This is a genomic window from Sphingobacteriales bacterium, from assembly GCA_016700115.1.
Lineage (GTDB): Bacteria > Bacteroidota > Bacteroidia > Chitinophagales > UBA2359 > UBA2359.
In genome coordinates this window covers 461,371-692,056 of record CP064999.1, presented here as the reverse complement: position 1 = coordinate 692,056, position 230,686 = coordinate 461,371, and the positions used below count along the sequence as shown (strand labels likewise).

Sequence of the window (230,686 nt, the reverse complement as noted above, 5' to 3'; positions counted from 1 at the left end):
GCAAATCGTACATGTAACAGTCGGCGATTGCACACCGCCTCCCTGCGAATCGTTTGTGTTAGACATCTGTACTGCACCGATGACTCCTGTGGTGGTTTGTCCTGAGTTCTGTTTGAGCGGTAGTTATCAGATTACGCAAACCTCAACCATGTTCAATTGCAGTATTCAGTTCCTTTCCAACGGTTGTCTTCAATATACGGCATTGCCCGGCTTTATCGGCAGCGATATGATACAGGTAATTGCATGTAACGAAGCGCTTGAATGTGATACTGCTATTATCAACATCACCGTAACATCTAACGGAATTTGTGGAGAACCTAATCAGCCTCCCGTTGCTGTTGATGATGAGGCCGATGTGGAAAATGGCTCCAGTGTTACTATTCCTGTATTGGTCAACGACTACGACCCGGATGGAGATGCCTTCAGCATTACCACTCATACACCACCTGCAAACGGTACGGTGAGTTTGGTAGGCAATCAGTTTATCTATACACCCAATGAAGGATTTGAAGGAACAGATGTGTTCACTTACCAAATCTGTGACACGGAAGGTGCCTGCGATATGGCAACAGTAACTATTGATGTCATCATCCCCTGCACGGAAGTAACGATGATTTGTACACAACCGCTGACACCGGTAGTGATATGTCCCGAATTCTGCAATATTCCCAACGGAACTATTACGATTATTCAGGCGAATACCACTTATAATTGCAGCCTGTATAGCCTTGGCGGCGGGTGCCTGCAATATACCGCACTGCCTTTGTTTGCAGGTCAGGAAACCATCACTATCACGGGATGCAATCAGTTTGGAGTATGTGAAACCATCACCATTACTGTAAATGTAACCGAAGATTGCGATGAAGTAGGAATGGCACCCTACAGCGACAACACCAACCCGGACAATGCCGATCAGAAAGTGCTTATCGGCACCGACAACGGCGCGCTGTTGGTCAACCTCGCTCTGTTGGAAATGAAGCCCGTTCCGGCAACAGACTATCTTGATATTATGTTTAATACCGTAAAAGGCACTGTCCTCATGGAAGTAACCGACCTGAGCGGAAGGGTAATCTTTAGTCAGCAATTAAATGCAACGGAAGGCATAAACAATTACCGTTTGCCGGTATTTGACTATGCAACGGGCATTTATTTAGTCAGCCTGAAATCGGGCGAAGCTAAAGTGAGCGGCAAGTTTGTGAAGCATTAATTCCCGACGAGGGCTTTAATAAACCCAAACCTTAAAACAATAAGTCCCCGTACCCCCAAAGTGCGGGGCTTATTGTTTCCTGGCTTCATACATTTTTGCACACAAAGCGTTGAATACCATACACTTACGTTATGCAACAGGCACTACATCATTTGAGTTGATAAAAACTTAATTGCCCTGAATTTCGATCTGGCTGACAGGATAACAATACCCGTTCTGTCTGTAGATGCACTTCCAAGTATAGAGAAGATATTAGTCAATACACAACACAGGGTGATTTTTACAATCTTGCAACTAATAATCACCAGGTTCATCTATCAATCCATCAAAACATGGCAAACAGACTATTCAGCACAAGAACTTTCAGGAATCAACAGACATAGGATGTCTGGCAGATGTCCTTGTGTGCAGCAAATTCATGCTTTTGCATTTAGCTTCAATTTCACTTACATAAAAACTAACTGACAATAAATCGTATCACCGCAGGTTAGTCAAACGCAGGAGTGCTAAGGTGGAACCCGTATTGGGTACCTCGATCAACTATCATTACATGAAACGGGTCAACACCCGGGGAATGGAACAAGCAAACAAACATGTTCAAATGGCGGCCCTGACCTAAAACCTCAAAAAATATCTGAATTTTGGGCGTAAAACTCCCAATATCTTAACACAAGCCCTTCAAGCACCGATCAATTTGCCGACTAATACGGATAAACCTTGTTTTTTGTCTGTATATGCCAATTCTACTGCAACCAACCCTTCTAAAGCTATTTCTGCTCCAAGTTGCTTTATCAAAACCGGATAGAACACAAACCAGCAAAAGCCTTTAATTTGAGGGTAACGTTTTTTTAAAATCGGGTATTTAGTGGTTTTTAAGTAGTTGTTGAACAGTTACCCGTGTTGGCGGTAGTTCTTCTTTCGTCCGTCATAGTGAGTGATAAAATTCTTTGATTTTAGTCGCCATAAGTTTTCGTCTTGCGGTCAAGAAGTCGTTATAGTCGTCAATGCTCATTTGCATAATGTTTGTCGGCACAGCGTTCATTTGCAAGTTGTCCAAAAGCTCTTGCTGTGTTGAAAGTCCGCTAACTTGTTTGTTGTTGTCAAGCATTTGATTTATGATAACTTCAAAGTAGTCCTTGGGTGGTTTGTTCCCGACCTTGATGTTAATCTCTGACTGCATATAAACGTAGTTAGCAATTTGATTGTATTTGCTCCTGTCCAGCCCGTTCTTTTTCAGGTAGTCCTTTGGAAACAGATGATGAATGTCGCCACGAAGTGAAATAAGGTCGCCAACTAAAACGTCCTTTGATAAGAAGCCTCTGTCGTTGGCTTTAACTTGTGCTGCTAAAAAAACGTGGAAGTATGGACTAATTGCAACGGAAGTATCTAAACTCTGCGGAAGTGAAGCGTTCCAAAATGCGTCTGAAAGTTCGCCCTCTTCTTTTTCTTTCAGGTATTCGTCAAAAGGTTTCTGTGAAATTTGTTTGATGTCAAAGTCAAATGCACTCTCTGGTGAACCTGAATAACGACCTGTCAAGATGCTGTAAACTAACCAACGCCTAACATAACTTTCGATGGCTACTGAATTAACGCCTAACTCTTTTAATTTGAGGTAAACGATGTAAGCGAAATTGATTGCGTTTTGTGAACGGATAAGTTTGGGGGAAATAAACCCTGCCGATTTTATTATCATCAGAAACCGTTTGAAATTGGTTTCGTTGATGAAGTTTTTAACTCCTGTTTTTAGTGTCGCAAAAGATTGTTCAGCTATTGTGTCTTCGTATGATCGTGTTTCAAAGTTCCTTCCTGATAATAAACTTACCAAGTCGGAAAGTCGTCCTCTGTTGAATTGCGTTGTAAACGCAACACGAATTAAGTCGTTGTAGTCAGGGTCGTATAAATCTTCGTTTTCTGTTTTGAGCCATTGCATTTTTTGAAAGAACTCTGTCTTTGCAAATTCTTTGTCGTTGTCAACGATATGCTTGTAAAATTCAGGTGAAATGCAAAGATGACAGAAGTAATCAATGGCTTTGCGTAATTCATTCCCGTTGTACTCAGTGTTAGAAGCAATTTTGCTCATTGCAAAGTCAGCCTGACTAAGCACAACACCTTTTGAATTTATACGAATAAAAATCTCAGTAACTGTTTCAATATCCAAGTCTGCCGCTAACTCAATAATCCCGATTTGTTTTTTCGGAATGTTCATGAGGTTTGAAAAGGCATTACGAACTTGCTTTTTGTCAACGTCCGGGTTGAGTTCAAAATATTGGTCGGCAATTTCAAAAAGGTCTCCATTGATGGCTTGAGAAATGTCGGGAAGCCAAGTTTTGTCTTTTAAGATTGCTGGGTTTTGAACTTCAAATCTTTCGTCAATTGGGTTAAAGGCAATTTTGATTTTTACTCTTTCGTAGGTTTTGTTGATTACATACTGTCCAAGTATAGCTGCTGTCAATGCCGTTACACGTTGCTGTCCGTCTATGAGTATTTTTTTGCCCTCACTTAAACTTCCGTCTTTAAGTCGCACATTAGGATTTCTCCAAGCAATAACGTAACCAATTGGATAGCCTTGATACAAGCTGTCCATTAGGTCTCGAACTTTTGAACTGTCCCAAACGAAAGGTCTTTGGATTTCTGGAATTGCAATTTCTCCTGAGTTTACCCAAGCTAAAAGTGTCTCTATTAATTGTTGGTTTACTGCGTATTTCTGCATCTGTTGTCGTTAGTTTTTGTCATGTCGTTTAAGGTTTGCACTGTCGCCATAGCCTTTCCGGTAACGTCAGCCTGTGAAAAAAACTGCCAACAAAAATACAATAATATTTTAAATAGTGTCAAAAAATGAATAGTTTTACGTATGCCATACTTACAAGGAACTCCCCGTTGGTAGATGCAAATTATCTGTTTGGAGAGCAGCATTGGAACTGATAACCCTGTGAGGTTTATTGATTCTTTTGTTGAACATCTTTATTTGTCAAAATTGGGTTTTGATTTACAAACTTTAAAAAACATCCTATTCAAATACCTGAAAATTGAATGCAAAACTCCCAATATCCTAACACAAACTCTTCATGCACCGATGAATAATCCTACTTATACCGGTAAAACTTGTTTTTATCTGTATATGCTAATCCTACCGCAACCAACCCTTCTAAAGCTATTTCTGCTCCAAGTTGCTTTATCAAAACCGGATGGAACACAAACCAGCAAAAGCCTTTTATTTGAAGGCAAGGTTTTTTTAAATCGGGTATTTAGTGGTTTTTGAGTAGTTGTGCAGCAGATACCGCTGTTATGTGCCGTTCTTCTATTCTTCGTCATCGTCCGTTTCCTCATAGTTAAACTCAACTTTGCTTTGAATTACTACTTCGTCAAGGATTTTGTTTAGATAGCCTTGTTTCACAGCATCGTTAAATCCGTCGTTAAGGGTCGGAATATTTATCACGTCTTCAATGCAGTCCATAAATTTGGCGACTATGGCTTTGATTGAATAAGTTTTGCCTGCGTTGTCCCGGATTTTCTTTAAAAGGTCTTCAGTCGGTTCGGTTGATTTGATTACAAAAGTGATTGGATATTTCTGAATTTTGTCAATGTCGAGAAAGTATTTTTTGAAGTCCAAAGTTTCTGTTACTTGAAAAAATCGTCCAAGAGGTTTCATTACGAAGTCAATACCTCCGTCATTGGCGTTTGTTCTTCCTGTTTTGTAAAGTTTTAAATTCTCTTTGTTTAGTTTTTCAAGTTCATAGCCCCAAAATATATGCTGGTCGTGATAGAAATATTTGAGAATTGAATAACTAACAATTTCAAAAAGCCTTGCATCAACATTTGGTGCAAGCAAACCAATTACAAATTCCTCAATTTTCTTTGGTGTTGTTTTGCCAATCTCTTGCAATTCTTCACAGGACTTTACAAAACGTTGAAAAGCATCTTGTTTCGTCCTTGCGTATTCATCAATTATTTCAATGATAGCCTTTGCGATATTGAAGTTGGCTTTGCCAACTTTTATTTTCAAAAGGTTTTCATTTATCCAATAACGATTTGTTTCGTGGTTACGAAGTATTGGGATAAACTCTGAGCTTGGAAAATATTTTTGAAATTCCGAGTTCATTCTGTTGTTCAAAGCGTGATTTTGAAGTTTGCTACCAAAAGGCAATTCCCTTTGTCTTGCAAAAAGTTTGTTGAACAATGCACCTTCATACTTTGAGTAATCCCCTTTTTGGTCGTAACCATTGGCAATATAGTCCTCTATGATAACATAGATAGCGTAAAGGTTTGCGAAACTTGAACGAGATTTTGAACCCTTATTTGCAGAACGGGTTTTCTCGTTTATGTATTGAATTAGTTGGCTCTTATCGAAAATATCATCAACATTTTTGCCAAAGTGTTTTTCTAAAACCGATTTAATGTTTGCTGTGAATATATTTTCCATTTGGCTCTTCAAATAATTTTAAGGTGTTGGCGGTAGCCAACTTTTCTGTTTCAAATGTGCGGATTTCCTTTTCTAATTTTTCGCCTTTAAACTCTTTGGCTAACTGCAATCTCCGCAAGCCAATTTTTACATATTCTACTTGAAGTTCTATGCCAATGGAATTTCTGCCAAGTTCTTTTGCAACAAAGCAAGTAGTAAACGTTCCCGAAAATGGGTCCATAACTAAATCACCTTCGTTTGAACTTGCTTTGATAATTCTTTCAAGTAAAGCGATTGGTTTCTGTGTCGGATGATTTTCGTATTCGTCCATACGATAACGAACCCTTGCAAACTCCCAAACATTGCCAGGGACTTTCTCTGAACTGTAAACTGTCGGAACGGCTTTACGATAGTCAATAAGTTTGCGTTTTGCTCCTGTTTTTGCTTCTACTAAAATGTCGTTTGTGTTAAAAGTATAGTTGTTTTTGTCTTTTACACAAAACAAAATCGGCTCATACATTGAACCGTAGTATTTTTTTGCTTGAACGCCTGAACTGTCGTAATACCAAACAAGTCGGGAAAGTATGTCTAACTTTTTGCGAAGATAAATGTCAAAAAACGGCATAAACTGTGTCGCTGTCATTACATAAAAACTACCATTTGGTTTAAGTTTGTGAATACATAAGTCTAGCCACTCGTAGCACCATTCAAGGTATGCTTCTTCCGTTTTCCATTTTTCAATGTGTCCGTTGAAGTTTTTGCCAATGTTGTAGGGTGGGTCGGCAAAAATTAAGTCCACAGAGTTGTCGGGTAGCGTTTTCAATGCTTCCAAAGCGTCTCCATGAATAATTTTATGTTGTTCGTTACCTAATATTTCCATTTTCAAATTCAATTAAAAGTTATTTCAAATTTAGTCAAAAAACAGATTGTCAGTTTGTAATATTGTCTGTTTTTGTTCTCAGTTATTTCGTTGTTGCACCGTCTTTTAGAATGGCACATAACGTCAGCTTGTGAAAAACTCACTCCACAAAAATACACTAATATTTTAAACTGCGGCATACTTACAAGGAACACCCCGAAGGCAGATATAAATAATCTGTCTGGAGAGCAGCATCGGTGCAGATAACCCTGTTCGGTTTATTGATGTTTTTAGGAAATACTGCAAACATCCTACAACAATTATTTCTATCCAAGTTGCTTTATCAAGACCAATTAGCCCACCAATCAGCAAAAGCCTTTAATTTGAGGACAACTTTTTTTTAAAATCGGGTATTTAGTGGTTTTTGAGTAGATGTGCAACAGTTACCCGTGTTAGCGGCTGCCTTAGATTACATTTTGTAAATAAATTTCCAATTAGAAAGTTTCACCAAGTCGCCTAAACATCTCTATTGTGTTACAATATTGAACACCAAACGCATTACACGCCTCAGGTATTTTTATCTTGTTTCTTTTGTTTGGTTGACTTATTTCTTGAGTTGTTACAATGCGAGTTGCAGAGTTTGCTAAAGCATAAGCTACTAAATAAGCATCTGCTTCGTTCGCATCTAAGAATTCTGATAGTGCACTTGGTAAGTAGTGTGAGCTCATAGATGCAGCCCAAGTGGCTACTTGACTATATTGTTGTATTACAGTTGTGGTATCTTTGAAAAAGTCTTGTGGTAAATTGCTAACGCACCAGTGTTTTAGAGCGTCTTCGTGGTCAAACAATTCTATTTTTACCTTGTCAATACTTACAATTTTTTCATCTTCAGCCAATTGCTTCACCTTATTCCAAAAACTTTGAGCTACATCAAGTGGGTATGTTGCTCGATGTGCTTCTATGAAAAAATTGCTATCAACTATGAATATCGACATGCTGATTTAGAAATGTTGAGTGAAAAATTTTTGATAAGTATCACCCTTCAAACTTGTTAAACGATAAGCATCTCGATACAATAGTTTGCCTGATTTAACAGCATTGTTTACATGAGCTGCAAAAGTCAAGCTCAATCTCTTTTTTGTAGTAGCATAGAAATCTCCTCCGCCTATTTGATTGTCCTTTTTCTTTATTTCACGATTAATATATTCATCGTAAAAACTGTAAAACTCATGAAGAGTAATTTTCCCAGTATCCAATGCTCTTCTTGCAATTACAATTTCACTTACTTTAAAGTATCTAGAACAAGTCTTTATTTTTGGATATTTCTGCCAAACATCGTGGAATGTAGCTTGGGGAACTAAAAATTCTGCAGCAACTTTATCACAAAGCACTTCTATTGGATTGTCAGCAGGTTTTAACTTCTTAAAGTCAAATCCTGCACTATTGCCAGTCCAAATGTGAGCTAATTCATGAACAATTGTAAACATTTGAGCGGCTTTGCTGTCGCTATTGTTAATGAACATGAATGGGGCATATTCATCAACTAAAACAAATCCTCTACATTCATCAACTTCAATAGGGCGGTGCGTATTATTCTCAACAATCCCATTAAACATTGCTATTATACCAGCTTCTTGAATTTTATGTGTTAAGACATTTAGGGATTCTTCCCATGTGTCAAACTGGCTTGCCCAATTTTCTCTTAACCCAAGTGTTTGTCTAATATCGTAAACAATCGTTGCAATGTTTTCTGTTCCTTTGAATTTTCCAACAAAGGGAATGGGTTTAAAGTCATTATCTTTTAGATATTCCTTTAACCAATCTTGTCTTTGCAGCAAAAGCAAGATAGTATCATATACATTAACACTTACATTGGTTGCCTGTGGGTCGTTTGTTCTAAAAAAGGGTATAGGTAGTTTCTCCTCTGGGGGATTTGGTAAAAACAAATACCCAAAAGGAAGATAAACTTTTTTAGAAAAATCCTCAAGTTGTTTTACTGTCGGTTTTTTTTCACCCTTAATCCACAATTGAACATTGGGAACTTTTCCTATAAACTCGTGCAAGTCATAACCAGCACGGGCAATCGCCCATGTAAGCATGTTTGCACTTATGTCAAGTTCTGTCCTCATGTTGCTTAAAGGTAATTATTCCCTCTTTTGTTCACTAAATCAGGGCTAAAATTGTCAAAAATTGTGCCCGCCAACATCTACTTACACGCAAAAACCTGCGCATTTTTCAATTTTTTACTTTACCAAACTATCAAAGCGGCTTAGCATCCTTTGGATAATTCGATTGCTTACATGGGTATATCGTTTGGTGGTAGTAGAGCTATTATGCCCTAAAAGCTCCTGAAAAATTCGAAAATCGGGGACAGCCACTTCACTTACCCGCAAAACCGCAGCATATTCCATTTGTCAATTAAGCTTTAAATCTTAAAAATTACACTTACTGCTTGACAAATTTACCTGTTTTTTGATTACCATCCTTCATGATTATGAACATATAATAAAGTCCACTTGACAAATTTGAAACATCCAAAATTTGGCCGGGAGTATTCACTTTCCAACTGCTGATTTCTCTGCCATTCATGTCAATGATGGTAACGGACTGCCAATCGGGTTCCGTAAAAACGGACCTGCTTGCAGGGTTTGGGTAAATGCGGATTTGTAAATTTTCTGATGCAAGTTCTTCCGTCAAGGTGGCATTCGTGCTTATCGTAATGACTACTTTCCGGGTATTTTCTTTGAAAACCGCCACCTGCGGAATGACCACCAGACCGTCGTTCTGCACGGTTGCTGTGCCGCTCTGCAGGGTGTTGCCTGTGTCGAGGTCTGTTACTGTCCAAAAAACTGTTTGTCCGGTTAGGGGTTTGAACATCTGAGGCTTTCGAATGGCTAAGTCGGCGGTCAGAAAGTCTTCCGGCGAGTGGTCGTTGGAGAAAATAGAGTTGCTCTCAAGCCATGCCGTTACTTGCCAGGAGCTGAGCGATTCCAGCACATTTTCCCATCGGTGGTAGCCGCCCCAGGTACCCCAGTTGTCTCCGTCTCCATTGTTGATTCCGATGAGACCTGTACCGGGGTCGTTGTTTTTAGCATCAAGGCGGTGGTTGAAAAAAGCAGGGAAAGACTCATCGTTGTGAAACCGGGACTCTGCAAAATCCACATTGTCGAGCATAGTTTGCTGGGTGGCGGGGATTCCCATAATCCAGTGGTCATTAAAATCCGGTGCCAGGTCAATTCCGTGTGGGCGCTCGCTCCAGTGGTTTTGGGCTCCTGTACCGAGAGAGTCGCAGGTGATGTAATTTTCGACCACTGTGGGGCTCCATCGCATCGTGCCGTTGTTGTCATTTTTACCGTGCCAATGCCTGATGATCGGGATGTCGCGCAAGGGAGAGCAGTTGGTGTGCAAGTCCCAGAGGTCGTAAAAGCGGACAGCTTCGTTATTCCTGTTGGTCAGGTTAGTAGGAAAATTGTCCGCATTGGTTCCGAAAATGTAATTCGTGTTAGAATCATCCTCAGGGCCGGCGCAGCCCGTGTTGAAAATGGTTGCTGAGCCGTAATGCTCCGGGAAGCATTTCACCAAAGCCAGTGCACCGGCCGAGCCCATACTGTGGCCATGTATGTTGATGAGGTGTGTGTTCACATTAAAACGGCTTGACAGCCATTCATCCACCCAAACGTAGCGCCGCTGTGTGTAGTTGATGATGGTATCTGCCGAAAGCGTCAGGTTTGGCGTGAAAGGGTCATAGCTTTTACCCCAGCCGAAATGCCACGAGGGCTGGTCGGGGTGGGGCGGTGTGTCGCCCCTTCGGCCGTATATCTTGTCGTCATGCGCCACCAAAATGCCGTCTTGCGGGTTGATGTTGACCTCCTTTCTCGAACCTGCCAGCGACTGCCGAGCAATCCCGCCGCCGCCATGCAGCCAGACGGAAAGTGGGAAGGTGTTCGTAGTGTCGAGGTTGACGGGAGCACTCACCAGAAACAACCCCGGCATTCCGTTTTTGGCAGCATTGGCCATAATAGGAAAATCGGGACGACCCTCCCAGTGGTTCTGCCTGCCATCTGCCCACAGTATATAAGCAAAACAGGCATATCCGGTTGTGAAAGGAGAGGGGAATGTGCGCTGTAAATGACATTCCACAGGGTCGTTAAAGGGGTCGTAAGTAAACGGCACGGCAGCTTCGGTAATGTTTTGCCCCGGTGTAACGGCGTTGTCCCCCCACTTGGTAACTGCAAAATAAAGGGAGCCGGTCTGATGCGGGGTGAAAACAAACAGCCCTTCGAGAAGTGCCAATTGGTAAAGACCGCCCTGCCCATCGGGTATGCGGAAGGTGGCGGTCGTGTCCTGCAGGTTGTCTTTCAAGCCAAAGCCAAGGTATTCCAGGGCAAAAGGCCGGCCCACCAACGTGGCATCGGCGGTATTGGTAAACGAATTCGGGCTGGCGTAAATGGCATACGTTTCCTCAATCGGCAGACTGATTTCCCACACCACAAAAACCTGCCCGTCTGCATACCATGCCCGGACGTTGTTTTGGGATAAACCATTTAAACAGACAAAGAAAAGAAACAAGGTGAAGAATGATTTTGCTTTCGCTATTAATGTGTTATCCATCGTATTCAATTTTGTGATTTCAACAATTGTAGTAACATCATCAAGGTCTGATATACAAATTTAAGAAGTCAATTTTAAAAAAGCTATTTTTGGGTTTGCGGCAAAAAATATATTCCATGAATTGTGAGTTCTGCTCCTTTAATACAGCATAGATTAAGTGGGTTACTAATTATATAGCTATAAAATCCGAAATTTTTATTCAACCGGATAGGGTTAATAACAAGCTACTATAATCCGGTGAAATATCCTTTTTTACCATTAACTTCTAAAGAACCCAACTCAGTCCCCGATTTAGAGGCGAGTAACAAAAAACACATATCCTCTCTTGAAAACAGACCACCACGCCTCGAAAATTGGGCAACCATAGAACAAAAAACAACGGACACACCTCTAAAATCAGGGGGCACATCCTTTTTAACCATTTAGAATAAACAAAATTTGTTGCAAAAAATACGGTTGACAATAACTCAATGTACCCCTGCAATAACTCATTGCAGGGGTACATTAAAGTAATGCAGGGGTGCAATGAGTCTATGAGGAGGCGATTAAAAGCATTGCAGAGGTGCAACAAGTTTTTGCGGAGGTGATTTAAAGTATTGCAGAGGCGCATTGACCCATTGCCGAGGCACATTAAGCCATCGCAGGGGTACAATAAAGCAATGCAGGGGCACATTGCATTATTGCAGCGGTGAATTAACCTATTGCAGGGGTGCAATAAAGCTTTGCAGGGGTGCAACAAGGTTTTTTGGGGGCAGATTTGGGGTTATTGGAAGCATGAAAATGAGTGTAGTGGAGATGGATACAGTTTTTACGACTTTATCCCTAAAAAGCTTCGATTGGGTCGCCAATTTAAACAGAACCTAACCGGCTTACATCTGCAACAATTTGTTTTTTAGTTTGCAAATACCGTATTTTTACGTCAAACATTCCCGGTACTTCCCTATCCAAAATTTCAGCCATGAAACTGAATCAAGTTCCCCTCCTTTTGGCGGTTTCCGTTTTTATGTGGTTATTTGTCTTTTTTAAACAACCCGATATCAAGACTGAACTAACCGTTCAAACTATGCCTAAAAATACCGCTCCTATTGCTATTGCCATACATGGCGGTGCCGGAATCATTCTTAAAAAAGACATGTCCGACAGTTTGGAACAACGATACCGTCAGGCACTTTCCGAAGCGCTGCTTGCCGGTTATTCTGTTTTGGAAAAAGGCGGATCGAGCGTTGATGCCGTTCAAGCCGCCATCGTAATGATGGAAGACTCTCCTCTTTTCAATGCAGGCAAAGGGGCTGTATTGACCAATCAGGGGTATGCGGAGTTAGATGCCTCAATCATGGACGGCAACACCGGTAAGGCCGGTGCAGTAGGAGGAGTCAAAACGGTAAAAAACCCCATTCTTGCCGCAAGGATGGTGATGGACAACTCACCGCATGTAATGATGATTGGAGCCGGTGCCGATGATTTTGCCAAAACTCAGGGGTTGGAAATTGTTGATCCGGATTATTTCATCACACCCCTTCGCCAAAAAGCACTTCAAAACATAAAAGAACAGGAAACCAAATCGCCCCCTTCTGACGGAACCGGATTTAAAACTGAACTCAGCGAATCGGGCATTAAAAAATTAGGCACCGTGGGGGCTGTGGCTTTGGACAAAAACGGCAATTTAGCTGCAGGCACCTCAACAGGCGGCATGACCAATAAACGTTTCGGTAGAATCGGAGATTCTCCGGTTATTGGCGCAGGCACTTTTGCCTCCAATAAAACCTGTGCCGTTTCAGCAACCGGACACGGTGAATATTTTATCCGGAATGTAGCTGCTTATGATATATCGGCACTGATGGAATACCGGGGTTTGTCGGTAGAAGCGGCTGCCCGGCAGGTTATTTTTGAAAAATTACTGCCGCAAGGAGGTTTAGGAGGGGTAATTGCCATAGACAAACAAGGCAATATTGCCATGCAATTCAATACCGAGGGTATGTACAGAGGCTTGATGACCGGCAAAATCCACAAACCTCATGTGTTTATTTTTAAGGATGAATAGCGGGAAATAAATCTAATCTGATATAATTTCGGACAGACAGGATTGGTAAAAGCGTGGTTTGCCCGGTTCAGGCAATCGCCATATCCGCATTATCGTCTTCAAAGCCGGAACTACTGCCGGCTTCTGTCTCCTCATTCCGGCTAATCCAGAAAACATTGACATCCAGACCGGTTTGAATTTGAAGCCAGGTTTCCTGAATCAGTTCCAACAGCGCTAAAAATCTGAAAATAGCGCCTATGCGGTTTTCGCAATCGCTGAAAACCTCTTCAAAAGAAACGCGGCTTTTACCAACCATTAAAATCCGGAAATAATCTTTTTGCTGTCCGATGGTATAGGGGTGTTTAACTACTGAAAAACGAACTTTTTGATTCCGGTTTTCATATTTGTCCATTACTTGTGAAAAAACCTGCAGCAGTTTATAGAGCGAAATGGCCTCAATTTCGTTTTCTGTGCTGAATTTTTGGGCAATATATTCGTTTTCTTCTTCCAGATTTCCCCGTTCAAACCGCATGGAACGCGCCTCTTCCAAAGCCTCCATTTGTACGGAAACCTCCTTATATTGTTTGTATTCTAACAACCGTTGTACCAATTCCTGTCTCGGGTCTATTTCTTCACCGGCTTCATTCAGTTCTTTTCGCGGCAGCAACAGGCGGGCTTTTATGTGCATCAGGGTAGCAGCAACGAGCATAAACTCGCTCGCAAGGTCTATGTTCAGCCGCTCCATCAGGTGTATATAGTCCAGAAATTCATCGGCAAGCCGGGCAATCGGCACATCGTGAATATCCAACTCGTCCCTTTCAATAAAAAAAAGCAACAAGTCGAAAGGGCCTTCAAACTGCTCTAATTTTATATGATATGTTTGGGTTTGCATGGTCGGAAAGATTCAGCGGGATAACTATAATTCTGGTCACTCTGATGTTTAACACGCAATCATGCCGTAAAGATACAATATTGCGGGTTAGTTTCTGCAAATGACAGCAGATAGAAGGCAACTCAAACCTGCCGGAAGTTGAGAGTTAAAGATAATCAACTGCACCGCCTGTTTTATTGTCCAAGTTTAAAATGTAACATTTGTTTAGACAAAAGCAAGGCTGAATGAAGAGATAACAGCAAAACTTGAGAAACTATGAGCTATTCTACAAGTGTTTTTTGTTATTAAAATTCAACCTCAAATAACCCAAAGCAGGGGATAGCAAGTAGTTGCAAAAAAAGTAAGAACTTTGTGCAATCATGTCGAGAAAACCGAACATTCATATATCTGAAATAACCGAAATTGCAAAAATGCAGGAATCGGGCGAGGGGGATTTGTCTCAAACCTTCACAAAGGCCAGGTTAGCCCTATCCGAAATCGAAGGGCTGATTAACCATTATCTGCCAAACGGGTATGTTATTTATCAGACTTCTACCATGCAATTGGGAATTGCTCAAAGCCTTCTTCCTTATACGGTGTCGGTTGAAGTAACTAAAATGTCTGTTCTTCAGATTGCTGCCGAAGAAAATGAACTCTACCTTTACTTGCCCCTGCAAGTCAAAGTTGCCGTCAAGGATAAAGGTTTATTGCTGACCCTCATGCCTCTGGAAGCGGTGATGCAGGTACAGGTCAAGGCCAGAATTCAAATGCACCTCAAAGCAGATTGGCAACTATTTACCCGGACAGAAGTGGAGCAGTTTAATTGGTTGCTTAGTCCGGAACTGAGAATTTTAGGAGTTCCAGTAGGGGCGTTGACCGCCATTGAAAAAGAATTAGAGCGGTTTGTCGGTTTGTGGATTGGTAAAATTGATGAGGTCATCGCCGAGCAGTTAAACTTCAGAGAAATAGCTCTTTCAGTTTGGGAAACCCTTCAACAATCCTTCAAAATCTGGGACGAGCCTGACTTATGGCTGCGATGCCATCCTCAAAAAGCCTATTTCTCTGTCATACAGATTGCAGGCAAAGCCAAACAGCTCGAACTACTTTTGTGTGTTAATGGAAAAGTTGAAACAACAACGGATACTCCATCTCCGTCCGGCACTCTTCAAAAAGCCCCCTTGCCCAACGCCCTTCCGCTTAAAATGATGGAAAGCGGCCAACCCGAGTCTATCGTCAGAGTGGTCAATCATCTCAAGTACCAAAAAATTGCGGAGGTCATTGACAAACATCTTAGCCAATATACCTTCCGGTTTTTCAATAATCGCTTTCATCTCAGGTTTGGAAGGGTAGTATTGTATGCTGTGCCGGATAAAAATAAAGTTCTCGCCGAAGCAGCATTTAAAGGCTCTATGAGAGGCAAGGCGTTTATCAGTTTCACTCCGTGGTTTGATTTAAAAAACAAAACTTTGGTGCTCCGGAATTTTGAATTTGAACTCGACACTTCGAGTTATATTCTGCGATTGGTAAACCGGATTGCCGGCCAAAAGTTAGCCGACAAACTCTGCGATACCATTCAAGAACTGATCAACGAACAATTAACCGAATTGAACCTGTTCTTGCACCAATTTTTAAGCAGCCAGCAAATTGAAAATGTCAGATTTGAATCTGCCATTTCAGAAATTGCTATTGAAAAACTTTCTTTTTGTTCCGATGCCCTCAGAGCCACGCTTACCATCAAGGGACAATCCTCAGCACAAGTGTTGCTGGAAGACTATTATTAGCATCTGACGATATCTTTTCCGGTTAACCTTTGTTGCATCCAAAACCTTATCCGTTTGTTTTTTTATTATTATAAAAAAGGGGCTTACCTTTGCCAAATGGACGAGAAAAAACTTTACAATGACGAATTTGCCAGAGTTGCCGAAGCATTTCTGGTCTATAAAGTTCGTTCGATTTGGCACGAAATTGCTCGGATGTATAACGAAATGGCTGCCGAATACAACAGCACAATGGCCACCGGGTTTATCCTGCTCACTATCAACGAAGAAAAAGGTACTCCGGTAACTCATATAGCCCCGCGCATGGGCATGGAACCCAACAGCCTTTCCCGGTTGCTCAAAACCATGCAAGAAAAAGGGTTAGTTGTTCGGCGCAAATCAGGCAACGACAACCGCAAGGTATTCATCTGCCTCACCGACTATGGGATAGAAATGAGAAAATTAGCGCTTAAAGGTGTTTACCGCGTTAACAGCCAAATTCTAAACCGTTTTTCGCCCGAAAAAATAGCCGCTTTTTTAGAAATCATGGATTTCATACCCCTTGCAGTTGATGAAGTTTGCCAACAACTTGTGCAGGAAAAGAAAAGCGAAAACCCGTAGCTCGCAGCACAACCTCAACCATTAACCTGATTTAGGGTAATTTCGAAATAATGGTGAAAAAAGCATAACATTGCAATAAAACCGGGCCAATAACAATGGCAAGACTATATCCGGTTTTTCTATTGGTAAGTAATTGTACTTTCCTGCGACAGACTAATGTCTTTACCCCACTGTTTTAGACGACTATCAATATGAGAATACCGCTCCTGTTCAAACATCGGTCTGTCTTGTTTGGGTTTATTTTTTGGCCTGTCTGCTATTCAGGTAAAGTAACCTCAATATTCCGGCCACCAAACAATAACCTACCTATCTCCGGCCACTCAAACCCAAACCCATCATTTGTATTGAGCTTCAATTTTTCTTAAAAAGTACACATGAAAAACTGCCCCGATTAAAACAATAAAAATTCAATAGCTGTTTCTTTCAACTGTCAACTTGTTTAACTGTTTATTTTCTCATTCATTATACCACCCTTTTTCCCCGATTAAAACCAAACCTTTGGTTGTAGGTTGGGTAAAATTGCCAACAAAATAATTTATTATGCAAAAAAATCTCTTCCTTGCCGTAACCACCGGTATTTTGTTGACCTTTTCCAGCTTATTTGCCTGGGCACAGGTTAATAACGTTTACCAATATTCAATGGACCTCAATAAAGTGTCGAACGACCAACTGAGCGTAACGCTGAAAGTGCCTGAGATTAAAAACGATAAGGCTACTTTCAGATTTCCGAAAATCATACCCGGAACCTACTCCATTTCCGATTTTGGCAGATTTGTTTCTGAATTAAAAGCCTTCGACAAAAGAGGAAAAGCCCTGAAAGTAAAAAAAGTGGATACCAACGGATGGGAAATCAGCAAAGCCAATAAGTTAGCAACCATCACCTATAAAGTGGACGACACTTTTGATGCTGACCTTGGAAATACCCCCATCTATCCGATGTCGGGCACCAATATTCAGGAAGGGAAAAACTTTATCCTCAATACGCACGGATTCTTTGGATTCTTTGAAAACATGGAAAACCAACCTTTCCGGGTTGAAATTACCAAACCTGCAGGTTTTTATGGAGCAACCGGACTAATCCCGCAATCCAATACTAACACCAAAGATGTGTTTGTTACCGATAACTATGGGCTTTTGGTGGATTCTCCCATTATGTATAACCTTCCCGATACGACCTCTGTTGACATAGCCGGCACGCAGGTGTTGATTTCGGTGTACGCACCCAACAAAATGGTTACTTCCGAATATCTGGCCAACAATATCAGCCTCATGTTGGCAGCTATAAAAGATTATTTACAAGGCGATAAACTTCCGGTCAACAAATACGCATTTCTGTTCTATTTTGTTCCGATAGCGGAATCCCAGCCTATGCAAGGCGCATTGGAACATTCCTATTCTTCATTGTACTACCTGCCCGAATACCCGCAGGAAGCCTTGCTTCCATTTGTTATTGATGTAGCGGCACATGAGTTTTTCCATATCGTTACTCCTCTGAATCTGCACTCCGAAGAAATTCACTATTTCAATTTTACCCAACCTAAAATGTCTCAGCATCTTTGGTTATATGAAGGGAGCACCGAATATGCGGCAAGCCATGTTCAGGTTCAATACGGACTACTCGATGAGGCAACTTATTTCGACAAACTGCGCAATAAAATTGTCAATGCTACCCGGCATTTCAATGACACCCTTCCCTTTACCGAGCTCAGCAAAGGCAGTCTGGACAAATACAAAAACCAATATCAGAATGTGTATGAAAAAGGAGCGCTGATTAGTATGTGCTTAGATATCAAACTACTGGCCACCTCCGGAGGGAAATATACCCTTCGCCGGTTAATTGCCGACCTGAGCAGTAAATATGGAAAAGACCGCCCTTTTAAAGACGAAGATTTGTTTGCCGAAATTACAGCAATGACCAACCCAGAAATTGGACGCTTTTTTGAACGCTATGTGTTGGGAAATGAGCCTCTTCCCTATGCCGAAATATTCAGCTTGGTTGGAATAGACTATGTTGACGAAGAAACCTTCTCAGATTTTTCCATTATGGGCAATGCTACCGTTGGTTTTAACCCCGAAACATTTCGATTATATATCCGAGAACTTGACCTTACAAACGCCTTTAGCAATCAAATGGGGTATCAGGTAAACGACGAACTGGTCAATGTAAACGGTAAAGATATTGACCTGACCGATATGGAGACCTTCTTTAAAGAGGCAACCGCCGACCTCAAAGACGGAGATACAATGCGGGTTGTGGTAATCAGAAACGGAGAAGAGGTGGAATTGAGTGCGCCTGCTACCCGGATGGACAAAAAACGCTACCATCAAATCAGGAATACCCCCAACCCAACCGAAACACAGACTGCCATCCGAAAAATGTGGTTACAAGCCCCACAAACCAATGACTAAGCAAACGGTTCTCAATCTTTTCTTCATATTGTCCGCACTATGAACGCTCTGGTTTTTAAAGGCATACAACAAATTGACTATACTACGTCGGCACCCGAACCAAAAATCTTAGAAGATACCGATGTTATTGTACAGGTAAAAGTAGCCGCTGTTTGTGGTTCTGATTTGCATGTTTATCATGGCCGTGAGACCGGATTAGATATCGGCACGGTAATGGGGCATGAGTTTGTGGGGCAGGTAGTTGATACGGGTAAACAGGTACGCCGGTTGTCGGCAGGCGATTGGGTGGTCAGCCCGTTTACCACCAACTGCGGACATTGCTATTATTGCCAAATCGGGTTAACCTGCCGATGCACGCAGGGACAGTTGTACGGATGGGTTCAAAACGGAGAAGGATTGCACGGAGGGCAGGCCGCCTTCGTAAGAGTACCCCTTGCTGAATCCACTCTGCTGGCCTTCGATTCTTCCCAAATACCGCCCGAAGCTGCACTATTGGCGGGAGACGTGCGGGCAACGGGATATTATTGCGCTGTGCAGGCAAATATCCAACCCGACGGGGTATATGCCGTAATCGGTTGCGGCCCTGTGGGATTGATGGCCGTATTGGCCGCCAAAGAATTGGGGGCAAACACGGTATATGCCCTGGATACCGTTCCTGAAAGGCTGAACATCGCCCAATCGTTTAACGCCATTCCCGTTCATACAGGATTGCAACATGCAGACGAACTCATTAAGGAAGCCACAAAAGGCAGGGGTGCCGATGCAGTCATGGAAGCCGTTGGAAGCCCCGGTGCCATGCGGCTTGCCTATCAACTTCTGCGACCGGGAGGAATTATTTCGAGCGTGGGCGTTCATACCACCGAACGCTTTTCGTTTTCCCCAATAGAAGCCTACGACAAAAACGTTACCTTCAAAATAGGCCGCGCCCCTGCCCGCTATTTTATGCCCCAATTGTTGGCCGCTCAAACCCCTTCCGCCTATCGGGCAACCGACATCATCACCCACCGCTTCTCTCTGAACCAAGGTGCCGAAGCCTACCGCATTTTCGATACCAAAGCCGACGGGTGCATCAAAGCGGTTTTGACGGTGTGAATAAAATTTTTAGGACCCCGGTTTGAAACTTTCAGCATTCAGTGCTTACTGTTTCCAAACTTTAGTTCTGACTGTGCTGCCGTTGCTCACTGCTTCTGCCACATACAGTCCCGCGGGCAGCAACTGCATATCTATTTGAACGGGCATACCGCCCAAGGTCTCTGTGGTGAGAACCATCTTTCCGGCGTTGTCATACAGGTTTACCGTTGCAGAAATCATGTCGGTCGGGAGGGCAACCTGAAACAAACCGGTTGACGGATTGGGAAAGACGGTCAATTGGCGGATATCGCCGGCGTTGTTGCCGATTCCGGAAACCAATCCAACACTGAGTTCCTGTGTGTAGGTAACGACCTCGTAATAGTTTTCAACAGTCAGGCTGACAGTATAGATGCCGGGTGCGGGGAAGGTATGTTCTCCGGGGTTGCGTAGGGTAGAAGTGGTGCCGTCTCCGAAATCCCAAAGCCAGGAAGTGGCGTATTTGGAATCGTCGGTAAACAAAACAGTAGTGGTGCCGCTCAAATCTTCGGGCACTTTAAACCCTGAAACAGGGCTTAGCTCTCCGCCGCATAAGCTGCCTACACTGATAAACACACCGGAATCTAAAATCATGTCTCCAACATCAGCTACTACCAATTTTATGTGGTAGGTTTCTCCAATTTCGACATTCATGGTGGCAGTAAGGGGTGTGGTAAATCCATCATATTGTATAGTGCTTAACAAGGTATCAGCACCCATTTCATTGTAAACAAAATAATCGGAGTTTAATAAGTCGTTTACGTTGTTGATGGCTACAGGTGTCGTAGTTCCGGGTATCAGAGCAATATTGGTATTGGGATCGTAGCCGGGACCGGTAACCAAAAATGCGAAGGCATCGTTAAAGGCTGAGCCGACAAATTCGAGGTATTCTTCAGACCCAAAAACATATTCAAAAACCAATTCTTCTTCGGTGGCAACCATATCAAACTCCAACACACAAGCATCGTAACTGATGTAGTCGCTAACTATGGCGTTAATGTCGGGATCGCTGTAGGAATTGGTAGTGGTAGCGGTAATGCCGGAGCTGTTATTTGGTCCAACAGCGTTGGTTATGTTACCGGAAGTGAGTAAAATTCCGGCGTTGATCCCAAGGTTGGTTGCCGAACTTTCAAAAAATCCCATTTGCATGGCTGCCGAGTCGGCAATCCATGTAATATTGGACACACTGACGCAGGTGGTAGAGAAAAAATCGGTCACCATTTCGTCTGGAGAATAACTGCCGTCAACAAACAACTGGGCTTTTGCTTGTTGTTGAAAATTAGCAATACTCAGCGCAATACAGAGAAAAGTCAAAATAGATTTGTGTAATTGTGTTTTCATTTGTGGGGGATATTTTGGGAGTAAAAAAGAGTAATAAAAAAAGGAAAGTACAACGGTCGTTTACCGGCCGTTGCCTTCCCTTTGCATTTATATTATTGTTTCCATACTTTAGTTCTGATAGTACTGTTGTTGCTCACCGCTTCTGCTACATACAAGCCTGCGGGCAGCAATTGCAAATCTATTTGAACAGAAACGCCATTTTGAGCAACCTGACTTAAAACTAACTGGCCGGCATTGTTGTATAGGTTTACGGTTGCTTCAATAACATCTTCAGGTAGTACTACGGTCAGTAGATCAGTAGCAGGATTTGGATAGACCGTCAATTGGCGGAACTCTTTTGGAGTGTTGCCAACTCCTGAAACGATGCCAACGGTGAGTTCCTGTGTATAGGTAACAGCTTCGTAATAATTTTCTACGGTCAGGCTGACGGTATAGATACCGGGTGCAGGGAAGGTATGTTCACCCGGGTTTCGAAGGGTAGAAGTGGAGCCATCTCCGAAATCCCAAAGCCAGGAGGTGGCATATTTAGAGTCATCAGCAAATGCAACAGTCGTGCTTCCACTCAAATCTTCAGGTACTTTGAAGCCCGAAACAGGGCTTAGTTCTCCACCGCATAAACTGCCTACGCTGATAAACACGCCTGAATCCAATACCTGGTCGGCTATATCGGCTACCACCAATTTGATATGATAGGTTTCACCAATGACGACATTCATCGTTGCGGTAAGTGGCGTGGTAAATCCGTCATACTGAATGGTTGTTTCTTCTAAGACAACTCCGGTTTCGTTATTCGTAAAAAACTCCGTATTTGACAAATGGTTTACGTTGTTGATGGCAACCGGAGTAGTGGTGCCTGGAATAAGGGCGATATTGGTATTGGGGTCATAGCCGGGGCCGGTAACCAAAAAAGCAAAAGCGTCGTTGAATGTTGAACCAACGTATTCGAGGTATTCTTCCGAGCCGAAAACGTATTCAAAAACTAATTCTTCTTCGGTGGCAACCATATCAAACTCCAGTACACAAGCATCCCAACTGCCATAAATTTCTCCTAACAGGTTTTCCAAATCGGCATCGCCTTCTGTGGAAACTGCCAGAGTCTGACTCGATGTATTGTTTGGACCGACAGCATTATTAATTGTACCGCTAGTTAATAAAATACCGGCATTGATTCCCAAATTGGTGGCAGAACTTTCAAAGAATCCCATTTGTGTGGCAGCAGTGTCGGCAACCCAGGTAATGTTAGACACACTGACACAGGTAGTGGAAAAAAAGTCGGTAACCATTTCATCGGGCGAATAACTTCCGTCAACAAATAGCTGTGCTTTTGCCTGTTGTTGAAAACAGATCAAATTCAGAATTGAGACGATCAGTGAAAAAAGAAACAAGCGTAGATTTGATTTCATGTTGAGATGTTTTTCGGTTTGATGTAAACAGACAAAGCCTGTGCAATTATGCACTACAATTATAGCAAAACATCTCATCATAGCCAAAAACTATGAAATGAAATATACGATAAAGACGGGAAAATTACATTTATGACAGGGAAAATGGGGGTCAGTTTACCAAGGCAGTAAAATCTATGCCTATCAAGTAGTATAACCCACAAAGCAGAAAAGACCAAAAAGTGAAAGACACCATCATATATGCAAACACCTGTAGCCTGTTTTTGTAAAACGTGCGGGCAAGCAATACCCCAACCGGTACGGTCAGGACAAATGGGGTAAGGAAGGCAATTCCGGCGAGTCCATATTTTTGCCTTACTTTAACAATCATTCGTCTGCGCTTATTGATGACAAGTTTAGTAACCGGTTTTTTTGGAAAGAACCTGTGCCAAAGGGCTTTTACCCCATCGCCGAAAAAGGAAAAAAACAAAACTCCCATCATTCCGCCTCCTGTTGCCAGTAGAATAGATTCCCAGAATGTAAAGTCGTAGCTGAAAATAAAAAGCAAGGCCATTGCATATTTGGTGCCTGCAAAACTGAGTGCAATGATAATTGCGAGTGTTTGACTCATGTTTGGTTTAGGGGTGATTAAAAGTTTATGAGTTGAGAATTTGAAATGAATTTGGGAAAAAGAATCAACGCATTGCTATTCATAAAAATTGTATGCCAAGGGGTAAAATAAAATAGCCCCAATATCATAAACATTGGGGCTACTTATAAGTTTATTTTCAGGTGATTAATTTAACAATTAGTCGTTATTTCTGATGTCGCGCATTTTCCTTTTGTTTGCATCATAAGTTTTCAATTGCTGTGGGTCGAGCGTAGCGCGAATGGCGTTTTCACGGTTATCATAGGCCGCTTTAATTTCGCTTTTAAAAGTACGGGCTTTTGTCTTGCGGTTTTCGCGAAGGAAGTCAATATCTTTGGTAGCCTGATAGTTGGCAGCATGTACTTTTTGGATCTGATCAGGATTTAGGTTAAGCTCCTGAGTCATGTGTTGAGTTAAAATAGTAGCCCGCTCTTCGATGCTGCGTTTTTTTACTTGCGGAATATCGGCAGGTTTCACCTCTCCTGCTTTTTGTATTTTGTCTTCGCTTTTATTTTTAGATTTGTTGTCAGCACTTTTTTGAGCAAAAGCATTTACGCTTACTGTAAGCCCGACAATGAGAAGGAAAGAAATCCACTTTTTCATTTTTCGTTGATTTATTTTTTTGTTATTGATTAATTGCTATGTTTGGTTTGTTTGAGTAACGATTTAATAGACATTAAGTTTTAGTCGGAGTTTAACGGAGGTTTATTTTTTCGTAAAATGACAACGGATTAACGGGTGCAATATTACATATTTGTACCCGGATTTTCAAACTATTTCAGGCCTGTATTCTGATTTCGCTGTTGCCGTTGCTTTTTTTAATTACCTGTATCTGAGTAGTAATCCGCTCTTTCAGCAGTTCGACATGTGAAATGACTCCAATCATTTTACCTTGGGTTTGAAGATTTTCAAGCGTGCTGATGGCAATGTCTAAGGTGCCGGTGTCCAATGTGCCAAACCCTTCATCAATAAATAAGGATTCTATTTTGGCCTTTCGCCCTGCCATGTCGGAAAGTCCCAATGCCAACGACAGGCTCACTAAAAAACTTTCACCCCCCGAAAGGGTTTTGACCGAACGGGAAACATTAGCCTGATACATATCCACAATCTCCATGTCCAACTCTTTGTCGGGGCGTTTTTGTATTCTGTAACGGTCATTCAACTTTTTGAGGTGAATGTTTGCCTGTTGTACCAATTGTTGTAAGGTGATATCCTGAGCAAAACGTTTAAATTCGTTTCCACTTGCCGAGCCGATGATTTTATTCAGTCTTTCCCATCTTTGGTGTTCTTTTTCAAGCAGGAGAATTTCGGCTTGCAATTGTTCGTTTTCTGTTTTTAGCCTTTTGTCCTGCTCCAGCTTTTCGTTAATTTGACCGATGGTCTGACTTAGATTTTGCTGTTGCTGAACAGCATCGTTGAGCCGGTTTTGCAGTTCTTCGGCAGTTTGGTCGGTCAGTTGATTTGCCTGCAGTTCCTGTAAATTTGTTTGCAATGACCGGAGGGTGCCATTCAATTCGGCACTTTCCTTTAGGATTTTCTTTTCCGTGTTCTTGATGGCATTGAGTTCATCAAGGCTGTCAATGATGCTTTCATTGAGAATTTGAATGGTTGCAAAACCGGCAGGCTTGATTTGCTCTTCAAGTTCCTCAGAAAAATATTGTCCTTCTTCGCTTTTTCTGGTTAACTCATCGGACGTTTCGTTCAACTGTTTTTTTTGTAAGTCTAAGCGGGTGCCCATTACCTTATGTTGATCGGCTAAAGTTTGATAGGCATTTTTTGCATTATCAACCTCAGTTTGGAGACGAAGTCTTTCTTTGTTTGGGTCTTTTTCCAAAAAGCCGCTGCTCAGGTTTTGCCTGTCGGTGTTCAGTTTGCTAATATCTGAATTGAGACTATTTTGTTGGGTTTCAGCTTTGTCTTTTTGATTAAGTTTATCGGATTGTAGCTCTTTGGTCTTTACCAAGGCAGTTTGGGTATTGGCGATTGTGCTTTGCAGTTCGGATTTTTTGTTTGCATGAGTTTGATAAAGCTGCGCCTTTTGCTTGAGGGTATCAATGAGGCGGGGATATTGCGAAGCAGACTCCGGCAGTTCCCGAATATAGTTCGACAGTTGTTGGTTAATGAGTTCAGTTAGTTTTTCAAGTGCTGTTTGCTGATGCCGGAGTTGCCGGCCGGTTTCCTGAAGGTTTGTTTGTACATTTGAAATCTGAATCTGATTTTGTTGCAGACTCGCTTCTTTTTGAAGTGCATCTTGCCGGGCTTTGGACAATTTGTCTTTTATCTCTCGATATTGTTTGTCTAAATTATTAGCAGTTTCAGCTTGATGGCGAAGTTCCTGTTGTTGTTGCCTGATATCGGCCAATAACAGGCTAAAATCATCGGGTTGTTCAATGGCATGTTGGGTTTGGAACAAAAGATTGAGTCCGTCAAACTCATTTTTTATCTGATTTTCCAATTCACTTTTCAGATTCTTTCCTTCAGATTCTTTTTGTTCCAAATTCGATTTTAACGCACTTTTTTGTTTTTCCAGTTTAATGATTTGTGTGCTGAAGTTTTGAATCTTTTGCTCCTGTGTGTGAATCATAGTTTCGGTTTCAGAACCCTTGCTCTGTTTTAAGTCTGTGGCATAGGGATGGTGTGTGCTGCCACAAAGGGGGCAAGGCTCATTGTCTGTTAACAAAAGGCGATCCTGCTCATACTTTGCCACTAAACGCTCCGATTCTAAAAGTTTCCGCAAAGCGGCGAGGTGTTGGGAAGCTTCTTCTGATTGTTTATGGACAACATCGAGTTCGTTGGCAGAAACTTCTGAATTATCGCGCAGGGTCGTATATTCCTGTCTGATTTTTTTCAGTGTTTCTGTTTTACGGACATACTCCTGCGATAGCTGCTGTTGCCGCGTAAGGGCATTCAGGCTTTTTTCGAGAGCTATAAGTTGTTCTTGCAACGTCTGAATTGCCGGATACTTTTTGAGTTCAGACTCGAGGGACTGCTGTTGCTGCAACAGTGATTGAGGATGTTCCTGCAGGGTTTTAAGGTCTGTTTGCAGTTTTCCTTCTTCATCCTGCAGGTTGGTTAAATCCTGACTCAATTTTTGATTTTTATCAGAATATTCGCTGATTTGCTGTTGTTGCCGATCGAGTTGTGCAATTTGTTCTTCCAAGCGTGGAAGGGCTTGGGGCAGGGATTCGTCTTGCCGGTTGGCATCTAAAAATGAAATGGTGTGTTGAAGTTCTTTTTGTTGGGTTAATTCATCTTTTGCCAATTTGCCAATTCGGGCAGTTATAAGATTCAGTTCCTCAGTAGATTTTTGAACCTGTTCATTTACCTCGTTAAGCTGCTTGTTTAACCCGGCCAATTGGGTGTCTAATTGCATGACCCTATCAATAAGCGGGAGTTGCCGGTTAAATGTTGTCTGAGCTTTTTGACTTATTTCATTTGATAACTTTTCATCCGAAGCTATTTTTCTCAACTCATCTGACAAGGTTATGATGTCATGGCTGAGTTTGTGCTTTCTGTCTTCCAATGAAGCGATTTCCCTGAAGGTCTGTTTCCAGATGTTGAGGGGTTTGATAAAAGCGAATGCTTTTTCGTGTTGTGCTAACCGCTCCAAATCGGGTTTTACCTGTTGTTTTTTTAGTTCAACTTCGGCAAGTTGGGTTTGTGTGTTTTGGATGGATTGCCTGAGTTTTTGCAGGTCGGTCAGCCATTGAAGTTGCCGGTTTAATGTGTCGGCGATTTGTTTTTGTTGGGCTCTTTCAGAGTTTGAATTGCTAAGCTGTTCGGCGAGTTGCAGTATTTCGTCTTCTGTCAGGAGGTCGGTTTTTAGTTTTGCTTTTGAAAGGTCGAAGGCGGTTCGTTTTTCTTTGGTTATTTCGAAACAGCGTTTGGATATTTCGGCATAAATCTGTGTGCCGGTTATTCGTTCGAGCAGGTCGGCACGATCGTTTGCATCTGCTTTCAAAAATTTAGCGAACTCCCCCTGGGACAGAAGGACGGATTGGGTGAAGCGGGTAAAATCCAATCCGGTCAATCGTTCTATTTCTGCTTTAACCTCCCTGATTTTGTTGCCGATGATAATTCCGGAAGGCAATTCGGCCAGGGTCATTTCATGTGCCTGAAGGTTACCGTCCGATTTTTGCCGGGCACGGGTTTGTCCCCATCTGGAGCGATAACATTTTCCGTTTGTTTCAAATTCTACTTCGGCCCAACATTCTCCGGTATGATGAGACATGACCTCTCCATTCTCGCTCTGGCGCGAGATTTCGCCATATAAAGCAAGGGTTACTGCATCTAATACGGTAGATTTACCCGCACCCGTAGGACCGGTAATGGCAAAGATGCCGGCATTATACAAAGGTCCTTCGTTGAAAGGAATATGCCATTCGCCCCGGAGCGAGTGCAGGTTTTTGAGCCTGATTGATAGAATTTTCATGTGTTTTACTTTGTTGGTAAGTATTTTTCGAAATCTCCTCAGAAAATCATTGTTTTTTAGCTTTTCAACTGTATCAGTTGCTTTCTTTCAGGCTCATAATTTCCATCAGTTCGTTGAACGTGTATTTTAATTCGGTCAGATTTTCTTCGGACACTCTGCCGGCTTTACATTTTTCTAAAAAAACCTGTGTCGAGTTTTCTAAAAAATCCAGATCGGCGGGTTCTTCGACATTTTGTTCGGATGGGTTTGTAATAAATTTTGGATTGGGGAATTTCAGGATGTCTATATTCTTTTCTTTTGCCAACTGTTTGACCGGCTCTTCAAAATTGAAATTGAATGTTTCGATGAGCAGGTGAATTTCAGCCCAACAGGATTTTAAGGCAGAAGCATGTTCGAACTTACCGAGTTGTTGAATTACCGATTCGTAGCTGCCTTTGAACCGGTGTAAACTCCTGTACAATGGTACGGGCAGGCTAATGATATTGGTAAGTCCATGATGAGGTTCAAATTCTGCCAGCAAAACCTGCTTCGAGTCGTTTCTTTCGCTGAAACTGAGCGGAATTGGAGAGCCTGAATAACGGATATGCCGGTTGCCATTGACCATTTGCGGTTTATGGATATGGCCAAGGGCGATATAGTCAAATTCGGGTGGGAAAATTTCAACTTCCATCTGCCCCTGATGGCCGATGATGTGCATCTCTTTGTCTTCTGTATCCGACAGCACACTGCCGGCAGCATAGAGATGCCCGGTGGCAATGATGGGAATACCTTGTTGTTTGTAGGGCAACGAAGCATTGCATAACTCCCGGTAATGCTGTTTGATACCCTGTTTGTAGGCAATTATTTTATCCTGATAGTTTTCACCCGATTGCAGGGTGCGCACATCTCCTTCTCTCAAATACGGAACTGCGGCTACGATGCCCAAAATGTTGCCATTTAGGTCTTTAACCGGGATAATTTCTTCTTCTATATTGGCAAAAGCACCTCCTACCACATGTATATTAAATGAGGACAGCAGGTTTCGGGGGGCATTGAGGGCATTTGGCGAATCGTGATTGCCCCCTGTGATAATAATATTCGGACAAAGCAGAAACGCTTCTTTCAGGAAATCATAATATTGGGTTTCGGCATACTTGGCCGGGTAACCGACATCAAAAACATCACCTGCGACAAGCAGCGCATCGGGTTGATGTTCTTTCAGGGCTTTTAAAAGCCAACGCAGAAACAAATCGTGCTCTTCTTTCCGGTCCAAATCGCAAAATCGTTGTCCGAGATGCCAATCGGCTGTGTGAAGGATGCGCATAGACAAGTTAGGGTTTATGGAACAGTGATTAAAATAGCTGATAACAGGAGGGGTAAGCTGATTTACCAAAGCAAAGCCATACGTAAAGAGGGAACGCATATTGATGGTTTGCGATAAAAAACCAAGCCCAAAGACTCCTGCCCGTAAATTCAATAGCTGGTCAATGATAGATTGCCAAATGTACGGATAATTTTCGATAAGTTATGATCAAATCACAAGGAGTTTGATGTTAATCAGCAACAATAAAATCTTAAAGCCCTGATTGTGAAGAGCGGCTTGTTTATCTTAAAGACAAGTGGAAGCTGTGTTGTATGCAAAAGAAAACAGCTCAATTACAAATTCCATATACCAAAAAATAAACTATACGAAACAGACACTTTCATCAGAAGAACTAAGTAAATTGGTCGAAAAAGGAATTTTGAAATCATCGGGAGCAAAAGGCAGGGGAGCAAAATATTTGCTGTAAGCAATTGTTCGGTAATTGTTCGTATTGTTCAGTAATCGTTCAATAATTGTTCAGAATCCGGTAAAAAGAGTAATAATTGGTGTAAAAGAACAACAGAACAGTTCTCACATTTGGCAGCGCTTTTACATTTTCCCAATCGTAAAAAGCCAACAGTTCGTTTAATATTCTCGTTGAGGTGTCGGTAATGTTAGCGCGTAGCGTTCTTCGTGCTTTACTTTGCCAACATTTTGGTTAAACTTTTACCGCAATGACTTATTAAAAGTCCAAGCCGCTCCTCAAATCATAAAATTTAAGGAACTATTGCTTGCTAAAATTACTTTTCATATCTTTGTAGTGTCGTTTTAATGACGCTGAATGGCTATAAAAGATAAAATACTGTCTTATCCTGCTGCATCTCTATTGGACAAGCTGAACGGGCAAAACCAAAAGTGCTTTACCATTGATGAAGCATACGGTTTGTGTGCCGGTTCATCCAAAGATTCGGTAAAGCGGATGTTGGGCAATATGGTGAGGCGGGGGTTGCTGATGCGGGTAAAAGAAGGACTTTATTATGTTGTTCCTTTCGAACAAGACCCTGAAACTTTTATGCCCGATTGGCATTTGCTTTCGCAGTATTTGGTTGGCGAGGCAGAATATTACATCGGCTACTTTTCGGCTTTGCAAATTTACAGCCTGACTACTCAGCCGAATTTGAAAGAACAAATCGTGGTAAACAAACAAATCAAGCCTGCAACACTTTTGGTGAAAGGTATTCCGTTCCAATTTATTTATCACAACGAAGAACATTTTTTCGGCAACAAAAAAACGTGGATTGACCGTTTTAATAAAGTGCAATGCAGCGATTTGGAAAAAACAATCATTGACTGCCTTTTTAAACCGCAATACGCAGGCGGCATTACGGAAATTGCCAAAGCCATTCACAAATCGAAAGATAAAATTGATTACCCAAAGATGATTGAGTATGCCAAGCGCTTCAATTCGCAAGCGGTCATTAAACGATTGGGATTTTTGCTGGAGCTATTGGAAATCGAAAACCCCGTAATTGACGAAATGCAAAAATTGCGCACCAATTCTTTTGTTTTGTTGGAACCGTCTTACCCGAAAGAAGGCAAAACGATTTTCCGTTGGGCAATTCGGCAAAATATTGACAGCAATTCAATTCTTTCGCCCATTTACAGTTAAGAATGATTGAACCCAAAGAGATAAACAATATAGCTGATAACAGGAGGGGTAAGCTGATTTACCAAAGCAAAGCCACACGTAAAGAGGGAACGCATATTGATGGTTTGCGATAAAAAACCAAGCCCAAAGACTCCTGCCCGTAAATTCAATAATTAGTCAATGATAGATTGCCAAATGTACGGATAATTTTCGATAAGTTATGATCAAATCACAAGGAGTTTGATGTTAATCAGCAACAATAAAATCTTAAAGCTCTGATTGTGAAGAGCGGCTTGGTTATCTTTTTTTCATTCTATCCGAACCATCAATGGTGGATGGCGGTTCATGTATCTGATAACGCAGCAGGGGTGCTTTGTCTGAAAACGACAAGGCTGAGATAATACCCTTAGAACCTGACCCGGGTAATTCCGGCGGAGGAAGTCAAATTCGCATGGACAGAAGCGCTTGTCCGGTTTTTATCCGCAACCAAGGGGTAATACATCACCTTCAGGATGAGGTTAAATCAACTAAGTGCCAGTTTTTTACCGGACTTCCTTTTCTGCAATAACCCGAAATACCGGTTGCTGTGTGTTCGATTTTTTAATCTGTAAACCACAACACCATGCGGAGTTTTACCCATTTCTGTTTGTTTTTTATCTGGGTTTCTGTTTTCCCGCTTTTTGCCCAAAACCCCTCCTATATCTTGTCCGGAAGACTGACCGACAGCGAAACCGGACTGCCATTGCACGGGGCTACCGTTGCGATTCAGGGCACCTATTCGGGTGCTGCTTCCGATGGGTCGGGCAACTATATCATTAAAGGTATCAAACCGGGAAATTATCAGATTCAGGCGAGTTTTACGGGCTATCAACCCCAAATTCAGAGGGTGGAGGTTACCGGAAACCTTTCCGTTAACTTTATTCTGAAACCGGACAACAGGTTGCTCGATGCAGTTTTGGTCAGTGCTTTGAAAGCCAATCCCAATACCGCCACCACCTATACCAACCTGAACCAAACAGATATTTCCATACTCAACCGGGGACAAGACCTCCCATTTCTTTTACAGCAAACACCTTCAGTAGTGGTAACTTCTGATGCCGGTGCCGGTATCGGTTATACCGGTATGAGGATACGGGGAACTGATGCTACGCGTATTAACATCACCCTGAACGGAATTCCGGTGAATGATGCCGAGTCGCATAGCGTTTTTTGGGTCAATATGCCCGACCTTGCTTCTTCGCTGGAAGATCTTCAAATTCAGCGGGGTGTGGGCACTTCTACCAATGGGGCAGGTGCTTTCGGGGCTTCAGTCAACCTGCAAAGCACTAAAATGCAACCATCAGGCTATGGACAATTACAAGCCTCTGCCGGTTCTTTTAACACGCAGCGTTATGCTGTATTGTTTGGTACGGGGCTGATTGACGACAAATTTACCATAGACGGTCGCCTCTCGTCCATCACTTCTGACGGATATGTTGACCGCGCTTCTTCCAATCTCAAATCCTTTTTTGTGTCGGGAGCTTATTACGGGCGCAAAAATTCGCTCAAAGCCACTGTTTTTTGGGGGCATGAAAAAACCTATCAGGCTTGGGGAGGTGTTCCGCAGGAACTGCTCGGTTCAGACAGAACTTATAATGTTTATACCTACGACAATCAGGTGGATAATTACCGGCAGGAGCATTATCAACTTCATTATTCTCACCGGTTAAGCCGCAATTGGAGGGCAAGTGTGGCAGCACACTATACCAAAGGGGCGGGTTATTATGAAGAGTTTCAGCCCGAACAAAACCTGACAGATTACGGGTTAGAAAATTCTTCGTTTTTTCAGCAGCAAATAACCGGACAAGATACCCTTTATGTGCCGGTTACATCAACCGACCTCATCCGGCGCAAATGGTTAGACAATGATTTTTACGGGATGGTGTTTTCTGTCAATTATGAAAAAAACAAGATGAACACGGTAATAGGAGGGGGTGCGAACCGCTATCTCGGCGATCATTTCGGGGAAGTGATCTGGGCACAATTTGCTGCAAACGGAAACATCCGGCATCGCTATTACGAAAACACCGGCGACAAATACGATGCAAACCTGTACTGGAAAACTGAGTACCGTTTCAATTCCAAATGGGGGCTGTTTACCGACCTTCAGTACCGGATGATTGATTACCATATCGAAGGAACCGACGAAGACAAAGGGGCAGTCGGCATTGAACCGGAATATCATTTTTTTAACCCCAAAGCCGGCGTTACTTTTGAGGTTGCTCCCCACCAAAACCTTTATGTCTCTTTTGGGATGGCACACCGCGAACCAACCCGAAGCAACCTGATTGACAACGATCAGCCCCCGCTGGCCGAACAGCTTCGGAATGTGGAATTAGGTTACCGTTATTCCCTTCGAAGGTTTGGTTTAAACGTCAATTATTACCTGATGCACTACAAAAACCAACTCGTACTGACCGGAAACCTGAACGATGTGGGTTATCCCATCCAGCAAAATGTGCCGGTCAGCTATCGAACCGGTTTTGAAGTGAACGGCAATCTGAAAGCAGGCAGTAAAATTGAAATTCAGGCCAACTTCACCACCGGCATCAACAAGATTGAAGCCTTCGACCAACAAACCGGAGTTTTTGACAGCGATTTCAACTACCTGAGAGATACCCTGATTTCCTATCGGCATACCGATATTGCGTTTTCCCCCGATTTTACCGCCAATGCCTCCATCAGTTACCGGCCTTTTAAACAAGCTGCCATTTCGCTGATGAACAACTTTGTCGGCCGCCAGTTTTTAGACAATACCTCTAACCCCGATCGAGCCTTAGACCCCTATTTTTTCAGCAATCTGTTGCTCACCTACCGGATTCAACCCCGCTGGATGAAAGCGATTGAGTGCAGCCTGATGATTAACAACCTTTTTAACAACCTGTATGAATCGAACGGATGGACCTATTTCCTGTTGTTTGAACAGGAAAACACAGTTGCTCCTCAACACTATAACCATTATTATCCGCAAGCCGGCATCAACTTTTTGGCCGGTCTGAAACTCGAACTTTAAACATTATCAAGACGTAAGACAATAGATATAAGACAAAAGAGTTGGAATTATAGGTTTAAAACAGCATCACCGGTAAAACATAACTCTATGAAACGTATCAATATCAGTTCAGGCGCTGTTTGGGAAGATATCGTGGGCTATTCGCGAGCGGTGCGGGTAGGCAACATCATAAAAGTTGCGGGTACTACGGCAGTAGATGGCGATGAAATACAGTTTCCCAATCAGCCCTTTGAGCAAACCCTGTTTATCCTCGAAAAAATAGAAGCCGCTCTGAAACAAGCAGGGGCTTCGATGGAAGACGTGGTTTGTACCCGCATCTATGTATGCAATATTCATGCGCATTGGGAAGACATAGGCCGGGCACATGGGCAGTTTTTCGGAAAAATCAAACCGGCAGCCACAATGGTGCAGGTATCGGCATTGATAGATCCTTCGTTGGTGGTTGAAATTGAAGCGGAAGCCATCATACAGCCGTAACAACAACATAAGCAAGTCAATTCAGCCTTTCTGAAATTCAGTTAAATAGCTTATATTTATCCGTCCAATTTGGGTTTACAGGTAATATACCCAACACCCGGACATCAATCGAAACTCAACTGCCGGAACCGGAATCCCTTAAACCAAATGTCATGGACATCAACTTTCACCCCGCCTCGCCTATTCTACGGGTAGAAAATCTGGCCTTGAGCTTAGAGTACTACCAAAATCAACTGGGTTTTACCATTGACTGGGTTTATGAAGAAATTTTCGCCTCCGTGTCAAGAGGTCCGGCCAATATAATGTTGTCGCAAGGCGATCAGGGGCTTGGAAAGGCTTGGCTATATATCGGAATCGGAGATGCCGACCTGCTTTATGAAGAATACGGTGAATCCGGTGCAAAAGTGCGGCAACCGCCCACCAATTTTTCATGGGCTTATGAAATGCAGGTGGAAGACCTGGATGGTAACGTTATCCGGTTTGGTGCAGACCCCAAAGACAATATTCCCTATGGACCCTGGCTCGATATGGAGGGAAAACTTTGGGAATAATAAAGTTGCTACCAAAGCTCCGTTTTGATTTGCAACAATTTCTTACCATACCTACAAGGAATGAAGTTTTTGCGGTAAATTTATTTTTTTTCAAAATGCCCGGTGCAAGATGAACAATAAGCCCCCTACTATGATAGCTGTTTTTGTTGAAAACCCCAAACGGCTATTCCTGACCGATGCTTTGGGTGCCTGTCTGACTGCCTTTTTGCTGGCATTTGTGTTGGCAAGATTTGAAAGTTTTTTTGGTATGCCGCCGCAGGTTTTATTCTGTCTGTCCTTCATCGCTGCCTGTTACGCCGCTTACTCTGTGTTGTGCTTTCTTTTTATCACGAAACAATGGAAAAAATACTTGTCCCTGATTATTGCAGCCAACTTTCTCTATGCCTGCCTAACCCTCATACTGGTGGTTTATTACCGCCACAGCCTGACTTTTTTCGGAGCTTTATATTTTTTTATTGAACTGATTGTTATGAGTATTCTCATCATTACAGAGCTAAAAACCTTAGTTGTTGCAAAAAACGGCAATTACAATGCTCCTGACATTTCCCGGACGGATTAATTTCCTCATGCTTTCGTTGAAAATGCTTTCCGGGGAAATTTCACACGCTACAAAGGCTGATTGCACCCCTGCAATGACTCATTGTGCCTCTGCAATAACTCACTGCGCCCCGTCATTGCTTTGTTGTGCCCCTGAAATGACTCAAAGTGCCTCCGCACAGGGTTAATTCGCCCCTGCATTGACTCAATGTACCCCTGCATTGCTTGAAATCACCTCCGCAAAGACTTGTTGCGCCTCTGCTTTGTTTTAAATCGCCTCCTCAAAGGCTGATTGAACCCCTGCAATGCTTTAAATCGCCCCTGCAATGAGTTATTGCAGGGGTGATTTGAGTTATTGTAAACCGTATTTTTTGCAACAAATTTTGTTTAATTTAAATAGCCAATAAAGAAGTACGCACAGATTTTCGATGCGCAACCGGTGTTTTTTGTTCTGTGACTGCCAAGTTTTTGAGGTTCGGTGGCCAATATTTGATGGGAGGACGAACTTTTTTAAGTACGGCTCTAAACCCGGGCATAAGATAGTTTTTTTAGAAGTGGATGATAATACCAAAGTTTTATTGAAAACAGGCTTCTCTTTTTGTCGCTCAGAGTGCCAAACACAATTACTATATATTGAACCTGAAGTCGGGAGTGGACTAAATTGAATGTCCGATTGGTATAATCTAACAATCAAACATCAAAATAACGGGATATTTATGTTTCATACATAGTATTGCTCATGGGTTTGAGTTTACTTCAAAAATTTTCAAAGAAAGCAGGATAATCCGGTTATGTTGTTGTCAGTTTACCAAGCCCCTGAAGGGGACTGAAATTGGACAGGTTATTAGGTTTGAACTCTTTTTACCCTGAAAAATGCAAAGAATCGGGCGAAAACAGCCCAATTTATTGGAGGCAGTTAAACCAGTCTGTCAGGTTGAATAAAGTTATCGGGTTGTTTTGAACGAATTGTGCCGGGTTTTAAAAGCTTGTTTCAAATTTCAGCCTGCTAAATTCTGAAAACACGCTCAATATTGATAAGACCCATCCCCATTGACCGTTACAGTTGGCGGGGTTTTATAGATTTCAAAATAGTCGTACCCTTTTTTGAGGTTATCCCAAAACTGAATGAGGTAAGGGCGATTGGCGTTTTTGGAAAACTCAGTCTGATAATGTTCAAAATTGTCAAACTTAAAAGGAAAAATATGCACAGGTATCAGTTCTTGCCCGTTGTCTTTGGCTAAAACGGCCAGCCAATACACCTCTTTTATTTTATCGTTGCCCAAAGGAAGGCATCCGGCAGTTGAACATGCACCATGAATGTATATATCGCCGCCAAGATTTTCATATCCACCCAAAATTCTGTCTGATGCGTTAGGGTAATCAATTCCCAAGGACAGGAAGTAGGTACTTGTTGGATTAAACCGGTTGACATAATAAAAACCTTCGGGTACCTGATAATCACCCTGCCTCCTTTTGGGGCCTAAAGCTCCTCCAGAAACACAGACGGTATAATCTTTAAACTTCACATACTGCCCGTTGTTGTGCTCCACCCATACTTCCAGGATGCCTTCTTTTTTGAATGCCCTGAAATATATATTCTTGGGAGGAAAACTAAGCCCGCGCAGGGCAAAAGCGCTTTTTATCGAATTTTCAGTGCCAATTTTAGCTTCCCAAACGCGTGGAAACCTCAGTTGTTCATTGGCAAAGGAAATGACGGTGATGTATTCTTCGTAATTTTGGGCTTTGGCCGTTAATAAACCCGCCACCAATAGTCCGGTAAGGAGGAGTAGCCTTTTAAAACTCATAGATACCCGATTGTCGTTTTTTGCTTTGAATGAGCAAATTTAGCAACATTTTAGGAGTTAGGCATCTATTTTCCGGAGATTTGGCAATTCGTTATAAGAAGACAATAGAAAACAAGAGGGAGTTTTCCCCCTCTTGTTGTTGTGTCAGGTTTATGACCGGTAGATTGTTATCTAAAAAAGCGATTTATAAAATCAATATGTCAGACAGAAATAGCCCGTTACCTCATAAAAGTTATTGGGAGCTGCCAATTGTCCAATTCCAATTCCAGTTAGCGAACCGACGGAGCCGATAAAGTTACCTGCCAATGTAGTTTCAGAGGCCTGCGTAACATTGATTTGACCTTCCGTTAAAATAAATGTAGGTGATGAATTGTTGAGGAGCATAACTCCTATGGGATGGCCAAAAGCAACAGGTGCATACATTCCAATATTATAAGTGCCGGTTTGTATAGGTTGTGGCAATAAAATTGATAACCGAACAGGACCATCGTTGGCCTGAACAAGCGTATATCCGGCAGGCACATCAAATGGAGTCAGGGCATGTACTCCGGGAGTTGCTGTTGTCAGAGGCAGAGTTATCTGATTCGCTGTATTGTAATTGAATAGGTTGGGAAAGTTAAAGGTTAGACCATTTCCGGTAAATTGTAGTCCGGCAACCGGACATTCTGTTTGAAATTCAAGCGTACAAAGTTGCAGGGAAGCAATCACCAATTCGTTGTTTATGGAATTGACCAATGTTTGACCGCTATAGTTACTTCCACCAACAAACTCCTGAGCACTTATATTGATTTCTTTTTCTCCGGGTACAATTGCTGTAAAATTTCCGCCAACTGCCAGTACAAACTTAGACTGACCTGCCAAAGATATTTTAACGGTAGTTGTGATTGGCGTACCACTACAGGTAGTTACTACTCCGCTTAGGGTTGAGGGGCAACTGAATTGTAAAGGCGGAACAACATAACTATTTGAACCTTCATTGATTTGTGCAGTAGTAGTTAGCGTTTCTATTAAACCACTGGGGAAGATATGCGATGCAGTGATACTGACATTAGAACCTGACGGCACATAAAAACTGTACAACCCATCTGAACCGACCGTGATAGTATGAGGAATGCCAGTAAAGGAAGCGTAAACTACTCCGCTTATCGAACTATCAGTACAATTGACCAATTTCCCGGAAACTAAACCCGGACAAGCGGCAGCTATTATCTCAGGCAATGTGTAGTTTTGTTCCGGACTCAAAGCGGGAACTGAATATTCATAAAAAGTCCAAAGTGGAGGGGTGTGAATTTTAAATGTCAGACTGAAAGGTTGTCCGGAAAAAACAGGCAGTATAAAATTGTCAGAACTTTCAGAAATGGATTTAAAATCTGACCAGTATCCGGAAGTCTGGATTTTTACAAAAATATCACTCCCTAAACATCTATTGGTAGTTCCGCTTATAGTTGCTGAACAGGGTATAATGATGTTTTCGAGGGTCATTGTAGTACCCTCCGGAACTCCTGAAACTAATATTGGAATAGAAAACATTCCTACATTCAGCAAAGGAGAAACTTCAACATAAAATGATAAATCGCTTGCTACATTTGAAAAATAGATTCCATCAGAATTGGTATAAACTATAATCGGGCCAACACTAACAGCAATTCCTTCCAGGGGGTTATTGTAACAGTCGAAAACTTTTCCGGTAACAAAGGTATTTGGAGAAATGGGGTCGTCGCAGTTCCACCAGGTAAAATGACTAACCTGACCGATGTATTTATTTCCCTGAAGGGTAGCGAACCCATCTTCTACCCAAACATTTTTTACATCATCAAAATACCAGAGAGGAATGGTAGCAGGGGCGTTTGAGAGTTGTGATTCGGGAACTATCATTTCGATAGTAGCAGTTTGACCTTCGGCCAATTCCAAGGTAGCACCGGAAGCATCGGTCAATTCTACTGCCATAGCACCATAGGAGACCAGATGTTGTTCCTGCCCGTTGTTGTTCACCCCTCTTAAATCACCGCCTTGCATAATTAAACTAAATATCGGGCTTTGAGGGTCAGCATAGGTATATGCTACCTGTACTTCTCCGTTATAAGGCGTTCCCGCTTCGGTTACAAAACTGTTTGCTTCAAAATAGACAGCAGCATTCTCAGAGATGGTTACTATATTTTCTGTATTAGACAAAATAGTGGTTGTAGTTTTTTCGCTCATGACGAACCTCACTTTGGCATTTTTGTTTGACGAAGTGGCAGCAAAAGACTTGTGGAAATAACCTTCCTTATCGGCTTCTAAAACAATGCGGCTATCTCTTGCGCGCACATGGTCGAAATTAAAAAAGCCCAGCGAATCTGTGTAAGCATAAATGATTTGACCATATCCGCTTTCAGCCTTGATCCGAACATCGCTTATCGGATTACCATCTTTGTCATTGACTATTCCATATACCTTTACTGCCGATATATAGGCAGGGCGGTCATACAAAGAGTCGGCATCATCAAACATACATTGGCTGAACAACAATGACAAACTAAGCATAAACAATCCTAAGAACTTCATTCCTTTTTTCATAGTACAATAGTTTCTGTTTTGAAAAGTGGTAAATAAGTGTCTTTTATAATCCTGTTTTTCCTCAATTTTGCTTTTTATTAATTTTTTTACTTTCATTAAACGAGAAATTTTTTAGATTGGTTGCTTATCGTGTTGTAGTTTTTAAAATATTTATACATAAGATGGTTGTTTTGCCTCCAAAGGGGGCAAAAATTAAAAGTTTGGATAGATAGTTTTGGTTGATGTTAAAACTCTCTTTGGAGGGCTTAAACGCTGAGATACCTAAACATAAGTTTAGAAATCAGGGAGGGGAGATGCTTTAAAATGCAAGAGTTGTCAAAACACTTTAAAACTCAGAAAAGAGATATCGTCTGAAGCATTCTGACGGCCTTTAAAATTATCGAGGGTTTCGGTCAGAAGTTGGGTCATCTCGGAAACGGGCAGGTGGCCGTTGTTCAGTATAAAATCTTCGAGGCGTTTATCGGTAAAATATTGCCCTTTTTCGTTTTCGAGATCTACGAGTCCGTCTGTATAAGACAGGAGGAGGTTGCCGGGCTCGAGTTGCTGATGCCCTTCGTTTATAAATGGCAGTTCGTCCAAAATGCCCAAAATAGTACAACCTTTTTCGAGAAGCTTGAGGGCATTATCAGCCAGCAGAATGGGGGGATTATGTCCTGCATTGATATAGTTCAGGGTTCTGGTCCGGGAGTTAAATTTGCCGATAAAAAGGGTAATAAAATGTTCGCCGCCGGTGATGTCAATTACGCGCCTGTTGAGTTTTTTAACCAATTCTGTCAATGGCAGTTCTTCACTGACGAGGGTGCGCAAAACAGCCTGCACGTTGGCCATGAGCAAAGCAGCGGCTATCCCTTTTCCCGAAATATCGGCAATGCAAACCATAAATTGATGTTCGTTCAGGGGGAGAAAATCGTAATAGTCGCCCCCTATATTGTTGTGTGGCAGATAGACTCCTGACATTTGCAGTGTTTCGTTGTCGGGCAGATGTTTGGGCACCATCATATTTTGCACCTGTGCGGCAAGTTCTAATTCTTTTTTAAACCTTTCCTGTTGAAGTTGCTGTTTGAACAACCGCTTGTTTTCGATGGCAACGATGATGATATTGGTAATGGTCTGAATGAATTTGATTTTCTCATCGAGCGTATCGCTGTTGTTGTTTTTCATTTCACCGAGCAACAAAAAGGCCAATGGGCGGTCTTTGTGATAGACAGGAATAATCCAGTCAAACGGGGCAAGTTCGGGTTGATTGGTTTTGTCGGTCAGGTGGGTAGCATCTTTAAAGTCGGTAAACTTACCCTCCACATTGGTATTGACAATGAGGGCTTCTTTTCCCTGAAGCCCGTAACAGCAAACACAGCTCCAGATATTGTTTTTATGAAACACAATCAGCTTTTCCACTCCCATTTGTGCCCTGAGAATAAACTCGTAAATTCTGAACAGGGTATTGGCGGAGTAGTTATTGTTAATAGCTTTCGTAACTTCCAATAGCGAGTCTATCTGAAGTTGTTTGATGAGCAGTTGCCTTTTTAGCTTTTCGTTTGTTTCTTTTACCATAACAAAAATAACCTTGTCTCAGAAAGGGAAGCTTTGAAACGCCCCGTAAAGTTACGAAACAAATAATCTATTCTGTATCAGGCTTTAGTTTTAACGTCCATCGCATCTCGCAGTCCGTTGCCCATCAGGTTAAATGCCAGCACCAGTATCATGATAGCAACACCGGGTGCCAGGGCTAAAAAGGCTTTTTGTGTGCCGATATAACTGTAATAATCTTTGAGCATTGTTCCCCACGAAGGGCTTGGCGGCTGCACCCCGATACCCAGAAAACTAAGCCCTGCTTCAATGATGATGGCACTTGCAAAGTCTGAAGCGGCAATAACCACCACCGGACCTACAATATTGGGCAAAATATGGCGGGTTATAATTCTGAAATGTCCGAACCCCAGACTCTTTGCCGCTTCAATGAATTCTTTTTCGCGCAAACTCAAAATCTGCCCCCGTACTAAACGGGCTACTTCAATCCACATCGTCAGTCCCACAGCCAGATAGATTTGCCAAAATTCCCGGCCAAGTGCAAGCACGAGGGCAAATACCAGCAGCAGCAGGGGGATTGACCAAAAAGTATTGACCATCAGCATGATGATATCATCAGTTTTTCCTCTGAAATATCCCGCCATAGCACCCAGACTTACCCCAATGAACAGGGAAATGAGCACCGCCATCAAACCTACCGAGAGCGAAACCCGCACTCCGAGAATGAGGCGGCTGACATTATCCCGCCCTAAATTATCGGTGCCCAACAGGTACTTTTTGGTTATCAGATGCCGGTCTTTTACAAGTTGCTGCAATTGATCAATTTCTGCCTGTTGCTGTTGCCCTTCATAGTTGGTAAAACTCAGCCGGTTGCCCTGCTTTTCAACGGACATGTTGTCAGACAAGGAGTAAACGATGTCCGCAAGCTGAAAAGTGTCAACTTTGACCGTAGAGGATGAGGTAAAACGATTGACAAGCAGAGTGTCTTCTTCAAACCGGTAATCGGTAACAGGAACTAATTTGAACGAGTTTTCCCAACCCGAGAGCAGGAGGGTCAGGAAGTTGCGGCTTTTAGGAGGGGCGTTTTTTTTAACCTTTAACAGAGTTATGGTAAAACCGGGTGGTTTGGTGGCAATTTCGGCTATCTGTTCGTTGGTGTCGGGAGTCTTATCGGGTGCAATAACATGTCCGAATATGGCTGTCAGAATTGCCATTGCAATGATGAACATGCCCAGCATTGCCGGTTTGTTTCTTTTAAATCTCTGCCAGGCTTTCTGATTGGGCGATAAATAATCGGCTGTAGTTGTCGGTTTTTGCATTGTTTATCCCTCACCTTGTTTTTGCTCAAGTTTTGCTACTATAAGGGCGTTAAAAAAGCACAAACCGGCTTTTCATCGTAAAATTTGGAAACCCGGAAGCTTACTCAACGCACCACCCTGCCTTTCCAGTTATACTTGCCCAGATTGCCCAATATGCCAATCAGCACAATGTAAAAGATATGCAAGACTTGTGCAGGCAAAAATAGCCATAATAATTTACTTCTATTAAAAAAATGCGCCCCAATGGAAAGGTAGATAAAGTCAACTAAAAACTTTGCCGCAAGTTGTCCGGCCAATAGAGTTCCGGCCAAGCGGTATCCGCTTACCCACAATCCAAAATTAAGCAGCAAAGAGGCGTTAAACAAAAACACAAATGCCAGATATAGGGTCATTTGTTTGTCTTGATATTGTGCCGATTTTGAAGCCCATCTGATTCTCTGATTGGCAAAGGCAATGATACCTGTTTGGGGAAAAGTATAAACTGTCGCATCAGAGTTTTTCAAAAACAAAACCCTGCCGGGGAAAGCATCCTGAATTTTTGCCATCAGCAACATGTCGTCTCCGGAAGCCAGATGATCAATGCCGGCAAACCCGTTTACGGCATTAAATGCCTGACGGGTATAGGCTATGTTTGCCCCGTTACACATACTGCCCAGCCCTAAATGAGCAGAAGCACCTGTTGAAACCATCATGCCGATAAAATCGAGCGTTTGAAAACGTTCAAAAAAACTTTGTTCACCGGAAAAGCAAACCGGTGCGGCAATCAGTTGCGGGCTAAGGTCTTCATAAAATGCGGTAATTGTTTTCAACCATTCGGGCAAGGCAGTGCAGTCTGCATCAGTAGTAACGATGAGTTCATTCCTGCTTAACCCGATAGCGGTCTGTATCGCCTTTTTTTTGTAGGAATTTAATGGTTTCGAATCGGTCAAAACCTCTTGTAAACGGATTAACCGGATATGTGGGTGATGCACTGCGAAGGTTTCCACGATGTCTGCCGTGTTATCGGTCGAAAAATCGTCCACAACCACGACTTCAAGCAATTCAGGGGGAAACCGCTGCGCAAGGACCGAATTCAGGCAGTTCGCAATATTGTTGGCTTCATTGCGTGCAGGAATAATTAAAGTAACCGGAGTTTTGGGAATATAGGTTGTAACAGGTTTCCATGCTTTTAACTTTAGCCAGCCTGTTATGTAGAGGGCAATCAAAAAAACATAAAAGCATGTTATTAAACATACTGCGACAACGAAGAAATGAATTGGGCTAAACACAACTCACTCCTTTCATGAATCTGTTTTGGGGTAATAAAAACACGCCCGGTGTATTGCAATAATGTTAACAGGTAGGTTGCAATTCTTCCAAAAGGCGGTTGTATCCCAATATAATGCTGATTGACGACTCGCTTGGAGAGGCTAAGTCCATCAGGTCTAACATGGTCTGACCTATCAGCATTTCGTGATACATTTCACTCAATTCAAGGTCATTTTCGATAGCCTGCCGAATAAGCATGTTTTCTTCGGGCGTAGTTTCGTTATAAGCATACCGGACTAAGTCGTTTTGTGTAATGACTTGATTCATAGGCAAGTGGTTTGTAAATGGTGATCGTCTTAAAGACCTTTATATAACGTGATGGGTTGCATTGTATTATGCCGGAAAAATAATTTTTTTAACTAAAACAGAAAAATTTCTGCCATAGTCGTATTCACAGACCGGTAATTAAAAAAGGAGGTTCTTATAAGCAGCTAAAAGTCTGAGAACCATACCAACGGTTTTTACCATCGCCGATTGCATGAAAGGTAAAATATGTTTGAATTCAAAACAAAATTTCGGTTGCTGTGTTTTTGAACGGTATTTAAAAATTTGGAATCTCATGAAAAGCAACTCAATGTTTTCAGCAGTTCATCCCATAATAAAAGTCAGACTTAAACAGCAAAAACGTTTTTTATCCTTATTCACTGCTTTATTTTGTTTTATAACCTGTCCATATTTTGTTTTTGCTCAAAACGGAGCCATCAAAGGCAGGGTGTATGATGCTGTCAGCAATCAACCCATTCCATTTGCCAACGTTACCCTTCAAGGGACAAGTACCGGAGCGACCACCGATTTTGAGGGCATGTACAGCATTGAAAACCTCCCTGCCGGACAGTACAATTTACAGGTCAGTTATGTGGGTTACAAAACGGCCTTGTTATATGACAATCAAGTCAGCAATGCCCGGCCGCTAACGCTGGATATTGCGCTCGAAGCGGTAGTTGAGCAGTTAGATGCCGTAGAAGTAAAAGCATCGCCATTCAGCAAAACCGAAGAAGCACCGGTATCCCTGAGAAGTATCGGAGTGAATGAAATTAAAAGAAGCCCGGGCGGTAACCGCGATATTTCACGGGTAGTGCAATCTCTTCCCGGTGTGGCGAGTACAACTTCTTTTCGAAATGATATTTTTATCAGGGGAGGATCACCTTCCGAAAACAGGTTCTATATAGATGGGATTGAAATTCCGGTCATTAACCATTTTGCCACTCAAGGTTCATCCGGAGGGCCGGTGGGTATGATTAATGTTGATTTTATCAGGGAGGTCAATTTTTTTTCAGGTGCATTTCCTGCAAACCGGGGTAACTCTCTTAGCTCGGTATTCGATTTTACCTATCGAGATGCCAATAAAGACCGTTTGTTTTTTACAGCCACCCTCGGTTCGAGCGATTTGGGACTTACAGTTGAGGGTCCAATGGGTAAAAAAACGGGCTTTATCTTCTCTGCCCGCCGATCCTACCTGCAATTTTTGTTTAAAGCACTTCAATTGCCGTTCCTTCCAATTTATAACGATTTCCAGTTTAACATAAAACATAAAATCAACGACAAAAACACCCTCACTTTTTTAGGTATCGGAGCGATAGATCAGTTTGAACTAAACCGGTCTGCCAACGACACTGAACTGCAACAATACTTCCTCGCTAACCTGCCGGTCAACGAGCAATGGAACTATACCGTTGGGATTAAGTACACGCACTTTGCTCAAAACCACTATACTAATTTCATAATCAGCCGCTCTCACCTGAATAACAGCACGGTAAAATATGCCGGAAACGATGAAAGCAGCCCCGAAAGTTTAATACTCGACTACAACTCGCAGGAAATAGAAAACAAAGTCAGGATTGAAAACATAGCCCGTAAGAAAGGCTTCAAGTTCCTGACCGGCATTAACTACGAATATGCGACTTATACAAATGACACTTACAACAAAATTGCGGTTAACGGCAATGTGGTGTTGGTGGATTATGATGTAAGGCTTAACCTGCATAAATGGGGAGCTTTTGCTCAGGTCAGCAAAGGGTTTGCAAACGACCGTCTGATGTTGTCGGCAGGATTAAGAACAGATGCCAACAACTATTCTTCGCAAATGGATAACATACTCAGACAGTTGTCCCCGAGATTTTCCCTGTCTTATACCCTGCTGCCTGAACTGAACCTCAACTTCAATACAGGAAGGTACTTTCAGCTTCCTACCTATACTTCATTAGGCTATCAGGAAGACGGACAGTTTGTCAACAAACAAAACCGGCTTACGTATATTCAGTGCGACCACCTTGTTGCGGGTGTTGAATGGAATACACAAAAAAACTCCCGCATCACCCTGGAAGGGTTTTTTAAACGATATACCGACTACCCGTTTTCGGTTAAAGACTCTATTTCATTAGCCAATCTTGGCAGCGATTTCGGGGTTGTGGGCAACGAAGAAGTTATCTCAGCTTCAGAGGGTCGTACTTATGGCGCAGAGTTGCTGTTTCAGCAAAAACTGTTCAAAGGACTTTACGGTATTGCCGCCTATACACTTTCGTGGAGTCAGTTTACCGATAAAAACGGCGATTATATTCCTTCATCCTGGGATACCCGTCATATTCTGAACCTGACTGCGGGTAAAAAATTTAAGCGAAACTGGGAATTAGGGGCTCGATTTCGTTTTTCATCCGGCCGCCCTTTTACCCCTTCCGATTTGGAAAACTCATCCCTTATTTCTGTTTGGAACATTTCCGGACAGGCACTGCCCGATTACTCCCAAATCAACAGCCAATGGGAGAATGTTTTTCATAACCTCGATATCAGAGTAGATAAAAAATGGTTCCTGAACCGGTGGAACCTCAATCTGTTTCTTGATATTCAGAACATCTACAACTTTCAGACAACCGGACAGCCTTTTTTAACCGTTGAGCGGGATGAAACCGGTAATCCGGTTATTGATGAAAACAATCCGAACAAGTATAAAACCAAATTTATTGAAAATATCAACGGCAACCTGCTTCCGAATATCGGGGTAGTGGTCGAGTTTTGATATATTCGTTCAAACCTGCAGCAAAATTTACCTTAAAACGGCTTTTATCAATTCTTGAAAGGGCAGGGATTCTGTATAGTTGCGGTCGGAATAGGGGTGGCAGATAAATTTTAAATGAACCGGTTGGTCATTGTGCAGGGTTTGTTCGATGGTGATGTTGCCATATTGCTGGTTTGCCCGGCTTGTTTTGTCGGGCAAAAGCAACCGGGGTTTCAGGTAATGGCGTTCGATGGTCTCGACATAGTTTTGACGGGAAAAATGCTTCACATCCGAGATATACAATTTGTAGTTGAGTGACAGCACCCGCTCTTTCAGATAATCAAACAAATGGGTAAACTCAGCGGGGGTAGCCTGTAATGGTTGATAGCTAAACAAGAAGCCCCTGCTTTTGGCGTTGTTGATGACAAATACAGAATCTGAATCTTCCGGAAAATCATTCCATAGTACTTCAATCTGTTTATCCAAAAAACCAATCAGGTAATCTTTGTGGCGGTTTACCTTCCAAACTTCATAGTTGTGCCGTTCAGCATCTGTGCGGCTGATTATTTCGTGCAAAACAGGAGCATTCCCGTTTTCCTGTTTTTGAAACAGATTTTTTATGAAATGGCGTAAGTCCATCTTTCTTATTAAAGAAGAAATACCAACCGGACCGGTGTCATAAGTCCGGATAACATACCCGTTACATTTGTCCTACTGCTGTTTTGCCTGTTTTGTAGTTGTCTAATCCCTTTTTCAGAAAAGAACTGTAATCTGAAATATTGGGGGTATAGCCGGTCGGGGCATTCAACAACTCTCCATTTTCGTTCAGTAAAACATAAAGCGGTTGGGTATTAGAAGCAAAACAATGGGTTTCAACAAAACTCCATTTATCGCCAATTGTGCGTACCCGTTGTTTTTTGTCTCCCAGGAAATATTCAAACTGTTCCTGTTCCTGCAAAGAAGCCTTTTCGTCCACATAGAGCGAAACCAGGGTATATTCTTCAATGAGGTTAGCCACATCCGGCCACACATTTTCTTCCATTTTGCGACAATTGACACATGCCCAACCGGTAAAATCTACCAAAATCGGCTTTCCTTCTTTTTTAGCCACGGTCATGGCTTCTTCCAGGTCTTTAATATGGGCTTCAACTTTTGCACCTTCGCAAGTCCAGCTATAAGAAATAGGAGGAGGGAACCCACTCACTAAATTGAGGGGGCTGCAAAAAATACCCGGTACTAAATAAATGGCAAAAGCAATAGAAGCCAGTGCTAAAGAGCCGCGCGGAATGCTTATTTTTTTGACAGGGCTGTCGTGTGGAAACTTTATAAGCCCAAACAAATATAAGCCCATTGCGAGGAACAATAATATCCATAAGCCGAGGAAAAGTTCGCGGGGTAAAATCCACCATTGTTTGACCAAATCTGCATTGGAGAAGAATTTTATGGCAAATATCAACTCGATAAACCCAAGAACGACTTTTACCGTATTCAGCCATCCACCCGATTTGGGTAAACTGTTGAGCCATCCCGGAAACATCGCAAACAAAGCAAAAGGCAAGGCTAAGGCAACTGCGAATCCGGTCATTCCTATGGTAGGCCCCAATCTTTCACCTCCAACAGCGGCATCTACCAGGAGCGTGCCTATGATAGGCCCGGTGCAGGAGAAAGAAGTCAGAGCCAAAGTAAATGCCATAAAAAAAATGCCCAACAACCCTCCTCTGTCCGAAGCATCGGAGGCTTTGTTGACCAACCAGCTCGGTGGATTGATGTCAAAATAACCAAAAAAGGAAATGGCAAAAATGACGAACAAAGCAAAAAAGGCCAGGTTAAACCAGGGGTCTGTTGCCAATACGTTGAGTGTGCTGGGGCCAAATGCAGCCGTGATGGTAAACCCTAAAGCAACGTAAATCACGATAATGGAAATGGCGTAAATTATTGCGTTAATCAGCCCTTTGCGGCGGTCTTTGCTTCGTTTGGTAAAGAAACTGACTGTCAGTGGAACCATTGGAAACACGCAAGGGGTCAACAGCGCTGCAAATCCACCCAAAAATCCCAAAATAAACGTGGTCAGTAATGCTTTCTTTTCACCTTCTGTATTGATGCCGCAGTGTGAGATCAGGCTGATTAACTGTTGCATGTAAGTTGGTAAATTTTCATCACCGGACGGAGCAACTGTTTCGCTTTGATCGGTTTGCGTGTTAAATGCAAAATCTTCGGTTGCAGGAGGCAGGCAACGCGTATCATCACAAGTCATAAATTCAAGAGAGCCTGAAACAGGGGTATCTGAATTGGCGAGTTTTACCTTTTTTTCAAAAACAACCTCTTCAGCGTACTTAATCACCTTCATTTCGAATATCTTGTCAAAGCCTTCTTTTTTGTGGCTGCTTACCTCTTCAAGTTTGTCTTTGCCAAGCAGCGTAACATCAGGACTTTCGGTAAAGGTAAAAGTAGTGGGTATCGGTCCTCCATCTGCAATGTTTTGAGAATAGAGATACCAACCCTTGTCTATCGTGGCAATAAACTGTAAGAGGTATTCCCCGTTTCCCAGATCTTTCTTTTCATATCGCCATTTTACCGGCTGAACAATATCATTGGTTAATCCGGTAGCTAAACCGTTGTTTACAGGGGCTGAAGTAGTTTGGTTGGTATTTTTTTCAACGGCAGGTTTTTTCAAATCTGCGATGTTTGTTCCGCTTCCGGACGAGGAGGTAGTGGTTTTAAAACTGACAGTAGTCTGACTGCTGCTGCCTGACGACGGAGTAACGCTGCCGGTTGGTTTGTCCGATTTGCCGGAAGGGGGTGGTGTTTTAGAAGAAGATGCACTGAGGCTAAACTGAAAATATTCAGCCAGTTTAACGCAGGTCTGATCGTTGCACGACATATAATCCAAGGGTATTTCAACCTCTACCTTAGGTTTCAGTGCTTTGATTTTGGCTTTGAAAGTAACCTTATCCGCATATTTTTTGACATCAACTTCAAAGATGGGGTCAAAGACGTTTTTGAGTTTCCCATCTTCTTCAACTTTACCAATCAGTTGAATATCCTTCACCGATTCAAAGTCGAAATAAGCCGGCAGGGGTCCGCCGTCAGGGGTAAACTGTGAGTATATGTCCCAGCCCTTATCAATAGTTGCCTTAAAATACAGCATTATTTCATCGTTCTCCAGAATTTCAACATCAGTAGTCCAATGTACAGGCTGTACTTGCTTGGGTTGTGCAAACAGCCATCCCAATTGTGCCCAGGTCAGGAGAATCAGCGTTAATAATAGTTTACTTTTCACCGAATGAGATTTTTGTGATGAAAACATGCACCTTATTAAAAAGGTTTAAGTTTAAAACAGCCTGCAAAATTAGCCATTATGACGGGTTTATTCAAATCCTTAACGGTAATTAACCAATACGAAGGGTTAAACATAAGGATTCGGGGGTATGGCAGACCGGTTTTTGACCAGACTCAAATGAAAAAGCCTGTGCCGGATATACGACACAGGCTTTTTGAATATGTGTTTGGTATTGGCAGGATATTTAATCTGCTGCGTTAAACTTTAACTTTTTTTATGAAAATTAAAAGTCCGAGTGCCATCAAAACGGAAATAAGAGAATAGGCAAAATTGGCAGAAGCAGCGTTGTTTTGAAGCGGAGAAGGCAGCGCAACAGCTTCAGACTTTGTGGAGGGTACAGGTATCATCAAGCTGTTGTTCAAAGAAAAACGCACCTCTTTGGGCATCAGGTATTGCTCGTTGTTGGCGGCCATATACTTTACCGAGCCGGTTACTTTTACATTTTTCAAAAACTGAACCATGCGTTTAAATGTTACCGTGCCGGCATACCGATTGACTGTTTTTTCAAAAACAGGGTCAAATTCTGTCAGTAATACGCCTTCTTCTCTTGCGGCATCTTCGATAAATTGAATGTCATTGTTTTCATCAAACATAAACTCCATGGGAAAAGGAGCTGAACCGGTATTGTTTTGTGCATAAAGATACCAGTTGTCCTGAATGGAAGCGGTAAAAGTCATTTCATAAATACTGTTTTCAACAGGACGCAAACTGAATGACCAATTGATGGGATTGATGAAGGGTTGAGGGGCAGCACGTTTAATTTCCGCAGGTTTGGGTTGCAGTTGTGCTATCTGTTTTTTATTGAGATTGTTGTCTTTTTTAGAGGATGCTTCAGCTTTTTTACCGGATTTAGACTTAATGAATTTGGTAAAATTGGCAGCAACCAGTAAGTCGCCTGCCATCATTTCCAAATCTACCGTTTTATCTTCATTATATACTTCTTCTTTTGGCAGAGATACCGGAGCCTTGGTGCGGGATGCTGTGGCTCTTTGATTGTTGTCGCTGTCATTCAATGCCAAAGGACCTGTACGGCCAACACTGATTTCCATACTGGAAGGGATATATTCTTCGGAACTGAACTTTTTGGACTTTACAATTTCATATTTATCGGCAGCGACTTCTTTAGCGAGCATATTTTCAAAATCGGAAACTACCAAATTGAAAGAAAACTCTTGTCTGGAGGGAGGGAGGCATCTGCTTTTATCACAGGCCATAAACTCAAGAGTTCCCACAATCTTTGTTTGTTTTTTATGGGTTTTTACCCTTGCCTGAAACGAAACAGAACTGGCGTATTTGCGAATTTCTTTTTCAAAAATGGGATCGAAATCGTTAATGGCTTTGCCAAATTCTTCTATCCGTCCCTGTAATTCAAAATCGGAATTTTGTTGAAATGAGATAGTAGTAGGCAAGGGGGGCGTTGACTTGATATGTTGAGAGTATATAAACCACCCTTTGTCAACTTTGGCATCAAAGGAAAGCAAAAATTCATTATCGCCCAATTCCTGTGAAGATACTTCCCAACTGACGGGTTGAATATCCTGTGCCTTTAAAAAAATGAAAGAGAAACAAAGAACTAATATAGTAGAAAGAAAATTTTTCATAAAAGTTGGTTTGGAATCGGAGCATCACAACTGTGATACTGCAAACTTGGGTTTTGTCAAAACTGCTTAGGACACTTTTTTATGTTAATGGCAAAACTTTGAGTTAATTCAAGATAAATTCAAATTCTTTGGGTGAAGGATTAATGCATTTCGATTTAGTACAAGCGACATAATTTATTTCGCCTTTAACTGAAACACTTTGTTTGCTGCTTTTCTTAAATGCTATGGTGTTGTAGGTAACTTTGTTGTTAAAAATATTGATATTAATGCCAATCAATTCGGATTTAATAGTTTCCGGTTCTCCGATTTCATTGATAAAGCCTGCGATCTCTATATCATCGTTTGGATAAAAGGTGATTTCAGGAAAAACCAAATCATCAGATTTGATAAACTGTGACCGGCAATACAAATGCCAGTCTTTATCAATGATTGCATCTGCAAACAAAACATATTCGGTTTCATTGATTTTGGTGGCAGAAAAAAACCAATGAACAGGATTGTCTTCCATTGTTTGGCATTGTTCCGAAACGTTGCCGTACAAACTCCAAAATATGTTTAAGAAATAAAGAACTTTCATCTGCCAATCCAATTGCATTCAATAAAAATGCAGGTTATTTTATCTGGATTTTGGGGTAAAGTTAGAAACAGAGTTTTTATTTACCAACTTTTTACCTGTTTTTTTACAATGATATGCATGATTGGAACTCTTGTAAACCTGATAATTTTATAATTTCAGGAACTTAAAAAGTGATGTAAGGCTTTATCAGCGTTCGTGTCTTGCACTTTTTTATGGATTGATAAAATAGTAGGACTTAGGCATGTTTTTTTTTGCGATTATTTGTTTTTACCTTTCCGCAATTACATATTTTATGTATTTTGCAACACTTTTTAAAACAATCGTGTTTGTCATATAGTTATAAGATTTTGAGGTTAAATAGTAGCACACATGAAAAAATTCAATGTACATAAAGAAGGTTATAAAATTTTACTTGTAACCGGCACTTTTCTGCTTTTGTTGAATGCGTTGGTTTATTATGTTATTCAGGCGCATTCTGCTTTTACCATTTCTATTGGAATTTTATCGGTAATTGTTTATGGGTTTATGCTTTACTTTTTCCGCAACCCAAAAGTAATACTCAATTTCCTGGACAACCGCAGTATTGTTGCCCCTGCCGATGGTAAAATTGTGGCAATTGAAGAGGTGGACGAAAAAGAATATTTTAATGACCGCCGAATTCAGGTATCCATTTTTATGTCACCAACCAATGTTCACGTCAACCGTAGCCCTATCAGCGGATTGGTTAAATATACCAAATACCATCCGGGCAACTATTTGGTTGCCTGGCATCCCAAATCGTCAGAACTGAACGAGAGATTTACCAGTGTCATAGAATGCCCTCAAAGCGAGTTTGAAATTTTGGTACGTCAGATTGCCGGTAAAGTAGCCCGTAAAATTTCCAACTATCTCGACGAGGGTGAGGAAACCGTTCAGGGTGGCGAGTTTGGATTTATCAAGTTTGGGTCACGGGTTGATGTGTTTTTACCCCTCAATGCTCAGATACAGGTGAGTATGAAACAAAAGGTAAAAGGCGGACAAACCATTCTGGCAATATTGCCGGATGAAGATGAACAGGAAGATTAACCCCGGCTTCCTGATAGAGTCGGGTCAATTTTAAACTTGTAGTTATTTGGCTCGCCTGCACCGACTTGATTTTTTAATGCCCCGCAGATTTTCGCAGAAAACAGTTTTTAAACTTGACGAGTACCCCCCCTTGTTGCGCCGTGTTTCCGTAAAAATTTAGTTCTTCATCAAGAATCTCACCTGATCAGGGTAACATTTCCCTGAAACTCCTGACGGTTACCGTCTGTAAACTCAATATGACCATAGTAGGCATATACCCCTATTGGTGCATCTGAATTTTGGTAAGTGCCATCCCAAAAATCAGACAAATCGCTGCTTTCAAACACCTTGTTCCCCCACCGGTTATAGACAAATAAAGCGAACCCGCTTGCCTGACAGTTGGTAAAAGCCGAAAACACGTCGTTCACTCCGTCCTGATTGGGCGTAAAAGCATTTGGGATGATAAAACGGCAGGTATAAAGCGTATCAACCGGAAGGTCATCATCCGGTTCTTCTCCGACAACAGTTACATTGACTGATTGTGCTGCCGTGCATCCGTTTAGATCTGTTACAGTTACAAAATAGGTGCCTGAGGTTGAAACGGTAATAGATGGGGTGGTTGAACCGGTTGACCATAAATAAGCGGGATAGGTATCAAGTACTCCCAATTGTCCGGTATCCCCCTCAACTATCAGCGTATCGCCGTAAATCTGCGGAGAAGGTGGGAGCAACTGAGTATAGTCGGCACAAATAAATGTAGTACATCCAACAGAATCGGTTGCGATTACACAATAAGTGCCGGATTGAGTTACCTGAATGGTTGCTGATTGTTGACCATCTGTCCATAGATAGTTAGTGAACCCGATATTATTTTCCACCTGAAGCAAACCGTAAGAGATGCCGTCTTGACAGAATGAATTGATCACTATTTCGGGTAAATCCGGTATTGAACCACCTGTTAGGTTGTTTTCAATATCACACTCCGGCACATCCATTCCAACAGGAATTAGTTCGGATAGGGTAAAGGGCGGTGGAAGTGTTCCGTTAAAGTTAACAAAAATAAAAATACTGTCTGCGTTTACGGCGTTGAATTGTAAGACATGGCAATTTCCGGAAGCCAGTTCGACCGGTATGGTTTGAACCCCTAATAAGACAGAAGCAGGATTGGAGGTAGGATTAGCATTATAGATAGCAACCGGTGTGCCCCCGGGCAAATTGGAAGAGCCTGTATTACAAACTTCATAGACAATCGTACCGGCGGAGCATATACTTACAATCGTTGCAGAAACATTGGTTAATCCTGCATCAACAATTGTTTCCGAAGGTGGGCTGTATTGAGCCAAAAAGGTGTTAAAGGGATATTTGCCGCTTCCCGGCGGAAACTGCAAATGATGCGGTTGTTGTTGGATAGGCACACTTAAATCGTTGTTGATATTGACGTTAAAATATCCCTGTTGGTTCCAAATCGGCCGACACGGTTGCCAGGGTGAGGCGGCGGACTGGAACATGTAAACGCGGCCTTGGTTAATATCGTAGCCGGAAGTTCCAAATATCCCATTCCCACAAATTGTAACAATTTCTGCTTCACCATCTCCGTCAATATCGGCTATAACCGGTATTTCAAGAGCTGTGGCCGAAAAACAGGGAAGGCTATATAGCAAAGCACCGTTAAGTGCAGAATAAACTGCAAATTGAGTTTCGTCCCTGCTTACAACTTCAAAGATCCCATCTCCGTTAAAATCAAATAATGTAGCCGAAGTACCACAACCGCCGCCATTTTCCTGAATAGGCACCTGCCAAATAATGCCCAAATCATTATCAAGACAGAGTATGTTTTCTTTGGTTTTAATAATAAGTTCCGGTTCCGGATCGCTGTCTAAATTTGCAATTGCCGGACGAGAAGCATTAGTAAGATCAATTCCGAAAAAAGTAAACATTACCTCCGATGTTTGACCATCCCAGACATACAATCGGTATATACCTGTCCAATCTGCTACAATAATATCTAAATCACCATCTAAATCCCAATCGGCAACAGAGGTAAATCCCTTACCGCCTGAAGATGAAGTCAATTGAAGGATTAGCCCGGTACTGTTAAAATCAACAGCATATACTTTGTTTGCAACCACAAGTTCCAACCCGCTACAAGCGGAACAAAAGCTATCGGGCAAGATATCTGCGGCTATCGAAAGACGGTCATCGTAACTACCAGGTAATTGTGTTAAAATATCTCCTGTTTGAGCATTAAGAATGGTAAATCGCGAATAGGCTTCTACTATACCATCCTGATTAAAGTCAGCAAGCTGCCATTCGTTGGGTTGGTTTGATGTGCCATTATCAATGACGGATACCCACTTTATCGTTCCGTCATGTTCAAATGCATAAACGGTTGCATCATTACCAGATATTCGATTAGAGAGTATTATTTCACCCAAGCCATCACTATCTATATCCCCTATTGCCGGAGTACCCTGCCCATCCCAGTAATCAGGAAAAGTAAAAGACGAACTGACAGAACCATTTACCGGGTTTAACCAATACATCAAAACATCATTGCCCCTTTTTCCTTGCACAAAAAGTTCGGTGCTGCCGTTTGCATCTATGTCGGCGGCTAAAACAATATTCAAATCGGCAACCGTTATTGACGATTGCCATCCGGGTTCTATACTGAACTCAATAGGAGTGATTGGTTCACAAGTATATTCTATGGTGCCGGTATAATATTGCCAACATTGTTCTGTAACTGCACAGTTAACATCATAACAATCAGTATAACTGTTACCATCATCGTCAAATCCGTTGTTGCATATTTCCTGAGCATTCAGTAAATACAACGGTAAGGACAAAAAGAGAAAAACCAACTCAAAAATTTTATTCATTGTTATATAGGCATCATGATATACTATGAGTTGCAAGTTTAAAGGTAATGTTTTTTTGCTATTTAGAATAGGTACTTTTTACATTTGTTTTTCTGACAAAATCTAATCCAATAGGATTTACTGCTTCCCCTTTGTAAACAATCAGCAAAAGAATTACAAAAAATGGTTTTCATCTGGTAAAGAAGTACAACCAAATTGTTAGGATTAAATCCATTTTAGGGTTATCCGAATTGTTTCACTATCATTGTGTGAAAAAACATCGCCCTGTATTATATATATCTAATAAAGGCACAAACAGCCTTCATATAAATTAAGATATAATCAGGTGTTTTTAAACGAAGGTTGATGGCTTTATTTTTGGACTAACCGTTTCTGACAACTTATATGCATCTGTCACTTCTCACAAGTTCCCGGGCCGATTACGGAATTTATCTTCCTTTAATAAAGAAGCTAAGCCAAACGCAAGATTTTGAGCTGTCAATTATTGCCTTTGGAACCCATTTATCACCCATACATGGATATACGATAAACAATATAGTTGCAGATGGCTTTAAAGTTGCCTATGCCATAGAATCAATGGTAGTTGGAGATTCTGCCGAAGCTGTTTCAACCGCTATGGCTTTAACCTCCATGAAATTTTCAACTTTGTGGGCGTTTCTAAAAGATAAAACCGATTTAATTATTTGTCTTGGCGACAGATATGAAATGTTTGCGGCTGTAAGTGCCAGTATTCCATTTAACCTGCCTGTTGCGCATTTTTACGGAGGTGAAACAACGTTAGGCGCAATTGACAACAAATTTCGCCATGCAATAACCCAAATGGCTAACTATCATTTTACAGCGACCGCTGAATACGCCTGCAAAATTTCTCAAATGACCGGTTCTGACCAACATATTTATGCGGTGGGTTCTTTAAGTTTAGATAGCCTTCAAAACATCACTCTGTTTGATTCTGAAGAGTTTTATAAGCGATATGGTATAGACATGAAAAAAGCTACAGTCTTGTTTACCTTTCATCCTGAAACTATTTCGGCAGACCAAAACAGGGAACATGTAAAGGAACTGATAGAAGTTTTGAATAAAATTCCCTATCAGGTTGTCATTACCATGCCTAATGCAGATACTATGGGCAATTTTGTTCGCAATGAACTTCTGACATTTGCACAGCAACACACCAATCGGATTTTTGCAGTTGAAAACTTCGGCACTGCGGGCTATTTTTCCTGTATGAAGCTATGCTCTTTTTTATTGGGCAATTCTTCGAGCGGAATTATTGAGGCTGCATCGTTTGGAAAATATGTGATTAATACCGGCAACCGGCAACAAGGTCGTGCCTGTAGCAACAATGTGCTGCATGTTCCCATAAAATCTCAGGAAATACTTTCGGCAATAGCCCGGATTTCTGAACTCCCTCCTTATGATGGCAGTAACATTTATTGGCAAAGCAATGTAAGTGAAAAAGTTATCGGCATATTAAAATCTTTAGCCGATAAATAGTATTTTGTGGGTTGGAAGATTTACTCACCCCTCTATTCTACCTAATTATGTCTGCTGCTACAAATGTTTTACCCCTCTCCCTGATAGGCTATTCCGGCCATGCGTTTGTGGTGTATGACATTTTTTGTTCTCAAAATCAGGTGGTTCGTGCTTATTGTGAGGCGAAACCTAAAAAGCATAACCCTTTAGGGTTAGAATATTTGGGATCTGAAACAGACGGGAACACCCTTCATTTGCTATTGGGGTATCGCTATTTTGTTGCCATCGGCAACAACGAAATCAGAGCAAGGGTACAGGATTTTTTAACCGCTTCTTTGCAAAAGGAGCCTGCTAATGCCATTCATTCACAGGCTTATCTGGCGACAAAGGTAACCCTCGGCTGCGGGGTGATGTTGGGAGCAAAGGCAGTGATTAACCCGTTCTCATCTATAGGCAACGGTGTGATATGCAATACCGGTGCGGTGATTGAACATGAGTGTATTGTTGCAGATTTTGCACATATTGCGCCTAATGCCACCCTTTGTGGTAATGTAACAGTGGGCAGGGGAAGTTTTATCGGAGCAGGGGCGGTGGTCAAAGAGGGAATTACAATTGGCAACAATGTCATTGTTGGCGCAGGTGCAGTGGTCATTCGTCATGTGCCGGATGGCGCAACGGTGGTTGGTAATCCGCAGAGAGAGAAATAGCCGAAGACGAATGGAATAGACTTAGAACAAACTGGTGCGGCTGTGCATGAATACTTTATAGCGAGGCAGTATGTAAGTATGGTAAGTTAGAGAGCATAACCGCTTTTGCTTATGGTAATGTATAATTTATGAAGGCGTATTGTTATCTTTGCATATAGCTTATATCGCCGACACAAATTAAATTTATGATAAAAGAATTGCGCTTCAAAAACTGGAAGAGTTTTACCGAAGGTCAATTATATATTGATCCGCTAACCATATTGATTGGTACTAACGCCAGTGGTAAATCAAATATATTAGATGCCTTGCTATTTTTACAAAAAATTACAAATGGCAAACAAATTAACGAAGCTATCGGAGGCGATATTGATAGCAAAGGCATTCGTGGCGGGCACAAATGGATAATAACACATGGGTTTACCGAAACCGAACTGACAGTGGTGATACAATCTGATGCAGACGAGCAAATAGATTACCGGTATAGCATTGTTATCGGGTGGATAGAAGAAGGAAAGATGGAAGTAAAATCGGAAATGCTAACCCGTATCTCATCATCGGCAAAAGGGAAAAAAATAACGGAAAAAAGAATGTTTTATACCGCCGGTGATAACTTAACTCAACCGGCAATTACCACCTATTTTCATACTAGTAATCAAGGGCGAGGGAATCGCATTGATTTACGAAGGACTAACAGCGTTTTGAGCCAAAGCAAGTCATTGCCTTTGCACAAAGAAGTACAGCAAAGCATTGAAGAAGCATCACTTCAACTTTCCCGAATTTTTGTTCTCGACCCCATTCCTGCAAACATGCGGGGATATACTAAATTTTCAGACCGACTACAGTCAGATGCTTCCAATATAGCCGGTGTACTTGCAGCTTTAAACAATGGAACAAAACAAGAAATTGAAAACACGCTTACGCAGTATCTAAAAAGATTGCCCGAGAAAGAGATAAACCATGTTTGGGCAGAACCGGTCGGTTTGCTAAAAACAGATGCTATGTTGTATTGTAAAGAGCAATGGTTTGAAAATGAGCTACTTATCGTAGATGCCGGTGGAATGTCTGACGGCACACTTCGGTTTTTGGCTATTATGACTGCTATGCTCACCATGCCCCAACATAGTTTGTTGGTAATCGAAGAAATAGACAATGGTTTTCATCCCTCACGGGCAAAGTTGTTGGTGCAGTTTTTAAAGGAGGAAGGAAACAGAAGAAGCATTGACGTGTTGTGTACTACACATAACCCTGCTTTTTTAGATGCATTAGGCAAAGAAATGATTCCGGTTATTTCGATAGTATATCGCATTTCACAAACCGGTACAAGCCAAATAAAACTTCTGGAAGATATAGTTCAACTGCCAAAACTAATGTCACGCGGCTCAGTAGGTAATTTAACTACATCGGGCATATTAGAAGAAGTGCTCAGTATTAAAATTTAGCTATGAGGAAAGTTGTCATTTTAGATACAAGCATGTTGTGCGTATGGCTACAGGTATCAGGCTATGAAACCTGTGGGACAACCAAAGATAACTGGAACTTTGATAGGGTAGACCAAAAAATAAAGGAAGAAATAAACAGCCAATCTACTTTGGTGCTACCATTAGCCACCATCATAGAAACAGGTAATCATATCAGCCATACAAGTGGTAATCTAAGGTATAAAACTGCACAAAAATTATGCGATATATTGATTTGTGCTTTGAATAACGAAGAGCCTTGGGCTGCTTTTTCTGCACAAGCAGAATTATGGAATGATGAAAATGTTTTAGAACTCGCCAATGATTGGCCTGAATTAGCACAACAAAGCATTTCTATAGCTGATGCTACTATCATTAAAGTAGCACAATATTACTATGAGTTTGGATGCAATGTGGAAATTTTAACCGGCGATGGGGGTCTCAAATCTTACGAACCCATTCCCCCCGAACACCCGCCCATAGTTCCCCGAAGAAGAAAGTGACGAGAATTACCAGTTACAATTAGGCGTATATTCATCTTTAAATGAGAAGTCTCAAGAATACCGAAACACGTTCCTCCTGTTTACTCCAATGTAGCATTACATTTTAGCTTATGGCTAAAATTCAAATGTAAGTTATATTTTGTCAAAAATTAAGTGGATGAACGCCCCATCAAAAACTCGGCAAAATCCCAGTCTAACGGGGTATCAATGTCTAATGAAGCTTCGGGAGGCATCAGGTATTTCACCACTTTGGTAAAATCGCCCGAACTGCTATGCGTTTTTAAAGACCGTGTATTGATAATATATACCGCTCCGTTGAATTCGTAAACGCTGGGACAATCCTGACGGCGGGTAAAGTTGCCCTTTTTACTATGAACGAGGTAGCCGTTATGATCTTCTTCAAACAATACATAATAGGGGTTGCTCCGGGTTTCGCATACCGATACCACCATGTCTAAACCTGTGTGAAAAAGGGCGATAGCTTCTCTGACATGATCGGCGGTACGGAAAGGAGAAGTGGGTTGAAGCAAGATCAGTGCTTCGTAAGTTTGACCTGTATTTTCATAAAAATCAAGGGCATGTAGCATAACCTGATAGGTGCCGGCTTCATCGGTAGCCAAATGGGCCGGTCGTTTAAAGGGCACCTGCAGTCCAAATTGACCGGTAAAATTGATGATTTCATCATCATCTGAGGACAGGCAGATATTTTGTTTGGCACTTAACTGCAGGGCAACTTCAAGGGTATATTCAATCAGTGGTTTTCCTGCCAATGGTTTGATGTTTTTGTGAGGAATGCCTTTTGAGCCGCCCCGTGCAGGGATGAGATACAGGTAATTCATGCCGGATCAATTTTTGGGCTATTATCCTTCTTTTTGGGGTGGTTTTTTATTGACCGGACGTTTTTTGCTTTGGGCTTCATTTGCATTGGCTACGGTGCCGTTGTTTTTGTTCCTGCCAAACTTATGGCGTTTTCCAGAATTACGACCACTTGTTTTGTTGCCTGTTTCCCGATCTCTGCCCATTACTTTTTTGGCTTTGGGGTTATATTCAAAACTGCTGCCCAACCCTTCGGGCAGTGGTAGTTTCTGCACTTCTTTTTCAATCAATTCTTCTATATTGTAAAACCTGCGCTGATCTCTTTCATTAATAAAGGTGAGGGCAACACCCGAACCGTTTTCACCCCTTGCCGTCCGACCAATTCTATGAACATAGTCTTCCGAATTTTGGGGCACATCGTAGTTAATCACGAGGTCAATATCTTCTATATCAATCCCGCGCGACAACACATCGGTTGCCACCAACACCTGAAGATTGCGGTTTTTAAAATTTCTCAATACTTCTTCCCTTTCTTCCTGCGGCAAGTCCGACTGAATGTCGGCGGCCTTCAGCCCTGCCTTTTTCAGTGCGGTGGCTATTGCCTTTACCTCTACTTTTTTTCCGGCAAAAACCAGAATGCTTTTCAGTTGCTTACCTTTCAGAAGCGACAAAATGAGGGGGAGTTTTTGGTTATCGTAAGTAAGGTAGGCAGCTTGCAAAATACCTTCGGCGGGTTTGGCAATAGCAATATTGATTTGAACGGGTTTTTGCATAATTCTGCCGGTCAGTTCTCTTATTTTTGACGGCATCGTGGCCGAAAACATCAGAGTTTGGCGGTTTTTGGGCAAAAAGCCGATGATGCGCATGATGTCGTCGTAAAAGCCCATGTCGAGCATTTTATCTGCTTCGTCCAAAATCAGATGCTGTAACTGACCAATTTTCACATACCCCAAGTTGAGATGCGACAAGAGTTTTCCGGGGGTGGCGACAATGATATCTGCTCCTTGTTGTAGGGCATGTTTTTGTCTGACAAAATCAGCACCATCTCCTCCGCCATATACGGCAAAGGAACTTACTCCGGCAAAATAGGCAAACCCTTCCACCTGTTGGTCTATTTGAGTGGCCAACTCCCGGGTGGGAGAGATAATCAGAGTGCTGATTTGTTTGTGGTCTAATTTCCGGGTCAGGAGGTGGTGAATCACCGGCAACAAATAGGCGGCGGTTTTTCCGGTACCGGTTTGGGCACAGGCAATCAGGTCCTTACCTTCCAAAATGGGTGGGATGGCTTGCACCTGAATAGGGGTGGGGGCAGTATAGCCCATTGCTGAAATCCCCTCTAAAATATGGGGGTGGAGGTTAAAGTTTTCGAAACTCAAAAGAGGGTTGTTAAGTGAAAAGTGAAAAACTAAAAGTGAAAAGCAAGAAAACCCTGAAGGGGTTAAATATGAATAGCCGTTGTCAATTGTCAATTGCCGATTGCCGATTGCCGATTGCCGATTGCCGATTGCCGATTGCAAAAAAAAACCAAAAGGGTTAAATATGAATAGCTGCATGTGAAACCAACTTTTTTTTAATCTTACATCAGTAATCAAACATCAATACCGAACAATGGAAATACCAATTGTTGCGGCATTGGGTTGATACAAATTAAAATCTGCAACGGTTACATTTCCATCAAGTGAAAGGTCGGGTTTAAAATAACCATTCATGGTCATGCCCGATAAAATCTGGCTCTGATACAAATTATAATCGGTAAACGTAATGACCCCGTTTGCGTTTAAATCGCCGGCGCGCATACCCCAAACATTCGGGTTGAGTTGAACGGTTTGACCTTCGCCTAAGGTTTTGGCAGCAGAAAGGGTGAAATCATAAGGATTACCACTATTGGGCAGAACGACAGGAATGGAGCTCATAATGGGCAGATGGTTTCGGTGGCGCACAACAATATGATAACTGCCTGCGGTGATGCTGCCGAAAGTGATGCCATTTGTTCCTCCGGTACTGACAACAACTCCGTTGCTCAGAACAAAACCCGCACGACGGTCTAATAGTTGAGTGGGATCGGCGGCAGAGCGTGCTTCTATGAGCACCCAATCGGTGGCAGTAGGGGGCTGTGCATCATAAGTTGGTGTATTTTCTGACCCCGTGTAATTCCATGGTGCAGAATTATAGGGTTGAGTAAGGGGCAATCTGTTTGTATTGCGAAGGGTAGTGCTCATGTTGCTGAGCAGCGAGTTATAAGGGCCTTGTAATATCACCTTCAACTCGCACAAAGTGCCGGAAGCGCCGGGCGGGTTGACCAAAACCGATTGGGTACTCACACTTGTACAGCCATTCACAGTAATGGTATAGTTAATGGCACAGGGAACGCCGGGCGTGGCGAATGAGGGCAAAAATACATTGCTGGCCATACAGGGTCCGCTAAAAGTGCCTCCGGGTACAACCGGGGTCAAAATCACCGGAGGATCTGTTGTCAGATAAGTCTCGTTCAGCTCGGTAAAAGCAGCATCCGGTTGTTCATACACGATCACGTTTTGTGTGGTGGTTCCTGTACAGCCGCTTTGCGTTACAGTATATGTGATGCTGATGGGGGTATCGAATACAGTTACATCTCTGGGAGCAAAGATATTACCGGACACTCCGTTTCCGCTAAAAGTTCCACCGGGTGTAGTGGGAACCAGAATAACATCAGGAGCACCGCTACAATAGGTGGAGTTCAGGGTAGTGAAAGCCCCGCTGACCGAAATACCGGGCTGAACGGTAAACGATACTACCGAAGTGCAACCGGGTACGAGGGTCTGTCCTGTAATATTGACTTCATCCACCGAGAAAGCCGGGTCGCTGCCCGTAGAATTGTTAGTCCAACAAAAGCGATATCGAATGCTGCTTTGATTGTCGAAACCTGCATTTGTTAAATTTGCCAACTGCCAGTTGGAAGAGCCGCTAAAATTGCCCCCAACCGAAGTCCAGCCTGCCCCCGTGCTGTATTGAACATAGCCGTAAGAGCCACCACTGCCAACTCCTAACCAATAAAAACTAAGCGTAACATTTCCATATCCGGTAGTGCTGATGGGCAAAGCCATTTCGGTGCATTGAGTACTTGGTGCATCGCCGTCATAATTGGCATTGAGCGGAGGCCATGGCGGGTCGCAAAATCCCAAAGTAGTTGCACGGATATGAAGGTAATTGCTGTAGGGATTACCGGTAACCGCAGCGGGTTGTGCCGCAACGTTTGGCACGCTGACAATAGGAAATCCGGAAAAATAGCAGGTGCCTCCGGTATAGTAATTGTCAACAAACCATTGGTTGCTGCCACCTCCGGTATTTAGAGTCCAGGCTGCTAAACTGCCGTTAAAATTGTTTGAAAAAAGGTTGACCGGTGTGCCGGAAGGGCCGCCGCTTCCGCTTGTAACCGTTACGGAATAGTTTCCGGGTGCAAGGTTAGATGCAGCATTGGAGGTGCTCACATTAGGCAGCCATGTATAAGTGTAAGTTCCGGGTGAATTGATGGGAATGGTAACCGTTCCGTTGTTCAGTCCGGCACAGGTTTCGTTGGTAACAACGGGGGAACCTACCGGACAGGGCTGCGCCTGAATGGAAAGGGGTTGGTGAAAAATTGATACGAACACCAGTAGTAAAAAGTAGAATTGCTTCATACGTATATTTTAAGTTTTATGGCAATATCTGCACTGTTAAAAATCATAGTTTACCTGTCCACATAAGAAAACTTCTATTGTGTTTTTAATTAAAAAAACAATTCCCCGTTTTGCGTTGCCTGATGTTTGGAACAATTTGTAACCACCCTTTAACAGACAGTTTTGGTGTTCCAAAACAGACCATAGTTTTTTAACGACTCTTCATTTTACTCCGCAAGTTGTATTTTCTTAAATATGCTTCTAAGATGAACAGAGAGGCAATATTCGTACCTTCAGAAATCGCGTTAAAAAAGCAAGGCAAAATACAGATTTTTTTTGTGTTTAAAAGGGGGTGTGTGTAAATTTTATTGCATTTTAAAGTAAAACTGCCCCAACAAATCCCAAATCTTGTTTTTTAAAATGATTATTGGGGTAAAACAAGCTGTTTTTGGATTTCGGACCAGAGTTATTATTGATTTAGGATGGGCTGCTTTTTTGATGGTATCGGCTCGGGCGTTTTGCTATGTAATAAAAGCAGATTTCAAATAACTTATTAACATCCTCCATCTTAAAATATAGCAAACATGAAACCACTTATTCAAATTGGATTAATTGCTTCGTTATTCAATGTTCTGTTAAGTTGTAATGGTCAGGCGAATGAAAAAATGCCGATAAAGCAGGAATCTGCCTCAACACCCAAAATAAAGGTAGGCGGAAGATGTGAAGACTGCAAATTGATTAATATAGGAATGCCGGAAGATATTGCTTCGACCGATACGAGTTCAGGTTGGCAAGAAACCGGACAAAAGTTGTTAGTCAGCGGAGTGGTTTTTAAGAAAGACGGCCGAACTCCCGCCGATAATGTTATAATTTATTATTGGCAGACGGACAACAACGGATTTTACTCACCTATGGAAGGATTGGACGAGCAAGCCAAACAGCATGGACATATAAGAGGCTGGATGAAAACCGATGAATTGGGGCGGTATGCGCTTTACACAATTCGACCGACACCCTATCCAAAAACCGAAAATCCCTCGCATATTCACTTGTTAGTTAAAGAGCCGGACATAGACAACGAGTATTATATTGATGACATCATGTTTGATGACGATGCTTTTCTGACCGAAAACTTTCGCAACAGGCTTGAAAAAAGAGGCGGAAACGGAATTGTGAAAGTTGGTTTTGAAAATGAAATGCAGATTGCCAAACGCGACATTATATTAGGGTATAATATCCCGGATTATCCTGAAAAATGAACATGCCTGGGCAGAAGCTATTTAAGCCTTGTATGTGCTATACCATTCTCTTTTTTAAAGGTGTTTAAGTCAAAAATATTGGGTTTGAACTAAATTGAGTTTAATTTTACACAAATCAACGACTATCAAACCTATTTACATAATGGATACCTTAGACTTTCAACCAATTTTCAAAACAAAAGCTATTGTGGTTCAGTCTGCTTCGGACAAAAAAACAGACCCTGTGGTAATGATAGCTGAATTAGGGCCTCATGAATCCGGACCGCCGCTTCATTTTCATCCCAATCAACACGAAACCTACGAGGTGTTGGAAGGAGAAGCGGAATTTGTTTTAGGTGGGGAAAAAATAATTGTGAGGCAAGGAGAAAAAGTTGATATTCCGGCAAACACCCCCCATACTTTTAAAAATTTGACCGGCAATTGGCTAAAGATGAAAGACACCCATATTCCCGCACTTTCATTTGAAGAAATGATGCGGGAACTGCACGGATTGGTGCAGCATGTAAAAATATCAGGTTTTAACAACCCAAAATCTTTGATTTACCTCTCTATGCTTTGGGTTAAACACCGTGAAATACAAGAGTCTGTCAACCCTCCTTTTTTTGTGATGAAGCTACTCAATTTTGCCGGCAAACTAATGGGCTTCCGGTTGTGAAGTTGCCTTTTCGGCCTGAATATTCGATGCGAATGATAAAATAAACCAATTTGCGAAAAATATGGGGTAATGGGGCTAATTCAATATTTTACACTTTTTAAAGTGTTAATAGAGAAGGTAAACATTGAAAATTCATAGAATAGTATTGAAAAATCTTTTGGTAAAAGGCATTTCAGTAAGTAATGATGACAATTTGGTAATATAATGAAAGGAAACAGGTAGAATAAAATCAATTTTGGCAATTTTAACTGACTTAAAAAGGAATAAAATTGACTTTCCGGGCATTTTTGAAATTGGTTTTAATCCGTTTCTTACTTCATTTAAAGTTTTTGAAAAAAGAAACAATCTATTTCTTGTTTCTTTTTTATTGAATGAAGTAAGAAATGAACCGTTTCTTGTTTCCATGCTAATTGTTAAAGTAAGAAATGAACTGTTTCTTGTTTCAATGCTAACTATTAAAGTAAGAAATGAACCGTTTCTTATTTCATTTCAAAAAATTGAAGGTGGAAATGCTCCATTTCTTATTTCATTTTCTTTTTTTAAAACAAGAAATCAGTCGTTTCTGATTCCATTTTTCAAGATGAAACAGATTTTAAATCCTTTACCTGAAACTTATTTTTTTATTTATGAAACAGGACTAAGTCAAAAAGGGAAAAAAGATTCTGAATTTCACTTTCTGAGGTTCTATAAACGCGCTTTATTTTAGTACCAATACCAACTTTGATTTAGTTTTGAACCATCAATTACTGACAAACATCTTTAAATTCCCCTCCTCGGAGTTAGGGGTGGGTTCTTTTAGATCGTGAAGCGGTATAAAATAAAAGCAATTGAATATTGGTAAATTGAAAGCCCACAGTTCAACTTTAATTATTTGCGCGATGTATTAAAATGTCGCTCTTCTGCAATATCTTTCAAAAAACATATAGCGGGTTTTCTATTTAATATTGTACAGGTCGCACAAGTTAATCTGTTTATACCTAAGAGATAATTTGGACGAACTTTCATTGGGTTAATGATAAGTTAATGCCCATGTTGAATTCTTTAAGACATGAACAGGAGTGATGGCATTTACAGCCTTTAAAAAATTAAGAGCTTAATAATTATTTGTGCGACCTTTGCGGCATGAGCCACTTTTCCCCGGTGTTTATGCGAAAAATCCTGTCTGTTGTTGTTTGTCTGCTGTTTTCTGTTTCAGTTTTTTCACAAGACCTTAGCTACGCACGTCAGGTAATAGATACGCTTTGCTCGCCGTATATGTCGGGAAGAGGGTATTCAAACAATGGAGACAGGAAAGCCGCAGCCTATATTGCCGCTGAATTTAAACGGATGAATGCCTTGCCATTCGGACAGGATTATTACCAGTTTTTTAACATAGATGCCAATGTTTTTAAGGGGAATATGAACTTGTTACTAAACCGGCAAATGCTCACACCGGGAATAGATTATCTCATTCATCCGGAATCTGCCGGCATTATCGGCACTTATAAAGTGGTTCAGATTAAAGAAAAATGGCTCTTAGATGATAAAAATTTTACCAAATTGCTCGAAAACTCCTACGAGGGAAGGGTTTTATATCTGAACTATAAACCCAAAAATGCAAAACAGCTTCAGGGCAAACTGGGGGTCTTACAAAGTGCGGTTAAAGCTGCCGCATATCTCACCGCCGAAGACAAAAAACTGACCTGGCACATTTCGGGGCAGCCCAAATACCAGACAGAAATTACCGTTTTGCGCAAAAAAATACCCCGCAAACTAAAAACCGCCTCTTTCAATATTGACAATACTTATGTAACGGGATACCAAACCCAAAACGTAGCAGCCTTTATCCGTGGAACTCAATATCCCGACAGTTTTTTTGTGTTTACTGCCCACTATGATCATTTAGGTCAGATGGGAAGCCATCAATACATTCCGGGAGCTAACGACAATGCTTCGGGAGTGGCTATGTTGTTAAGCCTGATGAGCCATTACTCACAAAATCCACCCCCTTTTTCGGTGGCATTTATCGCTTTCAGTGCTGAAGAATTGGGATTGATTGGCAGTAAGTATTATACCGAACACCCTTTGTTTCCAATGTCAGGTATTCGGTTTTTAGTCAATCTCGATTTGGTAGGCACCGGAAGTGAAGGTGCTATGGTGGTCAACGCCACCGATTTCCCCGATGCTTTTAACCTCCTGCAACAACTTAACCAACAGCAGGAGTATCTGCCCCGGATAAAAAGCCGCGGACCTGCTGCCAACAGCGATCATTACTGGTTTTATAAAAGCAAGGTTCCCTGTTTTTTTATTTATACCATGGGAGGAATTCAGGCCTATCACGATGTTTTTGACCGTCCTGAAACACTTCCGCTCGACAGGTTTTCAGAATTATGTAAGCTGCTTATACAGTTTGCAGAGAGATTAGACGAACGGTAATTTTTAGCGATCTATGGAATTTGTAAAATTGAGAACCTACCTGCCTCTTTTGATTTTAATCGTATATGCTGCGATAATGACCGTTCTTGCTTTTGTTGCAAACGGAACCGGTGATGAGGGAGATAGCGTGAGCCATTTTTTGTTTGCGCATTACGCCTTCCGGCATCCTGAAAATTTTTTCAACCATTGGGCCAAACCGGTATATGTGATGCTGGCAGCTCCTTTTGCTCAATTCGGATTTGTAGGGGTCAAACTCATGAACCTGTTTTTCAGTCTGGTATCTGCCTGGTTGGTTTACCTCACCGCAAGAAGGCTATCAATTCCCTTTGCATGGGCAGGCATCTTGCTGTCGTTGCTGGCACCGATGCAAATTTACCTGACCCTTTCCGGTCTGACCGAACCCCTGTTTGCTGTTTGGCTCATGGCATCGGTTTACCTCGCAGTGCGTCATAATATGTTGGTTGCCGTAATTTTAGTGTCTTTTCTTCCATTTGTGCGCTCCGAAGGTTTGGTAATACTTTGTGTTTGGGGCAGTTTCCTTTTATTTTCCCGTTGGCGATGGATGTTGCCTTTGTTGATGACAGGGCACCTGGTGTATAGTATTTTAGGCTATTTTTACTTCGGAGATTTGTTGTGGGTGTTCAATAAAATACCTTATTCCACCACCGAACCGGTCTATGGGTCAGGAGAATTGCTGCATTTTGTAAATGGGTTACAAGAAGTAGTAGGAACACCAATTTATATTTTAATCGGAATCGGAATTTTGTATGGACTTTTCTGGCTGTTTTTTTCAGTCATTCACCTTCAATATATCAACATCACCGCCCAGGAACTATGGCTCATTTACGGAGGGTTTGCCGCCATCATTGTGGCGCATACCTTGTTTTGGTATTTGGGCATCTTTGCTTCTTTTGGATTGTTGCGGGTATTGCTTTGCATTATGCCTTTGGCTGCAATTATCGGTCTCAGAGGGCTTAACGCATTATTGCGCGTTTTTGGACGATGGCCGCTTTTGCTTCAGGCAGTTATGTTTATTGCCATTTTGTTGGTGTTATTGTTTCCTTTGAGCAAGTTAAAATACCAAACTCATTTTATGCAGCGGGGCGAACAGTTGGCACAAAAAGAATTGTCCGGTTATGTCTTAGCCCGATACCAGGGGTATAAGTATTATTTTGACGCACCTTATCTCAGCCTGACCCTGAAAGCCGATATTTTTGACCCGTCTCAAAAAGAACATACAGACCGGCTGTTTCAGGGCAAACCGGTACCCGATAAAAGTTTGGTCATTTGGGACGATTGGTATTCTCCAAAGGAAGCAAGAACTTCATTGCCCAGGCTCATGCAGGACGACCGGTTTAAACTAATCCGAAGTTTTGAATCGCCCGATCCATGGGGAAATACCCGGATTGCTTACTTGTTCATCAAACGACAGCATAACTCAGCAACTGACTCAACCGGAAGACCTGCAAAGCGCATTTTTGAAACAGGTTTTGAAGAAGAGGGCAGGTTATCAACCGAAAACACAGACAGCATCCATGCTTTTGAGGGCAAGTATTCGACTAAAGCTGATGCAACAACTCCATATTCACAAGGAATGGATTTGCCTTTCACCGAAATACAGCCATTTAAAACAGGAGCTGTTTTGCAGGTAAATGGACAAGTATTTATTACAAAGAAAGAAACAGACCGAAATCGGGAACCGCTGTTGCTGATTTCTTTTGAAAATGAAAAAAGCTATAGCTGGAACAAGTTGAAGTTGCAGGAAGTGTCCAAAATCTGTGTCTGGCAAAAGGTGAACTTTCAGGCTGAAATACCTCCGCAACAAACACCCGTTGACCGAGTGAAAGTATATATATTTAACCCCTCTGAAGAACCCGTTTATATGGACAACTTAACAGTTGATATCATTGAGTAGCCGGTATTGAGGTTAAACTTGATGATTGACTTGCGTGGCTTTTCAAACCCCTTAGAAAGAGGTTGAACACATTTTTTAATCCCTAAAGGGTTTGGCAACTGCAATACTTAGTGTATATTTAAGCGGCCATGCCATTCAATCTCATATAACCGCTTATGGAAATTGCTTTAGTTCTCACCATATTTGTTTTAGTAATTGTTCTGTTTTCCATCGAAGTTATATCTCCCGATATCATCACGCTATTGATGTTGGTGGTGTTGATTGTAACGGGAATTTTAACACCCAAAGAGGCTTTTGAAGGATTGAGCAGCGATTTTACCATCATGTTGGCCTGTATTTTTATCATTAGTGCTTCCATGCAAAACAACGGCGTGATGGACTGGATGAGCCGGAAATTAAAAAATGTGGACAGCATGGGCGAAATTGGCATTATGGTGATAGTTATGCTCGTAGCCGGTTCAATTTCAGCATTTATGAACAATACAACTGTTACGGCTATCTTGATTCCATCGGTCATCAGTATAGCAAGACGCATCAATATTTCTCCGTCAAGACTGTTGATGCCGTTGGCTTTTGCCACTTTGTTCGGCGGAACCTGCACCCTGATAGGCACTTCTACAAACGTAGCAGGCAGTGCCTATATGGCAAAGGCGGGGTTAGCTCCAATCGGAATGTTTGAATTGTTACCTATGGGATTGATGGTTTGGGCTGCCGGTACTTTCTCAATGCTTACGATAGGACGTAAATTATTGCCCAAAAATTTGGAGGGAAGCCTGACCGACCGGTTTAATATCCGGCAATATCTGAGTGAAATCATAGTATTGGCAGATTCAAAACTACTCGATAAACCGGTATTTCAACTCGATTTTGGCGATATCAAAGTGTTAAAAGTCCTTCGAAACAAATTGCCCATTTTTCCGGATACCGATACCAAAATAGAACCGGACGACCTGCTTTTGGTAGAAGGCGACCGAGAAGAACTCATACAGATGAGAAAAAACAAAGGCATTGATATATTGGGTTCGGTAATCAGTGAAACAGACCTTGAAAGCGAAGATGTAAAACTTGCGGAACTGATGGTGTTGCCTCAATCCGAATTGGTCAACAACACGTTAAAAGAAATTGACTTCAGACGCAAGTACCATCTGTCGGTGCTGGCAATACATCGAAAGAACTATAATTTTAATGAAAAAATAGGACATGTACAAATAAAAGTAGGTGATGTTCTGTTGGTTCAGGGTAAAAAAAACGACCTCAACCTCATTCGCAAGAACCCGGATTTTATTGTAATTAACGAGCTGGAAGATGTCAAATCTGTTGATTTAAGAAAAGGGGCTTTGACCGTAGGAGCTTTTGCATTGGCAGTTTTAGTCGGTTCAATTGGGTTGCTCCCGTTAAGCGTAGCTTTTTTGCTCGCAGCAATTTTTACGGTTTTAACGCGGTGCATTGATATGGAAAATGCCTATAGTTCCATAGACTGGAGGTTGTTGATTTTAATAGGTGGAATGACTTCCTTTGGCTTGGCGATGGAGAAAACAGGCACAGATCTGTTTATGGCTAAACATATTGTTCAGCTTCTTGAGCCTTTGGGGGTGTATTTTATCCTTGGAGGTTTTATGATATTGACCATTTTGCTTACACAGCCCATGTCAAATGCCGCTGCTGCCATGGTGGTATTGCCTTTAGCCATACAAACAGCAACTTCTCTTGGGGTCAATGAGCGCACATTTGCCATTGGAGTCATTGTTTCAGCTTCCATTTCTATGATTACCCCATTTGAACCGGCCAATATTTTAGTCTATGGACCCGGGCAATACCGGATCAAAGATTATTTAAAAGTAGGAGGGGTGTTAACCTTTATTTCCCTGCTGTTATTGCTTTATATGATACCGATTATCTGGCCATTGTAATTTTTATTCAGCCGATGGAGGGTAATTCAAGCCATGGTTAACTTTTTTTCAAAAAAACGTTTAAAAAATATCGTATCGTTGAAAAAAACAAAAAATTAAACGTATCTTTGCGCTCCATAAAAAGTTAAACACGAGTGTGTCATGTCAAGAATATGTGAATTAACCGGAAAAAAGCCCATAACAGGTAATAGTGTTTCACACTCTAACCGCAAAACAAAGCGTTGGTTTTACCCCAACCTTCAAACTAAACGGTTTTACCTGCCCGAAGAAGATCAGTGGATTACCATTAAAGTATCAACTTCGGCCTTGCGTACTATCAACAAAAAAGGATTGTATGCTTATTTGAAAGATTTGCAAAAAAAAGGTTCCTAATCTATAACAGGCAGCCCAAAAAGAAACAGTGTCATGGCTAAGAAAAGCAAAGAAAACAGAATTCAGGTGATTTTGGAATGTACCGAGCATAAACAAAGCGGAATGCCGGGCACATCGCGGTATGTAACCACTAAAAACCGCAAAAACACACCCGCAAGAATAGAGTTGAAAAAATACAACAGTATTTTGAAACGTTATACAGTTCATAAAGAAATAAAATAACCGAACTATGGGTAAAGTCAGTAAAAACGCCCGTGTAAACCGGGGATCAAAAGAAGGCGGTAAAAGCCACGTAAAAATTGTGGTTAGTGAAAAAAACCCCGTAACAGGACAATATTCCTATAAAGAAAAAATCATACACAGAGATCAGTTGGACGAAGCATTAAAAGGTTTCTAAACGGCTCTTTTATCGCAGGTATTTATGCCGCAAAGGCTTCTCTTTAAGTTTCTAAACATAAAGAGAAGCCTTTTTATTTATCAGCCTAATTCAAACAGGCTACCTCATTCAGCTATATTTCTTTCTTTTCATTAATCATTTTAAGCATCTCTTATGAGTTTTTTTGGCAAATTCTTTTCAAAAGAAACAAAAGACGATCTCGATAAAGGACTACAGAAAAGCAATCAGAACATCTTTTCTAAAATATCAAAAGCCATTGCCGGCAAAGATGTAGTTGATGAAGAAGTGCTTGACCAAATTGAAGAAGCCCTTGTTGCCTGCGATATCAGTGTTCCTACGGTAATCAAAATTATTGACCGCCTCGAAGCCAGAGTAGCCCGCGAAAAATACCTCAATTCAGAAGAGGTTTATATCATGCTGAAAGAGGAAATCATCGCCCTGCTCACTGAAAACAATACCCCCGACTATTCTGATTTTGATTTGCCCGAAACCAAACCCTTCCCCTATGTTATGCTGATTGTAGGCGTAAACGGAGTGGGGAAAACGACAACAATTGGCAAATTAGCCCATCAGTTTAAAAAAAGAGGCAAAAATGTGATCTTAGGCGCAGCCGATACTTTCAGGGCAGCAGCAGTAGAACAATTGACTATTTGGGCGGAACGCGCCAATGTGCCGATTATCAAACAAGGACAGGGTGCCGATCCTGCAGCAGTCGCTTTTGATACCGTACAATCGGCAGTGGCCAGAAATATGGAGGTCGTGTTGATTGATACTGCCGGAAGGCTGCATAACAAAAAACACCTGATGGACGAGTTGGGTAAAATCAAGCGGGTAATTCAAAAAGTTTCGCCGGATATGCCCCACGATGTAATGCTCATCCTCGATGGATCCACCGGACAAAATGCCATTGCTCAGGCAGAAGAGTTTATGAAAGCAACCGAAGTAACTGCCATTGCAGTAACTAAATTAGACGGAACCGCCAAAGGTGGTGCGGTTATTGGAATTTCAGACAGGTTTGGTATTCCTATCCGGTATATAGGGGTGGGCGAAGGAATTGAACAATTACAGATATTTAACAAGAAAGAATTTGTTGACAGCCTGTTTAAACGTTGATTTTTTAACTTTTTTCCGTTCTTCATTTGCGGGAATTATTTCGAAGAAGGCATGAAAACAAAAGAGCAATTTAAAAAGTCCAACATCAATATTGTTACCTTGGGTTGTTCCAAAAATCTGGTCGACTCAGAGGTGTTGATGAACCAATTGCAGGCAAACGGGTTAGGCGTTACGCACGAAAAAGCCCGCAAAGACACCGATATTGTTATTGTCAATACTTGTGGCTTTATCGAAACCGCAAAACAAGAGTCGATTGATACTATCCTGCATTATGCCGCTGCCAAGGCCGAAGGTAAAATTGAACGGCTGTATGTTACCGGCTGTCTTTCGCAACGATACAAATCGGAACTGGAAGAAGGCATACCCGAAGTAGATGCTTATTTCGGCACTTTGGAGTTGCCCTTTTTATTGGAAGAATTAGGAGCTGACTATAAGCACGACCTGATTGGTGAACGCAACCTGTTGACTACCCCGAAACATTACGCCTACCTCAAAATATCGGAAGGTTGCAACCGCACCTGTTCATTTTGCGCTATCCCCCTCATGAGAGGCAAGCATGTTTCCAAAACCATGGAACAAATTGTGTCGGAGGCTAAAAATTTGGTACGCAACGGGGTAAAGGAGGTAATGCTCATCGCACAGGAGTTGACCTATTATGGTTTGGATATTTACAAAAAGCGCGAACTTCCCGAATTGCTCCGCCGGCTGGCTGATGTAGAGGGGTTGGAATGGATTAGAATGCATTATGCTTATCCGTACAAATTTCCGATGGAAGTGATCGAGGTCATGAACACACATCCCAATATCTGTAATTATTTAGACATGCCCTTGCAGCATATCAGCGATAATGTGCTGAAAAACATGCGCCGCCTGATAACCAAAGAAGAAACCTGCCGCCTTATTGCCGATATTCGGGAGATAAACCCCGATATAGCATTAAGAACCACCATGCTTGTGGGTTTTCCGGGAGAAACCGAAGAAGATATTGAAGAGCTTGCCGGCTTTATTCGACAAACAAGGTTTGAGCGACTCGGAATCTTTCAGTATTCGCACGAAGAAAGCACTGCCGCTTATGATTTGGAGGATAATGTTCCGGCAGAAGTAAAAGCCGACCGGGCTGCTTATTTGATGGATATTCAACAGGGTATTTCGGGTGAATTAAATAAAAACAGGATAGGCGCTACCTTTAAAGTATTGTTCGACCGCAAAGAGGGCAATTACTTTATAGGTCGAACCGAATACGACTCGCCCGAAGTGGACAATGAAGTTTTAGTAGATGCCCGTATCAACAAAAACTATGTCAGGATTGGCGATTTCGCTCCGGTTTGCATTACCGATGCAACAGAATTTGATTTGTACGGTGATGTTGTGAAATAATGTGAAATCGGAATGACCCAAAGCTGTTGAATCCAATACGATCAATATGCAGATATCTTCTTTGGGTTAATCTTGTAGAAGTTTTCGAATAGCGGTTTTAGTTGTAGGCCATAAGGCATAGTCTTCAATCAATCCTGACATGTAAAAATCGCGAAAATTCCAATGAATACCGTTTTCGACTTTCGGGGTTCAGGCTTTTTTGGAATCAGTCGTTTCGGCACAGCAACCTTATTACCTCGTATGTTTGCCCCAACAAAGCAGTAGCAGTGTTTTTTCAGGCAGAAGTGCTATTTTGTGAGGGTTAAACCGGGAAAGAGGAGAGGTTTTGTTACCATGATAATCTGTCGATAAGATATACCGCTACTAAGAATTCACCACCCTTTCTTTTGATACCCACCCGGAACTTCCATAAAACAAACCTTAAGGCGTGCACCGTATTTTAAGGGGATTCGCCTGGTATGTTTCAGGTAGGTAGAATTTGTACCATTATTTGATGGTTCAAAATTAAATCATGTCAGTATTGCACAGAGGTTTTTTATCTTCTCTGTGGTTCTCTGTGTAATTTTATAACGTTTGATTGAGCAAGTTTATGCTTTTTTAATTGTATCTTTGTTTTCTTATCACTTTTCACCTATTCATTGCCAAATATCTTTTTGCGTATGAAACGGAATTTTACCATTTTATCAGTGTTGTTCTTCCTGTTTTTCGGCTCTGCTTACGACAATTTTTTATCGGCGCAAACCTATAATTTGGATGTCGCCGTAAACAGCATCACCCTGCCTGACCTGCTCACCCCGGGCAACTATTCCTTAACCGGGACTATCCGCAACAACGGCATTCAGACCATAAACTCTGTAACGCTTTCATGGAGGGTAAACGAAGGGTCCATTACGCAGCAAACACTTTCGGGAATGGGGTTAGCATCGGGAGCTACCTTTAACTTCACCACAAGCGGAACTTTTATGGTAAATATGCCCGTGTTTTACAACGTGGAAGTAACCCTTTCTTCCCCAAACGGAGGAACTGACCAAAACAACACCAACAATATCCTGACCAAACAATGTTCGGGAATGTTGAAACTGCCTGAAAAGAAAGTGTTGTTGGAGGAATTTACGGGAGCTTGGTGCGGATTTTGTCCGGACGGGGCTTTGAAGGCCGAAAACATCGTAAACGCCTATCCAAATGCAATATGGTTATCGGCTCATAACGATGTGATGACTACGGCTGATTATAATGGCATAAATGATGCCTATATTTTCAGCTATCCTTCCGGATTGATAGACAGGTTTTTATTTCCGGGAACATCTGAAATAGGAACAAATCGGGTAGAGTGGCAAAACAGAGTGATAAATCGTTTGAGCGTTCAATCCCCCGTTGCTATAGAAACCAACACGACTTACAACAATACTACCCGGTTGCTGACCATAAATGCCACGGCACATTTCACCGCGCCACTTAACGGAGAATACCGTCTTAATTGCTTTATAGTGGAAGACCATGTTACCGGAGGTTCTTCTTACAATCAAAGCAACTATTACAGCTACCAAAGCAGTGCGTATGGCGGACCTACCCACCCTTATTATTCTTACCCTAACCCGATAACCGGCTACGACCACAGACATGTGGTTCGTAAAATTACGGGCGGGTCTTGGGGTACTGCCGGAGTGATACCGGGCAGCATTGAAGCCGATCAGGAATTTTCTACCACTTATACCTATACCATTCCTTCAACCTATAACGCCGCCAATATGTACGTGGTGGCAGTAGTACAAAAATACAATGCCGCCAACATTAACGACCGCGCGATACTGAACGCCTTGGTTTGCAATTTCAATGCAAGTGCCGCCCACAATATTGAAATCTTGGCCGAACCGCCCTGCGCCGTTCCCACCGCACCAGCTATTAATTCTACGGGCGGAACGCAACTTTGCCCTTCGGGAACGGGCAGCCCTTCTTCCGTCAATTTGAATGTAACAAGCGCTGCACCGACGGGATTTTATATTCAGTGGCGACGAAACGGGGTGGATATTGGCGGCGCAACCGGCGAAACTTATCCTGCAACGCAGGCGGGAACTTATACCGCCTATTTGATTTCTTCTACCCTACCTGCCTGCGTTTCCGCTTTTTCCAACGGCATTGTCCTGACTACTTTGAGCGTGCTGTCCGCCCCTATCCCGACATGTTCTTCCGAAACGCCCAACAGCATTGTCTTCGGATGGAACAGCGTCGGCGGGGCAACGGGCTATATGGTGAGCATTAACGGGGGTGCTTGGCAGTCTTCCACGGGATTGCTGAACCATACCCTTAGCGGACTGACACCGGGAACAATCGCCACCTGCGCGGTGATGGCCTTGGGGGCTTATACCTGCCAAAACAGTGCAGCATCGTCTGCCGTATCTTGCAGCGCAAGTCCGTGTGCAGCTATCACGCCGGTAATCAACGGATTGCCTGCTACAGCCTGCACAAACGGGGCGGCCATACCACTGACCGGCTCGCCCTCCGGAGGGGCATTTACAGGCAGCGGAATGTCGGGCAATACCTTCTATCCCAACCTTGCCGGGGCAGGTACGTATATTGTTACCTACACATACAGCACGGCAGCTTCCTGCGTTTATACCACCACCAAAAGCATTACGGTGATTGCGCCTCTTAGCCCGCCTTCCTTCAGCTTCTATACTTCTGAACTACAGGCAAACTTTACAGCCGTCCCCCTCAACGCATCTTATTCGTGGAACTACGGAGACGGCAATACCGGAACGGGGCAAAGCACGACACATACATACAACACTGCCGGAAACTATAATGTCTGCCTGACGGTCAGCAATGCCTGCGGAAACAATTATTCCTGCCAAAGTGTAACAGTGAGCAGTAATCCTTGTGGGGGTGGGGAAGTTTGGACAAATTATAATTCGGGATTGCCTTCTGATAACATTAATGCTATAGTTATAGATGCAACTGGACATAAATGGATTGGAACTGGTGGATGGTTATCGAGATTTGATGGAACAAACTGGATAACTTATATTAATTTTGATTCGGAGTTCCCTGACGATACTGATGTTTTTATTGCTGCTATTGCTACAGATGAACTTGAGAATATTTGGGTTGGAATACAAATTTATGGAGTAGGGTTTGGAGGTGGAAGTTTGAATGGAAGCTTATTTAAATTTGATGGCACTGTATGGACAGAATATTATAACAACGGTGTTTTCAGATCAATTGCAATTGATGGTACTGGAAATGTATGGATTAATCCATGTAATATAGTCGGACTTGGTTATGATAATGAAGGGTTAAAAAAGTTTGATGGTACAACATGGACAACTTATGATGCTTCTGCTTCTGGATTGTCTCTAGGTATTAATGAAGACTTAGCTATAGATGCAGACGGGAATAAATGGATTGGTACTAATTTTGGTTTGGCAAGATTTGACGGGACAAACTGGACATCTTACTACACTTTAAATTCAGGGTTACCAAATAACTATGTTAATGCAATAACCATAGATACGAGCGGGGATAAATGGATTGGAACTGATGGAGGGTTAGCGAGATTTGATGGAACAAATTGGATAACTTACAACACTTCAAATTCAGGGTTGCCAAGTAACAAAGTTACTGCAATAAACATAGATGCGAGCGGGAATAAATGGATAGGAACATTTGGAGGGTTGACGAGATTTGATGGAACAAATTGGATAACTTACAACGCTTCAAATTCGGGTTTGCTTAATGATTATGTTCAAGCTTTAGCTATAGATGCAGATGGGAATAAATGGATTGGAACAAGTGCCGGTTTATCTGTCCTATCCGAAACCCCTTCCACCTGCCCCTGCCCTACCATAACCGCACCTCTTGCCGCTACCCAAGCCATTTGCGAAGGCAATATTCCCGATTTTGGCAGTGCCGCCGCTGCAATAGGCTATACCGATGAATACAACCAATTAGAGGCCATACATTGGTACAGCAATCCGGGGTTGACCGTGCAGATTAACCCCGCTGCCTATACCGCCAATCATTCATTGAGCAATACCTGTTTGCCGCAAACCACCACCCTTTATGCTGCCCTGATTTGTCAGGATACTACCCAAGTGCCAATACCCGCCGGCTCTCTGACTTTGCAAATCTATACCGCCCCTCAAGACATTGTTCAGGTTGGCGGCTGCTCTTTGGCTGCTCAAAACAACTGCACTTCGGGCAGCGTGGTACTCGAATATCTGCACGATGGGGTATGGAGCAGCACTCCTCCGCCGGGTTCGGGTGCAGGTGGCGCGGTATTGAACGACGATATAAGCTGTTACCGAGCCTACGTTGCCGGCACTCCCGACAATGATGGCGACGGCAACCCCGATTGCAGCGTCAATAACTGCATTATAGCGGGTTGCCCCACCTGCCCTATCGTTACCGCTGCCATTACCGCCACGGAGTCCCTATGCGAGGGCGCTGTTCCCAACTTTGCTGTTGCCAATACCCTGTTGCAATACAGCGACACCTACGGCAAGTTCGATGGAATTAAATGGTACTCCAACCCCGCGCTTACCAATCCTTTGGCTGCCGGCTATACCGCTGTACATACCGGCAACGAGTGCATAGCGCAAAACGTTACCCTCTATGCCGGTATCTTGTGTTCCAACCCGGGTGCAGCGCCCATAGCGGCCGGAACCCTGACTTTGCAGGTTTACCCCTTTCCCTCTTCGGCGGTGGTGGCTCCTGCCGGAGGCTGTAGTTTACAAGTATTGCCCAACTGCACGGGCGGAGGCAGCCTGTTCATAGAATACGACTGGGGTTTCGGCAGTTGGGAGGCCGCTCCCCCCGCCACTTCCTACAACGGACAAACAATTTTTTGGAGGGCTTACGTGCCGGGTACTCCTCTAGCAGAAGGCGGAGCGCCCGCCTGTTCTGCCGGAGGCATCGCAACAGCAGTTTGCACCGCCTGTCCGAGCGTTGAAACCTTTGCTCCGTCCAACCCTCTTTGTTACAACAGCAGCGCGTTTGACCTAAACACCCTTAAAATAACTTCTGAAACAGGAGTTTGGACAATCACGCAAGCCCCGCCGGGCAGCAATCCCGCAACCGTTTCTTCAGGTCGTTATTTCAACGCTTCGCCCGATAAAGATGCAGGCGTTTATACGGTAATGTTTACCCTGAGCAGCAGCGTACCTGCCGGATGTCCGGCTGCTTCATCCCAAACCATTACCATACTGCCGCCCGTCAGTCCCGTAGTTCAGGCTTTGGGCAGTACAACGTTTTGTCAGGGGGGCAGTGTGCAGCTCAGTCTGTCCGGAAGCTATCCGAATATCGGTTGGAGCAGCGGGCAAAGTTCTAATACCATAACCGTTACACAATCGGGCGTTTACAACGTAACCGTTACAACTTCCAATAACTGTACCGCCGTTTCCAATAGTGTTGTAGTTACTGTTCACCCTGTTCCCAACACTGTTTTTGCACCTTCGGCAACAACTATCAACACGGGCGGCTCCGTCTTTTTCAACAACGGCACTACGGGTGCTGTAACCTATCAATGGCGCATCAACGGCGCGGTGGTTGGCAGCGCCGAAGACCTGAACCATACCTTTACCCTGCCCGGCACCTATTTGGTTGAGCTGTATGCATACAGCAGCATGGGTTGTTCCGGGCATTATTCCCAAACCATAACCGTCAATGCGGGAGCATCGGAACCCTTGTTTAACGGAACTCCCACTAGCGGAATAGCCCCGCTGACCGTACAGTTTAACCACAACAGTACCGGCAGTACTATGTTTTACTGGCAGTTCGGCGATGGCAACAGTTCCTCTGTTGCCAACCCACAGCACACCTATACCGCTCCGGGCATTTATACAGTCAGTCTTTCGCGGGTAACAGACAGTTCGCCTGTTCTGGAAACGCGGCCGAACTATATCATCGTTCAACCCGGCGTAGCGCCTGTGGTAGCTTATTTCACGGCAATACCCGTTTCGGGGGCAGCCCCGCTAACCGTTTCGTTCATCAATCAGTCAACCGGTGCCAATGCTTATAGCTGGACTATTTACAACAGTGTCGGACAGCCAATAGGCTCTTCATCGGCAATTAACCCGCAGTTTACCTTTTCGTCACCCGGTTTTTACAGCATCTGCCTGACCGCAACCGGATTTTCGGGAACAGACCAATACTGTGCCGGCAATTATATTCAGGTCAATTCTGAGTTTTCGGATGGCGATTTATGTATTGTAGGGCCGTCCATAATAAGCCCCGGCGAGCAGTTTCAGGTAGAAGTGTGGGTGAACGATTTGACTACTCCGGTCAAAGCCATTAACCCCGTTTTGCAATACAATACCGCCTATCTCAATTATGTGGGCTACGGAATCGGCACTTTTTTCAGCAGTCCGGTTCCGGGAATTTTCCTTGACAATCCAACGACTGGTCAGATACAGACGGGCGTTACCAGCACAACTGCCGCCAACGGAACGGGCTTGCTGTTTACGCTGACCTTTGTGGTTGCCCCTCAACCCGACGAAAACCAAACTGTAACGTTTGATTTTGCAGCCACCGAAGCCATTACCGATGCCAGTCAGATTATAGGGCTGAACAGTTGTGCCCCTGCCGAAGGGGAGATTGTCGCGGGTGATTTTTGTTGGCCGGGCGATGCTGACAACAACGGCATAGTAAATTCGTTGGATTATATTTTGACCGGTACCTGTTTTAATATGCAGGGCCCGTCCCGAAATGTACAGGGAATCACTTGGCAGCCCTATCAGTTGGGGGAAGAATGGCTGCAATCGCCCATTATTTTTAACGGGGAGGAAATAAGTGCCCGATACATTGATGCAAGCGGCAATGGATGGATAGACAATACCGATATCAGCGCCACTATCATCAATCAGGGCTTTACCCATGCTCGATTATCTGGTGATGTGGTTGCCGACGGCTTGATGCCCGGCATATTTCCCGATATGCCCGAAACCGCCAATCAAGGCGACGTTATCCAAGTCCCCTTGTGGTTGGGCAGCATGGAAGAGGGGGTTGAAAATGTGCAGGGCTTCAGTTTTGATATAGCCATAGACGCTTCAAAATTAGACATAAGCACCCTTACATTGGATTACAGTGGTTCGCCGTTGGGAAACATAGGCTCTGATTATTTCACCAACGCCGGCATTGATACCGGAAACGGCATCGTCAGCATGGTATTTACCCGAAACGGGCTGTTTCCGTTCAGCGGATACGGGGTTATCTGCACCTTACGCATACAGGTAAAACCCGATGCCCCAATTGGCAGTTTTGCGGCCATGACTATAGGCAATGTCGTAGCCGTTGATGGCACGCTCAATACGTTTGCGCTCGGTTCGGGAGAAGATCAGGTGCAGATTGTGGAAGAAGTGATTATCGGTATTCCGACAACTTTGCCGAAACTAGTTCCCGTCCCGAACATCTATCCCAACCCGACAGACGGCTTAATTTACATAGAATGGAAACTCCCCAGCACCCTGCAAACCGACCATTGTACCATCACCCTTGTCAACATAATGGGTCAGCGGGTATTGGTGGAAACAATACCCTATCTACCCGAAAACTATAGTCTGAACATAGAACATTTACCTGTCGGAGTTTACATTTTGCAGCTTAACAACCAAACCGCGCAAGCAAGGGTAAAATTGGTGAAGAGGTAGGTTTTTTAGGGTTTAAGTAGCGCATCAGGTAGTTCCGATACTTGTATCGGAGAGAGGGAATGGTTTAAGCGATAAAAGTATCGCTTCTATCTACCTTTTAGCTTCATTCAATAATGATAAAAGGCACATTTGTTCCTCTTAATCGGAGGCAGTTTCCCACCGGAAACATAGGGGATGTAAAACGTGGGAGACAAGGTAGAAGTTCTTTTGAATAAGGTAGCAGAATAACCTTTTTACCTCCCTTTCAAAGTGGAAAGTTTTACCGGCAAAGGCGTATAATGACAAAAATCATCTGCAAAACTGCGGCAAATCATCTTTGACTATTGCAAAAGCAGTAACTTTGTCCTATCAAAAAGAATATTTCAAAACCAAAATCCAATTCATAGGTTATGCAAAAAAGCGTCAAAATTTCAGAGGTGATGAGTCATCATGTAATTGTGGCAACTGCTGCACATACGTTTTCTCAGGCATGTCAATTGTTTTTAGAGTTCAATCTTCATCATCTTCCTATTGTTGATGAAAGTGATAAAGTAGTGGGTATTATCAGTTCCTATGATGTGCTGAGAACTTATAACGCAGAAGTTGCCAAATCCTCAACGGTCAGCGAAGCAGAAGTTAATGCTAAGTTTAAACTTGCTGATATTATGACCTCCGATCCCGTAACCATCACCGAAGACGAAACAATCGGTCATGCGTCAGAGATATTTATCAATAAAGGCATTCAGTCGCTTCCGGTTGTTGACGAAAACGGAAAAATCAAAGGTATTATCACGGTTCGCGATATTGTAAAACAATTTGCCACATACGGATAATAACATAAACAGGATTACCCTTTAATGATAGCTTCACTGCCCCGTCTTTGTAATAAAAGGCGGGGCAGTTCAGTTTTTATTAACAAACAAACAAAAACAAACCTTATACCAACTATGATTTAATTTTGAATCATCAAATACTGACAAACGTCTTTAAATTCCCCTCCTCGGAGGGTTAGGGGTGGGTTCTTTTAGATTGTGAAGTGGTATTATTTGAAATCTAAGCACACCATTCCGGTAAACAGTTTTTATTAATAAATTTACCGGACAAATTCTATCATCTGTCTCGGCTAAAATGCACTTGTAACGACATTTTACCTCCTACAGATTGATGAACATTGTGTATCGTTTTCAGGTTATTTTATTTCTATGCCATACTACAAAAAATCAATACTATACGTCCTGCTTTTGTTGCTGACAACCCCTGTTTTTTATGGGCAGGAAACCTCTTTTTCCCGACCTCAGAAAATAGCGGGAAAAATCAGCGATTACGAAGTGTTGGGACATACCGATGCAGGGCTGTTGTTGCATAAATGGGGGGAGCGCTATCATGCGATAGAGGCCTATGATATGGAAAACCTCAGCCTGAAATGGAACAAGGAACTTTTTTTGCCCGACAAAAAGTCAAAGGTCATCGGCATTGTTCCTTACAAAAACGAATTGCTGATTTTTTATACCCTCAAACAAAAACAAATTACTTATGTATATGCCAGAAAGGTCAGCGACGATTTGCACCAATTGATGCCGGAAGTGGTGGTAGATACCATTCAGCGAAATTTTGGCTCTTATGGATATAGTTATCAGATTTCAGTTTCCAAAAATAAATCCTTCATCTGTCTGCAACGAATGACCAATGACTTTAATGGTATCAGCAGTGTCAATTGTGTTGTTCTCAATAAAAACCTCGACATTTTAGGGCGAAAAAACATCCCTATTACCAACAAACTGATTAACGAAGATAATTTTTTGAGCAACGAGGGGGAAATTTTTTTATTGGACGCTCAGGTCAAACGAGTCATCAGCAACAACAACTCTTTGTACGACAATTTTAAGCTGCTGCGTTACAATTTTGCCACTAACAAACTAAGCATTGTCCAGATAGAAAATGTACAGTATTTACTGAGCGACATTAAGTTTGAGGTGGATGACCGCAACAACCGTATTGTGGCTGCCGGTTTTTATACCGAAAAACAATCGAACGATATCAGCGGCTATTTTTACCTTTTTATTGACCTGACTGCCGGCATCGTCAGTGAGCAAACCTTTGCGCCCTTTAATTCAGAAATCATCAGACGCGTCAGCAGAAACACATTAGTACGAAGCCGCGACCAAATCAGCAACCTTCGCATCCGAAAACTGATTACCCGACAAGACGGGGGGGCATTGCTCATTGGAGAACTTTTTTATACCGTACAGCAAAATATGCCCCGCTCAACTTTTGATAATTTTTATGCCCGTCAACTTGGTACAAGCTATTATTACAACGATGTGTTGCTGCTTTCCATCAATCCGGATGGCACGATGTATTGGGGAAATGTTGTGCAGAAAAGACAATCATCAGACGATGACGGAGGCTATTATTCTTCATTTGCTTTGGTAAATAACCGAAGCCAGTTGAACATTATTTTTAACGAAGACATTTCGAGCACCACCAACCTAAACAACTTTATTCTCGATAGCGACGGACAATATACGGTTTCCAGCCTGCTGAGGTCAAAAGATTATAACGTAATGATTGCCCCCCGGTACGGAAAACAGGTTGCCCCCGATATTATCGTGTTGCCCGCCTTCAATGAGCGCAATGATTTCATGTTGTTAAAAATTGACTTCTCAAAAAACATCGGACAGCGATAATATTGACAGCAAGAATTATCTATCCCATTAGATGCACTTATACCAACTATGATTTAATTTTGAGCCATCAATTTCTGGCAAAAGTCTTTAAATTATCCTACTCGGAGGGGTTAAGAGTGAGTTCTTTTAGAAAGTAAAGTGGTATTATAAGGAGTTAGGCTTTCTGTTCAGGCATTTCAGGATACATGCTGACCTGTATAAATACGAACAAGAAAAAACGGACTTCGGGTTAAATGCTTGTTTTCGGACAGATTATACCAACTATGATTTAATTTTGAACCATCAATTTCTGGCAAAAGTCTTTAAATTCCCCTCCTCGGAGGGGTTAGGGGTGGGTTCTTTTAGAAAGTAAAATGGTATTAGACAGGCCTAAGTTCCTGTGTTGCTAACCATGCCATCAGGCCCATACCGGTGAGCAGGGCATCTTCGTCAATGTCGAAAGTAGGGGTATGAACATTGGAAGTGATTCCTCGTGCGAGGTTACCAGTTCCGAGGCGGTAAAAACAACCCTTGGTTACCTGAGAATAGTAAGCAAAATCTTCGGCGGTCATTCGCATTGGTATATCATACACATTTTCTGCTCCCAGGTATTCGGTGGCAGCTTGTTTGCACTTTGCAGTCAATTCTTCGTCGTTGATTAAAAAAGGGTATCCCACATCTATCAAAACCTCACAAGAGCCGCCCATCGCTTCTGCAATTCCACAGGCTATTTGCCTGATTTTTAAATGGGCTTCTTTGCGCCAGGTTTCGTTCATGGTGCGCAGAGTGCCTTGTATTTTTACTTCTTCGGGGATGATGTTGTAGGCACCTCCCACCGATTGGATTTTACCGAATGTCAGGACACAGGGTATTGTCGGGTCGTTCATTCTGCTGACCAAATGTTGTAAAGCGCTGATGATTTGAGCACTGATAACGATAGGGTCAACCGTCAGTTGAGGAACGGCTCCGTGTCCGCCAATGCCTCGAACCGACAAATCAATTTCGTCTGCCGAGGCCATCATCATGCCGCTTCTGAAACCCACAGTTCCTGCCGGGAGCATGGAGAAAACATGCTGCCCGATGATGCCTTTGGGTTTGGGGTTTTCCAGAACGCCATCTTTAATCATAAGCGAAGCTCCGCCCGGCGAGCGTTCTTCGGCAGGTTGGAAGATGAGTTTTACCGTACCTTCAAACTCGGTGGATAACCTGCTTAATATTTTGGCTGCACCGATCAGGCTTGCCGTATGTGCATCATGTCCGCAGGCGTGCATCACCCCATTGACAGTTGATTTATAGGGAACATCATTGGCTTCTGTAATGGGCAATGCATCCATATCTGCCCGAAGTGCAAAGGCTTTGCTACCTGGGTTTTTACCTTCGATATATGCCACCACACCGGTTCCGGCAATGCCTGCAGTATAAGGCAGCCCAAGTTCTTCCATTTTTTGCTGAACAAAGGCAGCGGTTTTATACTCCTTAAAAGAAAGCTCCGGATTTGCGTGCAGATGCCGCCTGACGGCGATGATTTCGGAGTGAAATTCGGCGGATAGTAACTTGATTTTTTCTTTTAACTGCATGAAGCAAACGGGTATTTAAACTATTGACAGGAAACTGAATTGCATTGCAGCGATTCGGGCTAAAGTTCGGAGATGTTAACTTTATCTTGTACGATAAATGAGGCAGGGAAAGTACTTTTAAGGTCGTGCATCACTTTGAAGGCTTCAAACCGGTGCAGGTAATCCCCCACCCGAAGTTTGAAAAAAGGCTGATCATAGACTTCATAAGCTCTTAACTGTGGAAATTTTTTGAGCAAGGCAGCCTTTTGTTGCCGGACAGCCTCACGGCTGCTGTCTTGTATAATCTGCACCCTGAACCCTTGTGTTGTATGTTTTTTGGCATTGGCGTTTTTATGGGCTTCTATCAGCATATTGACCTGATGATTTGGGAGGATGCTGATAATGCCGGGGGAGGTATAATAGGTTTGCTGCGCAAAGAGGAGCGGGGAAAACAGCAGGGTTAATATCAGGTAAAACGCTTTGTTCTTCATCTTGTAAACTTTGTTGGGTTGGTCTATTCGAATGAAATCCACGGCAAGCTACAAAACAATTTGCACACTTGCTGAACATCCGAGCCGGTCGGCACCTGCTTTTATCATTGTCAGGGCTTCCTGCTTGGTCCGAATTCCACCCGATGCTTTTATAAATACATTGGCTGGAAGGGTGTTACGCATCAGCCTGACCGCTTCAACTTTAGCACCTCCGCCGTTAAAACCGGTTGAGGTTTTGACATAATCGGCATTTGCATCTGCACAAATACGGCATACTTTGACTATTTCCTCATCTGACAGCAGGGCAGATTCTATAATGACTTTCAGCAGGTTGCCCGGTTGTTGATGGGTCAGTTCGGCAGCAGCATGAATTTCATTGGCAACATACCCCCAGTCGGCATTTTTCAGAGCACAAAGGTTGATCACCATATCCATTTCGACCGCACCAAGGGCTGTTGCCCGCTCAATTTCGTGAAGTTTGGTGTAGGTCAGTTGATAGCCCAATGGAAACCCAATGACGGTTGCCACCTTCACGGTTGAACCACTTAACTGTTTTGCAACATGATGAATATAATATGGAGGGACGCATACTGCCGCAAAGGAATAGCTCAGGGCTTCGTTGCAAAGTTTTTCGATGTCTGTCGTCTTTGCATCGGGTCTCAGCAGAGTATGGTCTATTTTGCCTGCAAGGTTATGGTCAAATGTTTCTACATTCATTTCTGCCAATATTTCATCCGGTCGGAATATAACTATGCTGTTTTAAGGCTAAACAATTACAATGCTTTCCCTACAATTCAGCAACTGAAAACTAATTGGTGTTACCCGTTGCAAAGTTAGAAAAACACTGATGATATAGCATAAACGCATAGACGGTTAATGAAATTTAAGTAAAATTCCGGATTGGGTTGTTTTTTCCGTAGGTTTCACCAACAGCTATTCATATTAACTTACTTTGAGGTTGAGTCTGAAAAAATTCACAAAGCGATTTAAAATGAACAAGACCGTATGAAATAGAGTGGTAATCAACATCTCGAATAGCACTACCGCCAAGTGGTTGAATACATTGTGTTATAGTGCCTATCCCGATATAGAAGTCCGTTTTAGAGCTGGTTTTTAGTAATTTTTCACTGTCCACTTTTCATTTAATAGAACATTTTCATGGGTTGTAAAATAAAAAACCCAAAATCAGCAACTCTATGTTGCAGGCTTTTTTGTTGCTTAATTCTATAATGATGTAACAGGATTGCATAATAACCTTTGAAAATATTTTTTTAGAAAGATGATACTTTTAAAGAAAATTGCTATGTTTGTTTAAGCAATTTTGCCGGTACTTAAACTCCTTCTATGATGAAACAACACATTACCCCCCCCCCCATTATGTATTAACGCTTGTTATTCAACTTAGTATGCTGTTACTCGTAATTTTTGCAACATCTAAGCAAATGATGGCACAAGAAGAAATGTGTTATACAAGCAGCGACTATCCAAATGGGCAATGGATGTCGGGCAATAGTACGAATTGTAATGAATCTGACAACAAACCTTACTATTTAAGCATAGTGGTCAATGTAATTCGGAGGTCAGATGGAAGTTATGACAGAACTTTATCTGAGGTATATGAAGCGCTGGATTTATTGCAGACTCCTTTTGAAACTCACAACATATATTTCAGGTTGAAATGCCTGAAATATATTGATGATGATGATTTGTACAATCAGAGCAATCAATCAGCAGTATATTGTGTTGATGGATTATCGTCTTGCCCCTACCCAAATTTTTCAGATTTGTTTGATGAAGAGGCACTAACAATTTTCGTTTATCCCAAAGGAACACCTAATGAATTTGGAGGTGGATTTGGATTTTCAAGCGGGATACCCGGAAATGGGCTTTTAGTAAAAGGTATTTGGCGAAGTACCACTTATGATATAAATGGCAATCTGATTTCAGAAGAGTTTATTAATGTTTTTACATCTTCTATATTAGCCCACGAAACAGGTCATTGTCTTGGATTATTTCATACTTTTCACGGGCTATGTGGAGAAAGTGGATGTGTAGAAACAATAACTCCTGAGACAGATCCTGAAAATCCCTGCGAATGTGGCGATTTTGTAACCGATACATCGGCAGACCCTGGATTAAGTGATGGAACAATTGACGACGAGACTTGTGAACTGATTACCCTTTTAGGCTGCCTTGAAGTAATACCACCCGGTTATGATCCATTGATTGATAATATTATGTCCTATGTAGGACCTACCTGTGCTGAATCGTTTACTAACGGTCAAAGTTTCAGAATGAAAGAATATATTAACAATGCCACAGTTGTTCAAAACTATGTTTTGCCTAATAGTGAAGTAAACACGTCTTTGATAAAAAACTGGTTTGCCGAACAAATCCTGCCTGCCGGAACAACAAACTGGACTCATCAAATTAACATTTTAGGCAAAATTACGGTGCCGTCGGGTGCTACTTTACATATAAGAGAAGCATCTGTTTATTTTGAAGATCTAAGTTCTGGCATTGTTGTACAAAAAGGCGGGGTATTACTTATAGACGACAATTCAATTTTAAAAGGAAATATTTGCAATAATTCTATTTGGAACGGTATTTTACTGGAAGGCGATGCCAACGAACCCATCCCTTCTTCGGAATATACCTCCGGAATGGTTTTTGAGCACCACGGCATTGCCCGGTTACAAAGCAACGTAACCATCGAAAACGCCAGAACAGGCATACAGGTAGGCGATTTCATAGAATTCGGAGGTTCCGGCGACAACAACACCTACGGGGGTGGTGCGCTTTTTATTGAAGACACAAACTTTAACAACAACTCGGTCGGAGTATATTTGCTCTCTCAATATGCCGGTGATAATCTCTTGGCTAGGTTTAAAAATTGTACTTTCAACTTCAACGCTCCTTTCCCCGGCACCCACCGGCTGCCCGGTATCGGGTATGCAGGCATTTATACCATCCGACCCTTTGTCGTGTCGGGTTGCATTTTTCAAAACACCGACCCTTCGGGCTTCTTTGCCGAAGAACGCGGCTCGGGCATTATCAGCAACCGGTATGGCGGTTGGGTAGTCCCTTCCCTTTCGGGAACGCCGACGGTTTTCGGCGATCTCTACAAAGGGATTGACGCTTACGCCACCGGCTCTCTCCAAAGCGGTTTGTTCGTAACCGGAAACCTTTTTGAAAGGGTAACAAAAGGCATCACACTCAACGGCAATACGGTATCAGTGATTTCACACAACGACTTTACGAAATTGGACAAAGACAGCTATGCGGTCTATGCCATCGGAACAAGGGGCATTGTGGCGGACAACAATACGGTAACCGTCAGCGTTCCGCCCGGCATTACTTACGAAAAACCTTTCGGAATAGCGGTCAGAAATTCCGGCATTGCGGGTGCCTTGGTGATTAACAACACTTTTGAAGCGGACGACCCCATGCAGACCGGCACACAACGCTTTCGCGCCGCCACCCAAACCGAAGGTACCATCAACCCCAATGTACTCATAGACTGCAACAACTTCACCGCCCTCAGCGACTTCGATATCCGAATCTACGGCAGCCCCGATTTTCAAGACCAAGGAGGATGCGACCCTGCTGACCTAACTCTAAATCCTACTGTTAACAATTGGCATAATATTGCCGCCGCACCGAGCGGTACTAACCACATTTTATACGACAATGCCACCGAAACATTAGAGGTAACCTATCTTCCCGGTCACGAACCAACTGAGGTAAGCGCAAATGTGGGAACAGATATTTGTAATTTTGACGAAAATGACTGCGAAAGTTTTGTCTTTGAAGGATGGGAAATGGAAGAGCGCATCGAGTTTTTGCAGGAACGCATGGAGCAAAGCACTTCCGGGTATGAATACGAGCGGTTTTATACCGAATTGATGCGCGCCTACCTTCAAAATAATATGCTGACCGAAGCCAAAGCCGAAACCCAAGCCCGCAACGACACCGAGGGCTTAAAAATACTGATTGCCACCTATACCGACGAGCGCAAATTGGCCTTGGCCGACAGCCTGCTGCAAACTCTGCCCCTGCAAACACCCGAAGATGCCGACTTTTACGACTTTTTTTCCGCCTATCTGTATGAACTCTGGAACAATACTGACCTCATGCCTTATGAGGGCAAAGCGTTAAGCCCCGCTGCCATGCAAATACAGAATATGGCTGCCAACGACAACCCGAACAGCCGTATTTCCTTATTTGCACAAGCCGCTACCGCTACGAAGCAGAACAGCCAATATCACCGAACCCCTGCCGATTTTAAAACAACCTTGACAGCGAACATAGTTACAAAAGATGCTTTGCAGATAGTGCCCAATCCTGCCCAAAACGAAGTGTTTGTTTCGTTACTCACCAACAATTGGGAAAAAATAAGCAGCCTGAATGTATATAGCCTTACCGGCAAGCTTTTGCAAACGCTGCCGCTAAATGGCCACTCTACTTTTAAGCCTGTATCCATCAATACCCAAAATTTAGGTAACGGCTTATATATCTGCCAACTCATCGCCCAAAGCGGTAAAACGCTTACCGGCAAACTCGTCGTTGCCCGGTAATTCCTTTAATTCGTAAAGTATCATACACTTTTGTTGTTATTCCAAGCAATAAAAAGTGTATGTTATTTTTAAATGGCATAGATATGAAGACTATACAATACCTCTTTATTGCTGTCTTGCTCTGCTTTTATTTTCCTCTCACGGCACAGACATTCACTTATTTTAATAAAACTTTTAAGCCCGATACGATGAATATACTGTCTCCGGCAGTGTTGACTGTTGAAGGTGGGTATATAATGGCCACTTCATTTAATTCTTTGGATGGCTATGAAGCACTCGCAATAAGAAAGATAGACCTGACAGGCAATACTATTTGGTTTAAGATAGTAGAAGAAGGTTATACACTTACCGGTATAGTCGGAGGCGGTATTCTGGAAAGAACAAATGATGGACATTTCATTATGGTTGGAGCAAAGGATACAATAGGCATATCCGGCAACTTAGATATTATCATGATTAAATTCAACGGAAATGGCGATGTAATTTGGAAAAAAACACATGGAACGAGCACTACCGTAGAAGGGATTTACCAAATCACCCCCACCCAAGACGGAGGGTATATTATGTGCGGCATTCGGCGCGGTTTTTCCTCCTCCGGCCGTTTCTACATTCTCAAAACCGATTCATTTGGAAATAAAGAGTGGGACAAGGTATATTTCCCAACTCAGCACGGTGCTGCTTTTTCAGTATTTGAAACCGGTTTTGGCTATATTGTAAGCGGGGCTAAACTATACCCGCAAACAAGTTACGATATGTTACTGATAGGGATAGATATGCAGGGGAATTTACTTTGGGAAAAGAATTATGGAGAAGATGAAGGAGATAATGCCTGTATTATTATGCCTGCAAACAATAATGATACCTATTTCTTGGCAAGTGCCGTCAGACAAAACAATATTCCTAAACCTTATGTTGCGCTGATTGACAGCACAGGCAATATCCTTTGGAGCCGTTTATATGATGTTGAAGTTACTGCTTTGCAGGAAGCCCCTCTACAGATTTCTCCGGATGGCGGCTTTTTATGTCTTTACGGCAAAAAAACACAGTCCGGCAGAGAACCCTGGCTTTGGCGTTACACTGCAACAGGCGATACCGTTTGGACAAATACTATCCCTAATCTCAATCAAACGGATAGCTGGTACTTAAAAGACATAGCCCACACGCCCGATGGCGGTTGGGTGCTATCCGGCTTCAACTACTCGCAACAAAGCAGTTGGGTGGTCAAAACCGATAGCCTTGGCTATACATGCAGTTTTATAGGTTGTGACAGCACGGTGGTGGTAGAAGTGCTGCCCGGTATCCCTTCCAATGCTAATCAGGAGGTTTCGGCAATGGTCTATCCCGTTCCTACTTCTACTCATCTCAATATCCACTACCAAATACCTGCCGGCATCCTTTCTTCGGGCAATGCCGGATGGTATTTGTACGACATGACCGGCAGGCAGGTAGCAGTGGAAACATTATATGGTAGCATAGGAGCAGTACAAGTATCGGTAGAACTCTTGCCGGCGGGAGTTTATTACTACCGAGTGGTGCTCCCTGCTTCGGGACAAACGGTGGCGGGTGGGAAGGTAGTAGTAGAGTAGGTAGCTCCGATACTTGTACCGGAGGGAGAATAGTTTAAGGGGCAGTTTAAATTAAAAATTCAAAAACACTACATACAATAAATTTTGGAATTATTTAACGAGACGAATAACAAGAACAATGACTCTTTTAGACAGCCACTTTACATTATAAAACTTTGGGTATGAAAAACTTAATATCCCTGATGTTTGTGTTTGCTATTATGGGATTTTATCCCGTAAAAAGCATTTCTGCACAAGCATTTACCTACTTCAACAAAATTTTTAAACCCGATACGATGAATATACTGTCTCCGGCAGTGTTGACTGTTGAAGGTGGGTATATAATGGCCACTTCATTTAATTCTTTGGATGGCTATGAAGCACTCGCAATAAGAAAGATAGACCTGACAGGCAATACTATTTGGTTTAAGATAGCAGAAGAAGGTTATACACTTACCGGTATAGTCGGAGGCGGTATTCTGGAAAGAACAAATGATGGACATTTCATTATGGTTGGAGCAAAGGATACAATAGGCATATCCGGCAACTTAGATATTATCATGATTAAATTCAACGGAAATGGCGATGTAATTTGGAAAAAACACATGGAACGAGCACTACCGTAGAAGGGACTTACCAAATCACCCCCACCCAAGACGGAGGGTATATTATGTGCGGCATCCAACGTAGCTTTTCCACTTCCAACCGGTTTTATGTACTCAAAACCGATTCATTTGGAAATAAAGAGTGGGACAGGGTATATAATCCGCAACAACACGCCTCGGCCTTTTCTGTTTTTGAAACGGAAATCGGTTACATAGTAAGCGGATACATGTATAATACAGTCACAAACTATGATATGGTGATTATTCAAATTGATAAACTCGGCGATGTAATGTGGCAGAAATTTTATGGTGGCAATGATAGTGACAGCGGATGTTTATTATCTTCTAATGCTGACGGTAACTCATATCTCGCAATAGGTTCAATAAAAAATGACAATATAAAAAAACCTTTTATTTTCTCCGTTGATATACAAGGAAACATTTTGTGGCAAAAGATGTATGAAATGGAAGTAAGAGCTTTGCAAGAAGCACCGATATTCAGAACTGAAAATGATGGTGCAATTTGCATTTTTGGGTTTGATAATCAATTTGGTAAAACCGATATAAGAATTTTTAAGTTCACCTCCACCGGCGATACGCTTTGGACACGTACCATACCGGGTCTAAACCCCAATGACAATTGGTATCTGAAAGACATAGACTCCACTCCCGACGGCGGTTTTATTTTTTCCGGTTTCAACTACTCACAGCAAAGCAGTTGGGTGGTCAAAACAGACAGCCTTGGGCATACCTGTAGCTTTATAGGTTGCGACAGCACGGTGGTGGTAGAAGTGCTGCCCGGTATCCCTTCCAATGCTAATCAGGAGGTTTCGGCAATGGTCTATCCCGTTCCTACTTCTACTCATCTCAATATCCACTACCAAATACCTGCCGGCATCCTTTCTTCGGGCAATGCCGGATGGTATTTGTACGACATGACCGGCAGGCAGGTAGCAGTGGAAACATTATATGGTAGCATAGGAGCAGTACAAGTATCGGTAGAACTCTTGCCGGCGGGAGTTTATTACTACCGAGTGGTGCTCCCTGCTTCCGGGACAAACGGTGGCGGGTGGGAAGGTAGTAGTAGAGTAGGTAGCTCCGATACTTGTACCGGAGGGAGAATAGTTTAAGGGGCAGTTTAAATTAAAAATTCAAAAACACTACATACAATAAATTTTGGAATTATTTAACGAGACGAATAACAAGAACAATGACTCTTTTTAGACAGCCACTTTACATTATAAAACTTTGGGTATGAAAAACTTAATATCCCTGATGTTTGTGTTTGCTATTATGGGATTTTATCCCGTAAAAAGCATTTCTGCACAAGCATTTACCTACTTCAACAAAATTTTTAAACCCGATACGATGAATATACTGTCTCCGGCAGTGTTGACTGTTGAAGGTGGGTATATAATGGCCACTTCATTTAATTCTTTGGATGGCTATGAAGCACTCGCAATAAGAAAGATAGACCTGACAGGCAATACTATTTGGTTTAAGATAGCAGAAGAAGGTTATACACTTACCGGTATAGTCGGAGGCGGTATTCTGGAAAGAACAAATGATGGACATTTCATTATGGTTGGAGCAAAGGATACAATAGGCATATCCGGCAACTTAGATATTATCATGATTAAATTCAACGGAAATGGCGATGTAATTTGGAAAAAAACACATGGAACGAGCACTACCGTAGAAGGGACTTACCAAATCACCCCCACCCAAGACGGAGGGTATATTATGTGCGGCATCCAACGTAGCTTTTCCACTTCCAACCGGTTTTATGTACTCAAAACCGATTCATTTGGAAATAAAGAGTGGGACAGGGTATATAATCCGCAACAACACGCCTCGGCCTTTTCTGTTTTTGAAACGGAAATCGGTTACATAGTAAGCGGATACATGAAGTATCCCATTACCGATACTGATATGTTTATAATGGAAATAGACAAACAGGGTAACATGATTTGGCAAAAAAACTATGGGGGGAATGAAATAGATTTGGCATGTTTGGCCCTTCCAAAAACAGACGGCAACAGTTATTTTATATTGTCGGCAATTAGAGAAAATAATATTCGGAAACCTTTCGCAGCTAATTTAGATACTTCAGGAAATATCATTTGGAGTAAAATATATGATTTGGAAGTCGGAGGCATGAATGAAGCCCCCCTTCAGCCAACTCCGGATGGTGGTTTCATGGGTATATTTGGCTACAAAACCGAATTTAATAAAGATATCCCATGTATATGGCGTTTTTCTTCAACCGGCGACACCCTTTGGACTCGAACGATTAAGGGTCTAAACCCCAATGACAATTGGTATCTGAAAGACATAGATTCTACTTCCGACGGCGGTTTTATTTTTTCCGGTTTCAACTACTCACAGCAAAGCAGTTGGGTGGTCAAAACCGATAGCCTTGGCTATACATGCAGTTTTATAGGTTGTGACAGCACGGTGGTGGTGGAAGTGCTGCCCGGCATCCCTTCCAATGCTAATCAGGAGGTTTCGGCAATGGTCTATCCCGTTCCTGCTTCTACCCATCTCAATATCCGCTACCAAATACCTGCCGGCATCTTACCCTACGGCGATGTGGATTGGCGTTTGTACGATGCTTTAGGCAGACAGGTAGCAGAGGAAACATTATATGGTAGCACAGGAACAGTACAAGTGCAGGTAGAACTCTTGCCGGCGGGAGTTTATTACTACCGGGTGGTGCTCCCTGCTTCGGGACAAACGGTGGCGGGTGGGAAGATTTTGGTAAGTGAAAAGTGAAAAACTAAAAGTGAAAAGTGGCTACTTTGGTGGTTCTGATACTTTTACCGGATTAGAGAATTTCAGCGGTACAAGTATCGCTGCTGCCGTGTCATACTTGGCAGCAACGGAATTATTTTATTGCTATCTTTTGTCCAATAATCATCAGGTTCAACTATATAAGAAGATCCAAACAATTGTTAGTTTGACTTCGCACACTAACCCATAAGACCAAACTTAAACTCATATTAGCCTCCAAAAACATCGCAAAAGGCATAGTGTGGAAAGCCTATACACCCCGGTATATGAGCGGATCAGGCGTTTTTCAAAGCATCTCACTGCCGGGTTTTCCATGACATTTTTTAAACTTTTTGCCGCTGCCGCAAGGGCAGGGGTCATTCGGCCCTACTTTTGGAGTTTGCCGTTTAAAAGTTTGTTGTTTTTGGTTGTCGGAATTGGTTTGTAAATTAGCTTGATTCTGATTTTTTTGCCCGCCACCGCTTCCGGCATCTCCAAGTTCGTCTGTTCTGCTGGTTTTCAGTTTGCTCATATCGGTTGCTTTAGGCAAACGGGCTTCTCGTACTTCTTCCGAATTTGCAACCGGAATAGTGGCTTGAAACAAAAAGTCGGCAATTTTGATATTTACCTCCGATACCATTTCGCTGAACAACCCATAGGCCTCTCGTTTAAAAATGAGCAGGGGGTCTTTTTGTTCATAGACTGCTGTTTGAACCGAATTTTTAAGTTCGTCCATTTGTCTTAGATGGCTCATCCATGCTTCGTCAATCAATCCAAGCGAAACAGATTTTTCAAACTCTTTGACCACCGATTTGCCCTTAGTTTCAACCGCGGTTTTTACAGGTGTCAGTACATTGAGCGTCTTAGGACCATCTGAAAACGGAACATAGACCATATCTATCTGTTCGCCTCTTTGGTCTAATATATTGCTCATCACCGGATAGACTTCTTTTGCAATTTCGGCAGTTTTGCGTTTATAGGCCAGGCTCACTGCTTCATACAGCATATCTGACAACTGATCGGCTTTTAGCGAGTTGAATTCGGAGTTGCCAAAGGGAGGGTCAATGGTAAAATTGATTCTTACCTCATATTTGAAGGATTCGTAGTCGTGGGTGCTATGATGCCTGCCAACTAACTCGTCGCACAAATCGGCAAAAGAATTGGAAATATCCAAAGATAGTCGTTCTCCGAAAAGTGCATGTCTGCGTTTGGCATAGATGGCATTTCGCTGAACGTTCATCACTTCGTCGTAATCGAGCAGTCGTTTGCGGATGCCGAAGTTGTTTTCCTCGACTTTTTTCTGTGCCCGTTCAATAGATTTGGTAATCATGCTGTGCTGAATAACTTCACCTTCTTTGTAGCCGATGCGATCCATTACTCCGGCGATTCTTTCAGAACCAAACATCCGCATCAGGTTGTCTTCTAAAGACACATAAAACTGTGAGCTACCCGGGTCGCCCTGCCTTCCTGCGCGTCCGCGCAACTGTCTGTCAACACGGCGCGAATCGTGTCTTTCGGTACCGATAATAGCCAATCCGCCTGCTTCTTTCACACCGGGTCCGAGTTTGATGTCGGTCCCTCTACCTGCCATATTGGTTGCGATTGTTACGGCTCCGGCAATTCCGGCCTGAGCTACAATTTCTGCTTCGCGTGCATGTTGCTTGGCGTTGAGAACGTTGTGATTGATTTTTCGGATGGTCAACAATTTGCTCAACAGTTCCGATACTTCGACCGAGGTTGTTCCTACTAATACGGGTCTTCCGTTGTTGCGCAGCCGTTCGATTTCGTCAATTACGGCGTTAAATTTTTCTCGGGCTGTTCGATACACCAGGTCTTCCTCATCTTTCCGGGCAATAGGCCGGTTGGTTGGAATGACGACAACATCGAGCTTGTAAATTTCCCAAAACTCTCCGGCTTCAGTTTCCGCAGTTCCTGTCATTCCGGCCAATTTGTGATACATTCTGAAAAAATTCTGAAGGGTAACGGTGGCGTAAGTTTGTGTGGCTTCTTCCACCTTTACGTTTTCTTTCGCCTCAATGGCCTGATGTAATCCGTCAGAATATCTTCGTCCTTCCATGATACGTCCGGTCTGTTCATCCACAATTTTAACCTTGCCATCAAGCACTACATATTCCACATCTTTTTCAAACAGGGTATAAGCCTTCAGCAACTGATTGACAGAGTGCAACCGGTCTGATTTTATGGCAAAATCGCGTAGCACCTGATCTTTGCTTCGCTGTTTGTCTTCGTCCGAAAGTTCTGAGTTTTCAATTTCGGCAATTTTTGCGCCGATATCCGGAATGATAAACAGATCGGCCTCTTCACCGGCATTGGTAATCAGTTCTGTTCCTTTTTCGGTCAGGGTTACCTGATTGTTTTTTTCTTCAATCACGAAATACAATTCCTGATCAACTTCGGGCATTCTTTTGGCTTGCTCTTGCAGGTAAAAGTTTTCGGTCGAAAGCAGGGTGTTTTTCATGCCCTGTTCGCTGAGAAATTTAATGAGTGGTTTGCTTTTTGGCAAACCGCGATGTGCTCTTAATAAAGCTAAGCCGCCGGTTTTTTCGTCTGTTTTTCCTTCTGAAATATCTTTTTTTGCTTCTACAAGCAGTTTTCTGACTAATTCTTTCTGAGAATTTACCAGCCTTTCGATGCGGGGTTTCAGGGTTTCAAACTCCTGTTCGTCGCCGCGCTCAACGGGGCCGGAAATAATAAGGGGTGTCCTTGCATCGTCAATCAAAACTGAGTCCACCTCATCCACCATGGCATAATGCAATTTTCTTTGCACCATTTCGCCCGGAGTTCGAACCATATTGTCGCGCAGATAGTCGAAACCAAATTCGTTGTTGGTTCCGTAGGTAATATCGGCATTATAGGCGTTGCGGCGTGCAGACGAGTTAGGTCGGTGCTTGTCAATGCAGTCCACGGTTATGCCTAAAAAGTTAAAGATAGGCCGATTCCACTCCGAGTCGCGTTTTGCCAGATAGTCGTTGACGGTAACCACATGAACCCCCTGTCCGCTCAGGGCATTCAGGTAGGCGGGCAGCGTAGCAACGAGTGTTTTACCTTCACCGGTGCCCATTTCTGCAATCCTACCCTGATGCAGGACGATTCCCCCAATCAGTTGCACATCGAAATGCACCATTGCCCACTTAATATGTCCACCGGAGGCGGTCCATTCATTTTTGTAAATCACCTGATCTCCCTCAATGGTAAGGTAATCGGCATTGACCGACAAATCCCTGTCCAAATCAGTGGCTGTAGAGGTAATTGTTTCGTTTTCGGTAAATCTGCGCGCGGTTTCTTTTACCACCGCAAAGGCCTCGGGTAAAATCTGATTCAAAATTTCTTCCAACTGCCGGTCGCGGTTCTTTTTGAATTTGTCAATCTGATTATAAAGCTCCTCCTTGTTGCCGGGCTCCATATCAGGGTTTTCTTTCAGGGTTAGTTCAATTTCAGCGATGTCATGATCAATATTTGACAAATAATCGGCAATCCGTTGTTTGAAATAGCTGGTTTTCGACCTCAGTTCATCGTGTGTAAGTCCCGAAAGTTTGGCATATTCCTGATTGATTTGAGTTACAATGGGATGAATGGCCTTTACATCTTTTTCGTACTTGCTGCCGAAAATAGATTGGAGTATTTTACCGAAAAAACCGGACATATATATTGTTGTTTTATTTAAAAATGAAGGCAGATGCAGTAACCATCAAACCGGCACAAAGGTATAACTATTTTTAATTGATGTCCGTTCGATATAAGGTTCAAATAAGCCCTGCAAGTATTGAAAAAAGAAAGGAAAATTTAAGCCGGAATATTTGTACGGGCGTTTTTCATTTTGTTCAAATAATTTTAAACGCTTTGTCAGGTTTAGTGGTTATTATGATTATCGTAAAAAGTATATAAAACCATGAGGCAAAAATAATGCCTTAGGTGCAGGAATGGCAATATTGGCACAGAATTAGCGGCGGATGGTTGCCATATTGTCAGGTGTTTTAAAAAGACAAGACGATAACGGTTCAAGTACTCTGTAAACGAAAAATAACTTCAGGATAAACCAAATCAACCCTATAAGGTTATTTTAATGGTTTTTCTGAATTATTTTTACAGAAAAGACGGAAAATGGATTTGTGCGCCAACGGTATTGAAACGAAGATGGAGTAAAGCACAGCAAGCCCCCTTGCAGCAGGGGTTGTGAAATGCCTTGAACAAGCATTTCCCCGCAGTAGAAAAACATACATTAATGAATAAACGTTGGGTACTCACTGAAACCAATGAGCAAGCAGTTGACCAACTTCATGAGGACCTACGAATTAATCGCATTCTTTGCAAATTACTGGTACAAAGAGGAGTAAAAACTTTTGAAGATGCCAAAAAATTTTTCCGACCCTCGCTCGAATCGCACTTATACGACCCATTTCTCATGGCAGACATGGACAAGGCCGTTGAGCGTATTGACAGGGCCATGCAAAACAAAGAAAAGATTTTGGTCTATGGCGATTATGACGTAGATGGAACAACTGCGGTTGCAGTCTTATACGGGTTTATAAAAGACCTGTACTTTTATGTAGATTATTACGTACCCGACCGCTACAAAGAGGGGTACGGGATTTCTACAGAAGGTATTAACTGGGCAAAAGAACGGGGCTTTTCCCTGATCATTGCAGTTGATTGCGGAATTAAGGCAAATGAACAGGTTCAGTATGCTCTGGATATGGGCATCGAATTTATTATTTGCGACCATCATCGCCCCGGCGACGAGTTGCCTGCGGCTTATGCTGTGTTAGATCCCAAACGAAGCGACTGTCATTACCCCTTTACAGAACTGAGTGGTTGCGGGATAGCCTTTAAATTGGTACAGGCTTTGGCTGCCAATAAACATTTGTCGTTTAAAAAAGTAACCCGTTATCTGGATTTGGTAGCTGTAAGTATTGCCGCAGATATTGTGCCTATTATTGACGAGAACAGGCTATTGGCTTATTACGGGCTGCGTCAACTGAACCGAAACCCAAGACCCGGGCTGCGTTCACTGATGGAACTGAACCCCGTCAGCCGTGAATTGACCATATCAGATATTGTTTTTATCATCGCCCCCAGAATTAATGCCGCCGGCCGGATGGATGATGCAAGGCAGGCGGTAAGATTGCTGCTTTCGCAAGAAGGAACAAGTGCCCGAAAAAACGCGGATGAATTGCAAGCCCGCAACAGCGAACGAAAGATTGTGGACGGAAGCATTACCGAAGAAGCCTTAAGCATGGTGGAAAACGACCCCGAGTTCCATGCCCGAAAAACTACGGTGTTGTTTAAACCCGACTGGCACAAGGGGGTTATCGGAATTGTAGCATCCCGCCTTATTGAGCGATTTTTCAGACCAACCATCGTGCTGACTGCTACCAACAATATTGTTTCAGGCTCTGCCCGTTCGGTTCCGGGTTTTGATATTTACAATGCCATTAAAGAATGTAGCGACTTATTAGACCAGTTCGGAGGGCATAAATACGCCGCAGGGCTAACCATGAAAGAGGAAAATCTGTTGGAGTTTATTGCACGCTTCGAAGCCGTGGTTGCCGATACTATAGACTTGCAACTTCTAATACCCGAAATACAGATTGATGCCGAACTGCCGCTAAAAGACATCAGCACCAGATTTTACCAAATCCTGCATCAGTTTGCCCCTTTTGGCCCCGGCAATACGCGCCCCGTATTTATGAGCACCAATGTAACTGCTACTAAATGGACCACTATCGTGGGGAACAACCACCTGAAACTTTATCTGAAGCAAGACAACTCGCCGGTGGTGAAGGGGATTGCCTATAATATGGGGCATCTTTACGAACAAATTATTGGTGGAGATTCTTTTGATGTATGTTTCTCGCTTGAAGAAAACAAGTATAATAACACGACTTCTATTCAGTTGAATGTCAAAGATATTTTGTTTCACAACAACTAAAAAGTGAAAAGTGAAAAGTGAAAAGTGAATGCTGCTTGATTTTAGATTTAAATCTCAATTTCATGGTTCACTCAATTCCGTAGGTTTCACATACGGCCATTCAATTTTAATTCTTTCAGGTTTTACACTGTTCACATAATTCCGCAGGTTTCACATGCTGCTATTCAATTTTAATTCTTTCAGGTTTTTCACTTTTAGTTTTTCACTTTTCACTTAAAAAATCATGCTGCTACATTCACATCTGTTAACCAAAAAGTACGGGAAGAGGGTGGTTGTCAATCAGGTAACCCTCAATGTGCAGCAAGGAGAAATTGTTGGATTGCTGGGTCCTAACGGAGCAGGTAAGACTACCAATTTTTATATGATAGTCGGGCTTATAAGACCGGATAGCGGCACCATTTTTTTAGATGACACGGACATTACTTATCTGCCGATGTATAAACGGGCGCGGTTGGGTATTGGTTATCTGCCTCAGGAAGCCTCTGTTTTCAGAGATTTGAGCGTTGAAAACAATATCGCTGCCGTACTGGAAATGACCCATTTAACCCGGCAAGAACAAAAAAATAAACTCGAATCCCTGCTCGATGAGTTCGGGTTGCAGCATGTTCGAAAAAGTAAGGGCAATGTGTTGTCGGGGGGAGAACGAAGAAGAACAGAAATTGCAAGAGCATTGGCTGTTGACCCCAAATTTATCTTGTTGGATGAGCCTTTTGCGGGCGTAGATCCTATAGCTGTGGAAGACATTCAGCACATAGTAGCCCAACTGAAATACCGGAATATCGGTGTTTTAATTACTGACCATAATGTTCAGGAAACCCTTTCTATCACAGACAGGGCTTATCTTTTATTTGAGGGCAATCTTCTCAAATCAGGCACCGCCGAAGAACTTGCATTAGATGAGCAAGTAAGGCGGGTTTATCTCGGGCAAAACTTTGTGCTGAAACGAAAAAATTTTGACCTACAAAGATAACCGCAATTATTTATTGCCGACTTTTGCAAGTTAAAGCTGATATATACAGCGCAAACCAACTATGAACTATCTGACCAATCGTATTATCCGGTATTTATTGCACCGGCATATTAAACAGGTGTATGCCTGGTTAGATAATCCGCTTCATTTTCAGCGATTATGGTTTCGGCAGTTAATTGACTTGAATAAAAACACCGTTTGGGGCAAAACTTATGGGTATGACAAAATTAAAACTCAACGAGATTTTGCCGGACAGGTGCCCCTTCAGGACTACGATAGCCTCAAACCGTTTTTTCAAAGAACCCTGAACGGAGAACAAAGCGTTATCTGGCATCATCCCATTCAATGGTTTGCCAAATCTTCGGGCACTACCTCCGACAAAAGCAAGTTTCTTCCACTAAGTCCTCAGGCTATCCGGCAATGCCATATTTCCGCCAGTCGCGACATGATGGCGTTATTCATACAACATAACCCGCAAACGAGGATTTTTAGCGGTAAAAGTCTGATTTTGGGAGGTAGTCACGAAATTAGCAAACACAACAGGTCTGCACGTTATGGCGACCTTTCTGCGGTACTCCTTAATAATATGCCCTATTTGGGCAACCTGCTCCGCACACCCGGCAACGACATTTCATTACTGCCGGATTGGGATGAAAAAATCGAAAAAACAGCCCGGCTCATCATCAATCAACCTGTTACCAATTTTGCAGGCGTTCCTACCTGGTTCCTGGTCTTGTTTAAAAGGGTGTTGGAATTAACCGGCAAACAGCATCTGCGAGAAGTTTGGCCGGGACTTTCACTCTACTTGCATGGCGGAGTGAGTTTTACCCCATATAAACATGTCTTTAAACAGCTCATACCGGCCGATGATATGGAGTATTGGCAAACTTATAATGCATCTGAAGGATTTTTTGCTTTGCAGGACCAACCCAACAGAAACGATATGGCGCTCTTGGTCAACCATGGGATTTATTTCGAGTTTCTGCCCATGAGCGAACTGGAAAGCAATACACCGCAAACTTTAACCCTCGAAGAAGTAGAAACCGGCAAAAATTATGCCCTTGTCATCACTACGAATGCCGGTTTGTGGCGATACCTTCCCGGCGACACGATCATGTTTACCACCCTAAATCCTTATCGCATTCGTGTTACCGGAAGAACCCGGCATTATATCAATGCCTTTGGCGAAGAACTGATTGTAGATAATGCAGATATGGCTATTGAAACTGCGAGTTTTAAAACCAATGCTAAAGTGCAGGAATATACTGCCGCCCCTGTTTATTTTTCCGAATCCGGAAACGGCGGGCATGAATGGCTCATTGAATTTACTCAAGCCCCCCCAGATTTGCAGGAGTTTGCCCGGCACTTAGACACTACCCTGAAACAGGTAAATTCAGACTACGAGGCGAAACGGTATCAGGATATGGCCATGCAGTTCCCTGTCGTTACTGCTGTTCCGGCCGGCACTTTTTACCGTTGGATGAAGTCCAAAGGAAAATTGGGCGGACAACACAAAGTGCCCCGACTTGCAAACGACCGTCAGTATTTGGAGGAAATTAAACAGTTTTTCAGCCCGGATAAGTAGTTTCAAACGAATAATTGATATCCCTGTTTTATAGGTTCATAAGAACCGGCTTTCATTTTTTCTCAATCCATGTAACCGTGAAAATCTTTACAAACAACCTTAATAAAATGTAATTTGTGAAACTAAACAACAATTCAACCGGGTTTTGCGTAAATTAGCTGCGCAACCGGAAAGTTGTTTATTGCATCTTTAAGGTTAAATTCGCTCAAAGAATTATTTTACTACCGATATACTTAATATATGCGCCTTCCAGTTGTTTTATACTTGTTTTTTACAGCCTTTTTAATGAATGGGTGCGATTTAAATTCTATTATAAACATTGAAGGGATTGCTCCGGTAGATATTTCCTGTTTTTTAACCGAAAGCAATGAGTTGGTAGTAGATGATCAACTGACTTACGAAACATTGTTTACCGATAGTCTTTGTGCCGGATACACTCCGCCCATTATAGATTTTAACGAGCGAACTTTGTTGGGGCTCCGAACCGAAGCTACCGGTTGTACTGCTTTTTATACCCGCAGTGTGCATGCCGATACACATGACAAACAGTATGTTTACAAAGTCAGGGTACATGTTGGCGTTACCGGATGCGACACGTTGAAACAATTGGTCAATTACAATTGGGTTACTGTGCCAAAACTCCCCGACAAATATGAGGCGCTGTTTGAAGTTACCTACAAATAGGAATATCAGATTTACCGGACATTTTATTTAGACCAAATCCTCTGAAATATCCTGACAAAGTTCGACCAGGACACCGTTGCAGTTTTTGGGATGGATAAAACAGACCCATTTATTATCTGCTCCTCGTTTAGGTTGCTGATTGAGAAGGGTAAAGCCCTGCCCGGACATCCGCTCCATCTCTTCCTGAATATTGCTGACAGCATAAGCCACATGGTGAAGCCCTTCACCGCGCTTTTCTATAAATTTTGCAATGGCGCTATCGGGATGAGTGGCTTGAAGCAGTTCTATTTTTGATTCGCCGACTTTAAAAAAAGAGGTCAAAACATGCTCGGTTTCTACCAATTCGGTTTTGTAATGCACAGTTCCCAACAGTTGCGCATACAGGGCATTGGCACTTTCCAGATCTTTGACAGCAATTCCAATATGTTCTATTTTGGTGAAGGGCATAACAGTTATTTATTGCAGAATATTGTAAACATTGTTTGGGGTTGTAGTTCCAAAAAGTTTTAACTTTTCAACTGACCTATACTTGTCGAGTGTTGGAGTTTACTGTCTATCCAGTTCAGTACAAAGTCGAATACTTCATTTTGTTCGGGTTCATTGTGCAGTTCATGAAAAAACCCCGGCCAGCTTTTGAATTCCACTTTTCCTTTGGCTGCCGATGCAAATTCTTCACTTGCCTGATAACTTGTCAATCCGTCCGCAGTTCCGTGCATCAGCAACACCGGAACCCGCAATTGGGAATAGTTGTGAGTAGCAAATTCAGCTTGCTCTGTAATTGACATAAACAAGCGGGCAGAAATCTTATCGTGTACCAAAGGGTCTTTCTGATATGCCTCGCAAACGGCATTATCTCTCGACAACTGATTGATATCAATGCCATTGGATTCGAAATACCAGGGTAATAATACGGTTGCAATTTTGGTCAAAGCGATTTTTGAAGCCGGGACTTCCATAGCAGGTCTCAACCAGGGCGCACTCAGTACAATGCCCAAAACCCGGGGGCTTCGGGCAATGGCGTAATTAAGTACAATATTGCCGCCCATACTATGTCCATAAATAAATTTAGGCTCACCCGGAAACCGTTTGCTCGCTTCTTCCAGCAGCCGGTCAATTTGTTCATAGAACTGGTTGAAAGAACCGACATGACCCCTGCGCCCTTCTGACTGACCATGCCCCAACAAATCACAGGCGATGACTACATAATTGTTGTTGACAAAAAAACGGGCAAAATGTTCATATCTGCCAATATGTTCGCCCAAACCGTGTACCAGACAAATAACACCTTTGATCTCGAGCTTATTTTCAGACTGCCACAATTGCGCATGTATTTTGCTGCCGTTGGTATTATACCAGTTAAAAGGTATTTTTTTCATAGTAAATATAATAAGTTTCGAATAAAGCTGTAAAACTGAAACATCTTCCCTGATTGCAGAAGCAGCAGATCAAACAATGGGGTAAAGATAAACAATTAGTCCCGATTTAAGGAAACTTCTATGCTTTAAAGCCTAAACTTATACTAATTATTAACATTGTATGGTCTGATCTCTGTGCTTTAAACATCAGGAGCTGTTCCGGGTTGTGATTTTTTGTTTTCAAATCATATTGGTTAATCAATATCGGGCTGTTTATCCTTTACACTTAGTAAACCCCTCCTCGTTTTCCTCCGGCAAAGGGAGTTCAAAAAACACATACCCATCCAACAAAAACAGCCCACCTCAACTCAAAAAGAACTGCACCCGGGAACAAAACACACCTGCGAAAATTCGAAAAACAACCCAAGCCCCACGACCAAAAATTGTAAAAAAACAAGATTTCAGCGCTAAAATGAGGTTGACATAAGCGTATTGTCCCCCTGCAAAAGATTATTGCAGAGACACATGAACCCAATGCAGGGGTACATTAGGTCATTGCAGAGGTGCATGAACCCAATACAGGGATACTTTAAGTCATTGCAGGGGTGCATGAACCCAATGCAGGGATACTTTAAGTCATTGCAGGGGTGCATGAACCCAATGCAGGGGTACTTTAAGTCATTGCAGAGATGCATGAACCCTTTGCGGAGGCACAATCAACCATTGCAGGGGTGCATTGTGTCATTGCAGGGTGGCTTTTGGGCTTTGCAGGGCAGCACCAAATTCAGGGCTGTTTAAAAGCCGGCCATCAGTTGTTCCTTGATTTTAAAAAGTCCGGATTCTAAGCCTGTGGGGTAAGGTTGAATCAATGGGGCAAATTTTGACACTTGTTCTATCGAAATTTCCTGTATTTGATTTAGGGAAGGCAGTTTGTAAACCAACAACCCGTTTCGAAAGATGGGTTGAAGTAAATCCTGATAAACAGTTTCGGAGGGGAGTTGTAAAGATTCGCCCGAAAATGTGTTTATAATAGTTCCCTTTCCATCGTAACTAAGTTCATCATAAAGCATATCTGCCAAAGGCATATTGAATTCGGGATGGTAATATCGCCTCACTTGAAGAAAACCCGGATTGGAAGTTTTAACCGCTTCTTCCGACAATTTAATGCGATATTCCCAATTCCCGCCCTCGTCTTGAATGGCACCTAATTTATAAACCCCTCCCAACGCAGGCTGATCCTGAGCAGTAACCAAATTGGTACCTACTCCCCAAAGGGTAATACGTGAACCTTTTGACTTTAACTCTTCAATGCGATACTCGTCCAGATCATTACTTGCTGTAATCACAGCTTTTTGAAACCCGTTTTCGTCCAGAATTTTTCTGGCACCAATACTCAGTTCAGCCAAATCGCCGGAATCTAACCTGATTCCTAACATTTCATGCCCGTTTTTGCGCAATACTTTACCAACTTTTACCGCATTTCGGACCCCTTCCAAAGTATCATAAGTGTCCACTAAAAATATGCAATTGTTGGGCAGTGCTTTGGCATAAGTTTCAAAAGCCTCCAGTTCTGTATCAAAGCACATGACCCAGCTATGCGCATGGGTGCCCCGGACAGGAATACCGAACAATTTACCGGCCAATACATTAGAAGTTGCCACACAGCCCCCGGCAAATGCAGCTCTGCTTGCAGACAAGCCACCGTCAATGCCCTGTGCCCTCCGAAGTCCAAACTCCAGCACTCCATCCGGATAAGCTGCGCGGCAAACCCGAGCTGCTTTGGTAGCAATCAACGTCTGAAAGTTGACGATATTCAGCAAGGGAGTTTCTAATAATTGAGCTTCTAAAAGAGAAGCCTCCACCCTAATTAAGGGTTCATGCGGAAAGACAACGGTCCCTTCCGGTATGGCATCTAAATTACAGGTTGGGCTAAATCCGGATAAATAGTGTAAGAAATCTTCATCAAACAGGGGTTTAGAATCAGCACCTTTCAGTGTACTGATATACTCAAGGTCGGACTGGGTAAATTTCAGCCCCCGGATATAATCAATGACATATTCTAACCCACAGGCAACTGCAAAATTTCCTTTAAAGGGCTGACGGCGGTAAAACAGGTTAAACACTGCACTGCGTCCGGCTATGCCGGATTTAAAATATCCATAAGCCATCGTCAATTGATACAAGTCGGTCAGCAAACTGAGGGAGGTGTTATAAATTTGCGAAATCATATCCTATGATAGATTGATTAAATGGTGAAAAACTGGAAAAAGACACAGTATAGTAAATAATCTGAAAACAGTTTTAGATCAGTTTGTCAAGGCGGCAAAGTTATCTCAAATTGTGCCAAACCATAAAGTCGGGCATAGAAATGGTTTCTTTTTGTTAAAAGCCCTGCAAAATAATTAACTTTGCCTTTCAAAAGAAAAACAGGTGAAAAGATTCATATAAAAAAGGAAGCGTCAATTGTCTGTTTCTATGAAGTCTGTTTTAATAATAATTAAACAATGATTGCTCCAAAAGTTAGAACCATCATCAGCCATTTTTACACCAAATAATTTTAAGAGATGCCTCAATTACACAATCAAATCAGCGGGAAGTTGCTTAAACAGCGCATCTTAGAAGATCCAACTCCTCGAACCACGTTATCTTTCTATCAATACGCACATCTGCAAAATCCTCACGAATTCAGGGACAGTTTGTATTTGATGCTTGACCGTTTGAATGTTTTAGGCCGTATCTATGTGTCTTATGAAGGGCTTAATGCTCAAATCAGTGTACCCACCTCTAATCTGGAGGAATTTGTTGCTTCCCTATACAGCATTGATTTTCTTGACGGAGTGAGACTCAACTATGCCATTGAAGATGATGGCAAGTCTTTTTTTAAATTAGCCATCAAAGTCCGGAAAAAAATCGTAGCAGACGGGCTGAACGATGACTCTTTTGATGTTACTGATAAAGGAATTCATTTGGATGCCTTGAATTTTAACCGCCTAACAGATCATCCCGATACTTTGCTCATTGACATGCGAAATCATTATGAGAGCGAAATCGGGCATTTTCAAGGGGCTATCTGCCCCGATGTGGATACCTTCAGAGAGTCATTGCCGGTAGTAACAGAGATGCTTCGGGGAAAGGAAGACAAACAAATTGTTATGTATTGTACCGGAGGTATCCGATGTGAAAAAGCCAGCGCTTACTTCAAACATAAAGGATTTAAAAACGTTTACCAGTTAGAAGGCGGAATTATTGAATATGCAAGACAGGTTAAAAAACAAGGGTTGCCCAATAAGTTTATTGGGAAGAACTTTGTTTTTGACAGCAGGTTGGGGGAATTTATCAACGGTGAAATCATCAGCAAATGCCACCAATGCGGACAACCGGCAGATACCCATATCAATTGTGCCAATGAAGCCTGCCACCTCTTGTTTATTCAATGTGCTGATTGTGCCGCCAAGTTTGAGAATTGTTGCTCTGAAACCTGCAAACAAGTGATTTATTTGCCGGAAGAAACACAAATCAAACAACGCAAAGGAATAAACAAAGGCATTCAAATTTTCAGAAAAGGACGGATGCCGGAAAGTAAGATGATAGAAGTTTAAAAATATACAGCAAAGTGCTGTTTTATGTTTGATAGTTTCACCACAAAACGTCTTAGCTGTTTTAAGTTTTCTCTATATCATTTGGTTATAGTCGTCAAAAGTCCTATTTTTCGCACAATTTTTAAACTTGTTTCCTGAAAGTTAAAAATTACCGGGTGAATAAAGTGTTAACCCAATTTTGAGATAGGCTTGTTTCCGGTAAAAATGCAGATATTTAAAGCGGACTTACTGTTAAAAATATAATTTAATTACATTACTCAAATAATTTGTTTCATGAAAAAAACACTACTACTCACGCTGTTTGCCCTCTTGTTTATGGGCATTTCCGGCGTAGCACAGGCACAATGTACCGCCTATGCAGGAGGACCTTACAGCGACCAGGGCATTGACGTAGCCGGATGTAACGGCAACACTTTAAACGCCCCTTACGGAGCATGGTTAAACGAAGTTTATTTTACAGAGGTAGTTTCCGGTGGTAATTACACTTTCAGTTTTTGTGACGGCTATAACTCCGCAACCTGGGGAGAAGAAGCAATCATCACAGCAATTTTAAATGGCACACCAAGTGGCGCTCCTCCGGGAACAATTGACGGTGGTACATTGCTTGGATCCGAGTTGGGTTGTACCTTTACCTTTGATGCCACAGAAGACGGAACCGTGTTTTTCATTTTAAGTACTGCCTCTGCATGTGGTGGTGATATCTTACAGACGGAAAACGGAGTGCCTTCAATCACTACCAACTCCGGTGTTGAGTGCAGCACTGAATGTAGTACCACGCCTGTGTTTGCAACATTCACACCTGCGGGCCAACCCGCAATCTCTCCTACCCCAACTATTTTCTGTCATTCGTTCTTTACCGAAGAAGAAGTACCTGTTGGGTATGTATCTGTTGCTGTTTTCCCCGGCGATGGGACGCTTTATACCTTTACCAATGAAGATGGTTTTATGTTCTACGGTTTAACTGCCGATGGTTTCATTGAAAGCACTGAGTTTGAACCCGGTTTTATTGGCTTCATGTTGGTAACCGATGAACTGATTGCCGCAGCAGGCGGAACAACGACCATAGAATTTACTTCCGGTGAATTTTGTTATGAATCATTGACCATTGACTGGGCAACCGATTTTCCCGGCCTTGTAGTTGCTGACCTGTGTTCCGGTGGTAGTGCCAGCACTCCGGGTGCTGATGAGTGTGCCGATGCACTTCAGATTTCTATCAGCGATGGCGCTATTAACGGACCTTATTCTAATGTAGCTGCTACCGGAGAGGCCGCAACTCCTCCTGATTGTTTTGGAGACGATGACGGAACAACCGGTGAAAACTTTTTCGACAATTCTGTATGGTTTGTATTTGTCGGCGACGGCAGCACAATCACTCTTACCACCAGTGTTTTAGGCGCACCTGCACCTATGCCCAATGCGGATACTCAGATGGCTATATTTATTGGGAGCTGTAACGAGTTGGTTGAAATTGCCTGTAATGACGACATTGATTTAGTTGGTGAAAACTATTTATCATCTATCACCCTCGAAACATTCCCCGGTGAAAACTACTACGTAGTAGTTGATGGATATTATTACACCAACGGGCCGGATTCAGGCGACTTTTTTATCAACGTATCTGCTGAAGGTGGAAGTGACTGCTTGGCTGAGGCCGGTATCCTGACCCCTCCGGCTGTAACCACCATTTGCCAGGATGGAACTATTGATGCCTTTACAATAAGTGGCGATAATACAGATGCTGCTTACTTTTCTATCATAGTGGTTACTTCCGGAGCCGAATTAACAATTTTGGGCTATGTTCAACCCGGAACCGCAGTTGATTTAACCGGCCTTCCTGCCGGAGATTACATGTTCCATGCCTTTAACTTCCTTGTTGACGATGCCGAAACAATTGACGACGCTGTAGCCGGTGGAGCCACCGGTCTCGATATTGCCGGATTGATTGATGATGGAACGATTTGCGCCGATTTAGATGTGGCTGGAATTCCTGTTACCATTCTTCCTCCCGGCGATCCCTTGTGTTCACCGTTTGTCTGTGAAGCTAATTTTGGAACTACCAGTTTTGGCAATACCGTGGTGTGCGAAGGCACGATGAGTGAAGAAGTGCTCGTTAGTGGAGATAATACGGACGGATATTCCACTTTGTTGGTAATTACTCAAGGTACTGAACTGACAATTGTTAGTGTAGTAGGACAGGGAAGTATAGATTTTGCAGGATTAGCTCCGGGTAATTATACCGTTCACGCCTTCAATTTCTTAGATACAGATTTACCCGCTATTGTTGAAGCTATTGAAACAGGTGCCGTAACAACCGGTTTTGATGTAGCTGCCTTAATTGTTGAAGGACTTATCTGTGCGGCATTGGATGAAGTTGGTGTAGTATTTACCGTACTTCCTGCAGATGACCCAGCTTGTGTTGTTTTTGTTTGCGAGGCCAACTATGGCGAAGTGAACTTTGGCAGCACTACCCTTTGTGAAGGCAGCAGCAGTGAAGAAGTTTTTGTTACAGGCGACAATACTGATGGATATTCAACGGCTTTGGTGATTACTTCAGGTGCTGAATTAACCATTGTAGATGTAGTAGGTCAAGGCACTATTGATTTTTCAGGTTATGCTCCCGGCGATTACACCGTTCATGCATTTAACTATCTCGATACTGATTTTGAAGCCATTTTAGAGGCTATTCAAACAGGTACTGTAACTACAGGTGGTGAAGTCGCTTCCTTAATTGTTGAAGGACTTATTTGTGCCGCTTTAGATGTGGATGGTGTGGTATTCACAATTCTTCCTGTTGGCGATCCCGCCTGTACACCTTTCGTTTGTGAAGCCAACTTTGGTGAGGTCAGTTTTGGAAGCACCTCTGTTTGTGAAGGTGGTAGCAGCGACCCCATTTTTGTAACCGGCGACAATACAGAAGGATATTCTACGCTTTTAGTGATTACTCAAGGTGCTGAACTGACCATTCTCAATGTGGTGGGACAAGGCAGCATTGATTTTGCCGGCTACGCCCCGGGCGATTATACTATTCATGCTTTCAACTATTTAGACACAGATTTGCCTGCAATTTTAGAGGCTTTGGAAACCGGTGCTGTTACTACAGGTGGCGAAGTCGCTTCTTTAATTGTTGAAGGACTAATTTGTGCCGCATTAGATGTAGATGGAGTAACATTAACCGTACTTCCCATTACTGATGCCCTTTGCCAATCGCCACCGGTAGCAGGTAGCGACTTATTTGTCATTGCTCCTAATACCGAATCCTTTGTCATTCAACTGTCCGGCTACGTGTCAGATGCAAACGGCGACCCGTTGACCATTGCCATAGGCAGCCCGGATCAAGGTGGTACTGCTTCTTTTGACGATGCAACCGGCGAACTCACATTCTTCCCCGATGCCGGATTCTTTGGAACAGTGGTTATTCCTTATACGGTAACAGATGGATTTAGCGAACCGGTAAGCGGAACTATGACTATAGTCGTTGAATTGTCATGCGACTCACTTAACCCCATTTCTATCGGCATAATTGAAATAGTTACCAACCCGGTCAGCGGGGTAAGTGTTGCTTACCTTTCTGTTAACGGCGGATTGCCCGAATTTGACGGCAGCAACTATACGATTAATATTTATGAAAGTGAAGGAGTTGTATTATTCTCTGCCAACGATGTGCCCACCGGAAGCGTTTACACAGTTCCAGCCCTAAGTACAGAAAATGATGCTGTAACTCTTGTTGTTACCGATAATTTAGGATGTACAAATGAATTTGAAGTGTTTGTTATCGGAACCACCCTACCGGTACAATTAGTTGATTTTAAAGGCACTGTTCAGGAGCGCGGCAACCTGATAGAATGGGTTACTTCTTCTGAAACCAACAACGATTTCTATACCTTATACCGGTCAACAGATGCAGTCAACTATCAGAAAATTGCACAGGTAGATGGTAAAGGAACTACTTCTTTAAGCAGCAATTATCAGTATTTTGACGAAAATGCCCCCAATGGCGTGGTTTATTATCAATTGGTACAAACCAATTTTGACGGAACCAATACCACATTGGGAACCATAGCGCTCAATCGAACTGCGAATGGCTTAACAGTGGTTCAAGTTGCTCCTGTTCCTGCCAGTCATTCGGTTAATTTGGTTTTTGCTACCCAAACAGTTGCAAAAGTGCAGATTTCCTTGTTCGACTTAAGCGGAAAATTGGTAACTACACAGTTTGCAGATGCTACAGATGGCATTAACAACGTACAAATTGATGTTGCTGATATTCCGGCAGGTATGTATCTGCTTACCATTAATGACGGAACTCAAATAGCTAATGCCAAAATTGTAAAAGAATAATTTACCGTTTTGAGCCGGCTTTTCCTCCGGAATAAAAAAACTCCCCAATGCAGCCTGTATTGGGGAGTTTTTGATTCTGCTGCTGCCTGAAATTGCTATGAAACCAAACAAAAAAGTAATTTTGTGCCTGCTTAATCAAATAGTTGTTTCAGCCTTTTGGGTGTAGATATTAAACCGCAGAAAAACTGCCAGCATTAAAATGAAATGCTAATTACAGATTATGAAGTATCAATTGGTGAATCACTGAATTTTATATTCTCTATCAACATAGAATAAAAGCATTTAAGTCAAAAGTCTGAAATCTATAATCTAACAAAATTAAATAAAAAAATATGCTGTTGATAGCCGATAGCGGAGCAACAAAAACCAACTGGATATTAGCAGATACAAAAACGCAAAATATCATAGGAGAATACGAAACAATGGGGTTAAGTCCATTTTTTGTAACAGAAGAACAAGTATTGAATGAATTAGGCGGCAATCCGAATCTTGCTGCTTTTGCACCGGTAGTGGAAGATATTTATTTCTATGGTGCCGGCTGTTCAAGTGAAGAGCGCTGTACCAAAATGCGCAATATCTTTTCAAAGTTTTTTACAAAATCACGGATTACCGTTGAGCACGACCTCCTCGGAGCAGCGATAGCCTTGTGCCATAACCAATCCGGTATTGCCTGTATTTTGGGAACCGGGTCAAATGCGGTTTACTACGATGGAAAAAACCTTTTTGAAGAAACTCCGTCTTTAGATTATATTTTGGGCGATGAGGGGAGCGGAACGCATATTGGTAAAATGTTGGTCAGACTTTACATGTACAAACGACTGCCGAAAGATTTGCATGATGATTTTACTGCTAATTACGAGGTTACTAAAGAAATAGTCCTGGCAAAAATTTACAAAGAATCGAACCCGAAGCGATATTTAGCTTCATTTGCCCGCTTTGCCGGAAAACATGTAAAGCATCCGTTTATTCACCGGCTTGTTCAGGATTGTTTTTCTGAGTTTTTAGAATACAGAGTCTGCATTTACCCTCAAAGCAAATATACCCCGGTCAGTTTTGCCGGTTCAGTTGCACATTATTTCAGCGATATTCTCACTGAATGTGTAGCAGACAAAGGGTTAATCAAAGGGCGTATCATTCAAAAACCCATTTATGAGTTGCTGAACTACTATTTTAAAAATACAGCCACAGATATAGGGCGATAGCCTTTAAACATTTTTAATAATCAGATACATTGCCCCAACTACACCAATCAGCAGCATGATGACTGTAAACAAGGGGGAAAAGCCAGACCAGGCATCTAATTTTATCCCGATAAAACAGCAAATCAGAATCAGGGCAATCATTTTATAGGCAATAGTCAAATACCGCCCATAAATACTACCGGCTTCTGATGGGGATTTATTCTGTTTTGATTGATTTTGAGGCATTGGCAGAACGTGCAGGATTAGCAAAAGCGGCTATTTCGGCTTGAGATGATTCAAAACTGAAATTTTCGGAATTGCCCATTGTGCATCTGCCATTAAATATAGCCCCTGCTTCTACTACCAACTTATTGGCCGTAAGATCGCCATTAATTAAAGCAGATTCCTTTAGGTTGAGCAATTCCTTAACTCGGATTGTCCCTTCAATTTTACCGGAAATATCGGCATTTTCGCAAACTATATCGCCAAAAACTACACCGGTGGGACCAAGCACAATTCTTGCATAGGCAGTTATATTGCCGGTAAGTTCACCATCAATGCGAACATCTCCCTGACAAGTCATGTTACCGGTTATTTTTGTGCCTTGTCCAATCAGGTTTAATGCATTTACCGAATCACGGCGGTTGTTGCTTCGATCTTCGGACGCTTTCTTATTGTTTCCAAACATGCTACAAACTTTAATGAATAATAAACGTATTTGTAAATTGCCAGGGTAATATAAATAAGGGGCTTAGTTGAAATCTAAAAACTCGGTCGGGTTTACCGGAATCTGGTGATGCCATAACTCAAAATGCAAATGCGGGCCGGTGGACTGCTCTCCTGTATTGCCAACAATAGCTATTACATCGCCTGCTTTTACAAAGTTACCCGTTTTTTTTAACAGTGCTGCATTGTGTTTATAAAAAGACACTAAATTATCAGAATGTTGAATAGCTATGACATATCCGGCATCAATTGTCCACTCAGCTAGCACAATCATCCCTTTTGCGGCGGCTTTAACCGGCTCTTTTTCTCCTGTTACAATATCTATGGCGTAATGCTCTTTGGCAACATCGAATTTAGAAGAAATTACGCCTTTTACCGGTGCAAACAACTTGAACAAGGAGGTGTTCCTCATTCGTTGAGCATTCAAATACTCATCGCCGACTGTTGTAAACTGACCGCTTTGCTCCATTGTCCGGCGCAATGCAGCCTCTTCTTCCGAAATTGCGTCTAAATCCATGGAATCTGATTCAAGACTGTCTTCCTCAGAATTAGAGTTATTGTCCTGAGTGCCGGTATTCTGAACAGACTCCTCCTGTAAAACAGATTTAATACTTTTTATGAAGACATTTTGTTGTTTCACTACGCGCTCCAATGAATCCGACTTTTCAGAAAGGGCATATACCTGCCTTCGGGTTCCGCTGTCATCATATCCGGGAATATATTCTTTCAGAGGAGTAAGTACAATCAGCATAACCGTCAGGATTGCCATGATGACCAATAGCGTGCTGAAAAACACATAAATATTTAATTGCGAAAGTCTGAATGAAAATTGTTCCTCTATGGTATCTTCCGTCATGACGACCAATCTGTACTTATGGCGCAAGCGCTCGGATATATCTTTTAGTTTAAGAGCTTTCATTATAAAAAGGCATGAAATTGGCAAAAAAATTAGGACCGGGTTCTTTTAACTTCAAATGATTTTAACGGATTTTTATTCCCAACCACAAAATACATAAGTTTTTCGCTATTAGAGGGTATTTTTAACTGTACTTTGTTGAGGTGAAATATTTAAGAAGAAAAGCTAATGATATAAACATGGTTCATTTGTCATATTAACTCAAACACTTAAAATAAATGAATAACCGGTGCAATGACTTTTTAAAAATTAAAAGGTTCACTTGTTAAACGAAGTACTTAAGTAACAAGAACGACTAAGGATGATTAGATTTGTTAAAAACCTTCTTACTTTTGTAGATTCATTTGGAGAATAAGCATTTTTTGAAAAATTCAAAATAAATTTACCATTTTGAGAGTTTAAATTGATGCCTTTTTTTACTGCTATCAATAATAAAACACCCATTCAAGCCATTAACCGACTTTTGGTTATGAAGAACAACAATACTTCTCATACATTTTTTAAGACATTATTTCAGCGCGGTTCATTATACGCACTGAAGTTCACCTTTTTAATTGCTGTGGTTTCATTTTGCAGTAACAATGTTACTGCTCAAAATCGTCCGTCACAGCAGCAGCAGCAACCTGACAAACAACAACCAAACCGGCAATTGCCTCAAGGGTTGGATGCCGGGTTGCAGAGCGGTACTCCGACAGTTAAGGCTGACGCAAATCAAACTATACAAGGAGCATTGAAAGACCAAAAAGCCAAAAGGCAGGCAAAGGCCAAAGACCCGAATAAGGCTTCTTGGTTAGGGATGCGTTTTCAGGACCTCTCCGCACGGTTTAACCGGTATTTTAATGCCAAACTTCGTTACGACGAAGGTATTACAAGGTTGAAACAAGACCATAAAGATAATTACGATAACATTTTGCCGGTATATGTATATAACAGCGGCAGCGGAACAAGCATTACCAGCAATTTGGACGATGCTATTAAAAAGGCATCTTTGGCCATTCAGCTAAAACCAAACAGTAAATGGATAGATGACTGCTATCAACTTGTCGGTCAATCTTACTATTTAAAAGGCGATAACGATGCCGCTATCAGCTCGTTTCAGTACGTTACCAAGAATTTCAGCCTCTTTAACCGCCGTTTTCCCAACAAGCAACAACGTGCATTAGACAAAAAACAAGAGGAAAAAATGCGGCAGGACAGAGAAATGGAGCGCGAACTTGCGCTGAAAGAACGCAAAGAACAGGCTAATCAAAAGAAAAAGGAAAGCGAACAGAAAAAGAAAGAACTGGCTAAAGAAAGAGAAGACAAGAAAAAAGAGATTGAAGCCGCACGAAAAGAAAAACAAAAAGAACAGCAAGAAGCCAGCAAAGCCCGCAAAAAAGAAATAGAGGCCAAGAAAGCAGAGCAGGCAAAAACACAGAAAGAAAAACTGAAAGAAATAGAACGGAAGAAAAAAGAGCGTGAAAAAGAACAAAAAGAGCTGAAACGTCAAAAACAAAAAGCGTTGGAAGCCAAAAAGAAAGGCAAGCCTGTTCCACCACCTTCTGCAAAATCTTCTTCAAAGGAAGAAAAGAAACCGGAAGCTACAGCTACTGAAAAAGATACTGAGGTCAAATCTGAGGATAAAGAAACAGTTTCGCAACAAGAAGAGCAGAAGAAAGATGAAGTAAAACCACCTGCTCCAACCAAGGAAGAGAAGGGTAAAAAGAAAGAAAAATCAGCCAAACAGGAAGCGGAAACCCAGGATAAAACGGAGAGTGGTGATACCACCTCTGTGTCCACAAATGACAATAATAATATTGCCTTAGATAATATGGGCAAACCCATTGACGCTTCAGAAAAAGCAAAAGGGGGAGCCGGCGGAGGATTCAAGTTGCACAAACTTTCGAAATATGATGCCATGATATGGCTGGCGAGAACCTATATAGAGAAAAAGCAGTTTACCGATGCCGAGCAGGTTATCAAAATAGCCAAAGACGACCGCAAGTTTCCCAAAAAGAAACTGGATGATTTGGCTGTGTTGGAAGCGCACTATTTTTTAACCCGTCAGGATTGGTCACAGGCATCAACCGCTTTAAAGAATGCCATTAAAGTATCAAAAAGCAAAAAAGAAAAAGCTCGTCTGTATTTTATACTTGCTCAAATCAGCAATGAAAATAAAAATTATGCCGATGCCCTGGCAGCATTTAATAAAGTGCTGAAAAGCCGTCCTTCGTTTGATATGGAGTTTAACACACGGTTAAACATTGCACAGACCAAGCTGAGAAGCGGTGCATTTACACAAGAACAAGCAGTTGCTTATCTGGAGCGTATGACCAAAGAAAACAAGTATGCCGATGTTTCAGACCAAATATTTTTCGCAATGGCCGAGATTGCCATTGAAAAAGGTGATATGACTAAAGCTACTGCCTATTTGGGCGAATCGGCTAAAAACAGCACAGCCAATAAAGACCAGAAAGCACAATCATTCCTCAAATTGGCCGATTTGAATTATGATCTGGAGCGCTATGTAACGGCAAGCGCATATTATGACAGCACCCTGACCCTGTTGGCCAAATCTTACCCATCTTACAGTGATATTTCAAACCGCCGCTCCGTACTAACCGAACTGGTGGAGTATATCAATACCATTGCTTTGCAGGATAGCCTTCAGCGCATTGCGAAAATGCCGGAAGGAGCGCGCCGGGCATATCTTGAAGAAGCCATTACTAAAATGGAAGAGGAAGCTGCCCGAAAACGCGAAGCGGAAGCATTGAAAGAAGCCGCAGCAATGGAAGCTGCCAATACTCCTGCAGCCACTGAGACCGGAACCTGGTATTTTTACAACCCGATAACCCGGTCTAATGGTGAGGTTGAGTTCAACCGCCGTTGGGGAGCTCGCCCTTTGGCTGATAACTGGCGGCTTGGCAGCAAAACAATGGGGGTCATTGTTTCAAATTCCGGATCTGATTCTAATTCCAATAATGCCAATGACCTGATGAGTCTGGCATCGGAAGGAAAGCTGAAGGTAGAGGACCTGCTAAAAAACCTACCGTTAAAACCCGAAGACTTATCAAAGTCTGATACGCTGATTGCCGATGCTTTATTTGGGTTGGGGATGGCTTACAGAAACCGCCTTAACAATATCGAAAAAGCAACGGTTACTTTTGACGACCTTTTGCGCCGGTATCCGGTCAGTCAGTATTCTGCACAGGTGCATTATACCCAATACCTGATGGCCAAGGAAGCAAACAATACACAAAAGGCTAATCAACATAAAAACCAATTGCTTCAGAATTATCCCGAAACAACGTTTGCCAAATTAGTAGAAGACCCAGGGCACTTGCAGGCGGTCAACGAAAAAGGACGGCAACTGGAACAATATTACGAGCAGACCTACGCCTATTACAAACAAAACAACTTTGACGAGGTTAGAAGACGCTCGGAAGAAGTCAATAACTTGTTCGCCCTTAATCCCCTTCAACCTAAGTTTGACCTGCTCAATGCTTTGATAGTCGGACATTCACAGGATAAAGCCGCCTATATTACTGCACTAAGAGAAGTTATCCTGAAACACCCCACAGATGAGGTAAAAACCAAGGCGCAGGAAATTCTCGGCTATCTGGAAGGAAATGCCGGCAACTCTGCTACAGCTTCAGTTTCAAAACCTGCTTCAGCCGGCAATTATACCTATCAGGAAAATGCCCGTCAGTATGTAGCAGTTTCGTTCACGGGTTATTCTCAACAAATTTCGGGGCTAACCAACAAACTCTCTGACTTTAACAACAGCAATTTCAGTGTTGACAAACTTAAGGTCAATCAAATGCTTTTGGATCCTCAAACTCAGGTGGTGTTGATTAAAGAATTTAATGATGCCGGGAAGGCCATGACTTATTACCGTGCTCTTCAACAAAACGAGAGTACTGTTTTTCAGGGATTAGACGTGGCGTTTAAGTTTTTTGTTATTTCAAAACCCAACTTCACCGAGTACTTTAAAAACAAGGACACCAATGCCTATTACGACTTTTTTATTCAAAACTATAAATAGGGATTTCAAATTGCCCGGAATACTCTGCCTGAATATGGTTACTGACCCGATACAGAGGAGGACATGAAAGGGCAATTGTAGTCTTTTATAATTTTTGGGATAACCACTTATGTCTGCTGTTTAAACTCAATCAACACAATAATATTTCAAATTTGAAATGGAGTTCTTTACTGAAGTTCCCGCATACAAGCACTATATAAAGCTGATTTGGAAAGCGTTTTTTGCAGGTCTGCTACTAATTTTTTTGTTGTTTATCGGTGTTTCTCAAGGGCTGTTCGGAACATTACCCACCTTTATAGAACTGGAAAGCCCGAAAAGTTCACTTGCCTCCGAAGTGTATTCATCTGATGGGGTTTTGCTTGGAAAATTCTTTTTAGTTGACCGGTCTAATGTGTCTTATGAGGAGATACCAACGCATACGATTGATGCCCTCATTGCGACCGAAGATGCCCGTTATTACCAACATTCGGGGATAGACTTCAGGGGGATGTTGCGTGTTTTTACCAAAACAGTCATCGGAGGCAAAGATTCAGGCGGAGGTAGTACCATCACTCAGCAATTGGCAAAAAACCTGTTCCACGACCGCCCAAGCAGTACTTTCGGCAGGATTAAGCAAAAACTGAAAGAGTGGGTAATTGCCATTAAATTAGAACGAAGTTATACGAAGGAAGAGATACTGGCAATGTATTTTAACACCGTTCCATTTGGTAACAATGCTTATGGTATCAAGTCTGCAGCACAAACCTATTTTAATGTTCAGCCCGACTCGCTAAATGTACAGCAAAGTGCCATGTTGGTAGGTTTGTTAAAGGGGAATACGCGGTTTAACCCCCGCCGAAATCCTCAGAATGCTCTGGATCGCCGAAATGTAGTGTTGACACAAATGAGCCGTTACGGAAAAATAACTACAACCGAGCGCGACTCTCTTGCCAAAACCGAGTTGGGAATCAGGTTCAGCCCTATGTTGCATGACGAAGGGTTGGCGACCTATTTCAGGGAATATGTAAAAACAGAAGTTAAAAAATGGGCAACAGATAATGTCAAGGTTGACGGCAGCAATTTTGATATTTATCAGGATGGATTGAAAATCTATACTACCATTAACTCCAAAATACAACAATATGCCGAGGAGGCAGTGGCTGAACACATGCCACAGTTGCAAAAACAATTTTATGAACACTGGAAAGAGAAGGCTCCATGGGAAGATTTGCCAAAAGCCAAATTGCCCAAAGACGATGTATGGACAGGAACCAACGAGTTGATTTACCGTGCTGTTAAAAACTCAGAGCGATATAAAGTTCATAAAGACCAAAAACTTTCTGAGGCTGAAATCAAAGAAATCTTTAACACCAAGTATCCAATGACCGTCTTTTCGTGGAGAAATGCAGATGCGGGAATTGATACGGTGATGACTCCGCTGGATTCGATCAAATATACCAAGTATTTGCTTCATACAGGAATGGTGGCCATGGATCCTGAAACAGGTCATATTTTGGCCTGGATTGGAGGGATAAAACATAAGTTCTTTAAATACGACAGTGCCCGCCCAACATCGAAAAGGCAGGTGGGATCTACCTTTAAGCCCATTGTTTATGCCGTTGCGCTGCAAAATGGCTGGTCACCCTGCAGCAAAGTTCCCAACCTTCCGGTAGTGTTTGAAAACTATGACGGCTGGTCGCCCGAAAATGCAAGTGGGTATCTGAGTGGTCAAATGGTTTCGTTAAGAACCGGACTGGCACATTCCATCAATCGTGTCGCCGCATATCTGATGAAACAAATCAGCCCGGACCCGGTTATTAAATTAGCAAAAAAAATGGGGGTAGAAAGCCATATTGACCCCATTCCGTCTATTTGTTTGGGATCGGTAGATATGTCGGTCTATGAATTGGTGGGAGCATACAGCACTTTTGCCAACAAGGGGTTATACACCAAACCAATCAGCATTACCCGTATTGAAGACAAAAACGGGAACGAACTTGCTAATTTCAGCACCACGACCACAGAGGCTATTGATGAGGCAACTGCTTATGCTATGGTAACAATGCTTAGGGGGGTTGTAGAATCCGGCACTGCCGGAAGGCTGAAATGGAAATACAATATCAGCGCAGATGTGGCGGGCAAAACCGGAACTACCAACGATAATTCGGATGGATGGTTTGTGGGCATTACCCCACAGTTGGTCGCCGGAATTTGGGTAGGAGGAGATGAAAAAGCCATTCACTTCCGCACAACCCGGTTGGGTTCCGGTTCAAATATGGCGTTGCCTATTTATGGTAAATTCCTCAGTAAAATTTATTCAGACTCGCTCACCAATATCAGCTCCAACGCACGGTTTCAAATTCCGCCACCCTCCATCATGCGTAGTATAGAATTGGATTGCAATAAATACGATATACCTTATGTGGGGGTTGAAGATGGGTCATCTGTCAGTACCGAAACACAGGCATCTGGTGTTGGCGGTGAAGCCGATACAATCAAAAAATCATTTAATTACAACGACCAGTTTGATTAATAAATCAGGGGCTATCATTTTTTACAGATGATATAACCATCGGTTTTTTGATAGATTATCAGAAGTTGATTGAGTTGAGGCATTCATATTTTATCAACTTGCAACTTAAACCCCTTTTTCAACTGTCCTTTACACGGCAAATTGATAACTTTGCCGATATTGTTGCGTAAGCCAAGTTATCGCAAACAAACTATATTTGCCAAAATCTGTTCTCTTATCACCTTTTCGAGGCATCCATTTTGCCGGAGATACTTAAATTGGTAGATTATGAACCAATCCTGGATATATCGCCAAATATATTGTCTGATTTTATGTTTGCTGATATCGCCTTTAGCTTCTGCTTTTCACATAGTTGGCGGTGAGTTGACCTATGAATGTTTAGGAGGCAGCAACTATCGGTTATCGCTCACAGTTTACCGGGATTGCAACAGCACCGGCGCTCCGTTCGACAATCCGGCCTATATCTTTGTGTTTAATGCTACGGGAAGCCTGCTCAATACACTCAGCCTAAGCATACCACCGGGAGGCCCCCAACTTGTAAACCCGCCTACTAATATTTGTGTCAATACCCTGCCTGATATTTGTGTTGAGACCATTACCTATACCACCATCGTCAGCCTTCCTCCCATCATCGGAGGCTATACCCTGGTTTATCAGAGATACAGCCGCAACAGCACTATTATCAATATCTTTAACCCTGACCAAACGGGCTCGTCCTACACAACCAATATCCCCCCGTCGGCTTTAGCAAATTGCAACAACTCCGCTACTTTTAACACCCTGCCTCCTACGGTTATCTGTGCAGGGCAACCCTTGTTTATTGATCAGTCTGCTTTTGATGCAGACGGTGACTCATTGTCCTATGAACTTTGCGCACCATTGATTGGCGGGAGCGATGCCTGCCCTCAACCCGGTGATTTTTCTAACTGCAATCCGCCGGGAATGCCTGCCCCCCCGCCTCCTTACGGCACGGTCAATTTTATTCCTCCTTATAGTGGGACCAATCCCTTGGGAGGCTCACCACCGGTAACTATAAATCCATTGACCGGTTTACTGACCGGCACACCTACTACGCTGGGGCAATTTGTGGTCGGTATTTGTGTTACAGAGTTCAGAAACGGAATTGCTATCAACTCGATACGGCGGGATTTTCAGTTTAATGTTACTCCGTGTCAGGCAGTTCAGGCTGCCGTTCAATCAAACAATATTACCCCACAGGGCAATTTCATCATTACCGATTGCGGACAGGATTTTACCGTTGACTTTATCAATACCAGTGTAGGGGCAACGTCATATTTCTGGCAGTTTGGCGATCCAAGTGTTTCGGACGACTTCTCTTCATTGCTTAACCCCAGTTACACCTACCCCGATACGGGTCAATATATCGTTACTTTAGTTGCCGATTCCGGTGTGCCCGGATGTATTGATACTGCCACTATTATTGTCAACCTGTACCCAACCCTGACCAATAACTTTTCTTACGTAGCCGGTTGTGCTTATGATCCGGTTGTATTTACCGATCTGTCGGTGAGCACCTATGGCTTTTTGACCGGTTGGTCCTGGAATTTTGGAGATGGCAGCAGTATCGCCGCACAGAACCCAACCCATACCTATGCCACAGGCGGCATAAAGACGGTTACGCTCTTGACGAGTACGTCGTTAGGCTGTACGGCCTCTTTCACTCAAACCATCTATGTTGCTCCTGTTCCTGATGCGGCGTTTGGTACTTCTTCACTTTGTATCAACACCCCCGTTCAGTTTACCGACCAAACCACAGGAGCACCTCCCAACTCCTGGGAATGGAATTTTGGTGATTCTAATACCTCCAACAATCAAAATCCCGGACATACCTATACGAGTGCGGGAGATTATACGGCAAGCCTGATTGTCAGTACCGGTGAAGGTTGTTTAGATACCACGCAGGTTTCTTTTACCATCTATCCCGATTTTACTGCCAATGCCGGTACCGACACACCAATCTGTCAGGGGGATACCATACAGCTTCAGGCTTCCGCCGATTTTCCCTGGTTCAACTATCAATGGTCTCCTCCTGAGGGTATCATTGCAGGTGCCAATACTGCCACCCCTACTGTCAATCCCACTGTAACAACTACCTATCAACTCACCATTTCAGATCCAAACGGCTGTACCCGTACAGATGATGTTGTAATCACGGTTCATTCTATTCCCGATGTTGCCATCATTGGAAACCCTATAGTTTGTATTGGCGATGACCTTTTGTTATCCGCCTCTTTCAGTCCCAATGTTGTCAGCTTTGAATGGAGTGGGGGTGGGGTGTTTAATACCACCGATTTGAGTATTACGGTAAGTCCAGCCGATACGACCGTTTATCAGTTAAGTGTAATAGATGTGAATGGTTGTGAAAATACCGACACCTTAACCGCTTTGATTCAATTTCCTATTCAGGCAGATGCAGGTGGAACTGCTGCTTTTTGTTCCGGAGGCTCAGTTCAACTAAGCGCAACCGGAGGGTTGAATTATGCGTGGAATCCTCCATTGGGGTTGAGCGACCCCAATATTGCCAATCCTGTGGCTTCTCCCTTAAATACCACTCAATACACTGTAACGGCTTCCAATTTCTGCTTTAGTGATACTGCTTCGGTTTTGGTAACTGTCCATCAATTGCCTGTTGTCAATGCAGGTCCTGATGCCACAATCAATGTGGGGGAAAGCATCATTTTGAACGGTTCGGTGGAAAGTGAAGCAAGCGGTTTAGAGTTTTCGTGGTCGCCCGGCAACGGTTTAAGCAGCTCCATACAACTCAATCCTGTGGCCAACCCGTTGGTAACTACGGTTTATACCCTTTCCGCAACCGATTCCAACGGCTGTATGGCTGCCGATACGATGCGACTCGAAGTTACCAATATTTTTGAAGTGCTTATTCCCAACGCTTTCTCACCCAATCAGGATGGGGTGAACGATAATTTTGGAATAGTCAGAACCAAAGGAGTTAAAGAATTGCTCGAGTTTAAAATCTATAACCGTTGGGGGCAACTGATTTTTGAAACAAATGATACGAATACCCGTTGGGATGGCAGTTTTAAGGGAACTCCACAAGAAATGGGTGTTTATGTCTATTATATAAGGGCATTGACTTTTTTGGATACCGAATACAAACAACAAGGCAATATAACCCTTTTGCGTTAATCCAAATTTCCTCAACCACATCTCGAAAATCGGGCAACCACAGAACAAATTACACCTGCCTCACATCAAATAACAGCCCGTACCTTCAGACAAAATATTGTCTTAAAGCAAGATTAGTGTAACTCCACAGGTTTTAGGTAATAGGTTTTTGATTTTAGCGATCAATTCTGCTGTTTTTGTTTAAAAAGAAAGTATTGGATTGCCTGTAAAATACGGTTGTGCTTTTGGTAAAGATAATGAGAAGCTCCGTATTCTTTAACTCTGACAGACTTTGCCAATATTTCAACTAATTCTGAAGACCGGATACTCAAACCCTCCGTAGTAATTCTACCTATCAACTTGCCGCTTATCTTTTCTGACCGTTTTTTTTCCTTATTCCAACGGCTACTAACCTTGTATAGGTAGTAATTACAATTTATGTGTTTTACTTCGGAACCTTTAGTCTTGTGCTTTAAAGCCCAGTCAGGATGTGCCATACATATTACCTGCTTTAGGGAATAGCAAAGACAGGGTTAAATTCTTTTAAAACAAGTCCCCCAGCGTTTTTTCACAACCTATTACCTATGAAAAAACGAAGTTACAGATTAAATAAGCCATCCCCTTTAAACAAGCACTGCCATAACCACGCTGAGGTTGATGCAAGACAATAGCTGCCCCACTTTGTAAAGCTATTTGTGCCGTTCCATCAGAAGAGCCATTGTCCACCACGACAATCAGGTCATTCAGATGTTGAGGAATATCAGCCATCACCTTCCCTATATTGTCTGCTTCGTTGAGGGCGGGTATTAAAACGGCTATTTTCATCGGGGTTTGGTTTGAATTTTGGTAAAAGATACGTTAGATTCCATTCAAACCCACCTTCAAATTTTCTAAAGCATTCCCGTTTTTTTAGAACAATAGGGCTATTGGGACGAGTTTTCTGAAATTCTATCAATGATATATCAACAAAAATGAATCAAGCGTTTGACTATAACGAAAAATTCTCTAATTTTGGTAGCCTTTTCATATCTTCAAATTCTCTGCTCTATGAATAAAGCACCAACATTACACTTTTGCATTTCTATTTTAGGTATTGTATGGTTCAACTTTTTTAGTTTAGAAACAACTGCTCAATGTAGTTTTAATACCAATGTAAATGCTGTTAATTTAGGAACGATAACACCCACTGAAACTTGGCAAACCACCGGTTGTGTAAGTGGTGGTGATTATTTTATCTTTAATGCCGTGATGGGTCAACATTATGCTTTTACCTTTTGTGATAACGGTGGAACAGCACCATGGGATAGTGAATTAAGTATCAATACCAATGCAGGTGACGGAGTTCCCTATGCTTATAATGATGATTTTTGTGGTGCTCAATCTCAGATTATTTGGATTGCCATCGCTAACGGGACTTTTGCAATATACGCAACCGGATATAGTTGCACGAACAATATCTATTGTGCAACATTAGCCTACCGAATTGTTACACCCACACCTCCTACGGTTTACGCCCTTTCTGTTCAAACCGATGGAAACAACAGTAATGCGGAATGGTTAGTACCAAATGTGTTTTTAAATGGTTGCTCTGAAGTCTCCAATATAACTTATACCGGACATCCCAGTGCAATCGGATATTTTACCAACGGTGAAAGTATTGGTATTCCCGAAGGCATCATTATTTCAAGCGGTGCTGTAATCAATGCCGAAGGTACTAACAACAGTGATGGTATATATTCTCAATTTGAAATACCGGGGGATCCCGATCTCACTGCTTTAACCATTTCAACTCCATGCGGCAGCCCTTCACCTACTTTTGATGCCGCAGTAATTGAATTCACTTTTGTTCCCGTATCTACCTCTGTACAGTTTCAATATGTCTTTGCTTCCGAAGAATATCCGGAATATGTTTGCGCTTCTTTTAACGATGTATTTGGTCTCTTTATCAGCGGGCCGGGGGTACAATTTCAAAATTTAGCATTAATTCCTGATACAGGCATTTACGTGGGTATAAATACCGTCAATCCTATAAATAATAACGTCTATTACAATTCCAATCCTACCGGTAGCATCATTACTCAATTTGATGGTTATACTGATGTCATGACAGCCGTTGCCACCGGCCTGACTCCATGCCAAACTTATACCATCAAATTGGCTGTAGCAGATGCCGGAGACCATATTTTGGACTCGGCGGTTTTTTTGGCTGCTAACAGTTTTGATACCGGAAATGTTACCTCTGTTTCCGTTACCGGTATGCAAGATGCTATTGAAGGTTATACGGAAGGTTATTTTGAGTTTTTTAGAGAAGATATCAGCGATTTGAGCCAACCTGTTACTTTTGAAATTATTGTTACCGGAACCGCTATGCCGGGGGAAGATTACGAACCCCTTCCAAATATTGTTACCATACCTTCCGGACAAATATCTATACAAGTACCTGTATTTGCCTCTACAGATGAACTTGTTGAGGGGACAGAAACAATTGTTGTGCAGATTGATCAATTTCAATGTGATTGTACTTCACCACTGCCTGCTCAAATATTGATTCACAATTCTGATCCTTTTATAGCTTTCATTAATAATCCGGAACCAATTTGCCTCGGACAACAGGCAACTTTGACTGCTTCAGCTTCAGGAAGTGACTTTACACCATATACTTATACTTGGAGTACCGGACAAACAGGTGAAACCATCTCTGTAAGTCCTTTATTTAATACGATTTATTCGGTAACGGTGACAGATGCCAATGGCTTTACAACTTCTTCCAATGTATCTGTAACTGTACTTAATATCACTCCACCCTCTATGACTCCTATATCAATTTGTAGTGGCAACTGTGTAACCTTAAATGCCGGTCCGGGTTTCACTTCCTATTCTTGGTCATCAGGAGGAACATCTCAAAATTTAAATGTATGCCCTTTAACAACTTCATCTTTTACTGTAACAGTAACCGATGCCAATGGCTGCACAGCCTCATCCACAGTATTAGTGACAGTAAATAACATTACACCACCGACAATTGCACCTCAAACAATATGTATTGGCAATTGTGTAACGTTAAGTGCGGGTACTGGATTCACTTCTTATTTATGGTCAACAGGAGGGACATCTCAAAATATAACTGCATGCCCTTTTACAACTTCATCTTATACTGTTACGGTAACCGATGCCAATGGCTGCACAGCCTCATCCAATGTTTTAGTGACAGTTAATAACATTACACCACCGGCAATTGCACCTCAAACAATTTGTATAGGCGACTGTGTATCCTTAAATGCCGGTACGGGTTTCACTTCATATTCTTGGTCAACAGGAGGGGTATCTCAAAATTTAAATGTATGCCCTTTAACAACTTCATCTTATACTGTAACAGTAGCAGATGCCAATGGCTGCACAGCCTCAACCACTGTTTTAGTGACAGTAAATAACATTACGCCACCGGCAATAGCTCCCCAAACAATTTGTAGTGGCAGCAGTGTAACATTAAATGCAGGCACATATACCGCTTATTCATGGTCAACCGGAGTTAATGGACAAAGCTTATCTGTTTCACCTACAACTACTACCACCTATATCGTAACCGTATCAAATTCTTATGGATGTACAGCATCTTCAAGTACAACAGTAACTGTTTTACCATCTCCAAATGTCCTTATTGAAGGTTCATCCTCGTTCTGCATTGGAAGTAGTGCAACAATATCTGCAACTCCCGGTTTTTCAGATTATATTTGGTCAGATGGAGGAAGTTCGCAAAGCATTACGGTCAATTCATCCGGTAATTACAGTGTAACTGTTACGGATTTGAACGGTTGTACAGCATCAGTGTCAATGTTTGTTTCTCAGACTACCTCACTTTCACCTACAATTTATGGTAATTTAAGTTTGTGTGGAAGTGAAACGACTACTTTAACCCTTGATACCAATTATGGTGAATATTTTTGGTCTAATGGTGAAAATACGCCGGAAATCACCGTATCCGAAGCCGGTACCTACTCTGTCACTGTTTCTGATGGATTGGATTGTACCGGTTTTGACAGTGTGGATATCACTGTTTCACCTCAACCTGTTGCCAATATTTCAACCTTGACTCCTTTTGTTTGTGAAGGAGAAACTGTTTCTCTTTCAGGTTCAGGCGGTACAACCTATTATTGGACAGGACAATCCGGGTTTGTTTCAACTGAACAAAACCCGGTAATCTCCAATATAACTCCAGAAAACGGCGGCGAATACACCTTAATCGTTACCGATGCCAATGGTTGTCAAAGTAATCCTGCAATTATATACATTGAAATAATGCCTGCGCCTGAGTTAAATCTTCTCTCTCCCGGAACATTGTGTAGTGATGAAATACTTGACTTAGAACTGCTTCTCAATGGAAGCACCACAATAGGGACATGGGCAGGAACGGGCGTTGTGGGAAACCAGTTTTTTGCCGGAGAGGTATCTGCGGGAAATTATCAAATAGTCTATACAATTCCTGAAGACGGCATTTGCCCGATGTTTAGTTCCGCAATCAGTTTAACCGTAGCGCCGGAAATTATTTTTTCCGATCATTATTGTATTCCTGTTTCGGGAGGGTATCAGGTGTTTTTTAATACCTGGGGTGGCGCGCCCCCTTATAACATCTCCGGCAATACCATTTCAGATGAAGGAGAAACTTATAGTAGCGGTTTAATTAATGCAGCATCCTACTCGTTTTTAGTGACTGACTCTAATGGATGCAGCAAATTGGTTACTGGAAATGATACGGATTGTAATGTAGATTGCATGACAGAAACTATAGGTACTATTAGTCCCATAGACGATGTATGCAATAATGCCTTTACGATATCCCTCACTTCCGCCCCACCTCCTCCATATACTTATTCGATAGACGGTGAAAATTGGCAGGAAAGCGAAACGTTTACCAACTTAGAGATCGGAGATTATTACGTCTATGTACAACATAGTTGCGGGAACTCAATTATTGGCGCTTATCAGGCACAAAATTCGCTGTTTTCTGCTACTATCGGATTAGAACAAACTCCCGAAGGGGACTCGATTGCTGTTGTCAATATAAGCGGTGGAAACCCGCCCTATCAATATTTATGGAGCACAATAGGATTAGGCGTTGATACCTTATCTAATCCACAACTACCTTTAACTGTATTAGTGTCTGATGTCAACGGATGCGAAGTAACTTTAAGTCTGACTGACCCCACAACTTCCATCGGTGAACCGACACAAGAGATAAACCATATCAACATCTACCCCAATCCGTCAAATGGTGTGATTTACATTGAATCTGAAAGGCCAACCAATTCGAAAGTAGTGGTTTTTGATGCCTTCGGACGGGAGGTATTGGTCGGACAGACAGACTTTATGGAGGTGGTAAAACTTGATTTGGAAAACAAAGGTAGCGGTATGTTTTTTATAAGTATTCAAACATCCGATGCTCATATTTTTAGAAAGATATTGCTTTATTGAACGGGTATTGATTTGCAGGTATAACTAAATCTGTATAGTCCTGAAATAGCTTGACAGATTTTGAGGGAAAAAAATCTCAAAAATGGAAGCAAAAAAAGCATGAGTAAATCTGAAAGACGCTGGATAGAGCAGGAGTTAGAAAACGGTTGGATGAGTGAATCAGAAGCACTGGAATTAGTAACCCCCAATAGTAAGAATGTAAAAAGAAGTCTTAGATTTTGGTGCGAACAATTTTCATCAGAAATTGTGTTAACCTTACCTGTTTTGTCAGAAAAAGAGCGACAGAAAATAGAATCTTTGTAAAAACGGATAAAATTGCTTGAGAAGCAAATAGAAGCTTCAAAGATGAAGAGTCTTACGTTTGAAACGATGATAGATATAGCGGAGGATCAGCTTAGGGTTGTCATTCGAAAAAAGTTTGGACCCAAACAGTAGCGTTGCTCAGGCGGTTTTACCCTCAGTTTAGTGTTCGGTATTCCTGTTCTCTGTTTGGGCACAGTCGTCAGGGCTGGTATGAGTAAATAAAACGGGAAGACGAAATGCAGATAACGGATGCGTTGGTGCTGAAGTTGGTCAGAGAAATTCGGGTTGATTTACCTTAGATTGGGGTTGCTAAATTGCATTTTATATTACAGCCGGCATTGAAAGCACATGGCATTAAAATGGGCAGGGATGCGTTATACCGGCTATTGGGAGAATACGGCTATTTAATGTGCTACCGCAAGAAAAGGGTCTATACGACTGATAGCAATCATCCCTACAAAAAATATCCCAATCTGATACGTGAAATAAAATTCCTGACCCGTCCTGGAAAGCTATGGGTAAGCGATATTACTTTTATCAAGTTAAAAGAGAAGTTTGGTTACCTTAGTATATTTACCAATGCTTATTCGCACAAAATCATCGGGTATTGCCTTTATCCCACGCTACACAGTAATGGTCCTGTCAAAGCGTTGCTTATGGCTTTACAATCTATCCGAACAAGCCAACTCATTCATCACAGCGACCGGGGTTCACAATATTGCTGCTCGGAATATGTCAAAATGTTGAAACAAAATCACATCCTGATATCCATGACTGAACAAGGCGACCCATAGGAGAACGCCATCGCCGAAAGGGTAAACGGAATATTAAAAAGTGAGTTCTTTTTGGATGAATCTTTTAACACCTTTACCGAAGCACAACAAGCAACAACCCAGACTATAGAAAAATATAATACCCTTCGACCCCATGGAAGTTGCGACAACCTCACCCTCGTAAAAGCTCATGAAGCAAGCGGTATCCTTTACAAACGTTGGAAAACAAAAACAGAAAATCAATTACTCACTACTTAGCTCCAAAACAATGAAAAACAAATCTTCCGCTGTCAAGCTATTTTAGGACTAAATGTAAATTCTGTCAACCTTGTTCAGTAATACAAACAATGACCGACAACTCAATATAGGATTATGATTATATCGTGTAAAAACATTTCGGGTTAAATGCCTATTCTGTCACTCAAAATCAGGAATAAATAAATTAAATGTAACCCGCTTTTAGTAAAGAAAAAATAGTTGTACTCCTGGTTTAGGATTACCTAAAAATCCTGTAAAACACTTTTAGTAAATAGCCCAAAAAGTGTCAAGTTTTTTTAGAAAGGGTCAAATTTGCAGGTGTGAATTAAGCTAATGCAGGTGTGAATTAAGCTAATGCAAGTGTACAATGAGTTATTGCAGAGGTGAATTAAGCTAATGCAGGTGTGCAATGAGTTATTGCAGGGGTGATTTAAGCTAATGCAGAGGGGCAATGAGTTATTGAAGAGATGAATTAAGCTAATGCAGGTGTGCAATGAGTTAATACAGGGGCGAATTAAGCTAATGCAGGTGTGCAATGAGTTAATGCAGGGGGGCATAAAATTATTGCGGAGTGGCTTTGGAGCTTTGCAAAGGTACAAGGAAGTATTTACTACCCTAATATTGGCTTTGCATTGGGTTGATTTTCATACTTCATCTTTATTAAAGCCAAAACAATGTCCAATCTGACAACTTAAACAGGAGGAACTTTACCGACACAAGAGTGCTTGTTTTCAAACCTTATCGGCTTTAAAAAACAATTAAATAACCAAAACACAGTGACGGCATTTTTATTTTTTAGACTTTGAAGAATTGCCATGAAGGAATGACCTGACAGGTCAAATTGATGGCATAAAACGAAAAGGAAAACACAAAATAGAATTCTATACAAAGAAGAAGACACTATTCGGACGATTTACTTATTTGTCCGGCTGATGATGATTATTTTAATAGATTGTTATTATATTTGCCGTTTAGAAGCTATTACAAAACATTTAACCTTTTACTATGAGTGCTTTTACCGAAGCCGAGACCCTGCATTTCGGACATTCTGAAAACCAACTATTAATAGCAAGTACGGTTCGTGATTTTGCCGAAAAACATATCCGCCCTTTTGTGATGGAATGGGACGAAGCGCAGACTTTCCCCCGCGAACTGTTCAGTAAGATGGGAGAACTTGGATTTATGGGGGTTTTGGTTCCGGAGGAATACGGCGGAACGGGTTTGGGCTATGTAGAATATGTTTCGGTAATTTCTGAAATAGCCCAAGTTTGTGGCTCTATCGGGCTATCGGTAGCGGCACATAATTCTTTGTGTACCGGGCATATTCTTCAGTTTGGCAACGAAGCACAAAAACATCAATGGCTGTCAAAACTGGCAAGCGGCGAATTTATCGGAGCTTGGGGACTTACCGAGCCAAACACCGGCTCAGATGCAGGCAATATGAAAACAGTGGCCTATCGCGACGGCGATGAGTGGGTGATTAACGGTGCAAAATGCTGGATAACCCATGGAAAATCGTCAGAAGTGATGGTGGTGATAGTGAGAACCGGTGAGCCGGGAGACAGTCGTGGAATGACGGCGTTTATTGTAGATAAATCTTTGCCCGGAGTTTATGGGGGCAAAAAAGAAAATAAGTTAGGGATGCGGGCATCCGAAACCACAGAAGTGATATTTGACAACTGCCGTGTTCCGCATAGCGCTATGCTGGGTAAAGAAGGAGAAGGATTTATTCAATCCATGAAAGTCTTGGATGGCGGACGAATTTCAATTGCTGCCCTGGCTTTGGGCATTGCCAAAGGGGCCTATACAGCTTCTGTGAAGTATGCCAAAGAACGACATCAGTTTGGACAGCCTATCGCTTCATTTCAAGCCATATCATTTAAGCTGGCAGATATGGCCACCAAAATTGAAGCAGCAGAACTACTGACCCTACAAGCTGCCGATTTGAAAAACAAAAAACTAAAGGTTACCACACAAGCGGCCATGGCAAAATATTACGCTTCGGAAATCAGCGTTCAGGTTTCGACCGATGCAGTTCAGATTTTTGGAGGGTATGGCTACACCAAAGATTTTCCGGTGGAGAAATTTTACCGCGACTCAAAACTTTGTACAATCGGTGAAGGGACTTCAGAAATACAAAAATTGGTGATTTCGAGAGAAATTTTAAAATAAGACATACAAACTACCGGTATTTTGCGTATGTTTGCACTCCAATTTCTAAAATCATTAAAAGCAAGGTAGTTTTATGCTCGTAATTGATGCCCGCGAATCTGATTCGATAGATAAAGCACTTAAAAAATACAAGAAAAAATACGAAAAGTCAGGCGTTTTGCGACAACTTCGGGCCCGCAAAGCATTTACCAAGCCGTCTATTTTAAGACGTGCTGAGTTGCTGAAGGCCAAATATCGCAATGAGATGCAGCTTAAAATGGAAGATTAGGCTGTTCTTGCCGCAATCAGGCTTTGATTTTTACCGAAGCGCAATTGTCAGTGTTAAAATAATGCTGAGAGTTGCGCTTTTTGTGTTTGATTTGCATTTTAATTGTAGCCGGCATCAAACGGTTGACATCCGGTTATCTCAGATACATATAACGTTCCGAGTCCAACTTGATAAGCGTAAAAAACAGGATTGAAAAGCCGAGTAAACCGGAGCCGCCATAGCTGATAAACGGCAGAGGTATCCCGATTACAGGCATAAGCCCGATTGTCATGCCGATATTGATGGTGAAATGAAAAAACAAAATACAGGCTACTCCGTAAGCATAAACACGGCTAAATCTCGATCTCTGTCGTTCGGCCAAAGAGATTATCCGCAGCAGAAAAAAGACAAATATGCCAATTAAGGCAGCACTGCCGGCAAATCCGAACTCCTCACCGATGGTGCAAAAAATAAAGTCAGTACTTAGTTCCGGCACAAAATTGCCTTTATTTTGTGTGCCTTCCAGATAGCCTTTTCCGTAAAGTCCTCCTGAACCGATGGCTATTTTTGATTGGTTGACATTATATCCTGCTCCCTGTTTGTCTTCGATGGTTCCCAACAATACACCGATTCTATTTTGCTGATGTTTTTGCAAAATGTGGTGATAAATATAATCCACCCCTTTAACATAAATAAAACAGGCGAAAAAAAGTGCCAGTATCAGATAGCTTGCGCGCTGAAAATAGAGGGCTATAAAGACAAAAACCGACAAAACGATCGGTAAAATTACCAGTAAGGTGATTTCGTTCAAATATCCGGCGGCCAACAGGGTCAGCATACTGACCGGAACAAATACCAATGCCTTTTGCCATACAGGAGCCTTGCCTTTGAAAAGCAAAACCACAAACAACAAGACCGCTACTCCAATCATGGTATAAAAATAGGGAAACAGCAGGCTGACTACAAACAGGGTGATTGCCAAAACTCCCAGCAAAAGGATACCACCTGATAATAACCCCTCGCGATACAGCACATAGGCCAGCGAGGTAAACACCAAAGCTGTTCCTGTTTCAAGCTCGAGGCGAATCAAAACAATGGGGATAAACACGATGGCTATGCCTGCCAGCCGCTCTTTCAAAGAGTAGTAAACAGAACTCAGACTGCTGATATATTTTGCCAAAGCAAGGCAGGTGGCAAATTTGGCAAATTCGGCGGGTTGAACATTAAAAAAGCCTAATTTTATCCAGGATTTAGATCCCGAAATGTTTGTTCCTATCAGCAACACAACTAAAAGGGAGAGGAGTGAAAGGGCATAAATGGGATAAGCAAAAGCTGTGTAGAACCGGGAGTCGAGAATTTGAATACATAAGCCGACCAGCAGCGCTACACCAATCCATAAGAGTTGTTTTCCGTAATTGCTGCCTAAATAGTATATTTCCGGATGTTGCTCTTTGTAATCCGCAGTGTAGATGGCCAACCACCCGATGGTAACCAAAAGAAGATAGGTGAATACTAATACCCAGTCAATATTAGTGGATTGAGATGACATGAAGAAGCCTTGAGTTTAACCGGTTTAGATAGACAGAATAGCGATATATATGGGTTGACTGCTGCAAACGTCAGTTGCTTTCTTTTGGTAATGATGCCTGAGGAGTGGGTATTTTGATCGCCGGAGGCGGGATAATTTTTACTTCCGTATTGATTTGGTTCGGGTTGGGGTTGCCTGTATTTTCGCTAACGAGCGGTACTGAGTTGTCGGATTTTGCATTCAGAGGTTCAGGAACGCTCAAAGGAGGCTGTGAAATTGAATTGAACAGTATTGTAGTAAATTCATCATCTGCTTCTTCTTCCACTACAGGCCCGATAAAGCGAGGTCTCGGTCTCAACAGGTCTGCTTTAATCATTTTTTCTTCTACATACTTGCGATAGGGTGAAATGCTGTCATTGAGATATTTTTCAATAATCAGACTTGCAATAGGAGCCGCATATTTACTACCATTACCACCATTTTCGACCATAACGGCAACCGCTATTTTGGGATTATTTTTTGGTGCAAAAGCAATAAACAAGGAATGGTCCTCACCATGCGGGTTTTCTGCAGTTCCTGTTTTACCACAAATATCCAATCCTGCAACATAAGCGTTTCGTCCGGTTCCGTATAAAACCACCTGTTCCATCCCGTCAATGATGGGAGGAAAATATTTGGGGTTAATACTGACATGATGTTCTTTGTTGTAGGGGTGATTGGGGTCTTTTGTATTTGCTTTAACTACATGGGGATAAATAAATTTTCCTTTATTGGCAATCACCGCAGTGGAGTGTGCAAGTTGTAGCGGAGTAACGCCAAGTTCGCCCTGTCCTATTCCAAGGGAGATAATGCTGACCGCTTTCCACCGGTTTTTACCATACATCCGGTCATATTTATCGGGCAGTGGAACATAACCCGACAAGGAAGGTAAATCGAGATATTCATTTCTGCCCAAACCAAATTCGCTCAGGTATTCATTCCACTTGGTTAGCCCTTCTGACACATTGCTGAACTTATAGTTTTCGACAAACAATTTGAACAAGTGGCAAAAGTAGGCGTTGCAGGAATGTTGTATTGCAGTCTGCACATTAAAACAGGAGGAGTGGTAATGACAGCCTACCGTTCGGCGGCCTAAACGATAAGCACCGCTGCAACCGTAATAGTAATTGGGTTGAATACCGGTTTCCTGCAAAGCGAGCAGGGCCATGAGTGGCTTAAAGGTAGAACCCGGCGGATAGTAGGCCATTAAAGCGCGGTTAAACATGGGTTTCAGCGTATCGCCCAACAGCATCCTCATTCCTTGGGCGCGCATTCGGCCTGTCAGCAAGTTGGGGTTATAAGCCGGAGCTGATACCAAAGTCAGTATTTCTCCGGTTTGAGGCTCAATAGCCACAATACTTCCGCGTTTGTTTTGCATGATATTTTCGGCATAAGCCTGCAAATCCATATCAATCGTCAGGTGCAGATTTTGCCCGGCAATAGCTTCCACGTCTTCTTCCCCGTCTTTATAGCTCCCCACTTCGCGGTTATGCACATCAACAATCACGTACTTTGTGCCGCGTTCCCCCCTCAACTGTTCTTCATAACTTTTTTCCACTCCGCTTATTCCGACATAATCGCCCATCCGGTAAAAATTCGAAGTGTCAATCTGTTTTTGGTTGACTTCTCCAATATATCCCAATACATGTGCCCCATTGTTGGAACCATACTGCCTGACGGTTCGGATTTGAGTATAAAACCCCGAAAACTGATATAAATATTCCTGCATCCGATCGTACACCTCTGAGGGCACTTGTTTTAAAAACACTTGCGGCCGGTAAGGGCTATAGCCCGCAGCTGCCTTCATACGGAGCACGTTTTTATCAAATTCTTCGGGAGTAATATTGAGCAGTCGGCAAAACTTCACCGTGTCTAATTCCTGTACCTGCCGCGGTATCATCATTAAATCATAAACTGCCAGATTGTTCACTATAAGCCGGCCCTGACGGTCGAATATCAGCCCCCGGGAAGGGTAAATGGTAACTTCGCGCACTACATTATCTTTCGCCATAGTGGTATATGCACTGTCCAACACCTGCATCGAATACAATCTGGCAAGCAACAGGACTGCGGTAGTAACAATCACCAACTGAAAGATTACGCGTTTTTTGTTGACCGGTTCCAATAGTTTATATTGCGAATTATTTATACGCTACCCGATAATGTGTACAAAGATACTAAGTAATTTTGGGGAAACAGAATAATCAACATAATTTACCGGAGTGTCAACCAATTTAGATAACATCGTTCAGAACTTATATCATGAAAGTTGAAAGATATTCAAGTTATACTATAAGCATAAAGTCACAGAACAAGAAAATCATACACACGAGGCTGACATTACAATTGTTCGCCTATTCTGTCCAAAATTCTGGTTGAGAATTTTTGTAAAAATTTTTACTATTACATTTCAAAATAACACAAATATTATCGTTTTCGGAAACTGAGTAGGCATACATGTAATTCCGGCATTTTTCGCATCTCACAATGGTATCAATATTTTCCGGCTCTAAGTATTGTTGGGTTACAGGGTCTATTCGTCCTTCAAACGGAAGTTTTTCGATTAGATGGATTTGTCGCTGAACGTCAGGGTACATAAACCGAAGGCGGGGGTTAAAGCAGATCAGGGTGTTTTGCCCTGGATTTAGTTCTATATGTTCAAAAGAAAATTTTCCGGCAGGATTGGCATGGGTGTTATATTGGTGAGTGCCGTTTAAAACTATGCTAACCGGACTATCAGGAGGTGCTGTTCCCTGAACTTGTATGACTTTGAAATAATTTTTTCCATCATTTCCGGGTCGGGTAATTTGAATAGGCGGTGCCAATTCGCTCATTGTTTGAAGAATAATACGGATTCGGGGATGATCGTTTTCTTTAAGTGCCTGCTTTAGATCGGGCAGAAGTGGAGCATACAGGCTGTTTTTTTTATTCAATTCAGCTTTTAACGCTTCAACTTTAAGCGAAAAATAGCCGTGCTCAATTTGAGTTAACTGTTCAGAAGTGTAATTAGCAGCGGTGTTTTTTGGGAAAAACTGACCCATGTAGGTGCTTAACCCGTCGTAATTTGTATCCTGTAAAGGAGTGAAGATTGGCAAACTGTTTAATGGAATTTGGCAGTCTAAATTTTGTTGTTCTATTTTTCGTTGTTCCCTGTGTTCCGAATAGGTTTGAATCAGGCTTTTTAACCGGTCAAGGCTTAAAATAATCCGGCTTTGCAGGTAGTTGCCTTCCTGAAAATCGGTAAACAATCTTCTTATTGTCAATTGAATTTGCAGGTACCGGGAATGGTCTTCAAAAACATCTTTTTGCTCCGAAGGAAACAGGTTGAAAAAAGTATTGACGGTTTCCTTAAAAAAGCGAAACTGCTCTAAATACTGAAACAGAGATTCGATTTGACGACTTAAGTCTTTCAACCTGAGCGCTTCAAACTGTTGCTCTTTCAGATTAATTACTTTTGTCAGTTCGTCGTTGAGGCGATCAAATAATTTTGGACAAAGGCTACCATCCCCATCTATGGTTGTCCGCATTTCCAGCAAATGTTGGTAAAGCGTTAAGATGTCATTGATAGTAACAAAATGACCGGGCATAATGACCGAAGTTAAGACATTTTATATTTGAAAAGGTAAGAGGCAAAAAAAAAAGACTTGCCGGATTTGCTCCGGCAAGTCTCTTTCAGTGTTACCTTATGAGAAATAAAGTTTATTTTTTTGTGGCGTTACCACGTACATTCTGCATTTTTTCTTCTACTTGTTTGGGGGTAAGCGTAGTAGAAGTAGGAGTGGTAGTAGTAGTGGTGGTAGTTTTGGGTTTCGTGGTGGGTTTGGTAGCGGGTTTACCGGTAGCCGTTTTTTCGGGTGTAGCAGGTGCTGTTTTTAAAGCAGCAATAGCAGAGGTAATTGTGCCAACCATGCTCATAGCGCCATCCCAGCTTGATTTAAGATTGCCTGCTTCACCTTTCAAACCTTCCAATTGGGTTTTGTAGTTAGCGAGGTCGGTTTTAGCGGCATCGGTTTTAATTTCCAATTTAGTAACTTTCTCTTTCCAGCTTTGGAATTGACCGGTGATTTCGTTGATTTTGGATAAAATACCGTCAGCACCGCTTCCGATAGCACCTGCTCTGTTTTTAACATCATTGAACAAGTTTAACAGAGAATCAGCCTGAGTTTTGGCAGTACCTTTCAAAGCTTCAGTACCGGCTTTGCTTTCAGCAATTTTAGCATCAAAATTTGCGGTTTCGCTTTTAACTGCGTTTGCAAGGTTAGAAACATCACTCAACAAACCAGACCAGTCGGTTTCAAACGAAGAAATGTCTGTCAACAATTGTGGGTCGGCAGCTTTATTGCAAGAGCCCATCCAAAAGATTAAAACAGCAACAGATAAAAGGCCAAATAATTTTTTCATAATTAAGATAATTTTTGATTTTGTGTAAAAACAGTGCAAAGGTACTGAAACGATTTTATTATTTAGTATGCTTTAACTTAAAAAAAATTTATCTCTCCTTTTAAATATATACCTTTAAGACTAAAAGCACTCAAAATCAAGGACGTTTTCAACAAGTTTTTTCCGGAAATGTTTCCTTACATTTCACTTATAATATGCACTCGTTTTGATATGAGTTCATGTGTCGGAATGACTACTTTATCGGTTTCGGTTTGCAAAGTCAGGGCAATGGTGTCAATGCTCAAAATTTCACCCTCTATATCGTCAATGCGAATATATTGGCCAACCCGAAAAGTTTTACGGCTGTAAAAAGCAGCCAGCATATTGGCCAAAATGGTTTTGGATGCAATTCCATAAGAAATACTCGCGGCCAATAAAATAGCACCCAAAATGAGCACCACATTGGAGGTGATGATGGAAGTGTCTATCCCTATCTGATCTAAAGCGGTGATGCTGATGATTACCACTAAAAAATAAAACACAAACCCGCTGATAATTCTGCCTCCTGTAACACTAAGTGAAGTGGTAGCGGCAGCCACAATTTCTTTGAAAAAGGTAGCGATATAAAGACCGATGATGAAAATAACAATACCGCTGAGCAGAGTGGGTAAAAATCCGATGAGTTTGCTGATTTGCTCTGAAACAATCGTCCAACCCAATGTGTCGGTTGCTGTCACAAAAAACAGGAGCAGGATTAACCAGTAAGCAAATTTTGACACGATATGAACAGGAGAGAGCTGGATGTTTGCCTTTTCAAGTATTCTTGTTGCACTGATGCGACTGGCAAGGGTATTGAATTTCACCACACTCAAAAACTTGATGATGAGAAATGATACTATCCTTGCAAAAAACCAACCGAGAAGAAGCAATAAGAATGCAGCCAATACAGATGGCAGTGCATCCATGAACGATTGTATAAATTTGAGAAAAGATGCGGTGATAACATCTTTAAAGGTAATTATTTCTTCCATAAGTCTGACATTGTTTGTTTATCAAGGGTTTCAAGTGTAGTGATTATACCTGAAGGGCTGCTAATTGATGTTTTTAAAAAAAGACGGAGTAATCAATGTTATTTATTGTTCCAGTTTTCGAGCATTGTTTGCATCAGTTCGGTGTGTGCCTGAACCTGTTTAAAGGTAAATAAATCAATGACATCAAACCAGAATTTGGTCGTATCTATCGTATTAAGAACCTTGTTTTTATGGTTTTTTGGCAGTGCTTCGTTTTCTACTATTTGTTTGAAAGGATTTTTTTCCATGATTCAAATCGGTAAAAAATGTTGAAAAAAGGTTAGTCCGGTTTTTTGTGTAGTGATATTCCAAAAATCTGAAAGCTTCAACAGTCAAAAATTGATTTTAAAAGGAAGCAGGCTTAAAACTATTTAATTTCTCAAAATTAGGCGGTGAAGGGAGATTAAAGGATTTATATTACTGATGTTTTTGGTAAAAAATACGCAAGCGGTCTCTTGCTCTTTTAAGTCTCATTTTAACTGCACTGCTGTTCAGGTTCAATACAGTTTGGATATCTTCTATTGACATATCGTCCTGATATTTCATCAACAAAATTGCCCGGTCATCGGGATTGAGAAGCTGTAACAACTGCATCAACAAGTTGATTTCAATTTCAAACAACTCTTTGTCAACTAATTCTGAATCCCTTTCGTCGGTCAGGTCGGGCAAGCGTTCGTTATCGGCATCCGATAGTTTAATTTTTTGTTTACTTCTGATAAAATCTATACATTGATTGTAGGTAATGGCATACACCCAGGTAGAAAAACTGGAATTGCCCGCAAACTTTGAAATATTTAAAAAGGCTTTCACCAATACCTCATGTGCCAGGTCCTGAGCATCTTCGGTGTTTTTGACCATTGAAATACATTTGCGATAGACTTTATTGGCATAGCGGTCATACAACTCGCCAAACAGCGAGGTATCACCACTGTCAATGATTAATGCCACCAAATCCTTATCGGGCAGTGTTCGTATTTCGGACAATTGATTTTCCCCTGTTTTTAATATTTTAGAAGGGTACGGCAATTTCGACATTATTGACTAATAAGTTAGGTTTCGGTCATTAAAATTGATAGAGGAGCTATATTTTTACCCCTTTGATGTATTTTAACCGGATTAAAATAATGTTAAAAGCGAATTTGTGGGACACCTACACTGCTGTTATTGCCGGCAAAAAGATTAAAGTCTGCTACGGTAACCGAGCCATTCAGTTGCACATCGGCATCGTTATATTGCATGATTGCTGATGATTGAGCACTGTACAGGTTAAAGTCTGCTACTGTGATTACCCCGTTGGAATCTATATCACCGGCTTTCAGGGCAAAATAACCGCCGTTTACCGGTTTTAGTTGATTTGTGCCCAAAGCTTGTGTTGCGGAATTTGTAAAATCATAGACCGATCCGTCGGGAACAAAGGGATTGGCGCTCATGACTGCTAAGTGATTTCTGTGGCGAACTGCAACATAGTAGCTTTGGTTGGGCGGCAGGTTTGGAAATTTAACACCATCGGCAGTTCCATCTACATCAGCCACAATACCGTTTTTTAGAAGTAATGCGGCTCTTTGAGCCACCAGTTCTGTGTTGTTGCCGGCCTGATACAGGGAAATCAGCACCCAGTCAACAGTATTCGATGGAAATTGATCAACCATTTCGGTTCCTTCATACATCCACGGCAACTGATGATAAGGTTGTGTTTGGGGTAAAAGTGAATTTTCTGCCAAATAAGTACGCATACTGTCAGGATCAAGATATGCCCCTTCTAAAAAAACTTTTAACCGAACCAAAGTAGGGCAATAAACCACTTGCAACATCTGAGTTAAGGAGGTCTGACAACTGCCTGTTCCAACAGTATAGGTAACAGGATAAGAGCCGGGTTGCAGTGTATTTGGAATAAAAAATCCGGCAGCTATGTATTCGCTGCTGCCAGACCATACTCCGCCCGATGTGCCTGTTATCAGGGTATTCAGGTTGAATAAGCCCTCGCAAATTTCTATGGTTGTTGTGTTAAAAGAGGCATCAGGAGCAGAAATTACGGTAATAAAACCTGTTTGTGAAGGCGCACAATTTCCGCCGTAAATGGTGTAAGTGATGCTGTATTGCCCCGGTGCGAGCCCGGAAGGATTAAACAGACTGCCGGAAACATAAGCGCCTCCCGACCAAACACCTCCCGTACTTCCGGTCAAAAGGTTGTTGAGATTAAAAGGCAGGTTGCATGTAGCTATGGAAGTGGTATTGAACGAAACAACCGGTGTGGAAGTTGTAAAAGGCAAAATTGAACTGAAATTACTGGTTTGTCCGTCCGAACAATTGGCAGCGACTGCGAATTCGTAATTGGTGCATGGCATCAATCCATTTATTGTGAGGATGTTTGAGGAAGCATTGACGGTTGTCCATGTGGCTTCTATACCTGATTGCCGGTATTGCACGAGAAAGCCGGTGGTGTTTAACTGAGCATACCATTGAAGTTTAGCACTATTTGGAGTAGGTGAAGACGCAAACAGACCTGTTGGAGGGGCACAATACGGCAATGTATTAAAGACAAAAAGCGAGGAATAATTAGATTGGTAACCACTTTGACAAAGTGAATGAACCTGAAATTCATATTCTGTTGCAGCATTTAAACCGTTAAGCTGATAAGAGGTATCGGCAACAGAAAATGTTTGCCATTCGGTCAATCCCGTTTTTCGATAACGCAATACATAGCTGAGTGCTTCGGGTGTTGCTACCCAACTCAGGACGGCAGAAGAAAACGATATGTCAGTTGCTGTTAATCCGGAAGGAGGAATGGAGCAGGGAGCGTTGGGCAATAAGCCAACATTCAGCAAGTTAACCACTCCGTTTGTCGTCAGGTTGATGGAAATGGTATCTGTATAAAAACCGTTTGCTGAAACAACTACATTATAGGTTCCCGTTTGTGCAGCACCTGTGGCATAAAATCCCGAAAAATTGGTATTCGTCTGAGCACCTGAAACTCCGATAATCTGTATGTTCGCAGCAGGAATAGGTTCACCTGTCACAAAATTGGTTACTAATCCTTCCAGATAACAAGCCTGAACATATTCAGGGGTTAAAACAAACAAACCCTGTTGGCGGTCGGATACCAGAATATTGCCGGATGGAAGAAATGGGTAAACTGCCCAAACCCCGTTGAAACCCCCACCGGTCAAAATGTTGGTGTCGTAATGTCCGACTTCAATGAGGTTATAGGGATAGGTGGCATCCACAATAGTAGTTCCGGCGGTGTAGTAGGCAATGTTCAGAAAGTTGCCATTGACATAAACATTGTGTGGAATAGCTAAAGACCCCGGGTCATGCTGATACCGGTCAAGTTCGGTAATATTGTCTAAATCGCTGACATCATAGGCGGTTACATACGAGTTGTTAACTTCGTCGGTGGTAAACAAATACTGACCGTCATCGGTAGGCCATGCGTTATGAGTAAATGTGTTGGGGGTGCTTTGTGTTGCCAGAATAACGGGAGCATTTTTATTGCTCACATCTACTACCCTGAAATGTCCCACAAAAATCTCAGCACTCCAAAGGGTATCGTTTCTGACAAAACCATCGTGAACATAAGCGCCGTTATATTTACCCAAATAAGCCGGATTAGTTAAATCAGATGCAATGTCTATCATAAAAGTGCCGCTGCCTTGTCCGGTAGAATTAGCACCGAACAGATAACCAATACCGTTTTCGTCAATCCAAATTGTATGAGCAGTGGTAAATCCAAATCCCAATTGAGTATAAAAACTATTGGCTGATGCCGGAAGGTTAGAGAGGTCAATAATCAACAGACCTCCTGCTGCTGCTGATTCGGTAGTTACATAAGCGTAGTTCTGCCAAATATCTACATCCCGCCAAACATTATCTACCCCCGGAATAAACTGCACTTCACTAATGGCATCCGGATTGTTCACATCCACAATAGAAACTCCGGTTTGTGTTCCTACTATGGCATACTCGATACCGCCCGGCGACACATAACCCCATACATCGTTTGCATTTTGAGTATAGTTCAACTGACTGCGAAAGGTTAGGTTGTATTGCGCATTCATCTGATGTTGGCAGACAAATAATCCGCTAAGCAGTGCCAAACAAAAGAACATTCGGATTGCTGTTCTGAGACAGGGGATTAAACCAAACCTTTGCAGAAAGGTGATGGAAAGAACATGATTTGGCATAGATTTCATAGCAGGTTGAGTGAATAATGGCAGCGACCCAAAAACAATTGCCGGTTAAACATGGTTTGCGTGGCCGGGGTAAATGTTGAACATGAAAGTTTATAAATTTCTTTTAAGTCGGCAGTCACTTACCCCATCCTGACTTGTAAAGATAACAATCAATCGGGAAAATAAATATTCTATTGGCAACCAGATTGGTAAGTGTGTCTTAAACGGTCAATTTATCCTTTCATCCGGTAGATTCTAAACTTTAAACATTAGCAATTCAATTAAGGTTGCTTCTGTGGAAACAGAAGCCGGTAAATTTGGAGAGGTAAGTTAATGAAAGGAGAGGGGATATATAGGTGATCTGTATTTGATGGCTAACATTCATAAAATTTTTCTATGAAGGGTATAAATGAATCAGGCAATACCATCATTTTACAGGGTTGATTTGTTTTTACTTATATCAGACTCATCGTGTTGTTTTTTTATCTTACTTTGTAAGCACCTTTGATCCATATTTTAGCATCTTGTAAGCTATTACATTACCCATCACTTCATCGAATACCTGAATTTATATGAAAAACATCCTATTTTTACTGTCCTTCATCTTTCTCGCCATTGTGCTGACTTCGGCACAAGGTGGTTGTGCCAAAACGCAAAAAACCAACTATGCTATGGAAAAATACACACCCGGAAATGATTACGCTGCGGACTGGAAAAAAGTGGCCGAATTCGAAAACAAAGGGCTGACCGAAGATGCCCGAAAATTGGTTCAGACCATTTACACCAGAGCTAAAGCCGAAAACAACGCTGCTCAATCGGTCAAAACATTGCTCTACCTTTATAAGTATGAAGCCTATACAGAAGAAAACAGCGAGCAGAAAATTATTGACAAATTGAAACAAGAGACCGAACAGGCGAAATATCCGTTGAAGCCGGTGCTTCAATCTATTTTGGCCGAATTGTACTGGCAATATTTTCAGCAAAACAGATACCGCATCTTAAACCGCACAGAGGTAACCAATCAGGATTTACCCGATTTTCAAACCTGGGATGCCAACCGGTTTACCTCTGAAATTACTCAGCTCTACCTCGCTTCATTGACCGATGCCGCCCAGCTTAAAACTACTCCGGTTGATATTTACGGCGATATTTTAGTCAGTCCGGGCGGTGCTCGTCCTTATCGCCCTACTTTATTCGATTTGCTGGCACATCGCGCCTTTGATTATTTTTCAAACGATCAGGCAAACATCACCAAAGCTGCCGATCAGTTTAAACTTTCGGAAGAAGTGGCTTTTGCCGATGCCGCCAAATTTGTGGCGCATACCTTTACCAATACCGACAAACTTTCGGTGAAATATTATGCACTGACGGTGATTCAACAACTCTTAGACCTGCATCTGAAAAACGGTAATATTCCTGCATTGATTGATGCCGACCTTAAGCGACTCGATTTTGCCAAAGCGACTACCACCTTACCCGACAAAGACCAACTCCTGTTCAACGCCTTGTTACAGTTAGAAAAGCAGTTTCTGTCAGACACGTCTTCAGCTAACGTCAGTTACCGCATTGCTCAGCACTACAACCAAATGGCCGACAAGTATCAGCCCAAGGTGAACGAAATCAACAAGTTTGACCGTAAAAAAGCCATTGAAATTTGCGATGCCACTATAGAACGGCATCCTAAAAGCATGGGTGCCAACAACTGCCGTGCCTTGAAAGAGCAAATTCTCAGCAAAACGTTCGGTTTTACCGTAGAACAAGCCAACCAGCCCGATCAGCCTTTCCGGGCGTTGATTCATTACCAGAATGTGCAGAAATTATTTGCCAAAATAGCCCTGTTAACCCCAGAAGCTGAAGAAAAGGCAGAAAAAATGGATCGGGAAGAACAAAGGTTAGATTTTTACAACTCCCTGTCTGCCTTGCATAAATGGAACATTATGCTGCCTGACGAAGGAGACTACCAAACCCACTATACCGAAGCTAAAATACATCAGGTTCCTGTTGGCAAATACATCCTGATGATGTCCTCAGATGAAGGGTTTTCTTATTCCAAACAAGCACTTGCCTGGCATATCACCAATGTTACCAACCTGAGTTGTGCCAATCGTGCTGTTGAAAACCGTGTGGACTTTTTTGCCATCCATCGCTTTAACAGCCAACCTCTCGCTGGAATTGATTATTCCATTTCTACACAGGAGTACAATTATAATTCGCGGAAATATGAAAACAAAGTCCTGAAATCGGGTAAAACCGGTAAAGACGGCGATTTTTCCTACACCAAACCCAAGGAGTTTTACAACAACCTTGTCGTAGATTTAACGCAGGGGAATGACCGGTTTTCTACCTCTCAGTATTCTTACGGATACCACGAAAATAACCAACCCTCGACCCACACTTTTCTGTTTACCGACCGAAGCATTTACCGTCCCGGACAAACCGTATTTTTTAAGGGCATTACCATCAGAACCAAAGGAAACGGCAGAGACAACGAATTGCAGACAAACAGCCCGACAACCGTTACGTTTTACGATGTAAACTCCCAAAAAATTACGGAACTGAAGCTGAAAACCAATGAGTTTGGCTCTTTCAGCGGTTCTTTGACCATTCCATCCAATTTGTTGAATGGACGTATGACGATCTCGAACGAATATGGCAGCGCTTATATACAGGTAGAAGAATACAAGCGACCCAAATTCGAAGTTACTTTTAACCCCCTGAAAGGCAGTTATAAACTCAACGAAAAGGTTACCGTTACCGGGGTTGCAAAGGCCTATGCCGGTTTTAATATTGACAATGCTCAGGTAAACTACCGCGTAAAACGAAATGCCGTTTTCCCATATTGGTGGTGGTGGTGGAGACCGATGCCAACTTCGGCCGAATTAGAAATAGAAGTTGGAACGACCAAAACCAACGAAAACGGAGAGTTTGAAATCACGTTTACCGCTATTCCGGACCTCACCCTTAAAGCAACTGAAAAGCCTCAGTTTAACTATACGGTGTATGCCGATGTTACTGACCTGAACGGAGAAACTCAGACCAACGAACTGACGGTCAGCGTTGGAACTGTTTCGATGCTGGCAAGTATTGCCCTTCCGGATGTGACGAACCGGAAGGATAAAAAACAGTTTTCGCTCAATACCACCAATCTGGCAGGCCAGCCCCAACCTGCCAAAGTAGCGGTCAGCGTTCACCGCCTGCAACATCCTTCAAAAGTATATCGCGAAAGACAATGGCAAATGCCCGATATCTTTGTCATGTCTAAAGATGACTACGGCAAAGACTTTCCAAATGATGAATATGCAGGTGAAAACAACCCCGACAATTGGGAGCGTGCCGAACAGGTGTTTAGTCAGACGTTGAACACACCGGCCGATTCTGTTGTCAATTTTTCGAACCTCAACAACTGGAAACACGGAAGATACTTGGCCACACTGACCACAACCGACGTTTACGGAGAAAAAGTAGAATGGAAAAAGGTGTTTACCGTGTTTGATCCGGACGAGGATAAAGTACCCGCCAATGAGTTGTTTTGGAGCCACCTCAGCAACAATCAGGCAGAACCCGGACAAACCGTTCAGTTGTTATTTGGCAGTGCAACACCCGAAGCACGCTTTTTATATGAACTGGAACACGAAGGGAAAATCATCCGCCGTGAGTGGATCAATGCCGACAATGCTCAAAAAAAGGTTGCCGTAAAAGTAGAAGAAGCCTACCGGGGCAATTTTACCATGCACCTGAGCATGATTAAATATAATCGTTTGTTTACCCAATCACAGACCATCTACGTTCCCTGGACCAACAAAAATCTAAATATTGACTTTCAGACTTTCAGAAGCAAGCTCTATCCCGGACAGAGTGAAGAATGGCGGCTAAAAATCAGCGGGCAAAATGGTGACAAAGTGGCTGCTGAAATGTTGGCCTCCATGTACGATGCCTCGCTCGATGCCTTTTTATATCATGGCTGGAATTTCAGCATTTATCCTTCTTTTTACCCCCAATCTTATTTTAGTGCCGACAACGGTTTTGGTATTGCTCAGGCCCGCCTTCGGGCGGACTACTGGAACTCGCCCCGCTACTATTATGCTTCTCAAAGCTATGAATATCTCAATTTTTTCGATTTCTATCTGGGAAGCTATGGGTATCGCCAATATCAACGCAGCGACAGAATGTATATGTCCAAAAACATGGCGGTAGAATCGGCAGCACCTCCTGCACCCTCAGGGGCAGTGCCTGCTATGGAAGAAATGGATCAGTCATTGGTGATGGCAAATGGCGCAGTTGCAAAAAAGAAAAACGGCAAAGGCGAAAGCGGAAACGGAGATGAAGAAAAACCCGAAACCGGCAAAACTAAAGCAGGCGGCGACGAAGTGCAGATACGCAAAAACCTTCAGGAAACTGCCTTTTTCATGCCGCATCTTAAAACGGATGAAAGCGGAGCCGTGATCATTTCTTTTACCGCTCCCGAAGCCCTGACAAAGTGGAAACTGATGGGGTTTGCCCATACCAAAGACCTCAAATATGGCATGTTTACCAAAGAGGTCGTAACGCAAAAAGACCTGATGGTTATTCCCAATGCTCCGCGTTTTATGCGCGAAAACGATGAAATTTATTTGTCGTCTAAAATCTCAAACCTGACCGAAAACGCATTGAGCGGCAATGCCACGCTTCAACTGTTTGATGCCATCAGTATGAAACCGGTGGACAACCTGTTTATGAACACCAATGCGGTTCAGACATTTACCACTCAGGGAAAACAAAGCACCTCTGTGAGCTGGAAACTGAAAGTGCCCGAAACAGTACAAGCCCTTGTGTTTAGGGTCATTGCCAAATCGGGGGATTTTTCGGATGGAGAAGAAAACGCTTTGCCGGTACTGACCAACCGCATGTTGGTAACCGAAAGTATGCCCCTGCCCGTTCGCGGAAAAGGAAAAACCAATTTTACATTCTCCAACCTGTCAAAATCTTCCGCATCCAACACCCTGCGCCATCAAAGCATGACGCTGGAGTTTACCTCTCAACCGGCTTGGTATGCCGTGCAGGCATTGCCCTATATGATGGAATATCCCTACGAATGTACGGAGCAGATTTTTAGCCGTTACTATGCAAACAGCATTGCTTCAAACATTGCCAATTCATCGCCAAGAGTGAAAAAAGTGTTTGAAACATGGAAAAATGAGGCCATCACCGCATCTGCCGCAACAGGTAAAGAAGCGGCAGGGGCTTTGCTTTCTAACCTCGAAAAAAATCAGGAACTAAAACAGGTATTGCTCGAAGAAACCCCCTGGGTATTGCAGGCCAAAAACGAAAGCGAACGCAAACAACGCCTCGGAGTGCTGTTTGATTTAGAAAGAATGGCAAGAGAATTTGCGATTGCGGAAAAACAACTCCAACAGCGTCAAACCGTCAACGGCGGATGGTCGTGGTTTCCCGGAATGCCCGAAAGCTGGTACATCACCCAACACATCGTTTCAGGACTCGGACATCTCGATCATCTCAAAGTGAAATCGGTCAGAAACAGCTCCGATTCGTGGAACATGGTTCAAAAAGCAGTCCAATTCATTGACGGTGAAGCCGACAAAGCTTATCAAAACCTGATTCGCTACAAAGCCAATATGGACGACAACCAACTCAGTTACACCCTCATCCATTATCTGTATGCCCGCAGCTTTTTTACCGATGTTCCGTTGAACAAACAATACCAGACTTCATTCAAATACTGGACCGGGCAGGCAGAAAAATACTGGCTGGGCAACAGCAAATATATGCAGGGAATGATTGCGCTGGCCTTGTATCGCCAAACCAATCAGGACAGCAAAGTAGCCCTTCAAATTATGGAGTCGCTCAAACAAAATGCTACCCATAACCCCGAAATGGGCATGTATTTTAAAGATGTTGTGCGAGGATGGTATTGGTATCAGGCACCTATCGAAACTCAAGCCCTGCTGATTGAAGCGTTTCACGAGGTAGCCAAAGACAAACAATCGGTAGAAGACATGAAAGTTTGGCTGCTGAAACAAAAACAGACCCAGGACTGGAAAACCACTAAAGCCACCGCCGAAGCCTGTTATGCTTTACTGTTAACAGGCGATAACTGGCTGGCAAGTGAAGAGTTGGCTACCATTACCATCGGTAAACACACCCTTGACCCCAAAAATATGCCCGAACTGAAAGCCGAAGCCGGCACGGGTTATTTTAAAACCGCTTGGGCGGGTGACCAAATCAGTGCAGATATGGCCAACATAACCGTCAACAAACCTGATAACGGAGTAGCATGGGGAGCAATTTACTGGCAGTATTTTGAACAATTAGACAAAATCACATTTGCCGAAACCCCCTTGGCCATTAAAAAGCAGTTGTTCTTGGAGAAAAAAACACTTAGCGGCAAACAATTGGTTCCCCTTACCGATGGCGCGAGCCTGAAAGTGGGAGATGTGGTAAAAGTACGCATCGAAGTGCGCTCTGACCGCGATATGGAATATGTGCATCTGAAAGACATGCGTGCTTCGGGTTTTGAACCCGTCAATGTCATTTCCTCCTACAAATGGCAGGACGGATTGGGCTATTACGAAAGCACCAAAGATGCGGCCACCAACTTCTTTATGGACTGGCTGCCCAAAGGCACCTACGTGTTTGAATACCCCTTGCGCGTAAGCCATAAAGGAAATTTCAGCAACGGCATTACCACCATGCAATGTATGTATGCCCCCGAATTTAACACCCACTCCGAAGGAATAAGGGTGAAGGTGGATTGATGATTTAACACCTTATCAGTTAAATTTAATCAATTCTGGACGAAATTTTATACCGCTTCACTAACTAATGAACCCACCCCGGTCCCTCCGAGGAGGGGAGTAGCTCCATGCTTCGATGGTCTTATTCCCTACCCTCAAGGGTTTAGGGGTGGGTTCTTACTTAGCGGGTCAAAACAAGAATAGACAAATGCTAAAACTTCGTGCCTTTTACGGAGAAATGTCCAAATTTCTGCCTTTGCAATATAGTTTTGCAGGTTGGCAAAGTCGTATTGCACCCCTGCAATAAGTCAAAGTACCCCTGCATTGACTCAATGCACCCCTGCAAAAGGTTATTGCACCCCTGCAAAGGCTTATTGTGCCTCTGCAATAAACCAATGTGCATCCTCAAAGACATCATGCACCCCTGCATTGGGTTATTGTGCCTCCGCTTTGCTTTAAATCACCCCTGCAATAAATCAATTCACCCCTGCAACAGGTTAATGCAACCCTGCATTGACTTAAAGCCCCCCTGCAATGACTTATTGTCAACCCTGTTTCAGACCTAAAATTTTGTGTTTTTTCAATTAGATGGGGAGGTTTTGTTGGCGCGGGGCAAGGTGGCGGTGGTTAGATAGTGAAAAGTGAAAAACTAAAAGTGAAAAGTGAAAAAGTGAAAAACTAAAAGTGAAAAGTGAAAAACCTGAAAGAGTTAATATGAATAGCCATTGTTAATTGTTAATTGTTAATTGCCAATTGCCAATTGCCAATTGCCAATTGCAATAGTCGTATGTGAAACCTGTGGAAAGGAGTAACCTTCCGATTAAAATCATCCAATAGTCTGTTCAAAATAAGTCAACTCTTCTTCAAATGGCAGATTTGGGTATTGTTGCAGGAGCTCGATAATGGCTGCAACTTGTTGCCTGGCAAAAGATTTATAGGTTTCGCTTTGAGGTTGTAGGGGTTTGTGTTTAAAAGCCTTTCTGATTTTTTCAATTGTTGCCATCAGTTCGAGGGTTTGGGAGGTGAAATAGACAGATTTAAACTTTTGCCAGATGTATTGAATAGCAGTATTTGAAGGGTGGAGCAAGTCGTCTGCATAAAAACGGTAGTCGCGAAGGTCGTCTAATAACAATTCGTATGCCGGGAAATAGTCTATTCTATCGGCAAACATGTTTTTTAATTCATGAACGGCTAAAATTAAAGTAGCTTTGCTAAGTTGGTTATCTGCTGCGCCGTCTTTCCAATGCCGGATGGGGCTGACGGTTAAAATTAACCGGATGTTTTCGTTCTGTTCAAATAGCTTTCTCAACAGAGGTTCATAAGCAATTACGATTTCATCTACACTTAACCTGCGGCGATCATAAAAATGGTCCGGCAGTTTATGACAATTGGCCACTGCCTGTTGTGTGTCTTTTCTGTAATAAACATAAGCAGTTCCAAAAGTCAGCACCAGATATCGGGCGGCATTTAACTGTTTGCTGCCTTTCTGAAGTTGTTGATTTATGCGCGCTAAACAGACCGCTACATCGGGGTCTGAAAAACTGCCGTGATGGTCAAAACTCTACCAATACTGCCCGTTAAAAAAAAGGTCGTTTTTTGTAAAGGGCATACCGGCAGACAGCAAAACAAGGGTTTTGGCAACAGACATTGGGTTATAAATGATTCCTGTTGGGTTGATCAGGGCAGAAAATTTGTTTTCGAGCATGAGCTGCCCGATATTTTGAGTGAAACAAGAACCGGCAAACAGGATTTTGTCGGAATGTGAGATAGGGCAGAGGGAAACAGGCAGGTTGATTTCGGTTCGAAACTGCATGGAAGAGGACTATATTTAGGATTGCGGTGCAATAAATCCGGATAAATTAAAATAAGAGTGGGTTAAACCGGGAAAAACTACATTAAAATTACAAATTGACAGAGGCAATTTAACCGAAGACTATAAATTTTGTACAAATGCAGTATCTTTGCACGCAATTTTTTAAAAATCAGATACTGAAATGGCTGTAATAGAAAAAATACGTCAGAGAGTAGGTTTAGTGGTGTTTCTTATAGCGGCATCTATCGTGTCGTTTTTGTTAATGGATGCTTTGAGCACCACCAACCGCATGTCAGGTAATGGCAATTCAATCGGTAGTATTGATGGTGAGAACATAGATATTCAAAGCTATCAGGCAAAAATAGAGCAAATTACCGAAAACTACCGCAACAATCAAATGGAGTTGACCGAAGAAACTCGTATGCAGATACGTGAACAGGCTTGGACTCAGGAAGTAGAAGAACATTTATTGAAAAGGTCTTATGATGCGCTTGGCCTGAAAATTACAGAAGAGGAATTGACTCAACTTTTCACCGGCGACAATCTGCATCCTTCCATCCAAAGTGCTGCTGTTTTTAAGGATGAAGCCGGAATGTTCAGCAAAGATAAACTTGCAGAATATGTAAAAACATTTTCAGACGGAACCGAAGAAGGAAAAGCCCGTCAACGCCAATGGAAAAGGTTTGAAGAGTCGGTAAAAAAAGACGAAGTCAAACAAAAATATACCAATCTTATCAAAAAAGCAATTTACATTCCTTCATGGTATGCCAAACAGGTATATGTTGATAAAAACAAGAAAGCAACCATAGACTATGTGTTTGTACCTTATACCTCTGTTCAGGATGCCGAAGTTGCGGTAACAGATGCCGAACTGAAAGCCTACCTCAACAAAAACAAAGAGAAATACAAACAAAAAGCCTCCAAGACTATTGAATATATAACGTATGAAGTCATTCCTACCAAGGAAGACAGCACAATGGCTCAAAAAACGATTGCCGACAATATCGAAGCCTTTAAAACCACCGAAGATGCCGCGCGGTTTGTCAAAGTTCAAAATTCGGATACTCCGTTTTCCGATTCTTATGTTGCAAAAGACAATCTGACGGGTATGCTAAAAGATTCACTGTTTAGTGTATCGGTAGGTACGGTAATTGGACCTTATTATGAAGCAGGCACTTTTCAGGCTGTCAGACTTTTAGACCGCAAAATGATTGCGGATTCGGTAAAAATTCGTCAAATTTTGTTCACTGCTCCCGATGCAGCTTCTGCCTCAAAAGTAGTTGCCACAGCGGATAGTGTTAAAACAGTGTTGGAAAAAGGAGGAGATTTTGCAGCCCTCGCCAATCAGTTTTCGGCCGATGCTGCAAGTAAAGCTAAAGGAGGCGATGTCGGGTATGTCAAACCGGACGCACTTGCCCCGGAATTAGCGAAAGCAGTGTTCTATGAACACAAAAAAGGCGATATTTTTACCACCCCGACCAATCAGGGTTTATATTTGGTAGAAATTACGGCAGCAAACCCAAATAAAGATGCGGTAAAATTTGCGACATTTAGCAAAAATGTAGAGCCGAGCGAGCAAACCCGCAATAATGTGTTTGCAAAAGCTTTACAGTTTGCCACACAAAACACCACCGTAGAGGCATTTAAAAAAGCCGCTGCCGAGCAAACTTTGGCGATCAAAAAGTCTGAAAATATTGAAAAAAATACCTACAATATCACCGGACTTGGAATTAGTGAAGAAATCGCAACCTGGGCTTTTACCAATAACGTGGGTAAGGTAAGCAGTCAGATATTTACCATGGAAGAAGATTTGAAAGACGGCACAAACCGTGTTAAAACTACCTATATCCTTCCCGCAGTTACTTCAGCAAAAGAAGAAGGAACTCCTTCTATCGAAGATGTAAGAACCCAATTGGAAACGGAAGTTAAAAAAGAAAAGAAAGCTGAAAAAATTATTGCTAAAATTGGCAATTCAGACAACCTGCAAAGTATTGCCACAGCAACCGGGCAGGAATTGTTGTCTGCTGCCGAGTTAGATTTTTACTCATTCAGCCTTGCCGATTTAGGAAGGGAGCCTAAAGTTCAAGGTACTATTTTTGCCTTGAAACCCAACACACTATCAAAACCTATCATTGGCGATAAAGGAGTGTATGTGGTCAAAGTAGCTTCGTTCACCGATGTTGCTCCGTCCGATAATCTTTCGTCAATAAAATCAGAAATTGACCAACCCATCAAACAAAGCGTTGACTTTAGCGCGCTTCAGGCATTGACCAAAGCCTCTAAAGTTGAAGACAACCGATATAAGACCAGACGGTTTTAAATCTAAATCTTTAGGCAACTTTTTGTCTTGAATATAACAAACATAGAAACAGTCCGGGCATTGTCAGCAATGTCCGGGCTGTTTTTGTGTTAAAGCCGGTTTGATTATTAGCCCATAAACCCCCTTATGAACTTTAAGTATTTCGGCTTAATACTGGCAGTATTCACTGTTGCCAACCAAAAAACAGGCATCGAACAGTAATTATATAGTATTTAACAGTACCTTTGCGCCCGCTATGAAAAATCAAGGAGACATATTTAAAAAGTTGATTTCACACGCTAAAGAGTATGGGTTTATTTACCCCTCAAGCGAAGTATATGACGGATTAAGTGCGGTCTATGATTACGGACCGAATGGCGTGGAGTTGAAAAACAACATCAAAACTTTTTGGTGGAAGTCAATGGTTCAGATGCACGAAAACATAGTGGGTCTGGACTCTGCCATCTTTATGCACCCTAAAATCTGGAAGGCATCGGGACATGTTGACGCATTTAACGACCCGTTAATTGACAACAAAGATTCCAAAAAACGCTATCGGGCTGATGTGCTGATCGAAGAATACCTGGGCAAAATTGATGATAAAATCAGCAAGGAAGTTGAAAAAGCTGCCAAACGCTTTGGCGACTCTTTTGACGAGGGCGTTTACCGCACCACCAACGAGCGGGTGATGAACTATGCCGAAGAGCGAGGGCGAATTGCTCAGCGATATGTGAAGGCCATGGAAGAAAATGACCTGGCCGAGATGAAGCAAATTATTGTGGATTGTGAAATTGCCTGTCCTGAAAGTGGTTCCAGAAACTGGACAGAAGTCAGACAGTTCAATCTCATGTTTGCTACTCACTTCGGAGCCTTGGCAGGAGCTACCGAAGAGGATAACCGCGTTTACCTACGCCCGGAAACGGCACAGGGCATTTTTGTAAATTTTCTGAACGTACAACGCACCACCCGTCAAAAACTGCCTTTCGGTATTGCACAAATCGGTAAAGCTTTCAGAAACGAAATTGTCGCCCGTCAATTTATTTTCCGTATGCGTGAGTTTGAGCAAATGGAGATGCAGTTTTTTGTGCCGCCCGGCACGGAAATGGAATGGTACAAGTACTGGCGGGAGGAAAGGTTAAAATGGCATCGCGCTATTTTTGGCAGCCATCAACTGCGTTTTCACGAACACGAAAAATTAGCCCATTATGCAAATGCGGCAGTAGATATTGAATTTGATTTCCCGTTTGGGTTCAAAGAAATCGAGGGCATCCATTCGAGAACCGACTTTGATTTGGGCAATCACCAACTTTTTTCGGGCAAGAAAATGCAATACTTTGACCCCGAGAAAAATGAAAGCTATGTGCCTTATGTGGTTGAAACATCCGTAGGTGCTGACCGGACATTTTTGGCTGTAATGACTTCTGCTCTTCTGGAAGAAGAAGTACCCGATGCAGACGGTGGAATGGCAATGCGTACTGTGCTCAAATTACATCCGGCTTTGGCTCCGGTAAAAGTTGCAGTGTTGCCTTTGATAAGCAAAACCGAATTGACCGATAAAGCCCGGCAAGTGTTTTCACAACTAAAATTGTCGGTTCAATGCCAATATGAAGAAAAAGACTCGATTGGAAGACGCTACCGCCGTCAGGATGCTATCGGAACCCCCTATTGTGTAACCATAGATTTCGACACATTAGAAGATGACACTGTAACCATCAGAAACCGCGATACCCTTCAACAGGAAAGAGTTCCAATATCGGCGGTTGAAGCCATCATTACCAAAGCTACCGGCATGAATCAACTGCTTTGGTAATGATAGTCGCAAACGTTTGACGATACAACAAATGATTTGAAACGGGGAATCATGGCTGCTGCTGTGTTTCCCCGTTTGCTTTGTGCGCTGTGTTAGGTCAAGTTGGGTAATTGTTTGTACTTTTGGGGCATCTATTCAATTACTGTTTACGAACAACTTGCATGAACCGGATTTATTTGTTGCTGATTTTTGTACTCACATTTTTTCATTGGAATTTAGTTGCCGCAACCCCTGAGTACCGGCAACAAGAAGTAAACTACAAAATACAGGTTAGTCTTAACGATTCTACCCACACACTAAACGGGTTTATTCAAATAGAATACATCAATCATTCACCGGACGAGTTGAGTTTTATATATTTTCACCTTTGGCCGAATGCCTATAAAAATCAAAGCACGGCTTTTGCCAAACAGCAATTAGAAAACGGAGACAGCAAATTTTACTATTCCAAAAGCTCAGAGCGTGGGGCTATTGATTTTCTCAGCTTTGAAGCGGAAGGGAAGCCCCTGAATTGGGAGTATGATAAAAAACACCCCGATATTGCAAAAATTACCCTGAACAAGCCCTTAAAAAGCGGGGAAAAGGTGGTGATACAAACGCCGTTTCAGGTAAAAATTCCAAACAGTTATTCCCGTTTGGGGCATGTTGGACAATCCTATCAAATTACTCAATGGTATCCAAAACCGGCGGTGTATGATTCAAAAGGCTGGCATCCTATGCCCTATTTAGACCAGGGTGAATTTTACAGCGAATTCGGGAATTTTGAAGTCAGCATCACACTTCCGGAAAACTACGTTGTCGGGGCAACAGGAGAACTGCAAAACCCCGAAGAAATAGATTGGCTAAACGCCAAAGTCAGCGAAACGGAAGCCTTAGCCGGCAAGTTTGACGAAAAAAATCTCAGTGATCCGCCCTCTTCAAAAGAATTGAAAACCATAACCTTTAAACAAGACAGTATCCATGATTTTGCATGGTTTGCCGATAAAAGGTTTCATGTCCTGAAAGACACCATTCAACTTCCCGGCACCAGCCGAAAAGTAGTTTCCTGGGCAATGTTCACCAACGAAGAAGCCGATTTGTGGACCAATGGAGCTAAGTATGTATCCAATGCGGTTTATTTTTATTCCGATAAGGTTGGACTATATCCTTATAATCATTGCACTGCCGTTCAAAGTGCATTAAGTGCAGGTGCAGGAATGGAATATCCTATGATAACCGTGATCGGGAAAAGCGGTTCTGCAAAGTCATTAGAACAGGTCATTGTTCATGAAGTTGGCCATAACTGGTTCTATGGCATTCTCGCTTCCAACGAAAGACAGCATCCCTGGATGGACGAAGGGATAAACTCATACTACGAATTGCGATATTTCAGAGAAAAATATCCGAACGATAAGTTATTGGGCAAGATGTCCGGTAGTAGTATTGCCCGTATTTTTGATCTGGATCATCTCCAACCCAATGCTTTTCAGTACTACCTCTATTTGTTTAATGCCCGCAGAAATGCCGACCAGGCCATTCATCTTCCTTCCGAAGACTTCACACAACTGAACTACGGAGTTGTTGTTTATTTTAAAACAGCCCTTAGCTTTCATTTTCTCGAAACTTGGTTAGGCACCACTACATTTGACAAGATTATGCAGGACTACTACCGGCAATTCAGCTTTAAGCATCCTTATCCTGATGATGTTAGGCGGGTTTTTACCGCACAGAGTGGAAAAAATATGGACTGGTTTTTTGATGAATTGCTTCAGACAACTAAAAAAATAGACTATAAAATACATAAAATCAAACCTGATGCTCAAACCATAGGAAATAGCCGGTATGATAAAATAACGCTGAAACAAAATGGTAAAAAGGGAATTAAAGCACCTTTTACCCTTACTGCTTTTCATAAAGATCAACCGGTCGAAACAGTTTGGTATGATGGGTTTCTTGGTGAGATGGAGGTCAATTTCCCATCCGGAAAATATGACCGTATAGTCATTGATGCTGCTAACAAAATGCCGGATATTAATAGAAAAAATAACACCCTTTATCCTCGCAAATTATGTAAACGAAGCCATCCGTTGCGTTTGCAATTTGCCGGAAGCCTCGAAAATCCCCGCCGCAAACAGTTGTTTTTCAGCCCGGTTATAGGATACAATCATTATGATAAAACCATGGTTGGCGTTGCGTTTTACAACAGCCTGATACCTTCCACTCCTTTTCAGTTTACTTTGGCACCTATGTATGCCATTGGATCAAACAGTTTTTCAGGTGCCGGAGATCTAAGTTTCAACAAGTTTCCGGATAACATATTTAGCCGGGTAGAACTAAACCTCGCTGCTTCCATGTTCGGAAACGGAAAATTCAGCGTATTCAGCAAAGACACCAGCCTGACAGACAGAACCCTGAGTACAGAAGTATTTAAATTTTACCGGCTATCTCCTTCACTGACTTTTCACCTGAAGAAAAAAACACTGCGGCATCCCGCTCAAACAAAAATAACGTTGAGCCATGTCAGTGTGCTTCGCAAAAAATTCGAATGTCCGCCCAATACAAATTGCAGCAGGGTACCTTCCGGCTTTTACCAAAACGAATTGTCCTTATCTCATCAAAATATCCGGAGAATTAACCCTTTTTCATGGAAAATAGAACTACAGCAGGGAGATGGTTTTGCCATGGCGCAGGGAGAACTTAAATACCTGATTTCTTATGGAAAAAAACCCCGAAGTGGTCTTAGCGCCCGACTTTATGCCGGTGGGTTCATCCAAAACAAAACCATTACAACTACCAATCCGATACTCCTTCCACTAACTATGAGAGGTGGTTACAACTATACCCTTGACCAGGTTTTTGTAGCAAGAAATGAAAATACGGGGTTCTGGTCGCATCAGGTAGGAATGGGTGGAGCGGGATTTAAAGTGCCCCTAAGTGTAGGATATACGGATAAGTATATGTTGGCGGCAAACTTTAAGGCATCTTTACCCATCAAAAAAATACCATTAAAGCTATATGCCGATTTAGGTTTACCTTATACTGATATTGCCGATGGTGGACTTTGGGACGGCAAATTGTTTTTTGACGGAGGAGTTGCACTTACCCCCGCTTCGGATATTATAGAGATTTACTGGTCGTTGGTTTCTTCCAAAAACATCAAAGATGTATATGAGGCAAACGGAATAAAATGGTATGAACGGGTTACTTTTTTGATCAACTTCAATGCCTTAAATCCCGTCAAGGGCGTAAGAAACCTTACCAACCTAAGTTTTTAATTTTCTATTGAAGAACAATAAGGGCATACTTGTTATAGGTTTTGTTACTTCCGTTTTAGAAACCGTATCATAGCTTCTGCTATTTTTTCTGAAACTCCTTTGCTGCCTAATCGCTGTCGCAACAATTTGTATTCCGTAATCATTGACTTTCGGACAAGGCTGTTTTCATCTAATAAAGCTCGAAGTTCCCGGACTAAATTGCCTGTGTTTACTTCCTGTTGAATTAACTCTTTGACCACTTCTTTGCCGGCGATTAAATTGACCAAAGAAATATAAGGAACGCGTACTATTTTCCGGGCAATTGCCATAGAAACAGGGTTAGCTCGATAACAGACTATCTGCGGGGTATTTAACAAAGCGGTTTCCAAAGTTGCGGTACCCGAAGCCACCAAAGCAACCCTGGCGCATTGAATCAAGGCATGGGTTTGTCCGAAAATTACAGGCACATTATACCCTTTTACAATATTGTGGTATAGGTCAGATGATACAGAAGAAACGCCTGCAATCACAAACTGATAGTCAGGAAAAAAGGAGATACATTTCAACATTTCCGGCAAAATTCGTCCGACTTCCTGCCTTCTGCTTCCCGGCAAAAGGGCAATGATTGGCTTGTCGAAAGCGGCATTCAAATCTTGCACAATATTTTCCCTGTTTTGACGTTTTTTTTCATCGTCTATTTCATCGAGCAACGGGTGTCCAAAATAGTGAACAGACCAATTATGCCGGGAAAAAAAATCCTGCTCAAATGGTAAAATAACAAAAAGATGGCTGATGTATTTTTTCATCTTTTTCACCCTTGAGCTATGCCATGCCCAAACTTGGGGAGAGATGTAATAAAATACGGGTATGTTCTTTTGGGTTAAAAACTTCGCAATTCTGAGGTTGAACCCCGGGTAATCAATTAAAATCACCACATCCGGCGAAAAGGTCAAAATGTCCTGTTTACAATAATTTAAGTTTCGAAAAATGCCCGGAAGGTGTTTAATTACTTCGATTATACCCATATAGGCAGTGTCTTTAAAATGCTTTACCAAATCAACACCCGAAGTTTCCTGCATATAATCACCACCCCAGCATCGGAATTCAGCCATAGAATCTTTGGCTTTGAGGGACAATATTAAATTGCCGCCATGTAAATCGCCCGAAGCTTCACCTGCTATTATATAATATTTCATATCGGTAAATAATGAAAATGTTTTTTTTGGAATGATTCTTGCTTAAAAAAACTTGACTATCTGACTGTTTAAAAATTTGTAAATACGAGCGAATTCTATGTAGCTATTTATCCTGTTTTGGCTTCCGGTTGATTATTGTTTTATTCATCAAGTTTGGAACAAAAAAAAATGAGCTTCGTATGAATATAGTATAGGTTTTGCAAAAAAACAGATAAGAAAATGTTCAAGGTTTAAACAAGAAAAAAACTTTTTGCCAAAGAATGTATTTATTTAAATTTGTGCAAGCTTTTTTTCTATCTTTGAGCGTTTGAAAAAAGCGAATGTACAAAAATATGGTCGTTCTAAGTAAAAGTTATTGATGCTAAATTATAGATAAAATCGTTCACTCCTTACTAAATGCGCAAATATGACCAATTACTACACCTCTGTTTGTTTTAATTTCTTCATTTTTTTGATCTTTACGGGAATCAATGTCAATAACATAGCTTACGCACAACAGCAAACGAGGTCCGGACCAATACAAACAACAGCATCGGTTGATTTTATGGTCGTAGATTGGAACACTGCGCTGATTACTTCAGCAAGTATGAAGGCAACAATTTTTTGCTATGTTTATGACTATAAATCATCGTTGCAAACATGTAAAAAAGTAGAGCAAAACGTCTTCACCGATTCCGAGATTATTTCAGCATTAAAGGAAAAATACATCACCCTATCAGTGGATTTGAACTCAACATTAGGTAGAAAATTGCTGAAAGATGCCAAAGTAGTTATCCGGTCTGATAAATATCCGGCTTATTTATTTTTGAGTCAGTACGGTGAATTGTTATTGCAAGAAAGCGGATATAAATCGGTTTCTGATTTTAAAAAACTCTTAAAGAGAGTTGAAGAAACACCAACTACAGAAGAAATCGAAGAAGGGAATATAGTTCCTGTTAACTATGAGTTTGATTTATATAAATCACTGTATCGTCAATATCAGGAAGGCAACAGAGCACCTGACTTTTTAAAAAAGTGCATTTGGAGTCTCAAATCATTTCAAAATTTATATCCCGACCTGATTAATGACTATCTATCTGTTATTCCTGCCAAAGAATATAGTACAGATGAAAACAGTCAAATTATTCTTGAATTTGCAGATCAGTACAACACCAAAGCTTATCATGCACTATTGGCAGACAAAAAAACCTTTGTTGATAAATTTGGAAACGAAAAGGTGAATAATGTTCTAAAAAATGCAATTCGTGGTGCTGTTTTACCTGCATCGAGAGCTAAAACGGGAGGCTTATTCATGTTAAATAACCTTATGGGTTCGTTAAGAACTTTGGGGCTTTCAGATGTCGAAATTTTTGAGTTTGAAATGCGTTCTTTGTTTTTTACGCAAACCGGTAAATGGGAGGATTACTCCAACGTGGCAGTAAGTTTTATGAAGAAAGACCTTCCGTTACCTGCTTCCGATTTAGAAGATTTAACCTGGAATTTTGTTTATCATGTCAGCGATAAAATCAAACTTGAACAAGCGGTCAAATACTACAAAAAATCAGTATCCAAAACTCCCCCTACCTATAGTTCTTGCGAAACCTTTGCGGCTTTATTGTATAAGTCCGGATCTAAGCGGAAAGCTATGAAAGAAATAACCGAGGCCATCCAAATAGCTAAAAATAAAAGAATGAATTATGGAAGCGCATTGCGGGTTGAAGGGTATATCCGCAGTAAAAAGCCCATTCCTATAGGTTTCAAAGAACTTGAGTTTTAGCCGCATATCCTTCAAAATTTGGGTTATCCGGTCGTTTTTTTTACATTGCATTAATCATAATATAGGAGGATTTAAAAACAAAACCCTCCCTTTTCATGATAAAGTTTTTGCCATTAAATGGCTTTAGCTTTAACAGAAGGGAGGGTTTTTGGCAGAAGTGTTATTGCCTCTTCAACAAATTCCATTTTAACCTTTCGGTTTGAATGAGATTCTTTCAATTTCAACTGATAAATACAAGTGGAAATGAACCGTTTTTACAAAAGCCGGGCTTAAATTGATTTGAGAATTACCTGCCCCCAAAGCCTGTAGTCATTTTTGAGGGTTGTTCCACAGTACTGCCATTTTTAGATATGATATAAGCACTCGGATATTTTCGTTTCAGGTATTTATCAATATCCTGAATGGTCACATTGCCATCGTTGTTTTGGTCTAAACCAGAGTTCATCTCATAACTGATAGATGGTTTTGCATAAAGCGAATAACAAAAATCTTCAGCCAGGGCTTTTGGGTACAGAATGGCTATATACAAATCGGTTAAGGTTTCAAAAGACCCATATTTAGCTTGTTTTGCAGAGAGATATTTATAAACAAAGTTCATTTGTTCAACATGACTCAGGTTTTTTAACTGTGAAACAGAAATACCAAACTCTTTGGCTGTTCCAGGCATAAATTGTATGAGTCCGGTAGCTCCGCTGCCTTTATAGTTACTGACAGAAGCATCAAATCTGGACTCAGAGTGTATCACAGACATCAACCATTCTGGTGGAATATTCAATTTACTGCTTACCTCCCGGACTTTTGTTTCAAATCCGTCTAAATCATAGACAAAGTTGCTTGCCTGATCAAGTAAATACAGGCGATTGCTGATTTTTGGGATTTCAGACGGAATGTCTTTTTTTAAAATCATACTGTACAACATAATATTGAACAGTATTAAAGCTGCAACTGCGGGTGCCAACATTTTGTAGCTGACAACCAGTTTTTTTTGCTCAAGTTTTACCAAGATACTCATGGGATAGAATTTTTAGGATTTCGGAAAATTTAAATTACCAACAAATTTAGCAAAAAGTTTCATTTTCATCCTTTTATGCTAAATATATTTTCAAAAAATTTCCAAATCCCTTAAATTTCCCAAATTCTATAGTAAAAAGGTTTAAAAAAAATCCCGACTGCGGATTGAAATAATGCTATACCTGAAAAAAAAACATCGTTTGTAAAAGTTTCTAACAAACCTAATAGGTTATTGAAACTGGCCGGGATAAATTATGACAAAGCCTGAATGAGATAGTGCTTTAGCGAGGGTTCGAGGTTGAACAACAAAAAAAGGATTGTACGAAACCGAATGTTCCCGTCCCATACATAAGACCAACAAATCATTTGGCTGAAGCGAGTCTAATATTTTGGAATAGTTTTTCCAGTCGTCAAACCGGGTTGTTGTAAAATCAAAATCCGGCCTGAATTTTTCTTTGTATTCAATAAGCGATGTTATAGAATGGGCATTGGCAAATAAATTAATAGATGCTCCGATTTGATTTGATAATCTTCTGATAATTCCGAGCATGTGTCTGAACCCGTTTTCGGCTTCCGTATTTGGACTTACAACAACGACCAATCTTTTTACCGTATTGAGCGGATGATGCAGTTTTACAACTATCACCGTTTGAGCCAAATTAGATAAAATGTTGTCGAGGGTAGTTCCGAAAAAAGTATTTGCTGCCGTTCTTGTTTCGCTCCATCCCAAAATAATATCAGTAACCAACATTTCTTTGGCTGCTCTGATAATACCACTTGCAGCATTGGTATCTACTCTGGTATATAAATTAAGTGTAGTATCGGTTACGGCGGCATGAACTAAGGCTTGCTCCAGCATTTTTTTATTTTGTCTCACATTATCTTCGGCATCGTCATCGTCCGGAACTACAGCCAAAGGAATGAGTGGCTCTTTAGATTCGGGTTTCTTTATTAAATTGGCAAAATCAATGAGTTGGTTCAGTGTATTTGGATTGGCGATTGGCACCAATATTCGTTCGGGTTTTTCGGGAGTTTCAGGTATTCCTTGTTTATCCTGCAACGCTAACCGGACTGCTGCTTTCTCAACTATAAATGGTCCTACCGAACAAGTGACGAGGATCACGATAATCACTCCATTTTGAATGGTCTCGCTAAAGATTCCTAAATTAAAACCGACTATAGCGATAGCCAAAGCTGCTGCAGCTTTTGAATAACTTAAGCCAAATAAAATATTTCTTTGATCGCTGTTGTAACCATGCAATTTTTGCATGATAAAGGCAGGGATTAATTTCCCTAATGTTCCGATACCAACCATGACCAGGGCAACAAGCAGTGCATTGATATCTTGCCAAAACAACCGAACATCTACCAACATCCCTACACTGACTAAAAAGAAGGGAATAAACAAAGCATTTCCTACAAATTCAATTCGCGACATTAAAGGAGAAGCGTGCGGCACTAAGTTGTTGAGGGCTAAACCCGCTAAAAAAGCTCCAATAATAGGTTCAATGCCTGCAAAAACAGCCATCGCTGCTGCTGCAAAAACCACCATCAGGCTAAACAAAAATTGGGTGGTGCCGCTGCTTTCTACATTTTTAAAAAACCATTGAGATATCGGCGTAAGTACTTTTATAATCAACAACAGAAAAAAAGCTAACCCGCCAAAAAATAAAAGTAAGGAATGGACACTCAAATTGCTCTTTACTGCCTCTGAAACAAGCGATAAAACAAGCAGTGCAAGGGTATCGGTTATTAAAATACTGCCCATTATGACCGTTACCGCTTCATTTTTTAAAACCCCTAGGCGTTTAACAATCGGGTAAGCAATCAGGGTGGTTGGTGAAAAAAGCACACCAAATAGAATTGCAGCCGGCAGTTCAAAATCCAACAAAAAAAATGAAATGGTAAAACCTAATACCATTGTTATGCTAATGATAAGCAAACCAAGTTGTAAACTTTTATGCCTGTTTCGCTTGAAATCTTTTAAATCAATCTCTAATCCTGCCATAAACAAGATGTAAATCACACCCACCGTTCCGAACAGACGGATTGCCTCGCTTCTTTCAAGCAGATTAAAACCATTGGGACCAAGAATAACACCTGCCAGTATTAACCCTATAATATCGGGAATTTTAAACCTCTTAAACAGCAAGGGAACTAATAAAAATGAAAAAACCAGTACCGCAAAAATCAAAACAGGCTCTTTAAGCGGTAGTTCATAAACATTGGCGGTATGGATAATTGTCATAAGATGTAATAAATATGTGATTAACTGTAAAATTCAGGCTTGTTTCACTAAACAAAGTAATAATAACCCGATATCAAAAGTTTTGTTGAAGAATGGCAGTTGTCAAACAAATTATTAACAATACAATAATGATTTTGCCTACCTCTAAATTGATTGCAAACTATGGTGAATTTTAAGAAAATAAAAAGGTAACCTGTAAAAAAGCCTAAGTCCTGATTTATGTTATGTAAATTTGCACCCTCAACGATAAAGGACATTGTTTTTAATTCCATTATTCTATAGCCTGAATATTTGCTGCACCGGTATATCAGGAAAACCTTAGTGTATTTAATGTTGGCAGCTATTAGCAGCGGTTAATTTTTATTTATGAGATTCTCAAATTCAGAACAACACAAACATCAATTATTGCAAGGCAGTTCTAAGTTTATTCTGACAATTTTTTGTATGGTCATCTTGACAGGACTTACCTATGGTTGCAAAAGTAGTGGTAATCATTCCGGAAATCAGCCTATAGCAGCCGATACCTTAAAAACAGAGAAGCCTGAGCAAAAACAAATATTACCAAATACTGCTTATGAATTAGAAAATTCAAATTCCGGAAAACTGAGTTTGCCAAACAATCGCGGGGCGGTTACCTATAGGTTAACCAAGGCCGTGGTTAAACCCAAAAACGCCACCGAAAAACAACTCGTTTTATCCATTCGTGCCATATTTGAAGGAATTGGCCAAGGAGCCTTTTGGGAAGAAAACTTTTTGCTGGCAATAGAAAACGGGGATGTGTTGAATGCCAATAATCCGACCAAAGACATGGTCAATCCCAACAAAATTTACAACAAAGACATCAGTTTTACTATTCCTGCAGAAGAAACCAAAGTTATGCTCATTATCATGGGATTGAATGGTAAAAGTGCAACGTTGAACCTCGATTTATCAAAAATTAAACAATAACCGTCAACGGGCAATACTGATTTTCAAAACAATTCTAAATAATTTACAATGCTGTTACCCAAAGTTTTAGATGCTTTAAACAAGCAAGTACAATTAGAAGCCGATGCATCACAAAAATATTTGGCGATGGCCTGCTGGTGCGATGCCAACGCTATGGAAGGATGTGCCAGGTTTTTTTTCCGGCACACAGACGAAGAACGGATGCACATGCTTAAACTTGTTCACTATATCAATGATGCCGGAGGAAGAGTTATTACGCCGGCCATCGCACAACCGCGTTCAGAATTTGACAACATTAAAGAGGTGTTTGAAACCGCTTTTCAACACGAACAAAAAGTTTCGGCAGCTATTGACAACCTGATTGAACTTTGTGTGGTTGAAAAAGACAAACAAACCGCCAACTTTCTGCAGTGGTATCTGAACGAACAACACGAAGAAGAAGCCCTTTACCGTACCCTGATTGACAGAATTAACCTCATTGGCATACAAGGTCGCGGTTTGTATTTCATTGATAAAGAAGTGGATGAAATTAACGCAAAAAAAGCCAGTGCCGAAGCCGGAGAGTAAGGCATTCGTTATTCCTTCTCTTTGTTGTTATTTTTGCCGTTAATCTGATGTTTTAAAAGCATTTGTTGCGGGGGAAAAATATTCGGAAAGCTCCAACAGTATGGCTATCTAAAAAATCGGAAACAATTTTTCCGTATAAACTCACCTGATTTATGCGCATTACTTTGTTAGGCACCGGAACTTCGGTGGGTATTCCTTTTATAGGTTGTAATTGTGCGGTCTGTAACTCCTCAGACATTAAAGACAAACGACTTAGAACAGCGGCATTGGTGGAGACCGGCAACCTGACAATTGCCATTGATTGTGGGCCTGATTTCAGACAACAGATGTTGAAGCATCAAGTAACACGCTTAGATGCTATTTTACTGACCCATGCCCATAAAGACCATACGGGGGGATTAGACGATATCCGTGCATTTAATGTGTGGCAAAATAAGCCCATGCCTGTTTTTGCAACCGAACCCACACAAACCATTCTGAAAAAACAATACGACTATGTTTTTGCCGAAAACCGGTATGAAGGTGCGCCTCATGTTGTTTTGAACACTATTGAACATCAGCCTTTTATTATTGAAAACCAGTTAACGGTTACTCCTGTCTATGCCATTCACGGCAATTCGCCCGTTGTCGGGTTTAGAATCGGCAACTTTACCTATCTGACCGATGCCAACTTTATCACCCCTGAAGAAGAAGCCAAAATCGCGGGCTCGGAGTTAATGGTAGTAAATGCTTTGAGGTTGACCAAACATTGGTCTCATTTCTCGCTTTCTGAAGCACTGGAATTGGCCAACCGGCTTCAAATTCCGCATACCTATTTTACCCATATCAGCCATCAAATGGGATTGCATCGCGACGTTGAACAAAACCTGCTTCCTGATCATGTCAGATTGGGTTATGATGGTCTTGTCTTAACCCTTTAACCGGATTTAGCTACCGCTTTTCTTTCTGCAATTGCAGTTTTATACAACTCTCATTTGCAAAAGAAATGCTATTTTTGTGAAATGCTCAAAACCGGCAAACTTACACTCAAACCAGGTTTTTCAATACTCCCGTTTGATTATGGAACAACTTATTTTTGATAAGTACAAATATGATCCCGACAAGGATTTTTTAGGCAAAGGAGCTTTTGCAGATATTTACCGCGCTTATGATGTGCTTCTGGAAAGATTTGTTGCCCTCAAGTTTTATCGCAATTCCGAACAAGCTGCAGATTCCAAATATGATGTGCTGAACGAAATGAAACAGATGATAGGGCTTCATCTTTCACATCCCAATCTGATTGCTTATTACGATGCTTTACTCCTGACCATTACGGATAGCCTTGGCAGAAAATTTCAGGTACAAATCGGTGTTTTGGAGTATGCCAACGGAAAAGAAATTCTGCTTACAGGAGGCGACCTGCGAACTTTTATCAACAGGACACAGCCCAACAACGCACAAATCAAAAAAATTGCCTCCGATATTTTGCAGGGGTTGCTCTTTTTGGAACATCATCAGGTGGTTCACCGCGACCTGAAACCGGCCAATATTCTGATGCACCGAACAAAAGATGGAGTTTGGATGGCCAAAATTGCCGATTTTGGATTGAGCAAATCCATTAAAAACACCGAACAATCGAGCGCTCATCTCAAAGGAACCATCGAATATATGGCTCCTGAACAGTTTTTTCCGAACAAATATGGAATTGACAAAAAAATATCTACCAATGCTGACCTTTGGGCTTTTGGCGCTATTTTATATGAAATTTTTTCGGGCACTCTTCCTTTTGGAAAAAGAAGTCAGGGCAGTACGGACGAGCAAATTTTGGCCGGTGTTGATAGTTTTGAACCCGAAAGCCTTAATTTACAAACTATCCCTCAGCCTTTCAGAAGGATCATATCGAGATGTTTAGTTAAACATGCCGCTCAACGCACCCAAAGCGCACAGGAATTATTGAATATTTTGAATGGGTTGGACGAAACGCCAATGTCCGGAACTGAACAGACTACCATAATTTCTGAAACACCCTTACAGAACATCCATCAAACTACATTACCTCCCTTTCAGAAACAAACAGTTCCGCAGCATAAAACTGCACATCCCCAAAACAGTAAACCAACTCACACATCAGCACCATCAACTCTTGGAACCAAATTGTATAAAATTGTGGTCGGTACTGCATTGGTACTTGTTGCATTTTGGGTTATCCAACAACTTTTTGGTGACCCGCTTGCCTGGCTTTTTAATCAAAAAAACAACCTTGAAAATCAAACAAATGCCGATACGCTGACGACGGTTTCTGTTACACAAAACTTCATCAACTTTGGAGAATTGGTACAGTCGAAAAAAGCAGTTCAGACCATCTATCTAAAAAATACAGGCGTAAACCCTCTAAACATTAAAGGCATAACCTCAAACAGCCCTTACCTGAAAGGCGACTGGCAACCCAAACTTCAGGTGATGCCCAACGATTCGGTTGCTGTTACAATTACCCTCTTAACCGATAAACTGAGCGGTGCTTATTCAGACAGCATCCTGTATTTTGCCAACACTTTTACCAATCCCTCCCGCATAATGGTAAGCGGATACATAAAAAAACCTTTCATCCCCATGCGGGACGATTATAGCGGCATTAAAGAAAAGCTGAAAGAAACGCTTACCTACTATCATCAACATCGCAATGATACCTTGTATTTTGACGATATGTTTACCAATCCGGTTGAAAGATATTATTCCGAGAGCGGCTATATCACAATTGCAGATTTAAAATTAAAAGCCGCCTTTCAGAAAAGCAATGCTGGGTATGCCAATTCTGAAACCGTGCTTGCGACATCAGTCAATTACGTAATTTTAGATGGTAACTTTCTGGCAGATTATATCATTACCGAAAATACCGCTTCTTCGGGAAGTTGGTTTGGAGGGAGGAGTAACCAAATCAGAATGGAGGCTGAAATAACCTATCCCGAATTTAAAATAACGGGAATCAGGAAAAGGTAAAGAATAGATACAGCAGGTCTGAAAAAACAAAAAGCCGCAAAAGAAGCGGCTTAGTGTGGGTGGTTTTTTGGGGTTTATTTTTAGGGGTTAAAATCAGGAAGTTGTGGCAAAGGTAAACAACCGGTTGATCAAATCAAGTTGTGCCAATTGATGTGCTTTGTAAAGATACACGTTCAGACCGACCACTACTGAAGTTATTGCCGCAAGCAACAACAATCTGGTAACTAATTTGTAATCGGGTCGCTCGCTTTTGGGTTTGTTGATTTTGATGTAAGTCATGGCCTTAGGTAGTTGAGGGTGTAAACTGAAATTTTTGGGTGTGTTCAACAATCTTAAACTTAACTGTAACGGAAAACTGCTTCTTAAACGATTAAATTTAGTAGATGGTTGCCACGCTTTAGGTTTTTTGAGGTTAAAAAATGTGAAAGTTTTTTGGGTTTTTTTCCGGCTTTATGGTTCATCAGACTTTGACGTGTCAGACAGGTTTAATTCCGGGTAATTTTTTTTTTTACAGCCCTGTTTACTACAGAACTATTTGCCGCATGAGCGATCTGCTTCGTTTCTTAAACAAAGACGATGTAAGGGCATTTAATCGCAATTGTTCATTCAGAGAGTTGGATCAGGCTTGACCGAATTGGTGTTAAATATCCGCTATTGCCCGCATCTTTATTTATATTGTATAGGTTGCCCTTCTCTTTATTATTTTATAATTTTCGCTGTCATGCTGTTTACTTTCAAAATGTAAACACCTGTTTTCAATTCCGAAACATCCATCAAATACTGTTCACATTGTTGAAAAACTGATGCTTCCTGTATTAACTGACCCGATAAATTATAGATTGAGTATTTTAGTTCGGTTTGTGGACTATTAGCAGATAAGAATACAAGGTTTGTTGCTGGGTTTGGGTAGATTCTAATATCTGACGCTTCAAAATCAGGTTTCAGGGCTGTTGAAATTTCCGATGTCAGCATATACGTCCATATATTGTTGTTGATAATGCTGAGTTTTACCGGAACATTATGATGTAGCAAGACTATTCCGGGGGGTTGAGTTGTATAAAGACAATGTGAGTTGCCGTAAGGAGAAGCGATTATATCAACGTAAGTGGTATCATCATTCGTGAACATTCCTAATCCTTCAATAACCAGGTATTGTTTGGAATATGCAACCGCCTCATCAAACAGGCTCAAATACGAAAAATGTCTGCCCTTTTGTGTTACACCTGCTTGTCGGATCCAGTTTGCTGAATTGGAATAAAAATCACTATAATCATTTGGCCCGGAAAACATCAGAACACGGTCAACCGAAAAGTGCTTTGCCAGATAACAGGCATGTCCTGAACCTTGTGAATGTCCGCCAACAATAATTTTTGACCAGTCCAAAGAGAAAGGAGTAACTAAATATTGTCCCCAATTTTGTAACGGATAGGTCAGGTCTAAGTATTGGATCAGTTTTAATGTTCGGATATAGATGGAGTTTAAAGAGTCAACAGTAACATCATTGCTGATTGGTGTCCCGAAGCACACTTCTTGCCGGTATTTATCAAATGCCAGGCTGTCGCTGTCATTTGCAAGACTTGCCGTAGCAATATTATTAGGATAACTTAAATTGATAAAGTCAAATCCCAGGTTTGCAGCATGAAGCCTGAGCGCATTATAATCTGCTGAACTGCTACTGCCTGTGCCGCCAAAAAACAAAAACAGTTTGTTTGTCTGAAAACCCGGGTTTATGCTTATTGAACTACTGTCCTCTGCCGGGGCGTAGTTGAGGTCTGTTTGAATTGGTTTTACATAATAAGTCTGAACTTGTCCGAAACAAAAGCCGGAAGTTAAAGCCAACAAAAACAGAATATGGAATATAGTTACTGATATTCTTAGTTTGTTTTTCATCCATTCCAAGTTTTTAGTATAGACCTTTGAAACTTTCAAAACCCGCTTTTAATACTGACAGGAGGTTAGTAAAGTATTTATTTTGGTTTGAGTGTCATTACATACCTATGACTTTCATTGATTAGCCCGCAAATTTTATCTGAATCATTCCACATGCTTTCAGGTATTAGTAGGTAGCCTTTCAAAACAGCTCCATACGCTTTAAACGGACCTGTTTTAAGTTCCTGCATGTACTTTTTTTTAACCTCTTCAGAAAATCGGATTCCCAATTCCCCGTCTTTGTTTAACTGGGAAAACATATATCCGTTTGCAGAGGTATAAGGCATAGTTTTCCCTTTTCGTTCTATTCCCGGGCAATTGGCAATTAGCCGGTCATACAGTGCTAACTTTTCTTCCCACATAGTAGTATTGTTTTTCCTTTCAAGTGGATGTTAAAAAAGAACAGGCCTGAGTTCCATTATTACAATAGTATCGTTGGCAAAGAGTACGATCAAATTTCCCTAAGACTTAATCATAACCTCTGTATGTTGTGCTAACTGCTTTTCACTTTTACGCCTGCAAATTTTGGCACAGTCAGGTCCGGCAACTTTAAGTTGAAACAGAGCAACCCATGTCTTACAAATTACCGGGGATGATAGATTTTCTATTTCGATGTTTTTTTCTTTTTTGGTTTTGGATCCGGCAATTCTTTCAGGGTAATTTTGACTAACTGACTAAGCCATTCACTGTCTTCAATTTTTTCTTCTATCAAAAAACTTAGTTTAGCTCCGGGATAAGGCGGTGCTTCAATCACATTGCCAATAAATTCACGCCCCGATTTCGTGGGTTTTATAAAAAGTTTGTTGTCACATATAAGTCCAAAGATTTTGCCGTCTGAAAATATTCCATATTCCCCAAACATTTTTTTAGCCGTTATTTCACCGGCATCTTTTATTTGATCGGTTACAAAATCTGCAAATTTCTGATCGGAAGCCATATCGTTCAAATTTTTGTTTCGGATTATAAATGTATTCTAATTTTTCCCGCACTAAAAATAACAATCACCCCAGATTATCAAAAACACACTCACTATTTCACCGCAACAGAGAAACTAATACAATCCCTTTAAGCACTGATGAATAGCCCGACTTATACAGATAAAACATGTTTTTTGTCTGTTAATACTGAACTTAATCTGCAAACAACCCTACAACAATTTTTTCTATCAAGCTGCTAAATTAAAATCTCGAATATCTATTACACCGTTAACACTTTAGTCGTTTCTTCCCCAAATTGCGAAATGACCCGAACGGCAATTTTCTGCCCTTGCTTTTTCACTTCTATCGGATGCGAAATGTGGCCGTAAAGACGGTCAAAGGCTTCATCGTCAATTTCAATTTTCAGGGTTTTCTCTACCTTCTTCTTGGTGCTGTCTTTGGCAAGACTTTCCAAACCTTTCTTCCATTTGTCAAACTCGTCTTTGTCGCCACCGCAGAAGAAAACCTGCTTAACTATAAAGTTGCTGCCGTCATAGTCATCATCTACCATCCAGTAAGCAATGTCTGATACATTTCGGGCTTTTACTTCGTCTTTGATAGGGTCGTAAATATCCAGTCCCTGTATTTCTACTGAAACGGTTTTGCCGTCCTTGTACAAAGCAATGTCGAGTTCGCCAATAGTAACGAAACTAGCAGCACTCTTGCCCGGTTTTTTCTTCAAACCGTCTTGCATCAAATCGTCATGAATACGGGCTTTTGTTACTTCAAATTTACCCATGTTCATGGTTTGGGTAGTGCCTTCAATATCGCTTTCAAAACTGAAACCAAGTATGATAAGCCATTGTGCATCTCCACGCAAACGACATTCTTTGACCGCTTCATTTACGGCATTTTTACTAACTGTGCCAAACTTTGGCCCAATATGGATGTATGCTTTTTTCTCGCCTGTGCCGTTCATATAAAAACCTTCGGCATGTAGGTAAGGATGGCTCAATAATTCTACTCTTGAAAAAACGACCTGTTCATCTTTTCTGCCGTTTTTGATGCCTGCACTTACAAGATGCTGTTTTACCGTTTCTTCAAATACCGTTGCGTCTTCGGCTGACTTGGCTTCTTCTTCCAATTCTTCGGGGGCAGTTGGTTCAAAGTTCTGCAAAGTTTCAACTGTGAACGGACCACTTACCCGTAGTTTTTTGTTGTCAATTTCGGGTCTATCATACAAAGTTTCTGTTGCTGGTGGTTCATCATTCGCCAAACTTTTAAGCGTAATATGCGGAACAGTTTTATAAATAAACCCTTGCCTAATATCATCACTTGTTTCGTCATAGAGTTTGTAATACGGAAAAACACTCGTCATTAAACGCTGTTTGGAAATGTTTAAGGCAATTCTGCTGGTGTCAATGGTTATCCAGCGTCTGCCCCATTGCTCGGCAACAAAAGCTGTTGTGCCGCTGCCACAGGTTGGATCTAAAATCAAATCGCCAGGGTCTGTTGACATCAAGATACAGCGTTGGATTGCCTTCTCTGATGTTTGAACTACATATAACTTCTGAGTTCCTAACTGAACAGCATCCCACCTATCAGTAATAGGAACAAAATTGAAATCATCAACAAAGCGTCTATATCTTAAAACAGATCCCATAATTTCAATCCTGTTTTTGTTTGCTAATTTTTGCATACCATCCAAATGTGTTGACCAATGTTTTCCACTTCTAGGTTTATAAATTCCGCCCTTAAATTCAAATGATTGGTCATAACTTGCTGCACCATCTGAGTATAATGCACCTAATTGGTATCTTTTTCCGTTTTCTGGAAAAACACCTGTTTTTATTTCTTCGGGCTTCATTCGTCTTGTTGTTCCATCGTTAAACATTAACATGTCATATCTATCAAGAGAAGTATCACCTATCTCCCGTTTAAGATATAATTGTCTATACTTTACATTATCTTTGTTCTTGGAGTACCAGATAATGTAATCTACAGTTCCTGTTAAATACTTACCAGGTAAACCACCAGTTTTCTGTACATTTATCGTAACAATAAAATTCTCACTCCCAAAAACCTCATCCATTATGCTTCGAACAAGGTGAACATTTTCATCACTAATCTGCACAAAGCAACTTCCACTTTCAGTGAGCAGTTCTTTTGCAATCAATAAACGGTCACGCAAGTAAGAAAGGTAAGAATGAATGCCCAATTCCCAAGTGTCACGAAAGGCTTTTATCTGTTCAGGTTCTCCTGTTAGCGCTTCATCATTGCCGTCTTTTACATCACGGTTGTTCAATTTTACTTGCCAATTGCTTCCATATTTAATGCCATACGGTGGGTCAAAATAAATGGTTTGCACTTTGCCTGCCATGCCTTCGCGCTCTAACAAGCTTGCCATTACCAGCTGGCTGTCTCCCTGAATGAGGCGGTTAGTCCAGCCGTCCTGATGTTGGTAGTACTGGCTCACTTTTTCTAATTCGTCTTTATCCAAGGCATTGCCAAACAGTTCGTTTGCGCTAAACAAATCCATTTGGTTGCTTGGCGGCTCAATTAGTTTGTACAGGTTTTTAATCAGCGTTTCGGGGGCAATGTGTTCGTGGCGGTATAAGCTGCGTATGTCCACCCGCAACAAATTTTCACGGTCGTCATTGTCGTATTTGTTCAGCCAAAATAACTCCGGGTCTTGCCCACGATGCACCACAGGGTTTTTGGGCAGTTCAAGGGTTTTCTTACCCTGCTGCACTTTCGGGCTGACCTCTTCATAGCCCGCTTCTTCTTTGCTGGGTATATGTGCCCGTTTGTCATTATTATACTTGATGCTTTCTATTTTCTTTGCCATGTTATTTCTTTTTGCCATTGTTGAATTTGGCTTCTTTCAGTACATTTTTTTCATCACCCTGAAGTTTGCGCTGTAGTTTTTTAATATCCTCGGCCAATGGGAGGTTTTCGGGCTTTACACCCCGTTCAAGCAGCATTTTTCTAACTGCTTTATTGTTCTCCACATGCTCAACCGAAATCTGCTGTTCGCCTTTCAAATCTTTTTCAATCGTATTGTGGCTTGTGAGTTCGGTGGCAAAATCTTTTGCTTTTATAGTCAGTGTAGGCAGGAAGTCGGCCAGGGGCCGGTTATCGGGTATAGCCAACTTTCGTTTCATATCGTTGGTACTAAAACCGCCAAATAACGCCTGGTCGCCTTTACTGCGGATGATGGCAAAGCCCCGCTCATCTACTCCCCGTTCATAGATAATACCTGATAATTTCTTTTCACTTTTGCTGAGTTTCTCCCTTGCAGACACCCTGGCAATATCCAGCAAACGCTGTTCGATAATTTCCTGTTTGCGGGTTTGAACGGCAAAGTAGGTTTGTGCAAACGCCACTTCGTTTTTGCCGGGGTCGCCATTCTGGGCTATCAGGTAACAGGCATAGCGGGTCAGGGCTACATCTTCAATTTCTCTTTTTGTTCCGCTGCCTATTTCCACCATTTTGTTGATTTCAACAAAATGGTCAGATACCGGTATTCCGCTACCCTGGCATGCGGCTCTTGCTTTTTCAATTACTTTCTGAAAATTTCTCCATTCGGTATATCCGAAGATAACCTGCAGTTCCCTGGCGCTCCAGCACTCAATTCCCTGAAAAAGGTAACAGGCCTGCTCAAACCTTTCGAAAAGCTGTTGTATCAATTCTTTTTTCATGAACAGATGCTTTGGATTTTTTCAATCAACTGGTTTTTAATGTTTCTGATGTCGTTGGCAATTTCAATAAAATGCCATTCGGGATATTCGTATTTGTCTTTCATTGCGTTTACTGCAGGCAGCCAACGGTTTTCTACAAACCATTTCTTTTCTTCCTTGTCCTTGCTCATGCCTGTAATTTCAATGATTAAGATTTTAGTGGTTAGTGGCCGGTGCTTAGTGTTAATGCGAACTAAAAAATCGGGAAAATACTGTTTGTCCCTGCCTTCTTTCACATAAGGAATAACAAAACCGAGAAAAGCATTTTTCACATAGCTTTCTACGTATGGCAATTCTTCCAAAGTTTTGGCCGCAATTTGTTCCCAGGTTTCTGTGTCGGCAACCACATAGTTTACATGGCTTTTTTCTGTGGCGTAAACATTTTTGGTGGTATTGCCATTCACATATCTGGTGCTGCTGAACTTGTTGTAGTAGTTGAAAACAGGACGAATAAACTCGGCCGTGTTAATGTGTGGATTGATGCCCCTGCGAATATGGTCTGCCATAATTTTCGGCTCGTTGAAATAGAGTAGCTTTTTATACTTCTCGTCTTTTTCTCCAATCAGCACCACTTTGTGGTCATACCAGTATCCTATAATTTCTTTCAGCTTGCCGAAGTATTGAAACTTTGGGTTTTGGTCGTCATCACTAAAATGGTAATTAATCAATTCTTTGGTGAGCAGATATATGATTTCCTGTTTCCTTTTTTCAAATACACTTTGCACTTTCAGTTTTTCTTCTTTGGGTAGAAATGCAGAACCCATTGTAGTTTGTAAAGGAAAATCGGAACACACTACCTCAAAGTTTTCAACTTTGCTGTAATCATATTTCAATTCATTTCCTGCACTTTCAACCCGATAACCCACCACATTTGGGAAGGTGATTTCGTGTTTTTCCTGCCTTTCGGGCAGGGCATAAATGTGCTTAAGATCAACAGGTTGTGGCGGCTGAACCGATTTGCCGCCTTTGAACAATTTGAAAGGAACGCCAATGATGTGAGCATATTCAGGCGGGAATTTCTCCACCACAGTTTTTCGTTTGTCGTTGGTGGGATTCCCTTCTTTATCATACCCCTGTAAAAAGTAATTCATTCTGCGTAAGGCACGACCGGCCACCTGTTCACAAAGCAATTGAGAACCGAATTTGCGAATACCCATGATGTGGGTTACGGTATTGGCATCCCAACCTTCGGTGAGCATGGAAACGGAAACTACACAACGAATATGAGCACCTAATTTTCCTTGCTTGCCAACGGTGTTTACTACTTCACGCAAAATTTGAGCATCGGTAATCAGTTCGGCACTTCCTTGTCCGTGAATCCGGGCATAATCTCTTTTGAATTCTTCTATTTCAGACGCAAAAATCTTTTTGAAATCATCATTCACCTGATCGCTGTTTTCCAGTGCATCACTGTCAATCAACAAAGTTGGCGGACGTTTCAATGCTTTTTGGGTAACAGAGTCGTAATTGCTGAACAGGTCTTTTGCTCCTGAAACGGTTACCAATTCACCGTTTTCATTTTCAAATTCATAACCTGCAATGTATTTATACACTTCTTTTGAAACAGAAGTGTTGTTGCAAACCACAATAAAAACAGGCGGTGCAGAAAACAGATTTCGTTTTTCTTCATTCTGCTTTCGCTGCCCGTCAAAATAATCTTTGTAATGATTGTAAAACTGGTCTAATGCACCTTTTACCAATGCCGGCAGTTTTGGGGGTGCTTCTTTCAGCGTTGTGCCTTCTTCTTTTGCTTCAGATTTTTTCTTGCGTTGTCCTTTGCGTGGTAATTCATCTTTTACATGGTCGTAAATGTCGCGCAATTTGGCTTGGGTGATTTCTTGTGTATTGTCGCTTTCGGGCAGGAATGGAATTTTAACCAAACCGCTTTCTATGGCTTCAATCAATCCAAAATCAGAAACCACCCAAGGGAATAAACTATATGGTGTATAGCCCGAACCTTTCAAATAGTAAGGTGTTGCCGAAAGGTCGTAAACGCATTGAAGTTTATAGCGAAGTGAAATTTCTTTCAGCCCCGTAAACCAAACGGCTGCTCTTTCATTTTCGTCTGCTTCTTCATTGTCTTCTGTTTTCCCGGATGATTTTGGCAAGTAGCAGTGATGGGCTTCATCATTCAAAATTAACAGCCGGCTGTCTTTTTTGAATTTGCCTAAAATTCTGCGAATGACTTGTGAGTAATCTTCCTTTGCTTCCTGCTTTTTTCCTTCTGCATTCAACTTTCCATCAAACGGGCTTCTCTTGTTGCCTTGCAGACTTTTAGGTTCAAATGTATGGTAGTTGGTGATGACCAATCTTGCATTCAGGTTCTCCAATCGGTGTTCCGAACTTTGTGGCACCAAGCCCCTTTGGAAATAGTAGTCTTCTTTGTTCTGTTTGTTTTTGGTGTCCACAAACAAAACTCCCAAACGGTCTTTAATGGTAACACCCGGTGCAACGATTAAAAAATAGTCTGCAAAACGGGTATCGCTTTTGTATTCCTGTCGGTTGAAATAGTGATACAGTATTAAACAACCCATTACAACGGTTTTGCCTGTTCCTGTTGCCATTTTAAAAGCAAGCCGTGGCAATTGGTCTTCTGGATTATGGCTTACCGTTTTTTGTCCGTTGCGTATAATGTTCAGAATGTTTTGTCCGGCATTTGATTTTCCGGCCACTTCATTCATCCAAATGGCTGTTTCAATGGCTTCACGTTGTGCAAAGAATAATTTTTTTACTGCGTGCCGTTCAGGGTTTTCAAACCAAAACAACAAAAGTTCCTTTGTTACTCTTGTCGTGTTGGGATATTTCTCTGCTCTCCACTTGCCAACTTCTTTGCGACAAAGATTGATAAGGTGTTCGCCATATTCTGCGGCGAAGTCGTTCACTTCAAAAATTGAAGATTGCGGGCCTTGCTTTGTCGGCATAACCTGTATGTCGGGAGTGAAAATCCGTCTGTCTTGTCTGATGTCCTGATAATTCAATGATCCGTCCGCATCTGTCGCATAGTGCAGCAGCGGTTCATCATAAGGACTATTTAATATCGGGTTATCCGAATTCATGTTTTTATTATTTCAAAAATTAAGATTTCCTATAACTGTAAATTTAACTTGTTATTTGGTGTCGTTTTATAGGGGGTTGGCAGAAATGTATCTTTGGCTTTTGTCTGAAGGGTTGGCTTGTACGGTTGAGTCTAAAGCCAATTTGAAGTTTGCGGGTCGGCATAAAATTGAATAAAAAAAATGTGCGGTAGGAAAAAATAAAGATACAGAAGGGTAGGGCAATGAATGTCGGCTTACCCGCTGTCCGTTTGAAATATGGTCTGTATGTTGGTCGCCTGTCAAAATGGTTTGTCGTTGTGTTAATTTTCAATATTTAGTCATCTGTTTCATGGTTGCAGGGTCGTCATACGCTTACCGGCAACGACAGCCTGTGAAAAATACCGTAACAAAAATACAATAAAATTCTAAGCCGTGATAAAAATAGCATAATTTTATTTCATGCCATACCTTCAAGAAACCTCCCGCCGGCAGATGTAAACAATCTGTTTGGAGAGTAGCATCGGTGCCGATGACCCTGTGCGGTTTATTGATGCTTATGTAGATTATCCTTATTTGTCAATATTGGGTAGATTACAAATCAGCAGAAGCTTTTAATTTTAAAGTAACTTTCTTGAATACCGGGTATTTAGTGGTTTTGGAGTAGTTGTGCAACAGATACCCGTGTTACCCGACTGCGTTTTTAATCTTCCTTAAGTATTATTCCTTTTTGAAATCTATGGAGTAGTTCAAATGCATACTCAATATTTGTATCTAATTTTCTTGCCCATTCTTTGGCAATGGCTGATTTTGTAGCATCTTCCAAGTTGGTTTCTAACACTTTCAATACCCTTGCTGATATGGCTTCGGACTTTTGCAGATACATTTTGGAATTTCTCCCCAATACTTCTGCGGCAATCTGCAACTGGTCTATTGGGTCTTTGTCCAAGATGTCATAATGTTTTTCTACAATTTCATCCCACTTCAAGCGGTAGTAGTGTTGAATTATTTTTAAAATATCCGAAAGGTCATTTTCGCGTTCTTCCGGGCGGTCGCTCCATGCTATCAATTTTAAAATTACCATGCCGGAAAGTGTAGGTATGTTGGCAATTTTCTCCTCTATATATACAGGGATGGCTTCCTCCATTACTTCACGGAAGCCTAATACATGCAAATCGGTGTATCGCTTATTGAAATTATCTGTATATTCATTTTCTATTTCGCCAAAGGGCAACAAATCAATGGCAATCTTAAACGTATCGGAGTAAAAAGTCCAAGGAGCATTTACTTTCTTGAACCCCTTTGCTTCTAATTCAGTAGTTATTTGTTCATATTCCGTAAAGCTTGAAACCAATACAGCAAAATCAATATCCTTGGTACCTCTGCTTGGATTTATTCCTTCCTTCAGTAATTCTAAGGCAATAGCACTTACACCAATTAAATAATAGGGAATGTTTAACTTCTTCATTACTTCATCAATACAATCGAATGATTCTTTGAAGTAGGGTATAGCTAATTCCTTATAGGTTTGACCCGATGTACTCATGATAAATTTTTTCGGCTGTTTCTTTATTTCGTTTGCCTCCTTCCAAAATCAAATCAGCATACACCAACAGTTTGGGGGCTGTTTTTTCTATTTTGTTCTTCCAAAACATTTCCAATACTTCCACCTCTCCATTTTTATCCGGTATTAACTTGTAGTTTCTAATCAAATCCATTCGATTTTCTGTAGTGTAAATCAAAAACTTTTCAGGACGTAAATGGTTAGTCAATATATCTGCTGCCGGCTCACCGCCCCATACTGTTTTATGGTTATCTAATGCTAATTCATTCCAATTCTCTTTAAGTGTATATCTTTCTTTTACCAATTTAGGTCGCAAAACTGTGGCATATTCTGCTATCCACCTATTCAGCAGAGCTTTTCTGTTTTCCCATACATAGGTTTTGTTGTTCAAGGGAATAAGATAACCGGTCTCTTTCAACCCTTCTATCACCTGTGGAATATTTCCCAAGGCTACATTTGTCAAATTAGCCAATTCCCGTTGTGGCAGATGGATAGCATCTTTGTGTTGCAATAAATAAAACACTACTTTCAACCCGGTTTTGGTAAAAGCCCTGTTTCCTTTTCCTTTTTCTATATCTAATGTTTTTTGGGTATCAACAAATAGAAAGAGTCCTTCCTTTTTCAAGAAAATATTTCCATTAGCCTCTATATAGGGGATTCCTTTATACCTAAATTCCTCTTTAATTTTTGGGAAAATACGGTTGGCAATAAGTAAAAAGTTATCATAACGATGAAAATACTCCTCGACCTGTTGTAGTTGATGAGTTCTTAATTCCCGTTTTACTTCTATGGTAAACTCATACTTATGCCCATTCAAGACTATTTCCAAACCGCCATCCAAAGTTTTTTTTGGCTTAAAATATGCATGAATGCCGGTGGTTTGATACAATGCCTCCAATGCTGTATATACAATCTCTTGTTCCATTTTAATTTGTTTTTGTTCACAAATATACGATGTTCACGGAACATGAACAAGGAAAAAACGTGAACAAGCATTTCATAAGCACAATTTCTTATCAACTTAATTTAGGACGGCACAGGTTCTCCGCTTACCGCAAAGGACAGCCTTTGAAAAAACAAAAATACACTAATATTTTAAGCCGTGATAAAAATAGCATAATTTTATTTCATGCCATACCTTCAAGAAACTTCCCGCCGGCAGATGTAAACAATCTGTTTGGAGAACAGCATCAAAGCCGATAACCCGAAGTGCGGGTTATTGATGCTTTTTAGATCATCTTGATTTGTAAAATTGGAGGTTGAGTCTCAAACTCTAAAGAGCGTATTTATCAGATACTTTGAATTTATCCGTAAAACACCCTGAGCAATCACACAATCCCTTCAAGCACCGATGAATATTTTGATGAAGGAAGTTCTCCCAATCATTAATCAAAAAACCAGCTCCGGTTTTTAAAAAACTACCGGAACACGAAAAAAAGGTTTAATGCCCTCCCTTCAAAAATGCCCACCATATATCCAAAGGGGGGGGGCTTTGGTCGAAAATCAACGACCCTTGCTTCTTTTTGAGGGGGTGGGGGGCAGATTGTTTAAAAAAGTGCCAAAAATGAGGTGAAAAACATTTCAATTAAAACTTCTAAAATGTCAATTTTAATCTTTTCAATTGACATTTTAAGGAGTAAAATTGCAATTAAAACCTTTAGAATTGCAATTAAAACCTTTAGAATTGCAATTAAAACCTTTAGAATTGCAATTAAAACTTTACAAATCGCAATTTAAGCTTCTAAAATTGCAGTTTGAACTTCTAAAATTATAATTGAAACTTTTAAAATTGCAATGGAAACTTTTAAAATTACAATAGAAGTTTTTAAAATTGAGATTTAAGCCCCTAAAATGTCAATTAAAACTTGTAAAAAGTCAATAAAAATCCTTTCTAAATGCATTATTTCCCGAAATTTTGACCGGAAAAGTGCAGAGGGTTAGAACAGGCGGAGCCGGAAAACCGAAGGAGGGGGTAAAGATGGGCAAACAGGAGATTGTTTTGCGATAAGAACCCCGGCATGGATACTTAGGGTTGGTGGTCTTTGTTTTTAGAAACATCGGACAAATGGTTCCAAAAATAATCGGTTTCTAAAACCTGCAAGGCTTTGAGATAGGTTTCGTTGTCGCGGTTCAGCACTTTTTGGTTCAACTCATCGGAGTAGAGGTATTTGGCAAAAAACGATTTTATTCTGAGTTTCACCTGATTTTTGGCTGCCTCAAAGCCTGCTTCGTCTGGGGGAAGCTGTTGAAGTTGTGCAAAATCTTTGAGTTCTTGCAACAGGGTGTCGGGGGTTTCAAAAGCGGTTTCAAAATCCTTTTCTGTCGGATAGTTTGACAGAATGGTTTGACGGTGCAAATCCATATTGCCGACCAAAAACAGGTTTAAGATTCCTTTGTTGACCAATTCTTTGTAATAAGCGGTTCGATAGGTGGTATCTAAGGGCACATAGATATCGGGAGTAATTCCACCGCCGCCATAAACCACTCTGTTTTGCAATTTGGTCAGGTATTTCAAGGAGTCATGATGTTCGGGTTGTGAAATGCTTCCGGTCATTTCGCCGTTTTCATACCGCTTATCGAGGTCTTTGTAATAATCGTCCTTTCCTTTGTCGTAGGGTTTTTGAATAGAGCGTCCGGTTGGCGTATAATAGTGGGCAATAGTCAGCCGGATATAAGAACTGTCTGAAAACATAAAGGGTTTTTGAACCAACCCTTTGCCAAAAGAACGTTGTCCGATAATAATTCCGCGATCCCAATCCTGAATGGCACCCGAAACGATTTCGCTTGCCGAAGCGCTGTTTTCGTTGATTAAAATTACTAATCTCCCCTGTTCAAAATTACCTCTCGAAGAGGCATCGTAGGATTTTTTCGGATAGTTTTCGCCTTCGGTGTAAACGATTTGTTGTTTGTGGTTCAGAAATTCGTCTGCCATGTCAACGGCCATCGAAAAATATCCTCCGCCGTTGTTTCGCAGATCGAGGATGAGCGATTCCATGCCTTCTTTTTTCAAGGCCTTGAGTTTTTTGGTGAACTCTCGCATGGTGTTTGACGAAAAACGGCTCACTTTAATATAGGCAATGGTTGGAGTTGCCATATAGCCGGCTTCAACGCTGGGAATGGTGATTTTGTCGCGCACAACTTTATAATCCAACAACTCTTTGCTGCCTTGTCTTTTTACGGCAACCTGCAATTCGCTGTTTCGGGGACCCCGCAACAAACGGCTGATTTCTTCATCTGTAATGCCCACCCCTGCAATGACTTTGTTGTTGACCGCTATGATTTTATCGCCGCTTTGAAGTCCGGCTTTTGCCGAGGGTCCGTTTTCAGTGGTGGTCAACACAAAAATGGTATCGCGAAGTTTTTCAAACTTAATCCCTATTCCTTCAAAATTACCCACCAAAGGTTCGTTAATGTCGTCATATTCTTCTGCCGGAATATAGACCGAATGAGGATCGAGATCTTTTAAAATTCCGTTAATGGCGTTTTCTGCGGCTTTTTCAAAATCCACAGGTTCCATGTATTCCTGTTCTAATTTTCGAAGCAGGTTTTCTATTTTTTTGGCTGCCACTGACCAATCGGGGTTGATTTCTTCGTTTTTTTGCGCATAAACACCGGCAGGGTTGGCCAACAACAACAAACAAAAAACCCAAAATGCTGTATGAAGAATTGGAGGATGGACGGAAGTGTAAAGTTTCGAATACATATAAAGGGTAGTTTCAGAACTGAACAATTAAAAAAACGAAGGTGAAAAATTCCCAACCGGGTATAACCGGAGTAAAAAAATCAGAGGCAGTATTAGATTGTAAGGTATAAAAGTAATGCGAGTTCTACTACTATCAAATCTATTCTTATATTTTTTTGTGTCTCTCCTACATTTTTAACAGCAATCTGACAGAAAGTTCAAAAGTAACTACCTTTACCCTTAATTTTTAAGACCATCCGGTTCAATTAACCTTTATTCGACCTTGATATGAGTAAGACAGATGAAAAAATAGCAAAAGTATCGGAGATAAAATTTCAAGTCAGCTTAGACGAAAAAAACATACCCGTTGAGTTGCATTGGAAAGCAGACGACAGCACATTTAACGAAAATAAAGCCTGCAAAGCCATGCTTATTTCTGTTTGGGATGGTGAAACCAAAAACACCCTTCGCATTGACTTATGGACCAATAAGATGGAGGTCAACGAAATGAATCACTTTTTTTTCCAAACCCTTGTAACAATGGCAGATACTTTTAAAAAAGCAACCGGTAATGCAGAACAGAGTAAAAAAATGGCCGAGTTTGCCCAAAGTTTTGCCAAAGATTTGAAATTGTTTCCTGAAAAAAAGTAAGTACCAATTCAGTGTAAATCTTTGTCGTTTCCTTTTATTCAATTTATCACTTTTGTGTTATGATTCTTGAGAACATTCCGGGTTTGAAACAGCAATATTTAATCCCCTTGTTTTTACTTTTTATGTTGTTTTCTGCCTGCAAACCCGAGGCGACTTTGGTCAAATTCAGAGGGGAGACCATGGGCACTTATTACGAAATCAGTTACATTTCGGAACAAGGTCAGGTGAACTATCAGAAACAGATCGACTCCTTGCTGCTTGCTTTTAATAATTCGGTTTCTACCTATATCCCAACCTCGTTAATTTCTAAGGTCAATCAGGCTAATGCCGGTGATACCATTCCGGTTGATGAGTTTTTCGCGGTGGTATTTATCACATCGGCAGAAGTGCACCGGAAAACAGGGGGGGCTTTTGACCCGAGTGTGATGCCATTGGTCAATGCCTGGGGTTTTGGGTATCAAAAAAAGCCTTTACCTGCGGATAGTTTAGAGGTGGACTCGTTGTTGAAATTGGTCAATTTTTCTTCATTTGCGTTATTGGACAATCCCTATCGAATTGTAAAAACAGTTGCCAATACACAATTGGATTTCAGCGCTATTGCTAAGGGATATGGTGTAGATGTCATCGGTTTGTTTTTGGAAGATCAAAAAATTTCAAATTATCTGGTGGACATTGGCGGGGAACTTCGCGCAAGAGGCGTTAATACACAGCAAAAAGCATGGACTGTTGGTATTGACAAACCGGTTGAAAATGCCACAAAAAGAGAGGTGCAGGAAATTGTGCGGTTAAAAAATTCATCCATCGCAACTTCGGGCAATTACCGCAAATTTTACGAAAAAGACGGGGTAAAGTATGCCCATACCATAGACCCAAAAACAGGCTACCCCAAATTGTCCAACCTGCTGAGTGCCAGCGTTTTTACTTCCGATTGTATGACTGCCGACGCTTATGCCACAGCCTTTATGGTGATGGGTTATGAAAAAGCGCGCGCATACGTTGAGAAGGATGCTTCGTTGGATGCTTTGTTTATTTTTAGCAATGAAAAGGGTGAACTGCAAACCTTTGTTACTCAGGGAGTTGAAGTTTTGAAAGAAGACCGGAATAATTAACCAAACCAATCCGGTTTATGGATATTCATTACACAGACTCTCTCACCAATCTTTTAAACGAAGTAACCCTTCGGGTAAAGGAGAATTTCGGGCACTTAACCCCGGAACAGTTGAACTGGAAACCCGCTCCAAACAGATGGAGCATTGCTCAATGTTTAGACCATTTGTCAGTTTCAAACAAAACCTATTTTCCTGAATTTGAGCGGATGGCAAAACAAATCCCTTTTGACAATTTCTGGGGTAAAATCCCTTTTCTACCCGGTTTGTTTGGGAAAATATTGCTTAAAAGCGTTCACCCCGATTCCAAACCCCGACTAAAGGCACCCTCAAAGTTTGTTCCGTCAAAAAGCAACCTTCCCGAAACTGTTCTCACCGATTTTGAACATACCCAACAAGAGCTTATCAACCATTATCAGGCTTTGAAGTCCGTATCAAACCACGAAAGCCTGAAAATGACCTCTCCCGCTTCAGGTTTCGTTACTTATTCTTTAAAGGACTGCCTGATTCTTTTGGTTTTACACGAGCAAAGACACCTGAATCAAGCCATCAGGGTAATGCAGTCACCGGAGTTTCCGGTCAATCCGGTTTAAAAAAATGGGGTAAAGGTTATGCCGGTTTGACAATTTGATTTGTTTTGAAACAAATTTTTAGCATCGGCGTTGTTTAGACTAATTCTAAATAATACCTTTGTGCTGTTATGAAGGAATATGCCATTAATAAAGGGTTGACTTTTTCGATAAAAACCACAAGCACAAATGGTGAAAGCAAGGCTATTATTACCAAAGATGACAACAACAACATCACCTTGAGTTTTTGTTATCCGGAAGCCGAAAATCTAACTGAATTAGCCGGCAAACCGGTGTATTATCATGTCAAATTTCACTTCCCCTCGCAATATCTGAATAATTATTTTTCCCTTTATTCCGAAAACTATTTTCAAGGTTTTTACAACTACGAAGAACAGGAATTGTGTTGTAATAAACAGATGATTTTGCATGATATCATCCATAGTAAACTGGAAGGGGCTTACCGGAGCATGTTTTTGGAGAGTAAAGCACTTGGGCTGTTGCTGTGTTTTCAAAAAGAAATTATTCAGCCGGTAAGCTCTTGTGTTGCCTGTAAATTTTTGATGAACCCGGCCGAGAAAGAAAAGATTCAAAAAGCAAAAGAAATTATACTAAGCCGATTGAGCAATCCACTGACCATTCCCGAACTTTCGTTGGAGGTGGGTATCAATCAATGCTATTTAAAAAAAGGATTTAAAGAGGTTTTTGGTACTACCATTTACGATTTTGTTCAGGAACAACGAATGATGAAAGCCAGGTTGTTGCTTTCAACAACAGAACTAACCGTTTCGCAGGTTGCCGACAAAATCGGATTTTCGAGCATCAGCAACTTTAGCTCGGCATTTAAAAAACATACCGGTGTTTTTCCGAGCGAACTACCCAAATCTTTTGGTTAATAGCTTCCGGAAAGTTTTCCCGTTTCAGTTACAGTTTTTCCTTTTTTAAGAAGAAGTTATTTTTTGCCACATCAGACCTTTGCAAAATTATTTTAACAAAAAAGGTTCGCGGTGAAAAAAACAATACTTCTGATTTTTTGCTTGTTTATTGCTTTATCCGGACAAGCACAAACTGTTACAGATACGGTTTCTCTTGGAGCAGGATATGCCAATCAACTTTGGTATTCTTTGTCCAATGACGAACAGGGTTCAGCCCCAAAAAACAACTGGGATCTTGCTTTTGATGTTTCGTCTTTTGGCTCCTCCATTCGTATCAATTCTATTACAGGAACCACTCTTTGGAAATATCCGAATGAAGACATTTCGGGATGGGAAACACTGGATACCGTAGGTCTTTATAGTTGGGAGAGCCTTTGGAATTCTGATACATCCTGGGCAATGGGAGCATTTGAACAACATGCCGACCTCAACAATGAATTTGATCTTGGCTGGGGATATTATAGTACCGTTACACATATTGTGTCCGGCGATTCTTTATATGTTATCCAGCTTTCTGACGGAAGCTTTAAAAAGCTATGGATTGAAAGTTTGTCCGGAGGGGCTTTTAATTTCAGACATGCCAACTTAGACGGAAGCTCAGAAGTTTTGGCTCAGATTGTAAAAAGTCAGTTTAACAATAAAAACTTTGCCTATTATTCTTTTCAGGACAACCTGTCCTTTGACCGTGAGCCTGTTTCGGATAGCTGGGACTTGCTTTTCAGCCAATATACAGCTTTTATTCCAGATCCATACACCGTTACAGGGGTACTTTCCAACAAAGAGGTTGCGGTGGCAGAGGCATCTAATATTGGGAACACAAACGATTACAACGATTGGCAGGCACATAGCTTTGTGAGCCAAATCAATGAAATAGGGTATGACTGGAAAACGTTTGGAGGAACCGGATTTGAAATTGCGGACTCTCTCATCTATTTTGTAAAAGACAAGAGCGATGATATTTGGAAACTGATTTTTACAGGTTTTGGAGGCAGTGCAAACGGCAATTTTATTTTTACAAAAGAACGGTTGAGTTCAGTTAGTATTTATGAAAACAATACCGGAAAATCTATCGCCTCTTTGGTGGTTTACCCAAACCCTGCACCGGCACAACAAGTTACTCTGGTTTACAACTTAGAACAAAACACAACATCTGCCCGACTGACAATCACCGACATTGCCGGTAAAACAGCCTATTCTGAATCTTTGCCCACAACTTCAGGACTGAAGGTTCACCAACCCGAACTTCCACCCCTGAGCCCGGGAACTTATATTGTATCGCTGTTTATTGACGGGAATGTTGCCCATCAAAAGTTAATCATCCAATAAATATAATTTCAGCTATGACTTCAACAACCAACCGCTATAAATTTGGAAATCTCCTTTCAGGAAGTATTGTTTTGACGATATTGGCTTTGTGTTTCCTGTTTTTTAACGCCTGTCAATCAACAGTTCAGAGCAGCGATTCCAAACCCGAAGTTTCAGAACAAAAAATCGGAGTCCTGTTAGTCAATCATGGCTCTCATTCAGAAACCTGGCGCAATGCCCTGATGGAATTGGAATCAAGCGTGAAAGAAAGAGTGCTTGAAGATGATGATTTTCAGGGCATTAAGACGGCACACATGGAATATACAGAGCCTTCCATTGCAACAAGGCTCAAAGAATTTGATGCCGAGGGGTTTACCGACATCGTGATTGTTCCTGTTTTTCTTACCGTCAGCCCGCATACTTTTGACGACATTCCGACCATAATCGGGCAAAAAGAAGATCCCCTTTCATTGGAAACGCTAAAGATTGAAAAAATTGAACGATATACCCCCAAAGCAAAACCCTATATCACCCCCAATCTGGATTTTACCGACATTCTGAAAAAAAATGTCCTGAGAAGGGTGCAACAATTATCCGAAAATCCTGAAAACGAAGGGTTGGTTTTAATTGGTTATGGAGACGAAACCTATGACAAAGAATGGGGAGAACTTTTTGTAAATGTTGCCGAATACATCAAACAGCAAGTTGGTTTGACGGAATATGCCTATGGTTGGTGCGGACATATTGCGCACTATGATCCGGGAAAAACCACAACAGCCGTCAATCAGGTGTTAACCAAAAAACAAAAGGCCGTCGTTATTCCGGTTTTAGTGGCACATGATGAATATTTTCAGATAGAAATCATCGGGGGAGGTATTGAAAAAGTACAAGACAGTAAAGAAAAGGTGATGTACAAACCCGATGCTATTTTACCCGATGCCCATGTAGAGCAATGGGTGATTGATATTACTGACGAATATCTGAAAAAAATAAAAACCGACCAAAATATCTAAGTACCAATGCCGAGTTGGAATTTAAAAAGAATAAGGCGGCTCAATATTGCGACCCATCGCGACCTGGGCTACTTTTTTTCTACGTTGATTTTGATTTATTGTATTTCCGGAATTGCACTCAATCATGTGGATGACTGGAATCCGGATTTTATCCTGACCAAAAAGAACATTGAGTTGGATAAGTCCTATACGAAGGAGGAAATCAATCAGGAGGTAATCAACAGGTTCGGAAAATTGGTCGGTGAAACAAATTACAAAGTGTTTGATTTTCCGACTCAGGATCAGGTGAAAATTTACTACCGCGATGCCTCTCTTCATATTTACCTGTCTCAAAACAATGCGATCTATGAACAGGTGTCGAAACGTCCGCTTATTTACCAATCCAATGTGTTGCATCGAAATAGTTTGAAAGGATGGAAATGGGCATCCGACATTTTCGCCGTACTCTTAATTGTCATCAATATTACCGGCCTTTTTATTCTGAAAGGCAAGTACGGAATTTCGGGACGAGGCAAGTGGCTGATTGCCGCCGGATTTATTCCGCCTTTTATCGCCCTAATTATTCAGTCATTGCTATAATGTAACCCTTCAAAAAGCTATTTCATGGCAACATTTTTAACCCATTTGACCGGCATGGTCAGATTTAAAATATTGCGGCAAGTTGTTGTTTTTTCCTTTTGGACTTCCATGTTTACGGGTTTTGGAAATATAGCATCCGCACAAATCAACAATACCGTTCATCAGCTCGATTCGGTGGTTATTACGGCACAGTATGCTCCCGGAATTCCGGAAAAATCAGTTCACAAAGTAAACATTATCGGCAAAGAAAAAATACAAACCATGGGGGCTCAAAACCTTAGAGATGTTTTTTCGAACGAACTGAATTTGCGACTTTCTCAGGATAATATTTTAGGAAGCAGTATGAGTATGCAGGGCATTTCGGGGCAGAATGTAAAAATTCTGATGGATGGAGTTCCCGTTACCGGCCGCATGAACGGAAACATTGACCTTTCTCAGATTAACCTGAACAATGTGGAACGGATAGAAATTGTCGAAGGCCCTCTTTCGGTAAATTATGGTACCGATGCACTCGCAGGAACCATCAATATCATTACTAATAAAACACAAAAACAAACTTTCTCCACCGATTTGAACGCCTATTACGAAAGTACCGGCCAGTATAACACGACTGCAAGGTTAGGTTACAGAAAAAAGAATACCATTATTTCTTTGAGCGGAGGAAGAAATTTTTTTGACGGATGGCAAACTACCGAGCAGCCTTTTTATATAGAAAAACCACAATTGGCCGATTCTTCAAGATATGATGACTGGAAACCTAAAGAGCAATATTTTGGCACTTTCTATGCCGGACAGTATTTCAGACAACTCAAGTTGGGATTTACATCAGACTACTTTTCAGAAAATGTGATCAATCGGGGGTTACCCCGTGCACCTTATGGTGAAAATGCCTTCGATGATTATTATAAAACCCGCCGTTTCGGAAACTCATTAAACCTTACCGGACAACTTGGCCAACATTTTTTTACCAATATTCTGGTCGCACATACTCATTTTAAACGCATCAAAAGCACATTTTTTAAAGATCTGACTTCTTTGTCCGAAACTTTAAGCCTCAACTCAGGAGACCAGGATACTACCATTTTTAACAACATCGTTTCGAGGGCAAGTCTCAGTTCTGCCAATCCTGCTTCTAAACTAAATTTTGAAGCAGGTTACGACATTAAACTCGAAACAGGCACAGGGCTAAGGGTTAAAAACGGCAAAAAAATTATCGGCGACTATGCTGTTTTTGGCAGTGTTGAATATAAACTATATCCCGACATCGTTATTCGTCCCGGACTTCGAATCCTCTACAATACGGCATATAAAGCCCCGTTGGTACCCTCGGTCAATTTCAAATTTCAACCTTTCCAGTCTTTTGCCATGCGCTTGTCTTATGCAAGAGGTTTCAGAGCACCGGCACTTAAAGAGCTCTATTTCTTTTTTGTTGACATTAACCATAACATCACAGGGAATGAAGCGCTTAAAGCGGAATATTCGCATAACCTGAGCTACAATATGAGTTTGTTAAAGCAAATCAATACACTCAATGTCAAAGCCGATCTCAGCTTGTTTTACAATTATATTGACAACCTGATTACGCTGGCTCAAAAAAATGAAATAGAATACACCTATTTCAACTTGACAAAGTTTCAAACCCTTGGCATACAGTTGCAATCTGAATTTAAGTGGAAAAATCTTACCCTCAATGCAGGGGGTGCATATATCGGAAGGTATAATCAGCTTTCAGAAAATTACAATACCGGCAAATTTGCTTTTTCGCCCGAAGCCCGGTGCAATATGATATACAACTGGGAAAAAACCGGAATGGTCTTTTCATTGTATTACAAATACACCGGAATCCTCCCCTCATTTGGACTTTCGTCCGATGATGAAATTGTAAAAACGAATATCCGTGACTACCAAATGGCGGATATATCAGTTTCCAAAAGAATATGGAAGCAACATATAAATCTGACTGTTGGAAGCAAAAACCTGTTCGATGTCAAAAACATATCCGGTATTGCCGAAGGAAATGCACATTCATCGGCCAATAATTCCATCCCTTTGGCTATGGGAAGAACTTATTTTGTAAAACTCGACTTTAACCTGCATACCAAAGAATGAAAATAGAAGTTCCTGTCATTTTTAAAAGAATTGTTGTCGGGTGGTATTGCATCGCTCTTATTTTATGGTTTTCCGGTTGCCAAAAAGAAGAACTTCCGGTTCCACAACACAATGCAGGTGAAGTAGTTACCTCATCCGTAGAAATGGGTGCAGATTACAGGTATCAGATTTTTTATGATTTAAAAACCAACACGATTATCGCTCAAAACCTAAAAACCGATTGGGATTTGGGCTTTGAAACCTCGAAAACCGGTTACCGCATTATACTCAACACCTCTAAAGCCATGTTTGCACGCAATACCGGAATTACCGATTTTGAATCGGTTTCCGACACACTCGGGTTTGAGTTCAACAAAAATTGGGATAACCCTAACGGCAACCTCGACAGCACGGCAATCGGCAACTGGAAAGAAAAAAACGAAGTTTATATCCTCGACCGGGGGTATAGCCATACCGGATTGCATCAGGGATTTCGCAAAATTCAATTCCTAAGTGTGAATGAAACCGGTTATACCTTCAGATTTGCAAACCTTAACGGCTCGAACGAAACCCAGTTTCAGGTTGAAAAAGACAGTCTTTACAATTTTACGTTTCTGAGCCTTTCCAACGGTGGTCAAATTGTGGAGGTAGAGCCGCCAAAAGAAAACTGGGACTTATGTTTTACCCAATACCTCCACATTTTTTATGACCCTTTTACCCCTTATTTAGTAACCGGTTGCCTGTTAAACCGAACCCAAACCTATGCAACCCAAGATTCTGTTCGTCTGTTTTCAGAAATTACTTATCAGGATATAGCTAATATTGCCTTGTCTTCCGACATCAACACGATAGGCTATGAATGGAAAACATTTGTCAACGATACTTATTCAACCAATCCCAACCTGAACTACATCATCAAAAACAAAGAGGGTTTTTACTTTAAACTCCATTTTATAGATTTTTACAATACATCGGGTTTAAAAGGAACTCCCAAATGGGAAGTTCAGGAGTTGTAGGCGAAACTGTTTCCAACTTGCTTTAGTGTCATGGATGCAATGCGCTCTAAAAAACGCCAATGCTTATCGTAGAGGGGGTAAATAATTTGCAGGTTCAAAAAATTGAAATGCAACATGGAGGGCTGTTTTTGCGTCAACAAATTTCCTTTTAACAAGCTATTCTGATAAACTTTCAGGGGGATGTTGCTGGACTTTGTATTTGTTTTTAAAAATTAACTATGAATATCAGTTCCAAACTCGACCAACTACATTACAAAGCGAGAGAAAACCGATGGCTTTGGTTTTTTGCATTGTTTAACCGAATTACATTGGCGGCAGGGTTTATTCCTTCGGGGATGGTCAAAATTCTTGGCGAACGGTTTACCGACCTTTCTGCCGTTCATCCGATGGGAAACTATTTGGATGCGTTGTTCCGTACCGGCTATTACTACACTTTTATCGGGATATTGCAACTCACAGCCGCCATTTTTTTGCTAATCCCACGAACAGCTACCCTCGGGGCAGTACTTTATTTCCCCATTATTTTTAATATTTTCATTCTATCGCTGTCTGTCCGTTTTGAAGGTTCGCTCCTGAGTTCTCCTTTAATGGTATTGGCAAACTTATATCTGCTTTGTTGGGACTACCACAAACTAAAATTTATTTTACCCTTTAAACAAGTGCAAGGTTTTGTAGAAATGCCTCCCTACAAACATTTGAGCAACCGGTTTCCAAAATATTTTTTTGCAGGAGTTTTGGCAACTGTTTTGACTGTAGGGTTTACAGTTACCAATATTTATGAGCTTGTTCCAAGAAATACAATCACCGGTTGTAACAATCAGTGTAAACACAAAGAAAAACCTATGGCCTGTAACCGTTTTTGCGATTGTATTCATAAAGATAACCAACCGCTTTACCAATGTTTGGAAGCCTACAAATCAGCACCCGTTGAGCACCCTTGATTAAAAACAATATTGCAGCTTTGTGTTTTGAAAAACATTCAGAACCTTATTAAAAAGTATTATTTACATTGACCGGTATTCTTGATGTTTGATTGTTTTATACTGATTGAAAACAATACAAAGCCCGGTCTCTTTTCATTCCAATTAATACTGAATGGAGGTAAACCCTGAAAATTTAGGGCATTCGTGGCAAAAACCAAGCTGAAATGTAAAAATAAAGTCGTTATTTAAAGATTGCAGTCCTTTATTAGAGGCTAAAAGGATACACAAAGAATAAAGCATTAACTTTGTTGCTTTGTTTTCTATTCCTTATTTACATAAAAAACTGCAACCTTATGAAGTCTCTTTTGCAATCCGGCATATCCGGAGTAATAGCAATAGTTTTGTCCTTTTTTATACATTTTATTTCACTTACCGCACAATCGAGTTTAACTTTAGTTGGTCAGTTGCCGTATAGCGAGCAATTGAGTAATCTTTGGGGATATGTTGATGCAGAATCCGGGATTGAATATGCAGTTGTTGGTGTTTTTAACGGAACTTCAATTGTCAGCCTGCAAAACCCTGCCGCACCGGTTGAAGTGGCCTTTGTTCCCGGCCCTGAAGGAATTTGGAGAGAGGTGAAAACTTGGGGACATTATGCCTATATCACCAACGAAACAGAGGAAGGGCTTCAGATTATTGACCTTAGCAACCTGCCTCAAACGGTTGATAGCTGGTTTTGGACAGGGGTCAATGATCCGAATTACTCAGTGGACATTCAAACCATACATACTATTTCAACAGACGAAAAAGGATATGCCTATTTGTGGGGTTCTAACGAAGATGCCGTCATTGTTGACCTGAACGCCGACCCCGAAAATCCGCCAATTGTAGGCATTTACGATACCCGTTATGTTCATGACGGTTTTGTAAGAAATGATACGATGTGGACAGCCGAAATTTATGACGGTGTTTTATCTGTAGTCAATATTACCGACCGGTCTAATCCTGTTGTTATGGCTTCGTTTCCCACACCCAATAATTTTACGCATAACTGCGCGCTAAGCGACGACGGTACCAAAATCTTTACCACAGACGAGGTAACAGCCTCTTATATCACGACTTACGATGTTTCAGATTTGAGCGATATCCAAGAATTGCACCGTGTACGGACTACTCCCAATACCGGAAGTATTCCGCACAACGTCTATACTGTTGGCAACTTTTTAGTAACCGCCTATTATCGGGATGGCGTAACCATTCACGATGCCACGAACCCTAATTCTGTGATTCTGGTAGCAAACTACGATACTGCTCCAACTATTTCAGGAAACGGATTTAACGGATGCTGGGGAGTTTATCCTTATCTCCCTTCGGGTTTAATCATTGCATCCGATATGGAAGAAGGGTTGGTTGTGCTTCAACCCAATTATGTTCAGGCAGCTTATCTGAACGGCTCAGTTACCGATGCCACGACAGGAGCAGCAATTGCAAATGCTGAAGTTACCATCACCGAAGTCCCTTCTTCGGCAGTTGTTACCGGCTTTTCAGGCATTTACCAAACCGGGGTTTCCGCAAGCGGAACCTATACTATTACATTTTCTTATCCCGGCTACCAGTCGGTTACATATACTGTAACACTTACCAATGGCGAAACTTTATCGCTCAATGCAGCCTTAGAAGCATTGCCACAGTTTAATTTTACCGGCATGGTGGTTGATGCAGAAAACGGAAACCCTATTGCCAATGCCACCGTTTTGCTTGCCAACGAGGATGTGTCTTTCAACACAACTACCAACACAAGCGGACAATTTGCCATCAATAATATTTTTAGTGCCGATTATAATGTCATAGCCGGAAAATGGGGATATATCACCCAACAAACCGGAAGCCAGTTTATGAGTGTGGAAACCGGTGAATTAGTCATACAGTTGCCCCAGGGATATTATGACGACTTTGCTTTAGATTTCGGATGGACGGTTACGGGAGATGCTCCAAGAGGAATTTGGGAAAGAGGCGAACCCAACGGAACTTCTACCGGCGGAGAGCCTATGAATCCAAATTTTGATCTTGAGGGCGATATCAGCGATGCCTGCTATGTTACCGGAAACTCAACCGATAACAGCGTTGGAGCAGATGATGTAGATGATGGCTTCACCAGACTGACCTCTCCGGTTTTTGACCTGACCGGTTACGGAGATCCTCAAATCAGTTATTACCGTTGGTTTGCAAATGCCGGAGGTTCCGGTGCACCAAACGACCATCTCATTATTTCACTTTCAAACGGCATCAATACCGTTGAACTTGAAGACCTATCTGCAAGCAGTAGTGCCAATAACTGGACTCAAACTTTGGTGCATGTATCCGACTATATGACTCCCACTGCCAATATGGTTTTGATATTTGAAACTGCCGATGCTCCCGGAAGCGGTCATGTAGTAGAAGCAGCTACCGATGTTTTTGTGGTAACCGATTTGGCGGAGCCTAATTCTATTGACATCCCGCAAAATGTAAAACCCATGGTCAGCGTTTACCCTAATCCATTCAGCAGCTACACTACCTTTACGCTGAGCAATCTTCAGATTAAACAAAATACCCCGACATTTTTGCGAATTACCAATATTCAGGGGCAAACCTTAATGTCCATTCCTGTTAAGGAATCTGATAACAACAAGTTAACCCTGCAACATCATGCCCTGCAACCCGGATTGTACTTTTATATTCTGGAGCAAAACAGCCTTCAGGTGGCAAAAGGTAAGGTCATTGTGGTGCATTAGATAAAACCGGATTCCGATTTGTTTTTCTTTCCTTCAGACTTATTCCACTGTTCTTTTTTTACTATTTTAAAACTATAAATGATGCAGATTATAAAAAAACAATCCGGTGTTTAGCAGTGATTTTTGTATTTACGGCAATGTTTTCATCCTGCATGACCACAAAAACCAATGTTGGCCAATACAAAGAAATGAAAGGCACGGAGTACACCTATGCAAAAGGGAAACAACTCTGGCTTTTCTGGGGAATTTTGCCAATCGGAAGAACTAATGTCAATACGCCCGGTGATGGAAACTGTCAGGTCGTTACCAGATTCAATTTTATAGACTTTTTAATCAGCGGATTGACAGGAGGAATCGTTACTTCCTATACCATAAAAGTTAAGGCCAAACAAAAGGTGATTAACTGATTGGTAAGGACAAACAGATGGAGAACTAAAGGGGAACTTAAAGCGAAAAACCGGAAGTCCCTAAAATGGAAACAGTAACCTATATAGACTTAAGCCATACCATTGAAAACGGGCTGATCACCTACAAAGGGTTACCGGCTCCGGTTATCTGTGATTACCTGAGCAGAGAAAAGTCGAAGGATTTTTACGAAGAAGGTACAACTTTTCAGATTGGAAAAATTGAAATGGTGTCAAACACCGGCACTTATCTCGATTGTCCGTTTCATCGTTTTGAGCATGGTAAAGACCTGTCTGAAATAGCGTTGAATCGTTTGGTTGATCTCGATGCAATCATCGTCAGGGTGCCTTATACCCAATCTCTCGAAATTGCAGAATCAAGCTTTTTCAATCTCCGTCTTACTAACAAGGCTGTTTTAATCCATACCGGTTGGGATGAACATTGGAATACTGAACAATATTACGAACACCATCCGTATTTGACAGAAGCCGCAGCCTTATATTTAAGAGATGCAGGAGTAAAGCTGGTGGGGATTGACTCTCATAATATTGACAATACTTTGGGCAGAACCCGCCCTGTTCATACTGCACTTTTAGGTGCCGAAATTTTAATCGTCGAACACTTGTGCAATTTATCTTCATTGCCAGATGAAGGGTTTACTTTTAGTGCCATTCCTCCGAAATTTAAAGGAGTCGGAACGTTTCCGGTCAGGGCAATGGCTAAGGTTAAGAAGTAGGCAAAATAAAAAATACCCCCGATGAATAATCAGGGGTATGTATGATTAAGAACAACAACCTTATATTAAAACCAAGCAGGCAGAGGGCTTGGAACTCTCACAAAAGGATTATCACCGGTTATGCCTATGGCAAGAATACCTTTTATTACTGTGCCGTTAGAGGTTGGAATAGAGAGCGCGAAAAATTTGGCAGTACCGGGGTCGGTGTAATTTTCGGGGGCCGGTACAGGGGTAATGTCTGCTTTTAAATCATCCCTCAACATATCGGCCAAAGTATAAAGTTGGAAGTTCTCGGAAATTTCGGCAGTGTATTTTGTTGCAATACCCGGAAACTGGATCGTATTTTTACCAACTTTTAAAGTAATCTGTGCCGATTGATTTCCTGCTTGTATAAACCCAAACAAGGCATTCGCTTTGGGACTGTTAATGCTCATCGGCATCAGGTTATCGCCTGTGTTGTCATTGCCTTTTTTGCCGTTGATGCTCATAGGTTGAGCAAATACGCTTATCGAAAGGATGGATAGGAAAAAGAGAACTAAGGTTTGAAGTTTCAAAGATGTATTCATGATTTTTTGTGGGTTTATGTGTTTGTTAATTTTATCTGATTGACTATTTGTCTGTTGCTGATTTTAATATTTTGTTGCCCAGTTACCTACAGAGCCATCAGCATATTTATACAATGCCCCGCTTCCGTTCGGAAAATTGTTCATAATACTCATGGTAAGGCTATTGCCAAAGGAGTTGGTGATGCTGTTGGTGCTTGCCAAATTTCCGATGGTGTTTACCGCCATTTTTTGAGCGGCAACATTGCTCATTCCATTTGCAAGGGCTTGAGCATAGACAGCCTGTCCGTGTGCGATTAACTGTGCTTCCAAAACTTTGGCATTTGCGTTGGCGTTGGCGATGATTTCCTCATATCTGCCCATCCAATAGGTATAGGTTTCCTCGTAGCTTTGGTTGACCATCTCCATCAACTCATTGTAGTAAAGTTGTTCGTTCTCTTTTTGTTGCTCCATGATGGCTTCAGCTTCACTCATTCTTTCGTTGTAGGTGTTTTCGTAGGTTTGGTTTACGTTGTTCATCAGGTCGTTATACATTTGTTGATACTCCGGCGTTTGAGTCCAGTCATAATCATAATCTTGTGCCTGAATATTGGCGTTAAATACTAAAGAACAAATAAGAACAACAACTGCGGAGGCGAGAGAAAAGAAATTGGTTTTCATTGTGTTTTGTTAGTTTGAAAAGTTTTAAAAATTGTTTTTGATTTGTGATGATGCAAAGATATGCTCATGCCATACCCGCAAACGAACCAAAATTGAGCCGTTTTTCAAGGTTTACCTGCCCAAAACAAAAACTAAATCAGATTGTGAATGCTTTGTTTACAAGGAGTTGCGTTGATTTTAGAATCTAAATCAAAGCCGTAATTCTATGCCTAAAAAAGGCATAAAAAAGAGAGTAACTTTAAGCATCTCCATTAAAATTGAAGATAAATAGAGTAGGGTAGCAGTTGATTGACCAATATTTTAAAGCTTGGTAATCAATCCGGTGCTAATTAGCAGGAGCAAAAAAAGTCAGGAAACAAAATACAGATTTGATAAAACACAATGATTGCAAATGCTTTGCGAAAACTACAAACCGGAATGAGTAGAAACAGGCTGCTTATACTTCCAGAATTTTCCGGCGAAGCAGGTTGAGGGCATAGTTTGCCGAAAGTTCAATATTGATATGCCTATGGGGTGAAAATGAAAATCTGCTTGCTGTAATTTCTTTTTTTGAATTGATCACAGCAATCCAAACGGTTCCTACCGGATTAACGTTTGACCCTCCGTCTGGCCCTGCAATTCCGGAAACAGCAATTGCATAATCGGTCTTTAGTCTTTTTAGAGCACCGTCTGCCATTTCTCTGACCGTTTCTTCACTGACAGCCCCGTATTTTTGAAGGGTTTCCGGATTTACACCCAACAAAGATTCTTTAAGTTCGTTGGAATATGCAACAACCCCCCCTTTAAAATAACGCGAACAGCCTGCTATTTCTGTAAACTTATGGGCGATCAACCCGCCCGTACAACTTTCGGCAGTCGAAACTGTAGCCCCTTTTGAGGTCAGTAAAATGCCGATTGCTTCGGATAACTCCATTTCGTCATACCCATAAGCGTATTTCGGTTGTAAAATATCGTCAATTTTTTGCCGCCACCCTAATACTTCTTTTTCCAAATCTTGCTGTATCGTACCGCTACCACTCAGCCTCAACCTGACAATTCCATAACTTGGCAGGTATGCCAATTTGATGTGATCCGGCAAGTTGCTTTCAATGTCTTTTATTTTTTCGGCAATGATAGATTCACCCAAACCGGCACACATGATGGTTTTATGTACAAGAGCAGGAAGCTGATATCGCTCTTCTAACCTCGGAATAATTACCCGACTGACAAAATCTTTCATTTCATGCGGAACACCGGGCATGGACACAATAATTCTCCCCCGTTCATTAAACCACATAGCGGCGGCTGTTCCTCGTTCGTTTTTAAGCACTTCGCAGTTCTCGGGCAGTTCCGCCATTGTTTTCAGACTGTCTAAAACAGGTCGTCCCCGTTTAATCATATAAGCTTCGATACTATCCCAAATTTCCTGATTAAATACCATTGGAACGCTAAAATATTCTGCAAGGGTATTTTTGGTAATATCGTCCTTGGTGGGTCCAAGTCCGCCGGTTGTCAAAATGATATCAGAAGATATGATAGCTCGGTCCAGCGCATTTTTTATATGTTCGGCGTTGTCGGCAACTGAAAGAATTTCGTAAATATTTACCCCGATTTTATTTAATTCTGTGGCTATCCAGGCAGAATTGGTATCTATGGTTTGTCCGATCAGGATTTCGTCGCCAATGGTGATGATGGTACAGCGCATATTTGTATAGCGTTATATTCGGGTATTAACAATTCCTGTTAGTTTATCTCTACGTGTATTTTTCAATTGTTTTTTAACGCAGAGTTTCGCAAAGCTAACCACAAAGTTTCACAAAGAATACTCTGTGGTACTCTGTGCAATTACTCAGTGTTACTCTGTGCAAATCTTTTTTTCTTTGTGCATTTACTTGGTGTTTCTTTATCAGGCACAAAGAAGTTGATTTATTTCTTCATCATTTTCTTCAGTTCTTCGTAAGAAGGCAAATGATTGTAATGGTAAAGCCCGCGTATTGTACTGCCTTCCATCAACGTAACTCCGGGATTGGAGCGCATCCATGTTTTAATTGGAGTAGCATCCAAAGTATGGAATTTGTATAAGTTATCGGCGAGTTCATCGGCTCTATCTAAATTGCCGGAACAAATACCATTGGTTGGAATACCGTCTTTAGCAGCTTTTAATACGAGTTCGTTTATTTTTTTAAAACCATCGGCACTCGATTTGTCAATACTGTAGGAAGTAACAAAGAGGTGAAATCCGTTTATCGAAAGCAGGGAATCGGCCACATCGGTTTCGTTGCGGTTAAAAACGATAAAGTCTTTAATCTTGGGCATTTCGGGTTCGCGAACAACTTCCTGACGGGTTTTAGCTTTGTCAATCACCCAGGTTGAATCCCGCCAAATACCGCTTGAAGTATATTCTTTGCTTTCAATTTCTTTGGTTTCGTTTGAGCCAACTTTTGTCAGGGTATAATAAGTTTTGATAAGCCCTTCATCTAACCCTTCCGTTGATTTCCCTTTTAACAGGTCGGTTCCAACTTTATAAGCTCTGAAATTGACAATGGGCAGATTGTAATAATTGCTCATCGTAAATCCTAAAGAGGCTAATGTAATTACCACCAACGCAATATAAGAAATACGATTATTCAGCAATAGACGGATGTGTTTGCGCCAGAAAATCAGCACAACAACCAAAGCTGAAAGCACGATATCTTTGTAAAACGAGGTGATGGGTTTTAGTTTAAGAAAATCACCAAAACAACCGCAATCGGTAACTTTATCGGTAATGGCAGAAAAACCGGTGAGAAAGGTGAAAAAGGCGATGATGGCAGCATATAAAAATAAGGTCATGGTTGGCATCGCACCCAAAATTAAAGCCACACCCAAGACGAGTTCCAACACAATCATAAAGACCGATACCGGAAACGCCAGATTTTCCCAAAACTCCCAAAATCCTGAAAGGGCAGGTAGATACTGACCAAACACCTGAAAGTACTCTTCCATTTTAAAAGCGGTGCCTAAAGGGTCAACTGCTTTTACCGCTCCCGAAAAAATAAAAAAAGCACCGAGAAAATAACGGATAAAACCGGCCAACACTTCTGAGATGCTTGCTGGGCGCTTGATTGCTGCGGCAATCAGCGAAATGACGAGCGCAATGACTGCGGTGATGGCGAAGATTTTGTATATAGTCATGTTTTACGGTTGATTATTGAAAATGAATAAATTTGTTGACAAGGGTAAAAAAAGAGGTGGGGTGTTTATTTACTTAAAATAAATTTCCAAACCAGACTGAACAAAGAGATTTCTATCATTTAGACACCGATCTCATACATGGTAAAGATGTTTGTTTTTCTAACAGATATCGGCCATAAAATCAACCCTTACTTTGTTACAAACCCGTTCTTTGACAGGGTATGTCCTTTCTGGCGCGGGCTGTTTTTCCCAACAAGGCGATAAATATAATTGTTCAAATAAACAGACCATTATTAGTTTGATTATTTTGGGCATTAATCGTGTTGCAAAGTTAATCAAAGGTAACACTATAACTAATCTTTTAGTTGAAAATCAAAAGTATTACTATAGAGGAAGACAAAAAAATGAGTAAAACAGGGAATATGGACAAAAATACATTACTATCGCAACATCGCACCCTTAATTGCAGGGGGAAGTTATTAGACCTAAGCCGTCCGGCAATTATGGGCATTTTGAACGTTACCCCTGATTCTTTTTATGACGGAGGGAAGTATTCTACCGAATCAGAACTTTTGCGTCAGACTGAACAGATGTTGAACAATGGTGCGGCAATTATTGATGTCGGTGGGATGTCAAGTCGTCCGGGTGCTGCCATCATTGATACTTCGACAGAACTTGCCAGGGTAATTCCGGCAATTACAGCGATTTCAAAACGGTTTCCGGAGGCGGTTATTTCGGCAGATACTGTTAAAGCTGAAGTAGCAAAGGAGGCTTTTATGTCCGGTGCGGGTATGATCAATGATATTTCAGCAGGCAGCATAGATCCGGGATTATTGCCTATGGTTGCAGAATTAGGAATACCCTATATCTTGATGCACTCGAAGGGAAAACCGGAAAACATGCAGAATAGACCTGAATATGAAAATGTGGTTCGGGAAGTGATGCAATTTTTTATCCAAAAGTTAAATGAAATCAGAAATTTAGGAATCAAAGATGTCATCATTGACCCGGGATTTGGGTTTGGTAAAACGGTTGGGCATAATTACGAACTGCTGCGGAATCTCCATACTTTTAAACTGATGGGGCTACCCATTTTGGCCGGTGTGTCGCGAAAATCAATGATTTGCAAGGTATTGGGTGTTAATCCCGATAAAGCGTTAAACGGATCAACTGCCTTACATACTTTGGCCTTGCTCAACGGAGCATCTATTCTCAGGGTGCATGATGTGAGAGAGGCGGTTGAGGTGGTGGAATTGATGAAGGCTTATGGTGAGTAAAGGTTAGGGGGCATATCGGTTGAATAACATCATTTTCGTTGTGTAGCTTCTGTTCATTCCACATCTCTAAAAACTGAAATTCTCAGAAATCATTTTTTATTTCTAATTATTTCATTACAACTAATAATGCGTTTTTGTACATTACCACGCAATTGGGAATTTAACAACACTGGGTATTATTTTCATCAAAAAAACAAACCTGTTTTTAATTTAAATTCAAAAAAACATGAAACAACATGTTAGATTTCAATGCAGCTTTTTTCACAAAGCTATGGTATTGTTCGTATCGCTTTCCCTATATATATGGGGGGGGGTAATGTGTTAATGGGGCAAAATTCTTTTTGCGGTTCGATTTTGCGCGCTCCTATACCGCACATAGAACAATGCGATGGTCCAATTTTTTATGATCGTTTTGGTAATACATATTTATTGAGCGAATTGATTAATAACACCAATAACGTCCAATTAATGGGGGGTAGTTGTAGTAACAGTAATTTTTTTAATTTAGTCTTTACCGCAGAGAGCGGTACTTCGTGGACAGTAGAAGAACAAGAAACCATCTGCTCAGTATTTCATTATATTGCTAGTTTAATGAGTTATACTGGGACAATTACTATACCAGTTATTAAAGCTAATGGCTTGCCTGAAAGTGGTAGTGACATTGTATTAGGCGGGGGTAGCCCTTTTTGGAATGGTTCAACTTGTGGGCTATCCAATATTACAATCGTTGATGCTATGAATGGAACTGCTTTTTCTGAAAATTTTGAACACGGTTTCTTGTTGATTAAACACTTTGAGATCGAGCATACTTATAATTGGCACACTTTGGACGAAGATTTAAATTCTACAACACCTAATTTGGCAGCTAACGAATATGATTTATATACTGTAGCATTGCATGAAGCATTACATATATTAGGTTTTGCATCAAGAATAAGCAACACTGGAGCACCTACCTCTACACAGGGAACAGCCACTTTTTCAAAGTGGGATGCCTTTCTTTATCAAATACAATCAACAAACAATGTACCTCTAATTGTAGAAGATATATTAATTGGTAGCTGTTGTGAACCTTACATATTTAACTATGCTTCAATAGTTCCGAGTGCTTTATATGGTTCTTGCAATACTAATGTAGTATTTTCACCAAATGGCAGTTCAGTATTAGCACCTATAAATCGCACTTTATCAGAATCCCCTGATATGGGAAATCGGTTAAGCCATTTGCAGATTGATTGTAAAGATGAAGCAGGGATTTCAAATACAGATGACTACGTAATGCACCCGGTAATAGATTTGGCAGAAACACGAAGAATAATAACCTTAACAGAACTAGAAATACTCTGCAATCTGGGATATCCTATGTTGTCAGAAGGCTGTAGTAATAGTAATTGTATTTCTTTAATAAATAACGAGAATTTTATCGTTGTCATATCTGAAAGCCCAACTTTAACTATTACGCATGATGAGTTACTAGAGAATGACATCTATTCCAATAGTGTTACAGTAGATTTTCTACCCGATTGTGGTGTTCTAACAAATTTTATTGGTCAAAGTGGATTATTGGTAGATCATGATACTGATAATTCACTATTTAATATAACCGCACTGCTTCCGGGTAATTACTATTTTTGCTATTCGGTTAATTGTAATAACGAATGTGAAACCGGATTTGTAAACATATTGGTTATGAGCAACCCAATTCCCATGGAATGTGCTTCGGTGGACTGTAACCTTGTATGCTATGGCAATTTCGAAGATTTTACACATGGAGTAGGTAATTATGGAGAACAAATAGATGAATTTTTCAATCAATTTGGATATCCCTTTGATAATCAACATCTTTCTCCTGATATTTTTCCCTTGAATCCTAGCATTAATCAAAATCTTCATTTAGCCGTAAAGTTAAACTCTGATGCCAGTTTGTTTAGAGAAAATGGATCTTTCCCTTTATCGCATCCAATCAGCCCTGGTTGTACTATTACCATTGGATTTAAAGCATCCTCCGGTTCATTATTACCAAATGATGTTTCCGGACTATTGCGAATATTTGCTGTTAATACTTCTCCTGAAAATTGTACGCCGGCAACAATAATACCTATAAATTACAATGGAGTGGCAGATAACTACCCCACAAGTTTCATTAGTTGTCCACCTGCTACTGAAATTCCATTATGTAACGCAACTGCGTACCCTATTACAAACAATTTGCCTGAATGTGCTATTCTTGTTCCTACAGTCAATTATCCAAGTGGAATTTGGACTTTAGCCCCTCCCTTTGAAACTTATTCAATTATGTGGATAAACAACACTACAGAAGACATTGAACATCTATTATTCGTGGCCGACGCTACTTATCCGGAAAATACTGAAGGTTCTATTTGCGGTATATTTATAGATGATGTTATTGTTCAATCATCTTGTGTTCCCATTATTAATATAAACGGAACCCCCCAATACGATTGTATAAATAATGAGGCTGCTATAACTTACCAAATCTGTTTGAACGAAGAAAGCCCGGCAACTTCTATATTACTTGACTTACAAGCTCAAAATCTTTCTTCAACATATAGCCTTGCTTTTAACGATGAAGGCGATTTTGACGAATTTGGACAAGCACAAACGCTTCTAACCCCCGGTATTTGTGCTAATTTAACGTGAGGTTGGAAATTGGAGCCTTATTTTACAAGGGATTAAGTGATATTAAGCAACAAATTGGATGGTGTTTGTGTAATTATTTTCGTTGGGGATAAAAACAGATGGTTTTTTATCTAAGTGTTGATAGGCAATTAGCGCAGCCATAAAATGTGTAGCAGCGTTTTCCGGTTTGCGATGTCTTGTGTGTTCTAAATTGCAAACTGTTTTCAGAATATCATTTACCGATTCAATCAATGCTCTTTTTTACTGAGAGAGACACCTTTAGGCAAAGCGGGATATTGATTTTTACGGTTCTTCTTTGGTTTTAGGATAAGTTGTAAACCTTGTTTAACAAATTCGTCAAAGAGTTTGGTGTAATAGCCTTTGTCTGTCGCATTTGCCCTGCAAGTTGCCCAACAGATAGCGCAGCAAGTTGTGGTTATTGTCTGCCACATTTCCAGCAGTAAACGCAAACTTAACAATTTCTCCGAATTGGTTGATGACTAAATGCAACTTCAAGCCAAAGAACCAACCTGTGGAGGTCTTACCTTTGGCAGCGATGTCTTTAAACACCCGATTTTGGCTTTGACGATGTATATGGCATACCGGTAATTTGGTTGCGTCTATGGAAGTAACAGCCTGTTTTGAGGGCTTTTTCACATGAACGTAACATCCAAAGCACTAATACCGGCAAGCATTTGTGTATCAATGATAAAAAGTGCTTATAGCCAGGGCTTTCGGAAAATAATGGTTAAATTCGCCCAAAATGAGTTGTTCATAGTAGTATTGAAAAGTTTTGTAACCGGATAATTGGTAAAATACAAGAATTGTGGCTATTTCCGATGGACTTAAACCAAGCTTTCGTCCCGAGGTTTATGACCCAAAATACAGTGTGATTGATTGCAGTTAGTATAGTCAAGCAATAAATCGTCAATCTCTATGTACAACGATACCAGTTTGTTTTGTTATAACAAGAAGCATAAAGAATAGAGGGGTTGTTGGTTGGTGATTTTTTTTCCAAACTCAAAATTATATCAACCACAACCTCTTTTTTCTATTCCCCACTATTATTTATCTAAATTTAATTCCAACCTCACGTTAATTTAGTTCTTGAGTTAAATATTTTATGTAGCCTACCTGAAGAAATACAGTTTCCAATAAACATAGTTGCAACTGCAACCGCTACACCCAATGTACCTTGTGTGCAAATAAATAATTCTATTGTTAACTTTTTATTTGAAGGTTGTTGTTGCCAAAGCACATCTACCGGTTTCGCCGGACCTGATGTGGAAAAATGTAATGATGGCATCACCATTAGTATTGGCACAAACCCAATTGTTAATTATAACTATATATGGTTGCCATCTGATGGATTAAATGATACAAATGTAGCTAACCCAACAGCCAATCCTATAACCACCACCACTTACATCGTAACAGTAACCGATGCCGACGGTTGCACTGCCACAGATGATGTAATTGTAACGGTAAACCAGCTACCCGTTGCTAACGCAGGTGATGACCAAACCATATGCTCAGGTGATCCCGCCACTCTCATCGCAACAGGAGGCATAAATTATAGTTGGAGCACTGGTGAAACCTCAGCCACCATTACGGTAACACCTGCTACCACAAGCACATACACCGTAATCGTTACAGGAGCCAACGAATGTACGGCATCAGATGATGTAATTGTAAATGTAAACTCGTTACTAAATGCTAATGCAGGTGATGACCAAACCATATGCTCAGGTGATCCCGCCACTCTCATCGCAACAGGAGGCATAAATTATAGTTGGAGCACTGGTGAAACCTCAGCCACCATTACAGTAACACCTGCTACCACAAGCACATACACCGTAATCGTTACAGGAGCCAACGAATGTACGGCATCAGATGATGTAATTGTAAATGTAAACTCGTTACCAAATGCTAATGCAGGTGATGACCAAACCATATGCTCAGGTGATCCCGCCACTCTCATCGCAACAGGAGGCATAAATTATAGTTGGAGCACTGGTGAAACCTCAGCCACCATTACAATAACACCTGCTACCACAAGCACATACACCGTAATCGTTACAGGATCCAACGAATGTACAGCATCAGATGATGTAATTGTAACGGTAAACCAGCTACCAGTTGCTAACGCAGGTGATGACCAAACCATATGCTCAGGTGATCCCGCCACTCTCATCGCAACAGGAGGCATAAATTTTAGTTGGAGCACTGGTGAAACCTCAGCCACCATTACAATAACACCTGCTACCACAAGCACATACACCGTAATCGTTACAGGAGCCAACGAATGTACGGCATCAGATGATGTAATTGTAAATGTAAACCAGCTACCCACTGCCAACGCTGGAGCAGACGAAAGTATATGCACTGGACAAACTACCACTCTCACCGCAACAGGCGGGGGCACGTACCTGTGGAGTACCGGACAAATAACCCCAACTATCTCCGTATCCCCAACTACTACTACAAATTACACTGTTACAGTTACCGATACCAACAACGGTTGCACTGCCACCGATGATGTAACAGTAACAGTAAACCCGCTACCCATTGCTAACGCAGGCAACGACAAAGCTATTTGCCTTGGCATGGAAATCACACTCACTGCCACCGGTGGCAACACCTATTTATGGAGCAACGGCCAATTAAGTCAGTCTATTACAGTCAGTCCTATCGTAACTACTACCTACACAGTAACCGTTACCGATGTTAACGGCTGTTCCACTACCGACGATGTTGCTATAATCGTAAACCCTCTGCCCGATATGCCTGTTATAGACGATTTGCAACCACAATATTGTATTGGTGATGTGATACAACTCAACTTTACACCGCCCGATGGAGTGCTAACAATAATAGACCCCAATGGCAACGATGCAGACCTCATTGCCCCCTATACCTTTATTGCCGGTATAGAAGGTAATTACCTTATCCTATATGAGGTGAGCAATGAATGGGGCTGTTCGGAAACGCTAAACGAAGTAACCACCGTTGCGCTTTGCTGCCCGCCACCTGAAGACGATACTCCCGAAATAATTGACAACCCCTACGAACTTGCCTGTTGTCTTCATGACACCGATTTCCTGATAGACCAAAACTCTAACGGACTAACGATGGTATATGACAATATGGCTTATGTCGTGCAAAGTACCGGTACATGGAGTTCAGGTGTGGGCAATAATGAATTGGAAACCGTTTTCGGTGCTGCAACTGATGGTATTATTAGAATAAATACCGACATTATTTTTCCAAGAGGCGTTACAGTTACGTTGCTCGATATTGATTTGCGTTTTGGTTCAAAAGGACGCATTATTATAGAACAAGGAGCTACTTTACAAATACAAATGAACGTAGTCATGAGCGGACTATGCAACACCGTTTGGCAGGGCATACAAGTCGTTGGACCCGGAAAAGGCAACCCACGCATGATTGAACTGGATGGCTTACCTAACTATGGCGTATTGCAATGCACCGGCGATCTTCGTCTATCCGAAGCCATAATCGGTATGGCAGGTATGCGGTTGCCGCTTTTAGATGTAGATGATATGGCAAATCAGATTATTATAGAATTAGACCCCTTATGTACCGACCCTAACAGCCCCTATTGTCAAACACTAACCCCGATTTTATTGCAGGAAGCTACAAATTCAGGAGTTGCCGTTAACTCATCGGGAGGGGTAATACGCACCCAAGCGGGTACACTAACAGCCTGCTTTCAAAGTATCAACTTAAGCCATTTCAACAACTCGCCGCCGCTTGGTACGCTTTGGTCGCAGATAGAAGGCACCGGTTTTAATAGCGGCGCACTACCATATCCGTTTAATGTGTTGCCCGGTATGATGCCGCTCCAAAGCGAAGCCGGTATTTACGGCGAAGCGTATGCCCGATTGCGAATTGTTAATAATAATTCTTTTGGCAATCTGAAATATGGTATCAGAGGTTTTTATGCCAATAGCTGGATAGTACAGGATAACTCTTTTCAAAATTGCAGAGTTGGAATTTCTGCCGCTAATTCTCCTTTCAGTACCGACCAATTTACTGTTACTCAAAACACATTTACTTATTGCAATTTTGCCATCCAAGCCTTTGGCGGCAGGGTTAGCACTAATAGTAACCATATAACAGGTTTGTGGCCAAATTCGCCCGATAATTTTGGTATTTGCGCCGTAAGTACCCGATTTTCTATCTACAACGACCATATCAACAACACCGGTGCTGCCCTGCTGCTGCTCAACAACAGTTGGGAAACCAATATCGCTCAGGAATGTGTATTGCAAGATAATTTGGTGGGTGCATGGCTTATAGGCGACAACATAGGTTCTTTCTTGTATTGCAACCAATTTATCTCCAATGTAGCTCCTTGGCTGTTGCAAGACGATACACCCAATAGCATTATAGGCGCTTTAGACGACCAAGGGGATTGCGATCCGTTTTTCCCCAACCCCGCCGACAATGTTTTTGTAAGCACCTTGGGGTTGTACGACATCGTATCGGTGATAGATGATGCCTTTACCTATAACTACCGCCCCGGCACCCCCGAACTCTTACCCTCTATTTTAGACTCTCCACCTCCCGGCGGAGGTAATGTTATTGAATCTGATGAGTGTGTTTATACATTATCCGGTAGTGTAAGCTGCCATACCTGGCAGGAAATACCCGAAGGTATGATTGAAGAGTTAGAAGAGGAGCGGCAAAGAAACTATGTCTTATTTAAAAGATACTGGTACTATTTGTCTGAAGAACAAGATACCACAGCCGCCATAACATTATTAAACAGCGTTAATACCGATTTTGCCAAACGCTTATTGATTACATGGGCATTGCAAACGCAAAACTACACTCAGGCGCAAGCACTTAGAAACACCTTGCCTACAACAAGCGAAGAAGAACAACGCTACCGGCAGTTCCTTGATTTGGAATTAGAACTCAACCAAAGCAACCGAACATGGCGACAATTAACATCGGAAGAGGAAGCACTACTGCGCCAGATAGCCCAAAGCCAAACTATGGCCGCTATGGACGCTCGGGTAGCACTCTATATGGGCTATGGCGAAGAAATTTATGTAAACCTACCCCTGTTTCCGCAAGTTATTGCCGAGAGTATTTCGCAGTTACAATTGCAGTTTAAGAACAACTCTTCAAATTCAAAAGTAATCAATGTATATCCTAACCCTGCTTATCAAAGCATAGATATTGATTACAATTTATCAGATAGTACAGAAGCAAAGATTGTGTTTTATAATTCTATAGGAATAAGTGTGTATAACAAAAATCTGAAAAGTGGAGGCAAACTAAATATTGACATCAGTAGCTGGAAGAGTGGGGTTTATTATTACAACCTCATAACAAATACAGATGTAATTGTCAGCAACCGGCTTGTAGTAATCAAGTGACATATTTTAACAAGGTGCTTTTGCCTCCTTTGTGGTAGCAAAAGCACTTTTAAATATTAAAAACCATGCTTAAAAATATAGTTATATTCTTTGGCATGCTCGTTTGTTTTTTAATGGCAAACGGGCAATCAAAATATTTTGAAAAAAGTATATCATGGGGTTGGGGACAAAGCGGACACGAAATAGAATATATTAATGACACAACGATATTTATTGGAGGGGGAACAATTATTAATCCGGGCGAAAGCGAAAAGGTATTTTTATTTTTCACTGATAAACTCATTGAAAATACATCTGTTGTATTTTATGGAGATGGAACAGGAAAGTTTGTTGGTCAGGATATGCAGCCCACTCCGTTTGGTTATGCGATATGCGGATGGAGGAATGATTGGATGGGAAGTACCTATGACTACCCTTACCTTTTAGAAACAGACCACGAGGGCAACATCCTGAACAATTACGATTTACGAGAATTCCCTTATGAAGGAGGTGCCATTGCCTTACTCTACTACCCCGAAACCAATACCTACTATATAGGCGGGAATACCTGGTATAGCGGTACCAGTACCCAAATGTTGCTCATCAAGATGACCAACGGAGAAGTGGTTTGGCGAAGATATTATGATGATTATGACCACTTGAATGCGATAGTTAAACTACTACCAACACCTGACAACGGGGTTTATGCAGTAGGCATGGTAGATGTTTATCCTTCTTTTTATTTTGGGAATTTTTATTTGGCAAAAATTAATGCCTTGGGCGATAAAGAGTGGAGTAATACTTATAGCATAGGATTTGAAGATCAATGCACAGATGGTTTGCAGATAGATAACGGAGGTTTTTTAATAGCCGGAGGAAGCAATTTGCCGGGTGCTGTAAATAATAGTAAGAAATATCCTTCTTTACTATGTTTAGATTCTCTTAGAAATGAACTTTGGAATAAAATTTATTTTCCTGAAAGTTCAGGAGGTGGATACATAGGAAAGGTTATTCAGGATGGCGACAACTTTATATGTATTGGAGGCAAACGCGATACGGTCAACAGTTTTACAAAAGCCTTCATCATGAAAATTCGCGGCAGCGATGGAGAACCTTTATGGGTGCGTTTTTATGATTATGGGGTACAGCACGATTATTTTTACAGTTTCACCCCCGTTCCGCAACCTTTGGGCGGTTTTGTGTGTGTAGGTCGTACAGAACCGGTGTCAGGTGCCGATGTATATATCGTCAAAACCAACTGCATGGGCTTGCTCACGCTGCCGCAGGCGGCGTTTTCCGTTTCGCAAGACCCCAATCTGCCCGCCCGCTTCCAGTTTACCAATCAAAGCCAATACACCTACCCCGACAGCATAGACGGCGGATACTACCATTTAGACTGGGGCGATAGCAGCCCGCCCTACCTCTGCGGGCAAGGCTACGCCCCCTGCACCCAAGATACGCTCATTCACACCTACCAGACAGAGGGCATCTACGGCATTACCCTGCAAGCCATTGTTTGCAACGACACCTCCACACAAATCCAATCCATCTGTTTCGGCTTCGCTCCAAATCCGCAGGCAGAATTTAGTTACCAGGATTTCGGTGGCACCATCATATTTACCAACCTAAGCCAAAACAGCTACCTTGCCCAAGGCGGCTATTATGTTTGGGATTTTGGCGACGGCAGCCCGCCGGTTTCGGCAGAACACCCCACTCACGAATACGAAGAAAACGGCAGCTACACCGTTACCCTGACGGTAGTAGTTTGTGCCGATACTTCGGTGTATTCGCAGGAGGTGGTCGTGCAAACGGTAGGAAACCCACCCCAACCCCTCCAAGGAGGGGAATTACAGAGCATGTTGCAGGTTTATCCCAACCCCGCCCAAAACACCCTAACCTTTGCCTTTACAGAAGGCCAAACTCCCCCTTCAGGGGGCTGGGGGGTAACAGGGGATTTAGGGGTAAAACTCCTCTCCCTCACCGGTCAGACCATGTTGCAAACCACCCTCGCCAAAGGCGAAACCCATAAAACCATTTCGGTGGCGCATCTGCCGGAGGGGTTGTATGTTTATGTGGTTGAGAACGGTGGGGCTGTTTTGGCGCGGGGCAAGGTGACAGTGGTGAGATAGTGAAAAGTGAAAAACTAAAAGTGAAAAGTGAAAAACCTGAATGGCAGGGTGTTTAAAACCTCATAGTTTTGCCAAAACCATGAGGTTTGGTAAATACAGGCAATTATCAAAACAACTATATTTGTACGAACCAAATTGTAAAAAATTATGGATTCTCAAATCAACCGAACTTACCTCGATATTACCTCCGAAGAAGAAGCTTTGATAAGAGAAATTGCGGCGACCAACACCCTTGCCGCAATGGATGCAAGAGTAATGCTATATACAGCATTCGGTGAAGAAATAATACTTGCCTTGCCTCAACTTCCTTCAATAATAGCCGAAAATATAGGAAACTGGAATGTACATTTTAAAAATAAAAATGTTGTAAAAGACCCGAAGGTAATTGTATATCCCAATCCTACAACTGATATACTTTCTATTCAGTATTTTCCTGAAAAAAATACAAACTATAAGTTACAGATTTTTAATTCCCGGGGTAATCTACAAATGGAAAGTTCATTAGACAACAAAAAGTCCGTATTTACCTTAGATATTGGTAACTGGTCAAGCGGGCTATATTATTACCACATCAAAGGCAATAGCAATATGCCTAATGTTGGTAAATTTACAATTATCAGTAAATAGCGATTTTTTTAAAGACCTTGCTTATCTATAAAGCAAGGTCTTTTTTTAATTCACTAAAGTTTAAATTTCATATCATGTGGAGACTAATAATTGTATTGGTATGCATTTTTTTAGTAAAACTAATTTTTGCGCAGCATAAGTATTTTGAAAAAAACATAAAAACAGAGTTTGCTCAAAGCATACATGAAATTGTGTATTACAATGGGAATAATGTTATATTAGGTTTAGGTCACAGTAATGATCCTACCAGTTTTGAAAAAGTAAAATTGATTTTTACCAATGATCAAATAGAAGACACAATATCGTTCAATTTTGGAGAAGATTACGGCGATTTTGTTCTTAGAGACTTAATCCAAACTCCAACAGGTTTCGCTATTAGTGGTCGGATGAATAATGGTGTAGTTAATCCGATAACTTACGAAACTCATGACACTCAATACTTGATGGAGGTGGATTTCGACGGAAATTTGCTCAATTTTTACAATCTTCAACAGTTCCCATATCAAGGTGATGCAGCATGTATGCATCATTATCCTGAAACCAATACTTATTATGTTGGCGGAGAGGCATTTTTAAGCACTGTTCCTACTCAAATGTGGTTGCTGAAAATGACTAATGGCGAGGTGGTTTGGCGGAATAATTATGGCTCTTATCCATATCGTAATACTATACATAAACTTCTTCCCGCTTCAGATGGTGGTGTATTTGCTTTTGCAGATGTAAATGTAAATACTGGTTTTTATTTAGGTAATTTTGCTATCTTAAAAATCAATTCTGACGGTCTAATCGAATGGAGTGAGACTTTTAGCGTTGGATTTGAAGACAGATTAACAGACGCTATATTTACAAACAATGAAGGTTTTTTACTTGCCGGGGCGAGCAATATACCAAATCCGATCAATAACAACAGGTTGTATGCAACTTTGTTGCGATTGGATTCATCAAGAAATACTATTTGGAGTAAGCAGTATTTTACTGATAGTTACAGGGGTGAAATGGTCAAATGTCATAAAATTGGAGAGGATTTTATTTGTATTGGCAATATAAAGAATATAGGTGTATTTTGGAAATCTTTCATTATGAAAGTACGAGGTAGTGATGGGGAACCTTTGTGGACTCGATTGTTTGATTATGGGATATCGCACGATTACTTTTATAATTTCACACCTGTTCCTCAACCTTTAGGAGGCTATATTTGTGTGGGTCGCGCAGATACTATTGAAACAATTAATTCTGAACTGTGGTCTCTTGGTGGGGCTTATATCGTCAAAACCAACTGCATGGGCTTGCTCACCCTTCCGCAGGCGGCGTTTTCCGTTTCGCAAGACCCCAACCTGCCCGCCCGCTTCCAGTTTACCAATCAAAGCCAATACGCCTATCCCGATAGCATAGACGGCGGATACTACGTGCTGGATTGGGGAGACGGCAGCCCGCCCTACCTCTGCGGGCAAGGCTACGCCCCCTGCACCCAAGATACGCTCATTCACACCTACCAGACGGAGGGCATCTACGGCGTTACCCTGCAAGCCATCGTTTGCAACGATACCTCCACCCAAATCCAATCCATCTGTTTCGGCGTTGTTCCCAATCCGCAGGCAGAATTTAGTTACCAGGATTTCGGCGGTGCTATCATCTTTACCAACCTAAGCCAAAACAGCTACACCGAGCAGGGTGGCTACTATGTTTGGGATTTCGGCGACGGCAGCCAGCCGGTTTCGGCAGAACACCCCACTCACGAATACGAAGAAAACGGCAGCTACACCGTTACCCTCACCCTCGTCGTTTGTGGAGATACTTCGGTGTATTCGCAGGATGTTGTTGTTCAAACGGTAGGAAACCCACCCCAACCCCTCCAAGGAGGGGAATTACAGAGCATGTTGCAGGTTTATCCCAACCCTGCCCAAAACACCCTAACCTTTGCCTTTACAGAAGGCCAAACTCCCCCTTCAGGGGGCTGGGGGGTAACAGGGGATTTAGGGGTAAAACTTCTCTCCCTCACCGGTCAGACCGTCCTGCAAACTACTCTTTCCGCAGGGGAAACGAGCAAAACCGTTTCGGTGGCACATCTGCCGGAGGGGTTGTATTTGTATGTGGTGGAGCAGGCAGGAGGTGTTGTGGCGCGGGGGAAGGTGGCGGTGGTGAGATAGGGTCGAAAAAAACCTTTCAGCATTTGGGTAGGTAGTATGCATTTTTTCTACAATCAGGTCATCCTTTCAAGCTTGAATGTATAATGCGATTTTTATGGTTAAAGGGCGAAATTACCCATAATTGATATTAGACAGTCTTTAAGGCAATCATCTCCAATTTGGTAGGAATGAATTACCAACAAACAATTCCCTGCCCCTTGTGTTACAGTGGTTTTTCCATTTGTTTGTTAACAAGGCAATCATTGTTGTTTATGCACATCAAAATTATCACTTTAGTCGGTCAGGATGTTCAAACTGTTATCAAAGGGTTTAACCGCGACTTGTTTTTGGCGCTGAAGCCACCGCTTGTCCCCATTACTTTGGTTCGTTTTGACGGTTGTAACGCAGGGGATGAGGTTCACCTGAATTTAGGCTTGGGGCAGAAATGGATAAGTGTAATTACTCATTCAGAACAATCGGATTCGGGTATGGCTTTTATAGATGAAGGAAAACAATTGCCCTTCTTCCTCACCTATTGGAAGCATATACATGGGATAGAGGCAAATCCAAACGGAAAGGGAACCATCATCAGCGACTTTATCACCTATAAAGGCAAAGGTAAGTTATTGGAATGGGTGCTTTATCCCTTGTTGTATGCACAGTTTGCCCTGCGAAAACCTGTTTATAAAAGGTTTTTCGGTAAAAGGTAAGGTATAAATTTGGCTATTTTTTGGGATTAGGTAGTCGGTTTCTTTTTTTTGGGAGAGAGGAAGATAATCATGTTTTTCCCTTCCAAAACCGGGAGTTTTTCCAAAACGCCAAAATCTTCAAGGCGTTGAGCAAATTTAAGCAATAACAACTCACCCCTTTCTTTGAATACGATAGCTCTCCCTTTGAATTGTACAAAAGCTTTTACTTTATCGCCTTCTGACAGGAAGCGCTCAGCGTGTTTGGCTTTAAATTCAAAATCATGGTCATCGGTATTCGGGGTAAAGCGGATGTCTTTGATGACCGTTTTTTGGGTTTTGGCTTTTATTTCCTTCTCCCTGCGCTTTTTTTCGTACAAAAACTTGTTAAAATCAATAATCCGGCACACAGGAGGGGTTGCTGTTGCTGCTATTTCTACCAGGTCTAACTCCTTTTCTTCTGCCAGTTTCAAAGCTTGTGAAATGGGGTAAACGCCCTCTTCAACATTGTCGCCCACAAGCCTAACCTGAGGCACTCGTATTTCGTCGTTAATACGATATTCAAACTTGCCGCTATCGGCGGGTTTTTTAAAACCGGGTTTAACTAATTTTGCCAATCAAATTAAAATTTAATAAAAAAATTGTTGTGGTTGAGTTGGTTTTACTTAAAAGGAGTACTCAAAATATCCTTTTTAATAAAACCGGATTGTTTAACTATATCAATAAACATTGGTTTAACTTCAAAGTTAAAAGTACAGTTCCTTAATTGGTGCAAAATTGCATCATTTTTTAACACAAACACCAAATTATGGGCATTTGCCCAAAAAAAACGTTCTTTAGCCTGTTTTTAAGTGGTTAAATCATCAAAATTGAGGTATAGTTCAATGAACAAGGCCGATGCCAATCAGTAAAAGCGGGCTTTTAATCAATCGGACGGGTTTGGCAGGCAGTTTACGGCTCTGCTTACCAAATTCAGTGGTCTTGGTTCAATTTAATCTTTCAATTCTTCTGTCATTAGATGGATCAGTTCAGCCATTGACATGGAGCCTTTATCTCCTTCCTGTTGCCGGCGTACCGAAACCGTTTGTTCTTCGGCTTCTTTTTCACCAATGATGAGTTGATAGGGGATTTTTTGGATAGAGGCATCTCTGATTTTCCTTCCTATTTTTTCGCTACGGTAGTCTATTTCTGCCCGGAAATCATGTTGGGTCAGTTGTTTTAACACCGCTTCGGCATATTCGGTAAATTTTTCGCTGATGGGTAAAATAGCAATTTGTTGAGGGGCTAACCATAGCGGGAAGTTGCCGGCAGAGTTTTCAATCAACACGGCAATAAACCGCTCGAAAGAGCCAAACGGAGCACGGTGTATCATGACAGGGCGATGGCGTTGGTTGTCGCTGCCGATGTATTCGAGTTCAAAGCGTTCGGGAAGATTATAGTCCACTTGAATTGTTCCCAACTGCCAGGAGCGTCCCAGCGCATCTTTGACCATGAAGTCCAATTTTGGTCCGTAAAAAGCGGCTTCACCGTATTCGATTACGGTGGTCAGCCCTTTTTCGCCGGCGGCTTCCATGATGGCGTTTTCTGCTTTTTCCCAGTTTTCATCCGATCCGATATACTTGCTTCTGTCTTCCTGATCGCGAAGAGAGATTTGAGCAGTAAACTCTTTAAACCCGAGTTTGCCGAATACCAGCGTAACGAGGTCAATCACGTTTTTAAACTCATCTTTCAGTTGTTCGGGCGTGCAAAAGATATGGGCATCGTCTTGAGTAAACCCTCTTACGCGCAACAGTCCGTTGAGTTCACCGCTTTGCTCATACCGGTAAACCGTTCCAAATTCACCCAAACGCAGAGGCAGGTCGCGGTAGGAATATTGTTGGGTGCGGTATATTTCGCAATGGTGCGGGCAGTTCATCGGTTTGAGAAAATATTCCTCCCCTTCTCTCGGAGTGTGAATGGGCTGGAAAGAGTCTTTCCCATATTTGGCATAATGCCCGGAGGTAACATACAAGTCTTTTTTTCCGATATGGGGAGATAATACCATTTTATAACCCCGCTTGGTTTGTTCGTTGCGCAAAAAGTCCTGAAGCAGTTCGCGAAGTTTTGCACCTTTGGGCAGCCATAAAGGAAGCCCTTGCCCTACGCGGTCGCTAAAGGCAAACAACCCCAATTGTGTGCCTAATTTGCGATGGTCACGGTTTTTGGCTTCTTCCAGCAGAGTCAGGTAATCGTCTAATTCCTGTTGTTTTGGGAAGGTAATTCCGTAAATCCTCGTCAGTTGGGGGCGGTTTTCATCGCCACGCCAGTATGCACCGGCAATATTCAGCAGTTTTACCGCTTTGACAAACCCGGTATGCGGAAGATGAGGTCCCCGGCAAAGATCTACAAAACTGCCTTGCTGATAAAAGGTGATTTCACCGTCTGTCAGGTCGTTGATCAGTTCGGTTTTATATTCATTGGATTGGTAAAAATCAAGGGCTTCTTTTTTGGTTACATTGCGCCTTTGGTAGGGATTGTTCTGAGCGGCAAGTTTAAGAATCTGTTTTTCAATTTGATCCAGCTCTTCGGCTTTTGGAACATGCCCGCCAAAGTCCATATCGTAATAAAAGCCGTTGTCAATAGGAGGGCCTATCGTAAATTTTACCTGTGGATATATGGTTTGTATCGCTTCGGCCATTAAATGTGCCGAAGAATGCCAAAAGGTAGATTTTCCTTCTTTGTCGTCCCAGGTCAGAAAAACGATGCTCGAGTCGGTATGTATAGGGCGGGAGGTTTCCCATACTTCGTTGTTTACTTTGGCGGCCAATACTTTTTTTTCTAAGCTGTTGCTGATAGATTTGGCTATTTCAGCGCTTGTAATTCCTGCGGGATACTGTTTGATGTTGCCATCCGGAAAGGTAATGTTAATCATTTTGTTGTGTCTTTGAAAAAGTTCGTGCTAAACACTAATTTAAATCACCGGCCTTTGAAAATTCAGGCTCGGAGGATTGGATAAAAAACTATGGGTTGATGGTAAACAAAAATAAGATGCAAAGTTACTCATTGTACCCGATTTAGCGCTTCCTGAGCTAAGGTAAGTTTTGGGTCAAATCTCAGTGCGCTTTGGTAGTCGTTTTTGGCATCAGTGATTTTTCCGGTTTTTTCGGCACATAATCCGCGCATATAATAGGCTTTGGCATAAGCCGGCGAAACCCTGATGGCCATATTAAAATGTTTGAGGGCCGTTTCGTAATCATTTCGGTTAAAGTAGATATACCCTACATTGTAATGTGTATCGGCATGTTGCGGCTCCACCAAAACAATTTGCCGGTAGGCGTTCAATGCTTCTTCGGTTTTGCCCGAGTTTTGCAAAAAGAGCGCTTTTCCATAACGGGCTTCGATACTTAAAGAATCGAGAGCAATGGCTTTGTCGAATTGGGCAAGAGCTTCGGGTTTGTTATTTTTAGCCAATAAATTAGCCAGAATGATATGGGCATTGTAAAAAGCATCATCGGCTTTAATGGCTTGTTTGAGCTGTTCGATGGCTTTAGCCTCTTCGTTCCGGTCGCGGTAATTCATTGCCAGCCAAAAATGGGCATCCGCAAGTTGGGGTTGTGCCGATACTACCTGTTTTAAAAGGTTGGTGGAGGTATCGTATTTTTGTATATAGTAGTAATATTTACCCAGTTCTGTTTTCAGGTTCATGCTATCCGGCAACAAGGTCTGCCCTTTTTCGAGCAAACGGATGGCAGTGGTCAAATCGTTTTTTTCAAAAAACACTTCGGCTGCTGCCAGATAATAAGAACTGTTGACCGAATCAAGGGCTAAGGAACGGTAGAAGTCTGCAATGGCCAAATTTGGAATATTGGCTTTGAGGTAAATATTACCTCTTAAAAAAAACAGTTCTGCATTGGCAGAATCTCTGGCAATTCTGTCTGTCAACAACTTTATCTGCGGTATATCCCGAATGGCTGCGGCTTCTTCTTCTTTTGTTTGGTCAATTTCGGGTGCCGGATTGTTCACTTCTGAATTGTTCTTACAGGCGTTCAGAAATAAGGCTAAGCAGGCCAGATAAACCCATAGTATTTGCTTGATTGTTGTCATGAAATCGTAATTTAATACTCTTCAAATAGCAGGTACTTCAGTTGTATGAAACAAAAAAACCGGCAATTTGACTAACTTTGCGCCCGTTTTGTGACCATACACATTCAATAAAACAAAAAGCATATTTTACTAACCGGCCTGCAAAATTACCATTTTTTACCTCTTTTTATCGTTTTATAACAAGTCAAGATGTTTAAGTATCCGTTTCATTCTATGGTTTTAATGATTTTCGCAGTTTATTTTTGTTTCAATCCTGCAGTTGATGACACTTTAATGTCGTGTAACAAGGTTAAATCTCAGGTTGTTTGGAGCTCTGCAGATTCTGCTTTGCTTCATCCAAATGAAAAATATTTTTCAAATATCAGGCAATTGACTTTTGGCGGCGATAATGCGGAAGCTTATTTTAGCTTCGACAACAAACAATTAATCCTTCAGATAGCAAACCCTGCGAAGGGGATTGAATGTGATCAGATTTACCATGCCGCTATTCCACAAAAAGCGGATGAAGTTTTCAACCCAAAACTGATTAGTACAGGCTCCGGCAGAACCACCTGTTCTTATTTTTTGCCCGATGGAAAATCTGTGTTATACGCCTCTACGCACAAGAGCAATCCCAAATGTCCCGAAACAGTTGACTGGCGAAAACTCGGGAAATATGTGTGGCCCTTATACCCTGAATATGAGATTTACTTTGCCGATATGTCCGGTAAAATCATTAAACAGGTAACCGAAAACAATTTCTATGATGCAGAGGCAACGGTTTCACCCGATGGTCGCAAAATCGTTTTTACCTCTACCCGTGACGGCGATATAGATTTGTATGTGATGAACGTGGACGGTTCAAATGTAAAAAGAATAACCCATCAGCTTGGATATGACGGGGGTGCATTCTTTTCTCCCGACAGCAAAAGTATTGTTTTCAGATCTTCACGACCGACATCACCGGAAGAGGTTGCTGAATATAAAGACCTGTTGTCGAAGAATCTGGTCGCACCTACCAATATGGAAATTTATGTGTGTGATGCAGATGGCGACAATCTCCGGCAGATTACCAAACTCGGCGGCGCAAACTGGGCACCTTTTTTCCACCCGTCCGGCAAAAAAATCATTTTTACCAGCAATCATCATACAAAAGGCAGGGGCTTTCCATTCAACCTGTTTATGATAGATATTACCGGCGAAAATCTGGAGCAAATTTCCTTTGACCCGGCTTTTGATTCGTTCCCCATGTTTTCGCCGGACGGTAAAAGGATTGTTTTCTCTTCAAACCGGAACAACGGCGGAACCAGAGATACCAACGTGTTTATTGCCGATTGGGTAGCACCTGAATAAGCTGTTTCAGGAACGGTTGATTTTATTTGAGTTAAAATCAGTTGCCTATTTACCGGTATAATATTTGTCAATCGCCACCTTGATATTTTCAACCCTATTGTCAGGATCGGGGTGCGAGCTGAAAAACTCAGGCTGCCGGTTTGGGCCTGCGGCAGCTTTTAAAATCTGCATAACTCCAATCAAGGCATTTGGATCATATCCGGCCTCGCTCATAAACCGCACACCCAGTTCATCGGATTGCAACTCGTCTTCCCGGCCGTATTTCATGGTAACCAGATTGGTGATAACGGCGGCTATTTGTGCGGTTTGGGTTGTTGCAGGGTTATTGGGGTCGTAGGTAGCCAAAACTGCGGCTCCGCTCAACCCTTCGGCCAACTGTTGCTTGGCAATCCTTTGTGCAGAGTGCCTGCCAATGACATGCCCGATTTCATGTCCTAAAACACCGGCAAGCTGATCTTCATTTTCTAATTGATTATACAATGCCAACGTGATAAAAACCTGCCCCCCCGGTAAAGCAAAGGCATTAACGGTTTGAGGATCGGCAAGCAAATGAAAATCAAATTCGTATTCAGAAGACTTTGCCAGGGATGAGGACACAATTTTATGGCCGACCTGCTTAATGTATTGCTGAGTTTTTTGGTCAGGATGCAACCCACCGTGTTGTTGTGCCATTTGAGGTGCGCTTTGCAGACCTAAGGCAATCTCCTGATCTACAGATAACGCAACTATCTGCTTTTCGCCCAAAACGGGATTGTACTCAGAACTGGAGTAATAGCGAATTAGCGCAAAAATCGCCATGATAACGGCTACCACCAAGCCTCCCCGAAAACCGGTTGTTCGTGCGTTTGACATAGTTTTATACTTTTTACAGTTGGTTTGACTAAAACGTCTTTTTATGCTTCAAATTGCCTTTTTGCAATTTCCGCACAATTTGTGTTACTTTGAGGGTCGAGCTAATTCAGGGGGAAATAATCTATTAGCTTATATACGACTTTTTTGCTGAATGGTCACTTTTTTATAAATTAACCCAATCAGGCTTTCGTTTTTTCCTGTAT

At 41.7% G+C, this 230,686-nt stretch carries 156 protein-coding genes, 2 pseudogenes and 1 riboswitch (1 of these 159 cut by a window edge); of the genes and pseudogenes, 84 read left to right on the top strand and 74 right to left on the bottom strand.

The genetic code is table 11. The features are described from left to right. Both IPM47_02490 and IPM47_02485 read left to right on the top strand, forming a co-directional pair. Positions 1-1,207: the final stretch of a DUF11 domain-containing protein gene (locus IPM47_02490; GenBank protein ID QQS29845.1), read on the top strand. The gene continues 9,602 nt to the left of window position 1, outside the view; only the last 1,207 of its 10,809 coding nucleotides appear in the window; its start codon lies off the left edge, out of view; its stop codon occupies positions 1,205-1,207. Between the two features lie 454 nt (positions 1,208-1,661). Further along, positions 1,662-1,823 (top strand): annotated as a pseudogene (locus IPM47_02485) (transposase). A gap of 309 nt (positions 1,824-2,132) precedes the next feature. On the opposite strand, the gene IPM47_02480 reads toward IPM47_02485, so the two are convergent. The 8 genes from IPM47_02480 to IPM47_02445 all read right to left on the bottom strand — a co-directional run bounded on the left by IPM47_02480 (position 2,133) and on the right by IPM47_02445 (position 11,498). After that, a complete protein-coding gene (locus IPM47_02480; protein QQS29844.1) occupies positions 2,133-3,917 on the bottom strand; it encodes a DUF262 domain-containing protein in 1,785 nt (594 codons plus the stop codon). A gap of 588 nt (positions 3,918-4,505) precedes the next feature. Next, positions 4,506-5,627 (bottom strand): restriction endonuclease, encoded by a 1,122-nt coding sequence (locus tag IPM47_02475; protein QQS29843.1) that lies wholly within the window; start codon positions 5,625-5,627, stop codon positions 4,506-4,508. Then, entirely contained in the window at positions 5,599-6,486 is an 888-nt protein-coding gene (gene yhdJ, locus IPM47_02470; protein ID QQS29842.1) for an adenine-specific DNA-methyltransferase, read from the bottom strand. Before yhdJ ends, IPM47_02475 begins: the two co-directional genes overlap by 29 nt. Before the next feature lie 473 nt (positions 6,487-6,959). Next, entirely contained in the window at positions 6,960-7,460 is a 501-nt protein-coding gene (locus IPM47_02465; protein QQS29841.1) for a DUF4411 family protein, read from the bottom strand. Positions 7,461-7,466: 6 nt separating this feature from the next. Beyond that, positions 7,467-8,594, bottom strand: coding sequence for an ImmA/IrrE family metallo-endopeptidase (locus tag IPM47_02460; GenBank protein ID QQS29840.1), 1,128 nt, complete (start codon positions 8,592-8,594; stop codon positions 7,467-7,469). A 114-nt stretch (positions 8,595-8,708) separates the two neighbouring features. Further along, positions 8,709-8,876: a hypothetical protein gene (locus tag IPM47_02455; GenBank protein ID QQS29839.1), complete on the bottom strand. Its 168-nt coding sequence runs from the start codon at positions 8,874-8,876 to the stop codon at positions 8,709-8,711. Between the two features lie 34 nt (positions 8,877-8,910). After that, the gene (locus IPM47_02450) at positions 8,911-11,076 is read right to left on the bottom strand and encodes a T9SS type A sorting domain-containing protein (GenBank protein QQS29838.1); all 2,166 of its coding nucleotides are present in this window, start codon (positions 11,074-11,076) and stop codon (positions 8,911-8,913) included. Positions 11,077-11,303: 227 nt separating this feature from the next. Beyond that, entirely contained in the window at positions 11,304-11,498 is a 195-nt protein-coding gene (locus IPM47_02445; GenBank protein QQS29837.1) for a hypothetical protein, read from the bottom strand. A 536-nt stretch (positions 11,499-12,034) separates the two neighbouring features. Here IPM47_02445 and IPM47_02440 point away from each other — a divergent pair. After that, positions 12,035-13,117 (top strand): isoaspartyl peptidase/L-asparaginase, encoded by a 1,083-nt coding sequence (locus IPM47_02440; GenBank protein QQS29836.1) that lies wholly within the window; start codon positions 12,035-12,037, stop codon positions 13,115-13,117. A gap of 67 nt (positions 13,118-13,184) precedes the next feature. Here IPM47_02440 and IPM47_02435 read toward each other — a convergent pair whose 3' ends face one another. Next, a complete protein-coding gene (locus IPM47_02435; protein ID QQS29835.1) occupies positions 13,185-13,988 on the bottom strand; it encodes a segregation/condensation protein A in 804 nt (267 codons plus the stop codon). Positions 13,989-14,347: 359 nt separating this feature from the next. On the opposite strand from IPM47_02435, the gene IPM47_02430 reads away from it, so the two are divergent. From IPM47_02430 to IPM47_02415, 4 genes are all read left to right on the top strand, one after another. Further along, positions 14,348-15,748: a DUF4403 family protein gene (locus IPM47_02430; GenBank protein QQS29834.1), complete on the top strand. Its 1,401-nt coding sequence runs from the start codon at positions 14,348-14,350 to the stop codon at positions 15,746-15,748. 96 nt (positions 15,749-15,844) lie between these two features. After that, entirely contained in the window at positions 15,845-16,345 is a 501-nt protein-coding gene (locus IPM47_02425) for a MarR family transcriptional regulator (protein QQS29833.1), read from the top strand. Between the two features lie 540 nt (positions 16,346-16,885). Further along, positions 16,886-18,754: a peptidase M61 gene (locus IPM47_02420; GenBank protein QQS29832.1), complete on the top strand. Its 1,869-nt coding sequence runs from the start codon at positions 16,886-16,888 to the stop codon at positions 18,752-18,754. A gap of 39 nt (positions 18,755-18,793) precedes the next feature. Further along, positions 18,794-19,846, top strand: coding sequence for an alcohol dehydrogenase catalytic domain-containing protein (locus tag IPM47_02415; GenBank protein QQS29831.1), 1,053 nt, complete (start codon positions 18,794-18,796; stop codon positions 19,844-19,846). Positions 19,847-19,891: 45 nt separating this feature from the next. On the opposite strand, the gene IPM47_02410 is transcribed toward IPM47_02415, so the two are convergent. The 6 genes from IPM47_02410 to sbcD form a co-directional block, all read right to left on the bottom strand. Beyond that, positions 19,892-21,202: a choice-of-anchor L domain-containing protein gene (locus tag IPM47_02410; protein QQS29830.1), complete on the bottom strand. Its 1,311-nt coding sequence runs from the start codon at positions 21,200-21,202 to the stop codon at positions 19,892-19,894. 92 nt (positions 21,203-21,294) lie between these two features. Then, positions 21,295-22,605, bottom strand: a complete 1,311-nt coding sequence (locus tag IPM47_02405; protein QQS29829.1) for a choice-of-anchor L domain-containing protein — start codon at positions 22,603-22,605, stop codon at positions 21,295-21,297. Positions 22,606-22,756: 151 nt separating this feature from the next. Next, complete coding sequence (locus IPM47_02400; protein QQS29828.1) at positions 22,757-23,215, bottom strand: hypothetical protein; 459 nt, start codon at positions 23,213-23,215, stop codon at positions 22,757-22,759. A gap of 177 nt (positions 23,216-23,392) precedes the next feature. Next, on the bottom strand, positions 23,393-23,836 hold the full coding sequence (locus tag IPM47_02395; GenBank protein QQS29827.1) for a hypothetical protein: 444 nt from the start codon (positions 23,834-23,836) through the stop codon (positions 23,393-23,395). A 175-nt stretch (positions 23,837-24,011) separates the two neighbouring features. Beyond that, complete coding sequence (locus IPM47_02390) at positions 24,012-27,665, bottom strand: AAA family ATPase (protein QQS29826.1); 3,654 nt, start codon at positions 27,663-27,665, stop codon at positions 24,012-24,014. Between the two features lie 73 nt (positions 27,666-27,738). Beyond that, positions 27,739-29,067, bottom strand: a complete 1,329-nt coding sequence (sbcD, locus tag IPM47_02385) for an exonuclease subunit SbcD (GenBank protein QQS29825.1) — start codon at positions 29,065-29,067, stop codon at positions 27,739-27,741. 721 nt (positions 29,068-29,788) lie between these two features. On the opposite strand from sbcD, the gene IPM47_02380 reads away from it, so the two are divergent. The 5 genes from IPM47_02380 to IPM47_02360 all read left to right on the top strand — a co-directional run bounded on the left by IPM47_02380 (position 29,789) and on the right by IPM47_02360 (position 35,234). Further along, a complete protein-coding gene (locus tag IPM47_02380) occupies positions 29,789-30,616 on the top strand; it encodes a transcriptional regulator (GenBank protein QQS29824.1) in 828 nt (275 codons plus the stop codon). Positions 30,617-30,949: 333 nt separating this feature from the next. Then, a riboswitch (TPP riboswitch) is annotated at positions 30,950-31,052 on the top strand. Between the two features lie 165 nt (positions 31,053-31,217). After that, a complete protein-coding gene (locus IPM47_02375; GenBank protein QQS29823.1) occupies positions 31,218-33,647 on the top strand; it encodes a TonB-dependent receptor in 2,430 nt (809 codons plus the stop codon). A gap of 87 nt (positions 33,648-33,734) precedes the next feature. Beyond that, positions 33,735-34,124, top strand: coding sequence for a RidA family protein (locus IPM47_02370; GenBank protein QQS29822.1), 390 nt, complete (start codon positions 33,735-33,737; stop codon positions 34,122-34,124). Positions 34,125-34,276: 152 nt separating this feature from the next. Then, positions 34,277-34,675, top strand: a complete 399-nt coding sequence (locus IPM47_02365; protein QQS29821.1) for a bleomycin resistance family protein — start codon at positions 34,277-34,279, stop codon at positions 34,673-34,675. 109 nt (positions 34,676-34,784) lie between these two features. Further along, positions 34,785-35,234: a hypothetical protein gene (locus IPM47_02360; protein ID QQS29820.1), complete on the top strand. Its 450-nt coding sequence runs from the start codon at positions 34,785-34,787 to the stop codon at positions 35,232-35,234. 1,003 nt (positions 35,235-36,237) lie between these two features. Here the strand turns inward: IPM47_02360 and IPM47_02355 are convergent. The 6 genes from IPM47_02355 to IPM47_02330 form a co-directional block, all read right to left on the bottom strand. Beyond that, a complete protein-coding gene (locus IPM47_02355) occupies positions 36,238-37,017 on the bottom strand; it encodes a L,D-transpeptidase family protein (protein ID QQS29819.1) in 780 nt (259 codons plus the stop codon). Positions 37,018-37,209: 192 nt separating this feature from the next. Beyond that, a complete protein-coding gene (locus tag IPM47_02350; protein ID QQS29818.1) occupies positions 37,210-39,573 on the bottom strand; it encodes a hypothetical protein in 2,364 nt (787 codons plus the stop codon). 315 nt (positions 39,574-39,888) lie between these two features. After that, positions 39,889-41,124 (bottom strand): PP2C family protein-serine/threonine phosphatase, encoded by a 1,236-nt coding sequence (locus tag IPM47_02345; protein ID QQS29817.1) that lies wholly within the window; start codon positions 41,122-41,124, stop codon positions 39,889-39,891. 77 nt (positions 41,125-41,201) lie between these two features. Next, complete coding sequence (locus IPM47_02340; GenBank protein QQS29816.1) at positions 41,202-42,419, bottom strand: ABC transporter permease; 1,218 nt, start codon at positions 42,417-42,419, stop codon at positions 41,202-41,204. A gap of 104 nt (positions 42,420-42,523) precedes the next feature. Further along, positions 42,524-43,624 carry a glycosyltransferase gene (locus IPM47_02335; GenBank protein QQS29815.1) on the bottom strand — a complete coding sequence of 367 codons (1,101 nt, stop codon included), beginning with the start codon at positions 43,622-43,624 and terminating at the stop codon, positions 42,524-42,526. Between the two features lie 127 nt (positions 43,625-43,751). Continuing rightward, positions 43,752-43,994, bottom strand: coding sequence for a hypothetical protein (locus IPM47_02330; GenBank protein QQS29814.1), 243 nt, complete (start codon positions 43,992-43,994; stop codon positions 43,752-43,754). A gap of 307 nt (positions 43,995-44,301) precedes the next feature. Here IPM47_02330 and IPM47_02325 point away from each other — a divergent pair, with 307 nt between their 5' ends. After that, entirely contained in the window at positions 44,302-46,740 is a 2,439-nt protein-coding gene (locus IPM47_02325; GenBank protein QQS31366.1) for a TonB-dependent receptor, read from the top strand. A 27-nt stretch (positions 46,741-46,767) separates the two neighbouring features. Here the strand turns inward: IPM47_02325 and IPM47_02320 are convergent, their stop codons facing one another. After that, entirely contained in the window at positions 46,768-47,358 is a 591-nt protein-coding gene (locus IPM47_02320; protein ID QQS29813.1) for a hypothetical protein, read from the bottom strand. 61 nt (positions 47,359-47,419) lie between these two features. Continuing rightward, a complete protein-coding gene (locus IPM47_02315; protein QQS29812.1) occupies positions 47,420-49,999 on the bottom strand; it encodes a thioredoxin family protein in 2,580 nt (859 codons plus the stop codon). Between the two features lie 78 nt (positions 50,000-50,077). Here IPM47_02315 and IPM47_02310 point away from each other — a divergent pair, with 78 nt between their 5' ends. Beyond that, positions 50,078-50,260 carry a hypothetical protein gene (locus IPM47_02310; GenBank protein ID QQS29811.1) on the top strand — a complete coding sequence of 61 codons (183 nt, stop codon included), beginning with the start codon at positions 50,078-50,080 and terminating at the stop codon, positions 50,258-50,260. Here the strand turns inward: IPM47_02310 and IPM47_02305 are convergent. Together IPM47_02305 and IPM47_02300 are read right to left on the bottom strand one after the other, a co-directional pair. Further along, a complete protein-coding gene (locus IPM47_02305; GenBank protein QQS29810.1) occupies positions 50,257-51,660 on the bottom strand; it encodes a hypothetical protein in 1,404 nt (467 codons plus the stop codon). The genes IPM47_02310 and IPM47_02305 overlap by 4 nt on opposite strands. A 103-nt stretch (positions 51,661-51,763) precedes the next feature. Then, entirely contained in the window at positions 51,764-52,237 is a 474-nt protein-coding gene (locus IPM47_02300; GenBank protein QQS29809.1) for a hypothetical protein, read from the bottom strand. A gap of 369 nt (positions 52,238-52,606) precedes the next feature. On the opposite strand from IPM47_02300, the gene IPM47_02295 reads away from it, so the two are divergent. Continuing rightward, complete coding sequence (locus tag IPM47_02295; GenBank protein QQS29808.1) at positions 52,607-53,302, top strand: phosphatidylserine decarboxylase family protein; 696 nt, start codon at positions 52,607-52,609, stop codon at positions 53,300-53,302. 176 nt (positions 53,303-53,478) lie between these two features. On the opposite strand, the gene IPM47_02290 is transcribed toward IPM47_02295, so the two are convergent. After that, positions 53,479-56,160 carry a gliding motility-associated C-terminal domain-containing protein gene (locus tag IPM47_02290; protein QQS29807.1) on the bottom strand — a complete coding sequence of 894 codons (2,682 nt, stop codon included), beginning with the start codon at positions 56,158-56,160 and terminating at the stop codon, positions 53,479-53,481. 384 nt (positions 56,161-56,544) lie between these two features. Between IPM47_02290 and neuC the strand changes: the two genes are divergently transcribed. The 4 genes from neuC to IPM47_02270 all read left to right on the top strand — a co-directional run bounded on the left by neuC (position 56,545) and on the right by IPM47_02270 (position 60,303). Further along, entirely contained in the window at positions 56,545-57,657 is a 1,113-nt protein-coding gene (gene neuC, locus IPM47_02285; protein ID QQS29806.1) for a UDP-N-acetylglucosamine 2-epimerase (hydrolyzing), read from the top strand. Between the two features lie 47 nt (positions 57,658-57,704). Continuing rightward, the gene (locus IPM47_02280) at positions 57,705-58,343 is read left to right on the top strand and encodes an acetyltransferase (protein ID QQS29805.1); all 639 of its coding nucleotides are present in this window, start codon (positions 57,705-57,707) and stop codon (positions 58,341-58,343) included. A 185-nt stretch (positions 58,344-58,528) separates the two neighbouring features. Next, positions 58,529-59,782 carry an AAA family ATPase gene (locus IPM47_02275; protein ID QQS29804.1) on the top strand — a complete coding sequence of 418 codons (1,254 nt, stop codon included), beginning with the start codon at positions 58,529-58,531 and terminating at the stop codon, positions 59,780-59,782. 2 nt (positions 59,783-59,784) lie between these two features. Next, positions 59,785-60,303 (top strand): hypothetical protein, encoded by a 519-nt coding sequence (locus tag IPM47_02270; GenBank protein ID QQS29803.1) that lies wholly within the window; start codon positions 59,785-59,787, stop codon positions 60,301-60,303. Between the two features lie 149 nt (positions 60,304-60,452). Here the strand turns inward: IPM47_02270 and IPM47_02265 are convergent, their stop codons facing one another. From IPM47_02265 to IPM47_02255, 3 genes are all read right to left on the bottom strand, one after another. Next, positions 60,453-61,142, bottom strand: coding sequence for an acylneuraminate cytidylyltransferase family protein (locus IPM47_02265; protein QQS29802.1), 690 nt, complete (start codon positions 61,140-61,142; stop codon positions 60,453-60,455). A gap of 21 nt (positions 61,143-61,163) precedes the next feature. Next, positions 61,164-62,441, bottom strand: a complete 1,278-nt coding sequence (locus tag IPM47_02260) for a DEAD/DEAH box helicase (GenBank protein ID QQS31365.1) — start codon at positions 62,439-62,441, stop codon at positions 61,164-61,166. 273 nt (positions 62,442-62,714) lie between these two features. Continuing rightward, on the bottom strand, positions 62,715-64,775 hold the full coding sequence (locus IPM47_02255; protein QQS29801.1) for a hypothetical protein: 2,061 nt from the start codon (positions 64,773-64,775) through the stop codon (positions 62,715-62,717). A 563-nt stretch (positions 64,776-65,338) separates the two neighbouring features. On the opposite strand from IPM47_02255, the gene IPM47_02250 reads away from it, so the two are divergent. From IPM47_02250 to IPM47_02185, 14 genes are all read left to right on the top strand, one after another. Further along, a complete protein-coding gene (locus IPM47_02250; protein ID QQS29800.1) occupies positions 65,339-66,013 on the top strand; it encodes an intradiol ring-cleavage dioxygenase in 675 nt (224 codons plus the stop codon). 142 nt (positions 66,014-66,155) lie between these two features. Next, entirely contained in the window at positions 66,156-66,668 is a 513-nt protein-coding gene (locus IPM47_02245; GenBank protein ID QQS29799.1) for a cupin domain-containing protein, read from the top strand. A gap of 235 nt (positions 66,669-66,903) precedes the next feature. After that, positions 66,904-67,374, top strand: a complete 471-nt coding sequence (locus IPM47_02240) for a hypothetical protein (GenBank protein QQS29798.1) — start codon at positions 66,904-66,906, stop codon at positions 67,372-67,374. A gap of 416 nt (positions 67,375-67,790) precedes the next feature. Next, complete coding sequence (locus IPM47_02235; GenBank protein QQS29797.1) at positions 67,791-69,083, top strand: M28 family peptidase; 1,293 nt, start codon at positions 67,791-67,793, stop codon at positions 69,081-69,083. Between the two features lie 13 nt (positions 69,084-69,096). Continuing rightward, positions 69,097-70,998: a hypothetical protein gene (locus tag IPM47_02230; GenBank protein ID QQS29796.1), complete on the top strand. Its 1,902-nt coding sequence runs from the start codon at positions 69,097-69,099 to the stop codon at positions 70,996-70,998. Between the two features lie 155 nt (positions 70,999-71,153). Then, the gene (locus tag IPM47_02225) at positions 71,154-72,908 is read left to right on the top strand and encodes an SLC13 family permease (GenBank protein QQS29795.1); all 1,755 of its coding nucleotides are present in this window, start codon (positions 71,154-71,156) and stop codon (positions 72,906-72,908) included. 141 nt (positions 72,909-73,049) lie between these two features. Further along, the gene (locus IPM47_02220) at positions 73,050-73,280 is read left to right on the top strand and encodes a 50S ribosomal protein L28 (protein QQS29794.1); all 231 of its coding nucleotides are present in this window, start codon (positions 73,050-73,052) and stop codon (positions 73,278-73,280) included. A gap of 33 nt (positions 73,281-73,313) precedes the next feature. Then, a complete protein-coding gene (gene rpmG, locus IPM47_02215; protein QQS29793.1) occupies positions 73,314-73,502 on the top strand; it encodes a 50S ribosomal protein L33 in 189 nt (62 codons plus the stop codon). A 7-nt stretch (positions 73,503-73,509) separates the two neighbouring features. After that, positions 73,510-73,677, top strand: coding sequence for a DUF4295 family protein (locus IPM47_02210; GenBank protein QQS29792.1), 168 nt, complete (start codon positions 73,510-73,512; stop codon positions 73,675-73,677). Positions 73,678-73,830: 153 nt separating this feature from the next. Continuing rightward, positions 73,831-74,790, top strand: coding sequence for a signal recognition particle-docking protein FtsY (gene ftsY, locus IPM47_02205; protein ID QQS29791.1), 960 nt, complete (start codon positions 73,831-73,833; stop codon positions 74,788-74,790). Between the two features lie 51 nt (positions 74,791-74,841). Then, complete coding sequence (rimO, locus tag IPM47_02200) at positions 74,842-76,167, top strand: 30S ribosomal protein S12 methylthiotransferase RimO (GenBank protein QQS29790.1); 1,326 nt, start codon at positions 74,842-74,844, stop codon at positions 76,165-76,167. 659 nt (positions 76,168-76,826) lie between these two features. Further along, complete coding sequence (locus IPM47_02195; GenBank protein QQS29789.1) at positions 76,827-83,810, top strand: PKD domain-containing protein; 6,984 nt, start codon at positions 76,827-76,829, stop codon at positions 83,808-83,810. A 389-nt stretch (positions 83,811-84,199) separates the two neighbouring features. Beyond that, positions 84,200-84,622, top strand: coding sequence for a CBS domain-containing protein (locus IPM47_02190; protein QQS29788.1), 423 nt, complete (start codon positions 84,200-84,202; stop codon positions 84,620-84,622). Positions 84,623-84,991: 369 nt separating this feature from the next. Next, a complete protein-coding gene (locus tag IPM47_02185; GenBank protein ID QQS29787.1) occupies positions 84,992-86,476 on the top strand; it encodes a hypothetical protein in 1,485 nt (494 codons plus the stop codon). A 359-nt stretch (positions 86,477-86,835) separates the two neighbouring features. On the opposite strand, the gene IPM47_02180 is transcribed toward IPM47_02185, so the two are convergent. Genes IPM47_02180 through deoC form a run of 3 tightly spaced genes read right to left on the bottom strand, consistent with a single transcriptional unit; the run spans position 86,836 to position 89,219 of the window. Next, entirely contained in the window at positions 86,836-88,032 is a 1,197-nt protein-coding gene (locus IPM47_02180) for an amidohydrolase (protein QQS29786.1), read from the bottom strand. A 59-nt stretch (positions 88,033-88,091) separates the two neighbouring features. Beyond that, a complete protein-coding gene (locus IPM47_02175) occupies positions 88,092-88,502 on the bottom strand; it encodes an SPOR domain-containing protein (GenBank protein ID QQS29785.1) in 411 nt (136 codons plus the stop codon). Positions 88,503-88,550: 48 nt separating this feature from the next. After that, positions 88,551-89,219 (bottom strand): deoxyribose-phosphate aldolase, encoded by a 669-nt coding sequence (deoC, locus tag IPM47_02170; protein ID QQS29784.1) that lies wholly within the window; start codon positions 89,217-89,219, stop codon positions 88,551-88,553. A 725-nt stretch (positions 89,220-89,944) separates the two neighbouring features. Here deoC and IPM47_02165 point away from each other — a divergent pair. From IPM47_02165 to IPM47_02145, 5 genes are all read left to right on the top strand, one after another. Beyond that, a complete protein-coding gene (locus IPM47_02165; GenBank protein ID QQS29783.1) occupies positions 89,945-93,079 on the top strand; it encodes a T9SS type A sorting domain-containing protein in 3,135 nt (1,044 codons plus the stop codon). Positions 93,080-93,162: 83 nt separating this feature from the next. Further along, positions 93,163-94,665: a T9SS type A sorting domain-containing protein gene (locus tag IPM47_02160; GenBank protein QQS29782.1), complete on the top strand. Its 1,503-nt coding sequence runs from the start codon at positions 93,163-93,165 to the stop codon at positions 94,663-94,665. 161 nt (positions 94,666-94,826) lie between these two features. Then, positions 94,827-95,270, top strand: coding sequence for a hypothetical protein (locus IPM47_02155; GenBank protein QQS29781.1), 444 nt, complete (start codon positions 94,827-94,829; stop codon positions 95,268-95,270). Next, positions 95,237-96,379, top strand: a complete 1,143-nt coding sequence (locus IPM47_02150) for a T9SS type A sorting domain-containing protein (protein QQS29780.1) — start codon at positions 95,237-95,239, stop codon at positions 96,377-96,379. The genes IPM47_02155 and IPM47_02150 overlap by 34 nt, the downstream gene beginning before the upstream one ends. A 124-nt stretch (positions 96,380-96,503) precedes the next feature. Beyond that, complete coding sequence (locus IPM47_02145) at positions 96,504-98,024, top strand: T9SS type A sorting domain-containing protein (protein ID QQS29779.1); 1,521 nt, start codon at positions 96,504-96,506, stop codon at positions 98,022-98,024. 304 nt (positions 98,025-98,328) lie between these two features. Here the strand turns inward: IPM47_02145 and secA are convergent, their stop codons facing one another. Further along, entirely contained in the window at positions 98,329-101,685 is a 3,357-nt protein-coding gene (gene secA, locus IPM47_02140; GenBank protein QQS29778.1) for a preprotein translocase subunit SecA, read from the bottom strand. A 579-nt stretch (positions 101,686-102,264) separates the two neighbouring features. Between secA and recJ the strand changes: the two genes are divergently transcribed. The 4 genes from recJ to IPM47_02120 all read left to right on the top strand — a co-directional run bounded on the left by recJ (position 102,265) and on the right by IPM47_02120 (position 107,210). Further along, on the top strand, positions 102,265-103,971 hold the full coding sequence (recJ, locus tag IPM47_02135) for a single-stranded-DNA-specific exonuclease RecJ (protein ID QQS29777.1): 1,707 nt from the start codon (positions 102,265-102,267) through the stop codon (positions 103,969-103,971). Between the two features lie 223 nt (positions 103,972-104,194). Beyond that, entirely contained in the window at positions 104,195-104,941 is a 747-nt protein-coding gene (lptB, locus tag IPM47_02130; GenBank protein ID QQS29776.1) for an LPS export ABC transporter ATP-binding protein, read from the top strand. 61 nt (positions 104,942-105,002) lie between these two features. Further along, entirely contained in the window at positions 105,003-106,526 is a 1,524-nt protein-coding gene (locus IPM47_02125) for a GH3 auxin-responsive promoter family protein (GenBank protein QQS29775.1), read from the top strand. Between the two features lie 240 nt (positions 106,527-106,766). Beyond that, positions 106,767-107,210 (top strand): hypothetical protein, encoded by a 444-nt coding sequence (locus IPM47_02120; GenBank protein ID QQS29774.1) that lies wholly within the window; start codon positions 106,767-106,769, stop codon positions 107,208-107,210. Between the two features lie 27 nt (positions 107,211-107,237). Here the strand turns inward: IPM47_02120 and mce are convergent, their stop codons facing one another. From mce to IPM47_02105, 3 genes are all read right to left on the bottom strand, one after another. Continuing rightward, positions 107,238-107,657 carry a methylmalonyl-CoA epimerase gene (gene mce, locus IPM47_02115; protein QQS29773.1) on the bottom strand — a complete coding sequence of 140 codons (420 nt, stop codon included), beginning with the start codon at positions 107,655-107,657 and terminating at the stop codon, positions 107,238-107,240. A gap of 59 nt (positions 107,658-107,716) precedes the next feature. Beyond that, positions 107,717-108,586, bottom strand: a complete 870-nt coding sequence (locus IPM47_02110) for a lysophospholipase (protein QQS29772.1) — start codon at positions 108,584-108,586, stop codon at positions 107,717-107,719. Between the two features lie 773 nt (positions 108,587-109,359). Further along, positions 109,360-110,793 carry a nicotinate phosphoribosyltransferase gene (locus IPM47_02105; protein QQS29771.1) on the bottom strand — a complete coding sequence of 478 codons (1,434 nt, stop codon included), beginning with the start codon at positions 110,791-110,793 and terminating at the stop codon, positions 109,360-109,362. Positions 110,794-111,129: 336 nt separating this feature from the next. Here IPM47_02105 and IPM47_02100 point away from each other — a divergent pair, with 336 nt between their 5' ends. The 3 genes from IPM47_02100 to IPM47_02090 all read left to right on the top strand — a co-directional run bounded on the left by IPM47_02100 (position 111,130) and on the right by IPM47_02090 (position 117,701). Next, on the top strand, positions 111,130-112,164 hold the full coding sequence (locus IPM47_02100) for a rhodanese-related sulfurtransferase (GenBank protein ID QQS29770.1): 1,035 nt from the start codon (positions 111,130-111,132) through the stop codon (positions 112,162-112,164). Between the two features lie 273 nt (positions 112,165-112,437). Then, complete coding sequence (locus IPM47_02095) at positions 112,438-116,499, top strand: T9SS type A sorting domain-containing protein (protein QQS29769.1); 4,062 nt, start codon at positions 112,438-112,440, stop codon at positions 116,497-116,499. A gap of 332 nt (positions 116,500-116,831) precedes the next feature. After that, complete coding sequence (locus tag IPM47_02090; protein ID QQS29768.1) at positions 116,832-117,701, top strand: N-acetylglucosamine kinase; 870 nt, start codon at positions 116,832-116,834, stop codon at positions 117,699-117,701. A gap of 3 nt (positions 117,702-117,704) precedes the next feature. On the opposite strand, the gene IPM47_02085 is transcribed toward IPM47_02090, so the two are convergent. The 3 genes from IPM47_02085 to IPM47_02075 form a co-directional block, all read right to left on the bottom strand. Further along, positions 117,705-117,926: an AtpZ/AtpI family protein gene (locus IPM47_02085; protein QQS29767.1), complete on the bottom strand. Its 222-nt coding sequence runs from the start codon at positions 117,924-117,926 to the stop codon at positions 117,705-117,707. Continuing rightward, complete coding sequence (locus tag IPM47_02080; protein ID QQS29766.1) at positions 117,898-118,368, bottom strand: polymer-forming cytoskeletal protein; 471 nt, start codon at positions 118,366-118,368, stop codon at positions 117,898-117,900. Before IPM47_02080 ends, IPM47_02085 begins: the two co-directional genes overlap by 29 nt. Positions 118,369-118,431: 63 nt before the next feature. After that, positions 118,432-119,325: a M23 family metallopeptidase gene (locus IPM47_02075; GenBank protein ID QQS29765.1), complete on the bottom strand. Its 894-nt coding sequence runs from the start codon at positions 119,323-119,325 to the stop codon at positions 118,432-118,434. 466 nt (positions 119,326-119,791) lie between these two features. Here IPM47_02075 and IPM47_02070 point away from each other — a divergent pair, with 466 nt between their 5' ends. The 3 genes from IPM47_02070 (at position 119,792) to IPM47_02060 (ending at position 129,026) form a co-directional block, all read left to right on the top strand. Further along, positions 119,792-123,346, top strand: a complete 3,555-nt coding sequence (locus IPM47_02070) for a tetratricopeptide repeat protein (GenBank protein QQS29764.1) — start codon at positions 119,792-119,794, stop codon at positions 123,344-123,346. A gap of 157 nt (positions 123,347-123,503) precedes the next feature. Continuing rightward, complete coding sequence (locus IPM47_02065) at positions 123,504-125,858, top strand: transglycosylase domain-containing protein (GenBank protein ID QQS29763.1); 2,355 nt, start codon at positions 123,504-123,506, stop codon at positions 125,856-125,858. A 267-nt stretch (positions 125,859-126,125) separates the two neighbouring features. Further along, positions 126,126-129,026 carry a PKD domain-containing protein gene (locus tag IPM47_02060; GenBank protein ID QQS29762.1) on the top strand — a complete coding sequence of 967 codons (2,901 nt, stop codon included), beginning with the start codon at positions 126,126-126,128 and terminating at the stop codon, positions 129,024-129,026. 161 nt (positions 129,027-129,187) lie between these two features. On the opposite strand, the gene IPM47_02055 is transcribed toward IPM47_02060, so the two are convergent. Both IPM47_02055 and IPM47_02050 read right to left on the bottom strand, forming a co-directional pair. After that, entirely contained in the window at positions 129,188-129,502 is a 315-nt protein-coding gene (locus IPM47_02055; GenBank protein ID QQS29761.1) for a hypothetical protein, read from the bottom strand. An 85-nt stretch (positions 129,503-129,587) separates the two neighbouring features. Then, a complete protein-coding gene (locus IPM47_02050) occupies positions 129,588-129,830 on the bottom strand; it encodes a glycosyltransferase (GenBank protein ID QQS29760.1) in 243 nt (80 codons plus the stop codon). Positions 129,831-130,052: 222 nt separating this feature from the next. Here IPM47_02050 and IPM47_02045 point away from each other — a divergent pair, with 222 nt between their 5' ends. The 6 genes from IPM47_02045 to IPM47_02020 all read left to right on the top strand — a co-directional run bounded on the left by IPM47_02045 (position 130,053) and on the right by IPM47_02020 (position 138,248). Beyond that, complete coding sequence (locus IPM47_02045; GenBank protein ID QQS29759.1) at positions 130,053-134,474, top strand: choice-of-anchor L domain-containing protein; 4,422 nt, start codon at positions 130,053-130,055, stop codon at positions 134,472-134,474. A gap of 99 nt (positions 134,475-134,573) precedes the next feature. Continuing rightward, on the top strand, positions 134,574-134,777 hold the full coding sequence (locus IPM47_02040) for a hypothetical protein (protein QQS29758.1): 204 nt from the start codon (positions 134,574-134,576) through the stop codon (positions 134,775-134,777). Between the two features lie 314 nt (positions 134,778-135,091). Then, complete coding sequence (locus IPM47_02035; protein ID QQS29757.1) at positions 135,092-135,571, top strand: DDE-type integrase/transposase/recombinase; 480 nt, start codon at positions 135,092-135,094, stop codon at positions 135,569-135,571. A 9-nt stretch (positions 135,572-135,580) separates the two neighbouring features. Then, the gene (locus tag IPM47_02030; protein QQS31364.1) at positions 135,581-135,808 is read left to right on the top strand and encodes a transposase; all 228 of its coding nucleotides are present in this window, start codon (positions 135,581-135,583) and stop codon (positions 135,806-135,808) included. Between the two features lie 1,005 nt (positions 135,809-136,813). After that, positions 136,814-137,980, top strand: coding sequence for an acyl-CoA dehydrogenase (locus tag IPM47_02025; GenBank protein ID QQS29756.1), 1,167 nt, complete (start codon positions 136,814-136,816; stop codon positions 137,978-137,980). A gap of 73 nt (positions 137,981-138,053) precedes the next feature. Further along, positions 138,054-138,248 carry a 30S ribosomal protein S21 gene (locus IPM47_02020; GenBank protein QQS29755.1) on the top strand — a complete coding sequence of 65 codons (195 nt, stop codon included), beginning with the start codon at positions 138,054-138,056 and terminating at the stop codon, positions 138,246-138,248. 133 nt (positions 138,249-138,381) lie between these two features. Here the strand turns inward: IPM47_02020 and IPM47_02015 are convergent, their stop codons facing one another. The 8 genes from IPM47_02015 to IPM47_01980 form a co-directional block, all read right to left on the bottom strand. Further along, the gene (locus tag IPM47_02015; protein QQS29754.1) at positions 138,382-139,776 is read right to left on the bottom strand and encodes a rod shape-determining protein RodA; all 1,395 of its coding nucleotides are present in this window, start codon (positions 139,774-139,776) and stop codon (positions 138,382-138,384) included. Between the two features lie 70 nt (positions 139,777-139,846). Next, the gene (gene mrdA, locus IPM47_02010; protein ID QQS29753.1) at positions 139,847-141,919 is read right to left on the bottom strand and encodes a penicillin-binding protein 2; all 2,073 of its coding nucleotides are present in this window, start codon (positions 141,917-141,919) and stop codon (positions 139,847-139,849) included. Positions 141,920-142,148: 229 nt separating this feature from the next. After that, the gene (locus tag IPM47_02005) at positions 142,149-143,381 is read right to left on the bottom strand and encodes a hypothetical protein (protein ID QQS29752.1); all 1,233 of its coding nucleotides are present in this window, start codon (positions 143,379-143,381) and stop codon (positions 142,149-142,151) included. A gap of 112 nt (positions 143,382-143,493) precedes the next feature. Continuing rightward, on the bottom strand, positions 143,494-144,195 hold the full coding sequence (locus IPM47_02000; GenBank protein QQS29751.1) for a hypothetical protein: 702 nt from the start codon (positions 144,193-144,195) through the stop codon (positions 143,494-143,496). A 176-nt stretch (positions 144,196-144,371) separates the two neighbouring features. Beyond that, a complete protein-coding gene (locus IPM47_01995; protein ID QQS29750.1) occupies positions 144,372-145,205 on the bottom strand; it encodes a mechanosensitive ion channel in 834 nt (277 codons plus the stop codon). A gap of 98 nt (positions 145,206-145,303) precedes the next feature. Continuing rightward, complete coding sequence (locus IPM47_01990; protein ID QQS29749.1) at positions 145,304-145,492, bottom strand: hypothetical protein; 189 nt, start codon at positions 145,490-145,492, stop codon at positions 145,304-145,306. Between the two features lie 169 nt (positions 145,493-145,661). Beyond that, positions 145,662-146,279: an RNA polymerase sigma factor gene (locus IPM47_01985; GenBank protein QQS29748.1), complete on the bottom strand. Its 618-nt coding sequence runs from the start codon at positions 146,277-146,279 to the stop codon at positions 145,662-145,664. A gap of 92 nt (positions 146,280-146,371) precedes the next feature. Further along, positions 146,372-149,425, bottom strand: coding sequence for a choice-of-anchor B family protein (locus IPM47_01980; protein ID QQS29747.1), 3,054 nt, complete (start codon positions 149,423-149,425; stop codon positions 146,372-146,374). A gap of 560 nt (positions 149,426-149,985) precedes the next feature. Here IPM47_01980 and IPM47_01975 point away from each other — a divergent pair. Next, complete coding sequence (locus IPM47_01975; protein ID QQS29746.1) at positions 149,986-156,165, top strand: hypothetical protein; 6,180 nt, start codon at positions 149,986-149,988, stop codon at positions 156,163-156,165. Between the two features lie 805 nt (positions 156,166-156,970). On the opposite strand, the pseudogene IPM47_01970 reads toward IPM47_01975, so the two are convergent. Beyond that, a pseudogene (locus tag IPM47_01970) lies at positions 156,971-157,702 on the bottom strand (GSCFA domain-containing protein). Between the two features lie 3 nt (positions 157,703-157,705). Further along, the gene (locus IPM47_01965) at positions 157,706-157,957 is read right to left on the bottom strand and encodes a GSCFA domain-containing protein (protein ID QQS29745.1); all 252 of its coding nucleotides are present in this window, start codon (positions 157,955-157,957) and stop codon (positions 157,706-157,708) included. Between the two features lie 181 nt (positions 157,958-158,138). Between IPM47_01965 and IPM47_01960 the strand changes: the two genes are divergently transcribed. The 3 genes from IPM47_01960 (at position 158,139) to IPM47_01950 (ending at position 165,320) form a co-directional block, all read left to right on the top strand. Then, on the top strand, positions 158,139-160,277 hold the full coding sequence (locus tag IPM47_01960) for a SurA N-terminal domain-containing protein (protein ID QQS29744.1): 2,139 nt from the start codon (positions 158,139-158,141) through the stop codon (positions 160,275-160,277). A gap of 235 nt (positions 160,278-160,512) precedes the next feature. Continuing rightward, the gene (locus tag IPM47_01955; GenBank protein QQS29743.1) at positions 160,513-162,066 is read left to right on the top strand and encodes a glycine--tRNA ligase; all 1,554 of its coding nucleotides are present in this window, start codon (positions 160,513-160,515) and stop codon (positions 162,064-162,066) included. 161 nt (positions 162,067-162,227) lie between these two features. Next, the gene (locus IPM47_01950; GenBank protein ID QQS29742.1) at positions 162,228-165,320 is read left to right on the top strand and encodes a M1 family metallopeptidase; all 3,093 of its coding nucleotides are present in this window, start codon (positions 162,228-162,230) and stop codon (positions 165,318-165,320) included. Between the two features lie 44 nt (positions 165,321-165,364). On the opposite strand, the gene lpxB is transcribed toward IPM47_01950, so the two are convergent. Continuing rightward, the gene (gene lpxB, locus IPM47_01945; protein QQS29741.1) at positions 165,365-166,495 is read right to left on the bottom strand and encodes a lipid-A-disaccharide synthase; all 1,131 of its coding nucleotides are present in this window, start codon (positions 166,493-166,495) and stop codon (positions 165,365-165,367) included. A gap of 406 nt (positions 166,496-166,901) precedes the next feature. Here lpxB and IPM47_01940 point away from each other — a divergent pair, with 406 nt between their 5' ends. Beyond that, complete coding sequence (locus IPM47_01940; protein QQS29740.1) at positions 166,902-168,251, top strand: hypothetical protein; 1,350 nt, start codon at positions 166,902-166,904, stop codon at positions 168,249-168,251. A 286-nt stretch (positions 168,252-168,537) separates the two neighbouring features. On the opposite strand, the gene IPM47_01935 is transcribed toward IPM47_01940, so the two are convergent. Continuing rightward, the gene (locus IPM47_01935; GenBank protein QQS29739.1) at positions 168,538-169,263 is read right to left on the bottom strand and encodes a transglycosylase SLT domain-containing protein; all 726 of its coding nucleotides are present in this window, start codon (positions 169,261-169,263) and stop codon (positions 168,538-168,540) included. A 228-nt stretch (positions 169,264-169,491) separates the two neighbouring features. Further along, positions 169,492-171,510 carry a cation:proton antiporter gene (locus IPM47_01930; GenBank protein ID QQS29738.1) on the bottom strand — a complete coding sequence of 673 codons (2,019 nt, stop codon included), beginning with the start codon at positions 171,508-171,510 and terminating at the stop codon, positions 169,492-169,494. Positions 171,511-171,876: 366 nt separating this feature from the next. Between IPM47_01930 and IPM47_01925 the strand changes: the two genes are divergently transcribed. The 4 genes from IPM47_01925 to IPM47_01910 all read left to right on the top strand — a co-directional run bounded on the left by IPM47_01925 (position 171,877) and on the right by IPM47_01910 (position 176,001). Next, on the top strand, positions 171,877-172,458 hold the full coding sequence (locus IPM47_01925) for a hypothetical protein (GenBank protein ID QQS29737.1): 582 nt from the start codon (positions 171,877-171,879) through the stop codon (positions 172,456-172,458). Positions 172,459-172,506: 48 nt separating this feature from the next. Further along, positions 172,507-173,025 (top strand): ferritin, encoded by a 519-nt coding sequence (locus IPM47_01920; GenBank protein QQS29736.1) that lies wholly within the window; start codon positions 172,507-172,509, stop codon positions 173,023-173,025. 152 nt (positions 173,026-173,177) lie between these two features. Next, a complete protein-coding gene (locus tag IPM47_01915) occupies positions 173,178-173,945 on the top strand; it encodes an MBL fold metallo-hydrolase (GenBank protein ID QQS29735.1) in 768 nt (255 codons plus the stop codon). A 139-nt stretch (positions 173,946-174,084) separates the two neighbouring features. Further along, the gene (locus tag IPM47_01910) at positions 174,085-176,001 is read left to right on the top strand and encodes a protein kinase (protein QQS29734.1); all 1,917 of its coding nucleotides are present in this window, start codon (positions 174,085-174,087) and stop codon (positions 175,999-176,001) included. Positions 176,002-176,094: 93 nt separating this feature from the next. Here the strand turns inward: IPM47_01910 and IPM47_01905 are convergent, their stop codons facing one another. The 10 genes from IPM47_01905 to IPM47_01860 all read right to left on the bottom strand — a co-directional run bounded on the left by IPM47_01905 (position 176,095) and on the right by IPM47_01860 (position 190,886). Further along, positions 176,095-176,280 (bottom strand): hypothetical protein, encoded by a 186-nt coding sequence (locus tag IPM47_01905; protein ID QQS29733.1) that lies wholly within the window; start codon positions 176,278-176,280, stop codon positions 176,095-176,097. 420 nt (positions 176,281-176,700) lie between these two features. Next, positions 176,701-177,891: a T9SS type A sorting domain-containing protein gene (locus IPM47_01900; protein QQS29732.1), complete on the bottom strand. Its 1,191-nt coding sequence runs from the start codon at positions 177,889-177,891 to the stop codon at positions 176,701-176,703. A 77-nt stretch (positions 177,892-177,968) separates the two neighbouring features. Continuing rightward, positions 177,969-178,292 carry a hypothetical protein gene (locus IPM47_01895; protein ID QQS29731.1) on the bottom strand — a complete coding sequence of 108 codons (324 nt, stop codon included), beginning with the start codon at positions 178,290-178,292 and terminating at the stop codon, positions 177,969-177,971. A 242-nt stretch (positions 178,293-178,534) separates the two neighbouring features. Continuing rightward, complete coding sequence (locus IPM47_01890; GenBank protein ID QQS29730.1) at positions 178,535-178,867, bottom strand: TfoX/Sxy family protein; 333 nt, start codon at positions 178,865-178,867, stop codon at positions 178,535-178,537. 260 nt (positions 178,868-179,127) lie between these two features. Next, positions 179,128-181,695: a site-specific DNA-methyltransferase gene (locus IPM47_01885; protein QQS29729.1), complete on the bottom strand. Its 2,568-nt coding sequence runs from the start codon at positions 181,693-181,695 to the stop codon at positions 179,128-179,130. A gap of 1 nt (position 181,696) precedes the next feature. Then, positions 181,697-182,548: a DNA damage-inducible protein D gene (gene dinD / locus IPM47_01880; GenBank protein ID QQS29728.1), complete on the bottom strand. Its 852-nt coding sequence runs from the start codon at positions 182,546-182,548 to the stop codon at positions 181,697-181,699. Beyond that, entirely contained in the window at positions 182,545-185,643 is a 3,099-nt protein-coding gene (locus tag IPM47_01875; GenBank protein ID QQS29727.1) for a DEAD/DEAH box helicase family protein, read from the bottom strand. Before IPM47_01875 ends, dinD begins: the two co-directional genes overlap by 4 nt. Positions 185,644-186,322: 679 nt before the next feature. Further along, complete coding sequence (locus tag IPM47_01870; GenBank protein QQS29726.1) at positions 186,323-187,165, bottom strand: hypothetical protein; 843 nt, start codon at positions 187,163-187,165, stop codon at positions 186,323-186,325. Next, positions 187,140-188,108, bottom strand: coding sequence for a hypothetical protein (locus tag IPM47_01865; GenBank protein ID QQS29725.1), 969 nt, complete (start codon positions 188,106-188,108; stop codon positions 187,140-187,142). The genes IPM47_01870 and IPM47_01865 overlap by 26 nt, the downstream gene beginning before the upstream one ends. A gap of 1,101 nt (positions 188,109-189,209) precedes the next feature. Beyond that, positions 189,210-190,886, bottom strand: coding sequence for a S41 family peptidase (locus IPM47_01860; GenBank protein QQS29724.1), 1,677 nt, complete (start codon positions 190,884-190,886; stop codon positions 189,210-189,212). Between the two features lie 267 nt (positions 190,887-191,153). Here IPM47_01860 and gldC point away from each other — a divergent pair, with 267 nt between their 5' ends. The 13 genes from gldC to IPM47_01795 all read left to right on the top strand — a co-directional run bounded on the left by gldC (position 191,154) and on the right by IPM47_01795 (position 204,965). Next, complete coding sequence (gene gldC, locus IPM47_01855) at positions 191,154-191,516, top strand: gliding motility protein GldC (GenBank protein ID QQS29723.1); 363 nt, start codon at positions 191,154-191,156, stop codon at positions 191,514-191,516. Between the two features lie 59 nt (positions 191,517-191,575). Next, positions 191,576-192,625 (top strand): FAD:protein FMN transferase, encoded by a 1,050-nt coding sequence (locus IPM47_01850; GenBank protein QQS29722.1) that lies wholly within the window; start codon positions 191,576-191,578, stop codon positions 192,623-192,625. A 17-nt stretch (positions 192,626-192,642) separates the two neighbouring features. Beyond that, on the top strand, positions 192,643-193,215 hold the full coding sequence (locus tag IPM47_01845) for a DinB family protein (protein QQS29721.1): 573 nt from the start codon (positions 192,643-192,645) through the stop codon (positions 193,213-193,215). Between the two features lie 107 nt (positions 193,216-193,322). After that, on the top strand, positions 193,323-194,087 hold the full coding sequence (locus IPM47_01840) for a helix-turn-helix transcriptional regulator (GenBank protein QQS29720.1): 765 nt from the start codon (positions 193,323-193,325) through the stop codon (positions 194,085-194,087). A 111-nt stretch (positions 194,088-194,198) separates the two neighbouring features. Continuing rightward, positions 194,199-195,452: a T9SS type A sorting domain-containing protein gene (locus tag IPM47_01835; protein ID QQS29719.1), complete on the top strand. Its 1,254-nt coding sequence runs from the start codon at positions 194,199-194,201 to the stop codon at positions 195,450-195,452. A gap of 14 nt (positions 195,453-195,466) precedes the next feature. Beyond that, a complete protein-coding gene (locus tag IPM47_01830) occupies positions 195,467-196,444 on the top strand; it encodes a cobalamin biosynthesis protein CbiX (GenBank protein QQS29718.1) in 978 nt (325 codons plus the stop codon). Between the two features lie 6 nt (positions 196,445-196,450). Next, positions 196,451-197,023 carry a PepSY-associated TM helix domain-containing protein gene (locus IPM47_01825; protein QQS29717.1) on the top strand — a complete coding sequence of 191 codons (573 nt, stop codon included), beginning with the start codon at positions 196,451-196,453 and terminating at the stop codon, positions 197,021-197,023. A 24-nt stretch (positions 197,024-197,047) separates the two neighbouring features. Beyond that, entirely contained in the window at positions 197,048-199,132 is a 2,085-nt protein-coding gene (locus IPM47_01820; GenBank protein QQS29716.1) for a TonB-dependent receptor, read from the top strand. Further along, positions 199,129-200,127, top strand: a complete 999-nt coding sequence (locus tag IPM47_01815; protein ID QQS29715.1) for an HmuY family protein — start codon at positions 199,129-199,131, stop codon at positions 200,125-200,127. Before IPM47_01820 ends, IPM47_01815 begins: the two co-directional genes overlap by 4 nt. A gap of 218 nt (positions 200,128-200,345) precedes the next feature. Beyond that, a complete protein-coding gene (locus IPM47_01810; GenBank protein QQS29714.1) occupies positions 200,346-201,068 on the top strand; it encodes a DoxX family protein in 723 nt (240 codons plus the stop codon). 335 nt (positions 201,069-201,403) lie between these two features. Beyond that, positions 201,404-203,824, top strand: coding sequence for a choice-of-anchor B family protein (locus tag IPM47_01805; GenBank protein QQS29713.1), 2,421 nt, complete (start codon positions 201,404-201,406; stop codon positions 203,822-203,824). A 152-nt stretch (positions 203,825-203,976) separates the two neighbouring features. Next, on the top strand, positions 203,977-204,231 hold the full coding sequence (locus IPM47_01800; protein ID QQS29712.1) for a hypothetical protein: 255 nt from the start codon (positions 203,977-203,979) through the stop codon (positions 204,229-204,231). A gap of 65 nt (positions 204,232-204,296) precedes the next feature. After that, positions 204,297-204,965 carry a cyclase family protein gene (locus IPM47_01795; protein ID QQS29711.1) on the top strand — a complete coding sequence of 223 codons (669 nt, stop codon included), beginning with the start codon at positions 204,297-204,299 and terminating at the stop codon, positions 204,963-204,965. A gap of 65 nt (positions 204,966-205,030) precedes the next feature. Here the strand turns inward: IPM47_01795 and IPM47_01790 are convergent, their stop codons facing one another. The 4 genes from IPM47_01790 to IPM47_01775 all read right to left on the bottom strand — a co-directional run bounded on the left by IPM47_01790 (position 205,031) and on the right by IPM47_01775 (position 209,341). Next, positions 205,031-205,531, bottom strand: coding sequence for a hypothetical protein (locus IPM47_01790; GenBank protein QQS29710.1), 501 nt, complete (start codon positions 205,529-205,531; stop codon positions 205,031-205,033). 63 nt (positions 205,532-205,594) lie between these two features. Continuing rightward, the gene (locus tag IPM47_01785) at positions 205,595-206,188 is read right to left on the bottom strand and encodes a hypothetical protein (GenBank protein QQS29709.1); all 594 of its coding nucleotides are present in this window, start codon (positions 206,186-206,188) and stop codon (positions 205,595-205,597) included. Between the two features lie 436 nt (positions 206,189-206,624). Further along, on the bottom strand, positions 206,625-207,872 hold the full coding sequence (locus IPM47_01780; protein ID QQS29708.1) for a competence/damage-inducible protein A: 1,248 nt from the start codon (positions 207,870-207,872) through the stop codon (positions 206,625-206,627). Between the two features lie 221 nt (positions 207,873-208,093). After that, entirely contained in the window at positions 208,094-209,341 is a 1,248-nt protein-coding gene (locus tag IPM47_01775; GenBank protein ID QQS29707.1) for a DoxX family protein, read from the bottom strand. A 422-nt stretch (positions 209,342-209,763) separates the two neighbouring features. Between IPM47_01775 and folP the strand changes: the two genes are divergently transcribed. Further along, entirely contained in the window at positions 209,764-210,618 is an 855-nt protein-coding gene (folP, locus tag IPM47_01770; protein ID QQS29706.1) for a dihydropteroate synthase, read from the top strand. A gap of 249 nt (positions 210,619-210,867) precedes the next feature. Then, positions 210,868-213,279 (top strand): hypothetical protein, encoded by a 2,412-nt coding sequence (locus tag IPM47_01765; protein ID QQS29705.1) that lies wholly within the window; start codon positions 210,868-210,870, stop codon positions 213,277-213,279. A 42-nt stretch (positions 213,280-213,321) separates the two neighbouring features. Here the strand turns inward: IPM47_01765 and IPM47_01760 are convergent, their stop codons facing one another. Beyond that, positions 213,322-213,510, bottom strand: a complete 189-nt coding sequence (locus tag IPM47_01760) for a hypothetical protein (protein QQS29704.1) — start codon at positions 213,508-213,510, stop codon at positions 213,322-213,324. A 105-nt stretch (positions 213,511-213,615) separates the two neighbouring features. Next, positions 213,616-213,915 carry a transposase gene (locus IPM47_01755; protein ID QQS29703.1) on the bottom strand — a complete coding sequence of 100 codons (300 nt, stop codon included), beginning with the start codon at positions 213,913-213,915 and terminating at the stop codon, positions 213,616-213,618. 542 nt (positions 213,916-214,457) lie between these two features. Here IPM47_01755 and IPM47_01750 point away from each other — a divergent pair. From IPM47_01750 to IPM47_01730, 5 genes are all read left to right on the top strand, one after another. Continuing rightward, complete coding sequence (locus IPM47_01750; GenBank protein QQS29702.1) at positions 214,458-218,669, top strand: T9SS type A sorting domain-containing protein; 4,212 nt, start codon at positions 214,458-214,460, stop codon at positions 218,667-218,669. 65 nt (positions 218,670-218,734) lie between these two features. After that, positions 218,735-220,777: a PKD domain-containing protein gene (locus IPM47_01745; GenBank protein QQS29701.1), complete on the top strand. Its 2,043-nt coding sequence runs from the start codon at positions 218,735-218,737 to the stop codon at positions 220,775-220,777. Between the two features lie 147 nt (positions 220,778-220,924). Beyond that, the gene (locus tag IPM47_01740; GenBank protein QQS29700.1) at positions 220,925-221,404 is read left to right on the top strand and encodes a T9SS type A sorting domain-containing protein; all 480 of its coding nucleotides are present in this window, start codon (positions 220,925-220,927) and stop codon (positions 221,402-221,404) included. Between the two features lie 74 nt (positions 221,405-221,478). Next, the gene (locus tag IPM47_01735) at positions 221,479-223,551 is read left to right on the top strand and encodes a T9SS type A sorting domain-containing protein (GenBank protein ID QQS29699.1); all 2,073 of its coding nucleotides are present in this window, start codon (positions 221,479-221,481) and stop codon (positions 223,549-223,551) included. Between the two features lie 251 nt (positions 223,552-223,802). Then, the gene (locus IPM47_01730) at positions 223,803-224,240 is read left to right on the top strand and encodes a hypothetical protein (GenBank protein ID QQS29698.1); all 438 of its coding nucleotides are present in this window, start codon (positions 223,803-223,805) and stop codon (positions 224,238-224,240) included. A gap of 26 nt (positions 224,241-224,266) precedes the next feature. On the opposite strand, the gene IPM47_01725 is transcribed toward IPM47_01730, so the two are convergent. The 3 genes from IPM47_01725 to IPM47_01715 form a co-directional block, all read right to left on the bottom strand. Then, positions 224,267-224,833, bottom strand: a complete 567-nt coding sequence (locus IPM47_01725) for a translation initiation factor IF-3 (GenBank protein QQS29697.1) — start codon at positions 224,831-224,833, stop codon at positions 224,267-224,269. Positions 224,834-225,207: 374 nt separating this feature from the next. Further along, a complete protein-coding gene (gene thrS, locus IPM47_01720) occupies positions 225,208-227,127 on the bottom strand; it encodes a threonine--tRNA ligase (protein ID QQS29696.1) in 1,920 nt (639 codons plus the stop codon). A gap of 128 nt (positions 227,128-227,255) precedes the next feature. Then, the gene (locus tag IPM47_01715) at positions 227,256-228,299 is read right to left on the bottom strand and encodes a tetratricopeptide repeat protein (protein QQS29695.1); all 1,044 of its coding nucleotides are present in this window, start codon (positions 228,297-228,299) and stop codon (positions 227,256-227,258) included. Positions 228,300-228,488: 189 nt separating this feature from the next. Here IPM47_01715 and IPM47_01710 point away from each other — a divergent pair, with 189 nt between their 5' ends. Next, positions 228,489-229,631, top strand: a complete 1,143-nt coding sequence (locus IPM47_01710; protein ID QQS29694.1) for a PD40 domain-containing protein — start codon at positions 228,489-228,491, stop codon at positions 229,629-229,631. Between the two features lie 45 nt (positions 229,632-229,676). On the opposite strand, the gene IPM47_01705 is transcribed toward IPM47_01710, so the two are convergent. Beyond that, positions 229,677-230,483 (bottom strand): M48 family metalloprotease, encoded by an 807-nt coding sequence (locus tag IPM47_01705; protein ID QQS29693.1) that lies wholly within the window; start codon positions 230,481-230,483, stop codon positions 229,677-229,679. Positions 230,484-230,686 lie beyond the last annotated feature (203 nt).

Bases quoted from the DNA above. Each gene is read 5' to 3' on its own strand.
- IPM47_02480 (QQS29844.1), bottom strand. From the start codon at position 3,917: ATGCAGAAATACGCAGTAAACCAACAATTAATAGAGACACTTTTAGCT.
- IPM47_02475 (QQS29843.1), bottom strand. From the start codon at position 5,627: ATGGAAAATATATTCACAGCAAACATTAAATCGGTTTTAGAAAAACAC.
- yhdJ (QQS29842.1), bottom strand. From the start codon at position 6,486: ATGGAAATATTAGGTAACGAACAACATAAAATTATTCATGGAGACGCT.
- IPM47_02465 (QQS29841.1), bottom strand. From the start codon at position 7,460: ATGTCGATATTCATAGTTGATAGCAATTTTTTCATAGAAGCACATCGA.
- IPM47_02460 (QQS29840.1), bottom strand. From the start codon at position 8,594: ATGAGGACAGAACTTGACATAAGTGCAAACATGCTTACATGGGCGATT.
- IPM47_02455 (QQS29839.1), bottom strand. From the start codon at position 8,876: ATGGAATATGCTGCGGTTTTGCGGGTAAGTGAAGTGGCTGTCCCCGAT.
- IPM47_02450 (QQS29838.1), bottom strand. From the start codon at position 11,076: ATGGATAACACATTAATAGCGAAAGCAAAATCATTCTTCACCTTGTTT.
- IPM47_02445 (QQS29837.1), bottom strand. From the start codon at position 11,498: ATGGTTAAAAAGGATGTGCCCCCTGATTTTAGAGGTGTGTCCGTTGTT.
- IPM47_02440 (QQS29836.1), top strand. From the start codon at position 12,035: ATGAAACTGAATCAAGTTCCCCTCCTTTTGGCGGTTTCCGTTTTTATG.
- IPM47_02435 (QQS29835.1), bottom strand. From the start codon at position 13,988: ATGCAAACCCAAACATATCATATAAAATTAGAGCAGTTTGAAGGCCCT.
- IPM47_02430 (QQS29834.1), top strand. From the start codon at position 14,348: ATGTCGAGAAAACCGAACATTCATATATCTGAAATAACCGAAATTGCA.
- IPM47_02425 (QQS29833.1), top strand. From the start codon at position 15,845: ATGGACGAGAAAAAACTTTACAATGACGAATTTGCCAGAGTTGCCGAA.
- IPM47_02420 (QQS29832.1), top strand. From the start codon at position 16,886: ATGCAAAAAAATCTCTTCCTTGCCGTAACCACCGGTATTTTGTTGACC.
- IPM47_02415 (QQS29831.1), top strand. From the start codon at position 18,794: ATGAACGCTCTGGTTTTTAAAGGCATACAACAAATTGACTATACTACG.
- IPM47_02410 (QQS29830.1), bottom strand. From the start codon at position 21,202: ATGAAAACACAATTACACAAATCTATTTTGACTTTTCTCTGTATTGCG.
- IPM47_02405 (QQS29829.1), bottom strand. From the start codon at position 22,605: ATGAAATCAAATCTACGCTTGTTTCTTTTTTCACTGATCGTCTCAATT.
- IPM47_02400 (QQS29828.1), bottom strand. From the start codon at position 23,215: ATGAGTCAAACACTCGCAATTATCATTGCACTCAGTTTTGCAGGCACC.
- IPM47_02395 (QQS29827.1), bottom strand. From the start codon at position 23,836: ATGAAAAAGTGGATTTCTTTCCTTCTCATTGTCGGGCTTACAGTAAGC.
- IPM47_02390 (QQS29826.1), bottom strand. From the start codon at position 27,665: ATGAAAATTCTATCAATCAGGCTCAAAAACCTGCACTCGCTCCGGGGC.
- sbcD (QQS29825.1), bottom strand. From the start codon at position 29,067: ATGCGTTCCCTCTTTACGTATGGCTTTGCTTTGGTAAATCAGCTTACC.
- IPM47_02380 (QQS29824.1), top strand. From the start codon at position 29,789: ATGGCTATAAAAGATAAAATACTGTCTTATCCTGCTGCATCTCTATTG.
- IPM47_02375 (QQS29823.1), top strand. From the start codon at position 31,218: ATGCGGAGTTTTACCCATTTCTGTTTGTTTTTTATCTGGGTTTCTGTT.
- IPM47_02370 (QQS29822.1), top strand. From the start codon at position 33,735: ATGAAACGTATCAATATCAGTTCAGGCGCTGTTTGGGAAGATATCGTG.
- IPM47_02365 (QQS29821.1), top strand. From the start codon at position 34,277: ATGGACATCAACTTTCACCCCGCCTCGCCTATTCTACGGGTAGAAAAT.
- IPM47_02360 (QQS29820.1), top strand. From the start codon at position 34,785: ATGAACAATAAGCCCCCTACTATGATAGCTGTTTTTGTTGAAAACCCC.
- IPM47_02355 (QQS29819.1), bottom strand. From the start codon at position 37,017: ATGAGTTTTAAAAGGCTACTCCTCCTTACCGGACTATTGGTGGCGGGT.
- IPM47_02350 (QQS29818.1), bottom strand. From the start codon at position 39,573: ATGAAAAAAGGAATGAAGTTCTTAGGATTGTTTATGCTTAGTTTGTCA.
- IPM47_02345 (QQS29817.1), bottom strand. From the start codon at position 41,124: ATGGTAAAAGAAACAAACGAAAAGCTAAAAAGGCAACTGCTCATCAAA.
- IPM47_02340 (QQS29816.1), bottom strand. From the start codon at position 42,419: ATGCAAAAACCGACAACTACAGCCGATTATTTATCGCCCAATCAGAAA.
- IPM47_02330 (QQS29814.1), bottom strand. From the start codon at position 43,994: ATGAATCAAGTCATTACACAAAACGACTTAGTCCGGTATGCTTATAAC.
- IPM47_02325 (QQS31366.1), top strand. From the start codon at position 44,302: ATGTTTTCAGCAGTTCATCCCATAATAAAAGTCAGACTTAAACAGCAA.
- IPM47_02320 (QQS29813.1), bottom strand. From the start codon at position 47,358: ATGGACTTACGCCATTTCATAAAAAATCTGTTTCAAAAACAGGAAAAC.
- IPM47_02310 (QQS29811.1), top strand. From the start codon at position 50,078: ATGACGGGTTTATTCAAATCCTTAACGGTAATTAACCAATACGAAGGG.
- IPM47_02305 (QQS29810.1), bottom strand. From the start codon at position 51,660: ATGAAAAATTTTCTTTCTACTATATTAGTTCTTTGTTTCTCTTTCATT.
- IPM47_02300 (QQS29809.1), bottom strand. From the start codon at position 52,237: ATGAAAGTTCTTTATTTCTTAAACATATTTTGGAGTTTGTACGGCAAC.
- IPM47_02295 (QQS29808.1), top strand. From the start codon at position 52,607: ATGAAAAAATTCAATGTACATAAAGAAGGTTATAAAATTTTACTTGTA.
- IPM47_02290 (QQS29807.1), bottom strand. From the start codon at position 56,160: ATGAATAAAATTTTTGAGTTGGTTTTTCTCTTTTTGTCCTTACCGTTG.
- neuC (QQS29806.1), top strand. From the start codon at position 56,545: ATGCATCTGTCACTTCTCACAAGTTCCCGGGCCGATTACGGAATTTAT.
- IPM47_02280 (QQS29805.1), top strand. From the start codon at position 57,705: ATGTCTGCTGCTACAAATGTTTTACCCCTCTCCCTGATAGGCTATTCC.
- IPM47_02275 (QQS29804.1), top strand. From the start codon at position 58,529: ATGATAAAAGAATTGCGCTTCAAAAACTGGAAGAGTTTTACCGAAGGT.
- IPM47_02270 (QQS29803.1), top strand. From the start codon at position 59,785: ATGAGGAAAGTTGTCATTTTAGATACAAGCATGTTGTGCGTATGGCTA.
- IPM47_02265 (QQS29802.1), bottom strand. From the start codon at position 61,142: ATGAATTACCTGTATCTCATCCCTGCACGGGGCGGCTCAAAAGGCATT.
- IPM47_02260 (QQS31365.1), bottom strand. From the start codon at position 62,441: ATGGGCTATACTGCCCCCACCCCTATTCAGGTGCAAGCCATCCCACCC.
- IPM47_02255 (QQS29801.1), bottom strand. From the start codon at position 64,775: ATGAAGCAATTCTACTTTTTACTACTGGTGTTCGTATCAATTTTTCAC.
- IPM47_02250 (QQS29800.1), top strand. From the start codon at position 65,339: ATGAAACCACTTATTCAAATTGGATTAATTGCTTCGTTATTCAATGTT.
- IPM47_02245 (QQS29799.1), top strand. From the start codon at position 66,156: ATGGATACCTTAGACTTTCAACCAATTTTCAAAACAAAAGCTATTGTG.
- IPM47_02235 (QQS29797.1), top strand. From the start codon at position 67,791: ATGAGCCACTTTTCCCCGGTGTTTATGCGAAAAATCCTGTCTGTTGTT.
- IPM47_02230 (QQS29796.1), top strand. From the start codon at position 69,097: ATGGAATTTGTAAAATTGAGAACCTACCTGCCTCTTTTGATTTTAATC.
- IPM47_02225 (QQS29795.1), top strand. From the start codon at position 71,154: ATGGAAATTGCTTTAGTTCTCACCATATTTGTTTTAGTAATTGTTCTG.
- IPM47_02220 (QQS29794.1), top strand. From the start codon at position 73,050: ATGTCAAGAATATGTGAATTAACCGGAAAAAAGCCCATAACAGGTAAT.
- rpmG (QQS29793.1), top strand. From the start codon at position 73,314: ATGGCTAAGAAAAGCAAAGAAAACAGAATTCAGGTGATTTTGGAATGT.
- IPM47_02210 (QQS29792.1), top strand. From the start codon at position 73,510: ATGGGTAAAGTCAGTAAAAACGCCCGTGTAAACCGGGGATCAAAAGAA.
- ftsY (QQS29791.1), top strand. From the start codon at position 73,831: ATGAGTTTTTTTGGCAAATTCTTTTCAAAAGAAACAAAAGACGATCTC.
- rimO (QQS29790.1), top strand. From the start codon at position 74,842: ATGAAAACAAAAGAGCAATTTAAAAAGTCCAACATCAATATTGTTACC.
- IPM47_02195 (QQS29789.1), top strand. From the start codon at position 76,827: ATGAAACGGAATTTTACCATTTTATCAGTGTTGTTCTTCCTGTTTTTC.
- IPM47_02190 (QQS29788.1), top strand. From the start codon at position 84,200: ATGCAAAAAAGCGTCAAAATTTCAGAGGTGATGAGTCATCATGTAATT.
- IPM47_02185 (QQS29787.1), top strand. From the start codon at position 84,992: ATGCCATACTACAAAAAATCAATACTATACGTCCTGCTTTTGTTGCTG.
- IPM47_02180 (QQS29786.1), bottom strand. From the start codon at position 88,032: ATGCAGTTAAAAGAAAAAATCAAGTTACTATCCGCCGAATTTCACTCC.
- IPM47_02175 (QQS29785.1), bottom strand. From the start codon at position 88,502: ATGAAGAACAAAGCGTTTTACCTGATATTAACCCTGCTGTTTTCCCCG.
- deoC (QQS29784.1), bottom strand. From the start codon at position 89,219: ATGAATGTAGAAACATTTGACCATAACCTTGCAGGCAAAATAGACCAT.
- IPM47_02165 (QQS29783.1), top strand. From the start codon at position 89,945: ATGATGGCACAAGAAGAAATGTGTTATACAAGCAGCGACTATCCAAAT.
- IPM47_02160 (QQS29782.1), top strand. From the start codon at position 93,163: ATGAAGACTATACAATACCTCTTTATTGCTGTCTTGCTCTGCTTTTAT.
- IPM47_02155 (QQS29781.1), top strand. From the start codon at position 94,827: ATGAAAAACTTAATATCCCTGATGTTTGTGTTTGCTATTATGGGATTT.
- IPM47_02145 (QQS29779.1), top strand. From the start codon at position 96,504: ATGAAAAACTTAATATCCCTGATGTTTGTGTTTGCTATTATGGGATTT.
- secA (QQS29778.1), bottom strand. From the start codon at position 101,685: ATGTCCGGTTTTTTCGGTAAAATACTCCAATCTATTTTCGGCAGCAAG.
- recJ (QQS29777.1), top strand. From the start codon at position 102,265: ATGAATAAACGTTGGGTACTCACTGAAACCAATGAGCAAGCAGTTGAC.
- lptB (QQS29776.1), top strand. From the start codon at position 104,195: ATGCTGCTACATTCACATCTGTTAACCAAAAAGTACGGGAAGAGGGTG.
- IPM47_02125 (QQS29775.1), top strand. From the start codon at position 105,003: ATGAACTATCTGACCAATCGTATTATCCGGTATTTATTGCACCGGCAT.
- IPM47_02120 (QQS29774.1), top strand. From the start codon at position 106,767: ATGCGCCTTCCAGTTGTTTTATACTTGTTTTTTACAGCCTTTTTAATG.
- mce (QQS29773.1), bottom strand. From the start codon at position 107,657: ATGCCCTTCACCAAAATAGAACATATTGGAATTGCTGTCAAAGATCTG.
- IPM47_02110 (QQS29772.1), bottom strand. From the start codon at position 108,586: ATGAAAAAAATACCTTTTAACTGGTATAATACCAACGGCAGCAAAATA.
- IPM47_02105 (QQS29771.1), bottom strand. From the start codon at position 110,793: ATGATTTCGCAAATTTATAACACCTCCCTCAGTTTGCTGACCGACTTG.
- IPM47_02100 (QQS29770.1), top strand. From the start codon at position 111,130: ATGCCTCAATTACACAATCAAATCAGCGGGAAGTTGCTTAAACAGCGC.
- IPM47_02095 (QQS29769.1), top strand. From the start codon at position 112,438: ATGAAAAAAACACTACTACTCACGCTGTTTGCCCTCTTGTTTATGGGC.
- IPM47_02090 (QQS29768.1), top strand. From the start codon at position 116,832: ATGCTGTTGATAGCCGATAGCGGAGCAACAAAAACCAACTGGATATTA.
- IPM47_02085 (QQS29767.1), bottom strand. From the start codon at position 117,926: ATGCCTCAAAATCAATCAAAACAGAATAAATCCCCATCAGAAGCCGGT.
- IPM47_02080 (QQS29766.1), bottom strand. From the start codon at position 118,368: ATGTTTGGAAACAATAAGAAAGCGTCCGAAGATCGAAGCAACAACCGC.
- IPM47_02075 (QQS29765.1), bottom strand. From the start codon at position 119,325: ATGAAAGCTCTTAAACTAAAAGATATATCCGAGCGCTTGCGCCATAAG.
- IPM47_02070 (QQS29764.1), top strand. From the start codon at position 119,792: ATGAAGAACAACAATACTTCTCATACATTTTTTAAGACATTATTTCAG.
- IPM47_02065 (QQS29763.1), top strand. From the start codon at position 123,504: ATGGAGTTCTTTACTGAAGTTCCCGCATACAAGCACTATATAAAGCTG.
- IPM47_02060 (QQS29762.1), top strand. From the start codon at position 126,126: ATGAACCAATCCTGGATATATCGCCAAATATATTGTCTGATTTTATGT.
- IPM47_02055 (QQS29761.1), bottom strand. From the start codon at position 129,502: ATGGCACATCCTGACTGGGCTTTAAAGCACAAGACTAAAGGTTCCGAA.
- IPM47_02050 (QQS29760.1), bottom strand. From the start codon at position 129,830: ATGAAAATAGCCGTTTTAATACCCGCCCTCAACGAAGCAGACAATATA.
- IPM47_02045 (QQS29759.1), top strand. From the start codon at position 130,053: ATGAATAAAGCACCAACATTACACTTTTGCATTTCTATTTTAGGTATT.
- IPM47_02040 (QQS29758.1), top strand. From the start codon at position 134,574: ATGAGTAAATCTGAAAGACGCTGGATAGAGCAGGAGTTAGAAAACGGT.
- IPM47_02025 (QQS29756.1), top strand. From the start codon at position 136,814: ATGAGTGCTTTTACCGAAGCCGAGACCCTGCATTTCGGACATTCTGAA.
- IPM47_02020 (QQS29755.1), top strand. From the start codon at position 138,054: ATGCTCGTAATTGATGCCCGCGAATCTGATTCGATAGATAAAGCACTT.
- IPM47_02015 (QQS29754.1), bottom strand. From the start codon at position 139,776: ATGTCATCTCAATCCACTAATATTGACTGGGTATTAGTATTCACCTAT.
- IPM47_02005 (QQS29752.1), bottom strand. From the start codon at position 143,381: ATGCCCGGTCATTTTGTTACTATCAATGACATCTTAACGCTTTACCAA.
- IPM47_02000 (QQS29751.1), bottom strand. From the start codon at position 144,195: ATGAAAAAATTATTTGGCCTTTTATCTGTTGCTGTTTTAATCTTTTGG.
- IPM47_01995 (QQS29750.1), bottom strand. From the start codon at position 145,205: ATGGAAGAAATAATTACCTTTAAAGATGTTATCACCGCATCTTTTCTC.
- IPM47_01990 (QQS29749.1), bottom strand. From the start codon at position 145,492: ATGGAAAAAAATCCTTTCAAACAAATAGTAGAAAACGAAGCACTGCCA.
- IPM47_01985 (QQS29748.1), bottom strand. From the start codon at position 146,279: ATGTCGAAATTGCCGTACCCTTCTAAAATATTAAAAACAGGGGAAAAT.
- IPM47_01980 (QQS29747.1), bottom strand. From the start codon at position 149,425: ATGCCAAATCATGTTCTTTCCATCACCTTTCTGCAAAGGTTTGGTTTA.
- IPM47_01975 (QQS29746.1), top strand. From the start codon at position 149,986: ATGAAAAACATCCTATTTTTACTGTCCTTCATCTTTCTCGCCATTGTG.
- IPM47_01965 (QQS29745.1), bottom strand. From the start codon at position 157,957: ATGCAGTTTCGAACCGAAATCAACCTGCCTGTTTCCCTCTGCCCTATC.
- IPM47_01960 (QQS29744.1), top strand. From the start codon at position 158,139: ATGGCTGTAATAGAAAAAATACGTCAGAGAGTAGGTTTAGTGGTGTTT.
- IPM47_01955 (QQS29743.1), top strand. From the start codon at position 160,513: ATGAAAAATCAAGGAGACATATTTAAAAAGTTGATTTCACACGCTAAA.
- IPM47_01950 (QQS29742.1), top strand. From the start codon at position 162,228: ATGAACCGGATTTATTTGTTGCTGATTTTTGTACTCACATTTTTTCAT.
- lpxB (QQS29741.1), bottom strand. From the start codon at position 166,495: ATGAAATATTATATAATAGCAGGTGAAGCTTCGGGCGATTTACATGGC.
- IPM47_01940 (QQS29740.1), top strand. From the start codon at position 166,902: ATGACCAATTACTACACCTCTGTTTGTTTTAATTTCTTCATTTTTTTG.
- IPM47_01935 (QQS29739.1), bottom strand. From the start codon at position 169,263: ATGAGTATCTTGGTAAAACTTGAGCAAAAAAAACTGGTTGTCAGCTAC.
- IPM47_01930 (QQS29738.1), bottom strand. From the start codon at position 171,510: ATGACAATTATCCATACCGCCAATGTTTATGAACTACCGCTTAAAGAG.
- IPM47_01925 (QQS29737.1), top strand. From the start codon at position 171,877: ATGAGATTCTCAAATTCAGAACAACACAAACATCAATTATTGCAAGGC.
- IPM47_01920 (QQS29736.1), top strand. From the start codon at position 172,507: ATGCTGTTACCCAAAGTTTTAGATGCTTTAAACAAGCAAGTACAATTA.
- IPM47_01915 (QQS29735.1), top strand. From the start codon at position 173,178: ATGCGCATTACTTTGTTAGGCACCGGAACTTCGGTGGGTATTCCTTTT.
- IPM47_01910 (QQS29734.1), top strand. From the start codon at position 174,085: ATGGAACAACTTATTTTTGATAAGTACAAATATGATCCCGACAAGGAT.
- IPM47_01905 (QQS29733.1), bottom strand. From the start codon at position 176,280: ATGACTTACATCAAAATCAACAAACCCAAAAGCGAGCGACCCGATTAC.
- IPM47_01900 (QQS29732.1), bottom strand. From the start codon at position 177,891: ATGAAAAACAAACTAAGAATATCAGTAACTATATTCCATATTCTGTTT.
- IPM47_01895 (QQS29731.1), bottom strand. From the start codon at position 178,292: ATGTGGGAAGAAAAGTTAGCACTGTATGACCGGCTAATTGCCAATTGC.
- IPM47_01890 (QQS29730.1), bottom strand. From the start codon at position 178,867: ATGGCTTCCGATCAGAAATTTGCAGATTTTGTAACCGATCAAATAAAA.
- IPM47_01885 (QQS29729.1), bottom strand. From the start codon at position 181,695: ATGGCAAAGAAAATAGAAAGCATCAAGTATAATAATGACAAACGGGCA.
- dinD (QQS29728.1), bottom strand. From the start codon at position 182,548: ATGAAAAAAGAATTGATACAACAGCTTTTCGAAAGGTTTGAGCAGGCC.
- IPM47_01875 (QQS29727.1), bottom strand. From the start codon at position 185,643: ATGAATTCGGATAACCCGATATTAAATAGTCCTTATGATGAACCGCTG.
- IPM47_01870 (QQS29726.1), bottom strand. From the start codon at position 187,165: ATGAGTACATCGGGTCAAACCTATAAGGAATTAGCTATACCCTACTTC.
- IPM47_01865 (QQS29725.1), bottom strand. From the start codon at position 188,108: ATGGAACAAGAGATTGTATATACAGCATTGGAGGCATTGTATCAAACC.
- IPM47_01860 (QQS29724.1), bottom strand. From the start codon at position 190,886: ATGTATTCGAAACTTTACACTTCCGTCCATCCTCCAATTCTTCATACA.
- gldC (QQS29723.1), top strand. From the start codon at position 191,154: ATGAGTAAGACAGATGAAAAAATAGCAAAAGTATCGGAGATAAAATTT.
- IPM47_01850 (QQS29722.1), top strand. From the start codon at position 191,576: ATGATTCTTGAGAACATTCCGGGTTTGAAACAGCAATATTTAATCCCC.
- IPM47_01845 (QQS29721.1), top strand. From the start codon at position 192,643: ATGGATATTCATTACACAGACTCTCTCACCAATCTTTTAAACGAAGTA.
- IPM47_01840 (QQS29720.1), top strand. From the start codon at position 193,323: ATGAAGGAATATGCCATTAATAAAGGGTTGACTTTTTCGATAAAAACC.
- IPM47_01830 (QQS29718.1), top strand. From the start codon at position 195,467: ATGACTTCAACAACCAACCGCTATAAATTTGGAAATCTCCTTTCAGGA.
- IPM47_01825 (QQS29717.1), top strand. From the start codon at position 196,451: ATGCCGAGTTGGAATTTAAAAAGAATAAGGCGGCTCAATATTGCGACC.
- IPM47_01820 (QQS29716.1), top strand. From the start codon at position 197,048: ATGGCAACATTTTTAACCCATTTGACCGGCATGGTCAGATTTAAAATA.
- IPM47_01815 (QQS29715.1), top strand. From the start codon at position 199,129: ATGAAAATAGAAGTTCCTGTCATTTTTAAAAGAATTGTTGTCGGGTGG.
- IPM47_01810 (QQS29714.1), top strand. From the start codon at position 200,346: ATGAATATCAGTTCCAAACTCGACCAACTACATTACAAAGCGAGAGAA.
- IPM47_01805 (QQS29713.1), top strand. From the start codon at position 201,404: ATGAAGTCTCTTTTGCAATCCGGCATATCCGGAGTAATAGCAATAGTT.
- IPM47_01800 (QQS29712.1), top strand. From the start codon at position 203,977: ATGACCACAAAAACCAATGTTGGCCAATACAAAGAAATGAAAGGCACG.
- IPM47_01795 (QQS29711.1), top strand. From the start codon at position 204,297: ATGGAAACAGTAACCTATATAGACTTAAGCCATACCATTGAAAACGGG.
- IPM47_01790 (QQS29710.1), bottom strand. From the start codon at position 205,531: ATGAATACATCTTTGAAACTTCAAACCTTAGTTCTCTTTTTCCTATCC.
- IPM47_01785 (QQS29709.1), bottom strand. From the start codon at position 206,188: ATGAAAACCAATTTCTTTTCTCTCGCCTCCGCAGTTGTTGTTCTTATT.
- IPM47_01780 (QQS29708.1), bottom strand. From the start codon at position 207,872: ATGCGCTGTACCATCATCACCATTGGCGACGAAATCCTGATCGGACAA.
- IPM47_01775 (QQS29707.1), bottom strand. From the start codon at position 209,341: ATGACTATATACAAAATCTTCGCCATCACCGCAGTCATTGCGCTCGTC.
- folP (QQS29706.1), top strand. From the start codon at position 209,764: ATGGACAAAAATACATTACTATCGCAACATCGCACCCTTAATTGCAGG.
- IPM47_01765 (QQS29705.1), top strand. From the start codon at position 210,868: ATGCAGCTTTTTTCACAAAGCTATGGTATTGTTCGTATCGCTTTCCCT.
- IPM47_01745 (QQS29701.1), top strand. From the start codon at position 218,735: ATGCTTAAAAATATAGTTATATTCTTTGGCATGCTCGTTTGTTTTTTA.
- IPM47_01740 (QQS29700.1), top strand. From the start codon at position 220,925: ATGGATTCTCAAATCAACCGAACTTACCTCGATATTACCTCCGAAGAA.
- IPM47_01735 (QQS29699.1), top strand. From the start codon at position 221,479: ATGTGGAGACTAATAATTGTATTGGTATGCATTTTTTTAGTAAAACTA.
- IPM47_01730 (QQS29698.1), top strand. From the start codon at position 223,803: ATGCACATCAAAATTATCACTTTAGTCGGTCAGGATGTTCAAACTGTT.
- thrS (QQS29696.1), bottom strand. From the start codon at position 227,127: ATGATTAACATTACCTTTCCGGATGGCAACATCAAACAGTATCCCGCA.
- IPM47_01715 (QQS29695.1), bottom strand. From the start codon at position 228,299: ATGACAACAATCAAGCAAATACTATGGGTTTATCTGGCCTGCTTAGCC.
- IPM47_01710 (QQS29694.1), top strand. From the start codon at position 228,489: ATGTTTAAGTATCCGTTTCATTCTATGGTTTTAATGATTTTCGCAGTT.
- IPM47_01705 (QQS29693.1), bottom strand. From the start codon at position 230,483: ATGTCAAACGCACGAACAACCGGTTTTCGGGGAGGCTTGGTGGTAGCC.